The sequence below is a fragment of the Xanthomonas translucens pv. cerealis genome, assembly GCF_006838285.1.
GTDB classification, from domain to species: Bacteria; Pseudomonadota; Gammaproteobacteria; order Xanthomonadales; family Xanthomonadaceae; genus Xanthomonas_A; species Xanthomonas_A cerealis.
Genome location: NZ_CP038228.1, coordinates 2114483 through 2345168, shown reverse-complemented (window position 1 = coordinate 2345168; position 230686 = coordinate 2114483). Strand labels below are relative to the sequence as shown.

The window sequence follows — 230686 nt, the reverse complement described above, 5'->3', positions numbered from 1 at the left end:
GCGCGTTTCGACGACGTGCTGGTGATCGGCGGCAGCCCGGGCGCGATCCGCCTGCCGTGCCGCATCCAGAGCATCCGCCCGCTCGACATCAAGGCGCTGCGTATCTCGGAAAAGGAATTGCGCCAGGCCAAGGTGCAGGAGCGGGCGCAGCGTCAGGCGCCGGCGCAGTAGCGTCGGCGTCAGGCGGGTTGCGGTTGGTGTGGAAGAGGCGGGCGCGCAGCGGCTGCGGTCGCGGCGGGCTTTGCCGATGGGTTCTGTCGCGGCTGAAGCCGCTCCTACACGGAGCTTCGTCTTGCCTGCGCTCAGGACTCCTGCTCGGGTTCCACGTAGCCCTCGGGCTTGGGTGCGCCGCCCTGGAACAGGAATTTCTCCAGTTCTGCCTCGAGGAACGCGCGATGCTTGGGTTCGCGCGGCGATAGCCGGTTCTCGTTGATCAGCATGGTCTGGTGCGCCAGCCACGCCTGCCAGCCGGCCTTGCCGATCTGCGCGAACACGCGCTGGCCGAGTTCGCCGGGATACGGCACGTAGTCGAGGCCTTCGGTGTCGCGTTGTTGGTACTGGCAGAAGACGGTGCGGGACATGGCGGTTCCTGGTGGCGCGGTGGGCGACGATCAGAGGCCGTCGAGCAGTTTGCGGATCGGGGCGGGCAGGCCGAGTGCGGACAGGTCGGCACGCGCCACCCAGCGCAGGTCGTCATTGTCGCGTACCGCGTCACGCAGGGCGACCTTGCGCAGGCGCAGCGGCTGCAGGTGCAGGCGATAGTGGCTGAAGGTATGCACGATCGGCGGCATCGGCTCGGCCGCGTCGAAGTCGCGGCCGCGTGTCTGGCGTTCGAACCAGGCGCGCAATTCGCTCTCGCTCTCGGCCTGCGGCAGCGTCCACAGCGAGGCCCAGATGCCGCTCGGCGGGCGCCGTTGCAGCAGCAGCTCGCCGGCGGCGTTCTCCAGCAGCAGCGCCAATGCTTCGCGTTCGGGCAGGGTCTTGCCCGGTTTCGGGGTGGGCAATGCTTCGACCAGGCCGTCGCGGCGCGCTACGCAGTCGTGCTGCAGCGGGCACAGCACGCAGGCCGGGTTGGCGCGGGTGCACAGGGTGGCGCCGAAATCCATCTGCGCCTGGGTGTAGTCGGCCATGCGCCCGTCGGCGACCGCGGCCACGTGCGCTTCGGCGATCGCCCACAGCGGCTTCTCCACTGCTGGCAGGCCGGGATAGCCGGCGATGCCGTGGTAGCGGGTCAGCACGCGCTTGACGTTGCCGTCCAGGATTGGGAAGCGGTCGTTCCAGGCCTGGCTGAGGATCGCGCCGGCAGTGCTGCGGCCGATCCCGGGCAGCGCGTGCAGCGCATCGATATCGCGCGGCAGCTCGCCGCCGTGCAGCTCCACGCAGCGCTTGGCCGCGGCATGCAGATTGCGCGCGCGGGCGTAGTAGCCCAGCCCAGCCCATTGCGCCATCACCGCGTCGGTGTCGGCCGCGGCCAGGTCGTGCAAGGTCGGAAAGTGCTGCAGGAAGCGCAGGAAGTACGGGATCACCACCGACACCTGGGTCTGCTGCAGCATGATTTCCGACAGCCACACGCGATACGGGCTGCGCGGATGCTGCCAGGGCAGGTCGTGGCGGCCGTGGCGGTCGAACCAGGCGAGCAGGCGGGGGGCGAAGGTGTCTGGGAGCTGGCGCATGCTGGCATCGAGTCGTTCCTTCTCCCATCGGGAGAAGGTGCCCCGAAGGGGCGGATGAGGGTACGGAGCGAAGCTCCGTGTAGTTGGGGTCGGCGGGACGCTTTCGCGCCGTACCCTCACCCCAACCCCTCTCCCGATGGGAGAGGGGCTCAAGGTCAGGCGCCCAGCGCTTCCGGCAGCAAGGCGTCGACGAAGGCTTCGGCGTCGAACACGCGCAGGTCTTCCGGGCGCTCGCCGATGCCGGCGTAGCGGATCGGGATGCCGAACTCGCGCGCCAGCGCGAACACCACGCCGCCCTTGGCGGTGCCGTCGAGCTTGGTCACCACCAGCCCGGTAACGCCGACCGCGGCGTGGAATTGGCGCAGCTGCGATAGCGCGTTCTGGCCGGTGGTGCCGTCGATGACCATCAGCACTTCGTGCGGCGCGGCCGGGTCGAGCTTGCCGAGCACGCGGCGGATCTTGCCCAGCTCGTTCATCAGCCCGGTCTGGGTGTGCAGGCGCCCGGCGGTGTCGGCGATCAGCACCTCGGTGCCGCGCGCCTTGCCGGCCTGCAGCGCGTCGAATGCGACCGAGGCGGCGTCGGCGTTCTGGCCCTGCGCGATCACGGTCACGCCATTGCGATCGCCCCAGGCCTGCAGCTGCGCCACCGCGGCGGCGCGGAAGGTGTCGCCGGCGGCCAGCATCAGGCTGTGGCCGTCGTCCTTGAAACGCTTGGCCAGCTTGCCGATGGTGGTGGTCTTGCCGACGCCGTTGACGCCGACGGTGAGCACCACGAACGGCTTGGCATTGCGGTCGATCTGCAGCGGTTTGGCGACCGGCTGCAGGATCGCGATCAGGTCGGCACGCAGCGCGCGCAGCAGCGCCTGCGCGTCGACGAATTCGCGCGCCTTCATGCGCTTGCGCAGGTTTTCGATCAGCGCGGTGGTGGCCGGCACGCCGACGTCGGCGGTGATCAGCGCGGTCTCGATCTCGTCGAGCAGGTCGTCGTCGAGCTTGGGGTTGCGCGCGAACAGGCCGCCGAAGCTGCGCGCGATGGTGCTGTTGCGCAGGCGTTCGCGCCAGCCGGACTTGCCGGCGGTGGCGGCGGGCGGCGCGTCGGCGCGCACGTCGAACGCGGCGGCGAATGCCGCGGCCGGATCGGGAAGCGGCGCCGCCGCAGCCGGGGTCGCCGCGGGCGCCGGCACGTGCACCTCGGGCGGCGGCGTGGGCGCCTGTGGCGGGAGCGCGACGTGGCCGGGCGCGGGGATGGGATCGGGCGCGACCGTGGGCGCCTCGCGCAGGGCGACGGGCGCGGCTACCTCCGGCGGCGGCGATGTCGGCGCGGCTTCGGCCGCGGGCGCAGCAGGTAAGGCCGGCGTTGGTGCCGGCGTGGCGGCTTCGCCGGCCGGCTTGGGGAAGGCGGCGGCCAGTTCCTCGATGCTGTAGCGCTGGGTGCCGCGGCTATCGCCAGCGTGGTCCTGGGGCTTGTTGCGGCGGAATAGGCTGACCATGGATAACGCGTGTACCGGAAACGGAGAATGCTACCACTTGCGCCTGTTAGGTCTGGGTGGGGGGCGGGACTCTGGACCCGGGACCCGGGACTCGAAGAACGTGAGTCGGTAACGCTTCTTTCAGTTCGCGGCGCTGCGCTTTCGAGTCCCGGGTCCAGAGTCCCGGCCCCCTCAAAGCTTCCCCTTCATCGACCGATAATCCCGCGGGGTCATGCCGACGGTGGCCTTGAACTGGCGCGCGAACGCGCTCTGGTCGGCAAAGCCGCAGACCTGGCCGATGCTGGCGATGCTGTCCTCGCCATGCAGCAGGCGCATCGCCGCTTCGATGCGCATCTTGGTCAGTAATTGCTGCGGGGTCAGCTGGAACACGCGGCGGAAATGCCGTTCCAGCTGCGCCACCGACAGTTCCGCCAGGTCGGCCAGGGTCTGCACGCGCAGGTTGTCGCCGTAGTGGTTCTGCATGTGCTCCATCGCGCGGCTGATGCGTTCGTAGGCCGAATGGCGGCTGTCCGGCTGGCCCAGGTCGCGCGAGATGCCGACCACGCCGATCACTTCGTTGTGCTCGCACAGCGGGCGCTTGAAGGTCAGGCACCAGCCCGGGGTGCGGTTCGGGAACAGGTGCACTTCCAACTGGTTCTCGATCATCTCGCCGCACAGCACGCGCCGGTCCTGCATCACGTAGCTGCCGCCCAGCGGCAGCGGGAACACTTCCAGCGCCGATTTGCCGATCAGGTCGGCACGGTATTTCTTGCCCAGACGCCGCACCAGGGTCAGGTTGACGTGGGTGTAGCGGCCGTCGCGGTCCTTGACGAAGAACACCACGTCCGGCAGCGCGTCGAACAGCGTCTGCATTTCCAGCGCGGAAATCAAAGTATCCATCTGCACTCACCGGGCGGTAGTAGGCTGCGGCGGCAGGCAAGCCGCGGCAAGCCTCCCCCTGTTTGTCGATCCTAGCCTAAGTCGGGCCTTCCGGGACGCTGGGGTTGTGCGAACTTCCGCATTTATGACACGCAAACGCTGCTAGCCGCCAGTGGCCCGGAATGTGAGCATGGATCTATGCATACACTCGATGTGATCGACTCGCATACCGGCGGCGAACCGACCCGTGTCGTCGTCGCCGGCTTTCCCGACCTGGGCACCGGCCCGCTGCCGCAGCGGCGCGATCTGTTCCGCGATCGCTTCGATCGCTGGCGCAGCGCCATCGCCTGCGAGCCGCGCGGCTCGGACACCATGGTCGGCGCGCTGCTGTTGCCGCCGATCGCGGCCGATGCCTGCGCCGCGGTGATCTTCTTCAACAACGTCGGCTATCTGGGCATGTGCGGCCACGGCACCATCGGCCTGGTGCGCACGCTGGCCGAGCTGGGCCGGCTGGCGCCGGGCACGCACCGCATCGAGACCCCGGTGGGGACGGTCGGGGTGAAGTTGCACGACGACGGCCGGGTCTCGGTGGACAACGTGGAAAGCTACCGCCACGCCGCCAGCATTGAGGTGCAGGTGCCGGGCTACGGCCGCGTGCGTGGCGACGTGGCCTGGGGCGGCAACTGGTTCTTCATCACCGAGCAGACGCCGTGCGCGCTGGAGCTGCGCAACCAGCGCGCGCTGACCGCGTACACCGAAGCGCTGCGGCTGGCGCTGGAAGCGGCCGGCATCCGCGGCGCCGACGATGGCGAGATCGACCATATCGAGATCAACGGCCCGGCGCCTGGCGCCGGCGCCGATGCGCGCAACTTCGTGCTGTGCCCGGGCCTGGCCTACGACCGCTCGCCGTGCGGCACCGGCACCAGCGCCAAGCTGGCGTGCCTGGCCGCCGACGGCAAGCTGGCGCCCGGCCAGGTGTGGCGCCAGGAGGGCATCCTCGGCAGCCTGTTCGAAGGCAGCTACGTGGCTGGCAGCCGCGGCGTGCTGCCGCGGATCACCGGGCAGGCGCATCTCACCGCGCGCGCGCAGTTGCTGATCGATGCGCAGGATCCGTTCGCCTGGGGCATCGGCGCCGGATGAGCGGCTTCGACCTGATCGTCGTCGGCGCCGGCATCGTCGGCGCGGCCTGCGCCGATGCGGCCGCGGCGGCCGGGTTGCGGGTGGCGATCGTCGAGTCGGGCACGATTGGCGGCGGTTCCACCGCTGCGGCGATGGGCCATCTGGTGGCGATGGACGAGGATCCTGCGGAATTGGCGCTGTCGGCGTATTCGCTGCGCCTGTGGGAAGAATTCGCGCACTTGCCGGCGGCCGAATTCAGCCGCTGCGGCACGCTGTGGGTGGCGCGGCAGGCAAGCGAGCTGGAGGCGATCCCGGCCAAGATCCAACGCCTGGCTGCGGCCGGCGTGCACGCCGAGGCGATCGATGCCGAGGCGTTGTACCGGCTGGAGCCGGCGCTGGTGCCGGGGCTGGCCGGCGGCATGCGCGTGGCCGCCGAAGCGGTGGTGTATCCGCCGCGGATGGCGCGACATCTGGTCGAGCGGGCGCTCGCCGCCGGTGCGCAGCTGTATGCCGGGTGCCGCGCGCTGGCGCTGGCCGGCGGCGGCGTGCTGCTGGACGACGGCAGCCGGCTGAGCGGGCCGGTGCTGGTCGCCACCGGCTGCGCGTTGACGGAGTTGCTGCCGGAATTGCCGATGCGTGCGCGCAAGGGGCAACTGGTCATCACCGACCGCTATCCCGGCTTCGTCGGCCACCAATTGCTGGAGCTTGGCTATGCCGACAGCGCGCATGGCAGCGACGGCAGCAGCGTGGCGTTCAACGTGCAGCCGCGGCCGACCGGGCAGATCCTGATCGGCTCCTCGCGCGAATTCGATGCCAGCGATCGCAGCGTGTCGATGCCGATGCTGCAACGCATGCTCGAGCGCGCGTTCGCGTTCCTGCCGGCGTTGCGCCAGCTGCAGGCGATCCGGGTCTGGACCGGGCTGCGTCCGGCCACGCCCGATGGCCGTCCCTACCTGGGCGCGGTGCCGGAGCGCGATGGCGTTTGGGTCGCGGCCGGCCACGAAGGCTTGGGCGTGACCACCGCGCTGGGCAGCGCGCGCTTGCTGCTGGATCTGCTGCTGCAGCGCACCCCTGCGCTGGATCCGGCGCCGTTCGCGCCCATGCGGGCGCTGTCGTGAGCGCGCCGATGCTGCGCCTGCAGGTCAATGGGCAGACTGTCGAGGTGCTGGACGGCAGCAGCGTGGCCGCGGCCGTGGCGCAGGTGGCGGCGCATTTCCGCCGTTCGCGCAGCGGCCAGCCGCGCGCGCCGCTGTGCGGCATGGGCGTGTGCAGCGAATGCCGGGTGCGCATCGACGGCGTCGGTCAGTGGCGCGCCTGCATCACCCCGGTGCGCGCCGGCATGCAGGTGTGGACCGATGCCTGAGCCGCGCGCGCTGCACTACGACGTGATCGTGGCCGGTGCCGGTCCGGCCGGACTGGCGGCGGCGCTTGCCGCGGCTGGGCATGGCCGGCGCGTGGCCCTGGTCGATCTGCAGGCGCGCGCCGGCGGCCAGATCTGGCGTCACGATGTGGCCCATGCGCCGCCGAAGCTGGCCGCGCGCGTGCTGGCGCAGCTGGCGGCGAGCAAGATCGAATTTCTGGCGCAGACCCAGTTGTTGATGGCGCAGGACCGACAACTGCTGGCCGATGGCCCGCAGGGCACGCGCTGGATCGGTTACGACGCACTGGTGCTGGCCACCGGCGCGCGCGAATTGCTGCTGCCGTTCCCCGGCTGGACCCTGCCCGGCGTCACCGGCGCCGGCGGCGCGCAGGCGCTGGCCAAGCAGGGCTGGCCGTTGGCCGGCAAGCGCGTACTGGTGGCCGGCAGCGGCCCGCTGCTGCTGGCCAGCGCGGCGACGCTGCGGCGCCACGGCGCGCAGGTGCTGGGCATCGTCGAACAGGCCTCGCTGCGCAATCTGGCCGGCTTCGCCGCGCAACTGCCGTGGCGCTGGCCGGACAAGGCGCTGCAGGCGCTGAGCCTGCGCGCGCAGTTGGCCGGCGTCGCCTATTACAGCGGCAGCGTGGTGCTGTCGGCGCATGGCGACGGCCAGCTGCAATCGGTGCAGATCGACGGCCCGCGCGGCCGCCGCAGCATCGACTGCGAGCAGCTGGCGGTCGGCTACGGACTGGTGCCGAACGTGGAGCTGGCGCAACTGCTCGGCTGCCGGCTGGGGCGCAGCGGCGCGCATCCGTGCGTGGCGGTGGACGCGCAGTTGCATACCAGCGTCGCAGGCGTGTACGCCGCCGGCGAGGCGCTGGGCATCGGCGGGCGCGATTGCGCGCGCGTCGAAGGCGCCATCGCCGGACACCTGGCCGCCGGGCAGGGCGCCGCGGCGCAGGCATTGCAGCCGCAGCGGCGGCGCGCACGCGCGTTCGCGGCGTTGCTGCAGCGGCAGTTCGCGCTGGACCCGCGCATCCACGCGCTGGCCGCACCGGACACGCTGGTGTGCCGCTGCGAAGACGTGCCGCTGTCGGCCTTGCACGGTCATGCCGACCTGCGCGACGCCAAGCTGGTCTCGCGCTGCGGCATGGGCGCCTGCCAGGGCCGCATCTGCGGCAGTGCGCTGACCGAGCTGGGGCTGGCGCCCCGCCACGACGATTTTTCCGACGACGGCCGCCGGCCGCCGCTGTTCCCGGTGCGCCTGGACGCGCTCGCCCGATCGCTTCCCGATCCCCTGCTTCCCGAACCTCCACTCACAACCCTCGACAAGGTGTAATCCCATGAGCAAGGCTTCTTTTTGGTACGGCGTGCTGCCGGCCATCACCACTCCGTTCAATGCCGACGGCAGCATCGACCACGCGTTCCTGGCCAAGCATGCGCAGGTCATGGTCGACGCCGGCTGCACCGCGATCGTGCCGCTGGGCTCGCTCGGCGAGGCCGCCACGCTCAGCTTCGACGACAAGGTCGCGATCCTGAAGACCCTGGTGCAGGCGCTGGGCGGCCGCATCCCGGTGGTGCCGGGCATCGCCGCGCTGTCCACCGACGAGGCCGTGCGCCTGGCGCAGGCGGCCAAGCAGGTCGGCTGCGGCGGCATCATGGTGCTGCCGCCGTACGTGTACTCCACCGACTGGCGCGAGATGGGCGCGCATGCGCGTGCGGTGATCGCCGCCACCGACCTGCCGGTGATCCTGTACAACAACCCGGTCGCTTACAAGACCGATTTCAGCCCGGCGCAGATCGCCGAGCTGGCCGCCGAATTCCCGAACCTGCAAGCGGTCAAGGAATCCTCCGGCGACGTGCGCCGCTTCGCCGCGCTGGGCGAACTGCTCAACGACCGCCTGGTGCTGCTGGTGGGCATGGACGATGCGATCGTCGAAGGCATCAGCATGGGCGCCCAGGGCTGGATCGCCGGCCTGGTCAATGCGTATCCGAAGGAGTCGGTGAAGCTGTTCGAGCTGGCCCGCGACGGCGGCTACCCGGCGGCCAAGGCGCTGTACGACTGGTTCCTGCCGCTGCTGCGCCTGGACACCGTGCCCAAGTTCGTGCAGCTGATCAAGCTGGTGCAGGAGAAGGTCGGCCTGGGCAGCGAGCGCGTGCGCGCACCGCGCCTGGTCGTCGACGGCGCCGAGCGCGAAGCGGCGCTGAAGGTGATCGACCACGCCATCGCCACCCACCCCGGACTCTGAGATGAGCATGCAGCCGCTGTTGCTTGCCGGCCGTTGGCAGCCGTCGCTGGAAGCGCGTGGCAGCTTCCGTGCCGAGGACCCGCGCGACGGGAATGCGTTCGGACCGGAATTCCCGGTCAGCGGCGCCGCCGACCTGGAAGCGGCGCTGAGCGCGTCGGTGCTGGTCGCCGACGCGCTGGCCGCGGCCCCGCCCGAGCGCATCGCCGGGTTCCTCGATGCCTACGCCGCGGCGATCGATGCCGACGTGGAGCAGTTGGTCGCACTGGCGCATGCCGAGACCGGCTTGCCGGTCGAACCGCGCTTGGCCAAGGTGGAGTTGCCGCGCGCAAGCGGCCAGCTGCGCCAGGCCGCGCAGGCGGTGCGCAGCCATAGCTGGACGCAGCCGGTGATCGATACCGCGGCCGGCCTGCGCGCGCAGCTGGGGCCGTTGCACAAGCCGGTGCTGGTGTTCGGCCCGAACAATTTCCCGTTCGCGTTCAACGCGGTGGCCGGCAGCGATTTCGCCTCGGCCATCGCCGCGCGCAATCCGGTCATCGCCAAGGCGCATCCGTCGCATCCGGCCACCAGCCAACGCCTGGCGCAACTCGCGCATCAGGCGCTGCTGGACAACGGCCTGCCGGCCGCGGCGGTGCAGTTGCTGTACCACTTCGACAACACGCTGGGCCTGGAACTGGCCGGCGATCCGCGGCTGGGCGCGATCGGCTTCACCGGCAGCCGTGCCGGCGGACTGGCGCTGAAGGCCGCGGCCGACCGTGCCGGGGTGCCGGCCTACGTCGAGTTGTCCAGCGTCAATCCGGTGTTCCTGCTGCCGGGCGCGCTTGCCGAGCGCGGCGCGGCGCTGGCGCAGGAATTCTTCGCCTCGTGCACGATGGGCAGCGGCCAGTTCTGCACCAATCCCGGCATCGTGGTGGTACCCGAGGGCGAGGCCGGCGATGCGTTCGTCGCCGCGGCCAGTGCGCACTTCACCGCGGCCGCGCCGAGCCTGCTGTTCTCGCGTGGCGTGCTCGAGCACCTGCAGCGCGGCGTGCTCACGTTGCGCAATGCCGGCGCCAGTGTGCTGGCCGGCGGCGAAGCCGCGCCAGCGCCGGGCTACCGGCATGCGCCGACTCTGCTGGCGGTGTCGGCGCAGGCCTTCCTGCAACAGCCCGAGGCGTTGCAGACCGAGGCGTTCGGCCCGGTCAGCCTGGTGGTGCGCGTTGCCGGTCTGGCGCAGATGACCGCGTTGGCGCACAGCCTGGAGGGCAACCTCACCGGCACCGTGTACCGCGCCGCCGACGGCAGCGACGATGTGCTGTTCGCCGAGCTGGCCGCCGCGTTGCGGCCGCGGGTCGGACGCCTGATCTGCAACAAGATGCCGACCGGCGTGGCGGTCAGCGCGGCGATGAACCACGGCGGGCCTTACCCGAGCACCGGCCATCCGGGTTTCACTGCGGTCGGCATGCCGGCCGCGATCCGCCGTTTCGCCGCGTTGCACAGCTATGACGGGCTGCCCGATGCGCTGCTGCCGGAACTGCTGCGCGACCGCAATCCCGGCGGCGTGCAACGGCTGATCGACGGCCAGTGGAGCGTCGCCGACGTGGAGCGCGCGGCATGAGCGCGGCGGCGCAGATCGGCGGGCTGAGCCTGGCCATGGCGCATGCGCAGCTGGCGCCGTGGCCGACGCCGGCGCCGCCGATCCAGCCGCAGGAATACCAGCAGCGGCTGACACGGGCACGCGCGTTGCTGCGCGCGCAGGGCGCCGATGCGCTGCTGATCGGCGCCGGCGCCTCGCTGCGCTATTTCACAGGCGTGGCGTGGGGCGCCAGCGAGCGCCTGGTGGCGATGCTGCTGACCGCCGAAGGCGATCCGCTGCTGATCTGCCCGGCGTTCGAGGAAGGCTCGCTGGACGCGGTGCTGCGCATCCCGGTGCGCAAGCGGCTGTGGGAAGAACACGAGGACCCGCACGGGCTGGTCGCCGAGGCGCTGAGCGAACTCGGCGCGCAGGCGCTGGCGCTGGATCCGGGCATCGCCTTCGCCGTGCACAGCGGGCTCAGCGCGGTGCTGGACCGGGTCGCGATCCGCGACGCGACGCCGATCGTCGATGGCTGCCGCATGCGCAAGTCGGCGGCGGAACTGGCGTTGATGCAGCAGGCCTGCGACATGACCCTGCAGGTGCAGCGGCTGGCCGCCGGCCTGATTCACGACGGCATCACCACTGCCGAACTGGTGCGCTTCATCGACCAGGCGCATCGCGCGCTCGGCGCCGACAACGGCTCCACCTTCTGCATTGTGCAGTTCGGCCATGCCACCGCGTATCCGCACGGCATTCCCGGCGTGCAGGCGTTGCGTGCAGGCGAACTGGTGCTGATCGATACCGGCTGTACCGTGCACGGTTACCACTCCGACATCACCCGCACCTACATCTTCGGCGAGCCGAGCGAAAAGCAGCGGCGCATCTGGCAGCTGGAGCACGACGCGCAGGCGGCCGCGTTCGCCGCGGTGCGGCCAGGCGTGAGTTGCGCGGCGGTGGACCAGGCGGCGCGCGAGGTGCTGCAGGCGGCGGGCCTGGGACCGGACTATCGCCTGCCGGGATTGCCGCACCGCACGGGCCATGGCTGCGGCATGAGCATCCACGAGGCGCCGTATCTGGTACGTGGCAATGCGCTGGCGCTGGCGCCAGGCATGTGCTGCAGCAACGAACCGATGATCGTGGTGCCTGGCGAGTTCGGCGTGCGCCTGGAAGACCATTTCTACGTCACCGAACACGGCGCGCAGTGGTTCACGCCGCCGTCGCCGGCGATCGACCGGCCGTTCGCCTGATGCAGGCGGCGGCCGCTGGCGCGGCGCCGCCGCAGAGGTTCCATTCGCTTACCGGAGTCCGTCGATGAGATTCGCCCGCCTGTTCGTCGCCTGCGCGCTGGCCGCGGCATTGCTGGCCGCCTGCCAGCCGGCCACGCCGCCCACGGCCGCGGCCGCGGTCGCGGTCGCGGCCGCCACGCCGGCGCGCACTCCCGGCCAGGCCTTCGCCGCCTTGCTGGACGCGCAGTGGCAGTACCAGCTCGAACACCATCCGGAGTTCGCCAGCATCATCGGCGACACGCGCTACAACGATCGTTGGAGCGATTATTCGCCGGCGGCGTTGCAGGCCGAGCGGCAGGCCACCGCGGATTTCCTGAAGCGTTTCGAGGCGATCGACGGCAAGGCGCTGTCGGCGCAGGACCAGCTGAGCCTGCAGATGATGCTGCGCCAGTTGCGCGATCGGCTGGAAGCGATCGCGCTGAGGAACGACGAGATGCCGCTGGAGCCGGTCGGCGGCATCCAGCTGACGTTGCCGGGCTACGCGCAGGCGTTCCCGTTCGCCAGCGTGAAGGACTACGAGGACTACATCAAGCGTTTGCAGACGATCCCGGTTTTGCTCGACCAGGTCGTGGCGCTGTCGCGCGCCGGCGCCAAGGATGGGCTGGTGCAGCCGAAATACCTGCTCGAGCGGGTCCCGGCGCAGGTGCGCGAAATCGCCGCGCCGGCCGGCGCCGACAGCCCGTTCGCGTTGCCGCTGAAGAGCTTCCCCGACGCGGTGCCGGTGGCCGAGCGCACGCGCCTACGCGATGCCATGCTCGCGGCGATCGACCAGCAGGTGCGTCCGGCCTACGCCAAGCTGGCCGATTTCGTCGCCGACGAATACGCGCCGCAAGGCCGCGCGCAGGAAGGGCTGTGGTCGCTGCCCGATGGCGAGCGCCGTTACCGCTACGCGATCCATACCCAGACCACCACCGACAAATCGCCCGAGCAGATCCACCAGATCGGCCTGGCCGAAGTGGCGCGCATCGAGGGCGAGATGCGCGCCATCGCCAAGCAGCTCGGCTATGCCGACCTGGCCTCGCTGCGCAAGGCGGTGGCGCACGACCGCAAGTTCTTCGCCAGTTCGCGCGAGCAGATCCTGCAGCGCTACCGCGACGACATCGCGCAGATGCAGCCGCAGCTGCCCAAGCTGTTCGGCAAGCTGCCGAAGACGCCGCTGCAAGTGCGCGCGATGGCCGAGTTCCGCAGCACCGCGCCGGGCGCCGAGTATTGGCAGAGCGACGCGCAAGGCAGCAAGCCGGCGCTGGTGATGGTCAACACCAGCGACTACGCGCAGCGCACCCTGGTCAACATCGAGGCCACCGCCTACCACGAGGGCGTGCCCGGCCATCACCTGCAGATCTCGCTGGCGCAGCGCCTGCCGTTGCCGCCGTTCCGGCAGCAGTCCAGCTACAACGCCTACGTCGAAGGCTGGGCGCTGTATGCCGAACGCCTGGGCAAGGACGTGGGTTTCTATAAAGACCCTTACAGCGACTACGGCCGCCTGGCCGGCGAACTGCTGCGCGCCAACCGCCTGGTGCTTGACACCGGCGTGCACTACAAGCGCTGGACCCGGCAGCAGATGATCGCGTTCTTCCACGCGCATCCGTCCGACGACGAACCCAGCATCCAGTCCGAGACCGACCGCTACATCGTGTGGCCGGGCCAGGCGCTGGGCTACAAGCTCGGCGAGCTCGACATCCTGGCGCTGCGCGAGAAAGCCAAGCGCGAACTCGGCGCGCGCTTCGACATCCGCGCCTTCCACGACCAGATCCTCGGCGGCGGCGCGATGCCGCTGGACCTGCTCGACGCACGCATCGACGCCTGGATCGCGCAGGCCAAGGCCGGCGCATCCGCCACTCCGGAGAAACTGCAATGAGCCCGAATTCCCGACTCCGTACGCCACTGCTGCTGGCCATGCTGTGCGCGCTGGCAGGGCAGGGCGTGGCCACTGCCGCCGAGCCCGCGCGACCGGCGGCCGCAGCGGCGAGCAGCGACGCTAGCGCACGCTTCAAGGCGCTGTACCTGCGCGAGTGGAAATGGCGCCAGCAGCAGTCCGCCGGCGCCGACGACGAAGACAGTCAGGGCCTGGCCGCCGACCATTTGCCGAAGCTGGATCCGGCCACGCAGGAGCAGCGCACCGCTTACTGGCAGCAGGTGCTGCGCGAGCTGGATGCGATCGACCCAGCGCAGCTGTCGGCGCAGGACCAGGTGAACTACCAGGTCTACCGGCAGCAGTTGCAGGTGCTGCTAGACCAGCAGCACTTCCGTGCCTGGGAGATGCCGTTCAACAGCGACAGCGCGTTCTGGAGCGACCTGGGCTTCACCGCGCGCAGCACCCTGCACAGCCGTGAGGACTATCAGCGCTACCTCGGCCAGCTGGCCGACATCCCGCGCTATTTCGACGAGCAGATCGCCAACATGCGCGCCGGCCTGGCGCGCGGTTTCGCGCAACCGAAGGTCACCCTCGACGGCCGCACCGAGTCGATCGCCGAAGTGGCGCAGGCGCAGGGCGAGCACAACCTGTTCTACGCCCCCTTCAAGCAGATGCCGGCGACGATTCCCGCCGCGGTGCAGGCGCAACTGCGTGCGCAGGCGCAAGCGGCCATCGCCAAACAGGTAGCGCCCGCCTACGCCAAGCTGCTGCGCTTCATGCGCGAGGAATACCTGCCGAAGACGCGTCCGGCGCTGGCCATCGAGTCGGTACCCGACGGCGCCGCCTACTACCGTGCGCAGATCCGCGAATACACCACGCTGGACATGACCCCGGAGCAGATCCACGAGGTCGGCCTGAAGGAAGTGGCGCGCCTGCGCAAGGAGATGGACCAGACCATCGCCGACAGCGGCTTCAAGACGCCGGCCGGGCAGCAGACCTTCCCCGCGTTCCTGCATTACCTGCGCACCGATCCCCGGTTCTACGCCAAGACCCCGGAGGAACTGCTGAAGGACGCGGCCTGGATCGCCAAGCGGGTGGATGCCAAGGTCGGCGACTACATCGGCCGCCTGCCGCGGCGCCGCTTCGCGATCGAACCGGTGCCGGCGGAACTGGCGCCGTTCTACACCGGCGGCCGCGGCGGCCCCGGCATCTACCTGGTCAACACCTACGACCTGCCGTCGCGCCCGCTGTACAACCTGACCGCGCTGACCCTGCACGAGTCCTCGCCCGGCCATGCGCTGCAGATGCCGCTGGCGGCCGAGCAGGACAACCTGCCGGACTTCCGCCGCTACACCTTCATCTCCGCCTACGGCGAAGGCTGGGCGGTGTATTCGGAGTACCTGGGGCAGGAGATGGGTCTGTACGACACGCCGTACGACCGCTTCGGCTACCTGACCTACCAGATGTGGCGCGCTTGCCGGCTGGTGATCGACACCGGCATCCACCATTACGGCTGGAGCCGCGAGCAGGCGCAGGCCTACCTGCGCGACAACACCGCGCTGAGCCAGCACGAGGTGACTACCGAGGTGGACCGCTACATCGCATGGCCGGGGCAGGCGCTGTCGTATTACCTGGGCGAACTGAAGATCATCGCGTTGCGACGCAAGGCCGAGGCCGCGCTGGGCGAGAAATTCGACATCCGCGCTTTCCACGACGCGATCCTGGAAACCGGCTCGGTGCCGCTGCCGGTGCTGGAGCAGCGCATCGATCGTTTCATTGCAGAGGGCGGGAAGTCGCCTTGGGCGCAGGAGGCTTCAAAGTAGTAGGAATGCTGGCCCCTCTCCCCCTGGGAGAGGGGTTGGGGTGAGGGTACGGGGCGAAGCCTCGCAGGGTCGAAACGACACGAGGCTGTGCCCGTACCCTCATCCGCACCTTCGGGGCATCTTCTCCCGAGGGGAGAAGGGGACAACTGCAGTAGTCAGGAACCGGTTACAACCTTTCCAGCGGGGGGCACCATGACCACACAAGGCAAGTTCCACAAGCGTCTGAGCCTGACCGACCTGACCTTCATCGGGCTCGGTTCGATCTTCGGCTCCGGTTGGCTGTTCTCGGCCAGCCATGTGTCGGCCATCGCCGGCCCGGCCGGTATCGTGTCGTGGATCGCCGGCGGGGTGGCGGTGCTGCTGCTGGGCCTGGTGTATTGCGAATTGGGCGCGGCGCTGCCGCGTGCCGGCGGGGTGGTGCGCTACCCGGAGTATTCGCACGGCCCGCTGCTCGGCTGGCTGATGGGTTTCATCACCCTGATCGCGTTCTCCAGCCTGATCGCGATCGAGGTCGAGGCGGCGCGGCAGTACGCCGCGGCCTGGTTTCCGTCGTTGAACCAGGCCGGCAGCACCCATCCCAGCGTGGCCGGCTGGCTGCTGCAGCTGGCGCTGCTGGTGGTGTTCTTCCTGCTCAACTACTTCAGCGTCAAGACCTTCGCCACCGCCAACAACATCGTGAGCGTGTTCAAGTTCCTGGTGCCGCTGTTGGTGATCGTGCTGCTGATGGCCCACTTCAATCCGCAGAACCTGCATGTGCAGGGCTTCGCCCCGTCGGGCGCGGCCGGCGTGGAGGCGGCGATCTCGGCTGGCGGCATCATCTTCGCCTATCTGGGGCTGACCCCGATCGTGTCGGTGGCCAGCGAGGTGCGCGATCCGCAGCGCAACATCCCGATCGCGCTGATCCTGTCGGTGGCGCTGTCCACGGTCATCTACGTGCTGCTGCAGCTGGCGTTCCTGGGCGGCGTGCCGGCCGCGTACCTGAGCCAGGGCTGGGGCGGCATCGACAAGGCGTTCGCGCTGCCGTACCACGACATCGCGTTGGCGCTGGGCATGGGCTGGCTGGCGGCGCTGGTGATCTGCGATGCGATGATCTCGCCCAGCGGCACCGGCAATATCTACATGAATGCCACGCCGCGCGTGGTCTACGGCTGGGCGCGCAGCGGCGGTTTCCTGTCGGCGCTGACCCGGGTCGATGCCAAGTCCGGCATTCCGCGTCCGGCGCTGTGGCTGAGCCTGGCGCTGTCGGTGTTCTGGACCCTGCCGTTCCCGTCGTGGGACACGCTGATCCAGGTGGTGTCGGCGGCGCTGGTACTGAGCTATGCAGTGGCGCCGGTGACCGTGGCGGCGTTGCGCCGCAGCGCGCCGCAGCTGCCGCGGCCGTTCCTGCTGCGCAGTTTTGCCGTGCTCGGGCCGCTGTCGTTCATTGTCGCCGCGCTGATCGTGTACTGGTCCACCTGGAGCACGCTGTCGTGGCTGCTCGGCCTGCAGGTGGCGATGTTCGCGCTATACGTGCTGTACAAGCTGCCGAGCGCGGCCGGGCGCGCACAGCTGTGGCGGCAGGTGCGCGGCGCGCTGTGGCTGATCGGGTTCTTCGTGCTGGTGCTGCTGGTGTCCTACCTGGGCAGCTTCGGCGGCACCGGCCAGATCGCGCATCCCTGGGACACGCTGAGCGTGGCGGTGATCGCGTTCGGCTGCTACCACTGGGGCGCAAGCACCGGCCTGCGCAGCGACCAGCTGGCGCTGGAAGAGGACGATGGGGAATAGGCTGTGCTCGTTTCTGTGGGCTTTAGCCGCTACAGAACTTGCTGAAACATTCTGTCGCGGCTGATGGCCCGAGGCCACGTAGAGCCGCTGCTACAGAAGTGCAGGAAATTCAGGGGAAGTGGAAACGCAATGAACAGACTCCTTGCATCGCTCGTGCTGGCCGCGGCGTCCTTCGCCGTCCACGCCCAGGCCGCGCCGAGCGTTGTCGACTACCAGCGCTCGCTCGGTCTGCGCGAGGCGTGGATGACGCTGACCGAGAACGTCGCCTGGCCGGCGCAATGGCGCGACGACGGCACGTTCTATTACCGCAAGACGGTGCCCGGCGGCTTCGCCTTCGTGCGCGAGGAGCTGGCCGGCCAGCGCAAGCAGCCGGCGTTCGATGCGCTGCGGTTGGCGCGCGGGCTGAGCGCCGCGGCCGGGACCGCGTATCCGGCGCTGCGCCTGCCGTTCGAGCGCTTCAGCTATGTGGCCGATGCCGGCCGCGACAACGCCGCGATCGCGTTCCAGATCGACGACGCGCCGTGGCGCTGCACGTTGACCGACTACGTGTGCGCGCGCGCGGACAGCGGCTCGCAGCCGCGGCCGCGCGGCTTCGGCGTGGTCCGCGATCCGGCGGTCGCCGCCGACAACACGCCGCGGCGCTCGCCCGACGGACGCTGGGACGCGTTCGCCGACGGCCACGATATCGTGCTGCGCAGCGTCGCCGACGGCCATGTGCTGCGCCTGAGCGCCGACGGCCGCGCCGACGACTTCTACGATACGGAAACGCTGGCCTGGTCGCCGGATGCGCAGCGGCTGGCGGTGTACAAGGTGCGTCCGGGGTTCGCGCGGCGGGTGACGCGGGTGGAGGCGGCGCCGCCCGGCGGCGGCCAGCCGCGCCTGCGCACCCAGCTGTATCCCAAGCCCGGCGATGCGGTGGATATCGAACGGCCGGTGCTGTTCGACCTCGCCGGTCTGTCCGCCAACGCCGGCGCGCGGCGTATCGCCATCGACGACGCGCTGTTCGCCAATCCGTACCAGCTGTCGCCGATCCAGTGGCGCACGGACAGCCGCAGCTTCGTGTTCGACTACGTGCAGCGCGGTTTCCAGCGCATGCGCGCGATCGCGGTGGACGCGGCCAGCGGCCGCGCGCACGTGGCGGTGGGCGAGGACGCCAGGACCTTAGTCTATGCCGATCGCAGCTACCGCCACGACGTAGACGGACTCGGCAAGGAAATCCTGTGGATCTCCGAGCGCGACGGCTGGCGCCATCTCTATCTGTTCGATGGCGAAACCGGCAAGGTCAAGGCGCAGGTCACCAAGGGCGAATGGATCGTGCGCGACGTGCTGCGCGTGGACGACGCGCAGCGCCGCATCTGGTTCTCCGCCAGCGGCATGGATGCGGGCGAGGACCCGTACGACCGGCAGCTGTTCGCGGTGGACTTCGACGGCGGCCACCTGACCCGGCTGACCACCGCCGATGCCGACCACGACGTGGCCATCGCCGACGACGGCCGCCACTACGTGGACACCTATTCGCGCCCGGACCTGCCGCCGCTGATGGAGCTGCATGAAATCGACGGCACCCTGCTGCAGGTGGTGGAGCGCGGCGACATCGGCAAGCTGCAGGCCGCCGGCTGGCGCGCGCCGCAAACCTTCGTGGCCAAGGGCCGCGACGGCCGCACCGACATCTGGGGCATGGTGGTGCGCCCGCGCGACTACGACCCGCACAAGACATACCCGGTGATCGAAAACATCTATGCCGGCCCGCACGACAGCTTCGTGCCCAAGACCTTCTGGCCGTTCGGCTACCACTCCGGCGGCGACAAGCAGATCGGCATGCAGGCGCAGGCCGACCTGGGCTTCATCGTGGTGATGATCGACGGCATGGGCACCGCCAACCGCTCCAAGGCGTTCCACGATGTGGCCTGGAAGAACCTCGGCGATTCCGGGTTCCCGGACCGCATCGCCTGGCACAAGGCGCTGGCCGCGCAGGACCCGTCCTACGACATCTCCCGCGTCGGCATCTACGGCGCCTCGGCCGGTGGGCAGAGCACGCTGGGCGCGCTGGAACGGCATCCGGATTTCTACAAGGTGGGCGTGGCGTTCGCCGGTTGCTACGACAACCGCATGGACAAGATCAGCTGGAACGAGCAGTGGTTGGGCTGGCCGGTGGACGCCAGCTACGCCGCCGCCTCCGGCGTGGACAACGCGGCCAGGCTGCGCGGCGAGCTGCTGCTGATCGTCGGCGAGCAGGACAGCAACGTCGATCCTGCCTCGACCGCGCAGGTGGTGGATGCGCTGATCAAGGCCGGCAAGGATTTCGACCTGCTGAATGTGCCCGGCGGCGAGCACTCGGTAGGCCGCTCTACCGGCCCGATCGGCTACGTGCAGCGGCGCCAGTACGACTTCTTCGTGCGCCATCTGCTGGGCGCGCCGACGCCGCGCTGGAATGCGACCAATTGAGGAGGGTGGGATGCGTCGATTCTTGAGTCGGGACCGGGGACCAGGGACCCGAAACGGCAGCAGCAACAGCTGCAGCCGGTGGCGCCGGAACAACGCACTCCTGGCTTTTCCGGTCCCCGGTCCCGCCCCCACAGCCACCCGATCCTTGCCGCACTCCTGCTGCTCGCCCCCACGCTAGCCATCGCGGAAGAAATCCCTCGCTACGTCAGCCGCGACGGCCACCACGCGCTGTGCGTCGACGGCATGCCGTACAGCGTTCGGCGCGCCAGGCTGGGGCGAGGCGCCGGCGATCCTGCCCGGCACCGCGCAGTACGACGGCCGCGCGCTGGTGCTGGAACTGCAGCCGAACGTGTTCCTGGTCACGGGATTCAATTCCCGCGTTGAATTTGCGCGCGACCGTGCCGATATCGAGTACGGGCAACTGCTGCGCGTGGAGCAGGGCCGCTACGTCGATGGCCAGTGGCAGTTCGTGCGCCTGTTGAACGGCGACGAGACCGACTACGGGCTCAACTTCCGGCGCCGCGATCGCTACGTGCTGCGGGTGACCGTGGGAACCTATTGACCTTGCGGCCGCGCTGCGGCCGCCCAACGAGCAAACGCGCATGAGTTCCATCGCTTCGGTGCCCTCGATTGCCCTGTCCGGCATGCGTGCCGCCGCGTCCGGGCTGCAAGCGCGCGCGAACAATATCGCCAACGCCGCCACCGAGGGCTTCCAGCGCCAGGTGACGGCCAACCAGGAAACCGCTGGTGGCGGCGTGGTCGCCCAGGTGACGGCGGCGGGCGGCGAGGGTAGCGACCTGGTCGACGACATGGTCGGCGGGCTGTCGGCACGCAACGATTTCCAGGCCAACGCGCGGGTGCTGCGCGCGGCCGACGACACTGTCGGCAGCCTGCTCGACGTCCTGGCCTGAGGCCACGCCGCTCTCCTTCTCCCTGCGGGAGAAGGTGCCCCGCAGGGGCGGATGAGGGTAGTTGCGCAGCCTCGCGCACCTGCTGCTGTGCCCCTCCGAGCGCACGCACGAGCCCGGTGCAGCTCCTGCGCCCCACCCAAGGCTATGCAATTTTCCGCACCGATCCTCGACACAGCACACAAGACGTGACCGCCCCCTGCGGCGCACGATGATGCGCTATTGCTCATCGGGGGGACGGTACATGGATCGCAGAGATTTCCTGCGTCAGGGCTTGGCGGTCGGCGCAGTGGCCGGTGTCGAAGCCCTGGCCGGCGGCATCGCCGCGCCCGCCAACGCCGCGCCGGCCACGTCGCCAGCGCCGGCGGCACCACGCCTGCAGCCGCTGGCCGCCGATGCGCTCGCCGGCCACACCCTGCAATGCCGCTTCACCCAGGCCGGCGCGCAGTGGCAGGTGTACGAAGACCTGCGCCGCGCCGACGGCGACCTGACCCTGCTCGGCCCCGGCGGCGCGCTGGTGCTGGGCAAGCGCACCGAAGCGGTCTACGCCAGCGCGCAGGCGCCGTACTTCGGCATGCAGCTGGCCGAGGTGGCGCTGGCAGAGGCCGACCTGCTCGCCGACCGCTTGCTGCGCGACGGCGACCCGCGCGCCGACGAAGTGCGCGACGCGGCGCCGCCGCCGGCCTCGCAACTGGATCCCAAGGACTACGACGGGCGCCTGCCGTGGACCACCTTCGTCGGCACCCGCGAATGCGCCGACACCATGCCGGTGTACCCGGACGGTCGCACCCGCTGCTATCGCGCGCTGCACGCCTTTCCCGAGCTGGGCAAGGCCGAGCTCGTCGCCCGCCGCCACGAAGGCCTGCTCGGCGGCTGGATGCCGGCGGTGCGCAAGGTGGTGCCGGCCGGCGAGGGCCGCTACTACGACGTGCTGCTGTTCGCCGACGTGCTCGCCAGCGATCGCTTCATCGTGCAGACCTGGCACCGCAGCGCGCTGGTCGAGCACGGCCAGGTGACCAAGGTGGTGTACGGCTACAGCTATCCCGACTATCCGCCGCGGCGCGGCCCGCGCAGCGCCGAGGACTTCTACCGCGGCCTGCTCGCCTTCGCCGGCTACTGGCAGGGCCTGCTCGCCGACACCGTGCAGGCGCAGCTGCCCGACGCCAGCTGGAGCGACATGGCGCGCTTCGCCTTCGCCCGCGAGCTGGTGGTGCGTCCCGGCGGCACCTATCCGAAATACGGCGCGGTCGATCGCGACTACTACGGCAACGAATACGACGGCTTCCAGGACACCTTCACCAGTTCGCTGTACGCCAACCTGGAGTGGGGCCGCTTCGCCCAGGCTGCGGCGGTGTTGGATGGCTACTTCAGCGATTTCGTGCAGGACGACGGCATGGTCAACATGCGCGGCGCGGAGACCGGACAGTTCGGCCTGACCCTGTCGCTGCTGGCGCGCTACCTACGCTACACCGGCGATGCGGTGCTGCTGCGCAAGCACCGCGGCAAGATCGAAGCGACGGTGCAGATCCTGCTGGAGTTGCACGACGCCAGCCTGCAGCTGCCGGCCAAGGCGCCCGGGCATGGCCTGATCCACGGTTGGAACGAATCCGACGCCTGCCTGTTCCCGGATCCGATGCTGTGGTGGAAGCCGTATTACGCCAACAGCGCGCTGGCCATCCGCGGCTGGCAGGACATTGCCGCGGTGTGGACCACGATCGCCGGGCCGGGCGCGCAAGCCGCCGCGGCGCAGTGGCGGCGGCGCGCGCAGCAACTGACTGCGCAACTGCACAAGACCTTGCGCAGCAATATCCGCCGCGACCTCACGCCGGCCTACATCGGCCCGCTACCGGGCGTGAAGCTGACCTTCCGCCAGTCATTGCAGCAGGAGAGGCCCAGCGAGCAGGGCTGGCCGCACCGCGCCTACGCCGAACTGCTGCAGGCCGACGTGCTGCCCGACGATCTTTCGCACCTGGTCATCGACTGCGTGCGCGGCCACGGCGGCACCAGCCTGGGCGTGGTCGGCAACATCGCCCCGCCCACCCCGGAAGGGCGCGACCTGCTCGGTTTCATTTCCTACGGCTATGCGCAGCAGCTGCTGCGCCTGGACCGGATCGAGGAATACCTGCTGTTCCTGTACGCGCACCGCTACCACGTGCACACGCGCGGCAGCTGGACCGCGGGCGAGGTCAGCGGCATCACCGGCGGCATGCCGCTGTTCTGCATCCCGGCGCAGATGACCATCCCGCTGCTGTTGCGCTGGATGCTGGTGTTCGAGGACAGCGCCGGCGAAGCGCTGTTCCTGGCGCGTGCGCTGCCGCGCGAGTGGCTGGGCAGCGGCGAGCCGATCGCGATCGCCGCCGCGCCGACCCGCTGGGGCGCGGTATCGCTGCGCCTGCGCGGCGATCCGGCCAGCAAGCGCATCGACGGCACGCTGACCCTGCCTGCGCAGGCGCCGGCGCGAACCTGGCTGACCCTGCGCGTGCCAGCCGGCACGCAGCTGCGCGAGGTGCTGATCGACGGCCACGCGGTGGCCTTGTCCGGGCCGCGCAAGGAACGCGTGCAGGTGCCCGCCGGCGCGGTGCGGCAGATGACGATTTCGGCCGTCTACGGCTGAGTGGCGAAAAAGTCGGAACTGTCCCGTCGGGTATCGCGAAGTGCGAGATTCCGCACGTTTAAGCGGTAAATAAGACAAGACGAAGACGTTACGATACGCGCACATTGTGTCGGTGCAATGAAGTCTCGGGGGGAGATTTCTGCACGATGCAGCGCCGCACGCAGCGGCGCCGGCGGCGGCTTCCCCTGCCACCACGCCCTGCGCGCGACACCCTGTTCCGTCTCGCCACCGATCGCTGGCGATGGGGACGGCGGCCCGGGGAAGGGCGGCCGGCCCTGCCGACCGCCATGCATCGCCGCCCAGGAGAATCCGATGACGTCTTTGTCCGAACGCGCTGCGCTTCTGTTTCCGTCTGCATGGCGCCGCGCGCAGCGGCCTGGTCCGCTGGAAGCGGCGATCTGCACCGCACTGACGCTGGCCGCGACCGCACCGGCCGCGCTGGCGCAGGACGCCAGTGCCGACAACGCCGCCGCCACCACGCTGGAAAAGGTCACCGTGACCGGCAGCCATCTCCGCCGCGTCGATGCGGAGACCGCCAGCCCGGTGATCACCATCGACCGGCAACGGATCCAGGACAGCGGCCAGGACACGCTCGGCCAGCTGCTGCAGCAACTGCCGGCGATGGCCGGCAACATGCCCAACATCTCGCTCAATTCCGGCTTCAGCCACGGCCGCGCGCTGGTCTCGCTGCGCAATCTCGGCGCCGAGCGCACCCTGGTGCTGGTCAACGGCCACCGCATGGCCGGCCCGGCCAGCAGCGTCTCCGCCGCGCCCGGCGTGGACATCAACGCGATCCCGGCGGCGATGGTGGAGCGGATCGAGGTGCTGACCGACGGCGCGTCCTCGGTGTACGGCTCCGATGCCATCGCCGGCGTGGTCAACATCATCCTCAAGGACAAGTACAACGGCGCCGCCGCGACCGTCGACTACGGCCAGAGCACGCACGGCGACGGCAACCGCCGTTCGGTGGGTGTGGAGTGGGGCAAGACCTGGGAGCGCGGCGGGCTGATCCTGGGCCTGAGCCGCAGCTCGATGAACGCGCTGTACGACGATGACCGCAGCTATTCCAAGACCGCGCTGGACTATCTCGACGGCCAGGTGGTGCAACGTCGCGGCACCGACACCCGTGCCTTCCTCAACGATGGCCGCGTGTTGACCCCGGACAGCGGCCTGGCGCCAGGCGCGGTCGATGCCGGCGATTTCCGCACCTACAACGCGGCCACCGACGGCTATGACGGCTATTTCGGCCAATACCTGATCACCCCGGTGCAGCGCAGCAACTTCTCCGCCCACGCCAGCTTCGACTTCACCCCGAACGTGCAGGGTTACCTGGACATGTTCTGGACCCGCAGCGAGACCACCTCGCAGCTGACCGCCTACGGCATGGAGCTGCCCAACGTTGCGCAGAACTACTACAACCCGTTCGGCAGCCAGCTGTCGCGTTACCTGCTGCGTTCGGTGGCGGCCAACACCCGCGTCTACACCTCGACCATGTACCAGACCAACATCGTGGCCGGGCTGCGCGGCAAGTTCGCCGACAGCAGCTGGCAATGGGACGCGGCGGCCGGCTATGCGCGTTACAAGGACACGCTGGTGCGCAACGGCTTTTCGATCGGCTCGGCGCTGAACAACGCGGTCGGCGCCTCGTTCCTGGACAGCGACGGCGTGGTCAAGTGCGGCACGCCAGGCAACGCGATCGCCGGCTGTACCCCGATCAACGTGTTCAATCCCGACGATCCGGCGACCATCGCCGGGATCAAGGCCACCCAGAGCGCGGTCGACCTGATCGACCAGAGCACGATGAAGTTCGCCGAGGCCAGCGTCAACGGCGACCTGTTCGCGATGCCGGCGGGGATGGTGCAGGCCGCGTTCGGGCTGTCGTTCCGCAAGAACGGGTTCGCGCAGGGCACCAGCAACCCGGTCGCCGCCGCCGATGCCGAAGGCAACTGCGACTACAACGACGGCTGCATCATGAACCAGGGCCACGAGGAGACGATCAAGGAAGCCTACGCCGAAATGCTGATTCCGCTACTCAAGGACGTGCCCGGCGCGCAGGCGCTGAACCTCAACCTGGGCACGCGCTATTCCAGGTACGACTACTGGGGCAACACCACCAACAGCAAGGTCGCGCTGGAATGGCGCCCGATCGACAACCTGCTGATCCGCGCCACCGGCTCGCAGGTGTTCCGCGCGCCGGCGCTGGGCGACCTGTACGGCTCGCCGTACAACACGGTGGTCGATGCCAGCGGCAACTACACCGACCCGTGCAAGGGCTACACCGGCGGCGGCAACGCCGCGGCCTGCGCCAACGTGCCGACCAACGGCAGCTTCGTCAACACCTCCTCGTTCAACGTGCTGACCACCGGCTCGGCCAATGCCGGCTTCGCGATCAAGCCCGAGCAGGGCCGGTCCTACAACGTCGGCGCGGTCTACGATCCGGGCTGGGCGGACGGCTTGTCCCTGAACCTGGACAGCTGGCGGGTCACGCTCGACGACATGATCAACAACTCCGGCCTGGACCAGGTGCTGCAGAACTGCTACGACGGCCAGAGCGCGTACTGTCCGTTGATCCAGCGCAACGCCAGCGGGCAACTGGTCAGCGTGACCGTGCCGTTCGCGATCAACAGCGGCAAGGTCGATATCCGCGGCGACGACATCGGCATCAAGTACGCGTTGCGCGACACCGCCTGGGGCAGCTTCCAGACCGGCGTGGATGCCACGTTCCTGTCCAGCTACAGGTTCAGCGGCGACGGCCACAACTACGTCGGCGAGATGTCCAGCTACGGCAACATGCCGCGCTGGCGCGCCAGCTTCAATCTGGACTGGGACAACGGGCCGTGGCACGCCAGCTGGAACACGCGCCTGCTCGGCCCGACCACGGTCGGCAGCGCCTACGAGGACTTTTGCGGGAACACCGCCGCCGACGGCAGCTGCGTCTACTTCAAGGTCGGTACGGTCACCTACCACGATGTCTCGCTGAGCCGGAAATTCGAAAGCTTGCACACCACGCTGTCGGCCGGCGCCAACAACGTCGGCAACCGCAAGCCGCCGCAGTACTACAGCTATGCGAGCGCGGCCAATACCGACGCGTTCACCTACGACACGCTGGGACGCTACTTCTGGGCCAGGCTCAGGACCGAATTTTGAGGTTGCCGGCAGGCAGCGTGGCCGCGGCATGGCGGCGGCCGCGCGCCGCCGCCGCGTTGTTCGCGGTGGTGCTGGGCGCGGCGTGCGCTGCGGTGGCGGCCAGCGCCGTCGCCTCTGCCGATGGCGAAGCCTTGCAGGCCAGCAACGCCGCGCTCGGCTATCCGCATTTCAAGGGCACGCCGACACCGATTCCGGACAGCGGCGTGGCCTTCGCGCCGGGCGGGCATCTGCAGCGGGTGTTCGCCGCCGATCTGGCGGCCGGCGCCGGCACCGCGCCGGGCAAGGATTTCTGGATCGACCGCATGCTCGCGCGCAGCGGCACCGGCGGCGGCTTCGACGACGACAACAACTGGCTGTTCAGCCGCGGCCGCGCTGCGTACATGTACACCCACCAGCCGCAACAGCCCGGCTTCGTCGGCGATGTCGCCTATGCGCACAAGACCGGCCACGATGCGCTGTTCCGGTTGCAGGCGGAGATCGACGGCAAGCCGTTGCACCTTGTCGAGGACAGCGCGCAGCGGCGGCAGACGCCGAGCTACTTCATCAGCGTCTACACCGATGCCGGCACCGGCGTGCGGCTGCGCCTGGTCAAGTTCATCAGCGAGCAGAACGTGGCCGTGTCCGAGGCCACGCTGTCCAGCAGCGACGGCGTGGCGCGTACGCTGACTCTGCGCGCGATCTCGCCGATGGCCACGCATGCCGACGGCGCCGAACTCACCGGTGCGTTTGCCACCCACAATGCGATCACCACGGTCTTCCCGCGCCTGTCCGGCGACGGCTTTGCGGTCGATGGCGGTTCCATCGCGCGCTGCGTGGCAGTGCCGGCGCGCGGCGAGGCGGCCACGCTGAAGGTACAGCTCGGGCTGGTCACCCGCGAGCTGCCAGAATCGCTGCAGGAGTACCGGCACATCGCCGCGCAGTCGCCGCAGCAGGCCTACCGCGAGCACGTCGTCGCCTACAACCGCTGGTGGGCCGACAACCTGCCGTACCTGGACACGCCCGAGGACAACATCGACAAGACGTTGTTCTACCGCTGGTGGCTGCTGCGCTTCAATTTCCTCGACGCCGCGGTGCCCGGCAACGACTACCAGTTCCCGGTGGCGATCGAAGGCGTGCTCGGCTACGACAACGCGATCGTGCTGACCACCGGCATGTTCATCGACGACCTCAAGTACCTGCGCGATCCCAGCTACGCCTACGGCTCGTGGCTGGGTGCCGGCGAGACCGCCGGCGGCGGCAAGTACGTGGACAATCCCGGCGCGCCGGAGAACTGGTCCAATTCCTACGCCCAATACCTCAGCGCCGCTGCCTGGCGCGCCTACCAGCTGCACGGCGGACCGCCGGCGGTGGCGGCGCAGCTGGCGCGCTACGCCAGCGCCGATGTGGATGCGTTGCTGCGCGCCTACGACCGCAACGGCAACGGCCTGATCGAATACGACTGGGCGGCGATGACCGGCAACGACGCCGATGCGGTGTCCTTCGACTGGGCCAAACAGCACGGCCAGATCCGCATGGACCGCAGCGAGAGCGCCTATGTCTACGCCAACGCGCTGGCCGCGGCGCAGGCCGCGCAGCTCGCCGGCGATGCGGCCACTGCGCTGCGCATGCAGGCGCTGGCGGCGAAGATCCGCCGCGCCGTACTCGCCGTGCTGTGGCAGGACCACAGCGCGAGCGCCGACGGCATGGGCCTGCACGGCGACCTGCTCAAGCAGCGCCAGGCCGATGGCGCGCGGCTGCCGGTGGACTGGAAGGAGACCAACAACTACTACCCGTTCAGCGTCGGCCTGATGCCCAGGCAGGGCGATGCCGACTACGACCCGAAATACGTGCGCGCACTGCGCCTGTTCGCCGACGCGCGGCAGTACCCGATCTTCCCGTTCTATACCGCCAACCAGGCCGACCGGCAGGCGCGCGGCGGCGGCAGCAACAACTTCTCGGTAATCAACTCCACCGTCGCCTTCCGCCTGCTCGGCAGCGCGCTGCGCGACTATCCCAGTGCGTACCTGGACGCGGGCAGCTACCGCAAGCTGCTGTACTGGAACGCCTGGGCGCACTACATCGATGGCGACAATCGCTACCCGGACCAGAACGAGTTCTGGGCGCAGGGCAGTGCCGCCGACGGCGGCAGCATCGGCTACCGCTCGTGGATCCACCACACCCAACTCGGTGCGACCAACTTCACCGTGATCGAGGACGCGATGGGCCTGCGTCCGCGCAGCGATGCCAGGATCGAGCTGTCTCCGATCGATATCGGCTGGGATCACTTCGCCGTCGACGCAATACGCTATCGCGACCGCGACCTTGCCATCGTCTGGGACCGCGACGGTCGCCACTACCGCGGCGCGGTGCCCAAGGGTTATTCGCTGTATCTGGACGGGACGCTGGCGTTCACCGTCGATCGCCTGGCGCATGTGCTCTACGACCCGGCCAGCGGTCGCGTGCAGGCGCTGCCGGATGCGGTCAATGCGGATGCCGCGCGGCTGCGTGTGGTCGGTTCGAAGGCCATCGCCCTGCAGACGCCGGCGCAGGTGCGTTTCGCTGCCGATGCGCGCATCACCGCCATGCTGGCCGACGCCGGCGTGGACACCACGCTGCCGGCAACCGCGCGCAACCTCGCGCAAGGCGCGACGGTGAGCGCCAGCGATGCCGCCGACGGTTTCCCTGCCACCGCGGCGGTGGACGGCAGCACCGCCAACGAGCCGTTCTGGGGTACGGCCGGGTCGCCGTCGCGCAGCGACTGGATCGAACTCGACCTGGGCCGGCCACAGACGCTGGACGACGTGCGCCTGTACTTCTACCGCAGTTCCTCGCCGCCCGGCGAACAGCACGGTTTTCCTTCCGGCACCCGCGCCGGCTACGCGCCGCCGTGGCTGTACGTGCTGCAGTATTTCGACGGCGCCGCCTGGAAGACCGTGCCCGGCCAGGTGCGCGATGCGCCGATCGCGCAGGGCAATCGCAACCGTGTGCGTTTCCCGGCGTTGCGCGTGCAACGGCTGCGCGTGCTGGTGACGCATGCCGGCGCGCTGCGCACCGGGATCAAGGAAATCCAGGCCTATGCCAGCGGCGCACGGGTGCCGGCGGCGAAGCCCAATCAGGCGCCGCAGGTCGAGGCATGGCAGCAGGATGGCGTCGGCGGCGGCGCACTGCGTGTCGTTGGCCGCGTCGGCGACGACGCGCTGCCGAACGGCAGCTTGGCGCTGCAGTGGCGCGTGCTGCAGGCGCCGCCGGGCGGCGCGGCGATCTTCGAGGAACCGCAGGCGGCCAGCAGCAGCGTGCGCTTCACCGCGCCCGGTGCCTACACGCTGCGCTTGCAGGCCGACGATGGCGCGTTGCAAGGCCATGCCGACGTGGCCGTGATCGCCGCGCCGATGCCGGTGGGGCAGGGCCTGGAAGTGCAGGGCGACGCCGAGGCCAGCGCGCAGGTCACCGCCGGCCATCACCGGCTGCAGGCGCTCAACGACGGGCTGCTGCCGACGCCTGGCCAGGTGCCGGCTGCGGACCGGCGCTGGGGCAGCTGGGGCCGCGCGCAACCGGCCTCGGTCTGGGTGCAGTACCAATGGCGGCAAGCGCAGCGCCTGAATGGTGCCGCGCTGTATTTCTGGGACGACCAGCCCGATGGCGGCGTTGCGCCGCCGCGTGCGTGGAAGCTGCAATACCGCGACGGCGAGCAGTGGCGCGATATCGCGGTACGCGGCGGCTATCCGCTCGCCGCGCGCGGCGAAGCGAGTCGCGTGGCGTTCGCGCCGGTGAGCACCAGCGCATTGCGTGTGGTGCTGGATACCGCGGTGCAGGGCAACGGCCATGCCGCGGTCGGCATCGACGAATGGCAGGTGTTCGCCGAGCGCGCCGACACGACCGAGCCGATCGACGTGCGGGTGGCGCCGGGCGAGACGCCGGCCTTACCGCAGCGCATCGCCGGTTATTTCGCCGACGGCAGCTGGGCGTGGCTGGGCGTGCGCTGGCCGCAACTGGATGCCTCCGCGCTGGCCAGCGAAGGCCGCGTACAGGTGCAGGGCCTGGCCGATGGTGGCGTGCCGGTCAGCGCCAGCATCTGGGTGCGCGCCACCGCGCCGGGCCAGATCAACACGGTGCAGGCGCCACCGCCGCTGCACGTGCGCGCCGGGCAGGTGCCGGTACTGCCGGCATTCGTTAGCGTGCAGTACAACGACGGCTCGCGCGAACGCGTGCCGGTGCAGTGGCCGCCGTTGGCGCCGGCCGCGTATGCGGTGCCTGGCACGTCCAGCCTCGTCGGCAGCGTGCAGGGGCGCGGCGGCAGCGGACAGTTGCCGGTGCGGCTGCAGATCGTGGTCGATGCGGCGGTGGCGCCATGAGCTTGCGCCGTGTCATGCAACCTGCCGCGCGCGTCGGCGCCGGCCTGCTGTTGGCGCTCGCCCTTGCCGCAGCGCACGCTGGGCCGCTGCTTGTGCGCAGCGTGCACAGCGCCGGCAATCCGATCCTGGCCGACGGCCGCGACTATTCCGCCGATCCGGCGCCGCTGGTCGCCGACGGCAAGCTATACATCATCGCCGGCCGCGACGAAGCGCCGCCCGACCTCAACGACTTCGTGATCCAGCGCTGGCAACTGCTGGTGACCGACGATGTCGGCAGCGGCACCTGGACCCACTATCCGTCGCTGCTGCGTCCGGAACAGGTCTTCGCCTGGGCCGCCGCGGGCCGCGCCTATGCCGCGCAGATCGTGCAGGGGCCTGATCGCCGCTATTACCTGTATGCGCCGGTGGAGGAAAAGCACTCGTCCAACGCCGATCCGTTCGCGATCGGCGTGGCGGTCGCCGACAGCCCGCTGGGGCCGTGGCGCGATGCGCATCCGCAAGGGCCGATCCTGTCGCAGTCGCTACCGGTCAGGAACACCATCCAGAACATCGACCCGACCGTGCTGGTCGACGACGACGGCCGCGTGTATCTGTACTGGGGCACCTTCGCCAAGCTGTTCGGCATCGAACTGCAACGCGACATGGTCACGCCCAAGGGCGCGGCGGTGGCGGTGACCACGCTGGACGGCTATTTCGAAGCGCCATGGCTGTTCAAGCGCAACGGCACCTACTACATGGCCTATGCCGGCAACCGTGCCGGGCCGGATTCCGACTGCACGCCGACGCTGTACCACGCCTGCATCGCCTACGGCACTGCGCCGTCACCGCTGGGGCCGTGGACCTACCGCGGGGTGATCCTGCCGCCGGTGTCCTCCACCACCTCGCATCCGGGCATCGTGCAGTTCAAGGGCCAGTGGTATCTGGTCTACCACACCGCCGATGCCAAGGGCGGCGGCCATTTCCGCCGCAGCGTGGCGATCGACCGGATGGACTGGGACGAGACGCAGCAGCCGGCGCGGATCCGTCCGGTGCATGCCACCCGTGCGCCGCAGCCGCCGGTGCCGCTGCAGCGCAACGTCGCCCGCTACGCCCATGCCAGCGCCTCCAACGGCCCGGACATCCCGCATCAATACTGGATCGCCGCGCTCAACGACGGCGTGGTCAAGCGCAATCCGCTGCCGCCACAGATGTGGGGCAGTTGGACCGCGCACAATCCGCCGCAGCAGTGGATCCAGTACAGCTGGGCGCAGCCGGTGACGCTGCAGCGCAGCCGCATCGTGTTCTGGGCCGACCATCCGCCCGGCGCGAACCAAGGCGTGGCGCCGCCGGCGCGCTGGCATCTGCAATACCGCAAGGACGGGCAGTGGCTGCCGCTGGCGGAGGCGACGCGCGGCGCGGTTGCCGGCCGCGTGCAGACGTTGCGTTTCGCGCCGGTGACCACGCGCTGTGTGCGCGCGGTGTTCGATGCCTCCGGCGGCGACAGTGGCTATGCCGCGCTGGCGGTGCAGGAATGGGAACTGTGGGCCACGCGCGCGCAGCGCCTGGTTCAGGCCGGTGCTGCGGATGCGCAGCGCTGCGACACACGGTGATGCATCAGGTGGCTGACTTATGAAAACGGATCGGAACCGGCTGCGCCTCGCGGCGCTGGGCGCAGTGTTGCTCGTCGCGGCGGCGCTGGCGCCATGCGCGCTGGCCGCGCCGAGCGCGGACGACTACCAGCGTGCGCAGGCGCTGAGCCGGCGCTACGAGGCGCTGGTCGATCGCCAGCCGTCGCAGCCGCTGTGGCTGGATGCCGGGCATTTTCTTTACCGGCGCAGGCTGGCACGCGCCGGCGCCGCGCCGGCGATCGAGTACCGGCGGGTGACGGTGGACGGCGGCCGCAACGAGCCTGCCTTCGACCACGCGCGGCTGGCGGCGGCGATGTCCGCGGCCAGCGGCAAGCCGGTTGATGCGAGCACATTGCAACTGCACGCAGTGGAGCTGGATGCGCACCAGCTCGCCTTCGAGCGCGCTGGGGTGCGCTGGCAGTGCGCGCTGCCGAAGTACAGTTGCACGCGCACCGAGATGGGCGCGTTGCCGCCCGATTCCTACGACCTGAGCATTCCGCTGAAGCAGGGCCAGGCGTATGCGCAGGCGTCGCCGGACGGCAAGTGGCGCGCCTGGATCGAGGCCGGCAACGTGGTGGTCGCGCCGGTCGCCGGTGGTGCGCCGGTCGCGCTCAGTCGCGACGGTAGCGCCGCCGCGTACTACGCGGTGGACAGTTTCGCCTGGTCGCCGGACTCGACCCGGTTGGTCGCCTACCGGGTCACGCCGGCGCCGCTGCGCACGGTGCACTACATCGAGTCGGCGCCGCCGGACCAACTGCAGCCCAAGCTGCACCAGCAGATCTATGCCAAGCCCGGCGATCCGCTGCCCATGCTGCAGCCGGTGCTGTTCGACCTGGCCTCGCGGCAGGCGCAGGCGGTGCCGACGGCGCTGTTCCCGAATGCGTTCGCGCTGGGTTGGCCGCAGTGGCGCCGTGACGGCAGCGGCTTCACATTCGAATACAACGAGCGCGGCCACCAGCGCTACCGGGTCATCGAAGCGGACGGGCGCAGCGCGCAGGCACGCACCCTGATCGAGGAAACCTCGCCGACCTTCATCGAATATTCCGATCTCAGCGGCAACCACGAGGACGGCGGCAAACGCTATCGCCACGATTTCGCCGATGGCGCGCGCACCCTGTGGGCGTCCGAACGCGACGGCTGGGAGCAGCTATACCTGTACGACACGCGCCGCGGCGATGCCCCGCGCCAGGTCACGCGTGGCGAGTGGGTAGTGCGTAAGGTCGAGCGCGTCGACGAGGCCGCGCAGCAGATCTACTTCACCGCCTCTGGCATGAACCCGGGCGAAGATCCCTACTACCGTCACGCCTATCGCATCGGCGTGGACGGCCGCGGGCTGACCGCGCTGACTCCGGCGCAGGCCGACCACGAGGTGGTGCTGTCGCCCGATGGACGCTGGCTGCTCGATTTGTATTCGCGGGTGGATCTTGGACCGGTGCTGGAACTGCGCCGCAGCGACGACGGCGCGCTGGTGCAGCAAGTCGAGCGCACCGACCTGAGCCGCTTGCGCGCCGCCGGCTGGGTGCCGCCGCTGCCGTTTCATGCGCCGGGCCGCGACGGCAAGACCGAGATATGGGGCGTGATCCATCGTCCGCAGGCACAGGTGGACGGGCAGCGCTACCGCGTGGTCGAAAACATCTACGCCGGGCCGCACGGCTCGTTCGTGCCCAAGACCTTCAGTGCGCGCGTGCCGGCGCTGACCGCGCTCGGCTTCGCCGTGGCGCAGATCGACGGCATGGGCACCAACAACCGCTCGCGCGCGTTCCACGACGTGGCCTGGCGCAATCTCAAGGACGCCGGTTTCCCCGATCGCATCGCCTGGCACCGCGCCGTGGCGGCGCAGTATCCGTGGTATGCGATCGAGCAGGGCGTGGGCATCTACGGTACCTCCGCCGGCGGCCAGAGCGCGCTTGGCGCGTTGCTGTTCCATCCCGAGTTCTACATCGCTGCGGTGGCCAATTCCGGCTGCCACGACAACCGCATGGACAAGATCTGGTGGAACGAGCAATGGATGGGCTGGCCGGTTGGGCCGTGGTATTCGGCCTCGTCCAATGTCGACAACGCCTGGCGCCTGCAAGGGCATCTGCTGCTGGTGACCGGTGACATGGACCACAACGTCGATCCGGCCAGCACCTTCCAGGTCGCCGATCGGCTGATCAAGGCCGGCAAGGATTTCGATCTGCTGGTGGTGCCGGGCGGCGACCATGACGCCGGCGGCGACTACGGCCAGCGCCGGCTGGCGGACTTCTTCGTGCGTTGGCTGCAGCAGGCGCCGACGCCGGACTGGAATGGCGCGCCCTCCACGCTGCACGCCGGGACATGAGTGGCGCTGCCGCGCCGCAAGCACATCAAGAAACACCTCAAGAAACATCGCATTGCGCTACCGAGTGCACATTCAAAACGGATGCGGTGATCGACGCTGAAATGGCTGGCGCGTAGGGCCTTGCATCCCCGGGGTGGGCGCATTTTCGAACACGACGCTGTCGCGCTCCGGCGCATGCGGGAACGGCAGCGTATCGCGTTGTTGCGCTCGTCGCTGCGATGAGCCAGGAAAGTGTGCGGGGCTGCGCCTTGCGGCGGATGGCAATGGTGTCCGCTGTCCATGCCGGATGTTCCTTCGTGTCGATGATTCAGGAGAGTTCCAATGAGCAAGGCGGTCTTTCGCAAGCCCTGTGTTGGGCGCCGCAGCATGAGCCGGTCGCTGTTGTTCAGCGCGATCGTGGCGGCCACGATCGCCGTTCCCGCTGTGCATGCGCAGGAGTCCAGCGGTGGGGTGTATGGTGCGGTCGACATGCAAGGCCGAATCGCCGCTGCGCAGGTCGTGATCCGCAACCTCGATACCAACGCCACGCAGATCCGCAAGCCCGATGCGTCCGTCAAATACTCGATCGCCGGACTGAGCCCAGGCAAGTACGAGATCGTCCTGCGCTGCGGCGAGCAGCGGCTGGCGAGCACGCAGGCGATCGTGCGCCCGGGCAGTTACACCGCGGTGGCGCCACTGGCCGACCGGCGGGCCGCCGCCACCAAGCTGGGCGAGGTCAGGGTCAGCGCCGCCGGCATCAACAATGCCGCCGACAACACCGCGCCGATCGACGTCAGCACGCCGCAGCTGGCGCGGCAGTAGTCCCAGGAGCTGTTGCGCAAGACCGGTGTGGATACCAGCGGCAACAACGGCAGCGGCGGGCCGTACAGCAACCTGCTCACCGCGCTCCCGCAGCAATTCATGTCGCAGGTCGCCTCGCAACCCTCGGGCGGATCCGGGTACGCGTCCTTCGGTGGCGGTTCCGGCACCGAGACGCGCTACTACGTCAATGAGTTCGACACGACCTTCGATTACAGCGGCGCCGGCGCCAACATGGTGCCGGGCGAGCTGATCGGCTATGCGGCGGTCATCGCCAACGGCGCTTCGGCCAAGTACTCCAACGCGATGGGAGGCTCGGTTTCGGCGGCGACGAAATCCGGCGACAACACCTGGCGTGCCGGGTTCTCCTCCTACATCGTCCCGCCTTACTCCAGGCTGCTCAGGCGCCACACCGAAGACGATGCGCTGATCGACAACGACGGCAACAGGACATGGTTCCTGGAAGGAGGGATCGCCAGCAACGGGCAGCAGGACACGGCGTTCAACACTACGTTGTGGATTTCCGGCCCATTGCTGAAGGACCGCTTGTTCGTCAATCTGGCATATCAGGATACCCAGCCGGCGTCGCGCAGCAATTACCTGTACGGCAGCACGCTCGGCTATGCCGCCCAGTTCATGCACAACTACCACAACCCCGCGGCGACGCTGACCTGGAACGTCACCGAAAATCAGACCCTGGACGTGGTGGCGGCAAACAACAACACCAAGGACCACACCACGATCTGGAAATTGAACGAGCAGGGAGATGCGCAGTCTTCGAGGCAGTATTTCCGCAACGTGCTGTTCAAAATGAACGAAGATTTCTATGTCGGACGCTACCGTTGGCGCATGAACGACAGCATGGACCTGTCGGTGATGGGCGGCTATTTCACCCATTCCGAGCAGAACCTGTTCAACGGTTTCGAAATATTCTCGGCGCGAATCACCCGCGACTCCGGCGGCCAGAACGTCTATAACGTTGTTTCCGACGGTTCGCCCGACAGCGAAATCCCCTTCGACTACTCCAAGCGCGGGTTTCGCACGGACTGGGTCTGGCAACCGGGCAGCCACAAGATCGGCTCGGGTGCCGAGCGCTACGCGTTCTTCGAGAACAACCAGTCCGCTTATGGAGAGAGCGGCCACTACACCTGCTTCGACTATGCGCTGGGATCGCCGAGCAAGGACGACGCCAGCGGCATCGCCATTCCCGCCAATACGCCGTACATGCGTTCCTTCGTGTCCTACTACGGCGGGCCGCTGACCCAGGTCAACCGCGGCGCCTACCTGGAGGATTACTGGCAAGCGCTGCAAAACCTGGTCGTTTACGCGGGCGTGCGCCCCGACAACAACCAGTCCATGTTGGGCAGCGGTCTGAGGGCGCTGAACTTCTGGACCACGTCCCCACGCTTCGGGCTGTCGTGGGATGTCAAGGGCGACAGTTCGATGAAGGCCGGTTTCACCTATGGCCTTTACAGCATGGCGGTACCTGGGGTGATCCTGGCCAATGCCCTCAACGATTCCACCCAGCAGTACCAGTACTACACCTACGATGGCATCAACGCCGACGGCACGCTGATCGCTCCGCAGCAGTTCGGCAGTTATGCCGTCACCAGCACGGTTTCCGACCCGCGCGTGGTGTCTTCGCGCAATATCAGGACGTCGCAGCAGGAGAATCTGGCGCTGTATTTCCAGGACAACGGATTGGTCCCGAACTGGTCGGAAACGCTCGAGCTGAACTATGCGAACGTGAAACGGGCGATTTCGGCCTGGCGCGACCTGAACACTCCCGGCTACAGCAGCGCCGCCTACCGCTATCTGCAGTCGTTGGGCTACGAGGATCCGTACATCGGCAACATCGTGCTGGTCAATCCGGGCAGGGACATCGTGCTGAGCAACGACTTCGATCACGACGGCAGCCTGGAGACCGTTGTGGTCCCCGCCAGCGCGGCAGGCCTGCCCAAGCCCAAGCGCAAGGCCTATACCCTCAGCGTCGAGATGGTCCACCCGGAGACGCCCGACCAACCCGTGTTCCTGCAGGCCAGCTACACCTGAAAACACGTATGGGGCAACTACGAGGGCTATTACGCCGAAGGCGATCCGGCCAGCAATCTGCTGGGGTCGCAGGTGTTCCAGTACGCTGCCCTGACCCAGGGCGCGACGGGCAACCTGCCGCAGGATATCCGCCATGCGTTCCTGCTCAACAGCTCGCATACGTTCGGCAGCAGCGGATTCAGTGCCGGGCTGGGGCTGAACTGGCAGAGCGGCGCGAATACATCCTGCTACTCGCAGTATCCGCTGTCGAGCGATGCCGCCAGGACCGCCGGCGAGCATGCCTATTACTGCGCAGGCGTCGCGGTGAGCCGCGGCAGCCTGGGACGCCTGCCGAGCTGGTGGCTGCTCAATATGAACACCGCCTGGGAGCACAGCTGGGGATCGAACCGTCTGCGTTTGGAGTTCAACATGGGCAATGTCCTGAACAAAAACACTCTGGTGTTCGTGAGCCCCTATTACGGTTATTACAACGGATCGGCCCTGGTCAAGGAGAGCCGATACGGCGGACAGGCATCTCTGGCTCCGCGTTCGGCGTCGTTCGCCATCCGCTACAACTGGAACTGATCGTGTGTTCGACCGCAATCGCGGCGATCGTCAGCCTGCGGACAGCCGTTGCGGCCGGCACCGGCACGGCCGAATGCATTCGCTGAGGCTGGTGCACGCGCGTGCATGAGGTTGCAGCGAGGTGTGCCGGTTCCTGCAGTCCGTTGCGACATATGACAAATTTCCACATCAAAGGCGAGGTTTTTCCACAAGACGCTGCACCTGCGGACGTGAAACCCTGCGATGGCGATGTGCGCCAGCGCACAACGCATTTTGCGCCGTGCGGGGATGCACGGCCTCCATCGATCGATACCGGTTCTGGTTGCGTCGGGCAGCGAGGACGCGGCGTCGTGCGGCCTGGATTTTGCGTGCAGGCCGATTAACCGAGAGAACGCCCATGCATCACGTCCGCTTGCCTTCCATCCATGCAGCTTCGGTTTGCCGCGATCGCTGCGGACAAGGACGCAGCCTGCTATGCGTTGCGATCGCCATGGCCCTGCTCGCGGCGTTGCCGGCGGCGGCGCAGCAGACCGTCGTGGTGCGCGACAAGACCGCCGCCGCGGCCGATGGCAGCGACAGCGCCGCCGACGCCAAGACCCTGGACAGCGTGGTCGTCACCGGCTCGCGCATCCGCCGCAACGATGCGCTGGACGGCCCCACGCCGCTGACCGTGATCGGCGCTGAACAGATCCGTGCGGCCGGCTATACCGAGATCGCCGATGTGGTCAATCAGCTGCCGAGCCTGGCGCTGACCCAGACCAGCCAGACCAGCAACCTGGCCGGCAATCCCGGCATCAACGCGCTGGACCTGCGCGGCATGGGGACTCAGCGCACCCTGGTACTGGTCGACGGCCGCCGCCAGGTGCCGGCGATTCCGGGCACCTCGGCGGTGGACGTGAGCAATATTCCTTCCAGCCTGGTCGAACGCGTGGAAGTCATCACCGGCGGCGCTTCCGCGCTGTACGGCGCCGATGCGGTCACCGGTGTGGCCAACTTCATCCTGAAGAAGGATTTCCAGGGCCTGGATGCCAGCGCCCGCTACGGTATCTCCAGTCGCGGCGACATGCGCAGCCGCAGCGTCGATGCGTTGTTCGGGCGCAACTTCGCCGACAACCGCGGCAACGTCACCGCGTACGGTTTCTACGAGCGCGAGCCCGATTCGGTGTCCGGCCAGGACCGTCCGTGGACCGCCATGGGCTACCCGATGTACACGCGCAACAACCGCAACCAGCGCTACTGGATCTCCGACAACAACCGCAACATCAACAACGCCGAGGACGCGCAGCTGATCCTCGGCGGCCGCCACTACGCGATGACCGGCGACGGCCAGCTGCGCGCGCCGGTGCTCGGCCCGGGCGGCTACGTCAACAGCGTGCCGCTGAGCCTGGCCGATCCGTCCACCGCGCTGGGCAGCCTGCTCACCGACGGCGGCGAGTACGGCGGCCGCTACGACTCGTGGTACCTGGCAGTGCCGTCGGATCGTTTCGCCAGCCGCGCCACGCTCAATTTCGACTTCAGCGACAGCCTGCGCTTCTTCGCCAACGTCGGCTATTCGCGTACCACCTCGCAATCGGCGTGGCGCGCGCTGAGCGCGTTCGGCAGCGAGGCGGTGCCGGCCGACAGCCCGTTCATCACCGACGCGATGCGCGCGGCCAACGGCGGCACGATCACCGACGGGGTCTACTTCGCGCGGCACTTCGACGACGAACTGGGGCAGAGCGGCAGCCAGTACCGGCGCCAGCTGCTGCAGGGTGTGGTCGGCCTGGAGGGCGACTTCAGCCTGGGCGGGCGCGCCTGGAACTACAGCGCGTACTACTCCTACGGCCGAACCGAGCAGCGCAACCGCGACATCGATACGGTGGCCTATACGCGCTACCACCTGGCGGTGGATTCCACCGCCGCTGCCGACGGCAGCGCGATCTGCCGCAGCACGCTCACCGATCCGGGCAACGGCTGCGTGCCGTTGAATCCGTTCAAGCGCCTGACCGCGCAGGAGATCGGCTACCTGCGCTACACCTCGGACTGGGCCACCACCACCATGACCCAGCAGGTGCTGTCGGCCTATGCCTCTGGCGGCATATTCGACCTGCCCGGCGGCGAGGCGCAGATCGCGTTCGGCGGCGAGTACCGCAAGGAGCGCAACGACATCGGCGCGATCGCCCAGTACGATCCGGCCAATCCGGCCTACGACGCCAGCCTGGGCACCACCCAGCTGCCGCTGGTCGGCCAGTACGACGTCAAGGAACTCTACAGCGAACTGCACCTGCCGCTGCTGGCCGACAAGCTGTTCGCGCAGCGCCTGGGCGTGGACGCGGCGCTGCGCGTGTCCGACTACAACACCGCCGGCCGCACCGTCACCAACAAGTTCGGCATCGACTGGGCGCCGATCCAGGACATCACCCTGCGCGGCACCTACGGCAAGGCGGTGCGTGCGCCCAACATCGGCGAGCTGTACACCGCCAGCAGCATCGGCGGCATGTGGATTACCGATCCGTGCAACAGCTACAACCAGCGCTACCGCACCGACCGCAGCCAGTACACCGCGGCCAACTGCGCGCAGCTCAATCCGTCCGACAAGAGCACCTACTGGCTGTACCGCGACATCATCACCAAGGGCAACCTGGAACTGGCCAACGAAACCGCCAAGACCCGCACCGTCGGCATCGTGCTGCGCCCGCGTTTCCTGCAGGATTTCTCGCTGTCGGTGGACTACTACAACATCGACCTGCGCGGCGCGATCGATTCGTTCCCGGCGCAGACCATCGTCAACAAGTGCGTGGACGCGTCGACCCTGGACAACCCGTTCTGCTCCTTCGTCAGCCGCGATGCCGACGGCAACCTGCTCAACGCGGTCACCCAGAAGCTCAACCTGTCGCGCTACCTGACCCGCGGCGTCGACTTCTTCGCGCAGTACCGCTACGACCTGGCAGAGCGCTGGGACCAGAATGCCGGCGCGCTGTCGTTCGACCTGAACTACACCCACCTGATCCGCCAGGACTACACGCTGGATCCGGACCAGCCGGAAGAAGTCACCCGCTTCGCCGGCGTGTTCGGCTCGCCTTCATGGAAGGGCGTGCTGCGCACCACCTGGTCCAACGCGCACGCCGGCGCGACCTGGTCGCTGCGGCACTTCTCCAAGATGCGCAACAGCACCGAGATCAGCGACACCGACTACCAGAAGGTGTGGGCCGGCAACGTGTTCTACAGCGACGTGTCCGGCTACTACCGGCTCAAGTCGGGGCTGGAAGTGTTCGGCGGGGTCAGCAACCTGTTCGACCGCGCGCCGCCGCGGGTGCCGGGCGCGGAGGCGGGCGGTGCCAATTTCGAGCTGGGTTACCACGCAGGCGTGTACGACGTGATCGGGCGCATGTACTACGGCGGGATCCGCCTGGCGTTGTGAGGGCAGGCAGGCGCCGCGCCGGTGAGCGCAGCAGCGCTGCGCTGCCGAGGCGGTTGTGGCGAACGCACTTGCAGTCGCGGCACGCGATGGGCTGCGGATAGGCGTGCATCGAGCGATGTCCGCGCGGCACCCAGGTGATCGCTTGCCTGCGTGATGTAAATTGCGCTCCTGCCGTGATCGGCGCTGCATTTCCTGTCTTTGTAGCGAATCAAGTTGTAGTTCTGCGAGCGCATGCAGTGCGCCGACTTTCGCGCGCCCCTAGCATCTTCCAGGTCGGTCAGGCGCGCGAGCGGGTAACCAAGGGAATTGAGTCGTTGGGGGTGCGCAAAAGCGTTCGATTGGTTTTCCTTGCCTCTACCGCGCGCTAGCGCGGTGCGACGCGGAGGATTTTCCGAACATTGCTGTGCGCTGTGTTCATGCGCGGGGATGGACGTCCCTGCCAGCGTGACGTTGCCGCTGGTCCGACCGATGTGTGCCCGACGCCGTGAGCGCCGCGGTCGACCCGACACTGTCGCGTTGCGATGCGCCACGCAGCGTTGGCATGGTTTCTTGGCACAACGCTTGCGTCGTTTCGATCAGGTACGCGCGCGATAGCGCTCAAAGCTGCCATTGCATGCTTTGATGCTCACCACTTGCAATTCCTTAGGAGAGAGCATGAAACGTTCCCTGTCGTCATTGTTACGCATAGTCGCGTGCCTTTGCATGTCGGCTGGTTTGGCCCTGGCGCCGCACATCGCGCATGCGGCAGCCGTCTGCAGCGCTGGCCAATGGGTCGCCAATCCCAATGACACCGACATGCCGGCAGTGCGCTACGAAACCACGCACTTTGCGTTCCGCTGGGAAGATGCAGAACAGGTTCCCCGCGCCGATCTGGAAGCGGCAGGCAAGGAACTGGAATTGATCTGGAACACCTATATCAACCGCATCCGTTTTCCAGAACCCTATTGCGCTTCGGCGACGAAGTACAAGGTCAGCATCTATTTGAAGTCCGACTTTGGCATGCATGGCGGGGTCACCGACAGTGGCGGAATGGGCATGTGGGTTTCGATCTCCCTGTTGCAGGATCACTGGGATATGGCGCATGAACTTACCCATGCGCTGCAAGGCGCCAGCGGTGGTTTGACCGAGTCGGAGTACACCGGCTGGATCTGGGAATCGCATGCCAACTGGATGGCGCACCAGATCGATGAGTACCACAACACCGAGGTTCACTGCTCGACGACGCTTGTGAACTATCCGCATCTCTACCTGGGCTCGACCCGGGACCGCTACTGCAACTGGCAATTCATGGAGTATCTCAAGGACCGTTTCGGCTATTCCATCATCAACGACATGTGGGCCAAGGCGCCCAAGTCCGGCGATCCCGGCCTGGCCGATGCGGATCCGTTCTCGGTCATCCGCGACAACATGGGCTGGACCCAGTCGCAGCTCAACGACGTGTTTGGCGACTGGGCGATGCATAACGTGAACTGGGATTACACCGATCCCGATGGTCGCGATCATGGCGTGTTGATGCGCGAACAATACGGCAGTAACGATGCGTTCGATCCAGAAAACACCGCGGATTGGAATAACCGTGATCTCGCCTTGCGCCTGACCCAGCTCGACCAGGTGCCGGGCCAGGAGCGCCGCTACCGCGTGCCGTTCGATTGGGCGCCGCAGCGTTGGGGCTACAACCTGGTACGGTTGATTCCCGCTGCCGGCGCCGCCGCGATCGGCGTCAAGTTCGCAGGCGATGTGCAGACGCAGTCCGCGGTGAACGTATTGCCGGGCTTGGACAACGATCCCAGTGCCATCGCCTTGCCCGATTCGGACTGGCGCTGGGGCGTGGTTGCGATCGATGCGGCGGGCAAGGCGCGTTACAGCCCTTTGCAGCGCGGCGCCAGCGCTTCGCTGCAGTTCGATCTGAAGCGTGGCGATACCGGGCTCTATCTGGTGGTGATGGGCACACCGAGCAAAATGCACAAGATCAAGTGGGACCAGTCTTATTACTCGATCTATCGCTACCCGTGGAGCGTCACGCTCGACAATGCCTATCCATCCGGCCGCCAGCCGAATGCGCCGACGCCGACGGCGCTCGGCACCCGCCACGCCAACGGTGGCGGCTGGGTCGCGCGCAATGCCTATGTCGCGCCCACCGCCTACGTCGGCCCGGACGCGCGCGTGCTTGGTGGGCAGGTGCTGGGCAATGCCCGGATCCAGGACCATGCCACGATCATGGGCGGCACCGTCCAGGACAACGTCGTGGTCGGTGGCTTGAGCGTAGTGCACGATGGAGCGACGATTCGGGACAGCGCCCAGGTGCATACGGTGTTCATGGGGCCGGGCGCGTTCGAAGCATTCACGCTGTCCGGTAATGCCCAGTTGCGCGGCGATGCAGAGGAACGCGGGGCGTCGCCAAGCAAGGGCGTGTTCTACGGCTACGTGGATCCTGGGTTGATCCTGGACCCGGAATACGGTGCGGATCTGACCGGCGCAGTGCCTGAAGTCACCGCAACGCCGCGCTCGCAGTAATCCTGCGGGTCGCGCCATGCGGCGGCGTGCCCGTGCGGGTCCGCCGCCGTTGTCTGTTCGGCGGTGCGTGATGCCCCTCGCCACGCCGAAACGATCATGAGTGTTGCGCAGCATGTCGCTGCCGCGCGCGCGGCAGCAAAGCACCGCGTCCACGCGCGGTTTGTGCGTAATTCGGCATCCGTTCTTCTGTCTGTGCACAAGACGGCAGGGTGACGCCCGCGGGATGATGACCAATGGCCTGCGCACCTTCGCTGCGCAGGTTTGGCACGGCTACCAATCATGCCGACTGCGTGGTCGGCCTCGGGCCAGTGGCCGTATTTTCACAGATCGTCCAACCAGGAGCAGCAGATGCCGATATCCATATTGGTTTTCCCCGGGCTGGGCGCATCACGTCGCGGTGATCTACGATGAAATCCATGCATGACCCCTCCACCGATCCGCTGCCGCACGCCGATGCCTGTACACACGCGCTGGATCCATCGCGGCGGCGCTTCCTGCAGTGGAGCGCGCTGGCGGTGGCCGCGGGGCTGCTGCGCTTCCCGCTGGATGCCGCCGCGTCGAGCGCCGGCGCGGTGCAGGCGCTGCCGCTCAAGCAGGTCACGCTGAAGCCGTCGCTGTTTCTGGATTCGCTGCAGACCAACCGCCGCTACCTGCTGGAATTGGAACCGGACCGCCTGTTGCACAACTTCCTGCACTACGCCGGCCTGCCGCCCAAGGGCGAGGTCTACGGCGGCTGGGAAGGGGACACCATCGCCGGGCACACGCTCGGCCACTATCTCAGCGCGCTGGCCAAGATGCATGCGCAGACCCGCGATGCGGCGCTGCGCCAGCGCATCGACTACATCGTGGCCGAACTGGCGCGCGCGCAGGCCAAGGACGCGGACGGCTACGTCGGCGGACTCACCCGCAAGAACGACAAGGGCGCCATCGACAACGGCAAGGTGGTGTTCGAGGAAGTGCGCCGCGGCATCATCAAGGGCAGCAAGTTCAACCTCAACGGCAGCTGGTCGCCGCTGTACACGGTGCACAAGCTGTTCGCCGGCCTGCTCGATGCGCACGCACTGGCCGGCAACGCGCAGGCGCTGCAGGTGCTGGTGCCGCTGGCCGGCTATCTGGGCGGGGTGTTCGACGCGCTCGACCACGTGCAGATGCAGACCTTGCTGGACACCGAGTTCGGCGGCCTCAACGAGTCCTACATCGAACTGGGCGCGCGTACCGGCGATCCGCGCTGGATCGCGCTGGGCAAGCGCCTGCGCCACGAGAAGGTGATCGATCCGGCCGCTGCCGGTCGCGACGAACTGGCGCATATCCACGCCAATACCCAGGTGCCCAAGTTCATCGGCGAGGCGCGCCAGTTCGAGGTCGCCGGCGATGCCGACGCCGCGGCGGCGGCGCGTTTCTTCTGGGAGACGGTGACCGGCCACTACAGCTACGCGATCGGCGGCAATGCCGACCGCGAGTATTTCCAGGAACCGGACAGCATCGCCGCGTTCCTGACCGAGCAGACCTGCGAGCACTGCAACAGCTACAACATGCTCAAGCTGACCCGACACCTGTACCAGTGGACGCCGCAGGCGCGCTATTTCGACTACTACGAGCGCACCCTGCACAACCATACGATGGCCGCGCAGCATCCGGCCACCGGCATGTTCACCTACATGACGCCGATGATCAGCGGCGGCGAGCGCGGCTTCTCCGACAAGTTCGATTCGTTCTGGTGCTGCGTCGGCAGCGGCATGGAGGCGCATGCGCAGTTCGGCGACTCGATCTATTGGCAGGACGCGGCGTCGCTCTACGTCAACCTGTACATCCCCTCGACCCTGGACTGGCCCGAGCGCGACCTGGCGCTGGAGCTGGACAGCGGCGTGCCGGACAACGGCAAGGTGCGGCTGCAACTGCGTCGCGCCGGCGCCCGCACGCCGCGGCGCCTGCTGCTGCGGCTGCCGGCCTGGTGCCAGGGCGGCTACACGCTGCGCGTCAACGGCAAGGCCCAGCGCGGCACGGCCGCCGACGGCTACCTGGCGCTGGAGCGGCAGTGGCGCAGCGGCGATGTGATCGAACTGGACTTGGCGATGCCGCTGCGCCTGGAGCATGCCGCCGGCGATGCCGACACGGTGGTGGTGATGCGCGGCCCGCTGGCGCTGGCCGCCGATCTTGGCCCGGTCGCCGATCCCTATGACGCGCCGGACCCGGCGCTGGTGGCCGCGGCCGATCCATTGGCAGGGTTCGCCGAATTGCCGCAGCCCGGGCATTTCCTGGCCGCCGCCACGCAGCCGCCGGGGCTGACCTTCGTGCCGTTCTACGCGCAATACGAGCGCCGCAGCGCGCTGTACTTCAAGCGCCTGGCGCCGGCGCAGTGGGCGCAGGAAGCGGCGCGGCGCGCGCGCCAGCAAGCCGAGCGCGCGGCGCTGCAGGCCACCGCGGTGGACATGATCCAGTTCGGCGACGAGGCTTCCGAGCAGGCGCACACGCTGCGCAGCGACACCTCCTTCGGCGGCGCCTACCGCCGCCAGCAGTGTCGCGACGTGCGCGGCAAGGGCTTCGTCGAATTCCAGATGCGCGGCAGCGCGCAGCCGCTGGCGCTGCGCCTGCGCTTCTGGGGCAGCGACAAGGGCCGCTTCAACATCCTGATCGACGGCAAGCTGGCGGTGGAGGTGCAGGTGGACCGCAGCCAGGTCATCGACTTCGTCGATCGCGACTACGCCTTGCCGCCGGCGCTGACCCGCGCTGCGCAGCTGACCTTCCGCATCGAGCCGCAGCACGGCGATACCGCCGGGCCGCTGTTCGGCGGCTGGTTGATCCCGGCCGAGAGCGCATGACCGCTGCCGCCGCGCGCGGCCTGTCCAGCCGCCGCGCCAACCAGTGGATTGCGTACGCGGCGCGGCTTGGCGATGGAGCGCAGCCATTGCCGTGGTTCGACAGACGTTGTGCCGAGTTGCACGCAGCATCACGCCGGCATGCACCGGCTCCCTGACTGAACCGAAAGCAACGGGTATGCATGCCGGTCGGCCGCCCGATCGCGCCGCCGCGCCACGACCATGCGTTATTCCGCATGCAGAACCGCTAATTGCGACAAGACGCCGGTCGCAGTTACAGGCACATTGTGATTGCATCGTTAAAACGTGATGACCTTTGGTTTTCCGGCGCAGCGGCCGGTGCGCGGGACAGGATCCGCCACCGCCCTTGGCCACTCACCGCAGGACCCGCGATGTACGCACGGGCAGCGTGTGAAGGATCGCAGGCATCCCGGTCGTTGTGTCCGGCCTTGCCAGAGCCGCGGCGCAGGAGGCGTATCACCGGCGTCGCTGTTGCAGCGTCGTCCTCATCGCAGTTTCGACCGCTGGCGCGAGCCGGCGCGGATTTGTTCGGCCCATCGTTTTCGCTTATGCCACGTGTCGCCATCGCTCAGGAGATCTCCATGCCGTTCCAGCACGCACCCCATCCTTCCCATCGCCCGCAGCCGCTGGCGCTGGCCGTGGTCGCCGCATTGTCGCTGGGCGCCGCATGCCCGGCGCTGGCGCAGGAGGCGAGTGCGGACGACGGCAAGACCCAGACCCTGGACAGCGTAGTGGTCACCGGCTCGCGCCTGCGCCGGGTCGACACCGAGACCGCCAACCCGGTGGTGACGATCAACCGCGCGCAGATCGAGGCGACCGGCAAGGCCACGCTCGGCGACCTGGTGCAGGAACTGCCGGCGATCGCCGGCAATGCGACCAACCCCAACACCAACAACGGCGGCGGCACCGGCGCCTCGACCATCTCGCTGCGCGGCCTGGGCGACAAGCGCACGCTGATCCTGGTCAACGGCACGCGCCTGGCCAGCAACGACGTCAACGCGATCCCGGCGACGATGATCGAGCGGGTGGAAGTGCTCAGCGACGGCGCCTCGGCGGTGTACGGCTCGGACGCGATCGGCGGCGTGGTCAACTTCATCCTGCGCAAGGGCTTGGACGGCATCGAGGTCAGCACCGACTTCGGCACCAGCTCGCGCAGCGACGGCAACCGCCGCAGCTTCTCGCTGACCGCCGGCAAGACCGGCGAGCGCGGCAGCATCGTCGCCGGCCTGTCCTACCACGACATCGATCCGGTCTCGGCCGGCGCGCGCAGCTATTCGAAGGATGCGCTGTCGCTGATCGACGGGGTGCCGGTGAAGCAGGGCTCCTCGGCCACGCCGACCGGCAGCGTCAGCTTCGACGAAGGTTCCGACCGGTCCAGGGCGCTGGCGGCGAGCAACGGCTGCGCGCGGGTCACCTTCAACGGCGGCAGCGGCAGCCCGACCAATGCCAGCCAGTACCATTGCTACGACGCCGCCAGCGATTCCTACAACTACCAGCCGTACAACCTGCTGCAGACGCCGCAGGAACGCACCAATGCCTTCGTGATCGGCAGCTTCCGCTTCAACGATCACCTGGAAGGCTACGTCAACACCTACTTCAGCAAGACCACCTCGTCCTCGATCATCGCGCCGATCCCGGTCTTCGCCAACGGCGACAATTTCCTGGTTTCCGCCGGCAGCTACTACAATCCGTTCGGGGCCAACTTCGGCACCGACCGCAGCGCCGATACTTCGTACAACAGCTTCAACAGCCGCGCCACGGTGCTGGGCAACCGCCGCTACGAATACGACACCTACAATTTCCAGATCAATCCCGGCCTGCGCGGCAGCTTCGGCGACAGCTCCTGGCAATGGGATGCCAGCGTCAACTACGGCAAGGTCAAGCAGAAGTCGGTCAACCACGGTTTCCTCGACTACGCCGGGTTCAACGCCGCGGTAGGGCCGTCGTTCCTGGACAGCGACGGCACGGTCAAGTGCGGCAGCGCCGGTGCGGCGATCGCCGGCTGCACCCCGATCGACGTGTTCAACCTCAACAGCGAGAGCAACAAGGCAGCGCTGGAAGCGCTGGTGGTCAACCCGATCGTGACCAGCGTCTACAGGGTCAAGCAGTTCGAGGCCAACGCCAACGGCAACCTGTTCGACCTGCCGGCCGGCACGGTGAGCCTGGCCGCGGGCGTGTCCTACCGCAAGGAAAGCACTTCCACCGCCGCCGACCCGCTGTGGACCGGCGACGAGAACGGCATGTGCGGGGTGATCGAATTCTGCGCCACCGTGCTCGGCGGCAGCTTCAGCGTCAAGGAAGCCTATGCCGAGGCGCTGTTCCCGCTGCTGGCCGACCTGCCGCTGGTGCATTCGCTGAACCTGACCGTCGGCAGCCGCTTCTCCGACTACGACAGCGTCGGCAGCAAGACCAACAGCAAGGTCTCGCTGGAGTACCGTCCGATCCAGAACCTGTTACTGCGCGGCACCGTGTCGCAGGTGTTCCGCGCGCCGAACATCAACGAACTGTATTCCGGCGTGGTCGGCGACTCGGCCACGGTCAAGGATCCGTGCAACGGCTATACCGGCGGCCATGCTGCGGCCTGCGCCAACGTACCCACCGACGGCAGCTACCAGCAGGCCGACAACCAGATCGGCGCCAAAGCGTCCGGCGCAGTGGTGGCCGGCTACCAGCTCAAGCCGGAGACCGGCAAGTCCTACGATTTCGGCGTGGTCTACGATCCGGGCTGGCTGGACGGCCTGTCGATGAGCGCGGACCTGTGGAAGATCAACCTGCAGGACACCATCACCCAGGTCTCGGCGCAGACCGTGCTCAACCAGTGCTATCCCAACGCGTCCAGCGCCTACTGCGCGCTGATCCACCGCAACGACAACGGCACCATCAATTACATCGCCGAGCCCACCGTGAACCTAGGCAAGCTGTGGGCCAGCGGCACCGACTTCAGCCTCAACTACCGCCTGCCGGACACCGCGTGGGGCAGCTTCAACGCCAGCCTCAACGGCACTTACGTGATCCGCTACGACATCAATCCGGACACCACCGACGCCAGCACCGTCACCATCCACAATGCCGGCAAGTACACCCAGGCCTACGGCAACTTCCCGCGCTGGCGCGGGCTCGGCGCGCTGAGCTGGAACCTGGGCGACTGGAGCGCGTCGTGGCGCATCCGCTACATCGGCAGCACCGAGATCGGTAGCGAAGATACGCGGCAGAGCCTGTCGGCCGATTCCGGCCTGCCAGGCACGGTGCGCGGCATCGGTTCCTATGTCTATCACAACGTGCAGGTCGGCTATAACCTCACGCCCTGGCACACCCGCCTCGAGCTGGGTGTGGACAACCTGGCCGACAAGCAGCCGCCGCTGTACTACGCCAACAACGTCACCAACGCCAACACCGACGTGGCCACCTACGATCTGCTCGGCCGCTACTACTGGGCGCGGGCGACGGTGAAGTTCTAAGCCCGCGTTCGGCCAGTCCGAAACGTGACATTGCCGATGCCGATGCCATTCCCGGTCGGCATCTGCTCAGGCGCGGCTTGACGTAGTGGTGCGCGATACTGGCGGCAACCGTGTACGCGCCGCCGCCGTGCTGCGCCTGCTTACTCCAGCAACGTCAGCAGGTCCCGATGCAGGTCGCGTGGAATCCGAACGCCCTCGCGTAGGCTACGCGCGCGCGCCTGATAGCGGCGTTGCGAGGGCAGCCGCGCACCGGTGTCCTGGTAGGCGGCGAAGAACGCCTCGGCGCGTGCCATGTGCGCGGCCCACTCCGCGCCCAGGAACCGCACCGGGTCCAAGGCCAGGATCAATTCGCCGTGGTAGGGGGAGGCGCCGGCGCCGGCATCGTGCGCCAGCGATTCTGCGCTGGTGAGGTCGCCGATCAGCGGCCCGGCGATCAGTTCGATCATGGCGGACAGCGCCGACCCCTTGTGTCCGCCGAAGGTCAGCATCGCACCACCGCCGCCGGCGACCACGTTCGGATCGGTGGTCGGCCTGCCGCTGGCGTCCACGCCCCAGCCTTCGGGAATCGGCAGACCGGCGCGGCGGTGCAATTCGATCTCGCCGCGCGCCACCGCGCTGGTGGCGAAATCGAACACGAATGGAAGCGCATCCACACGCGGCCAGCCGAACGCGAGCGGGTTGGTTCCCAGCAAGGGCGTGTGGCCGCCGGCCGGCGTGACCCAGGCATGGCTGGGATTGCAGATCAGCGCGACCAGCCCGGCCTCGGTGATGCGTTCGATTTCCGGCCATAGCGCGGAGAAATGCACGCAATGGTTGATCGCCAGCGCCGCTAGCCCATTGCCGCGCGCCTTTTCGATCAGCGACGGCAGGCCGCGCTCGAATGCCAGCAGCGAAAAGCCGCCGCATGCGTCGACGCGGACGATCCCGGGTGCCTGATCGTGCACGATCGGTTCGGCATCGCCCACCACCTTGCCGTTGCGCAGCGTCGCCACGCATCCCAGGGTCCGGTACAGCCCATGCGATGCGCAGCCGTCGCGTTCGCCTGCGACGATCGTGGTGGTGAGGGTTCGCACATGCGCCGGGCCGAAGCCGGCATGGCGCAGGATGCGTTCGACCAACGCGGTGGCTTGGTCCAGGGACAGGGCGACGGGATCGCTGGCGTTCATCGAAAAAGGCACGGACGGGAGTGACCTGGATTCTCGCCCGCGCCGCGCTGTGTGAACACCCTCGGGCTGCCAAAAACGCTATGGGGTTCTTCAGGGCTGACGATGCAGGGTCGAGCCAATAAACAAAGCCGGCAGGATGCCGGCTTCGTTCTTCCACATGCTTGGCCCGTGCAGCAGGCTTACGCCGACAACTCCAGCAGCAGCTTGTTGAGCCGACGCACATACGCCGCCGGGTCCTTCAGGCTGTCGCCGGCGGCCAGTGCGGCCTGGTCGAACAGCACCCGGGCCAGGTCGCCGAAGCGCTCGCCGTCGGCTTCCGCGTCCAGTTTCTCGATCAGCGGGTGCGCCGGGTTGAACTCGAACACCGGCTTGCTCTCCGGCAGCTTCTGTCCGCTGGCTTCCAGGATCTGCCGCATCTGCAGGCCCAGGTCGCCCTGGCCGATGGCCAGGATCGCCGGCGAATCGGTCAGGCGGTGCGACACGCGCACTTCCGACACGTCCTCGCCCAGCGCCTGCTGGATGCGCTCGACCAGGCCCTGCTTGGCCTTGGCCGCTGCTTCCATGGCCTGCTTTTCTTCGTCGCTGTCGAGCTTGCCCAGGTCCAGGTCGCCGCGCGCCACGTCGACGAAGGACTTGCCGTCGAACTCGGTGAGGTAGCTCATCAGCCACTCGTCGATGCGGTCGGTGAGCAGCAGCACTTCGATGCCCTTCTTGCGGAACACTTCCAGGTGCGGGCTGTCCTTGATCTGCGCGTAGCTTTCGCCGCTCAGGTAGTACAGCTTGTCCTGGCCGTCCTTCATCCGCGCCACGTAGTCGGCCAGCGCCACGCTGTGCTCGGCGTCGCCGCTATGGGTGGAGGCGAAGCGCAGCAGGCCGGCGATCTTCTCGCGGTTGGCGAAGTCCTCGGCCGGGCCTTCCTTCAGTACCTGGCCGAAATGCTTCCACACGCTCTTGTAGCGTTCGGGTTCGTCCTTGGCCAGCTTCTCCAGCATGTCCAGCGCACGCTTGGTCAGCGCCGACTTCATCGAGTCGATCACCGGGCCGGACTGCAGGATTTCGCGCGACACGTTCAGCGGCAGGTCGCTGGAATCGACGATGCCCTTGATGAAGCGCAGGTACAGCGGCAGGAACTGTTCGGCCTGGTCCATGATGAAGACGCGCTGCACGTATAGCTTGAGCCCACGCGAGGCGTCGCGCTGGTACAGGTCGAACGGCGCGCGTCCCGGCACGTACAGCAGCGAGGTGTAGTCGAGCTTGCCCTCGACCTTGTTGTGGCTCCACGCCAGCGGGTTCTCGTGGTCGTGCGCGATGTGCTTGTACAGCTCCTGGTATTCCTCGTCCTTGATCTCGGTGCGCGGCCGCGTCCACAGCGCGCTGGCGCGGTTGACGGTCTCCCACTCCGGGGTTTCCGGCTTGTCCTTGTCCTCGCCGTGGTGTTCCTTCGGCAGTTCGATCGGCAGCGCGATGTGGTCGGAATACTTGCGCACGATGCCGCGCAGCTTCCAGCCGTCGGCGAAGCCGTCCTCGCCTTCCTTCAGCTGCAGCACGATGCGGGTGCCGCGCTCGGGCTTGTCGATGGTGGCGACCTCGAACTCGCCTTCGCCGCGCGAGGACCAGTGCACGCCCTCGCTGGCCGGCAGCCCGGCGCGGCGGCTGTACACGTCGACCTGGTCGGCGACGATGAAGGCGCTGTAGAAGCCCACGCCGAACTGGCCGATCAGGTGCGAATCCTTCTTCTGGTCGCCGGACAGGTGCTTGAGGAAATCGGAGGTGCCGGACTTGGCGATGGTGCCCAGGTGCGAGACGATCTCCTCGCGGCTCATGCCGATGCCGTTGTCGTCGATGGTGACGGTGCCGGCGTCCTTGTCGAAGCCGATGCGGATGCGCAGCTGCGCATCGCCGTCCAGCAGTTCGGGCTTGACCAGCGCCTCGAAGCGCAGCTTGTCGGCCGCGTCGGAGGCATTGGAGATCAGCTCGCGCAGGAAGATCTCCTTGTTGGAATACAGCGAGTGGATCATCAGCTGCAACAGCTGCTTGACCTCGGTCTGAAAGCCCAGGGTTTCTTTTTGGGTTTCCACGCTCATCGGTGCTTGCTCCAGGGGGGGATGGCTGGCCGCGCGGAGGAGGGCGCGACTCTGCCTGCGGACATGGTGGCGGGCAGGCCCGGCTTCAAGCGCGGGCGGCGCAAGCGGTGGCCGCAGCGCTGGTCTATCATCCGGTCCCCCGTTCCGTGCCGCCGCCGTCGATGCCGATCCCGCGCCCGTTTCCTGCCGATCCCTTGCCGTGGCGCCGCCGCCGATGAGCCGCGCCGGCGAAGGTCAGGTACGCATCATTGGCGGCCGCTGGCGCAATACGCGGCTGCCGGTGCCGGACCAGCCGGGCCTGCGCCCGACCTCGGACCGGGTCCGCGAGACCCTGTTCAACTGGCTGCTGCCGGCGCTGCCCGGCGCGCGCGTGCTGGACCTGTTCGCCGGCAGCGGCGCGCTCGGCCTGGAGGCGGTGTCGCGCGGCGCGGCCTCGGCCTGTCTGGTCGAGCGCGACCCGGTGCTGGCCGCCGGCCTGCGCGCCAGTGTCGCCAGGCTGCAGGCGCAGGCGCAGATACAGGTGGTGCAGGACGACGCGCTGCGCTGGCTGCAGGCGCCGGGGACCGACGCCCCGGCCGACATCGCCTTCGTCGACCCGCCGTTCGCCGATGGGCTGTGGGACGCGGTGCTGCAACGGCTGCCGGCGCGGCTGGCGGCCGACGCCTGGCTGTACCTGGAGTCGCCGGCAGGGCGGGCGCCGGCGCTGCCGGCGCCGTGGGCGCTGTACCGCGAGGGCGGCAGCCGCGAGGTCCGCGCTGCCCTGTATCGGTGCACCGCTGCTACACTTCCCGGCGACCTTCACGCGGTATCCAACGCATGACCGTGGCCCACAGCCGCATCGCCGTCTACCCAGGGACCTTCGATCCGATCACCAACGGTCACATCGACCTGGTCAACCGGGCCGCGCCGCTGTTCGAGCGGGTCGTGGTGGGCGTGGCGCAGAGTCCGTCCAAGGGGCCGACGCTGCCGCTGCAATTGCGCGTGGACCTGGCCCGCGAGGCGTTGGCCGGGCATCGCAACGTGGAGGTGATCGGCTTCGACACGCTGCTGGCGCATTTCGTGCGTTCGGTCGGCGGCGGGGTGCTGCTGCGCGGCCTGCGTGCGGTATCGGATTTCGAATACGAGTTCCAGATGGCGAGCATGAACCGGCATCTGATCCCGGAGGTGGAGACGCTGTTCCTCACCCCGGCCGAGCAACACAGTTTCATTTCGTCGTCGCTGGTACGCGAGATCGCGCGGCTGGGCGGGGACGTGTCCGGCTTCGTGCCGCCGTCGGTGATGCAGGCGCTGGTCCAGGCCCGCCAGGCCGCGGCGCAGCGCTGAGCCGTCCGCCATTCACAAGACAACAAGGGAGCCATCCATGAAGAACACCTTACGCGTGCTGCTGATCGCATCGCTGGCAATGGGCTTCACCGCCTGCAAGAAGGAAGAGGCCGCCGCGCCCGCCGCCGACGCGCAGACGGCGCTGGTTGCGCCGTCCAAGGACGACGACGCCGGCTGGAAGAAGTACCTGCAGGAAGTGGCGTTGCAGAACATGGGCAACATCACCAACAGCCCGTTCCTGTATTACCTGCCGCCGGAGTCGGATGCGGATTTCCAGGCCAAATACGATCGCCAGGTCGAAAGCGCCACCACCGCCATCGGCCGCGGCATCCAGCCGGGCAATATGCTGGCGTTCGGCTCCTCGGCCTCGGCCAAGATGGCCGACCTGATCGCCGCCGCCTTCGCCAAGGTCGAGCCGAACACGATGAAGGGCGTGCGCGTGGTCTACATCGGCAGCGCCGCCGACAGCGCACGCGTGCAGTCGGTGATCCAGCCGACTGGCGCCGAGTACATCTTCGTCGAAGCGAAGTGAGGCATCGCCGGCGCGCCTGCCCGGGCGCGCCGGCCACGCTGCCTGCCAGGCGTTCGGCGCGGCGAAGCGGAGATGCGTGGCGGCCATCTGCGGCCGCCACCGATGCGCTGACGCAAGGTCAGTCGCGTGTGGAATCGGCGAATGCCTGGCGAGACCAATCCAGCTATTTTCGAAGCTGCGGCTTTTAGCTGCCGCGGCGCATGCGCGCGCAGCCTCCGCCATGCCAGGCGACGCTGCGTTGCGCTTGCGCGTCGCGCCTTCGCAAGGGCGCGCTGCCCGATCCGGTAAGATGCCCCGGTTAGCGCCGAATCCAGTGAAATGTCCCTCAAGATCAACGAGCTGTGCGTCAACTGCGACGTCTGCGAGCCGGCCTGCCCGAACCAGGCCATCGCGATGGGCGAGACGATCTATGTGATCGACCCGGCCCGCTGTACCGAATGCGTCGGCCATTTCGACGAGCCGCAATGCGTGGTGGTGTGCCCGGTCGAATGCATCGACCCGGATCCGGCGATCCCGGAGAGCCACGACCAGTTGCTGGCCAAGCTGCTGCAGCTGCAGCGCGATCATCCCGAGTTGTACCCACAGGAGCCCCCCGCAGCATGAGAACCCTCGTCCGCTGTGTTCTGCTGCTCGCGCTGGTCCTGACGCCGTCGGCGTGGGCCGAGGCGCCGGTGGTTACCGCTGCCGCGCATCCGCCCGGCGCGGCCGTCGCCAGCGGCCACCGCCTGGCCACCGATGCCGGCCTGCAGATCCTGCGCGAGGGCGGCAATGCGTTCGATGCGGCGGTGGCGGTGTCCTCGACGCTGGCGGTGGTCGAGCCGATCAGTTCCGGCCTGGGCGGCGGCGGCTTCTTCCTGCTGCACGACGCCAGGACCGGCAAGGACGTGATGCTGGACGCGCGCGAAGTCGCGCCGGAATCGGCGACCGCCGACAAGTTCCTGGATGCCAAGGGCGCGCTGGACCGCGACCGATCGGTCAACGGCCCGTGGTCGGCCGGCATTCCCGGCCTGCCGGCGGCGCTGGTGGAGCTGGCCACCAAGCACGGCAAGCTGCCGCTGCAGCAGTCGCTGGCGCCGGCGATCCGCATCGCCCGCGACGGCTTCCCGGTGTACCGGCGCATGGCCCAGGGCTATCAGTCGCGGCGCGAGGTGATGGAGCGCTATCCCGGCACCCGCGAGGTGTATCTGCGCAACGGCAAGCCGATCGCCGAAGGCGACCTGTTCAAGCAGCCGGAACTGGCCAATACCTTGCAGTTGCTGGGCGCCAAGGGCTTCGACGGCTTCTACCGCGGCGCCACCGCCAAGAAGCTGCTGGCCGGGGTCAAGCAGGCCGGCGGCCACTGGACCGTCGAGGAACTGGCCGGCTACACGGTCAAGCAGCGCACGCCGATCCAGTTCGACTACAAGGGCTGGACCATCACCACCGCGCCGCCGCCGTCCTCCGGCGGTATCGCCCTGGCCAGCATGCTGCAGATCGTGGAAGGCTACGACCTGAAGGCGATGGACCCGGTGCACCGCACCCACCTGGTGGTCGAGGCGATGCGCCGCGCCTACCGCGACCGCACCTTCTTCCTGGGCGATCCGGATTTCACCGCGGTGCCGCAGCGCGTGCTGCTGAGCAAGGACTACGCGGTGGGCCTGCGTTCGACCATCAACCCGCAAAAGGCCACGCCCAGCGACCTGCTGTCGGGCCAGCCGACCCCGCTGGAAGACGACGAGACCACGCATTTCTCGATCATCGACGGCGAGGGCAACCGCGTCGGCGCGACCCAGACCGTGAACCTGCTGTTCGGCTCCGGGCTGATTCCCAAGGGCACCGGCGTGCTGCTCAACGACGAGATGGACGACTTCGCGCTCAAGCCCGGCACGCCCAACGTGTTCGGGGTGATGGGTTATGCCGCCAACGCGCCCAAGCCGGGCAAGCGCCCGCTCAGCTCGATGACGCCGACCTTCATGGAGAACGCCGACAAGACGATCGTGCTCGGCACCCCGGGCGGCAGCCGCATCATCACCATGGTCCTGCTCGGCATCCTCGGCTACGACGACGGCCTCGACGCGCAGCAGGTCGCCGCGCTGCCGCGCTACCACCACCAGTGGCTGCCGGATGTGATCGAGGCCGAAACCGGCACCTTCGACGCGTCCACCGTACAGGGCCTGCAGGCGATGGGCCACGCGCTCAAGCTGCCCGGCGACAGTGCCGAGCGCGGGCGCGGTTCCAGCCACGTGTGGGGCAACCTGCAGACCGTGGAGTGGGACAAGCGCAACAACGTGCTCAGCGGCGGCAGCGATCCGCGCAACGAGGTCGGCAAGGCCGAGGTGCAACTGGCGGCGCCGCTGCGGTAAGTCGCGGCGGTGCTGTCCCCACTCCCGAGTCCCGAAAAAAATGAAACTCTGGTCCATCCAAGGCAATTCCCAGAAACTCGACGGCGGCGCGATGTTCGGCAACGCGCCCAAGGCGATGTGGCAGCAGTGGGCCGCGCCCGACGACGGCAACCGCATCGCGCTGGCCTGCCGCGCGCTGCTGGCGCGCCCGCTGGCCGGCAAGACGGTGCTGTTCGAGACCGGCGTCGGCGCGTTCTTCGCGCCGGCGCTGCGCGAGCGCTACGGGATCCAGGAGGAGCGCCACGTGCTGCTGGATTCGTTGCGCGAGGCCGGTGTCGCGCATCCCGATATCGACGTGGTGGTGCTGAGCCATCTTCACTTCGACCATGCCGGCGGGCTGCTGGCGCCGTGGCGCGAGGGCGCAGCGCCGGAACTGCTGTTCCCGAACGCGCGCTTCCTGGTCGGCGCGGCGCATTGGCAGCGCGCACTGCAGCCGCATCCGCGCGACCGCGCCAGTTTTATTCCCGAATTGCCCGGCCTGCTCGAGGCCAGCGGCCGCCTGGAGCTGGTCGACGGCGACTATTCGCGCACGCTGGGCGAGGCGGTGCGTTTCCGTTTCAGCGACGGGCATACCCCGGGGCTGATGCTGGCCGAAATCGTCGGCGCGCAGCAGGCCGATGGCCAGGCGCATGGCGGTGTCGCGTTCTGCGCCGATCTGATCCCGGGGCGCTCCTGGGTGCATGTGCCGATCACCATGGGCTACGACCGCAACGCCGAACTGCTGATCGACGAGAAGCGCGCGTTCCTGGAAGACGCGCTGGCGCGCAACGTGCACCTGTTCTTTACCCACGATCCGGACTGCGCGCTGGCGCAACTGGCGCGCGATGGCAAGGGCCGGTTCGTCACCACGCACGCGCTGCCGGCACTGCAGGCGCGCGTGCTGGCCGCCGGCATCCCGGCTGGCGGCTGAAAGACCTTGGCGCGGCGCTTGCAGCCGTCATCGCGGCCAGCCAGTATCGGCGGATGAACCTGCCTGTCGCCTTGCGTTGCCTGCTTTTCGCCTGCCTGCTCGTCGCTGGTTGCGCCTCGCGTTCGGAGGATGCCGCCATCTCGCCGATCCGGCTCAACCAGGTCGGCTACCTGCCGGCCGCCAGCAAGCTCGCGGTGGTGCCCGATGGCCATGGCGACGCATTCGCGGTCGAACGTGCCGATTCCGGCGAGGTGGTGCTGCGCGGTACGCTCGGGCCGGCGGCGACATGGGCGCCGGCGCAGCAGACGGTGCGCATCGCCGACTTCTCCGCGTTGCGCGCGGCGGGCCGCTACCGCCTGCGGGTGGATGGCCTGCCGCCGTCGGACAGCTTCGCCATCACCGCCGATGCCTACGATGGGGTGACGCGCGCGGCACTGAAGGCCTACTACTTCAACCGCGCCAGCACCGCGCTGACCGGCGAGTACGCCGGCCGCCACGCGCGCGCCGAAGGGCATCCGGATACGCATGTCCTGGTCCATGCGTCGGCGGCCTCGCCCGGGCGCCCGGCCGGCACCGCGATCTCCGCGCCAAAGGGCTGGTACGACGCCGGCGACTACAACAAGTATGTGGTCAATTCCGGCATCACCGTCTACACGCTGCTGGCTGCCTACGAGCAGTTTCCGGCTTACTTCGCCGCGCAAAAGGAAGGCATCCCTGACAGCGGCGGCGGCGTGCCGGACATCCTGCGCGAGGTCGACTGGAACCTGCAGTGGCTGCTGGCGATGCAGGATCCAGGCGACGGCGGCGTGTACCACAAGCTGACCAACCTGGACTTCGGCGGCATGCAGATGCCCGACCAGGCGCGCGTACCGCGCTACGTGGTGCAGAAGAGCACCGCGGCCACGCTCGACTTCGCCGCGGTGATGGCCCAGGCCAGCCGCATCTACGCGCCGTTCGACGACCGCTTTGGCGGCGGCGTGTCCCAGCGCATGCTGCAGGCGTCGCGCCGCGCCTGGGCCTGGGCGCAGGCGCATCCGGATGCGGTCTACCGGCAGCCGGCGGACGTGCACACCGGCGGCTATGCCGACGACAAGCGCGACGACGAGTTCGCCTGGGCGGCGACCGAGCTGTACCTGGCCACCGGCGAGGATTCCTTCTACGACGCGGCGATGGCGCGCAATGTGCCTGCGAGCGTGCCGAGCTGGGGCTCGGTGGGCGGGCTGGCGTGGATGTCGCTGGCGCAGCACCGCGCGCGGCTGACCGCGCATGCCGACCAGGCGCGCATCGTCCACGAGATCGACGGCGTGGCGGCGCAGTTGCTGCGCGCCTGGCAGGATTCGGCGTGGAAGCTGGCGATGACCCCGGGCGACTTCCACTGGGGCAGCAACGGCAACGCGCTGAACCAGGCGATGCTGCTGTTGCAGGCGTATCAGCTGGAGCACAAGCCGCAGTATCTGCAGGCCGCGCAGTCGCAGCTGGACTACGTGCTCGGACGCAATCCGCTGGGCATGTCGTTCGTGACCGGCATCGGCGCACGCTCGCCGCTGCACATCCACCATCGTATCTCCATCGCCGATGGCGTCGCCCTGCCGGTGCCGGGCCTGCTGGTCGGCGGTCCGCAGCCGGGCCAGCAGGATGCCAAGGTGTGCAAGCACGCCTACGCCTCGTCGCTGCCGGCGCTGTCCTACCTGGACCAGGAGTGCAGCTACGCCAGCAACGAAGTGGCGATCAACTGGAACGCGCCGCTGGTGTACGTGAGCGCGGCGCTGCAGAACCTGCAGCGCTGAGGTCGCGCCGAGCTGCGGCTCAGGCGACCCGCGTACCGAAGATGCGGTCGCCGGCGTCGCCGAGGCCGGGCAGGATGTAGCCCTTGTCGTTGAGGTGGTCGTCGATCGCGGCGGTATAGACCTCCACGTCCGGATGCGCCGCTTGCAGCGCCTGCAGTCCTTCCGGCGCGGCGACCAGGAAGATGGCCTTGATCCGCCGCGCGCCGGCGCGCTTGAGCATGTCCACGGTGGCGATCAGGGTGCCGCCGGTGGCCAGCATCGGGTCCAGGATCAACGCGTCGCGTTCTTCCAGGCGGCCGGTGAGGCGCTCGAAGTACGGCACCGGCTGCAAGGTCTCCTCGTCGCGCTGCAGGCCGACCACGCTGACCCGCGCCGTCGGAATCAGTGCCAGCACGCCGGGCAGCATGCCCAGCCCCGCGCGCAAGATCGGCACCAGGGTGATCTTGGCCCCGGCGATGCGTTGTACCTGGGTGACGCCGGCCCAGCCCTCCATGGTGTGCGTTTCCGTCTCCAGGTCGGCGGTGGCCTCGTAGCCGAGCAGGGTGCCCAGTTCGGTGACCAGTTCGCGGAAGCCCTTGGTGCTCAGCGCGGCGTCGCGCAGCAGGCCGATCTTGTGCTGCACCAGCGGATGGCGGACTTCGACGATCTTCATGGGCGCACTCGCACGGGGATGCGCACAGTGTGCCGCAGCCGCCGCGAGCGCCGCCAGTTGCGTGCAGCGGCGAGTGCCGGCCACCGGCGCCAGCCGGAGGCGCGAAATCCGGCCGGCAGCGCTGCTGGTTCGCCGCGTCGATAGCGGGGTAGGGGCGGCACTCGAAATGCGTGCCGATCGCCGCCACCAGGTGCCTGCCCGCCGATCACCACGCCATGCGGTAGAGCAGGAACGCGGCCAGTGCCAGCAGCGCCCAGCACGCCAGGCCCAGGACCATCAGCGCATCGTCGCTGGCGACCAGGCTGCCGCTGGCGTTGCGATAGAGCAACGGTTGGCCGTGGTGGCGCTTGCCGGGCCGGCGCAGCGGCCGGTCGCGCCGGGCTTCGGCGCGAATCCAGCCCAGCGGCAGTACCGGTAGCAGCATGCGGCCGCTCCAGTAGCCGAACAGCTGCAGGACCAGTTCGAACAGCGGCCGGGCGATCGCCACGGCCAGGTCCTGCAGCATGCGCCGGCCGGCCTCAGGCGGCGGCGGCCTGCGCCAGGCGCGGACCCTCGCGCAGCGCGCGGCCGATCAGCCCGACCAGCAGGTCCAGCTCATCGCCGTCCATCGCGAAATGCGGGGTGAAGCGCAGCGAGTTCTCGCCGCCGTGGATCACGTTGACCCCGTGCTGGCGCAGCCATTCCTCGGTGGAGCCGGCGCCGTAGCACTTGAACTGCGGGGCCAGCGCGCAGGAGAACAGCAGGCCGGTGCCCTGCACCTGGGTGATCAGCCCGCCGAGCTCGCTCTTGAGCTTCTCCAGTTTCTGCACCGCCTCGGCGCCGCGCGCGCGGATGTTGGCGCGTACCTGTGGGGTCAGCTGCGCCAGCGTGGCGCTGGCCACGTCCAGTGCGCGCGGGTTGCTGGTCATGGTGTTGCCGTAGGTGCCCTTGCGGTACAGCTGCGCGGCATGCTCGGTCACCGCCAGCACCGACAGCGGATACTGCGCGGCGTTGAGCGCCTTGGAATAGGTTTCCATGTCCGGCGCCTCGAGCTGCTCGAAGCCGGGGTAGTCCACCACCGACAGCACACCGTGCGCGCGCAGCCCGGCCTGGATCGAATCGACCAGCAGCAGGCTGCCGTGGGCGCGGGTCAGCTCGCGCGCGGCGGCATAGAACGCCGGCGGCAGCGCGCGGCCCGGGTCGCCTTCGCCCATTACCGGCTCCAGGAACACCGCCTCGACGAAGCAGCCGTGCTGCTCGGCGTCGGCGAAGGCGCGGCGCAGGGCGTCCACGTCGTAGGGCGCGATCGCGATCACCGAATCCTCGCCGCGATAGCTGGCCAGGTGCTGCAGGTAGGCCTTGCGACTGGAATCGGAATACAGACCGGGGCGGTCGGTGCGGCCGTGGAAACTGCCCTTGACCACGAGGCGCTTGATTCTGGCGCCGGCATGACGCGCGCCCGGATCGGTCTGCAGCTTGGCGTTGATGTCGGCGATGCGCGCGGCCAGGCCGACCGCCTCGGAACCGGAGTTGAGGCACATGAACTTGCTGTACGGACAGCCGCCGCGGCTTTGGCCGATCTCGGCGCGCAGCGCGCGCTCGAAGCGCAACTGCGCCAGGCTCGGGGTCATCACGTTGGCCATCGCCTGCGGCCGCGCCATCGCTTCCAGCACCGCGTCCGGGGTGTGGCCGAAGCCGAGCATGCCGTAGCCGCCAGCGTCGTACAGTACCGCGCCCTTCAGTGTGATCACCCATGGCCCGCGTGCGGTCAGCGCCACGTACGGGGTTACCGCGTCGTCGGCGTAGAAGTTGACGAAGCCGGCCTGCAGGGTGCGGATCTGCTCGATTTCGTCCAGTTCGAGCAGCTCGGCGAACTCCGTGGCCAGGCGCGCATGGTCCGCCGCGGCGGCGTCGATCGCGGCGCCCAGCTGCGGGTGCGAGGCGGCCAGACGGCCGATGCTGGCATCGTCCAGGCCGGCGGTCAGGCGTTCGCCGGCATGGGCGCGCAGCGGGGCGAGGGAGCCGAGTACGGACATGCGGGATCTCCTTGAGGCGGGTCGTTCATCGACAGGCTTTCTATTATCAGGACCGGATCGTCGGTTGGCAGAGTTGATTTGTGCAGGAAATCGGATAATTTCGTCGATTCGACGAAATCCGGCCGTGCATGAAGATCACCCCCTCCGACGAACGCCTGCTCTCGCTGCTGCGCGAGGATGCGCGCGCTTCCACCGCGCAGATCGCGCGCAAGCTCGGCCTGTCGCGCACCACCGTGCAGAGCCGGATCGAGCGGCTGGAGCGCGAGGGCGTGATCTGCGGCTATACGGTGCGCACCCGCGACGACTTCGAGCACGGCCACATCCGCGCGCACATCCTGATCACCGTGCTGCCGAAGAAGATGACCTCGGTGGTCAAGGCGCTGCGCGAGATCGACGAGGTCCGCGTGCTGCATTCGGTCAGCGGCTCCTACGACCTGATCGCGCTGGGCGTGGTGCCGGGCGTCAACGACATGGACGTGCTGACCGACCGTATCGGCGCGGTCGATGGGGTGGAGCGGACGACGTCGTCGATCATTCTTTCGACCAAGTTCGAGCGGTGAAAAGCTGGGAATCGGGAATGGGGAGTAGGGAATCGCAAAAGCGAAAGCGGATGGCTGCAGGGGGCAGGATGCCGCTGTTGCGATTCTCCATTCCCGATTCCCCATTCCCGGCCAGCTACAATGACCGGCCACCCGTACTGTGATGCGCCGGCCTTGAAGAAGTCCGATTTCCGCTACGAGCTGCCCGAGGAGCTGATCGCGCAGGCGCCGCTGGCCGAACGTTCCGCCAGCCGCCTGCTGCTGGTGCCGCCCGCGCCAGCCCCGTTCGCCGATCGTCATGTGCGCGATCTGCCCGGCCTGCTGCAGCCGGGCGATCTGCTGGTGTTCAACGATACCCGGGTGATCCCGGCGCGGCTGTTCGGGCACAAGCGCAGTGGCGGGCGCGTGGAGATCCTGATCGAGCGCCTGCTCGGCGGCCAGCGCGCGCGCGCGCAGCTGGGCGTGAGCAAGTCGCCCAAGGCCGGGGCGCGCATCGCCCTGGATACCGGTGGCGAGGCCGAGGTGCTGGGCCGCGACGGCGAATTCTACGTGCTGCAATTCCACGTACCCGACACCCTGGAGGCGTGGCTGCAGCAGGCCGGGCGCCTGCCGTTGCCGCCTTATATCCGCCGCGAGCCCGGGCTGGACGACCGCGAGCGCTACCAGACCGTGTTCGCGCGCCAGGCCGGTGCGGTGGCGGCGCCGACCGCCGGGCTGCACTTCGATGCGCCGTTGCTGGAGGCGCTGCAGGCGCGCGGGGTCGGCGTCGGCCACGTCACCCTGCACGTGGGTGCCGGCACCTTCCAGCCGGTGAGGGTGGAGGCGCTCGCGCAGCACGTGATGCACCGCGAATGGCTCAACGTCGGCGCCAGCCTGGTCGAGCAGGTGCGGCGCACGCGCGCCGCCGGCGGCCGCGTGATCGCGGTCGGGACCACGGTGGTGCGCGCGCTGGAAAGCGCCTCCAAGGATGGCGAGCTGCATCCGTTCGCCGGCGAGACGCAGATCTTCATCCTGCCCGGCTACCGCATCCGCAGCGTCGATGCGATGGTCACCAACTTCCACCTGCCGGAGAGCACGCTGCTGATGATGGTGTCGGCCTTCGCCGGCCGCGAGCGCATCTTCGACGCGTATCGGCATGCGATCGAACAGCGCTACCGCTTCTTCAGCTACGGCGATGCGATGTTGCTGTGGGGCGGGGAATCGGGAATGGGGAATGGGGAATCGTAAAAAGCACAAGTCATTGCTGCCTCCGTTGCCGTTGTCACTCCCGATTCCCGATTCTCCATTCCCGGCCTCTCCATGTCCCGATTGCAGTTCCAGCTAGACACCACCGACGGCGCCGCGCGCCGCGGGCGCCTGACCTTCCCGCGCGGCACGGTGGAAACCCCGGCGTTCATGCCGGTCGGCACTTACGGTTCGGTCAAGGGCGTGCTGCCCGAGCAGATCAAGGCGCTGGGCGCGCAGATCATCCTCGGCAATACCTTCCACCTGTACCTGCGGCCGGGCCTGGACGTGATCGGCGACCACGGCGGGCTGCACGGCTTCGCGTGCTGGGACGGGCCGATCCTGACCGATTCGGGCGGTTTCCAGGTGTTCTCGCTCGCGCACCGGCGCAAGATCAGCGAACAGGGGGTGACCTTCGCCTCGCCGACCGACGGCGCCAAGGTGTTCCTGGGTCCGGAGGAGAGCATGCGGATCCAGAAGGTGCTCGACGCGGACATCGTGATGATCTTCGATGAGTGCACCCCGTACCCGGCCACCGAGGATGTCGCGCGCCGCTCGATGGAGCTGAGCCTGCGCTGGGCGCAGCGCTCGCGCGATGCGCACGACGGCCTGGACAACGATGCGGCGCTGTTCGGCATCGTCCAGGGCGGGGTGCATGCCGATCTGCGCACGCGCTCGATCGAGGGCCTGCAGGCGATCGGCTTCGACGGCTACGCGATCGGCGGGCTGGCGGTGGGCGAGCCGGAGCACGAGCGCAACGCGATGCTCGAACACCTGCATCCGCGGCTGCCGGCCGAGCGCCCGCGCTACCTGATGGGTGTCGGGCGGCCGGAGGACCTGGTCGAGGGCGTGGCCCGCGGCGTGGACATGTTCGATTGTGTGATGCCGACCCGCAACGCGCGCAACGGCCACTATTTCACTGCGTTCGGCACCGTGCGCATCCGCAACGCCCGCTACGAGCGCGACCTGGCGCCGATCGAGCCGGGCTGCGGCTGCCACGCCTGCAGCGGCGGCTATACCCGCTCTTACCTGCGCCATCTGGACCGTTGCAACGAGATGCTGGCGCCGATGCTGGGCACCCTGCACAACCTCTGGTACTACCAGAAGCTGATGGCCGACATGCGCGCGGCGATCGCCACGGGAACCTTTGCCCAGTTCCGGCGGTCCTTCTATGCGGCGCGCGGGGCGGAAGCGGCACCGCTACCCTCGGAGCAGTGACAAAGCCCCTCTCCCGCCGGGAGAGGGGTTGGGGTGAGGGTACGGGCGCAGCCTCGCGGGCATCGAAAGCACACGAGGCTGCGCGCGTACCCTCATCTGCCGCTGCGCGGCACCTTCCCCCGAGAAGGGGGCCATGGTCCCGAGGGGAGAAGGGAGGGCGCGACGGTCGTTCCGGGGGCAAGGGGAGATCGTGGCATAATCGGCGGCTGCTTGCCGCCTCCGGCGACAAATCAGCAGTGCGTGCCTTCACCGGCAACGTGCTGCCCAAACCATAGGACACACCGATGAACCCGCTCGATTTCCTGATTCCCGTGGCCCAGGCGCAGACCGCCGGCGCCGCTCCTGCTGCCGGTGGCGGCATGCAGATGTTCCTGCTGCCGATCATCCTGATCGCGGTGATGTACTTCGTGATGATCCGCCCGCAGATGAAACGGCAGAAGGAACACAAGTCGATGCTGGACAAGCTCGGTCGCGGCGACGAGGTCATCACCTCCGGCGGCGTGGCCGGCGTGGTTACCGACATCGGCGACAACTTCATCACCGTGGAAATCGCCGACAACGTGCGCATCCGCGTGCAGAAGGCCGCCATCGGCAACGTGCTGCCCAAGGGCACGCTGAAGTCCGCCTGATCCATTTCTCTTACTGCTAGGCGCGGCGCCGGCGTGGCGTTGCGCGGGGTGCTGCAATGCTTGAGTTTCCGCGCTGGAAGTATTTCCTCATCCTGATCGTGCTGGCGTTCAGTGCGTTGTACGCGCTGCCCAACGTCTACCAGAAGGACCCTTCGGTACAGATCACTGCCAGCCGCGGCGGCCAGCTCGACGAGGCCCTGCGCGAGCGGGTCAGCGCCGAGCTGAAGGCGGCCGGGATCACCCCCAAGTCGGTGGCCAAGGAGGGCGATAGCCTGATGGTGCGCCTGCCGAGCCTGCAGGCGCAGACCCGTGCCAACGACATCCTGCGCCAGCAGGTGGGCGAGAACTACACGGTGGCGCTGAACCTGGCCTCGACCGTGCCGCAGTGGCTGTCGGCGATCGGCGGCAAGCCGATGGTGCTGGGCCTGGACCTGGTCGGCGGCGTGCACTTCGCGCTGCAGGTGGACCAGAAGGCGGCGCTGGACAAGCGTCTGGATGCCTTCGCCGAGGACATCCGCACCACCCTGCGCGACAACCGCATTGCCTACCGTTCGGTCGAGCGCCGTGCCGACAACAGCATCCAGGTCGGCCTGGGCGAGGGCACCGATGCAGACGCCGCGCGCACCGCGCTGGCCAAGGCGCAGCCGACGCTGAGCTACGCTGTGTCCGGGCAGACCATCGCCGTCAGCGTGCCCGACGCCGAACTCAAGCAGATCGCCGCCGGCGCGATCGAACAAAACCTGACCACGCTGCGCAACCGCGTCAACCAGTTGGGCGTGGCCGAGCCGATCATCCAGCGCCAGGGCGAGGACCGCATCGTGGTCGAACTGCCCGGCGTGCAGGACACTGCCGAGGCCAAGCGCATGATCGGCGCCACCGCCACGCTGGAGTTCCGCGGCGTGGTCGAAGGCAATGCCGAGGACGCGGTACGCACTGGCAACATCCCGCCGGAGGCCAAGGTGTTCCGCCTGCGCGACAGCGGCGCCCCGGTGCTGCTGAACAAGCGCGTGCTGGTGTCCGGCGACCAGATGGTCGGCGCGGTGGTCAGCAACGACCAGAACGGGCTGCCGGCGGTGTCGGTGACTCTCAACAACGTCGCCGGCCAGCGCATGTTCGACTACACCAGCGCCAACACCGGCAAGCTGATGTCGGTGGTGTACATCGAGCGCATCCCGACCGTGAGCATGGTCGACGGCAAGGAAGTGCGCAGCGTGCGGGTCAAGGAAGAAGCGCTGGCGCCGACCCGCATCGCTGGCGTGTTCGGCAAGAATTTCCAGACCACCGGCCTGGAGAAGGTCGAGGCCGAGAATCTGGCCAAGCTGCTGCGCGCCGGTTCGCTGGCTGCGCCGATGGATTTCGTCGAGGAATACGTGATCGGCCCGAGCCTGGGCGCGGAGAACGTCGAGCGCGGCGTTACTGCGGTGGTTTATGCGTTCCTGTTCACCCTGGTGTTCTTCGGCGTGTACTACCGCATGTTCGGCGCGATCACCTCGGTGGCACTGCTGATGAACCTGCTGATCGTGGTCTCGGTGATGTCGCTGTTCGGCGCCACCATGACCTTGCCCGGCTTCGCCGGCCTGGCCTTGTCGGTCGGCCTGTCGGTGGACGCCAACGTGCTGATCAACGAGCGTATCCGCGAGGAGCTGCGGCTGGGCGTACCGCCGAAATCGGCGATCGCCGCCGGCTACGAGAAGGCGGGCGGCACCATCCTCGATGCCAACCTCACCGGCCTGATCGTCGGCGTGGCCCTGTACGCGTTCGGGACCGGGCCGCTGAAGGGCTTCGCGCTGACCATGATCATCGGCATCTTCGCCTCGATGTTCACCGCGATCACCGTGTCGCGCGCGCTGGCCACGCTGATCTACAGCCGCCGCAAGAAGCTCAAGTCCGTCGCCATCTGATGCGAGTGCCTCGCAATATCCCGTACACATGCGAGTCCCTCGCCAAAGCCCGCACATCCCTGTGCGGGGTTTAAAAAATTGAAGAGCACGTCTCCATGAAAATTTTCCCGCTCCATCTGATCCCGAACGACACCAAGATCGACTTCATGCGCTGGCGGCGTCCGACCCTGGTGCTGATGCTGGTACTGGCGGTGGCCTCGCTCGGGGTGATCTTCGGCAAGGGCTTCAACTACGCGCTGGAGTTCACCGGCGGTGCGCTGGTGCAGACCAGCTTCCAGAAGCCGGTGGACATCGACCACGTGCGCGAGCAGCTGGCCACGGCAGGCTTCGAGAACGCGCAGGTGCAGAACGTCGGCAGCGGCAACGAGATCGTGATCCGCCTGCAGCCGCAGGGCGAGCACAACAACGAAGACCTGACCAGCAACCTCGCCGAGCAGGTGCGCAAGGCGGTGACCACGGCGGAAAATCCGGCGACGGTGAAGCCGGGCGAATTCGTCGGCCCGCAGGTCGGCAAGGACCTGGCGCTGAACGGCGTGTACGCGACGCTGTTCATGCTGGTCGGCTTCCTGATCTACATCGCGTTCCGCTTCGAGTGGAAGTTCGCGGTGGTGGCCAGCCTGACCGCGCTGTTCGACCTGCTGGTGACGGTGGCCTACATCTCGCTCACTGGCCGCGAATTCGACCTGACCGTGCTGGCCGGCATGCTGTCGGTGATGGGCTTTGCGATCAACGACATCATCGTGGTGTTCGACCGCGTGCGCGAGAACTTCCGCAGCCTGCGCGTGGAGCCGGTGGAAGTGCTGAACCGCTCGATCAACCAGACCCTGTCGCGCACCGTGATCACCGCGGTGATGTTCTTCCTGTCGGCCCTGGCGCTGTACCTGTACGGCGGCACCTCGATGGAAGGCCTGGCCCTGACTCACATGATCGGCGCGGTCATCGTGGTGGTGTCCTCGGTGATCGTGGCAGTGCCGCTGCTGTCGATCGGCCCGTTCCAGGTGACCAAGCAGGACCTGCTGCCGAAGACCAAGGATGTGGAGGCGTTGGCGCGGAGGCCCTGAGGGGGCCGGGACTCGGGACTCGGAGGAGCCGGGACCGGGGACCCGGAAGAGCGGGTTTCTGCTGCTGCAAGATTCCTGGCAACAAAAAGCCGCGCATCTGCGCGGCTTTTTGTTTGACGAAGGGGCTGTAATGATCGGGGAGGGCGTCACAATCGTCCTCGGCACCCCGGCTTTTGCTTTTCCGGGTCCCCGGTCCCGAGTCCCGCCTCCTCAATCAAAACTTCGCGTCGAACTCCGCCGCATACCCGGTATTGACGATCAGCTTCTGCAGCACTTCGCTGACCTTGATGTTGCCGGCCACGATCTGGAATTGCGGAGTGCCGCGGTCGTCGATGCGGCCCGGGGTGGCGCCCTTGAAGTCGGTGATGCGGCCGCCGGCCTCGCGCACCAGCAGCACGCCGGCGGCGATGTCCCAGGCCTTCACCCCGGCCTCGAAGTAGGCGTCGGTACGGCCGCAGGCCACGTAGGCCAGGTCCAGCGCGGCCGAGCCGGTGCGGCGGATGTCCTCGGCCTGCACCATGAGTGCGTCCACGCACTTGAGCTGGGCGCTGGTGCGCTTGCGCTCGCGCGGGGCGAAGCCGGTGTTGACCATCGCCCCGTTCAGGTCCTTGCGCTCGCTGACGCGGATGCGGCGGTCGTTGAGCACCGCGCCGTTGCCGCGGCTGGCGGTGAACAGCTCGTTGCGCAGCGGATCGAAGATCACCGCGTCGATCGGCTCGCCGTTCTCGACCAGCGCGATCGACACGCAGTAGTGCGGGAAGCCGCGCAGGTAGTTGCTGGTGCCGTCGAGCGGGTCGATCACCCACATGTAGCGGCCGCCGCCCTGCACGCCGCCTTCTTCGCCCATCACCCCGTAATCGGGATAGGCGCGGCGCAGTTCCTTGACGATCACCTTCTCCGCGTCGGCATCGACTTCGCTGGCGTAGTCCATGCGGTCCTTCTGCACCACGTTCAGCGCTTCCAGCCGATTGATATGGCGCAGCAGCACATTGCCGGCGAGTCGGGCGGCCTTGACCATGACGGTGACGGCGGGTTTTTGCATGGCAACGGCTCCCGAGAGGGCGGAGAAGGATTTGGCGGAGGAAAAGAACAGTCCGGCGCGAAGGCCGGCCGCGCAGTTTACCATCTACGCCCCGTTCGCTCCGCATCTTCTTGCCATGACCGCTTCTGCCCGCATCCGCTTCGTTCTGGTCGGTACCCAGCATCCTGGCAACATCGGCGCGGCGGCGCGGGCGATGAAGACCATGGGCCAGACGCGGCTGGTGCTGGTGGCGCCGGAGCGCGCGCTCGACGAGGACGGCTATCGGCGCTCGGCCGGCGCCGAGGACGTGCTGCAGCAGGCACCGGTGCTGGCCAGCCTCGCCGAGGCGGTCGCCGACTGCCAGCTGGTGCTCGGCTGCACCGCGCGCAGCCGGCGCGTGTCACTGGAAGAACTGCTGCCGGCCGACGGTGCGCAGCGGCTGGTGAGCGCCGCCGCCGAGCAGGCCGAGGTGGCGCTGGTGTTCGGGCGTGAGCGCACCGGCCTGACCAACGAGGAACTGCAGCTGTGCCACGCGGCGGTGCACATTCCTTCCGATCCCGCATTCAGTTCGCTCAACCTGGCCGCGGCGGTACAGGTGCTGGCCTATGAGCTGCGCCTGGCGCACTTGCGCGGCGAGGGCGCAGCGGCGGTGGCGCCGGAACCCGGCTTCCGCGAGGCCGCGGCCAGTCATGCTCAGCTGGAAGGGCTGTTCGGGCAATTGGGCGACACCCTGGACGACATCGACTTCCACAAGGGCCGCGCGCCGGATTCGGCGATGCGCAAGCTGCGCCGGCTGTTCCTGCGCAACGCGCTGAGCGAGCAGGAAGTGCGGCTGTTGCGCGGGATCCTGTCCGATGCGCAGCGCATGGCGCGGCTGGCGGGACAGGCGCGTAGTTAGTTTCGGGACCCGGGACTCGGCGAAGCAGGAGCCCTAGTCTTTGGCGGCTGGTCGCTTGCTGTGGTGCACGGTATGTTCGCTTCCTTGCCGTGCCATGGACCCCCGAGTCCCGAGTCCCGAGTCCCGGCTTCAACAACTGTCGCCGGCTGACGCTTTCGGCTAGGCTTATGGACTCTACATGGGGAATGTGGTTTGCAAAGTTCGCGTTGGCGTGTCGTCATGGTGTGGCTGGCGCTGGCGATCTGCTGGCCTGCGATCGTGCACGCGCGCCCGTCGGTGCTGGTGCTGGGCCGCATCAGCGACAATCCCAAGGCCCACTACGAGCAATTGAAACCATTGCTGGACTACGTGGTGCCGCGCATGCGCGATGTCGGCATCACCTCCGGGCAGATCCTGATGGCGCGCGACAGCCAGCAGATGAGCAGCTACCTGCGCCGCGGCCGGGTCGACTGGGTCACCGAAACCGCGGCCACCGCGATGGCGCTGCAACAGCGCGGCGGGGTGCGACCGTTGCTGCTGACCGAGCGTGGCGGGGTGCGCGAGTACCGCACCGTGTTCTTCGTGCGCCGCGACGGTCCGCTGCACACCCTGCGCGACCTGCAGGGACGGACCCTGGCGCTGCATAGCACCTTGTCCACCAGCGCCTACCTGGTGCCGATGATGACCCTGTTCGAACACGACCTGCGCCCGGAGATCCTGCTCTCGCCGAAGGACCAGGCCTCGGCGAACACGGTCGGCTACGTGTTCGCGCGCTCCGAACTCAATATCGCCTCTTACGTGCACAAGCACCTGGTGGACGCCGGCGCGCTGAGCAACCTGGACTGGGACGACGACCACCGTGTGCCGCCCGCGTTGCGCCGCGATTTTAGGGTGATCTACCGTACCGAGCCGTTCCCGCGTGCGCTGGAGATGGTCCGCGGCGACCTGGCCTCGCCGGTGCAGGCGCGTCTGCGCGAGGTGTTGCTGCAAGCCGCCGACGATCCGCAGGGCAGCGCCGCGCTGCACAAGTTCTTCGGCACCTCCGGCTTCTACCCGGTCGATGGGGCTTCGCAGAAGCGGCTGGACCAGCTGCGTGCCGGCGTTGCGCAGGTCAAGCTGGAAGTGGAATGAAGAGGCTGCGTTTCGGATTGCAGGCCAGGTTCCTGCTGGCGATGGGCGTGGCCGCGTTGCTGATCATGGCGATCCTGGCGTTGATGTTGGAGCGGCAGGCGGCGATGCAGAACGAGGTGCGCACGCTCAGCGGCAACGTGATCCATGGCCTGTTCGACCGCAGCATGCGCACCCGCGGCGAAACCCTGGCACGGCAGCTGTCCGATTCGCTGGCCAATCCCGTGTACTACTCCGACCTGGACGCGATCGGCACCCAGGTGCGCGCGGCGCTGGGTTACGTGGCGGTAGCCTACGTGCTGGTGTACGACGCCGACGGGCGCCTGATCCACGACGGCAGCGACGATCTGCCCGGCTACGGCCAGCGCATGCGCGGCCCGATGGCCGATGCGGCGATCAAGGCCAATGGCCTGCTGGCGCAGGAGTCTGACGATATCCTGGACGTGTCGATGCCGATCATGATCGGCGACCAGCGCGTGGGCGGGGTGCGCGTGGGTATGTCCTGGACGCGGGCGCTGGTCTACGAGCGCAAGGCCGGCGAGAGCCTGGACGAACGTCTGGGCGCGTTGGGCAAGCGCCACCTGGGCTGGCTATTGCTGCTGCTGGCGGCGCTGGGTCTGACCGCGGTGATGGTGGCGATCTACGTGCAGCGCACGCTGGTGGCGCCGGTGCGCTGGCTGGCCGCGGCCGCGCGCCAGATCGAGGCCGGCGACTACGTGGTGGAGCGCCGTGACAGCGGCCGCCACGACGAGGTCAGCGAACTGCTGCGCGCATTCGTGCGCATGAGCGAGGCGATCGCGCGCCACGACCGCGACGTGCGCCACATGGCCTACACCGATGCCTTGACCGGGCTGACCAACCGGCTCGCGTTCCGCGAGGCGCTGGACCACCGCATGCTGTCCGCGCGCGCCTCGCACCGGCGCCTGGCGCTGCTGTTCGCCGACATCGACGACTTCAAGCGGATCAACGACACCCTCGGCCACGAGGCCGGCGATGAGGCGCTGCTGCAGTTCGCGCGGCGTATCCAGCTGGCGGTGGAACAGTTGGGCGGGCACGACGCGCTGCTGGCTCGCTTCGGCGGCGACGAATTCGTGATCCTGGTCGAGGACGAGCATGCGGTGCAAGCCGCCACCGGCCTGGCCGAGCGTCTGGTGCAGGAACTGCGTGAGCCGCTGCGGATCCAGGACCGTGAAGTGTTCATGGGTACCTCGATCGGCATCACCGTCTACCCCGGCGATGCCGAGGACGCTTCGGCGCTGTTGAAGAACGGCGACATCGCGATGTACCAGGCCAAGCTGGCCGGCAAGAACTGTCACCGTTTCTACAGCCGCGCGATGGACTACGCGGTGGAACGGCGCTTGCACATGGAGCACGAGTTGCGCGGCGCCTGGGACCGCGACGAACTGAAGCTGGTGTACCAGCCGATCTTCCGCACCGTGGACCGGCGCATGGTCGGTGTGGAGGTGCTGCTGCGCTGGCAGCACCCGGCGCTGGGCACGATCTCGCCGACGGTGTTCATCGACGTGGCCGAGCAGAGCGGGCTGATCGAGAGTATCGGCTCCAAGGTGCTGCGTGCGGCCTGCCTGGAGGCCACGCACTGGCAGCGCTTCGACGGCAGCGGCGACCTGTTCGTGTCGGTCAACGTGTCGCCGCGGCAACTGCGCAGCGGCGACCTGCCGGAAATCGTCGCCGACTGCCTGCGCGAATCCGGCCTGCCTGCGGCGCAGCTGCACCTGGAATTGACCGAGACCGCGGTGATCGGCGACGAGCTACAGGCTGCGAGCATGCTGGCGCGGCTGCACCGCACCGGGGTCAAGGTGTGGCTGGACGATTTCGGCACCGGCTTCTCCGGCCTGAGCCACCTGCGCCAGGTGCCGGTGGACGGGGTCAAGATCGACAAGAGCTTCGTCGCCGACCTGCAGCGCGACCCCGACGACCTGGCCCTGACCACCGCAATCATCGCCATGGCGCATTCGCTGGGCATCACCGTGGTCGCCGAGGGCATCGAGCAGGAAGTGCAGTTCGAACTGCTGCGCGAGCGCGGCTGCGAACTCGGGCAGGGTTTCTGGCTCAGCCACCCGCTCAGCGCCGCCGAATTCCGTAAGCTGCTGGCCAGCGAGGGCATGCCGCGCGGTCAAGCCTAGTTCCGGTTCGGAACCGGGGCTCGGGACCGGGGACCCGGAAGAGCTGGGTTCCCAGTGCTGCAAGATCCCGAATGAAAAATGGCCGCGCAGATCGCGGCCTTTTTATTCGGTGAAGGCCAGGGGAATGGGGTGTCGCCATCGTTCCCGGCGTTCCGGCTTTCGCTGTTCCGGGTCCCCGGTCCCGAGTCCCGGCAAAACCTACAGCGCCCGCTTCCCCGTATCGCCAGCAATCTCGCGCACCAGCTTCGGCACCAGATACCCGGACAGCCGCGCGGCCAGGGCCTGGTGCAGCGCGCGCGCGGTCGCGTCGTCCACTTCGAAATGGGCCACGCCTTCGACCCGATCCAACTGGTGCAGGTAGTACGGCAGCACGCCGGCGGCGAAGCTGCGCTCGCTCAGCGCGGCCAGCGCGGCGACGCTGTCGTTGACCCCGCGCAGCAGCACCGCCTGATTCAGCAGTTGTGCGCCGCTGCCACGCAGCTGCGCCAGCGCGGTGTCCACGCTGGCGTCGAATTCGTTGGCGTGGTTGGCGTGGATCACGAACGCCACTGGCCACGGCAGCGCGCGCAGCCAGGCCAGCAGCGGCGCATCGACGCGCTCGGGCAGTACCACCGGCAGGCGGCTGTGGATGCGCAGGCGCTTGATCTGCGGAATGGCCGCCAGCGCCTCGGTCAGCTCCACCAGCTTTGACGTGGCCAGCGACAGCGGGTCGCCGCCGGACAGGATCACCTCGTCGATGTCCGGATCGGCGGCGATCGCCGCCACCGTCTCGCGCCAGCCGTCGCGCGCGGCGGTTTCCTCGGCATACGGGAAGTGGCGGCGGAAGCAGTAGCGGCAGTGCACCGCGCAGCTGCCGGTGGCGACCAGCAGCGCGCGGCCGCGGTATTTCTGGATCACCCCGTCGGCCTTCTTGGCCGCCGCGTCGCCCACCGCGTCCAGCGCGAAGCCCGGCACCCGGCGCAGTTCGGCCTCGATCGGCAGCACCTGGCGCAGCAGCGGATCGTGCGCGTCGCCATGGCGCATGCGCGCGACGAAGCCGCGCGGCACGCGCAGCGCGAACTGCGTCGCAGCCTGTTCGGAGACGCCGAGCGCCTGGGGGTCCAGCCCCAGCAGCGCCAGCAATTCGCGCGGGTCGCGCACGGCATCGCGCCACAGCTGCTGCCAGCGGGGCGCAGTCAGGACGGCGGGGGACGGGGACGGCTGCATCGGGCGGTGGGCTGCGGTTATCATATGCGGTCATAAAACGAGTGCCCGCCGGTGCGGCGGGGCTTTCCATTCTATCCGGCCGGCCGCCGAACGCGGCGGGTTTGCCTTACCCGAGGAGTTTCAGATGGCCAGCTACGGCATGAACGACGTCAAGAACGGGATGAAGATCCTGGTCAACAGCGAGCCCGCGATCATCACCGATACCGAATACGTCAAGCCGGGCAAGGGCCAGGCCTTCACCCGCATCAAGTACCGCTTCATCAAGTCCGGGCGCGTGGTCGAACTGACCATGAAGGCGACCGACAGCCTGGAAGCGGCCGACGTGGTCGATACCAACATGCAGTACCTGTACACCGACGGCGAGTACTGGCACTTCATGCAGCAGGAAACCTTCGAGCAGGTGCAGGCCGACAAGACCGGCGTCGGCGACGCCGCCAAGTGGATCAAGGGCGAGGAGGATTGCGTGGTGACGCTGTGGAACGGCACCCCGATCCAGGTCACCCCGCCGAACTTCGTCGAACTGAAGATCGTCGAGACCGACCCCGGCGTGCGCGGCGATACCTCCGGCGGCGGCGGCAAGCCGGCCACGCTGGAAACCGGCGCGGTGGTGCGGGTGCCGCTGTTCGTCGGCCAGGACGAAATCATCAAGGTCGATACCCGCTCGGGCGAGTACTTCTCGCGCGTCAAGTAAGCCCACGGCCGGCGCGGCCGGGCGGCACCTGGCCGCCCGCCGGCCGCCGGCAGCGGCTGCGCTGGACGGCAGCAGGTCGCATGGGTTCGCCGCGTGCGGCCGCCACGCCGATGCAATGCCGAATCGCCGTGCGGCGATCGCGGCCGATCCGTTTCCAGGAATTCCCGCGACCATGAGCCACGCCGCCAGCGCCGATGCCAAGTACCCGCACGACCGGGTCGTGTTCTTCAGCGATGCGGTGTTCGCCATCGCCATTACCTTGCTGGCGGTGGAGATCAAGGTACCCGGGCATGCGCAAGTCGAGGCCGGCGGCGGCATCCTGGCCGCGCTGTGGCACATGCTGCCGCTGTTCATCGGCTTCGCGGTCAGCTTCCTGGTCACCGCGCTGTTCTGGAAGTCGCATCTGCAGCTGTGCCGGCACATCCGCCAGTTTGACGACCGGCTGATCTGGCTCAACGTGCTGCAGTTGCTGCTGATCGGGCTGCTGCCGTTCTCCACCGCCTTGTATTCTGACTATTTCGGCAGCAACCAGGCGTTCGCGGTGTATTGCGCGCATCTGGCCACGATCGGTGCGGCCGCCTACCTGATGCATGTCTACGCGGTGCGCAAGGAAGGGTTGGTACAGCGGCTGGGCGCGCTGCAGGCGCAGGCGATGACGCTGCGCGTGGCGGTCGCGCCGGTGGTGTTCGCGTTGTGCATTCCGCTAGCGATGGTCGCGCCGCTGCTCGGGCGGCTGGGCTTCGTGGCGGTGTTCGTGCTGCAGTGGGGGGTAATGCGCGTGTATCAGCGGCGCATCGACCAGGCTCAGGCGGCAACCTGATCTCTCCTTTTCCAGAGCGCTTGCGATGACCTCCAATCCCGAATCCTGCGACCTGCTGATCGAAGCCGGCTACGTGGTCCCGATCGAGCCGCATACGGTGGTGCTGGAAGACCACGCGGTGGCGGTGCGCGGCAGCGAGATCGTCGCGCTGCTGCCGACCGCGCAGGCACGCGCGCGCTTCGCCGCCGCGCGCACCGTGTCGCGCCCGGACGCGGCGCTGTTGCCGGGCCTGGTCAACGCGCATACCCACAACCCGATGACGCTGCTGCGCGGCATCGCCGACGACCTGCCGCTGATGGTGTGGCTGCAGCAGCACATCTGGCCGGTGGAGACCGCGGTGATCGGCCCGGAGTTCGTCGCCGATGGCACCGCGCTGGCGATCGCCGAGATGCTGCGCGGCGGAACCACCTGCGCCAACGAGAACTACTTCTTCTCCGACGTGCAGGCCGCGGTGTACAAGCAGCACGGTTTCCGCGCGCGAGTGGGCACGGTGATCATCGATTTCCCGACCGCCTGGGCCAAGACCTCCGACGAATACTTCGAACGCGCCTGCGAGGTGCACGACCAGTGGCGCGACGATCCGCTGATCGGCATCGCCTTCGCCCCGCACGCGCCGTACACGGTCAACGACGCCAACTTCGAGCGGGTGCGGATGTTGTCCGACCAGCTCGACGTGCCGGTGCACCTGCACACCCACGAGACCGCGCAGGAAATCGCCGACTCGCTCAAGCAGTACGGCCAGCGCCCGCTGGCGCGGCTGGACCGGCTGGGCCTGGTCAACGACCGCCTGATCGCGGTGCACATGACCCAGCTCACCGACGCGGAGATCCACCTGTGCGCCGAGCGCGGGGTCAGCGTGGTGCATTGCCCCGAGTCCAACCTCAAGCTCGCCTCCGGCTTCTGCCCGGCCTGCGCGCTGCAGCGTGCGGGCGTGAACCTGGCGATCGGCACCGACGGCTGCGCCAGCAACAACGACCTGGACATGTTCAGCGAGAACCGCACCGCGGCGATCCTGGCCAAGGCGGTGGCCAACGACGCCACCGCGCTGGATGCGGCGACCACGCTGCGCGCGGCCACGCTGGGCGGCGCGCGCGCGCTGGGCTTCGGCGAGAAGATCGGTTCGATCGAGGTCGGCAAGCAGGCGGACCTGATCTGCGTGGACCTGTCGGCGCTGGAGACCCAGCCGCTGCACAATGTGCTGTCGCAGCTGGTCTACGCAGCCGGCCGGCAGCAGGTCAGCGACGTGTGGATCGCCGGCCAGCGCAAGCTCGAGCAGCGCGTGCTGGTGGACATGGACACCGACGCGCTGGTCGCCAACGCGCGGCAATGGCGCGAACGCATCCGCAGCGTGCACGCCTGATCCGTTCTACTGCCGTGCCGCGCTGCGCGCGCGGCCCAACCGAGATGCCGCCATGACCGCTTCCGCTTCCACTCCCTCCGCCAACTTCGATCAGGCCGAACTGGACAAGTTCGGCGCCCTGGCCACCCGTTGGTGGGACGCCGACGGCCCGCAGAAACCGCTGCACGCGCTGAACCCGGTGCGCCTGCGCTACGTCGCCCAGCGGCTGCCGCTGCGCGGCGCCAGCGTGCTCGACGTGGGCTGCGGCGGCGGCCTGCTCAGCGAGGCGCTGGCCAAGGAGGGCGCGCAGGTCACCGCGATCGACTTGGCCCCTGAACTGGTCAAGGTGGCGCGGCTGCACCAGCTCGAGTCCGGGGTCGAGGTCGATTACCGCGTGCAGTCGGTCGAGGACCTGGCCGCCGAGCGCCCGGGCAGCTTCGATGCGATCACCTGCATGGAAATGCTCGAGCACGTGCCCGATCCGGCGGCGATCGTGCGCGCTTGCGCGACCCTGCTCAAGCCCGGCGGCCAGCTGTTCCTGTCCACGCTCAACCGCACCCCGGCCGCGTTCGCGCTGGCCATCGTCGGCGCCGAGTACGTGGCGCGGCTGCTGCCCGCCGGTACCCACCGCTACCAGGATTTCATCAAGCCGGCCGAGCTGGCGGCGTGGCTGCGCCAGGCCGAGCTACAGCTGCACGACGTCAGCGGCATGCTTTACGAACCGTGGCGCAACCGCGCGCGGCTGTCCACGCGCACCGAGGTGAATTACCTGGCGTGTGCGCTGAAGCCGGGAATCGGGAATGGGGAGTAGGGAATCGGCACAGCCGCCGCGCGACGGATTCCCGCGCGCGGTGCTGTTCGACCTGGATGGCACGCTGCTGGACAGCGCGCCTGACCTGCTGGCCGCGGCCAATGCGCTGCTGGCGGAACGCGGGCGTGCCGCGCTGACCCTGGAGCAACTGCGCCCGGTGGTGTCCAAGGGCTCGCGGGCGATGCTGGGCGTCGCCTTTCCCGAGCTGCCGGCCGCGGAGCGCGATGCGCTGATTGCCGATTTCCTGCGCCAGTACGAAACCCTGATCGGCCGGCATTCGCAGCTGTTCGACGGCATCGCGGCGTTGCTGCAGCGGCTGGAGGACGCCGGCTGCGTGTGGGGCATCGTCACCAATAAGCCCGAATCCCTGGCGCGGCTGATCCTGCCGCAGCTGGGCTGGGAACGGCGCTGCGCGGTACTGATCGGCGGCGACACCCTGGCCGAGCGCAAGCCGCACCCGCTGCCGCTGCAGATCGCCGCACAGCGCATCGAGGTGCCACCGGCGCAGGTCGTCTACGTCGGCGACGACGAACGCGACATCCTCGCCGCGCGCGCCGCCGGCATGGTCTCGGTTGCGGTGCTGTGGGGCTACCGCCTGGACGGCGAGGATCCGCTGACCTGGCGCGCCGATGCGCTGGTCGCCGCGCCGGCTGACTTGCTCGATGCGCGCGCCTGGCCCGGCGCGCCGCAGCTTCCCTGACCTTCCAGACGTTCCGATCGCATGAGCAGCACCTCCGCCCTGGATGCCTTCCTCGACAAATGGCGCAGCCGCTGGCCGGAATGGACGGTGGCCGAGACCTTCGTGCCGGCGCCACAGCGCACGCGCGCTGTGGCCTGGTTCGCGCTGCTGCAGGAATTCGACGACATCCTCAACATCGCCGGCGATCCGCTGCCGGCCGACGCCAAGCTGGCGTGGTGGGGCGAGGAATTGCGCAGCTGGGCCGGGCAGCGCTCGCGGCATCCGCTGGGGCGGGTGCTGGAGCCGATCGCCGCGCCATGGGCGGCGCTGGCCGAGGCCTTGCCGGGGCTGCTCGCCTCGCGTGCGGCCGCGGCCGATCCGGCGCATGCCTACGCGCGCCTGGAGGCGTTCGCGCTGGCCGCGGCGCAGGCCGAATGCGCGGTGTTCGAGGGCCAGCGCGACGCGGCGGCGGCGCTGGCCACGCAGGTGCTGGCGCAGCGCCTGGCCGACGCCGGTATCGCCGCGGTGCCGCTGTCGCTGCGCGGCGGCGGCGACGCGGCGCAGGCACAGCGGCGCTGGGCGCAGGCTTTGCTGCAGCGCTGGCCGCGGCGTGTGCACGGGCCGCGGCCGCGGCGCATCGTGGCGGCGCTGGCGCGTGCGCGGATCGCGCAGCAGGCCCGCGCTGCGCGCAAGCCGCCGAGCCAGATGGCCACGCTGTGGCGCGCCTGGTGGGCCGGCCTGGGCTGAGCGCTGGCCTGGCCGCGCATGCGGCGTGCGGCAAGCCGTCGCCGTTCGCGGCCCGAACCGCATCCGCGCTGGCGGCACCGATGCCGCCGCAGCGCCCGCCCGACGCCAGCGCTGCGCATGGACGCGTGCGATCAGATCGGCGAATCGGCCAGCACGCTGCTGTAGGTGACGAATGCAGCGCTGCAGTCCAGCGGCTTGCCGGTTCCGGGCTGGCCCTGCAATTGCACGTCGTACTGGGTGGAAGGGGCCAGCAGGTTGGCGAAACTGACCGGTCCGCCGGTGAAGCGGAAGTGCGTGGCCGCCGGATTGGCGTTCGGCCCGCCATTGTGCGGCGCGGCGAAGGAAATGGCGCCGCCCTCGAGCACAACGTTGTCCAGTGCGAGCGTGATCGGATAGGACAGCTTCGCGTCGCGGTAACCGTAGAAACTCAACTGGCCTGCGCCGAAGTCGCGTGAACCCAGCGAATGCATGTTGCGCAGCGTAATGTTGTCGAAACGCGGGTACGCGCTGCCGAGATCGGCATTGGCCGGCTTGCTGTAGAACGCGTCGAACACCAGCGGGCGCGCCACGTTGCGCATGCAGATGTTCTCGAAGGTGATATCGGAGACCTGACCGCCACGGGTGCGGTCGGACTTGATGCGCAGGCCGTTGTTGGCGGCGGGGTCCTTGATCGCGTCGTTGCTGTTGAAGCCGTCGATGCTCAGGTTCTGCACCAGCACGCGGCGTATGCTCGTATCGGTTTCGCTGCCGAACGACATCCCATGGCCGTAGTAGAACTGGTTGTTGACGAAGGCCATGTCGGCGGACGGATTGCTGGATTTGGCGCTCGCGTGCGCCTTGATGGCCACGTCGTCGTCGCCGGTGCTGATGTAGGAATACGCCAGCAGCACGTTCCTGGACTGGCCGGGGTCGAAACCGTCGGTGTTCTTGGCCGTTTCCGGGGTGAAGCAGGTGGCGGGCGTGCGCTGGTCCGGCGTGCTGCCGGCCGGGCAAGCGTAGCCTGGCCGGGTGTAGACCAGGCTCGGGCTGAGGATCTTGATGCGCCAGGCGGTCATGCCGCTGACGTTGTCGGTGACCACATGGAAATTGGGCGAATTCTCCAGGGTCAGCGCATACAGGGTGAAATCCTTGCTGTTGTCGATCTGCAGCAGGCGCGGCGCGTGCTGCACCAGCCCCTGGCTCACGTTCTGGTAGGCCACGTCCCACCAGCTGCGCTTGCCGGCGTTGGGGCCTGCGGTCAGCACGCTGCCGCCGCGTCCGTCGATCTTGCCGTCGCCGACCACGCCGCTGTTGCTGATCGCGTTGCCGTAGATCAGCGGCTTGCAGGATTTGCCCTTGTCGGTGTTGGCGATGCCGCAGGTGCCCAGGCCGTTATCGTAGTCGCGCGGATTGCGCGAGCCGAACAAGGTGACGCCCTGGTCGATCCACAGCGTCACGCCGCTCTTGAGGGTCAGCGGACCGCTGAGGAAGCCGGATTCGCCATGGGCGCCGGTCACCAGCTGCACCGCGCTGCCGGCAGGGCAGTCGCTGATTGCATCCTGGATGCGCAGCGTGTCCGGCGCCGAGTAGGCCGGGTCGGCATCGACGCCGTCGAGCGAGCCGCCGATCGGTTGCAGCGTCGCTGCCAGTGTCATGCACACGTTCTGCGGCAGCGTTGGCTGATCGATTGTGCCCCATCCGGTACTGACGTTGGGTGTCTGGTCGCGCTGGGCGAGAGGCGGGTGCACGGCTGCGTTGGCATGCAGCGAGGCGATCGCCAGCAGCGGCAGGGCGAGGTTGAGACGGGACATCGCGCTTGCAGTGGTCATGAGGTGGGGTCTTCGGGTTTGACGAGGGGAGGGGAATGGAGACGCTGGATGACGGCCCCGGCAGCCGCGCGAACGACGGCGCGGCCGGGGCGGCGCGATTCAGTCGGCGCTGCCGGGGCCGGTATTGGCATATTCGTAGAAGCGGTTGCTGGCGTACATGCAACCGGCGCTGCAGTAAGGGCGCTTGGCGGTGGACATGCTCCATGGCGCTTGCTTGCGGATGTGCGCGCCAAGGATCGAATTGCGTATGGTCACCTGGCCATTGGGCGATATACCTTTCACATAATGTGCGAGGTCGGGGACGCTCTGGTCCCAGGCGCGGCCCAGATAGACTGCGTTGTCGGCGATATCGCCGATCACGTCGAACACGCTGTCGATGACGAGAAAGCCATTGGCGCTGCCGGGTAGGGTGCTGGGTGCGAAGAGATAGCGGCCAAAATCGCCGCCCGTGCGCCTGGCGTCGTAGCGAATGATGCTGTGGGAAAACACCGCGATGCCCGGGCCGAAGATGAAGTCGTCGTCGCCCTGTAACAGGCAATTCTTGAAGTACGCACGGATCAGCGACGCGGGGTTGCTGGCGCCGATCAGCAAGGTGTCCTGGTTGCCCAGTAAGGCCACGTCTTCGAAGACCGTCTTGTCGCCGCGCACGTTGATGGCGACCGCCGCCTGGTTGGTGCCGGCATAGGTACCCTCCACATAGCTGTTGGCGACGGTCAGGTTTCGTGCCTGGAACGCGTCTGCGTTGACCGTGACCGTGGCGCTGCCGGAGGTGCCGATCACCGCCGCATTGGCGTTGCTGGCGCAGGGCTGGCTGGGCGTGCCGACCGGCTTTGGCGTCGGATTGGCGTTGTCGAAGCTGATCAGCGTCTCGCTGCGGGTTTCGCCGAGGCCGAACAGGGTGATCGGCGGCGCGGCCGAGGGCACGCAGACCGGTTCGTTGTAGGTTCCCGGCGCGAGGCTGATGTAGCGGCGCATCTTGCCGCCATCGGCGACGGCCTTGTCCACTGCGGCCTGGATGCTCCTGAACGCTGCGGAGCCATCGCTGGCGACGCGATAGTCGGCGCTCAGCAGCGCAACGCCGGCGCTCGGATCCCAGTTGTCGGTGACCAGCGCACCGTTCATGCCGGCCTTGGCCAGGTAGGTGGAGACGGTCTGCAGGCGGGCATCGCTCGCGCTCAATTGCGGCCGGTCGGCGGACCCGGTACCGGCCTGTGCGTGAGGGCTGAAGACGCTGCAGATGGCCAGTAGCGCGGAAGCGTGCAACGAAGCGGGAAAATGCATGGAGGTTGCTCTTGTTCGAAGCAGGATGGCGGCGGGCATCGCTCGTTGGGCGCTGGTCTGTGCGTTGCCGCTGTGGATCGCCGGAAGTGGATGCATCTGCAAGTTCGCGCAGGGCGACGCGAGTTCGCTCGCTGCCGCGGTTTCATTTTTTGTAATGGGCCTTGTATTTGCAGGGTGTTTGCCGCGAAGTTATAGCGGGTGCAGATGACGTCATCTGGCGTTTTTCGCGGGGAAAATGTTTTTTTCCGTGTTTTGAAGAGCGCCCGCGCTATTGCCTGTGCGCGCAATCGCGTTTTCCATGTGCGGCATTCCCTTATGCGCACCGCAGTGGGCACCGCCAGCACGGCTGGCTGACCATGGCGCTGCGGCGCTGCTGATCCCGGTTGCGACAGGGCGTTGGCGGATGCAGCCTGTCGCGGCTGAAGCCGCTCCTGCAAGGCGCACGGGGACGTGCCTTGTGCACTGTAGGAGCGGCTTCAGCCGCGACGGGTGCTACGTGGAAGGCCCGTCGCGACTGAAGTCGCTCCCACAAAAAGCACAGACCGTTACTTGCTGCGTTCCAGCACCAGCAGCGGATCGATGCGTACGTCGAACCAATTCATTCCCCAATGCAGATGCGGCCCGGTGGCGCGGCCGGTGGCGCCGACCGCGCCGAGCACCTGGCCCTGGGCGATGCGGTCGCCGACCTTCACGTCGATCCGCGACAGGTGCAGGAAGTTGGAGCTGACCCCGTAGCCGTGGTCGAGCAGCACGGTGCCGCCGGTCAGATACAGGTCCGGCGCGGCGAAGGTGACCACGCCGGCCGCCGGCGCCTTGACCGGGGTTCCGGTGGGCACGGCGATGTCCATGCCGGAATGGCCGGCGCCGGCTTGCCCGTTGTACACGCGGGCATTGCCGAAGCGGCCGCTGATGCGGCCCTGCACCGGCCAGATGAAGGGTGCGGCGAAGTTGGTGCGGTCGTCGTCGCGGTCGCGTGCGGCGGTGACCTGCGCCTGTTCGTGCTTGATCCGCTCGGCGATCGCCGGCGGCGGGTTGACCGTCTTCGGCGGCACGCCGTTGACGCGTTCGAGCGGCCAGTCGCGCGGGGTCACCGCGATGTCGATGCGCTCGCTGCCGCCGTCGGCGCGCTGTACCAGGATCTGCAGTGGGCCGCGTTCGTCGCGGCCGATGCCGAACACCACGCTGCCGTAACCGCTGACCCGCAGCGTGCGCCCTGCGTATTGCACGCGGCTGCCGGGCGCCACCTTGCCGATCACCAGCGCGCCCTGCGAGGCGGTGGCGGGGAACACGCTGCGCGGGTCGGCGCTGGCGGCGGAGCCGGTCTGCGCCTGCAGCGACGGCATCGCCAGCGCCGACACCAGCAGGCCCAGCGCCAGCGCGATGCCCGGCACACGTGCGGCGTGCCGCATCAGCGGTCGAACGCCAGGCGCTGCCCGTTCGGGCTGCCGACCAAGCGGGTGCCGTCCCAGGCCAGTGCGCCGTTGACCCAGGTCGCGGCGATCTTGGAGCGGAACGTGCGGCCTTCGAACGGCGACCAGCCGCACTTGGACAGGATATCCTCGCGGCGCACGGTGAAGGCGGTGTCGTCGATCAGCACCAGGTCCGCATGGTAACCCTCGCGCAGGAAGCCGCGCTGCTGCACGTCGAACAGCAGCGCCGGCGCATGCGCGAACTTGTGCACCACCTGGGCCACGCTGAGCCGGCCTTCGTGCACCAGCTCCAGCGCCGCGACCAGCGCGTACTGCACCAGCGGCAGGCCCGACGGCGCCTGCGCATACGGCTTGCTCTTCTCTTCCCAGGTATGCGGCGCGTGGTCGGTGGCCAGCACGTCGATCACGTCCTCGGCCAGCGCGCGGATCAGCGCCTCGCGGTCGCTGGCGTCCTTGATCGCCGGGTTGCATTTGATCAGGTTGCCCAGCGCCGCGTAGTCGGCGCGGTCGAAGCGCAGGAAATGGATGCAGGTCTCGGCGGTGATGCGCTTGCCCTGGATCGGGCCGGGCGCGAACAGCGCCAGTTCGTCGGCGGTGGAGATGTGCAGCACGTGCAGGCGGGTGCCGTGCTTCTTCGCCAGCGATACCGCCAGCTGCGAGGATTTCAGGCAGGCTTCGCGCGAGCGGATGTCCGGATGCATCTGCGGGGTCAGCGCCTCGCCGTATTTTTCCTTGAACGCGGCCAGGGTCGCGTCGATGGTCGGGGTGTCTTCGCAATGGGTGATGATCGGGGTCGGCGCGTCGCGGAAGATGGCATCCAGCGTCTGCGGGTTGTCCACCAGCATGTTGCCGGTGGAGGCGCCCATGAACACCTTGATCCCGGGGGCGGTCTTCGGGTCCAGGGTCTGGATCGCGGCCAGGTTGTCGTTGCTGGCGCCCATGTAGAACCCGTAGTTGCCCCAGGCGCGGCCGCTGGCGGCGTCGTACTTGGCCTGCAGCGCGGTCGCGTCCAGGGTCGGCGGGTTGGTGTTGGGCATGTCCATGAAGCTGGTCAAGCCGCCGGCCACCGCGGCCGCCGACTCGCTGGCGATGTCGCCCTTGTGGGTCAGGCCGGGTTCGCGGAAGTGCACCTGGTCGTCGATCATGCCGGGCAGCAGCCAGCGCCCGGCGGCATCGACCACCGTCTCGCCGTCGCGGGCGGACAGCTGCGGGGCGATCGCGGCGATGCGGCCGTCGGCGATGCGCAGGTCGCCCTGGGTTTCGTGGCCTTCGTTGACCAGGCGGGCGTTGACGATGAGGGTGGAGGAGGGCATTCAGTGTTTTCCTGGGCAGCGGCAGGCCGGCGGCGCCGCGGGATCGGGCACCGGGTCGAACCCGCCGGGATGGAAGGGATGGCAGCGGCCGACGCGGCGGGCGGCCATCCAGCCCCCGCGCAGCGCGCCGTAGCGGGCGATGGCGGTGACCGCGTAGGCCGAGCAACTGGGCACGAAACGGCAGCGCTGTCCCAGCAGGGGGCTGATGAAGCGCTGGTACAGGTGCAGCAAGGCAATGAGAGCACGGGCGATCACCCGGCCATGATATGCCACTTGCGCAACGGGCCGCCGTTCACCGGCCTGCCGTTCATTAGCGTGTAGACGGCGTGGTTGCCGCTGGGGGTAGGGTAGGCTATAAAGGCCCGCTTTCCCGGGCCCCGGGGAAACCAAGGAAGAGCGATTCGTGGCTGCTAAAAAACCTGCAAAGAAGGCCGTCAAGGCCTCCAAGAAGCCCGTCCAGCCCGTTGCCAAGAAAGCGACGGCCTCCACTGCTGCCAAGCCGCTGAAGAAACCGGTGGCGAAGCCGGCGGCCAAGCCGGCGCCGGCGAAGAAGGCGCCCGCCAAGGCCGTGGCGAAGAAGCCGGTGGCCAAGCCGGTCGCTGCGCCCGCCAAGAAAGCCGCGGCCAAGCCGGCCGCCAAGTCAGCGGCCGCCGCCAAATCCAGCGCCTCGCCGGCCGCCAAGCCGGCCAAGCCCGTGGGCAAGCCGGCCGCGCCCGTCGCAAAGCCAAAGCAGGCTACCGCCCCGGTCGCCCCGGCGGTTGCCACATCCGTACCGAAGCCGGCTACCAAGCCGGCGCCGGCCAAGTCTGTCCCGGCCAAGGCCGCCACGCCCGCCGCTGCACCGGTTTCCAAGCCGGTCGCCGCCAAGCCCGCCGCGCCTTCGGCCCCGTCACATAAGAATCCCGTGTCCGTTTCGAAATCCTCCGCGAAAACCCCCACCAAATCCGAATCCACCCCCAAGCCGCCGGTCGCCAAACCCACCGGCAAGGTCGCCGTCGCGGTGACCGCCAAGTCGAATACCCCGGCCAAGCCGGCCAAGTTCAAGGTGGTCGAGTACAAGACCGACGAGGCCACCGGCCGTCCGATCCTGCCCAAGGGCTACAAGCCGGCGTCAGACGAGGAGTACATGAGCACGCTGCAGCAGGAGTATTTCCGCCAGCGCCTGCTCAACTGGCGCGCCGATCTGGTCGAGGAGTCCAAGCAGACCATCGAGAACCTGCGCGACGAAGTCCGCGACATCGGCGACGAAGCCGAGCGCGCCACCCGCGAGACCGAGAACTCGCTGGAACTGCGCACCCGCGACCGCTACCGCAAGCTGATCGGCAAGATCGACAGCACGCTCAAGCGCCTGGATGCCGGCGACTACGGCTATTGCGTCGATACCGGCGAAGAGATCGGCCTGGAGCGCCTAGAGGCGCGTCTGACCGCCGAGCGCACCATCGATGCGCAAGAGCGCTGGGAACACCTGCAGAAGCAGCAGGGCGACTGATTCGCCAACCCCCGCGTCTGCGTTCGCCCAAGGCCCCGCTCGCGCGGGGCCTTGCGTTTTCTGGCCGGTCGTGTCGATCCGGCCTGCCTGCCGCCAAGCATGCGATCCGCTGCCGCAGCGATGGGCGGGAGGCGAGCGACGCTGGCGCCTGCGCCACGCGCGGTCGCTGCGCCTGCTGCGTCCGCGATGGCGCGCGTGTCGGCCCGGCGACGCTGCCGATCGCGTGTCGGCGGCCCCGCCCCGCGGGGACGACGGCGACATTCAGCGGACGCCTTTGACCAGGTCGCTTTTCGCGTCCTTGCGCAGCTGCAGGCCGGGCGGGCGGAAGCTGTTCAGGCCCGCCTTGCTGGCGGCGATGTTCAGTCCGACGATTGAGACGGCGTGCGTGTTTCGACGCCGCAGCGCAAGGAAATCGCCGTCGCTGCAGCGCAGGCGGACGTGCGCAAGCGGCTCGGCGAGTCTTGCACGCAAATGCGCTGGACCTGCCTGCGGCGAGGCAGGCGCAAGCCGAAAAGGGCGAGCTTGCGCGGTCACGCATTTGCCGCGCACGTCGGACCGTGGCTGGGTTTAAACGTGCCTGTCATGCCGTCGCCGCAGACTGCGCGCGTGGCGGACGGCCACGCTGCTCTCGCCTGCCGATGCGCGTCAATCGCTTTTCCTGCCAGCCGCAGTGCGTGGCTGTCGTGGTCGTGCACGCTTCCGCAACGTGCTGGCTCCATGCTGCCGGCGGCGAGGGCGATACGCAAGCCATGCCGCTCCGGTCGCCGCAGCGGCAGCGCTGTCCGCGGCAGGCTGCGGATGTGGGCGCATGATGAGCCCTGCGCCGCTGTCCGCCGCGACGCCGCCGCCACGCGCACGCACATCCCGCGTCTGGCGCCACGCGCGCTGGCCGCTGCTGCTCTTGCTGGTGCTGCTGGCCGTGCTGGCGCTGGGGCCACGGGTCAGCCCGGCGCTGCCGCAGATCGCGTTGCCGGCGGTGCCGCAGGATCCGCTTGCGCTGCAGGCCTGGCTGGACGCGCGCGAACGGGCCACTGCTGGCCTGCGTGCGGACAATCAGGCGCGCATCGTCTGGGCCGATCCGGCGCATCCGGGACAGCGCGACTGCGCCATGGTCTATCTGCACGGCTTCACCGCCAGCCAGGGCGAGGGCGCGCCGACCCATCGGCGCCTGGCGAGCAGCTTCGGCTGCAATCTGTATCTGCCGCGGCTGCCTGGGCACGGACTGGTCGCCGCCGACGCCTTGCGCGGCATCGATGCGCCGCGTCTGCTCGGCGGCGCCGCCGAGGCATTGGCGGTGGCGCGGGTGCTGGGCCGGCGGGTGGTGGTGATCGGCAATTCGATGGGCGGCGCGCTGGCGCTGCAGACCGTGGCCGCGCACCCGCAACAGGTGCAGGCCCTGGTGCTGTGGTCGCCGCTGGTGCGCGAGCACGGCGAGCAGCTGCAGCCGATGCTGTGGCCGTGGGGTGCGCAGCTGCTGCTGTGGTCGCGCAACGGCGGCGATCCGGTCATGCGCTACCCGGTCGATAGTGGCTACTGGGCCGACGCCACCCATGTCGACGGCTACCGCGCGCTGGCCGCGCTGACCCGCGGCGGCATGCTGCCGGCGACCTATGCGCGGGTCCACGTGCCGGTGTTCCTCGGCTACTATTATCGCGACGCGCAGCATCAGGACGCGACCGTGTCGGTGGCGGCGATGCAGGCGATGTTCGCGCAACTGGGTACACCGCCGGCGCTGCGCCAGGCGGTGGATTTCGCCGATGCCGGCAACCATGTGCTGGCGTCGCCGATCCGCTCCAGGGCGGTGCCGGCGGTGTTCGCGGCGACCTGCCGGTTCCTGGCCGGCAAGGGCCGGCTGACCCAGCCGGCCAGCCGGCCCGATTGCGCAGCGGCGTGGGACGCCGACGCGCGCGAGGACGCCGCCACGCGCTGAGCGGCGCCGTCAGCGCGCTGTCACTCCAGTTCGCGCAGGTCCAGCTTGCGCAGCTTCGGCGCTTTCCAGGCGGTGGTCGCGACCACGCCCAGGGTCACGCCGCCGCCGATCACTACGGCCGGTACCAGGCCGACCAGCCGCGCCATCACCCCGTCGTAGAACGCGCCCAGCTCGTTCGACGAGCCGATGAAGATGCCGCTGATCGAGGATACGCGGCCGCGTATCGCATCCGGCGTGGCCAACTGCAAGATGGTCGAACGCACGATCACCGATACCCCGTCGCACATGCCGTAGACCAGCAGGATCGCCGCCGACAGCCAGAAATGCCGCGACAGGCCGAAGGCGATGGTGCACAGGCCGAAGCCAGTCACCGCCAGCAGCAGGATACGGCCGGCATTGCCCTGCAGCGGCCGCCGCGCCAGCCACAGCCCGACCAGCACCGAACCCAGCGCCGGCGCGCCGCGCAGGATGCCCAGGCCTTCTGGGCCGCCATGCAGGATGTCGTGGATGAAGGCCGGCAGCATCGACACCGCACCGCCGAGCAGCACCGAGAACATGTCCAGTGCCATCGCCCCGAGCATGATCTGGTTGGACAGCACGAACTGCGCGCCTTCGGCGATGCTGCGCAGGATCGGCGCACGCGCGCCGTCGTTGACTGGCTCGTTCACGCGCAGCAGCACCAGCGCCAGCATCGCCGCGCAGGCCACCGCCATCGCCACGCCGTAGGACAGGCCTTTGCCGCCCCAGCCGACCAGCACCCCGCCCAGCGCCGGCCCGATCACCATGCCGGTCTGGAACAGCACGCTGCCGATGCCGGCGCCGCGGGCATACGCCTCGCGCGGCAGCACGCGCGCGAACAGCGCGTTGTACACCGGGATCAGGAACGCCCGCGCCGCGCCGGTCAGCGCGATCGCCGCGTAGATCGGCCACACGCCATGCACCGGTAGCCAGCCGTGGGTGAGCGCGGTCAGCACCGTCGCCGTGGAGATCACGCCCAGGCTGGCGAGCATGCCCAGCCGGCGCCGCGGCAGCTGATCGACCAGGTAGCCAGCGAACGGCGCGATGCAGAAGAACGGCAGGATCTCGGCCAGCCCGATCAAGCCCAGCGAGAACGGATCGCGGGTGATCTCGTAGATGTGCCAGCCGACCGTGACCGCGACGATCTGGTAGGACAGCATCGTGCAGATGCGGTAGGCCAGCACCAGCGCGAAGCCGGGATGCGCCAGCAGCGTGCGCAGGCTCTGTGCGGGCGAGGGCAGCGGGGTGCTCATGCCTGCGCGCGCGCGCTGTCCTGGATGAAGCCCAGGATTGCGGCCAGGCCGTTGCTGCGGGTCGGCGACAGGTGCTTGCCCAGGCCGATCGCGGCGACGAAGTCCGGTGCGGTGGCCAGGATCTGCGCGGCGCTGCGCCCGGAGTAAACCCGCAGCGCCAGGTAGATCAGCCCGGAGACGATCGTCGAATCGCTGATCGCATGGAACACCAACCGCTGCGCATCGCCCGCGGCCACGATCCATACCATCGACTGGCAACCGTGCAGGCGGTGCTGTTCGGTCTTCCACTCCTCAGGGAACGCCGGCAGCTTGCGGCCCAGATCGATCAGGTACTGGTAACGCTCGGACCAATCGCCGAAGAAGCCGAATTCCTCGGCGATGGCGGCCTGGGCATCGGCGGGCGTGGGTTCCAGCGGGAAATCGGTATCGGTCATCGCAAATCCAGGATCAATCAGTGAAGCCCCTCTCCCCCCGGGAGAGGGGTTGGGGTGAGGGTACGTGCGCAGCCTTTCGGAAAATCGATGGCAGTTGCTTCGCCTGCAGACGTATTCGGCGCTGCCGTACCCTCATCCGCCCCTGCGGGGCACCTTCTCCCGAAAAGGGGGCCATGGTCCCGAGGGGAGAAGGAAAGGCTCAGCTGCGCTTCCAGCGTACGCCTTGCGCGGTGTCTTCCAGCACCACGCCTTCGGCGGCCAACTGCTGGCGGATCGCGTCGGCGCGGGCGAAGTCGCGCTGCTGCTTGGCGGCGCTGCGTTCGTCGATCAGCGCCTGGATGCGCGCGTCGTCGCCGTCGCCAACGCCGCGGTTGAACCAGGCTTCGGGCGTCTGCTGCAGCAGGCCCAGCGCCAGGCCGGCGCCGAGCAGGTCGGACTTGGCCTGCTGCAATTGCGCTTGCAGCTGTGCGTCGCGCGCTGCGTCGAGGCCGCCGGCCGGCGCGAGTAGCTGCCGCGCCACCGTCGCGATCCGTGCCACTTCGGCCAGCGCTTGCGGGGTGTTGAGGTCGTCTTCCAGCGCGGCCTCGATCGCCTGCGGAATCGAGGCGCTGGCTTGGATCGCGTCCAGCGCGCGCAACGTGCCGTACAGCCGGTCCAGGGTGTTCTTGCACTGCTCGATCAGCGCCTCGGACCAATCCAGTGGTTGCCGGTAGTGCGCGCTCAACAACGCATAGCGCAGTGCTTCCGGCGGATGCCGGGCGATCAGGTCGTGCACGGTCTCGATGTTGCCCAGCGACTTGCTCATCTTGGCGCCGCTGAAGTTGAGCATGCCGTTGTGCAACCAGAACCGGGCGAAGGTGGCGCCGCCGTGGGCGCACTCGCTCTGCGCGATCTCGTTCTCGTGATGCGGGAACTGCAGGTCCACGCCGCCGGCATGGATGTCGATGGTCGGCCCCAGGTGCGCGGCGGCCATCGCCGAGCATTCGATGTGCCAGCCGGGGCGTCCGCGGCCCCAAGGCGAATCCCAGCCCGGCAGGTGGTCGCTGGACGGCTTCCACAGTACGAAGTCGCCGGGGTCGCGCTTGTACGGCGCCACCTCGACGCGGGCGCCGGCCAGCATCTCCTCCGGATCGCGCCGCGACAGCTTGCCGTAACCGGCGAAGCTGGCCACCGCGAACAGCACGTGGCCTTCGGCGGCATAGGCGTGGCCGCTGCCTATCAGCCGCTCGATCATCGCCACGATCTGCGGGATATGCGCGGTGGCCTCCGGTTCCAGGTCCGGCGGGGTCACGCCCAACGCGGCCATGTCCTGCCGGTAGATGGCGGCGAAGCGGTCGGTGATGGTGGCGATCGGCACGCCCTGCGCCTGCGCGGCGGCGTTGATCTTGTCGTCCACGTCGGTGATGTTGCGCGCGTAGCGCAGCGCGCCGTAGCGGCGCCGCAGCAGTGCGGCCAGCACGTCGAACACCACCGGGCCGCGCGCGTTGCCGATGTGCGCGTAGTTGTAGACGGTGGGGCCGCATACGTACAGGGTGGGACCGGCGATCGGATCGAGCGGTTCGAAGGCGTCGACGCGGCGGGTCAGGTTGTTGTGCAGGCGCAGGCTCATCGGCATCGGGCGTGGGGAAGCCTTGCGATTCTACCGGCAGCGGCCCGGAGCGTCTCATGCGTAACCGGGCAGGCCGGGAGTGTGGCGCCGCAAGCCCCCCGGTGCAGGTCGCTGCGGCGTGGGCTTGCGTTCAGCCCGACGCAAGCTGCGATGCCTACACTGATTGGCCTGTCCTTCGAAGCTCGGTGCCGATGCGTCCGAACCTGTTGTTGCCGCTGGTCGGCCTGTTCGCATGCGTCGCCGTGCCGGCCTGGGCGCAGGACAACGAGGCGCGCAACCGCGTGGCGGTGATCGAGAACGTCAGGCTCGACTACGCGCAGGTATTGAACGTGGAGCCGGTGTACCAGACCCTGCGCGCCACCCGCACCGAACAACAATGCGACCCGGTGCAGACCCCGGCGCCATCGCCCGTCCCGGCGCAGCCGGAAGACGACAGCCGCTTGAACCGGTTGATGGATTCGGTGAAGGACATCTTCAGCCGCCGCCACGATGCGCCGGCACCGGTGGCCGTTGCGCCAGCGCCGTCGAGCGGACGCAATTGCCGCACCGTCGAGGTCGGTCGCGAGTTCCGGCGTCCGATCGCCTACGACGTGGACTACGTCTACAAGGGCACCAAGTACCGCTCGCGGCTGCCGGAGGACCCGGGCAACCGATTGCGCATCCGCGTGTCGGTGGCGCCGTACGTGCCCGACGCGGTCCTGGTGCCGCCGCGCTGAGCGTGCGCGCTTGCGCCTGCGTCGTGCGCGTGCGAGGATGCGCGCCGATGAAAGCGAACCTTCCTCAGCACGATCTCAGCGCCTCGGGCATGACATCGCGCGCGCGCCGACCGGAATCCCACATCCTGGCTGGGTAACCGGAGCGCTGTGCCGTTCGTTCTGAAAACCCAGCCCTAGGCTGGGTTTTTTCGTTTTCATCCTGCGGAAAGGTTTCACCCGTAAAGAACTACCGAGCAACTCCTGCGCGTCCCGCGCACGCCACCGTCGCGGTGGCCCCACGCAGCAAAGGATGGACCGATGTCTCTGAAGCACTTCTTGAACACCCAGGACTGGAGCCGGGCCGAACTGGATGCGCTGTTGACCCAGGCGGCGCTGTTCAAGCGCAACAAACTGGGCAGCGAGCTGAAGGGCAAGTCGATCGCGCTGGTGTTCTTCAACCCGTCGATGCGCACCCGTACCAGCTTCGAGCTGGGCGCGTTCCAGCTGGGCGGGCATGCGGTGGTGCTGCAGCCGGGCAAGGACGCCTGGCCGATCGAGTTCGACCTGGGTACGGTGATGGACGGCGACACCGAGGAGCACATCGCCGAGGTGGCGCGGGTGCTCGGCCGCTACGTCGATCTGATCGGGGTGCGCGCGTTCCCGAAGTTTGTGGACTGGTCCAAGGACCGCGAAGACCTGGTGCTGAAGAGCTTCGCCAGGTACTCGCCGGTGCCGGTGATCAACATGGAGACCATTACCCACCCTTGCCAGGAGCTGGCGCACGCGCTGGCGCTGCAGGAGCATTTCGGCAGCCAGGACCTGCGCGGCAAGAAGTACGTGCTGACCTGGACCTACCATCCCAAGCCGCTGAACACCGCGGTGGCCAATTCGGCGCTGACCATCGCCACCCGCTTGGGCATGGACGTGACCCTGCTGTGCCCGACCCCGGATTATGTGCTGGACCAACGCTACATGGACTGGGCCGCGCAGAACGTGGCCGAGAGCGGCGGCTCGCTGCAGGTCAGCCACGACATCGACAGCGCCTATGCCGGTGCCGACGTGGTGTATGCCAAGAGCTGGGGCGCGCTGCCGTTCTTCGGCAACTGGGGCCCGGAGACGCCGATCCGCGACCAGTACCGGCACTTCATCGTCGACGAGCGCAAGATGGCGCTGACCAACAACGGCGTGTTCTCGCACTGCCTGCCGCTGCGCCGTAACGTCAAGGCTACCGACGCGGTGATGGATTCGCCCAACTGCATCGCCATCGACGAGGCCGAGAACCGGCTGCACGTGCAGAAGGCGGTGATGGCGGCGTTGGTCGGCCAGCGCCGGGACCAGGGACCGGGGACCGGGGACCGGTAGACAGCAGATTTTTCCGCCTTTCCTTCAACAACCGATATTCCTCACAGGAGTTCTTTCATGTCTCAATCCGACGCTTCCGCCGGTCCCCGGTCCCCGGTCACCGGTCCCGGCAGCAAGGACATCGTCCTGGCCTTCTCCGGCGGCCTGGACACCAGCTTCTGCATTCCCTATCTGCAGGCCAAGGGCTACGCCGTGCACACGGTGTTCGCCGATACCGGCGGGGTGGACGACGAGGAGCGCGATTTCATCGAGAAGCGCGCCGCCGAGCTGGGCGCGGCCAGCCACGTCACCGTCGATGGCGGCCCGGCGATCTGGAGCGGTTTCGTCAAGCCGTTCGTGTGGGCCGGCGAGGGCTACCAGGGCCAGTATCCGTTGCTGGTGTCCGACCGCTACCTGATCGTCGATGCCGCGCTCAAGCGCGCCGACGCGCTGGGCACCCGGGTCATCGCGCACGGCTGCACCGGCATGGGCAACGACCAGGTGCGCTTCGACCTGGCGGTGAAGGCGCTGGGCGATTACGAGATCGTCGCCCCGATCCGCGAGATCCAGAAGGAGCACACCCAGACCCGCGCCTACGAGCAGAAGTATCTGGAAGAACGCGGCTTCGGCGTGCGTGCCAAGCAGAAGGCCTACACGATCAACGAGAACCTGCTCGGCGTGACCATGTCCGGCGGCGAGATCGATCGCTGGGAAGCGCCGGGCGAGGGCACCCGCGGCTGGTGCGCGCCGCGCAGCGCGTGGCCGATCGAGCCGCTGACGGTGACCCTGAAGTTCGAGCACGGCGAAGCGGTGGCTGTGGACGGCAAGCCGCTGGAAGGCGCCAAGCTGCTGGCTAAGCTCAACAAGCTGTTCGCCCCGTACGGCGTGGGCCGCGGCATGTACACCGGCGACACCGTGATCGGGCTGAAGGGCCGCATCGTGTTCGAGGCACCGGGCCTGATCGCGCTGCTGGCCGCGCACCGCGCGCTGGAAGACGCGGTGCTGACCAAGCAGCAGAACCGCTTCAAGCCGGAGGTGGCGCGCAAGTGGGTGGAGCTGGTCTACGAAGGCTTCTACCACGATCCGTTGAAGACCGACCTGGAGGCGTTCCTGGATTCCTCGCAGGCCAAGGTCAACGGCGAAGTGACGCTGGAAACCCGCGGCGGCCGCGTCGATGCGGTGGCGGTGAAGTCGCCGCACCTGCTCAACGCCAAGGGCGCGACCTACGCGCAGTCGGCGGACTGGGGCGTGGCCGAGGCGGAAGGCTTCATCAAGCTGTTCGGGATGAGCTCCACGCTGTACGCCCAGGTCAATCGCTGAGGATAAAGCCCCTCTCCCCCCGGGAGAGCGGTTGGGGGTGAGGGTACGGGCGCAGCATCGCAACGTTTCGACCTGCGAGCTTCCCCGCACCTTCCCCGCTCATGCGAGATTCGATTCACCAGGCGTCGCCCGTACCCTCATCCGCCCCTTCGGGGCACCTTCTCCCGAAGGGAGAAGAAACTCTGCACCTCTGCCAGGCCGTTGCCGCAACCGACATGACCGATCTGCTCGAACCCACCCTCGCGCATCTGCACCAGCTGGTGTCCTTCGATACCCGCAATCCGCCGCGTGCGATCGGCACCGGCGGCATCTTCGATTACCTGCGTGCCCAGTTGCCCGGGTTCCAGGTCGAGGTGATCGACCACGGCGCCGGCGCGGTCAGCCTGTACGCGGTGCGCGGCACGCCCCAGTACCTGTTCAACGTGCACCTGGACACGGTGCCGGATTCGCCGCACTGGAGCGCCGACCCGCATGTCATGCGCCGCACCGAGGAACGGGTGATCGGCCTGGGCGTGTGCGACATCAAGGGCGCGGCCGCGGCGCTGCTGGCGGCGGCCAATGCCGGCGACGGCGACGCCGCGTTCCTGTTCTCCAGCGACGAGGAAGCCAACGATCCGCGCTGCATCGCCGCGTTCCTGCAACGCCGTATTCCCTACGAGGCGGTGTTGGTGGCCGAGCCGACGATGAGCGAGGCGGTGCTGGCGCATCGCGGCATCAGTTCGGTGCTGATGCGCTTCGCCGGCCGCGCCGGGCATGCGTCGGGCAAGCAGGATCCCTCGGCCAGCGCGCTGCACCAGGCGCTGCGCTGGGGCGGCAAGGCCCTGGACCATGTCGAGTCGTTGGCGCATGCGCGCTTCGGCGGCCTGACCGGGCTGCGCTTCAACATCGGCCGGGTCGAGGGCGGGATCAAGGCCAACATGATCGCGCCGGCCGCGGAGCTGCGGTTCGGCTTCCGTCCACTGCCGTCGATGGACGTGGACGCGCTGCTGGCGAGCTTCGCCGGCTTCGCCGATCCGGCCGCGGCGCACTTCGAGGAGACCTTCCGCGGGCCGAGCCTGCCTTCCGGCGACATCGCGCATGCCGAGGACAAGCGCCTGGCCGCGCGCGACGTCGCCGATGCGCTGCACCTGCCGATCGGCAATGCGGTGGACTTCTGGACCGAGGCCTCGCTGTTCTCGGCCGGCGGCTACACCGCGCTGGTGTACGGCCCGGGCGACATCGCCCAGGCGCACACCGCCGACGAGTTCGTGACGCTGCAGCAGTTGCAGCGCTATGCGAGCTCGGTGGACCGCATCATCAACGGCGTGCGCTGAGCACGCGCCGCCGGGGCTACGGCCCTTCCATCCCGGATCACGGAACCGCCATCACCGCCATGCACGCCAACAAGCAAACCCGCCAGACCATCGTCCGCCTGCTCTCGAGCATGGCCAGCGCCAAGGAGATCAGCCAGTATCTCAAGCGCTTTTCGCAGCTGGACGCCAAGCGCTTCGCCGTGGTCAAGGTCGGCGGCGCGGTGCTGCGCGACGACCTGGAGGCGCTGACCTCCTCGCTGTCGTTCCTGCAGGAAGTCGGCTTGACCCCGATCGTGCTGCACGGCGCCGGCCCGCAGCTGGACGCGGAGCTGTCCGCCGCCGGCATCGAGAAGCAGACCGTCAACGGCCTGCGGGTGACCTCGCCGGAAGCGCTGGCGATCGTGCGCAAGGTGTTCCAGTCCTCCAACCTCAAGCTGGTGGAAGCGCTGCAGCAGAACGGCGCGCGCGCCACCTCGATCACCGGCGGCGTGTTCGAGGCGCAGTATCTGGACCGCGACACCTACGGCCTGGTCGGCGAGGTCAAGGCGGTGAACCTGGCGCCGATCGAGGCCAGCCTGCAGGCCGGCTCGATCCCGGTGATCACCAGCCTGGGCGAAACCCCGAGCGGGCAGATCCTCAACATCAACGCCGATTTCGCCGCCAACGAACTGGTGCAGGAACTGCAGCCGTACAAGATCATCTTCCTCACCGGCACCGGCGGGCTGCTCGACGCGGACGGCAAGGTGATCGATTCGATCAACTTGTCCACCGAATACGCGCACCTGATGCAGCAACCGTGGATCAACGGCGGCATGCGGGTCAAGATCGAGCAGATCAAGGATCTGCTGGACCGCCTGCCGCTGGAATCGTCAGTGTCGATCACGCGCCCGGCCGATCTGGCCAAGGAACTGTTCACCCACAAGGGCTCGGGCACGCTGGTGCGGCGCGGCGAGAAGGTGCTGCGCGCCACGGCGTGGCGCGAGCTGGACACGCAGCGGCTGAAGTCGCTGATCCAATCCAGCTTCGGCCGCACCCTGGTGCCGGAGTATTTCGACAAGACCCGGCTGCTGCGCGCCTACGTCAGCGAAAACTACCGCGCCGCGGTGATCCTGACCCACGAGGACGGCTACACCTACCTGGACAAGTTCGCGGTGCTCGACGACGCGCAGGGCGAAGGCCTGGGCCGCGCGGTGTGGAACGTGATGCGCGAGGAGACCCCGCAGCTGTTCTGGCGCTCGCGCCACAACAACCAGGTCAACATCTTCTACTACGCCGAATCCGACGGCTGCTTCAAGCAGGAGAAGTGGAAGGTGTTCTGGTACGGGCTGGAGAACTTCGAGCAGATCCAGCACTGCGTGGCGCATTGCGCCACGCGCACGCCGACCTTGCTGGGCTGAGCGCGATGCGTCTGGACCTGTTGCCTGCGCTGTGGCGCGACGTGCCGACCCTGCAGGGCCGGCACGCCTCGCTGGAGCCGTTGCGGCATGCGCATGCCGAGGCCTTGCGCGCGGCGCTGCACGGCAGCGGCCTGGAGCGGCTGTGGTACACCAGCGTGCCGGCCGCGGATCAGGTCGATGGCTACGTGGCTGCGGCGCTGGACGCGCAGGCGCAGGGCCGGGTGCTGCCGTTCGTGGTGCGCGACGCGGCCGGCGCGGTCGTCGGCAGCACCCGCTGCTACGGCCTGGACGCCGAGGTGCCGACGCTGCTGATCGGCTACACCTGGTATGCGCCGCGCGTGCAGCGCAGCGGGGTCAATACCGAAGTCAAGCGCATGCTGCTGCAGTACGCGTTCGAAACCTTGCGCTGCATCAGCGTCGGCTTCGAAACCAGCTGGTTCAACCACGCCTCGCGCGCCGCCATCGCCCGCCTCGGCGCCAAGCAGGACGGCGTGCTGCGCAACCACAAACGCCACGCCGACGGCACCCCGCGCGACACCGTGGTGTTCTCCATCATCGATACGGAATGGGCCGGGGTGAAACGCCACTTGCAGTTCCGCCTGGACTCGCATACATGACTTCGAACACCTACAGCGTCGGTATCGTCGGCGCGCGCGGCCATACCGGCGCCGAACTGATCAAGCTGGTCGCCGCGCATCCGCGGCTGCAGCTGGCCTTCGTGTCCTCGCGCGAGCTGGCCGGCCAGCGCGTGGCCGAGCACAGCGCAGATTACCGCGGCGAATTGCGCTACGAAAATCTGGACGCCGATGCGGTCGCGGCCAAGCGTGCCGATGCGGTGGTGCTGGCGCTGCCCAACGGCAAGGCCGCGCCCTACGTGGCGTCGCTGGAGGCGGCGGCTGCCGAGACCATCGTCGTCGATCTGTCGGCCGATTACCGCTTCGATCCCAGTTGGTACTACGGCCTGCCTGAACTGACCCGCCGCCGCTACGCCGGGCAGAAGCGGATCAGCAATCCCGGTTGCTACGCCACCGCGATGCAGCTGGCGATCGCACCGCTGCTCGACCAACTGGCAGGGCCGCCGCAGTGCTTCGGCGTGTCCGGCTATTCCGGCGCCGGCACCACGCCGTCGGACAAGAACAACCCCGAGCTGCTGCGCGACAACCTGATGCCGTATGCGCTGACCGACCACATGCACGAGCGCGAAGTGTCCGCGCAACTGGGCGTGCCGGTGGAGTTCATGCCGCACGTGGCTTCGCACTTCCGCGGCATCAGCATGACCGTGAACCTATGGCTGCAACAACCGCTGACGCTGGACGCGATCCAGCGCCGCTACCGCGAGCGCTACGCCGGCGAGCCGCTGATCGAGGTGCTTGACGCCGCGCCGTGGGTCAGCCGCATCGCCGGCAAGCATGGCGTGCAGATCGGCGGCTTCACCCTGGCGCCGGGCAACAAGCGCCTGGTGGTCGTGGCGACCCTGGACAACCTGCTCAAGGGTGCGGCGACGCAGGCGATGCAGAATCTGAATCTGGCGCTGGGCTTGGACGAGCTGAGCGCGATCCCGCTGTGATGATCGGGACCGGTCCCCGGTCCCCAAAGGACCCCGCATGACCAATCTCCTCTGGCAAAAACCCGGCGTCGCCGTCGATGCCAAGATCCAGGCGTTCCTGGCCGGCGACGACGTGATCCTGGACCGCGAATTCTTCCTGCACGACATCGCCGCCAGCGGCGCGCATGCCGAAGGCCTGCAGCGCATCGGCATCCTCTCGGCCGACGAACTGGCCGGGCTGCAGCGCGAGCTGGCGATCCTGGCCGAGGATTTCCGCAGCGGCGCATTCGTGCTCGACGCGCGCTTCGAGGACGGCCACTCGGCGATCGAGGCGCGCCTGACCGAGCGCCTGGGCGACGCTGGCCGCAAGATCCATACCGGGCGCAGCCGCAACGACCAGATCCTGGTCGCCACCCGCCTGTGGCTGAAGGAACGGCTGGCGCAACTGGCGCAGCTGAGCCGCGAGATCGCCAAGGTCGCGCTGGACCGCGCGCAGGCCGAGCAGGCGCTGCCGCTGCCGGGCTACACCCATATCCAGCGTGCCGTAGTGTCTTCGGCCGGGATGTGGTGGGCCGGCTGGGCCGAGGCCTTCATCGACGATGCGCTCCGCGCCCACGACACACTGCGCCTGATCGACGCCAATCCGCTCGGCACCGCCGCCGGCTACGGCGTCAACCTCAAGCTCGACCGCGAGCACACCACCGCCGCGCTCGGCTTCGCGCGCATGCAGGTCTCACCGATCTACGCGCAGCTGTCGCGCGGCAAGTTCGAGATGGCCGCGCTGGAAGCGCTGGGCAGCGCCACCTTGGACCTGCGCCGGCTGGCCTGGGACCTGTCGCTGTTCACCAGCGGCGAGTTCGGCTTCGTCGCCTTGCCGGCGCAGTACACCACCGGCAGTTCGATCATGCCCAACAAGCGCAACCCGGACGTGATCGAACTGATGCGCGCCACCCACGCCAGCGTGGCCGCGGCGCGCACCGAGATCGAGCAGCTGCTGTCGCTGCCGTCCGGCTACCATCGCGACCTGCAGAGCAGCAAGGGCGCGATCTTCCACGGCTTCGGCCGCGGCCTGGCCGCGCTGGAACTGCTGCCGGCGCTGCTGGCCAACCTGGAGTGGCGCGAGGACAGGCTGCGTGCGGCGATCGACTCGGGCATGTACGCCACCGATGTGGCGGTCGAGGCGGCGCTGGCCGGCGTGCCGTTCCGCGAGGCCTACCAGGCCGCCGCCGCGTCGGCGGACAGCGCAGGGCAGGGGCGCACGCCGGAAGGCAGTCTGGCTGCGCGGGTCTCGCCCGGCGCCGCCGCCGATCTGCGTCTGGCGCAATTGCAATCGCGCTGGGACGCGCTGGCCGGCTGAGGCCGGCGCGGCGCAGGCCGTACGCTGCCACACTGGGTTACGGGTTGCCTTTTCACCGCAAGGAGAATGCATGAACCGATCGTCCGCTTTGCCGCAGCTGGCCAAGCGCCATGGCTGGGCCGTGCTGGCGGCATCGCTGCTGGCGCTGTCCCTGCCGGCGCATGCGGCAGCGGCAGCCGGTGACGCGCTGAAAGTCGCGGTATACCGGGGCAAGGCCGGTTGCCGCGGTTGTTCGGAAATGGTGGTGAAAGCGTTGCAGGGAAGCGGCCTGAAGCTCGAACTCGCCTATGTCGGCGAGCGCGAGCCGCTGAAGGTGAACGCCCGCACGCTGAGCGGATTCGACCTGTACATCCAGCCCGGCGGCGGGCAGGACATCGCTGCCGCCTATGCCGCCATCGGCGACGATGGTGCCGACGCGATCGGCGCGTTCGTGCGTAGCGGCAAAGGCTTCCTCGGCTTGTGCATGGGCGCGTATCTGGCCGACCGCGACTGGATCGGCCTGGTGGACGTGGCGCTGCAATCGGAGGTCGCGCGCCCAGGCTCGGGCATCGACGACGAAGGCGACCATACGATCGAGGTGCGCTGGGACGGGACATTGCAACGCTTCTACTATCAGGACGGTCCGTATTTCACCGGCAAGGCCGCGTCGGGCTACGCACCGATCGCCCACTACCGCAACGGCGACGTGGCCATGGCCCGCTACGGCTATGGCGCCGGCACGGTGGTGCTGACCGGTCCCCATCCCGAAGCCGACGCCAGCTGGATGGACGAGGATGGCGGCGACGCTGCGGCGCAGGACAAAATGCGGCGCCTGCTGCGCTACTTCGCGGCAACGCGCGCCGCTGTAGCGCGCTAGTGTGCGGATCGGACGGCGGCAGGCGATGCCGGAATGGCGGGCCGCCGCGCTGGCCGTGTGCTGACATGATCGATCAAGGAGCAACAGGATGACGATGTACCTGGTGATGGCGATGCGCAAGCCGGACGTTCCGCCGTCGGTGGTCCAGCCGCACCGCGATTTTCTCGCCGCATTGCGCGCGCGCGGGCTGCTGGAACTGGCCGGCGGTTTCGGCGACGGCAGCGGCGGCGCCTACCTGCTGAAGAACGTCGCCAGCCTGGAACAGGCGCAGGCGATCGTCGCCGAGGATCCGCTGGCGATCGAGGGCGCATCTGAACTGAGCGTGCATGCATGGAACGCGCAATGAGCCGGGCGTGGCCGCGATGCGCGTGGTGACCGCTGCCGCTTCGGCGTTCGTCGAGCAGGCGCTGCCGCCATGGCGGCGCGCGGTGCTCAAGGTCGGCAGCAGTCTGCTCGCCGCCGATGGCGGTGGCGGGCTGTCGCCGCGCTACGCGCTGGGGCTGGCGCAGTTCGTCTCGGCCAACCTGGCGGCCGGGCGCGAACTGGTGATCGTGTCCTCCGGCGCGGTCGCCGCCGGCCGCGCGATCCTGCCGCGGGCCGCCGAGGCCGGCGCGGCGATCGCCGCGCGGCAGGCGTTGGCCGCGCTCGGCCAGGCGCAGCTGATCGCACTGTGGCAACGCTTCTTCGAGCGCCCGGTGGCGCAGGTGCTGCTGACCCACGACGACCTGCGCAACCGCCGCCGCTACCTCAACGCGCGTGCCACCCTGGGCGAACTGTTGCGGTTGGGTGCGCTGCCGGTGGTCAACGAGAACGACACCGTGTCGGTGGACGAACTCAAGCTCGGCGACAACGATAATCTCGCCGCGATCGTCGCCGCGCTGGTCGATGCCGACGCCTTGTTCATCGCCACCGACATCGACGGCCTGTATACCGCCGATCCGCGCAGCGACCCGCGCGCGCAGCCGCTGGACGACGTCCCCGAGCTGACCGCAGCGGTGCTGGCGATGGCCGGCGGCAGCGGCAGCAGCGTCGGCACCGGCGGCATGCGTACCAAGCTGGAGGCCGCGGCCAAGGCCGGCGCCGCCGGCATCGAAACCTACCTGTTCAACGGCCGCAGCGCCGAGGTGGTGCGCGGCCTGGCCCAGGACCGCCTGCGCGGCACCCGTATCCATCCGGCGCGCACCCGCCTCGCCGCGCGCAAGTACTGGCTGCGCCAGGTGCCGGTGGAACCTGGCGCGATCCTGGTCGATGCCGGCGCCGCCGCCGCGCTGGCCGACAAGGGCGCCTCGCTGCTGCCCGGCGGCGTGGTCGGTGCCGAAGGCGACTTCCGCCGCGGCGACATGGTCGAAGTGCGCCTGCGCGACGCCGCGGGCGATCGCTGCCTGGCGCGCGGCGTCAGCCAGTACTCGGCCGCCGACGTGCGCCGCATCGCCCGCCGCCACTCGCGCGACATCGAAGCGATCCTGGGGTATAGCTATGGGGAGAATGTGATTCACCGCGACGATCTGGTGGTGGTGCAGGAGCCGGGACCGGGGACCGGGGACCGGGGACCCTGAACAGGCGCATAGCGGCGCCGAGACCCCATCACACGGCATATCCTTCAGGATCACGAAACGCCGTCCAGCGGGCTTTTCTACGCTGACACGGCACCCCCTGCCGCATGCGGCTTTTCCGGGTCCCCGGTCCCGGGTCCCGACCAACACTGGAACCATCAATGAGCACGATCCGAACCCAGGCCCTGCAATGCCGCGATGCCGCGCAGGCGCTGGCGCAATTGTCTTCCGCGGCCAAGCAGGCCTTGCTGGAGGCGATGGCGGCGGCGCTGGAGGCGGATGCGGAAGCGATCCTCGCCGCCAATGCGCGCGACCTTGAAGCGGCGCGGGCCAGGAATGTCGGCAACGCCATGCTCGACCGGCTGGCGCTGGACGGCGAGCGCCTGGCCGGCGTCGCCGCGGCGTTGCGCGAGGTCGCGGCGCTGCCCGATCCGGTCGGCCAGGTCACCCGCGACGACGTGCGCCCGAACGGCATCCGCGTGCAGAAGGTGCGGGTGCCGCTGGGCGTGATCGCGATGATCTACGAGGCGCGGCCGAACGTCACCGCCGATGCCGCGGCGCTGTGCATCAAGGCCGGCAACGGGGTGATCCTGCGCGGCGGCTCCGAAGCGATTCATTCCAACACTGCCATCGCCACCGCGTTGCGGCGCGCGTTGCGCGAGGCCGGGATTGGCGAGGACGCCTTGACCCTGGTCGAAGACCTGCGCCGCGAGACCATGCTGGAACTGCTGCAGCTCAACGACATCGTCGACCTGGCGATCCCGCGCGGCGGCGAGGGCCTGATCCGCTTCGTCGCCGAACACGCGCGGGTGCCGGTGATCAAGCACTACAAGGGCGTATGCCACCTGTTCGTGGACGCCTCGGCGGACCTGGCGCTGGCGGTGAAGCTGCTGGTGGACGGCAAGACCACGCGCCCGGCCGCGTGCAACGCGCTGGAGACGCTGCTGGTGCACGCCGATATCGCCGCGCGCTTCCTGCCGCTGGCGGCGCAGGCGCTGCAGCAGCGCGGTGTGGCCCTGCGCGGCGACGACGCCAGCCGCAAGCTGCTGCCGGACATCGACGCGGCCAGCGATGCCGATTACGCGGCCGAATACCTCGACCTGATCCTGGCGATCCGGGTGGTGCCGGACCTGGACGCGGCGATCGCGCACATCCGCCATTACGGCTCGGACCACACCGAAGTCATCGCCACTGCCGATGCGGCCAACGCCGAGGCATTCGTGCAGGCCATGCGTGCGGCGGTGGTGATGGTCAACGCCTCCTCGCGCTTCTCCGACGGCGGCGAACTCGGCCTGGGCGCGGAGATCGGCATCTCCACCACGCGCCTGCACGCCTACGGCCCGATGGGCCTGGAAGCGCTGACCGTGGAGCGCTTCGTGGTGCGCGGCGAGGGGCAGGTGCGGCATTGACGCATCCGTTGCAGACGGGGAATGCGCGTTGTTGTAGGAGCAACGGCGGCGACGAGCGAAGTGGTGAAGTGCCCGAACGGGCATGCAGTCGGGACTGAAGTCCCTCCCGCAAAAGACCTCGTGGCGCGATTACGCTGCGCAAGCCCTTGTGGGAGCGACTTCAGTCGCGACGAGCGCAGTGGCGTGCCTTCCGGCTTCGGAAGTTGTCGCGGCTGAAGCTCCCTACACGTTTCACAACACACGCAATCGTCTGCTCTGCGCCAACTCCACTGCGCGCCGTTGCCGCCGCTCAGCGTCCCATTGCCGCCCGCTTGCTCGTCACCGTTGTCACCGCCGCGCTGGCCGCTGCCGCCCAGGCGCAGACCGCGCCGATGACCCCCGACATCACCGGCAAGGCCTTCGTCGCGCCGACCGCGGCCAACGACTACGTCAAGCGCGAGGTGATGATCCCGATGCGCGACGGGGTCAAGCTGCACACGGTGATCGTGCTGCCCAAGGGCGCGCAGCATGCGCCGATGCTGCTGACGCGCGCGCCCTACGACGCCAGCGGCCGCGCCAGCCGGCTGGCTTCGCCGCATATGCGCGACCTGTTGCCGCAGGGCGACGAGGTATTCGTCGACGGCGGCTACATCCGCGTGTTCCAGGACATCCGCGGCAAGTACGGTTCGCAGGGCGACTACGTGATGACCTGGCCGCTGCGCGGGTCGCTCAACGGCAGCAAGGTCGACCACGCCACCGACGCCTGGGACACCATCGACTGGCTGGTCAAGAACGTGCACGAGTCCAATGGCAAGGTCGGCATGCTCGGCTCCTCCTACGAAGGCTTCACCGTGGTCATGGTGCTGACCGACCCGCACCCTGCGCTAAAGGTGGCCGCGCCGTAAAGCCCGATGATCGACGGCTGGATGGGCGACGACTGGCTCAACGACGGCGCCTTCCGCCAGGTCAGCTTCGACTACTTCACCAGCCAGCTGAGCAAGCGCGGCAAGGGCAGCGGCATCCCGCGCCACGGCCACGACGACTACAGCAATTTCCTGCGCGCCGGTTCGGCCGGCGACTACGCCAAGGCCGCCGGCCTGGAGCAGCTGCCGTGGTGGCACAAGCTCACCGAGCACCCGGCCTACGACGCGTTCTGGCAGGGCCAGGCGCTGGACAAGGTGATGGCGCGCACGCCGCTGAAGGTGCCGATGATGTGGTTGCAGGGCCTGTGGGACCAGGAGGACATGTGGGGCCCGATCCACAGCTACCAGGCGATGGCGCCGCGCGACACCGGCAACGACAGAAACTATCTGGTGATGGGGCCGTGGCGGCACAGCCAGGTCAACTACGACGGCTCGGCGCTGGGCGCGCTGAAGTTCGACGGCGACACCGCGCTGCAGTTCCGCCGCGACGTGCTCAAGCCGTTCTTCGACCAGTACCTGGTCGATGGCGCGGCCAAGGCCGACACGCCGCCGGTGTTCATCTACAACACCGGCGAGAACCACTTGGATCGCCTGCAGGCCTGGCCGCGCAGCTGCGCGCAGGGCTGCGCGGCGCGCAGCAAGCCGCTGTACCTGGGCGCCGGCGGCACGCTGTCGTTCGACGCGCCGACGGCCGGGCAGGGCGACTACGAGGAATACGCGTCCGACCCGGCCAAGCCGGTGCCGTTCGCGCCGCGCCCGGTCACGTTCGGCGACCGCGACATGTGGACCACCTGGCTGGTGCACGACCAGCGGTTCGTCGATGGCCGCCCGGACATGCTGAGCTTCGTCAGCGCACCGCTGGATGCGCCGCTGCGCATCGCCGGCGTGCCCGAGGTACACCTGCGGGCTTCCACCAGCGGTAGCGACAGCGACTGGGTGGTGAAACTGATCGACGTGTATCCGGACGAAATGGCCTCCGATCCGAAACTGGGCGGCTACGAACTGGCGGTATCGTTGGCGATCTTCCGCGGTCGCTACCGCGAGAGCTTCGAAACGCCCAAGCCGATCGCGCCGAACCAGCCGCTGGCGTACAGCTTCGGCCTGCCCACCGCCAACCACACCTTCCAGTGCGGCCACCGGGTGATGGTGCAGGCCCACTCCAGCCTGTTTCCGCTGTACGACCGCAACCCGCACACCTACGTGCCCAACATCTACTTCGCCAAGCCGGGCGACTACCAGCAGGCCACGCAGCGCATCTGGCACACGCCGCAGCAGGCGAGCTACATCGGTCTGCCGTTGCGCTGAGCGGGCGGGCGCCAGGCGCACGGCCGTCGATGGCGGCGCCGGCGCGGCAGTCTGGCGGCCGCACTGCACGCGGCCGCCAGACCGGCGTGGCGGCGGCCGCTCGCTTGGCCGGCATGCCGTGGCACACCGCGCAGGGTCACCGGTGGCGAACCGCCGGTGACCGTCGCAGCGCGCTCGCTGCCGTCTCGGGCAGGGCTACACTGGCGGTATCGGCGCTGCGTTCGGTGCCGGAGGCGCCTGCGATGCCTGCGATGCCTGCGATGCCGGCGGTGGCGGCAACGGCACATGCAGATCCTGATACGGAATGCGCTCATCCAAGGGCGGCTCGCCATAGCCGAGTTTGCGCACCACGCTCGGAACCGATTCGAACATCGCGTTCATGCCATCGACGATGACTGTGCCGAGTCGGTGCAGGAAATTACGCTGCTGGCCGAGCTTCTCGTGTAACTCTTCTGGGCTGATCGTGCGTTCTCCGGCATCCATCTGTTGGCTGGCACGCATGAGAATGGCCTGCGCGACACGTGCGTGCTTGGTATCGTGGGAATCGAAGACCTTGGGGATGTTGACGCGGCTGCTCAGCGCAAGCGCGTTGAGCGCGATTGCCTCGATCGGATTGAAGACGGTGCTGCGGAAGATGCGCAAGACCCGTTCCGACAGCAGGCCGGTCGCCTTGTCGCTGGCGATCAACGGGATCAGGCCGACCATCGCGGCCACGCCCATGGATTTCACCGCAGTGCTTTCGCCTGGCCCGATCTCAAGCGCATGCTTGGTCATCTGCTCGACCGTTTGCCGCGCCGAGGCTGCGTCGGCAGGCGCCGCGAGCACGCCCGCTCTCATGCTCTGGAACAGGCCCGCGCGCATGTTTTCCTCGTTTTCCTTCACTTCGGGCGGAATCCCCGAGGCTGCGCCGAAGATGGCCGCTTCGGTCGTCAGCACGTTGGCGGCAAGGTCCGCCGGCCGTGACTTGAAGCCGGCGTATTGCAACAGGTTGTTGGGAAAGGAAAGTACCGAGGAAATCGCGCCGGCCGTGGTGGCCTTGCGCAGCAAAGCGCTCAGCGGTTCCCTCTCGCCTTTCATGCGCTGCATGATGGACAGCACGCACATCGTGTCCAATGTCTCGATCAGCATGGGCGGTACCGAATCGATGCCTGCCAATTGCAGCGCATGCTTGCTCGGCGAATAGTGCGCTCCGAAGAAGGTGTCCTTCAGTGCCTGCGCCGCTTTCAATTCCCAAAGCGAGCCGAGTCCGCTGCTCGCGGCAAGGCTGCCCAACAGGCCGATTGGAATCGTCTCTTTCTTGGTGGCGGCGTGCAGCAGCGACTGCGCGCCCAGGCGCACCAGCAGATCGCGGTCGCAGCGGACGCGTTGCTTGACGTTCATCTCCAGAAATTCGTCGTTGCAGCGGATGGTGGGGGCATGCAAGGCCAGGAACTGTGCTGCAGTCAAATCTTGGCCGTGGCGGTGGATCTTTGCATTTTCCCCAAATGCGCTTGCGCCTTTTTCGATGGCTTTTTGCAACACGGCAATATGAATGTCGCCCTTGACATCATCGTAAACGCGCGCGCCCGAAGGATCTGAAGCGGAAAGCAGATTCGCTTGCTCGACCATGAAGGCTTTTTTGAATGCTTCAAGCGCTTCCTCAAGTTCAGGGTGAGCGCATATTTCCAATTTCGTGGGGGCATCGGGATTGCTTGCGATCCGCGCTTGCAGCGGCTCGTTGGCTTGCGCGAACGACAGCAATGCATGGATGACCGGATCGTCGGAAACCAGACTTCGATTCTCCAAACGCACCGCGCCGGCATGCAAGGTTTTGCCCGCAACCGCATCAGCGGATACTGACTGCAGCGATTGCTGTGCTTCGGCCGGGGCGGCGCTGCCGCTGGCCGTATTCGCCGAGGTCATGGCGTTCGCTGCTTGCTGGCCCTGCAAGTCGCGACGCGGCGGCCTGCCTAGCGCTGCGACGTGCACGTCATTACCGACGTTGCCCTGTTCCGGGTCGTGCTGCGATGCGTTTACGTCGATGGGCGCATTCTGCGCCTGTATGATCAGCGGAGTGGTGTGTGATGAGGTTATCGATGGAGATGCATGCATGATTTTTTAGTATCCATAGAAAGTATTTGAAGCGTCTGGATAAACGCGACGCGCAGCTTAGTAGTCAGCCTGGAACGCAATGGCGCGATTCCGAAGCGGTGCTGCCCTATGCGAATTCGGCGCCGGATTTGTCTGCGAAGCGAACCGGCGCGTGCAATGGCCCAATGGAGCCATTCACGTTGATGATCGGCGCGCAGCGTCGCGCGTTCCTCGCCGATCGCGCATGCGCGCGGTCGGTTGCATCGCCGCGCGTCGGTTCGCGCGTTCTGCCGGCACATCGGGTCGTTGCCGCAAACGGCATGCTCGCGCGGCCGCAGCCTGCCGCAGCGCGCTGACCAAGGAGGTGCGTGCGGCGCGCGGCGCGTGCGACTGCGCTGCCGCTGGCGGCCGGCCGGTTCTTTGCGGCGGCGTTGCCGTGCCGCGGTGTGCGGACACAAAAAAACCCGGAAAACTGAGGTTTTCCAGGCTTCTTGTGACCTTGAAACTGGTCGGGGAGACAGGATTCGAACCTGCGACCTCTACGTCCCGAACGTAGCGCTCTACCAGACTGAGCTACACCCCGAAGGAGCCGCACATGATACGGGGCTCGCCCGCATTCGGCAAGATCCTTTGCGAAAAAATTTCAGTCCTTGGCCTCGAGGGCGGCGCCCTCGCGGGCCTCGAACCACATGCCGTTGAGGATGGCGGCGGTGGAGGCCAGGCCGACACCGAGAATCCAGGCGAAATACCACATGCTGCGATCTCCTAAATGGATGGGGTGGGCGCGTCAGTACGCGTTGGGGTTGTCGTCCAGCGATTCGGCGCTGACCTTGCCCTTCAGCACCCGGTACACCCAGGTGGTGTAGCCAATGATGATCGGCAGGAACAGCGTGGTGGCCAGCAGCATGATCCACAGGGTCAGGCGGCTGCTTGAGGCGTCCCACACGGTCAGGCTGGAGCCGGGCTGGCTGGAGGAGGGCAGCAGGAACGGGAAGATCGCAAAGCCGACGGTGAGGATGATGCCGGCGATGGCCGTGCCCGAGGCGAGAAAGGCCAGCCCGCCGCGCCGCTTGTGCAGCAGCAGCGCGCTGAGCAGCAGGCCGAGCAGGCCGGCCATCGGCGCCAGCGCGGTCAGCGGCATCGCCTGGTAGTTGCGCATCCAGCCGCCGACCTCGCCGAGCACCGCGGTCTTCAGCAGCGGGTTGGTGGCGCCGTCGGTGACCACCGGCGAGGTCACCACGTAGCCGGGCAGGCCCAGCACCACCCACACGCCGCCGACGGCGAACAGCGCACAGGCCACCAGTGCCGCCACGCTGCCGTAGCGGGCCGCGCGCTCGGCCACCGGGCCGTCGGTCTTCAGTGCCAGCATCGCCGCGCCGTGCGCCACCAGCATGCTCACGCTGAGCAGGCCGGCGAGCAGCGCGAACGGCATCAGCAGGCCGAAGAAGCTGCCGGTGTAGAACACCCGCAGCGTGTCGTCGAAGTGGAATGGCACGCCCAGCAGCACGTTGCCCACCGCCACGCCCATGATCAGCGCCGGAATGAAGCCGCCGATGAACAGCGCCCAGTCCCAGCCGTTGCGCCAGCGCTGGCTGGGCAGCTTGCCGCGGAACTTGAAGCCGACCGGGCGCAGGATCAGCGCGAACAGGATCACGAACATGGCCAGGTAGAAGCCGGAGAAGCTGACCGCGTACAGCGGCGGCCAGGCGGCGAAGATCGCGCCGCCGCCGAGCACCAGCCAGACCTGGTTGCCTTCCCAGACCGGGCCGATGGTGTTCACCACCAGCCGGCGTTCGGCGTCGTTTTTGGCCACGAACGGCAGCAGCGCGCCGACGCCCAGGTCGAAACCGTCCATCACCGCGAAACCGATCAGCAGGATGCCGAGCAGCAACCACCAGATCAGGCGCAGCGTGGTGTAGTCCAATGCAATGAAGTCCATCGTCATTCTCCTGCCGGGATCAGCGTTGACCGGCGGCCGCGGTGGCGGCAATAGGCGCGGCGGGGCGCGGGGTCGGCTGCAGCAGCGCGGGCAGATGGTCCGGGCCCTTGCCGATCGCCTTGAGCATCAATTTGATCTCGATGACCAGCAGCACGGTGTAGATCGCCACGAAGCCGGCCAGGGTGATCACGATCTCGTGCAGGGCCAGGCCGGAGGCGGCGTAGAACGTGGGTAGCACGCCTTCCACCGCCCACGGCTGGCGGCCGTACTCGGCGACGAACCAGCCGCATTCGATCGCGATCCACGGCGCCGGCAGGGACCACAGCGCCAGCGTCAGGAACCAGCGCTTATCCTCGAAGGTGTGCTTGCACGAGAACCACATCGCGGCGATGAAGAAGGCGATCAGGTAGAAGCCCAGGCCGGCCATGACCCGGAACGTCCAGAACAGCGGCAGCACGCGTGGCACGGTGTCCAGCGCGGCCTTGGAGATTTCTTCCGGGGTGGCGTTGAGGATGTCGTCGCGGTAGCGCTTGAGCAGCAGGCCGTGGCCCAGGTCCTGCCAGTGGCGGTCGAACACCTCGCGCGCCTGCACGTCGTTGCGGTCGGCCTTGAGCCGCTCCAGCGCGCCGTAGGCGATCTGCCCGCCGCGGATGCGGTGCTCGGCACGGCCGACCAGTTCCAGAATGCCGGGAATCGGCGTGTCCAGCGAGCGCGTGGCGACCAGCCCCATCAGGTACGGCACCTTGATGGCGTAGTCGTTCTTGCCGGTGGCCTGGTTGGGAATGCCGAAGGCGGTGAAGTCGGCCGGGGCCTGCTCGGTCTCCCACATCGCCTCGATCGCGGCCAGCTTCATCTTCTGGTGTTCGTTGGCGGCATACCCGCTCTCGTCGCCGAGCACCACCACCGACAGCGAGGACGCCAGGCCGAACGCGGCGGCCACCGCGAACGAGCGCCGGGCGATGTCGCGGTGCGTGCCGCGCAGCAGGAACAGCGCGCTGATCGACATCACGAACACCGCGCCGGTCACGTAGCCGGCGCTGACCGTGTGCACGAACTTGGCCTGCGCCACCGGGTTGAACACCACCGCCATGAAATCGACCACTTCCATGCGCATCGTGTCCGGGTTGAACACCGCGCCGGTCGGATTCTGCATCCAGCCGTTGGCGATCAGGATCCACACCGCCGACAGGTTGGTGCCCAGCGCCATCAGCCAGGTCACCATCAAGTGCTTGACCGGCGACAGCTTGTTCCAGCCGAAGAAGAACAGGCCGATGAAGGTGGCTTCCAGGAAGAACGCCATCAATCCCTCGATCGCCAGCGGCGCGCCGAAGATGTCGCCGACGTAATGGCTGTAGTACGACCAGTTCATGCCGAACTGGAATTCCATGACGATGCCGGTGGCCACGCCCATCGCGAAGTTGATGCCGAACAGCACGCCCCAGAACAGCGTCATGCGCCGCCAGACTTCCTTGCGGGTCATGACGAACACGCTCTCCATGATCGCGATCATGAACGACAGGCCGAGGGTGAGCGGCACGAACAGGAAGTGGTACATCGCGGTCATGGCGAATTGCAGCCGCGACAACTCGACGACAGTTGTGTCGATCATGGCTGCGCTACCTCGTGGAAAATATGCATCTGGGTGGCCGGGTGGCGGTAGGTTGACGCCGATGTTCCGCTTCCGCCGCGCGCGCGGCCTTGATCCAGATCAATGCGGGTTCCGGCTGCGACCGGCACCGTGACGGCACGCGGCGGTCCCGGCCGGGATGCCGACTTACAATGGTGGCCCGTTTGCCGCGCCGAGCCCGTTTTGATCGATCCTGCCGAGTCGTCCGCCGTAGCGCCTGCCGAGTCGCCGCACCTGCGGCAGCAACGCGTGCGCTGGCTGGCGTCGCTGGCGGCGGCGGTGCGCGGGCGGCAACGGCTGGCCGCGGCCGCGATCAGCCTGTCCGGGGCGCTGCTGATCGTGCAGGCCGGCGCCATCGGCTGGTTGCTGCAGGCCTTGCTGGTGGAGCGTCGCGCGTTGCCGCAGGCGCTGCCCGCTTTTGCGGCGCTGGCGCTGGTGCTGGCTGTGCGCGCGCTGCTCGGCGCCTGCGCGCAGCGTGCCGCCGGCGACGTCGCCGATGCGGCGAAGTGCGAACTGCGCCGGCGTGTGTACCGGCGCCTGCTGCAGCGCGGCCCGCTGTGGCTGCGCGGCCAGCGCAACGGCGAACTGGGCGAACTGCTGCTGGCCCACGGCGACGCGCTGGACGGCTACTACGCTGGCTACCAGCCGGCGCGGCTGGAAGTGAGCGTGGTGCCGCTGCTGATCCTGCTCGCGGTCGGCTGGAGCGATTGGGTGGTGGGCCTGCTGCTGCTGTTCACTGCGCCACTGGTGCCAATCTTCATGATGCTGGTGGGGTGGGGCGCCGAAGCCGCAGGGCGCCGCCAGCTGCGTGAGCTGGCGCGCATGGGCGGGCATTTCGCCGACCGGCTCAAGGGCCTGGGCCTGCTGCGCCTGTATGGCCGCGGCGAGGACGAACTGCGCGGCATCGCCGCCGCCGCCGAAGGCGTGCGCGAACGCACCTTGAAGGTGCTGCGCATCGCCTTCCTGTCCTCGACCGTGCTCGAGTTCTTCGCCTCGGTCAGCGTGGCGATGGTGGCGATGTACCTGGGCCTGAGCTACCTGGGCATGATTTCGCTGCACGCGGCGGTGCCGACCCTGGGCGTGGGCGTGTTCTGCCTGCTGCTGGCGCCGGAGTTCTACGCGCCGCTGCGGCGCCTGGCGGCGCATTACCACGACCGCGCCAACGCGCTGGCGGCAGCGGCCGAGGTGGAGCGCCTGCTCGGCGAGTTGCCGGATGCGGCGGCATCGCTGGCGCCGTCCGTGCCGTCGCCTGCAACGCCTGTGGTGCCTGCAACGCTGGCAGTGCCTGAAACGCCGTCAGTCCCTGCAGTGTCCATGGCGCTGGCGACGCCGACAGCGCTGGTACAGCCGCTGCTGCACGCAGAGAGGCTGACGCTGCGCCCGCAAGGCGCGCGCTGCGACGCGCTACAGGAGCTGTCCTTCAGCCTGCAGCCCGGCCAGCGCCTGGCCCTGGTCGGACCCAGCGGCAGCGGCAAGAGCACCCTGCTCGAAGCACTGGCCGGCTGGCTGCCGCCGCGTGCCGGCAGCCTGCACCTGCGGCCCGGACTGCGCGTCGGCTACGCCGGGCAGCGCCCGTATCTGTTCCACGGCAGCATCGCCGACAACCTGCGCCTGGCCGCGCCGCAGGCCAGCCCCGCGCAGCTGCACGCCGCGGCCGACGCGGCGCAGGTCATGCGCTTCGCCGCGCGCTTGCCGCGGGGCCTGGAGACCGTGATCGGCGAACGCGGCTTCGGCCTGTCCGGCGGCGAAGCGCGGCGCATCGGCCTGGCACGGCTGCTGCTGCGCGATCCGCAGCTGTTGCTGCTCGACGAACCCACCGCCTTCCTCGATCCGGACACCGAAGCCGAACTGCTGCGCACCCTGGCCGCCTTCAGCCACGGCCGCAGCGTGATCGTCGCCACCCATAGCGAGGCCGCGATGCACTGGGCCGACAGCGTGCTGCGGCTGCCGGCGCGCGTGGCGATGGACGACGCGACCGGAGCCGCATCATGAGCCGGCCGGTGCGCGACGACCTGCGCCGCGTGTTCGGCCGCCACCTCGGCCGCCTGCTGCTGACCGCGCTGCTGCTGTTGTGCACGATGCTGGCCGGGGTCGGCCTGCTCGGCCTGTCCGGCGGCTTCCTGGCCGCCGCGGCGCTGGCCGGCGTGGCCGGAATGGGCAGCGGCTTCAACTTCTTCTCGCCCTCGGCCGGCATTCGCGCGCTGACTTTCGCCCGCATCGCCTCGCGCTACGGCGAAAAGCTGGTCGGCCACGACGCCACCTTGCGCATCGCCCGCGACCTGCGCGTGTGGTTTTTCCGCCGCGCGCTGCCGCTGGCGCCGGCCAGGCTCGGCGCCAGTCGCACTGGCGAACTGCTGGCGCGCTTGATGTCCGACATCGGCGAGGTCGATGGCCTGGTGGTGCGCGCATTGGCGCCGCTGGCGGCGCTGTTGGGCGTCGGCGTGGCCGGCGTGGCCGCGGCGGCGGCGATCTACTGGCCGGCGGCACTGCTGCTGGCGGTGCTGGCGTTGGCGATCGGTGCCGGCGTGCCGTGGGTGGTCGCGCGCGGCGGCCGTGTGCGCGAGCAGCACCGCGCGCAGCAGCGCGAAACCTTGCGCACGCTGGCCTACGAAGGCCTGGAAGGCGCCGCCGACCTGGCCGCGCTGGACGCGCAGGCCGCCTGGATCGCGCGCGTGGACGCCAGCGCGCACGCCCTGCGCGCGCAGGACCGGCAGCAGCGGCAACGCCTGATCGGCGGCAATGCGATGCACGCGCTGTGCGCCGCGCTGGGCTTGCTGGCGATGCTGTGGCTGGCGCTGGGCGCGGCGCGTGCCGAGCTGATCGGTGCCGAACTGGCGGCCGGGCTGCTGTTCCTCACCGTGGCCCTGCTCGAGGTCTGGGCCGGTGCCGGTCTGGCCTGGCAGGCGTTGCAATCCGGGCGCGTCGCCGCGCAGCGGCTGCAGGCCATCGCCGGCCAGGCCGCGCCGGTGGCCGACAGCGCACAGCCGCAGTCGCTGCCCGCGGCCGGCGACGTGCAGTTCGATGCTGTGGTCTTCGCCTGGCCCGGCGAGACCCGGCACGTGCTCGACGGCATCGACCTGCGTATCGCCCCGGGCGAGCGCGTGGCCATCTGCGGCGACAGCGGCAGCGGCAAGACCACGTTGTCGGCGCTGCTGCTGCGGCTGTGGGATCCGCAGCAGGGCAGCGTGCGTTATGCCGGCGTGGACCTGCGCGAGCTGGCCCAGGCGCAATGGCACCAGCGCATCGCCTGGTTGCCGCAGGGCGCGCCGGTGTTCGCCGGCAGCGTGCGCGACAACCTGCGCCTGGGCGCGATCGATGCCGACGATGCCAGCTTGCAGCGCGCGCTCGCCGACGTGCGCCTGGACGCGTGGCTGCAAGAAGTCGGTGGCCTGGACGCCTGGCTGGGCGAAAACGGCGCGACCATGTCCGCCGGCCAGGCGCGGCGCCTGGCCCTGGCCCGCGCGCTGCTGCGCAACGCACCGCTGCTGGTGCTGGACGAGCCCACCGAAGGCCTGGACGTGGACACCGCGCAGGCCTTGCTGCGCGACCTGACCCAGGCGCTGGGCCAGCGCAGCCTGCTGCTGATCAGCCACGACGCGCTGCCCGACGGCGTGGTGCACACACGCTATCGCATGCAGCAGGGGCGGCTGCACGCCGAGTCCTAGCATCGCGGGTACTGCCGGCGATGATCGGAGCGGCGCATGGGCTGAAGGTGGATGCAGTCGGGATTGACGTCACTCCCACAAGATGCCTTGCGCCTCCGCGTCGCCGGAAATCCTAGTGGGAGCGACTTCAGTGGCGACGAGCGGAGCGTGCAATCATCCGCCTGCCATTGCGGACGTGGCACAAACCCGTTTGCTACAACCCATCCAAAAATCCCTGCACCGCTGGCCCGAAACGCGCGAAATCGACCAGGAACGCATCGTGTCCCTGCGGCGAGTCCAGGCCCAGGAACTGCGCCTGCGCGCCGCCGGCGCGCAGGCCGTCGGCGATCTGCTGTTGCTGCTGCACCGGGAACAGGATGTCGGTGTTGGCGCCGATCGCCAGCGCACGCTCGATACGGATCGTCGCCAGCCCGGCGAACACGTCGCCATCGGCGTATTCGGCCAGGTCGAACCAGTCCATCGATCGGCTCAGGTACAGATAGCAGTTCGGATCGAAGCGGCGCACGAAGCGCCGCGCATGGCCTTCCAGATAGCTCTCGACCTGGAATTCCAGGCCGAATGGATCCTCGTCGGCCTGCTCCGAATCCAGCCGCACGCGGCCGAAGCGGCCATCCCATTCCAGCGCCGAACGGTAGGTGATGACGCCGAGCTTGCGTGCCATGCGCATGCCCGACTCCGGGTAGGTGGCCTCGTCGTAGTCGCCGCCGTTCCAGTTCGGATCCAGGCGGATCGCCTCGCGCTGCAGCGAGCGGATCGCGATCGAAAACGGCAACGCCTGCGCGCTGCCGGAGATATTGATATGGCTGCACGCCAGCCCTGGATACCGGCGCAGCAGCGCCAGCGCGGTCATGCCGCCCATCGAGTTGCCGATCACGCAGGCCAGCCGCTCGATGCCCAGCGCGCGCACCACGTGCGCGGCGGCGTCGGCGATATCTTCGATCGACAGTTCCGGGAAGCGCAGGCGATACGGCTGCGCGTCGTCCGGATGCGGCGAGGCCGGGCCGGTCGAGCCCTTGCAACTGCCCAGCGAATTCACGCAGATCACGAACCAGCGCTGCGTGTCGATCGGCTTTCCGGCGCCGAGCATCGCTTCCCACCAACCGGGGCTGGGATCGTCGGCATGCGCGGCGGCGTGCGCGTCCGGCGACAGGCCGGTGACGATCAGGAGCGCATTGCTGCGGTCTGTCGCCAGGGTGCCCCAGGTTTCGTAGGCGACGCGCGCATCGCGCAGCTGACCGCCGCGCTTCATCGGGAACGGCGAGGGCAGGGCGAGGAAGCGGCTGCCGGGAGGGATGAATTCGGTCATGCGCCGATTCTAGCCGTGCGGCGGCGGACGCGGCGTGCGTGTGGCGTCACGTGCGCCTTTGCAGGAGCGGCTTCGGCCGCGACATCGGCGTTGGCAACATGTCGGCTGCGGAGAATGCCTGTCGCGGCTGAAGCCGCTCCTACAGGGAAGCCGAGCTATGGCTTGCCGATCACCAACTCCACTGGCGTCGCCGCCGGCAGCGTCACTGTCACCGGTGCCGATTCCAGGTCGCCCTCCTGGCGCATCGCGTTGCCGCTGTTCGAGAGCCGCGCCAGCACCTGCACTTGCTTGAGCTGCGACAGCGTCTGCGTCGGCATCGGGCTGTCGCTGTCGCTCAGGGTCACGCGCAGCGGCAGCGATTGCAGTGTGTGCTTCTGCACCGCGACCGGCATCGGCGGACCGCCGGGCACGCGCGCGATCACGAACACGCTGGCGTCGCCGCGCAGGCGCCCCCGTGCGGCGAAGTCCGGGTCCAGCGACACTGCGACGGTCAGCGTGCCGGCGGCGGCGGATGCAGGCGCTGCTGCGGCATTCGACGCTGCGGTCGCGCTTGCCGGTGCCGGTGCCGGTGCCGGTGCCGCGACGCCTGGCGCAGCCGCCGGCAGTGCTGGCAATCCTGCATCGGCGCGCGCCGCGTCGATCTGCGGGCGCAGCGCGGCGGCAGTGGCGGCATCCACGCGCGGCAGCAGCGCTTCCCAGGTCGCCGCGGCTTCGGCGTGCTGGCCGCGCTGGCGCTGCGCGATGCCCAGGAACCAGGCGGCGCGCTCGTTGTTCGGTTCGACCTGCAAGGCGTGCCGCAGCCAGGCGATGCCCTGTGCGTCGAACTGCCGTTGCGGCGCCGCCAACGCGCGCGCTTCGGCCGCCTGCACCAGCCATTGCGCTTCGTCCGGCGCCAGCTGCACGGCGCGGGCGAATGCGGCGGCGGCCTCGTTGGGGCGGCCCAGTGACATCTGCGAGCGCGCCAGCAGCGCCCAGCCTTCGGCGCGGTTGGGATCCTTGGCCAGCGCCGCCTGCAGTTGCGCCACGCCGTCTTCGAGATTGCGTGGCGCTTCGCGGTTCTGCGCCTGCAGCGCACGCGGCGTGCCGACCAGCGCGTACAGCGCGGCGGCGGCCACGCCCAGCGCCAACACCGCGACGCCGAGCAGCGCCATGTCGCCGCGACCGCGGTCGCGCCGTAACGGCCACAGCACCGCGCCGAACACGAGCGCCGCCAGCACTGCCGCGGCGGCATGCATGCCCCAGCTCAGCATCGGCTCACCATTCCTGTTCCTCCTGCGCCGGCGGCGCCGCGCCGTCCAGCGCGCGGCGTCGCACCACCCAGACCACCAGCAGCGCACCGGCGCCGAGCAGCAGCAACGGCCCGAACCACAGCAACCAGGTGCGCGCTTCCAACTGCGGCCGGTACAGCACGAACTCGCCGTAGCGATCGACCAGGAAGCGCTTGATCTCCGCGTCCGAACGTCCCTGCTGCATCAGTTGCAGCACTTCGCGGCGCAGGTCCAGCGCGATCTGCGCATGCGAGTCGGCCAGCGACTGGTTCTGGCACTGCACGCAGCGCAGTTCGGCGGTCAGCGCATGGAAGCGCGCTTCCTCGGCCGCCGAGCGGTACGCCAGCGGGGTCGGGTCGGCCACCGGCTGCGCGCCGGCGTGCCCGGCGCACGCCAGCAGCACCAGCAGCAGCGTGAGCCAACGGCGTGTCACGGCGTGGCCCGGCCCTGCCTGGCGGTCGGCGCATCGCGTTCGGCCTGCAGCAGCGCCGGCAGCAGTTCGTCCTGCACGATCCGGTCGGTCAGCGCGCCGGAATGCTTCCAGCGCACCACGCCGCGCGCATCGACCAGGAAGGTCTCCGGCGCCGCGGCCACGCCCCAGTCGATCGCGGTGCGCCCGTCCGGATCGAACAGCACCACGAAGAACGGATTGCCCAACTGCTCCAGCCAGTGCAATGCATCCTGCCGGGTGTCCTTCCAGTCGTAGCCGATCACCCGCACGCGCTTGGTCAGCGCGAAGCGGGTCAGCACCGGGTGTTCCTCGCGGCAGGTTTCGCACCAGCTGCCCCACACGTTGAGCACGTACGGCGCGCCGCGCAGCTCGGAGCTGCGCACCCGGATCGACGCATCGTGCAGCACCGGCAGGTCGAACGCCGGCGCCGGCTTGCCGATCAGCGCCGACGGCAGCGCATCGCGATCGGCCACGCCGGAACGTTGCACCGCATAGAACATCAGCGCCAGCAGGCCGAGGAAGAACAGGGCACCGAGCACGATGGCGGGCAGCGGCAGGCGACGTGGAGCAGGAGCGGACATCAGGATTTCTCCAGGGAACGACGGAAGCGCCGGTCGCCGGCGGTGACGAAGCCGCCCAGCGCCATCAGCACCGCGCCGAGCCAGATCCAGCGAACAAACGGTTTGACATGCAGGCGCATCGCCCAGGCGTTGCCGCCCAGCGGTTCGCCCAGGGCGATATAGACGTCGCCGAACAGGCCGGGATGGATGCCGGCCTCGCTCAGGCTCTGCCCGCCGCTGGCATAGACGCGCTTTTCCGGATGCAGCAGCGCCAGCGGGCGGTCGTCGTGCAGCACCTGCACGTGCGCGCGTTCGGACAGGTAGTTGGGGCCGCGGATCTGCTCCAGGCTCTGGAACGCGAAGCGGTAGCGGCCCATCTGCAGGCTCTGCCCCGGCGCCAGCGCCACTTCGCGTTGCTGGTCCAGCGCTTCCACCAGCAGCGCACCGGTCAGGAACACGGCGATGCCGGTATGCGCCAGGGTCATGCCCAGCATCTCGGCGGTGAAGCGGCTGCCCTTGAGCTGGAAGCGGCTCCACACGAAGCGCGCGGTGCCGAGCAGCACCCAGGCCGCGCCGGCCACACCGGCGGCGGTCTTCCATGGGCCCTGCGGCGCCAGGAAGAAACCGAGCACGCCGGCCAGCAGCGCCAGCCCGGCCCACGGCGCCAGCAGCGCCAGCGGCCGCGACGGCTGTTCGCGCTGCCATCGGGTCAGCGGCCCGAACGGCAGCAGCGCCACCAGCGGCGCCATGAGCACCACGAACAAGGTGCCGAAGTAGGGCGGGCCGACCGACAGCTTGCCCAGCCCGAGCGCGTCGGCCAGCAGCGGATACAGCGTGCCCAGCAGCACCATCGCGCAGGCGCAGGTCAGCAGCAGGTTGTTGGCCAGCAGCAGGGTTTCGCGCGAGGACGCGGCGAAGCGCTGGCGTTCGTCGCCGGCGCTGGCGCCGACGCGGCCGCCGCGCAGCGCATACAGCAGCAGCGCGCCGCCGCAGACCAGGCTCAGGAACACCAGGATGAACAGGCCGCGGCCGGGATCGGCGGCGAAGGAATGCACGCTGGTCAACACGCCCGAGCGCACCAGGAAGGTGCCCAGCAGCGACAGCGAGAACGCGGCGATCGCCAGCAGCAGCGTCCATGCGGTGAAGCTGCCGCGCTTCTCGGTCACCGCCTGCGAATGCAGCAGCGCCGTGCCGGCCAGCCACGGCATGAAGCTGGCGTTCTCCACCGGGTCCCAGAACCACCAGCCGCCCCATCCCAGCTCGTAGTACGCCCACCAGCTGCCGAGCGCGATGCCGATGGTCAGAAAGCCCCAGGCCACGTTGGTCCACGGCCGCGTCCAGCGCAGCCAGCGCGCATCGACATGGCCGTCGAGCAGCGCGGCGATCGCGAATGCGAACGGCACCGCGAAGCCGACGTAGCCGGCGTACAGCAGCGGCGGATGGATCACCAGCCCCGGATCCTGCAGCAGCGGATTGAGATCGCGGCCTTCCAGCGGCGCCGGCAGCAGCCGCGCGAACGGGTTGGAGGTGAACAGCAGGAACGCCAGGAAGCCCAGGCTGACCAGCGCCAGCGTGCCGATCACCCGCGCCACCACCGGCGCCGGCAGGCTGCGCGAGCACAGCGCCACCGCACCGGTCCACAGCGCCAGGATCAGCGTCCACAGCAGCAGCGAGCCTTCGTGCGCGCCCCACACCGCCGAATAGCGGTAGATCAGCGGCAGCAGCGAATTGGAATTCTCGGCCACGTAGGCCACCGAGAAATCCTGCACCAGGAACGCGTGGGTCAGCACCGCGAAGGCGCCGGCGACCAGCGCCAGCTGCGCGAACGCGGCCGGCCGCGCCACCGCCATCCAGCGCGCGTCGCCGCGCTGCGCACCGGCCAGCGGCAGCGCCGCCTGCAGCAGCGCGGCGAGCAGGGCCAGGATGAGCAGGATTTGGCCGAGTTCAGGGAGCATGGGGGGGGCGGGACCGGGGACCGGGGACCGGGGACCGGCAAAGCGCAGCAGCGCATGCCGGCGTGCGGCAGCGGCTTTTCCGGGTCCCCGGTCCCCGGTCCCCGGTCCCGACGAACATCAAGGCGCCACCGCCACAGCATGCTTCCGATGCGCACTGCCCATCTTGTCTTCCAGTTCCTTGGGCATGTAGGTCTCGTCGTGCTTGGCCAGCACGTCCTCGGCCACGAACACGCCGTCGCGCATGCGCCCGGTGGCCACCACCGCCTGGCCTTCGCGGAACAGGTCGGGCAGGATCCGGTCGTAGCTGACGGTCAGCTGCGCGTCGCCGTCGGTGACCCGGAACCGCGCCAGCAGCGAACCGGGCGCGCGCTGGAACGAGCCTTTCTCGACCATGCCGCCGAGGCGGAAGCGCGCGTGCTCGCCGGGCTGGCCGGCCAGCACTTCGGCCGGGGTGTACAGATAGGCGGTATTGCGCTGCAGGGCCATCGCCACCAGCGTGGTGGTCAGGCCTGCGGCCAACACCAGCACCATCAACAGCAGCAGGCGGCGCTTGCGCTGCGGGGTCATCGGCGCAGGTCCAGCGTGGACGGATCGGGTTTGGGCTGCTGCTTGCGCTGTGCGCGCAGCTTCGCCGCACGCAGGGCGCTGCGCAGTTGCAGCCGCGCCAGCACGAAGTCGGCCAGCAGTACGCCGGCGAACACCGCATAGGCGCCGATCACGTAGGGCAGGTAATTCATCCGCGCGCCTTCGCCAGTTTCGCCGCCCAGTCCTTGCCGGCCTCGCGGCGCAGGTTGTCGGCGCGCGCGCGCGCCAGCAGCGAGCCGGCGAACCAGAACTTGGTCGCCGCCACCATCAGCCACAGCGGTGGCAGCATGCTCGGGTCCATGCTCGACTGGCCGAACAGGCGGATGCTCTGGCCCTGGTGCAGCGAGTTCCACCACACCACCGAATAGCGGATCACCGGCAGCAGCACCACGCCGACGATGGCCAGCAGACCTGCGGCGCGCGCGGCGTTGCGGCGGTCCTCGATCGCCAGGTACAGGCCCATCACCCCGATGTACAGGAACAGCAGAATCAGTTCGGTGGTCAGACGCGGGTCCCAGTCCCACCAGGCGCCCCACATCGGCTTGCCCCAGATGCTGCCGGTCAGCAGGGTGATCACGGTGAAGGCGGCGCCGATCGGCGCGCAGGCCATCGCCAGCACCTCGCACAGCTTGATCCGCCATACCTGCGCGATCGCCGCGTACAGCGCCATCAGCCCGAACACGAACAGGCTCATCCAGGCGCTGGGCACGTGGATGTAGAGGATGCGGAAGGCGTCGCTCTGCAGGCGGTCGGCCGGCACCACGAACAGCGCCTGCCAGATCCCCAGCCCGCCCAGCAGCAACGCGGCCAGGTAGCACCATGGCGTCCAGCGCGCGGCGAAGCGATCGAAGGCAGGGGGCGAGCCGAGTTGGTGGAACCAGCGGACGACGGAGGACATGCGATCGATTCTAGCGGGCGGAGGGCTTGCTACGGTGCGGCGACGGCGCTTCAGCATATAGACCAGATAGTACGGCGCGCGCCGCGCGGACGCGGCGCCGGCACGCTCAGCTCAACGAGATGCGGATCGCCGCGGCCGCCGCCAGCGGCGCCAGCACCAGGCCCAGCACCAGTCCTGCCGCCAGCAGCAGCAGGCCGCCGCCGGGGTCCAGGCCCTGCGCCGCGGCCGCCACGCTGCCGGCACCGAACACCAGCACCGGCACGTACAGCGGCAGCGCCAGCAGCGCGACCAGGATCCCGGCGCGCTTCATGCTCACCGTCAGCGCCGCCACCACCGCACCGATCAGGCTCAGCAGCGGCGTGCCCAGCGCCAACGATGCCAGCAGCACCGGCATGCGGTCATGCGGCAGGTGCAGCAATTCGCCCAGCAGCGGGGTCGCCACGATCAGCGGCAGCGCGGTGGTCAGCCAGTGCAGCAGCACCCGCACCAGCACCAGCCAGGCCAGCGGCACCGGCGCCAGCAGCCACTGTTCCAGCGAGCCGTCCTCGGCGTCGCCGCGGAACAGGCTGTCCAGCGCCAGCAGTCCGGCCAGCAGCGCCGCCAGCCACAGCGCGGCGCCGGCGACCTCGCCGAGCAGGCGCGGCTGGTTGCCTAGCGCCAGTGCGAACAGGGCCACGATCAGCAGCGCGAACAGCGCCGGCTGCAGCGCGTCGCCGCGGCGCCGCCACAACAGGCGCAGGTCGCGCAGCAGCAGCGCGCGGGTGGCCTGCCACAACGAGGGAACCGGCGTGGCCAGGCTCATGCGGCTACCCCGCTCAGGCTCAGCATGCGCGTGCGCACCGGCGGCGCGGCATAGGCGCCATGGGTGGTGACCAGCGCCGCGCCGCCGCTGCGCAGGTGCGCGGCGATCATCCGGTTGACCAGGGTGATGCCGTCCAGGTCGAGGTTGGCGTAGGGCTCGTCGAGCAGCCACAACGGTGCCGGCGACAGCCACACCCGGGCCAGCGCCAGGCGCTTCTTCTGCCCGGCCGACAGCTGCCGCACCAGGGTGTCCTCGTAGCCGGCCAGGCCGACAATGGCCAGCGCGCTGCCCGGCATCTGCTTGGCGCGGCGGCCCTGCAGACCGCACAGGTAGTGCAGGTTCTCCAGGGTGCTCAGGTCCGCCTTCAGCGCGCTCAGGTGGCCCAGGTAGGCCATGTAGCGCGCACGGTCGCCGCGTCGCACCGGGCAGCCATCGATCTCGATGCGTCCGGCCTCGGCGCGCAGCAGCCCCACCAGCACCCGCAGCAGGGTGGTCTTGCCGGCGCCGTTGTCGCCCTGCACCAGCAGTGCCTCGCCCGCATCCAGATGGAAGTCCAGCGGGCCGAACACGGCGGCGTCGTCGCGGGCGAAGGTGAGCCCATGCGCGGCCAGCAGCGGCGGCGGGGAATGCAGCGGATCGGTCATCGGCGGAGGGCCGCGCCGGGACGGACGCAGCGGCAGGCGGTGGGTGCGGGAAGGCGCGCATTGTATCGGCATGCGACCGCCCGGCGCAGGCGCTGCCGCGGCGACTGCGGCGTCGGCACAGTGGGACCATGTGAAGAACGCTGTTTTGCGAGGCGGCGATGCATTGCCGGCAAGCGGCTTTGCGTACACTCGACGCTTTCCCGTTCACATAGCCGACGCATGCATCCGCAGACCAAGCTGCCCAAGGTGGGCACCACCATCTTTACCGTGATGTCGCAACTGGCCGCCGAGCATGGCGCGGTCAACCTTGGCCAGGGCTTTCCCGACTTCGCCGCGCCGGCGCGGCTGATCGACACGCTCGCCCAGGCGATGCGCGACGGCCATAACCAGTATCCGCCCATGACCGGGGTGCCGGTGCTGCGCCAGGCGATCGCCGGCAAGGCGCTGCGCTGCTACGGCGCGCAGGTCGATCCCGATACCGAAGTCACCGTGACCAGCGGCGCCACCGAGGCGCTGTTCAACGCCATCCATGCGGTGGTGCGGCCGGGCGAGGAAGTGATCGTGCTGGATCCGGCCTACGACAGCTATGAACCGGCGATCGACCTGGCCGGCGCGCGCGCGGTGCACGTGCCGCTGGACCCGCAGACCTTCGCGGTGGATTGGGAGCGGGTACGCGCGGCGATCACCCCGCGCACGCGGCTGCTGATCCTTAACAGCCCGCACAACCCGTCCGGCGCGATGCTCGGCGCCGACGACCTGCGGGCGGTCGCCGACCTGCTGCGCGGCAGCGACATCTTGCTGATCTCCGACGAGGTCTACGAGCACATCGTGTTCGACGGCCGCCGCCACGAATCGGTGCTGCGCTGGCCAGAACTGCGCGAACGTGCGTTTGTGATTTCCAGCTTCGGCAAGACCTACCACTGCACCGGCTGGAAGATCGGCTACGCGATCGCACCGCCGGCGCTCAGCGCCGAATTCCGCAAGGTCCACCAGTACAACACCTTCACCAGCTTCGGCCCGGCCCAGTACGCCTTCGCCGCGATGATCCGCGACGCGCCCGAACACGACGAACAGCTCGGCGCGTTCTACCAGGCCAAGCGCGACCGCTTCCGCGAACAGCTGCTGACCACCCGGCTGATGCCATTGCCGGTGCCAGGCGGCTATTTCCAGTTGGTGGACTACTCGGCGGTCAGCGACCTGCCCGACACCGAATTCGTGAAGTGGCTGACCATCGAAAAGGGCGTGGCCGCGATCCCGCTGTCGCCGTTCTACCAGACCCCGCCACCCGGCCAGCGCCTGGCCCGGCTGTGCTTCGCCAAGAACGAAGCGACGCTGGATGCGGCGATCGAGCGATTGGTGCGGCTCTGATGAGCCGCGGGGACCGGGGACCCGGGAGAGCAAGCTGGTCGCTCTTGATTTTCCGGGTCCCCGGTCCCCGGTCCCGCTTCTTCAACCTCCGGACACCATCCATGCACCCCATCGATCTGCGCATCTCCCTGATCCAAGGCGACACCCGCTGGCACGATCCGGCCGGCAATCGCGCGCACTACGCCGAACTGCTGGCGCCGCTGGCCGGGGCCACCGATCTGGTGATCCTGCCGGAGACCTTCACCAGCGGCTTTTCCAATGACGCGCTGGATCAGGCCGAGGACATGGACGGGCCGACCGTGGCCTGGATCCGCGAACAGGCGGCGCGGCTGGGCGCGGCGGTGACCGGCAGCGTGCAGTTGCGCGTGCCCGGGGACGATGGCGCGGCCAAGGTCTTCAACCGCCTGCTATGGGCCACGCCCGACGGCGCACTGCAGCACTACGACAAGCGTCACTTGTTCCGCTACGCCAACGAACACCAGCGCTATGCCGCCGGGCGCGAGCGGCTGTGCGTGGACTGGAAGGGCTGGCGGATCAATCCGCAGGTCTGCTACGACCTGCGTTTCCCAGTGTTTTGCCGCAACCGCTACGATGTCGAGCGCCCCGGCCAGCTCGACTTCGATCTGCAGATCTTCGTCGCCAACTGGCCGTCGCCGCGCGCCTACCCATGGCGCACCCTGCTGCGCGCGCGCGCGATCGAAAACCTGTGCTTCGTGGCCGCGGTCAACCGGGTGGGCGAGGACGGCAACGGCCTGCACTATGCCGGCGACAGCGCGGTGATCGATTTCCTAGGCCAGCCGCAGCTGGAGATCCGCGAGCGCGAACAGGTAGCCACCACCACGATCTCGGCGGCGGCGCTGGCCGCGCACCGCGCGCGCTTCCCGGCGATGCTCGACGCCGACGCCTTCACCCTCGGGGCGTCCAACGCAGATCGCTGAACGGCGCCATGCCGTGCCGCGATCGCTGACGCAGTCTTGCATGGCGCGCTGCTAGGCTCGGCGCGTTTTCCTTCCACGGAGCGTCGCCATGTACAACAAACTGTTGACCACCGCCGCGCTGCTCGCCGGCATCGCCTTCATGCCGCAGGCGCATGCCGCCGGCAACATCGATTGCCAGCTGCGCTTCAACCTCTCGGGCTGGTCGGTGTTCTACAAGACCGCCAGCGGCACCGGCACCATCACCTGCGACAACGGCTCCACGATCCCGGTCAAGATCAGCGCCAAGGGCGGCGGCCTGAGCGTGGGCAAGTCGAAGATCGTCGACGGCCGCGGCCGGTTCACCGGCGCCTACACCCTCAACGACCTGTTCGGCACCTACGTGACCGCCGAAGCGCATGCCGGCGCGGCCAAGTCATCCGACGCGCAGGTCATGACCAAGGGCGATATCTCGCTGGCCCTGGCCGGCACCGGAAAGGGCTGGGACCTGGGCGTGGCGGTCGGCGGTTTCACCATCGAGCGGCGCTGAGCCGCGCGGCGCCGTCTGCGATCGCAGCGGCGCCAGCGCGCTGCGGCTTCCCGAAAGAGGCCGCAGCGCCGGCAGCTCGGCTTACTGCTGCGCGAACACCCAGGCCAGTTGGCCGCGCACCGGTTCCTTGGCGGCCAGGGCCTGCGTGTACAGCGTGCGCGCGGCCCAGCAGGCGTCGGCGTCGCTGGCCTGCGCCATCTGCGGTAGCACCTTCACCAAACGCTGCTGCTGATCGGCGGGCAGCGCGTTGATCAGGCTGGTCATCGCTGCCTGCACATCGGCCGGGGCCACGGTCTGCGGCGGGGTGTTGCTCAATTGCGCATCGGTCGCCTTGAGCGAAATCTCGAACCACTGGTCGATCTGCGCCGGCTGCAGTGTTTCCAGCCCCTGAAGCATCGCCGCGCTCATCGCCTGCGCATCGTTCGGATTGCCGCCGCGGGCCAGCAGCGCGCACTTGGGTACGTCCACTTTTTCGCTGACTGCGGCAAGGATCTCCAGCCGCTGTTCCAGCGTGGCATGATCCAGCCGGGTGATGCCCTTCTGCGCCAACTCGAAGCCGGCGCGCTGCGCCTGCGCCTTGTCGCCCTGCTTGAGCAGCGCGACATAGCGTGGGTCGTTGACCAGCTTGCGCAGCATGCGGTCGAACGGCTCGTGCAGCGGCGAGCTCTTGGGGTAGGGGTTCTGCGCGGCGGCGACTTCTTCCTGCACTTTCTTGCACGCGCCCAGGCTCAGTACGCCAGCGATCAACAGCGGCAGCAGTATCTTCCGTGACATGAAATCTCCCGATCGGTAGAGGCGCCGCCGCGGAAATGGGCAGCGCAGCAGGCCCAGGATATCGGCTTCGGCGCCTTTGCGCCTCGGCAGTGCGGTCATGCGCGGAGGCTGCAGCGGACCTTCGCGTCATGCGCGTCATGCGCGTCATGTCCGGCCTGCGGGGTGGGCCTGGCGAAATCCTGCAACGCCCGCTGCACCAGCTCGATAGAAAAGGGCGCCGCATGTACGGCGCCCTTCGTCTGTTCGAGCCTGGCCAGCGCTGCGCGCGGGCCGCGTGGGCTCAGCCGCCGCCGCGCGGGCCGCGGTTGCCACCGCCGCCGGGGCGACCGCCACCACCCGGACGCCCGCCGCCGGGGCGGTTGCCGCCCGGACGACCACCGGGGCCACCGGAACCGCCCGGGCCGCGCTTCTGCCCGTCGGCACGCGGGCCGGCCGGCCGCGCCGAGCGCGGCGCGGCGCCGTACGGGCTGAAACCGGGGTTGGCATGGTCGGACGGGAAGCTGGGCGCATTGCCCGGATGCCCGTACGGGTGCGCCTTGCGCTGGCCTTGTCCCTGACCCTGGCCACCACCGCGGCCTTGGCCTGCACCCTCGCCGGCACTGGCGGGGCGCGGCTTGCCGTAGGGACGGCCCTGGCCTTGTCCCTGACTCGGGCCACGGGCGGCGGCGGGACCGGCATTGCGGTGGCCGGTCGGGCCGGTGCTGACGCCGTCGGGCACGTACCAGGTGCGGAACGCGGCGGGATTGCCGTCCGGCAGCGGCTTGGGGCCCTTCGGGCTGCGCTGCTTGAACGGCTTCTGCGCCTGCTGGGCGGCCATCTCGCCGCTGACGGTCAGCCCGCCGTGCGGCTTCTTGCCGCCGCGGCCGCGGCCGCGGTCCTCGCGGAAGTTGTCGAAGCGGCGCAGCTCGCGGCCTTCGTCGGCGACGTTGTGGCCGTTGACGTAGGCGTTGCCGCCGCGACCGACCTGCACGGTGGCCTTGGCCGCCTTGCGCTGGCCGATCACCGGCTGCAGGGTCAGCGCCGACGGCGTGCCTTCTTCCAGCTTCAGTTCGGCGCGCAGCGCCTCGACCTTGTCCTGCGCCAGTTCCAGCGACTGCCCGCGCAGCAGTTCGCGCGGCAGGCCGACCTTACCGTAGCGGGTGCGCTTGAGGCGGCTGACCTGGCAGCCCTGCGATTCCCATAGGCGGCGCACTTCGCGGTTGCGGCCTTCCTTGACCACCACGCGGAACCAGTCGTGCGAGTCGGTGCCGCCGATGCGTTCGATCTCGTCGAACTTGGCGCCGCCGTCTTCCAGCAGTACCCCGCGCGAGAGGCGCTCGACCATGCTGTCGGGCACCTTGTCCTCGCCTTCCGGGGCGCGCACGCGCACCACGTACTCGCGTTCGATCTCGTAGGACGGATGCATCATCGCGTTGGCCATCTCGCCATCGGTGGTCAGCAGCAGCAGGCCGGTGGTGTTGATGTCCAGGCGGCCGATCGCGATCCAGCGCGCGCCCTTCAGTGCCGGCAGCGCTTCGAAGATGGTCGGGCGGCCTTCCGGGTCTTCGCGCGTGGTCACTTCGCCTTCGGGCTTGTTGTAGATCAGCACGCGCGCCGGCTCGGTCAACGCGCTGGCGACGAAGCTGCGGCCGTCCAGCTCGATCCGGTCGCCGCTCTTGACCGACATGCCGGTCTGCGCGACTTCGCCGTTGACCTTGACCAGGCCGTCGGCGATGCGCTGCTCCAGCGCGCGGCGCGACCCCAGCCCGGCCTGGGCCAGGACCTTGTGCAGGCGTTCTTCCAGTTTCGGCTGCTCGCCTGCGGCATCGCGCTTGAGCGAGAGCTTGTTCAACGACAGCTTGCGGGAGGTGTCACTCATTTACTTGGCTCCGGCCGGCGCGGGGTGCGTCGACCTGTGGTTCGGAATCGGCATCGTCAACAGCCACGGTCGTCGTCGCGACGGCGTTGTCTTCGGCTTCGTTCGCATCCGCCGCGCGCTCTCCCGGCGCGGCTTCGGGTTCGCCCGTCGGGGCGGTGTCGGGAGCCGATGCATCGGCTGTGGGGGCGTCTGCATCGGTGTCGCTATCGCTAGGTGCGGCGGCCGTGGCGTCCGCAGCGTGGGCAGCGGCTGCGCTGTCGCCGTCGGCCTGCACTGCGTCCGCATCGGATGCAGTCTCCAGATCGGATGTGGCGTCGTTGTCGTCGCGCGCCTCGGCTGCGTCAGCATCCGCTGCCGACTTGGCCGCGCCGGCGTCGGCATCGGCCGCGCCGGCCTGGGCCATGTCGCCGACCGGCAGGGTGGCGCGGTCCAGCTGCAGCTGCGGTTCCAGTTCGCCGATGTCCTTCAGTTCCGACAACGGCGGCAGTTCGTCCAGGCGTTTGAGTCCGAAATAATCCAGGAAGCCCTTGGTGGTGCCGAACAGCGCCGGCTTGCCGGGCACGTCGCGGTGGCCGACCACGCGGATCCACTCGCGCTCTTCCAGCGCCTGGATGATGTTGCTGCTGACCGCCACGCCGCGCACCTGCTCGATCTCGCCGCGGGTGATCGGCTGGCGGTAGGCGATCAGCGCCAGGGTCTCCAGCGTGGCGCGGGTGTAGCGGGTCTTGCGCTCGGTCCACAGCCGCGCCACCCACGGGTGCACCTCGCTGTTGACCTGGTAGCGGAAGCCGGAGGCCACTTCCACCAGTTCCACGCCGCGCCCGGCGCAGGCCTCGCGCAATTGCTCCAGCGCCCGCTCGATGCTGCCCGGCGGCGCCGGCTCGTCCTCGGGGAACAGGCCGTGCAGCTGCGCCAGCGGCAGCGGTTGGTTGGCGGCGAGCAGGGCGGCCTCGACGATGCGGTTGATCAGCGCTTGATCCATGCGGAAGAGGGTCTTCGAAAACTCAGGTAGGGTCGTTGGCGGCGTCGGTATCGTCGAACTCGCTGTTGAACTGCAGCGGTTCGTTGGTGTTGCCCAGCGCCAGCGACTTGACGTAGATCGGCGCCAGCGGCAGCCGTTCGCCATCGCGAACGGCCTGTTCCATCGGCTCCTGGACGATGTCCAGCAGCTGTTCCTTGGCCAGTTCCAGCAAGGCCAGGAAGGTGACCAGCACGCCCAGCTTGCCTTCCTCGGCGCTGAACAGCGATTCGAACCGGTAGAACCGGCCGTCGTCCAGCCGGCTCAGCACATCGCCCATCCGCTGCCGTACGCTCAGCGCTTCGCGCTTGATCGCGTGGCCGCTGAACAGTTCGGCACGCTTGAGCACGTCGTACAGCGCCAGCAGCATCTCCTTCAGCTCCACCGGCGGCGGCAGCTTCACCGCGGCGCGGTCCGGTACATGCGCCTGCACCGGCGTGGTGTCGCGGTCCTGCCGCGGCAGCGCGTCGATGTCCTCTGCGGCCTGTTTGAAGCGTTCGTACTCCTGCAAGCGGCGGACCAGCTCGGCGCGCGGATCGGCTTCCTCGCCTTCCTGCGCCGGCGGCCGCGGCAGCAACATCCGCGACTTGATCTCGGCCAGGATCGCGGCCATCACCAGGTATTCGGCGGCCAGCTCGAAGCGCAGCTCCTGCATCACGTTGATGTAGTCCACGTACTGCCGGGTGATCTCGGCGACGGGGATGTCCAGGATATCCAGGTTCTGCCGGCGGATCAGGTACAGCAGCAGGTCGAGCGGGCCTTCGAACGCATCCAGGATCACTTCCAGCGCGTCCGGCGGGATGTACAGGTCCTGCGGGATCTGCAGGACCGGCTGCCCATGCACCACCGCCAGCGGCATTTCCTGCTGCTGTGGCGCGGTCGGCTGGATTGGCGGGTTCGCGTCGAGCGCGAGTTCGGAGGTCATCAGTTGGAGATCAGGGACATCAGGTGTTGCGGTAGCGAAGGGCCGGGCAAGGGAGATCCGGCGCGGCGCCTTGCCTGCAGGACTACGGTTGCATGTCGCGTCATCCCCGCAACGCGAGTCACACACACTTCAACGGGACACAAGGCGTACGCCGCACGAGTCGCGGCGACGGAACAGCTTGAGGAGGACGTCTGCGCGGGCGGTGTCGGGCAGCGAATCGGTCGTCGGAAGGGGCTGGGGGAGCCAATCACCGACGGGCCGCTGCATCCGGCCGCGTGCAATGAAACCAAGGGTAATGCGCCGGGCGGGTCGGTGTCCAGCGCCGTGGCGCTAGAATTGTGCGGGGTTCATCTGCGAAACGAAGGGCGGTGGTGGTATGTGGTACGTGATCGAGGGATACGACGGCGCCGATGCGCTGTCGCGGCGGGCGGCGGCGCGGCCGGCGCACCTGGCCCGGCTGGAGGCATTGCAGCAGGCCGGACGCCTGCTGCTGGCCGGTCCGTGTCCGGCGATCGACGCCGAGGACCCGGGTCCGGCCGGCTACAGCGGTAGCCTGGTGGTGGCGGCATTCGACTCGCTGGCGCAGGCCCGGGCCTGGGCCGAGGCCGATCCTTACGTGGCTGCGGGCGTGTACGTGCGGGTCGAGGTGCGTCCGTTCCGGAAAACCTTGCCGTGAGCGGGCCTGCCATGAGCGAGACGGCCGTGGGCCGGCTCGAGCGCATCCGCGCCGCGTTGCAGGCCGCGTTCGCGCCGCAGGCGCTGGAGGTCGAGGACGACAGCCACCGCCATGCCGGCCATGCCGGCGCGCGCGACGGGCGCGGCCATTTCAATGTGCGCATCGTCAGCACCGCCTTCGCCGGCATGGCGCCGCTGGCCCGGCACCGCGCGGTCTATGCCGCGCTCGGGGAGATGATGCAGACCGACATCCACGCGCTGTCGATCCGCGCCGAGGTGCCGCGCGAAGTTGCCTGATGCGTCGCGCAGGCCGCGCGTGGCCGATCGCCCGGGGTGCTGGGCGAATGCCGCAACGACCAGAAAGCGCAATCCACAGCGTCATTATGCTGCGACGCGTCATGATTCCGGCGATTTCGCGATGGATCAAGTAATTGAATTGAAAAGTTTTTATTGAAAAAATAACAAAACACTTCTGACTCGTCCTGAAAACGATTACAGTCCGCGCCAGTTTCTCAATGTCTCGGCCGCGGAGGGCGGCACGATGGCCAAGAGCGCGATCACCATCAAAGATGTCGCACGCGAGGCCCGGGTATCCGTGGCCACGGTGTCGCGTGCGCTAAACGGGCACGAGAACGTCGCCGGGCCGGTGCGCAAGCTGGTGCTGGAAGTGGCCGAGCGCCTGCGCTACAGCCCGCATGCGGCTGCACGCAGCCTCAGCAGCCGCCGCACCCAGACCATGGGCGTGGTGCTGCCGGACCTGTACGGCGAGTTCTTCTCCGAACTGATCCGCGGCATCGATGGTGCCGCGCGCGCGCGCCGCCAGCACCTGCTGGTGTCCAGCTACCACGGCGATCCGGAAGAGCAGGGCCGCGCGCTGCGCGCGATGCGCGGGCGCGTGGACGGCCTGCTGGTGCTGTCGCCGTACGCCGAACGCCCCGGCTTCCTCACCGACAACCTGCCGCAGGCGCTGCCGACCGTGTTGATCAACACCCATCTGCCCGGCGCCGAGTATCCGGTGCTGAGCATCGACGACCATGCCGGCGCGGTGGCGATGACCGAGCACCTGCTGGCGATGGGGCACCGCCGCATCGCCTTCGTCGGCGGTCCGGAACTGAACTTCGATGCGCGCGAACGTCTGCGCGGGTTCCGAGACGCGATCGCCGCGCATCCGGGCCAGGCGCAGGGCCAGGAATTTCCCGGCCAGTTCGACGAAGCCTCCGGCCATCGCGCGGGGCAGGCGCTGTTGCAGGCCGGCACGCTGCCCGACGCGGTGTTCGCCGCCAACGACATGACCGCGCTCGGCTGCCTGTATGCCTTCGCCCAGGCCGGCGTGCGCGTGCCCCACGATGTGGCCCTGGCCGGTTTCGACGACATTCCGCTGGCGCGCTTCGTTCACCCCTCTCTCACCACCATGCGGGTCAGCATCGCCGGGCTTGGCGAGCAGGCGATGCGACGCCTGCTGCAGTTGGTCGACCACCCCGGCGCCGCCGACATGCAGCGCCAGACCCTGGTTCCGGAACTGGTCGTGCGCGATTCCAGCATGGCCCGTTCGTAGCGGCGCCGATGTCGGCGTCGCATTTGTCTTGTTGCACTTTGTCCGTATTCCAGCACCACTCAGCACCCATAACGAGCAATGCCATTCCTGGAGGGAAGCACCACATGAAGCACCCCCGACGTTCCGCGCGGCCCGCACCCAAGCTGTTGAGTTGCGCTCTGGCCAGTTGTCTGCTGCTTGGCGCCGCACCGGCGCTCGCGCAGAGTACCGGCGCCACCATCCGTGGCCAGGTCATGGTCGATTCCGCCCCGGCCGCCGCGGCGCAGGTCACCGCCACCAACCTGGCCACCGGCCTGAGCCGCAGCGTGCAGGCCAATAACGGGGTGTACGCCGTTGGCGGCTTGCCGCCGGGTTCCTATCGTATCGACGTCGCCGCCAATGGCCAGACCACCTCGCAGAACGTCACCGTGCAGGTCGGCCAGGTGGCGACGCTGAACCTGGGAGTGGGCGGCGAGGCGGCCACCGCGACCGCCGGCGACGCCACCACGCTCGGTGCGGTCAACGTCACCGCGCCGGCACTGGTGGAAACCCGTACCTCGGAGAATGCCAGCTATATCTCCAACAAGCTGATCGAGTCGCTACCGCGCGCGACCCGAAACTTCCTGGAACTGGCCGATACTGTGCCGGGCGTACAGTTCAGCCGCGACGGCCAGGGCAACACGACGATGCGCTCCGGCGCCACCTCCGCCAATGGCACCAACGTCTTTATCGACGGAGTCAGCCAGAAGAACTACGTGCTGACCGGCGGCGTCAGCGGCCAGGACTCCAGCCGCGGCAACCCGTTCCCGCAGTCGGCGATCGGCGAGTACAAGGTCATCACCTCCAATTACAAGGCCGAGTTCGACCAGCTCAGCAGCGCCGCGGTGGTCGCGGCCACGCGCTCGGGCGGCAACGCCTTCGAGGGCAGCTTCTTCTGGGACTACACCAACGACAAGTGGCGCAAGCCCAGCCCGCTGGAAGAACGCGATGGCAAGCGCGACGAGTTCAAGGAAGAGCAGTACGGCGCCACCTTCAGCGGCCCGATCCTCAAGGACGTGGCGCACTTCTTCGTTGCCTACGAGGCCAAGGAATACGTGACCCCGGGCGTGGTCCAGGCCGGTTCGATCTATCGCGACCGTGTCGAGGAACTGCCGGCCAACCTGCAGTCGCAGATCGGCACCTATCCGCAGCCCTTCAAGGAAGACCTCTACTTCGGCAAGCTCGACTGGACCATCGGCGAGAACCACTACTTCGAGCTCAGCGGCAAGTACCGCAAGGAAACCTCGATCGACGGCATCGACGGTACCAACGCTGCGTCGTATGCGACCGATACCTACCAGGAAGACAAGCGCGCAGATCTGCGCTACCAGTTCACCTACGGTCGCATCATCAACGATGCGCACGTGACCTATGAGAATTCCTTCGTCAATCCGCAGGCGGTCAACGGCGGACTCGGCTACAACCTGATGTACTATCCGGCCGACGGCAATCCGGACACCATCCTCAGCGTCGGCGCCGGCTCCAACTACCAGCGCAAGGGCCAGAAGGGCGTGGGCCTGCAGGACGACCTGACCATCCAGGACCTGCAGTGGCACGGCACGCATACGCTGAAGATGGGCGTGAAGTACAAGGACGTGGAACTCAACACGCTGCAGCAGATCCCGTACAACCCGCAGTTCTACTACAACATCCTGACCAGCACCGAGGTTCCCTACCAGGTGCAGTTCGGAGATGCGGTCGCTGGCACCAGCGGCGGCAACGCCGTCTCCAAGAACAAGCAGTACGGCATCTATCTGCAGGACGATTGGGAGGTCGACCAACACCTGACCCTGAATCTGGGCGTGCGCTGGGACTACGAGAAGACCCCGTCGTTCCTGAACTTCCAGACCCCGGGCGACGTCAGCTCGGCGCTGTTGAACTGGAGCAACCTGGACAACGCCGACTACAACATCCGCGATTACATCAGCACCGGCAACAACCGCAAGGCTTTCAAGGATGCCTGGCAGCCGCGGCTGGGCTTTTCCTACGATCTGGCGGGCGACCAGCGCCACGTGATCTTCGGCGGCGCCGGCCGTGCCTACGACCGCAACATCTTCGACTACCTGTCGCTGGAGCAGCTCAACGGCAGCTTCCGTTCCTACACCTACTACTTCCAGTCGGCAGCCAATCCATGCCGCGGCCAGCCATGCCTGGGCTGGGATCCGGCGTACCTGGATCCGGCCGCGTTGCAGGCACTGGTGGCCGGCGGCGGCGCCGGTAGCGGCCGTGAGATCTACCTGATCGACAACGACATCAAGACCCCGTACTCGGACCAGTTCAGCCTGGGCATGCGCAATGCGCTGGACCTGTGGGGCAATCAGTGGAACACCGAGGTGACGCTGTCGCACATCGCCAGCCATGACGGTTTCGCGTTCATGCTCGGCAACCGCCGCGCCGACGGTTCGTTCTTCGCCCCCGGCACCCTCTATGGCGCGCCGTTCGGCGAAGGCCCGGACGGCTTCGGCAGCGTGCTGCTCGGCACCAATGCGCTGGAGACGCGCAACGATTCCCTCGGGCTGAAGATCGACAAGCCGTACACCGCCAAATCCGGCTGGGGCGTGACCGTGGCCTACACCTTCAGCAATGCCAAGGAGAACCGCAAGTTCGGCGAGCACTATTCGCTCGACTACCCGAGCATCGGCGGCTACGGCTGGCACCAGGCCGCCGGCGTGCCCAAGCATCGGCTGGTCGCCACTGCGATCTACGATCTGCCGTGGGACATCACCCTGTCCGGCAAGCTGACCCTGTCCACGCCCACGCCGTTTTACGGCACCAACTGCCTGGCCGGCAACGACCAGTGCACCATCATCGAGTTCACCCCGGACCGAAGCATCGGCTACAAGGACCTGAGCCTGACCTTGAACAAGCAGTGGGATACCGGCAGCAACGTCAAGTTCAACGTCCGTGCCGATGTGCTCAATGTGTTCAACTGGACCAACTACAACTCCTACGGCGCCAATACCGGGACCGCCGCCGATCCGGACACCGCGTATGGCACCACCGATTACCAGATCTATGGTCAGATGCGCACGTTCCGGCTGTCGTTCGGCTTGAATTGGTAAGCAATGCCATCAAAACCGCCCCGGAAGATTCCGGGGCGGTCGCAGCAGGTCCCGGAATGGGATAGTTTCAATCGTGCATGTAAGCGATTTCACAGGGGTGTCGAAAGCATGAATCCGGGCAGCGTCGCACGCTCACCATTGGTCCTGCTGCTGGCGGCAGCAACGCTGCTGGCATCCTGCGAGAAAACCGAGGAGCCCTCCGTTGCGGACAAGAAGTCGGTAAAAGTGATCCTGATCGAAGCGGAACTCCCCCCCAAGTTGGTCAAGCCCGAATTGCCGCCGCTGTTCGACGACATCGAACGGCGCACCTTCCAGTTCTTCTGGGACACCACCAACGAGCAGAACGGCATGGCGGTGGACCGCTACCCGTCGCGCCCGTTCGCCAGCATCGCCTCGGTCGGTTTCGCGCTCACCGTCTATCCGATCGGTTACGAGAACGGCTGGATCAGCCGCGAGCAGGCGGTGCAGCGCACTCTGACCACGCTGCGTTTCCTGCGCAACGTGCCGGTTGGCCCGCAGCGCACCGGCCGCGCCGGCTACAAGGGCTTTTACTACCACTTTCTGGATATGCAGAAAGGCCTGCGCTACGACCAGTGGGTGGAACTGTCGAGCGTGGACACCGCGCTGCTGATGATGGGCGTGCTGTTCGCGCAGTCCTACTACGATGGCGACAGCGCCGACGAAAAGGAGATCCGCCAGATCGCCGACACGCTGTATCGGCGCGTGGACTGGAAGTGGATGCAGCAGCGCACGTCGCTGATCACGATGGGCTGGTACCCCGAGCGCGGCTTCATCCAGCACGACTGGATGGGCTACAACGAAGGCATGATGGTCTACCTGCTGGCGCTGGGTTCGCCGACCCATCCGGTGGCACCGGATGCGTGGCTGGAGTGGACGCGCACCTACAACAAGGACTGGGGCGTGTACTACGGCCAGGAATACCTGGCGTTCGGGCCGTTGTTCGCGCACCAGTACAACCACGTCTGGATCGACTTCCGCGATATCCAGGACCAATATATGCGCGAACACGGCATCGACTACTTCCTCAACAGCCGCCGCGCCACGCTCGCGCAGCGCGAGTACGCCATCGACAACCCGATGAAGTGGAAGGAGTACGGCGAGAACGTGTGGGGCCTGACCGCCAGCGACGGCCCGCAGAACACCACCCAGGACTACCGCGGCGAACCACGCCAGTTCTTCCACTACCGCACCCGCGGCGCCGGCTTGTTCGAGGCTTTCGACGACGGCACCATCGCGCCGACCGCAGTGGTGTCCTCGATCGTATTCGCGCCGGAGGTGGTGATCCCGGCGACCCAGGAGATGCACAAGCGCTTCGGCGACTACATCTATTCCAGCTATGGTTTCCTGGATTCGTTCAATCCCAGCTTCAACTACGATATCCCGCTCAGGACCGGGCGCATGCTGCCCAACCGCGGCTGGGTCGCAGGCGACTACATCGGCATCGACCAGGGCGCGATCGTCACCATGATCGCCAATTACCGCAACGAGTTCGTGTGGAACGTGATGAAGAAGAACAAGTACCTGCGTACCGGCCTGGAGCGCGCCGGCTTCAGCGGCGGCTGGCTGACCCCTGAGGGCGAGACCCAGCCGGTGCCGAAGAAGGACGAGCAGGCCGCTACGGCCCGGGCGCTGGGCATCGCCGAGTCGCGTGCCGCCTCCGCCGAGGCGCAGCCCAATCCCCCGCAGCGCCAACCGCAGAATCCGCAATGAGCGCATTGCCGACGATGCGCCGCTGGGCGACGCTGGGCGTGCTGGTGCTGGCCGTGTGCGGTTGCGCGCGCGCGCCGCAGGGCGAGGTGGTGCGGTTCTGGGCGATGGGCCGTGAGGCCGAGGTGGTGGCCGAGCTGATCCCGGAGTTCGAGAAGGAGCATCCAGGCATCCACGTGGATATCCAGAACATCCCGTGGACCGCCGCGCACGAAAAGCTGCTGACTGCGTTCGCCGCCGACGGGCTGCCGGACGTGTGCCAGCTCGGCAACACCTGGATTCCCGAGTTCGCCGCGCTGGACACGCTGCAGCCGCTGCAGCCCTACGTGGATACATCCAAAGTGATCGATCCGAAGGACTACTTCGCCGGCATCTGGGACACCAGCGTCATCGACGGCCAGCTGTACGGGGTGCCGTGGTACGTGGACACGCGCCTGCTGTTCTACCGCAAGGACATGCTCAGGGACGCCGGCGTGGAAAAACTGCCGCAGACCTGGGCCGAGTGGGAACAGGCCATGGCCGCAGTGAAGCGGCACGTGGGGCCCAAGCGCTATGCGATCCTGATGCCGATCAACGAATTCGAGCAGCAGCTGTCGCTGGGCCTGCAGCTGAATGATCCGCTGCTGCGCGACCACAACAACTACGGCAACTTCCGCAGTCCCGGTTTCCGCAAGGCGCTGGGCTTCTACGCCAACATGTTCGAGCAGGGCTGGGCGCCGAAAATGTCCGAAACCCAGATCTCCAACGTCTGGGATGAGTTCTTCAACGGCTTCTACGCGTTCTACATCTCCGGGCCGTGGAATATCCGCGAGTTCCGCAAGCTGGAGCCGGCGGCGCTGAAAGGGCAGTGGGGCACGATGCCGTTGCCGGGTCCGGACGGCCCGGGTGCCGGCATCGCCGGCGGCACCAGCCTGGTGATCTTCCGCAAGTCGCAGCAGAAGGACGCGGCGTGGAAGCTGATCGAGTTCCTGTCGCGGCCGCAGACCCAGGCGCGTTTCCATGCGCTGATCGGCGACATGCCGCCGCGGCGCAGCACCTGGGAGTACCCGTCGCTGGCCAATGATCCGCTGGCGCACGCGTTCCGCGACCAGTTGGAGCGGGTCAAGCCGGCGCCGAAGGTGCTGGAATGGGAGCGCATCGTGCAGGAAATGCGGCTGGTCACCGAGCGCGTGGTGCGTGGCGGCGAAAGCCAGGAGAAGGCCGTGCAGGACCTGGACAAGCGCGTGGACGAAATCCTGGAGAAGCGGCGCTGGATCTACCAGCAGCAGCATCCGCAGGCAGCGGCGGCGCCGGCGGCGGGAGCGGCGCCATGAAGCGCGGTTCCCTCGTCGGCTGGCTGTTCGCCGGGCCGGCGCTGATCGTGATCGGCGTGTTCTTCGGCCTGCCGGTGCTGTCGGCGCTGGCGCTGAGCGTCACCGACTTCGACCTGTACGCGCTGGCCGACAGCAACCACCTGCGCTTCGTCGGTTTCGGCAACTACATCGCGCTGCTGCAGACGCAGATGTTCTGGAAGTCGCTGTGGAACACCACCTACTTCGTCATCGTCGGCGTGCCGCTGTCGATCGGCGCCTCCCTGGGCGCGGCGCTGCTGCTCAATGCGCCGGTGGCGCGGTTCAAGCCGCTGTTCCGCACCGCGTTGTTCGCGCCGGTGGTGACCACGCTGGTGGCGGTGGCGGTGATCTGGCGCTATCTGTTCCACACCAGCTACGGCCTGGTCAACTACGGCCTGAGTCACCTGGGCATCGGCCCGATCGACTGGCTCGGCGACCCGCACTGGGCGATGCCGACGATCATGCTGTTCGCGGTGTGGAAGAACTTCGGCTACAACATGGTGATCTTCCTGGCCGGCCTGCAGGGCATCCCGCAGGACCTGTACGAGGCCGCGCGCATCGACGGCGCGTCGAAGTGGCGGCAGTTCCTGCACATCACCCTGCCGATGCTGGGGCCGGTGCTGCTGGTGGTCGGGGTGATCACCGTGTCCGGCTATTTCCAGCTGTTCGCCGAACCCTACGTGATGACCCGCGGCGACCCGCTGCAAAGCACGGTCAGCGTGCTGTACTTCATGTTCGAGGAAGGCTTCAAGTGGTGGAACCTCGGCCGCGCGTCGGCAGTGGCGTTCCTGCTGTTCCTGATCATCCTGGGAGTGACCTCCGTGATGCTGCGCTTCGGCCGCAAGAAGGACCTGGTATGAGCCGCGAAATCGGCGCCTCGCGCTGGAACACGCTGTTGGTCAACGGCGGGCTGTTGCTGCTGGCGCTGGTCAGCCTGGCGCCGCTGCTGTGGATGCTGTCGGTGTCGTTCATGCCGGCCGGGCAGGCGAGCCGGTTCCCGCCACCGATGCTGCCGACCGGCCCGACCCTGGCCAACTACGGCGAGCTGTTCTCGCGGACCGGCATGGCGCGCAACTTCGCCAACAGCCTGCTGGTGTCGTGCGCCATCACCTGCGGCTCGCTGTTGATCAACACCATGGCCGGCTATGCGTTTGCCAAGCTGCGCTTCGCCGGCAAGGAGCGGATCTTCCAAGTCCTGCTGGCGGCGCTGGTGATCCCGGCGCAGGTGGCGATGCTGCCGCTGTTCCTGCTGATGAAGCAGCTGCACCTGGTCAACAACTTCGGCGGGGTGGTGGTGCCGGCGCTGGCGACGGTGTTCGGCATCTTCCTGGTGCGGCAGTACGCGCGCTCGATCCCGGACGAACTGCTGGAGGCGGCGCGCATCGACGGTGCTGGCGAGCTGCGCATCTTCTTCCAGATCGTGCTGCCGATGCTCAAACCGGTGCTGGTGACGCTGACCATCTTCACCTTCATGGCCGCGTGGAACGACTTCATGTGGCCGCTGATCGTGCTGACCGATCAGGAGCACTACACCTTGCCGGTGGCGCTGGCGGCGCTGTCGCGCGAGCACATCATGGACGTGGAAATGATGATGGCCGGTGCTGTGGTGACGGTGATCCCGGTGCTGGCGCTGTTCCTGGCGCTGCAGCGCTACTACATCCAGGGATTGCTGCTGGGTAGCGTGAAGGGGTGAGGGAGTGCGCTTGCGAGCCACTCGCTCGCGCGTTCCCGAACGCCCGGCCATGGATGGCCGGGCCGGCGTATCCGGAGCCGGTATGCTGCCCCATGGACGGCATGGGGAATGTGCGGGTGTGGGAGTGCGCTTGCGTGGCTCGGCGCTGAACTGCCGGCCATGCTGAGGATGTAGCTGTAGGAGGGGCTTCAGCCCCGACGCCTTACCGGTAACGCGTCGGGGCTGAAGCCCCTCCTACAAAAAAGCCAACGACACAACGGGGACGAGGTTCATGACGGGAGCGGCGATGATGAGACGGTGGGCGATGGCCATCCTGGGCCTGGCGGCGGCACAGGCCTTCGCCGCGGCGCCGACCGCGCCGGTACCGCTGGACGGCTTCAATAATCTCGACAACTGGCAGATCGTGGTCTCCAATCAGGTCATCGCCTCGACCCGGCTGGTGCAGGCGGCCAGCGGTGGCCGCGCCAAGGCGATCTGCCTGGACTACGACTTCAACGGCGTCTCCGGCTATGCCGGGATCCGCCGCGCGATCCCGATCGAGTATCCGGACAACTACCAGCTCGCATTCCAGCTGCGCGGCGATTCGCCGAGCAACGACCTGCAGTTCAAGCTGGTCGACGCCAGCGGCGACAACGTGTGGTGGGTCAACCGGCCGCGCTACGACTTCCCCAAGCAGTGGAGCACGGTCAGCTTCAAGAAGCGGCAGATCGACAAGGCCTGGGGGCCGAGTCCGGACAAGGAACTCAAGCGCAGCGCGCAGGTCGAGTTCACCCTTTACAACCAGGTCGGCGGCAAGGGCACGGTGTGCTTCGACCAGCTGACCCTGACCCCGCTGCCGCCGCAGGACACCTCGCCGCTGACAGTGAAGGTCAGCGCCGACACCGCGCCGGCGCTGGAGCAGCGCATCGCCGACGGCAAAGCCGATACGGTGTGGTACAGCGGCAACGCCAAGACCCAGACGATCATGCTGGACCTGGGCAAGGTGCGCGAATTCGGCGGCGCCAAAGTGCAATGGGCGCCGGGCGTGTACGCCTCGCGCTACAGGGTCCAGGGCTCGGCCGACGGCCGCAGCTGGCGCGAGCTGCGCAACGTCAGCGCCGGCAACGGCGGCACAGACTGGTTGCCGATGCCCGAAACCGAGGCGCGCTACGTGCGCATCGACCTGGAGGACGGCCCCAGCTTCCGCTACGGCATCGCCGACATCGCGCTGCAGCCGCTGGCCTTCGCCGCGACTCCGAACGATTTCGTCAAGTCGGTGGCGGCCGATTCCACCCGCGGCTGGTTCCCGCGCGGCTTCAGTGGCGAACAGCCGTACTGGACCATCGTCGGCCTGGACGGCGGCCGTGAGCAGGGCCTGGTCGGCGAGGACGGCGCGATCGAAGTGGGCAAGGGCGGCTTCAGCATCGAGCCGTTCCTGCTGCTGGACGGCAAGCGCCTGAGCTGGGCCGACGTGAAGAGCGCGCAGAGCCTGCAGGACGACTACCTGCCGATCCCCAGCGTGGACTGGCGCCACGACAACGCCGGCCTGCGCATCACCGCCTTCGTCCAGGGCACGCCGGAGCAGGCGCAGCTGGTGGCGCGCTACCGGCTCAGCAACCCGAGCAAGAAGCCGCACGACTACACCCTGGCGCTGGCGGTGCGGCCGTTCCAGGTGAACCCGCCCAGCCAGTTCCTCAATACCGTCGGCGGGGTCAGTCCGATCCGTTCGCTGGCGTTCGACGGCGCCCAGGTGCAGGTTAACGGCAAGCCGCGCGTGTTCGCGGTGCAGAAACCCGACGCGGCCTATGCCACCGCGTTCGACGCCGGCATCGACATCGAACGCCTGGCCGCCGACACTGCCGCGCTGCCGCAGCAGGCGCAGGACGCCGACGGCCTGGCCTCGGGCGCGCTGCTGTACCGCGGGCGCCTGGCCCCAGGCGAAGTGCGCGACGTGGCCTTGCTGATCCCGCAGACCGGTGCGCAGACGCTGCCATCCGGGTTCGACGCGGCGCGTGCGCAACAGCAGGTGGCCGAGCAGTGGCGCGAGAAGCTGGACCGGGTGCAGCTCAACGTCCCCGCCGAGGGCAAGCCGCTGGCCGACACCTTGCGCACCGCGCTGGCGCACATGCTGATCTCGCGGATCGGGCCGCGCCTGCAGCCGGGTACGCGTTCGTATTCGCGCAGCTGGATCCGCGACGGCGCGATGATTTCCGAAGGCCTGCTGCGCCTGGGCCGCGCCGACGTGGCGCGCGAATATCTGGACTGGTACGCGCCGTACCAGTTCGCCAACGGCATGGTGCCGTGCTGCGTGGACGACCGCGGCAGCGACCCGGTGCCGGAGAACGACAGCCATGGCGAGCTGATCTTCGGCGTCGCCGACTACTACCGATACAGCGGCGACCGCGCGTTCCTGGAAAAGATGTGGCCGTACGTGCTGGCCGCGTACGAGTACATGGACCAACTGCGACTCAGCGAGCGGACCGAGGAGAACCGGGCGCGCAATCCGGCCTTCTACGGGATGATGCCGGTGTCGATCAGTCACGAAGGCTATTCGGCCAAGCCGATGCATTCGTACTGGGACAATTTCTGGGCGCTGCGCGGCTACAAGGACGCGGTGGAGATCGCCGCCGAGCTTGGCCGGATCGACGATATGGTGCGCTTCTCCGCCGCGCGCGACGAATTCCGCCAGGACCTGTACGCCTCGCTGGACAGCTCCGCGCAGCAGCACCACATCGATTTCCTGCCGGGTTCGGCCGAGCTGGGCGATTTCGATCCCACCTCCACGACCATCGCGCTGGCGCCGGGCGGGGAGCAGGGACGGCTGCCGCCGCAACTGCTCAACGACACCTTCGAGCGCTATTGGGGCGAGTTCGCCAGCCGCCGCGACGGCACGCGCGAGTGGAAGGACTACACCCCGTACGAGTGGCGCAATGTCGCCGCGTTCGTGCGCCTGGGCTGGCGTGCGCGCGCCTGGGACGCGACCCAGTTCTTCTTCAAGGACCGTGCGCCGCAGCCGTGGAACCAGTGGGCCGAAGTGGTCTCGCGCACGCCGCGCAAGCCGTTCTTCCTCGGCGACCTGCCGCATGCCTGGGTGGCCTCGGACTTCGTCCGCTCGGTGCTGGACATGTTCGCCTACGCCCGCGACATCGACGACAGCCTGGTGCTGGCGGCCGGCGTGCCGGTGGCATGGTTCGACGGCAAGGGCATCGCGATCCAGGATCTGCGCACCCCGCAGGGCGAGTTGAGTTACCAGCTGCGCCGGCAGAAGAATCGCCTGACCCTGGGCATCAGCGGTGGCCTGCGCGTGCCCAGCGGTGGCCTGGTGCTGCCGTGGCCGTATCCGGGCGAACCCGGGCGCACTCAGATCAACAGCGAGCCGGCGCAGTGGGAACATGGCGAACTGCGGATCCGTTCGTTGCCGGCGGATGTGCAGATTGAGGTGCGGTGAAGCCGGGACGTCGGGACTCGGGACTCGGTAGAGCCGGGACCGGGGACAGGGGACTCGGAACAGCAAACGCGACAGCAACAGCCAAACAAAAAGCGCCGGCATGCCGGCGCTTTTTGTTTGCTTTTGATTTTCCGGGTCCCCTGTCCCTGGTCCCCGGTCCCGACTTTACCGAGTCTCGCGCACAATTGCCGCCGCCTTCGCCGCGCTTTCCCGCACCTTGTCCCACGCGCCGTTGGCCAGCCAGTCCTTCGGTACCATCCACGAGCCGCCGATGCAGACCACGTTCGGTTGCGCCAGGTACTCGGCGGCGGTGCTTTCGCCGATGCCGCCGGTGGGGCACAGCTTCAGGTCCGCCAATGGACCGGCCAAGCCCTTGAGCATCGCCAGGCCGCCGACCGCGGTGGCCGGGAACAGCTTGCACACGCGGAAGCCGCGCGCCATCAGCGCCAGCAGTTCGGTCGGGGTGGCCGCACCCGGTACCACCGGCAGCGGCGCCCGCACCAGCGCCTCGGCCAGCGCCGGCGGCGTACCCGGGGTCACGATGAAATCGGCGCCGGCGTCGATCGCCTGCTGCAGCTGGGTTTCGGTGAGCACCGTGCCGGCACCGATCTTGATGTGCGGCAGCTCGCGCTTGAGCATCGCCAGCGCGTCCATTGCCACTGGCGTGCGCAGGGTCAGTTCGATCGCGGGCAGGCCGCCTTCGAGCAGCGCGGCGGAGACGCGGCGCGCCTCGTCCAGGCTGTGCACGGTCACCACCGGCAGGATGCCGGCGGCGCGCAGGAGCTGTTCGGCGGTGTTCTGGTATTCGGCAATCGTCATGGCAATCTCGTGTTCGCGATGATGGTCAGGAGTGTGGCGGCCGCAGGCGGCCACCGTGGGGGCAGCACGGCGCGCGCGGCGCCGCTTCGGGTTGCAGGGTTAGGCGTCCTTCGACTCGTGCGGTGCCGCGGCCGCCTCGGCGTTGCGGCCCAGGTCGTACTCGGCGTCGTAGTCCCAGACGTCGCCATCGGCCGCGGGCGGGCCGCAGGAGATCGACATCGCGCCCTGGTCGGCGGGGCCGACCACGCGGCGGTTGAGCGCGAACAGGTTGCGGCCGATGTCGTGCGCGGCCGGCGCGGTGTTCGGCGCCAGCGCACGCGTCGCCCATTCGGCGGCATCCACCAGCACTTCCAGGGTGCCGGCCTCGCCGTCCAGGCGCACGATGTCGCCTTCGCGCACGCGCGCGATCGGGCCGCCGCGGGCCGCTTCCGGGGTCATGTGGATCGCCGCCGGGAACTTGCCCGAGGCGCCGGACAGGCGCCCGTCGGTGACCAGCGCCACGCGCCGGCCCTGGTTCTGCAGCAGGCCCAGCAGCGGCGCCAGCGAATGCAGTTCCGGCATGCCGTTGGCGCGCGGGCCCTGGTAGCGCAGCACCACCACGAAATCATGCGGCAGTACGCCGGCGGCGTGCAGCTTGTTCAAGGCCTGCGGCGCGTCGATGACCACCGCCGGCGCCTCGATGGTGCGGAATTCCGGCTTCACCGCCGACAGCTTGATCAGCGAACGGCCGAGATTGCCGCGCAGCAGGCGCAGCCCGCCCTGCGCTTCGAACGGGTTGGAGGCCGGGCGTACCACGGCTTCGTCGGCGCTCTTGGCCGGGCTCGGCACGTAGGCCAGCGCGCCGTTCTGCACACACGCCTCGTCGCCGTAGGCGCGCATGCCGCCGGGCACGATGGTCGCCAGGTCGTCGTGCATCAGCCCCGCGTCCATCAGCTCGCGGAACACGAACCCCACCCCGCCGGCCGCGGCGAAGTGGTTCACGTCGGCCTCGCCATTGGGATACACGCGGGTCAGCAGCGGTACGATCTGCGACAGTTCGTCCAGGTCGTCCCAGGTCAGCACGATGCCGGCTGCGCGCGCCACCGCCAGCCAGTGGATGGTGTGGTTGGTGGAGCCGCCGGTGGACATCAGCGCGACCGCGGCGTTGACGATCGCGCGTTCGTCGATCAGCCGGCCGAGCGGGCGGAAATCGCTGCCCAGCGCGGTGATGCGCAGCGCGCGTTCGGTGGCCTGCTGGGTCAGCGCATCGCGCAGCGGCGTACCCGGATTGACGAACGAGGCGCCGGGCAACTGCACGCCCATCGCCTCCAGCAACACCTGGTTGGAATTGGCGGTGCCGTAGAAGGTGCAGGTGCCTGGCGCATGGTAGGACGCCGATTCGGCGGCCAGCAGTTCCTCGCGGGTGGCCTGGCCGGCGGCATAGCGCTCGCGCACCTCGGCCTTCTGCTTGTTGGGGATGCCCGGGGTCATCGGCCCGGCCGGCACGAACACCGCCGGCAGGTGGCCGAACGCCAGCGCGCCGATCAGCAGGCCGGGCACGATCTTGTCGCACACGCCCAGGTAGATGGTGGTGTCGAACATGTCGTGGCTGAGGCCGATCGCGGTGGCCTGGGCGATCACGTCGCGCGAGAACAGCGACAGCTCCATGCCCGGGCGGCCCTGGGTCACGCCGTCGCACATCGCCGGCACGCCGCCGGCGACCTGCGCGGTGGCGCCGAGCGCGCGCGCGGTGCTGCGGATGATCTCGGGGTAGTGCTCGAACGGCTGGTGCGCCGACAGCATGTCGTTGTAGGCGGTGACGATGCCCAGATTCGGGGTGATCCCGCCTTCCAGCCGGCTCTTGTCGGTCGGGCCGCAGGCGGCGAAGCCGTGCGCCAGGTTGCCGCAACTCAGGCGGCTGCGGAACGGGCCGTCGCGCAACGCGGCGTCGATGCCGGCCAGATAGGCACGCCGCGACGGCGCACTGCGCGCGCGGATGCGTTCGGTGATCGCGTGGATTTTAGGGTGCAGGGTCATTGGCAGAAGTGGCTATGAAGTGTGGGGTGTAGTCGGGACTGGGGACTGGGGACTGGGGACTGGGGAAAGCGGGAATGCGCAGCGCTGGGCTGTTCCGGGTTCCGGGTCCCGGGTCCCGAGTCCCGGCCTCACTCGCACCAGTGCACGCGCAAGCGCGCACCGGGCGTGTCGAAGGCGACGCGGATCGGGAATTCGTGCGGATCGTTGCCGGACAGCGTGCGTTCGAGCACCTCAAGTTTCTGCTTGCCGCGCAGCAGCAGCATGCGCTGGCCGATCGGCGCCAGGCCGACCGGTGTCAGGGTGATGCGAAGCGGCCAGGTGTTGGCGCCGGGGCAGCCGGTGGCATCGAGCGCGGCGTAGGGCAGCGGATTGGCCAGCGCCTTGTTCAGGTCGGTGGCGCCGGGGAACAGCGACGCGGTGTGGCCGTCGCCGCCCATGCCCAGCACCGCCATGCATGCGGCCGGCGCGTGTTGCGCGTGCAGGTTGGCGGCGTGCACGCAATCCTGCAGCGGCTGGCCGACCCGCACCAGCGGTTCGAAACGCGCGCCTTCGGCACGCTCCAGGAAGCTCTGCCGGACCAGGTAGGCGTTGCTGTCGCTGTCCTGCGGCGACAGCCAGCGCTCGTCGACCAGGCCCACTTCCAGTTTGGTCCAGTCCAGCGGCAGCTCGGCCAGCGCCTGGTACACCGGCGCCGGGGTGGTGCCGCCGGACAGCAGCAGGCGCGCGCCGCCGCGCTGGTCTATGTCAGCGCGCAGCGCGTCGCCGATCTCGGCCGCCGCCGCGTCGATCCATTCGTCGGGATCGTGGTAACGGATCAGGGTGATGCGATCGGACAACGTGGGGCTCATGCAACGACTCCTGGGGATTCGCGTTCGGCATCGACTGCGTAGGCGGCGGCGCCGAGCAGACCGGCACGGGGGTGGGTCACCGCCAGCGACGGCACCCGCGCCATGATCGACGAAAAGCGGCCTTTATGCTCGAAGCGCTGGCGGAAGCCGGAGTGCTGCAATGCGTCCAGCATCTTCGGCACCAGCCCGCCGGTCAGGAACACGCCGTCCCAGGCGCCGTGCATCAGCACCAGGTCGCCGGCGATGGCACCGAACACCGCGCAGAACACGTCGATGGTGCGCATCGCGCGGTAGTCGCCCTGCGCCGCGCGCGCGGTGATGTCCGCTGGCTGCAGAGGGCCGGGGTTGTCGCCGGCGATCTCGCTCAGTGCGCGATGGATGTTGACCAGGCCTGGACCGCAGATCAGGCGTTCGTTGGACACGCGCCCGAACTGCTGCGACAGCAGCTCGAGAATGCGGATTTCCTCCGGCGTGCCCGGCGGGAAGCTGACGTGGCCGCCCTCGGTCTCCAGCGGATAGCAGCGGCCGCCGCGGATCAGCAGGCCGCCCACGCCCAGGCCGGTGCCAGGGCCGATCACCGCATAGTTGCGTGGCTGCGCGATCGGTGCCGGCTGCCACGCTGCGCCGCCTACCTGGACCACGTCCTGCGGCTGCAGCAGGCTGATCGCCATCGCCTGCGCGGCGAAGTCGTTGATCAAGTGCAGTGCGTCGAAGCCGAGCATGGCGCGAGTGCGCGAACGCGAAATCACCCAAGGATGGTTGGTGATACGCGCCTCGTCGCCATCCACCCGCCCGGCCACGGCGAACACGCCGCTGCGTGCGTCCACCCCGGTCTGTTGCAGGTAGTGGCGCGCCGCGTCGCCCAGCGACGGGAACTCCACCACCGCATAGGTCTGGGTGCTGTCGTCGAGCAACGGTGTGGACGCGTCGAGATCGGCGAGCGCGAAGCGTGCGTTGGTGCCGCCGATGTCGGCGACCAGCACCGGCCGCAGTGGCGCGCTCATGGCGCGTCCCGCTGCACGGCGCTGGCGTCGTCGGCGCAGACATAGCGCTCGGCTTCCTGCGGTCCCCAACTGCCGGCCGGGTAGGGCAGCAGCGGCAGTTGCGCCTGCGCCCATGCGTCGCTGACGCTGTCGATCCAGGCCCAGGCCGCGCGTACTTCGTCGTCGCGCACGAACAGCGCATGGTTGCCGTTGAGCGCGTCGAGCATCAACCGCTCGTAGGCGATGCGGCGATGCAGGCCGGTCGGCATCGACAGTTCCAGTTCCAGCGGCTGCAGTTCCAGCGCGCCCCATTCCGGGCCGGCCAGGCTGCTCATCAGGCCCAGTTCGATGTTCTCTTGCGGTTGCAACTGGAAGGTCAGCCGGTTCGGCGCCACGTGCTGCGCGTCGGGGCGCTCGAACAGCCAGTGGGTGACCGGTTTGAGCGTGACCACGATGCGCGTTGTGCGCTCGGCCAGGCGCTTGCCGGTGCACAGCCGGAACGGCACGCCGGCCCAGCGCCAGTTGTCGATGTGGGCGGTGACGCCGACGAAGGTCTCCACGTCGCTGCCCTCCGGCGGCTGATAGGCCTGCGCCTGCTGGCCGTTGATGGTGCCGGCGGTGTAGCGCCCGCGCACGCTGTCGCGCGCGGCATGCGCGGCCTGCAGCGGGCGCAGCGCGCGCAGCACCTTGACCTTCTCGTCGCGGATGCGGTCCGCTTCCAACGAGGCCGGCGGCTCCATCGCCACCAGGCACAGCAGCTGCAGGATGTGGCTCTGGACCATGTCGCGCAGCGCGCCGGAACGCGCGTAGTAGGCATCGCGGCCGTCCACGCCCTCGCTCTCGGCGACCAGGATCTCCACCGATTCGATGTAGTTGCGGTTCCACACCGCTTCCAGCAGGGTGTTGCCGAAACGCAGCGCGATCAGGTTCTGCACCGCCGCCTTGCCGAGGTAGTGGTCCAGGCGGAACACGCGGTCCTCGTCGATCAGCGCGCCGATCGCCTGCAGGATCTCGCGCGCGCTGGCCGAGTCGTGGCCGATCGGCTTCTCCAGCATCAGCCGGTTCGGCGCGGCCAGCGCGCCGCCCAGCGCCAGGCCCTGGCAGGTGCTGATGTACAGCCCCGGCGGGATCGCCAGGTAGCTGACGCACTTGCGCGAGGCCAGCTCGCGCACCGCGTCGGCCACCGACTCGGCGTTACGCAGGTCCACCGAGCGGTAGTCGGTGCGATCCAGCAGCGACTGGATCACCGCCGCGCTGACCTGCGGCACCGCCGCCTGCAGCCGCGGCTTGAGGATCTCGTGGAACTTGGCAGTGTCGTGCGGCGATAGCGCCAGCGCGCGGATGCGGAAGTCGTCCGGCAGGAAGCCGTCGTCCAGCATGCGCAGCAGCGACGGGAACAGGTAGCGCTGGGCCAGGTCGCCGGTAGCGCCAAACAGCAGGAAGGTATCGTGCATCGACCGGTTTTCGGTTTCGGGTGACATTTCGTCGATCACCTGGGGGCTAGTAGTGATGTGGCGTTGGTAAGCAAGCGGCGGAAGCGGCCTGTATCCGTCCTGTAGCTCGCGCGGGGGCATAGCGATGACGACCGCTAAGCGGGAGCGCACGATCCGGGAGATGAATACGACGGCCAGACCTCCCAGCATACCTGTCTAATGCCGCAAGCATCAGATCCGGCGCTCGGCGCACGCCCGGACGGCGGCGGCTGGCGGTTCGCATCGCGGGCCCTCCCAGGCGTCGATGTCGCCCCGTGAAAACGGTTACATGGCAGAATACCGCATTGCGCTCTCGTTGTTGCCTGTGCCGCTGGCACGATGCGAACCGCATGCGTATGCACTGCCTTCGGGAGGGACCGGCGGCAGCCCGTTCCTCCTGCCGGAAACCGGATACCGCACCATGGCGAACGTACAACTGGACAACATCCGCAAGGTCTACGACAACGGCCAGGTCGCCGTGCACGGGGCCAGCTTCGAAGTGGCCGACGGCGAACTGATGGTGCTGGTCGGGCCCTCGGGCTGCGGCAAATCCACCCTGCTGCGGATGATCGCGGGGCTGGAAGAGATCAGCGGCGGTGAGCTGCGCATCGGCGAGCGCTTGGTCAACGACGTGGCGCCGAAGGACCGCGACATCGCGATGGTGTTCCAGAGCTACGCGCTGTATCCGCACATGACCGTGGCCGAGAACCTGGCGTTCGGGCTGAAGCTGCGCGGCGAGAGCAAGGAGGTCATCGCGCGCCGCGTCGCCGCTGCCGCCGAGACCCTGGGCCTGACCCCGATGTTGGACAAGCTGCCGCGGGCGATGTCCGGCGGCCAGCGCCAGCGCGTGGCGCTGGGCCGTGCGCTGGTGCGCGAGCCGGCGGTGTTCCTGCTGGATGAGCCGCTGTCGAACCTGGATGCCAAGCTGCGCCATTCGGTGCGCACCGAGATCGCGCAGCTGCATCGCAAGCTCGGCACCACGATGATCTACGTGACCCACGATCAGGTCGAGGCGATGACCCTGGGCCAGCGCATCGTGGTGCTCAAGGACGGGCTGATCCAGCAGATCGATACGCCGATGGCGCTGTATGGCCGCCCGGCCAACCTGTTCGTGGCCGGCTTCCTCGGCAGCCCGGCGATGAACGTGCTGCAGGGCCAGTTGGTCGAGGACGACGGCCTGCAGCTGCAGCTGGCCGACGGCGGCCGCGTGCCGTTGCACGGCGCCCAGGTCGCGCCGCAATGGCTGCGCCGGCCGATCGCGATCGGCGTGCGCCCCGAGCACCTGCAGCCCAGCGCGGACGGGCAGGGCGTGTTCGAGGCCACGATCGAGGTGATCGAGCCGGTCGGCAACGAGATCTTCGTCAATCTCAGCTACGGCAGCCAGCCGCTGGTGATGCGGGTGGCGCCGCGCACGCTGCCCGGCCTGGGCGAGCGCCTGCGCGTTGCGGTGCGCGGCGAGGCGCTGCATTTCTTCGATGCGGAGAGCGGAGAGCGTCTGGAGGCGCGGGACTCGGGACTCGGGACCCGGGACTCGGAGCCGCAATAAGCCAAGGCGGGCGCCGCGGGCAGCTGAGTTCAGCGCGCGAGGCCGTCGCGCAGCGGCTGCCAATGCGCAGGATGCGTGCCGATGGACAAGCCGGTCGGCGGCACTTCTTCCAGCGGCAGCACCGCCAGCGCCAACGCGCCGGCGACGCTGACCACGCTGCCCAGCGGCTGTCCGTCGCGCAACACCTGCGCGCCGACCTCGGCCACGCCGTCCACCTCCAGCAATTGCAGGGCGCGCTTGGCCTTGCCCAGGAAATGGGTGCGGGCGACGATCTCCTGGCCCGGATAGCAGCCCTTCTTCACGCTGAACGCGTGCAGCCGGTCCAGCGCCAGTTGCTGCGGGGTCCATTGCTCGCGCTGGCTGGGATCGAGCCGGGCCAGGCCCAGGCGCAGGTCGGCCTGGCGCCAGGCGGCGACGAAAGCCGGGTCGGTCGGATCCTGCGTGGCCTGCTCAGCCGGCACCAGCAACAGCGTGCGCGGCAGGCCGTCGCCGCCCATGTCCAGTTCGATCGCGGCGTCGCCACGTTGCGCCAGCGCCGCGCCCTGCGCCTGCGCGGGCGCAGCCAGGCACGCGTAGGCATGCAGGTCGCCGTGCGCGGCGATACGCAGCTTGCGCCGGAACACGAAGCGGTTCAGCGCGATTGTCAACTCCGCGGCACCGCCGTCCGGCAGCAGCACCAGCAAGGCGTCGTCGGCGCGGCGCAGCAGTGCGAACAGCGCGATCACCCGGCCCTTGGCGCTCAGCCAGGCGTTCCATTGCCAGTGGCCGTTGCGCAGCGCCTGTATATCGTTGGCGAACTGCGCCTGGGCGAAAGCCACTGCATCCGTGCCGCTCAACGCCACGTATTGCAGGTCTGGAAGCGCGGAAAAACCGGCGGAAGTGAGATTCAGGTTGTCAGGCACGAGGGGGAGGACTAAAATTACACTGTTGTGAGACCCGCATGATAAGCCAAGCAACCCCCACACCCGAGCCCGAGCCCGAAACGCAGCGACCCGCCGAGGAGAACACTCCGCAAGCGACGCCTGCGCCGCGGGAAATCGGCGGTCGCGGCGGCCTCGAGCCAACGCGCTACGGCGACTGGGAAAAAAACGGACGCTGCATCGATTTTTGAGCAGCTTTGAGCCAACGCGGCCTTAAGCACGCCGCCCAGCCGAGACAACGAGCCCAGCGAATGGCTACGCGCGAACGTCCCCTGTCCCCCCACCTGCAGGTCTATCGCTGGCAGATCCAGATGGTCACCTCGATCCTGCATCGAGCCACTGGCATCATCCTGTCGGTCGGTGCCTTGATCCTTGCGGCCGCGCTGTTGGTGCTGATGCTCGGCCCGGCGTCCTGGAACTGCTTCCGCGGCATGGCCGGCGCCTGGTACGGCCAGCTGTTCCTGTTCGCCTGGAGCTGGGCCTTCGCCTACCACCTGTGCAACGGCCTGCGCCACATCGTGCAGGACTTCGGCCACGGCTTCAGCATCCCCGCCTTCGTGCGCAACAGCTGGCTGTCGGTGATCGGCAGCCTGGTGATCGTCGCGCTGATCTGGGCCTACGTGCTGACCGGAGCCGGCGCATGAGCCGCTATCGCACCCCGTTGAAGAACGTGCGCGGCCTGGGCGCGGCCAAGTCCGGCACCGAGCACTTCGTGCTGCAGCGGCTCACCGCCACCGCGCTGGTCGGCCTGAGCCTGTGGTTCCTGGTGTTCGTGCTGAGTCTGCTCGGCGCCGACTACGTAACCGCCACCGCGGCGGTGGCCAAGCCGTGGAACGCGGTGCTGCTGGTCGGCTTCCTGATCGCGATGTTCTGGCATGCGCAGATCGGCCTGCAGGTGATCCTCGAAGACTATGTGCACAACTCGCTGCTGGCCCTGGCGCTGCAGACCACGGTGAAGTTCGTCGCCGTGCTCGGTGCGCTCGTCGGTGTATTCGCGGTCGCCCGCATCGCGCTGGGCAGCGCCTGATCGGCGCCTGGAACAGGAATTCAAATTAGATGTCCGCTTACAAGATCACCGAACACAAGTACGACATGGTCGTGGTCGGCGCCGGCGGCGCCGGCCTGCGCGCCACCTTCGGCCTGGCCGCCAAGGGCCTGCAGACGGTCTGCCTGACCAAGGTCTTCCCGACCCGTTCGCACACCGTGGCCGCGCAGGGCGGCATCTCCGCCGCGCTCGGCAACATGGGCGAGGACGACTGGCGCTACCACTTCTACGACACCATCAAGGGCTCGGACTGGCTGGGCGACCAGGACGCGATCGAGTACATGTGCCGCGAGGCGATTCCGGCGATCATCGAGCTGGAGCATTACGGCGTGCCGTTCTCGCGCACCGAGGACGGCAAGATCTACCAGCGTCCGTTCGGCGGCATGACCACCAAGTACGGCGAAGGCCCGTCCGCGCAGCGCACCTGCGCCGCCGCCGACCGTACCGGCCACGCCATGCTGCACACGCTGTACCAGCAGTCGCTGGCGCACGATGCGCGCTTCATGATCGAGTACTTCGCGCTCGATCTGATCTTCGACGAAGAAGGCGTGTGTCGCGGCGTGCTCGCGCTGGACATGGCCGAGGGCTCGCTGCACCTGTTCCGCGCCCACGGCGTGGTGCTGGCCACCGGCGGCTACGGCCGCGCCTACTTCAGCGCCACCTCCGCGCATACCTGCACTGGCGACGGCGGCGGCCTGGTGATGCGCGCCGGCCTGCCGATGCAGGACATGGAGTTCGTGCAGTTCCATCCCACCGGCATCTACGGCGCCGGCTGCCTGATCACCGAGGGCGTGCGCGGCGAAGGCGGCATCCTGCGCAACAGCAACGGCGAACGCTTCATGGAGCGCTACGCGCCGCACTACAAGGATCTGGCCTCGCGCGACGTGGTGTCGCGCTCGATGACCATCGAGATTCGCGAAGGCCGCGGCGTCGGCGAGCACAAGGACCACATCCTGCTCGACCTGACCCACCTCGGCCCGGAAGTGATCAACGAGAAGCTGCCCGGCATCGCCGAGAGCGCGCACATCTTCGCCGGCGTCGATGTGGCCAAGCAGCCGATCCCGGTGCTCCCGACCGTTCACTACAACATGGGCGGCATCCCCACCAACTACCACGGCGAAGTGGTGCGCAAGGACGGCGACAACCCAGATGCGGTGGTGCCCGGCCTGTACGCGATCGGCGAAGCGGCCTGCGTGTCGGTGCACGGCGCCAACCGCCTGGGTTCCAACTCGCTGCTGGATCTGGTGGTGTTCGGCCGCGCGGTGGCGATCCGTTGCGCCGAGACGATCAAGACCGGCGCGCCGCACAAGACCCTGCCCGGCGATGCCTGCGACAAGGCGCTGGGCCTGCTCGACAAGTTGCGCAATTCCAACGGCGGCACCCCGACCTCGGTGATCCGCGACAAGATGCAGCGCACCATGCAGTCCGATGCGGCGGTATTCCGCACCAGCAAGACGCTGCAGGAAGGCGTGGACAAGATGGCCGAGATCTACGCCACCTTCGAGGACGTGAAGGTCTCCGACCGCTCGCTGGTGTGGAATTCGGACCTGATCGAGACCTACGAGCTGAACAACCTGCTGCTCAACGCGGTGGCGACGATCAACTCGGCCGAGCAACGCAAGGAAAGCCGCGGTGCGCATGCGCACGAGGATTTCCCGGACCGCGACGACGTCAACTGGCAGAAGCACACCCTGGTGACCGTCGACGCCAAGGGCCAGTGCAGCTTCGACTACCGCCCGGTGCACATGTACACGCTCAGCAAGGATGTTGACGTGGTGCCGCCGAAACCGCGCGTGTACTGACCAAAGCCGGGAAACGGGAATTGGGAATGGGGAATCGAGAACAGCGTTAGCGCTCTTCGCCCCAGCTTCCCATTCCCCATTCCCCAATCCCCATTCCCGGATTTTAAAGCCATGGCAGAGTTCACCCTCCCCAAGAATTCCAAGATCGGCAAGGGCAAGCACTTTGCCGCCACCGGCGCGAAGAATGCACGCACCTTCAAGGTCTACCGGTGGAATCCGGACGACGACAGCAATCCACGCACCGACACCTACGAGGTGGATCTGGACGCCTGCGGCCCGATGGTCCTGGACGCGCTGATCAAGATCAAGAACGAGATCGATCCGACCCTGACCTTCCGCCGTTCCTGCCGCGAAGGCATCTGCGGTTCGTGCGCGATGAACATCGACGGCACCAACACGCTGGCCTGCACCAAGGCGATCGCCGACTGCGGCAAGGCCGAAGTGCCGATCTATCCGCTGCCGCACATGGACGTGATCAAGGATCTGGTGCCGGACCTGACCCACTTCTACGCGCAGTACGCATCGATCAAGCCGTGGATCCGCACCCAGACCCCGCCGCCGCCGGACCGCGAGCGGCTGCAGTCGCCGGAAGACCGCAAGAAGCTCGACGGTCTGTACGAGTGCATCCTGTGCGCGTGCTGCTCGACCAGCTGCCCGAGCTACTGGTGGAACGGCGAGCGCTACCTGGGCCCGGCGATCCTGTTGCAGGCCTACCGCTGGATCATCGACTCGCGCGACGAGGACACCGGTGCGCGCCTGGACGACCTGGAAGACCCGTTCAAGTTGTACCGCTGCCACACCATCATGAACTGCGCGCGGACCTGCCCGAAGGGTCTGAACCCTGCGCTGGCGATCGCCGAGATCAAGAAGCTGATGATGGCGCGCCGCGCCTGATCGGCTAGCGTTGCAACCACGGACGGCAGGCCCGTTCGACTGCGCGGCACCGGCTCTCGGGTTCGGTGCCGCGCGTGTTTTCGACGGTCGCCGACCCAGGCGTCCGTCCACCAAGACTTGGGGTGCGATGCGATGGACGAAGCCACCGAACTGAAAAAGCTGCGCTGGCGCTGCCGGCGCGGCATGCGTGAGCTGGATCAGCTGTTCGGGCGCTACCTGGACCGGCGCTGGGCGCAGGCCTCCGAGGCCGAGCGCGGAGTTTTCCTATACCTGCTCGAATGCGAGGACGATAAGTTGTGGCGCTGGTTCATGGGCTACGAGGCTTGTCCCGATGCACGCGCCGCCGATCTCATCGCCACCATCCGCGCCATGCCGGCTTGAGTGGCGTCCCTCGCGGTGGTTGCTGGCGGCGCTGGCGTTGCTGAGCGTGCTGGCGCCGCTGTCGATCCTGGGTTCGGACATGCCGCGCGCCTGCGCCTGGCCGGCGGCGGCGCTGGCCGCGCTGTACGCGGCGTGGCTGCTGTGGCGTGAGGCGCGGCGGGCGCCGCGTGCACTGCTGCTCCCGGCGCAGGGCAGCGTGGCGGCAAGCGTCGATGGCCAGCCGGTCGCGGCGCTGCAGGTGGACTGGCGTGGGCCGCTGGCGTTCGTACGCTGGCGCGATGCGGATGGCCGGGTGTGGCGCCTGGCCTGGTGGCCGGACACGCTGTCGCCGCGGGCACGACGTGAACTGCGTCTGGCCGCTCAGGCCCGTGCCGCTTCGTCTGCGCCGCCGCAGATGGCACCATAGCGCTCCCTGGATGGTGGCTGCGCATGTTCAAACCCTTACCCGTGGCCATCGGCCTGCGCTACCTGCGCGCCAAGCGCCGCAACAACTTCATCTCCTTCATCTCGATGGCCTCGATCCTCGGCATCGCCCTGGGCGTGACCGTGCTGATCACCACGCTGGCGGTGATGAGCGGCTTCCAGAAGGAGATCCGCGACCGCCTGCTGCAGATGGCGGCCCATGCCACGGTCAGCGCGCAGGGCGCGCCGATGGAGAACTGGCAGCACGCGGTTGACGTGGCGACCCGCGATCCGCGCGTGGCCGGCGCTGCGCCGTATGTCGAGGAAGAGGCGCTGCTCACCGGGCAGCGCAACCAGCCGGCGATCGTGCGCGGCATCCTGCCCCGCGAGGAGGCCAAGGTTTCGGTGCTGGCGCAAAAGATGAAGCAGGGCTCGATCGACAGCCTCACCCCCGGCTCCTACAACATCCTGCTCGGCCAGGAACTGGCGCTGTGGCTGGGCGTGGGCGTCGGCGACAAGGTGGTGGTGATGCTCGGCGAACCGCAGGCCAGCCCGATTGGCATGGTGCCGCGCTACAAGCGCTTCACCGTCAGCGGCATCTTCGAGGCCGGCTACAACGAGATCGACCGCGGCCTGGCGGTGACCAGCATGGCGGACATGCAGCGCGTGCTGCGCATCGGCGACGGCGTCACCGGCGTGCGCCTGAAGCTGCACAACATGGACCTGGCCTGGGACGTGGCGCGCGACCTGGCGCTGAACCTGCACGGCCCGTACATGGTCAGCGACTGGACCCGTGAGAACGCCAACCTGTACCAGTCGCTGAAGATGGAAAAAACGGTGATGGGCATCCTGCTGTCGTTGATCATCGCGATGGGCGCGTTCAACCTGGTGTCCTCGCAGGTGATGCTGGTCACCGACAAGCAGGCCGACATCGCCATCCTGCGCACGCTGGGGCTGAGTCCGGGCGGGGTGATGCAGGTGTTCATGGTGCAGGGCACGCTGATCGGCGTGTTCGGCACCATCGCTGGGGTGGTCGGCGGCATCCTGCTGACCTTGAACCTGGAGCGGATCCTGGCCGGCATCGAGGCCGTATTCAACATCAAGCTGCTGCCGGAAGACGTGTACTACATCACCGGCCTGCCCACCGACATGCAGCCGCACGACGTGGTGGTGATCACCCTCGTCGCGCTGCTGATGAGCTTCCTGGCCACGCTGTATCCGGCCTGGCGCGCCGCGCGCACGCAACCGGCGGAGGCGCTGCGTTATGAATGACGGCCGCGGATCGGGAATCGGGAATCGGGAATCGGCAGTGCACAAGCCACAACATTCAGACGCGGCGATCCGCGCCGAGGGCCTGGGCAAGACCTATGCCGAGGGCAAGATGCGCACGCCGGTGTTCGACGGGCTGGACCTGGCCGTGGCGCCGGGCGAGACCGTGGCCATCGTCGGCGCGTCCGGCGCCGGCAAGAGCACGCTGCTGCACCTGCTCGGCGGCCTCGACGTGCCCACCGCCGGCGAGGTGTACGTGGCTGGGCAGCGCATGTCGGCGCTGTCGGACGCGGCGCGCGGGCAGCTGCGTAACCGCGCGCTGGGCTTCGTCTACCAGTTCCATCATCTGCTGCCGGAATTCACCGCGCTGGAGAACGTGATGATGCCGGTGCTGCTCGGCGGCGCCGCGGTCAAGGACGCCGAGGCGCGCGCGCGCGCCCTGCTGGAATCGGTGGGCCTGGGCCATCGCCTTGAGCACAAGCCAGGCGAACTCTCCGGCGGCGAGCGCCAGCGTGCGGCGGTGGCGCGCGCGCTGGTCAACCGTCCGGCCTGCGTGCTCGGCGACGAGCCGACCGGCAACCTCGACGACAAGACCGCAGCCAACGTGTTCGCGTTGATGCTCGATCTCAACCGCGCGCACGGCACCAGCCTGGCCCTGGTCACCCACGACCGCAGCCTGGCGCGCAAGCTCGACCGCGTGCTGGAACTGCACCAGGGCAAGCTGCGCGAACTGGCGCCTGCCGACGTGTAGCGGCGCGCATGCCTATGGCCGCGGCCTGTCGGCCGTGACGAATGCAGTCCGGAACCATGGCGGTTTCGGCAATCGGTCGCGGCTGAAGCCGCTCCTACAGTGCACCCGGCGAGTCGGCTGCCTGTTTCCTATAGGAGCGGCTTCAGCCGCGACGAACGAGGCCATCCGGCGATCCGGCTTCGGAAACAGTCGGGACTGAGGTCCCTCCCACAGTGCACCCAGCCGGCTGGCCGCAAGCCATTGTGGGAGCGACTTCAGTCGCGACGCGCGGAGCCGTCCAGTTGCCGGGCCTCAGAAGCGATCGCGACAGATGGGCCAGCAAAAGGCCGGGGGATCGCAGCGGCTTGGCCAATCGGATGAAAAAAACCGCTCGAACGCCTGCCTAGTCGACGATCCTGCACCGACCATCTCCCCGCGGCGGCAGCTCACCCACCGAGGCGACGCCCCTCAGGGAATCACCCGCTGCGCGCGCAGCCTGGCGAACAGTTCCAGGAACGAGGCGCGGCTGTCGTAGTAACCGAGAAAGCCCAGATCGCGGCTTTTGGTCATGTCGTTGACGCATTCGATCTCGCGGCCGAGGTCGGCGTCGGTGTGCCACCACGACGCAAGCTGGTTCACGTCCGCCTGCACCAGCCCATGGCGTTCGGCGATCTCGCGCCACAGGGCCGGTGCGGTGTCATGCAGACGCGGCTGCAGCGGCATCGGCGCATCCGGATAAGGAGCGGCTTCCAGGCCGAAGAATGCAGCGATCTCGCCCCACATCCAGCGCCAGCGGAACACGTCGCCGTTGACCGTGTTGAACGCCTGGTCGCGCGCGGCCGGGCTGGTCGCGGCCCAGGCCAGCTGGCGGCCGAGCAGGCCGGCGTCGGTGAGGTCGGTGAGGCTGTCCCACTGCGCGCGCGAGCCGGGGAAGACGAACGGTTGCCCGCTGTGCTTGCACAGCGTCGCGTACACCGCCAGGGTCACGCCCATGTTCATCGCATTGCTGCCGTTGGCCTGGCCGATCATGGTGTGCGAGCGGTGCACGCTCCAGCCGAAGCCATGGCGGGCGGCGGCATCGAACAGTAGGTCTTCCAGCGTGTAGTAGAAATTCTCGCCTGGCTGGCGCGGCTCGCTCTCGCGGAACGGCGTCTCTGCTCTGCCGCTACCGTAGTGCTCGAACGAACCCAGGTAGTGCTTGGTGCCGGTGACCAGCGCCATGTGCTGCAGCGCTGTGCTGTCCAGGCCTTCGCACAGGTGGCGCAGCATCGCGCTGTTGGCGGCGACGTTTTCCTTTTCGGTGTCGCGCCGCGTCCAGGTGCAGAAGAACACATGGGTGATCGGCAGTCCGCGCAGCGCGGCTGCGGTGGCGTCGCGGTCGAGCAGATCGGCCGCGATCGGAATCACGCCTTCCTGCGGGATCGGGCGCCGTGCCAGGCCATAGACGGTCCATCCTTCGGCAACGAGAACGTTCGCCAAGTTGTAGCCGGAGATGCCGGTGACCCCGACCACCAGTGCGGTGCCCTTGCGCATGCGTGGATTCCTTCGACGTAAACCGAACACGCTAGCCGCAGGCCGATGAATGTATGGCGAAAAGCGGCCATGCGCCGCGCGCGGCGCGTCGGCGTGCGTCTCCAGGCGAATTCCTACACCGCTTGCAGGGCTTGGCCGATGGCGGATATCACCGCGGCGGGCGAGGCTATCGACCTGCCTCGTCGCGGTTGTCGCCGCCTGTCGCGATCGCCGCTGTTACCTCTGCACCCTGTTCACGCCAAGGAGCGGCGATCGCATGCAGCTGTATCCTGAATCTGCGCCTGGTTTGGGGTTTGCCGCACCAGGACGTATGCGTGCCGAGGCGATCGCCCCGTTCGGCATCGCCGTCGCCGCCGCGCTCGCCGCGGGCGTACTGGCGGCACTGTGGCTGCCGCGGCTGGCGCCGTGGCCGCTGTCGTTGCTGCTGTTGCTCGGCGGCAGCGCGGTGTGGATCGGCATGCCGCGCTTGCGCTGGCTGGGCGCTCTCGCGGTGGGCTTTGCTTGGCTGGGGCTGATCGCCGGCATGGTCCTGGCGCGGCAATTGCCCGCCGACTGGGAAAAGCGCGTGGCGACGCTACACGGGCAGGTGCTGGAACTGCCGCAGTCCGAGGCGCGGCGCACGCGTTTCATGTTCCGGGTGGACACCGACGCCACGCAGCCGGCGCCATTGCGCGGGCGCCTGCTGCAACTGGCCTGGTACGACGATTTCGGCGCGCACGCGCCTGGTCCGCGCACGGCATTGCACGCCGGCGCGCGCTGGCGCCTGAGCGTGCGCCTGCGCGCGCCGCGCGGGCTCAGCAATCCGGGCGGCTTCGACGCCGAAGCCTATGCGCTGGCGCAACGGATCAGCGCCAGCGGCTACGTGACCGCGGCGCACGAAGCCGCCGAACTGGCGCCTGGGCAGGGCATCGATGCCTGGCGCGAGGGGCTGTCGGCGCGGATTGCGGCCGCGGTGCCAAGCGCGTCGGCGCGTTACGTGCAGGCGCTGGCGCTCGGCGACACGCGCACGCTGGACGATCGCGACTGGCGCATCCTGCGCGCCGCCGGCCTGACCCATCTGATCGCCATTTCCGGCTTCCATGTCGGCCTGGTCGCCGGTGCGTTCGCACTGCTCGCCGGCGGTCTGTGGCGGCTGTGGCCGCGGCTGGGGCGCTATTGGCCGCGCCATCAGGCCGCCGCGTTGCTGGCGGTGCTCGGCGCCGGCGGCTACACCCTGCTGTCGGGCATGGCGCTGCCCACCGTGCGGACCGCACTGATGATCGCGGTCGTCGTGGTCGCGCGGCTGTGGCGGCGCCCGGTGCGGGTGGTCGATGCGCTGGCGCTGGCCGCGATCGTCATGCTGGCCTTAAACCCGCTGGCGGTGCTGTCCGCCGGCTTCTGGCTGAGCTTCCTCGGCGTGGCCTGGCTGGCCTGGTGCATGCCGGCGGCCGGCAGCGGCTGGCGCGGCAAGCTGCGCGAGTTCCTGTCGGCGCAGGGCGTGGCCACGCTGGGCTTGTTGCCGCTGAGCACGATGCTGTTCGGCCAGGCATCGGCCGTCGGTCCGCTCGCCAACCTGCTGGCGATTCCGTGGTGGAGCCTGGTGGTAGTGCCGCTGGCGCTGCTCGGCACCGCGCTGGAGGCGCTGCATGCCGGCGCCGGCGTTTGGGCATGGCGTGCGGCGGCGGCGTGCTTCGACCTGACTTGGCCGCTGTTCGCCGCGCTCGGCGAAAGCCGTTTCGCGCTGTGGTGGCTGCCGGAAGCACGCGACTGGGCGTTGCCGCTGGCGCTGCTGGGCGCGTTCTGGCTGCTGCTGCCGCGCGCGGTGCCGGGCAAGCCGCTGGCGGCGCTGCTGTGGCTGCCGCTGTTCTGGCCGCCGCTGGAGCGGCCGGCCGCGGGCGAGGTGGAACTGGTGATGATCGATGTCGGCCAGGGATTGTCGGTGCTGGTGCTCACCGCGCAGCACCAGTTGCTGTACGACGCCGGCCCGGCGATCAAGGACGGCTATGACGCCGGCGAGCGCGCGGTGGTGCCGGCGCTGCACGCGCTCGGCGTGTCGCGGCTGGACCGCACCGTGATCAGCCACGGCGACAACGACCATGCCGGCGGGTTCGAGGCGGTGCGCGCGGCGCTCCCGGTCGGCCTGGCCGAGGCGCCGGCCGGCGCGCCGGTGCGGGTGGACCGGCCGTGCCTGGCCGGCACCGCCTGGGAATGGGATGGAGTGCGTTTTCGCTTCCTGCATCCGGCGCCAGGCTTTCCCTATCTCGACAACGAGTCGAGCTGCGTGCTGCGGGTGGAAAGCGCGCATGGCGCGATGCTGCTCACCGGCGACATCGGCGAGGTGGTCGAGAGCCGCCTGCTGCGCCAGGCGCCGCAGGACCTGCGCGCCGAGGTGGTGCTGGCGCCGCATCACGGCAGCGCGCATTCCTCGCAGGCGGCCTTCGTCGCCGCCACCGGCGCGCGCCTGGTGCTGATCTCGGCGGGCGAGGGCAACCGCTTCGGCCATCCGCGGCCGGCGGTGGTGGCCCGCTGGCAGGCGTCCGGCGCCGAGGTCGCGACCACGCCGCAGGCCGGCGCGCTGCGCGTGTGGCTGGGACGCGCCGGCCTGCAACTGCGCGAACGGCGGCCGTGGCGGGCGCGGCTGTGGGATGCCGCGGAGCGGGCACGGGCGGCTGCTATCCTATCGGCCGGTGAACGAACGGCAGAACGTGCCGGAGGGTTGCGACGTGTGGGAACTGGTCAAGGCCGGTGGCTGGCCGATGGTGCCGTTGCTGCTGTTGGGCGTGGTCGCGCTGGCGATCGTGCTGGAGCGGTTCTGGAGCCTGCGCCGTAGCGAAGTGCTGCCGCCGGGGCTGGGCCAGGAAGTGCGCAACTGGGCCACCCGCGGCAAGCTCGACCCCACCCACATCGAGTCGCTGCGACGCAATTCGGCGCTGGGCGAGCTGCTCGCCGCCGGCCTGGACGTGCGCAACCGGCCGCGCGCGATCGTCCGCGAACGCATCGAGGACACCGGCCGCCACGTCGTGCATCGCATGGAGCGGTTCCTGAACGCGTTGGGCACGGTGGCCTCGGCCGGGCCGCTGCTTGGCCTGCTCGGCACCGTGGTCGGCATGATCCAGATGTTCCTGGGCATCCTCGACCATGGCGTCGGCGACGTGAACCAGCTCGCTGGCGGCATCGGCAAGGCCCTGGTGTGCACCGCCACCGGCATGATCATCGCGGTGCCGGCACTGGTCTTCCATCGCTATTTCAAGGGCCGCATCGCCGGCTACATCATCGAGATGGAGCGCGAAGCCACCGCCTTGAGCGATGTCCTCGACGGCCATGGCCGCGACGGCGCGCCGACCCCGGCCGCGGCACGCCCGGCTTCGCGCAGCGGTGCCGCTGCGCAGGCCAAGGGCTGACCGGTGCGGATCCGCGACGACCGCATCCAGGACGAGCCGCAGATCGACCTGGTGCCCCTGATCGACGTCATTCTTGTCCTGATCATCTTCTTCGTAGTGACCACCACCTTCGACGCCCGTTCCACGTTGCAGCTGCAGCTCCCCAACGCCAGCGACCAACACAATCCGGCGCCGCCGCGCGCACTGAGCGTGCTGGTCAACGCTGACGGGCATTACTTCGTCAACGACCAGGAAGTGCTGCGCACCGACGTGGCGTCGGTCAAGCGCAGCATCGTCCAGGTCGCCGGCGACGACCGCACGCAGCCGGTGCTGCTGCGTGCCGATGCGCGCACTCCCTACCAGGCCGTGGTCACCGCGCAGGACGCGCTGGGCCAGCTCGGCTTCCGCCGCATCGCCATCGCCACCGCGCCGGAAGTCAAGCGGTGAGTGCGACGTCGGCACCGGTCTGGCCGATCTACCGTCGGCTGCTCGGCTATACCCACGCCTATTGGGCGATGCTGACGGCGGCGGTGGTGGCAATGGTGATCGAGGCCACCGCCGGCTATTTCTTCACCCGGCTGATGGATCCGCTGGTCAACCGCGGCTTCGTCAACCCCGAGGCGCGCATGGCGGTACTGCTGCCGCTGGCGATCCTGGGCCTGTTCCTGATGCGCAGCGTCGCCACCTTCGTCGGCGACTACTGCATGGCCCGCACCGGGCGCAGCGTGGTGCGCGACCTGCGCGAGCAGGTGCTGGCCAAGTACCTGCACCTGCCGTCCTCGCACTTCGACGTGGAGGCCACGCCGGTGATGGTCAGCCGCCTGAACTTCGATACCGAACAGGTCACCCAGGCCGCCTCCGATGCATTGAAGACGCTGGTGGCCGATACCCTGACCATCATCGGCATGCTGATCGTGATGCTGCAGATGAGCGTCAAGGTGACCTTGGCGCTGCTGGTGGTGGCGCCGCTCATTGGGGTCATCGTGTCCTATGTCGGCAAGCGCTACCGCAAGATCAGCCGCGGCATCCAGGACGGCATGGGCTCGATGGCGCAGCGTGCCGAGCAGTCGCTGGGGGCGCAGCAGGAAGTGAAGGTGCACGGCACCCAGACGCTGGAAATCAGCTATTACGCGGCGCTGGCCAACCGCATGCTGGGCCTGAACATGAAGGTCGAGACCACCCGCGCGCTGGCCTCGAGCATGGTCCAGTTCCTGGCCGCGGTGGCGCTGGCGGCGATCGTCTGGGTCGCCACCCGCGAGGCGCTGGCCGGGCGCCTCAACGCCGGCCAGTTCATGGCGCTGATGACCTCGATGATGGCGATCATCCCGTCGCTGCGCCGGCTGACCAGCGTGCAGACCTCGATCTCGCGCGGCGTGGCCGCGGCCGAGCGGCTGTTCTCGATCCTGGACACGCCGGAAGAACGCGACAGCGGCAGCGTGTCGGTGCAGCGCGTGCGCGGCGAACTGGCGTTCGATCAGGTGATGCTGCGCTACCACCAGGACGGCGGCCTGGCCCTGGACGACATCAGCTTCACGGCCAAGCCGGGCACGGTCACCGCCATCGTCGGTCGTTCCGGCAGCGGCAAGACCAGCCTGGTGCGGCTGGTGCCGCGCTTCTACGAACCCAGCGGCGGCAGCATCACGCTGGACGGGGTGCCGCTGCACGACTACCGCCTGCACGACCTGCGCCGGCAGATCGCATTGGTCGGGCAGCGGGTGATGCTGTTCGACGACACCATCGCCGCCAACATCGCCTACGGCACGCGGGCCAGCGACGCGCAGATCCGCGCCGCGGCCGAGGCGGCCAATGCCTGGGAATTCATCGAACGGTTGCCGCTGCAGCTGCGCACCCAGGTCGGCGAGAACGGTGCGCTGTTGTCCGGCGGCCAGCGCCAGCGCCTGGCGATCGCCCGCGCGATCCTGCGCGACGCGCCGATCCTGATCCTCGACGAAGCCACCGCCGCGCTGGACAACGAATCCGAGCGCCTGGTGCAGGACGCGCTGCACCGGCTGATGCCGGAGCGCACCACGCTGGTCATCGCGCACCGCCTGTCCACCATCGAACATGCCGACCAGGTGCTGGTGATGGATCACGGCCGCATCGTCGAGCGCGGCACCCATCACGCGCTGCTCGCCCAGGGCGGCCTGTATGCCCACCTGCACAGCATGCAGTTCCGCGAAAGGCAGCCCTGATGAGCGGTCGCGGGCCACACACGCCTGGCTTCTGGTATGGCCAGGGCACGCCGCCGCTGTACGCGCAGCTGCTGACCCCGCTGTACGCGGCGGCCATTGGCCTGCGCCGTGCGCTGTACCGGCGCGGCTGGCGCAAGCGCCACAGCATCGCGGTGCCGGTGGTGGTGGTCGGTAACCTTACCGCCGGCGGCACCGGCAAGACTCCGCTGACCATCGCCCTGGTGCGCAAGCTGCAGGACGCCGGCTGGAAACCGGGCGTGGCCACCCGCGGCTATGGCCGCAGTCAGGACCAGGTCGCGCGCTGGATCGAGCCTGGCACCACGCCCGAACTCGGTGGCGACGAGCCGGTGCTGATCGCACACAAGACCGGCGTGCCGGTGCGGGTGGACCGCGACCGCGTCGCCGCCGCACGCGCGCTGCTGCAGGCCGGCTGCGACATCGTGGTCTGCGACGACGGCCTGCAGCACTATCGGCTGCAGCGCGACATCGAGATCGAAGTGGTCGACGCCCATCGCCGCTACGGCAATGGCCGCCTGCTGCCGGCCGGGCCGCTGCGCGAGCCGGTGGCGCGCGGCCGCGAATGCGATTTCCGGGTCATCAACCTTGGCCAGGCCAGCGATGTCGGCGAAGTTCAGGCCGGTTTCGGCGAGTGGGCGATGCGCCTGCGCATCGACAGCGCGCAACCGCTGCAGGGCGGCCGCGCGCGCGCCCTGCGCGGCTTCGCCGGGCAGCGCGTGCATGCCGTCGCCGGCATCGCCCATCCGCAGCGCTTCTTCGACATGCTGCGCGCGCACGGCATCGGCGTGGTGCCGCACGCGTTTCCCGACCATCACCGCTACCGCGCCGCCGACCTGTCGTTCGGCAGCGAACTGCCGGTGCTGATGACCGAGAAGGACGCGGTCAAGTGTGCGTCGCTGGTCAACGACTGGTGCTTCAGCGTGCCGCTGCTGGCCGAGTTGCCGGCAGCGTTCTGGATCGGCCTGCTCGACCGACTGGACAAGCTGCGCGGGCGCAGCGGCGACGCCATCGAATAGCGGTTCGCAAACAGCGCATCCGTGACCTTTGCAGGCACGTACCACGGCAGGCCAATCATTTAGGAGCAACTGTCTTCAGTCGCGACGAGCGCAGTGGTGAATGTTCCGAACCTGCATGTAGTCGGGACTGAAGTCCCTCCCACAAGAGGCCTCGCCGCTTCGCGGCGCCGGTGGAATCCTTGTGGGAGCGACTTCAGTCGCGACGAATGCAGCGGCGGGCCTTCCGACTTCGGAAGTTGTCGCGGCTGAAACCACTCTTACAGCGCACCAGTAGGCTATCCGCAGGCCGTGTAGGACTTCAGTCGCGACAGGTTTTACCGGTAACGCCCGTCGCGACGGAAGTCGCTCCCACACGGTCCCGCGCTGGCTGCGGTGCCGGGTCGAAATGGCGTAGACCGGCCACGGGAAGGCGTTGTGCGCGTTTGTGCTGCCATCGCGGACCAGCCGTCGCCGACGCTGCAGACGCGTTCGCCCAAGCAGAGCAAGGGCAGAGCGCGATCGGTAGGGTCTATAGAATGGCAGCAATGGCGAGCGCCACGCGCTCGGCGGCGGCTGGCGTGCCTGGCTGCAGCGAACCGGCTGCCGCCGCCGAGCCTTCGAAGACGCGTTGCCCCCATCGACCACGGAGAAGACCATCCATGTTTGGATCCCACGCATTCCAGCATTCAGCCGCCGCCGCCGCCGCCGCCGCCGGCGCACGCCGCGCATGAGCGCCATGCACGCGCCGCCGCCGCCGTTCGTGGTCGCCATTCCGGCGCGCTACGCCGCTTCGCGCCTGCCCGGCAAGCCGCTGCGCCTGCTCGGCGGCGAACCGCTGGTACGGCATGTGGCGCGCCGTGCGCTCGGCGCCGGTGCGCAGCAGGTGTGGGTGGCCGCGGACGATCCGCGCATCGCCGCGGCGGTGGCCGATCTGGAAGGCGTGCACGTGGTGCTGACCTCGGCGGCGCACGTCTCCGGCACCGATCGCCTGGCCGAATGCGCCGACCTCGCCGGCTGGGACGACGCCACCCTGGTGGTCAACCTGCAGGGCGACGAACCGTTCGCGCCGGCCGCCGGCATCGTCGTGGTGGCGCAGGCGCTGGCCGCCAGCGGCGCGGAGATGGCGACGCTGGGCACGCCGGTGGAATCGGCCGAGAGCCTGTTCGATCCGAACGTGGTCAAGCTGGTGCGCAACGCACAGGGCGATGCGCTGTATTTCAGCCGCGCGCCGATCCCCTGGCACCGCGACGCGTTCGCCGCCTCGCGCGCACGGCTGCCGCCAGGCCCGTGGCTGCGCCATATCGGCATCTACGCCTACCGCGCCGGGTTCTTGCGCCGTTTCGCGGCGATGCCGCCGGGCGGCCTGGAACAGCTGGAGGCGCTGGAGCAGCTGCGGGTGCTGGAAGCCGGCTTCCGCATCGCGGTGGCGCTGTCGCCTGAGCCGTTCCCGCCCGGGGTGGACACGCCCGAGGACCTGGCCCGCGCCGAGGCGCACCTGCAGGCCCTGGCATGAAGCTGCTGCTGGTGTGCCTGGGCAACATCTGCCGCTCGCCCATGGCGGAGGGCGCGCTGCGCCATCACCTGCAGCGCTCGCCGCTGGCCGGCCGGGTGCAGGTGGATTCGGCCGGGACCGGCGACTGGCACAGCGGCGAGGCGCCGGACCGGCGCGCCATCGCCTGCGCCCGCGGCCATGGCGTGGACATCGCCGGGCTGCGCGCGCGCCAGCTGCAGGCCGCCGACTTCGCCGACTTCGACTGGATCCTGTGCGCCGACGCCAGCAACCTGCGCAATGTGCGCCAGCGCGCCCCGGCCGCCGCGCTGCAACGGGTGGCGCTGTGGCTGCCGTGGGCGGGCCTGGACGGGCGCCGCGAGATCCCCGATCCGTACACCGGCGGCAGCGATCACTTCGAGGACGTCTGGCGCCTTGTAGACGATGCCGCCGCCGGTAGCGTGGCGCGCCTGTCCGCCGACGGCGGCTCCGGCATAATCGGCCGATGAACGCGATCGCCGCCCTGGAACTGCCGCAGCCTGGCATCTGGCTCAACGCCGCGCCGACCACGTTGCGCGAGCAGCAGGGGCGCGCGCTGGTGCTGGCCTTCGTCAACGCCGCCTCGGTATGGTGCGCGCAGCGTCTGGGCGAACTGGCGCAGTGGCAGGCGCGCAATCCGGGGCGTTTGCAGCTGATCGTGGTGCAGGTGCCGCGTTTCGACAGCGAGCGCGAACCGCAGCGCGCGCTGAAACTGCTGCGCAGCCAGGGCGTATCGGCACCGATCCTGCTCGACGCCGACTGGGCCGCCTGGCAGCGTTTCGCCGTGCAGGCGTGGCCGACCCTGGTGCTACTCGATGCCGGCGGTTACGAGCGCGAGCGCCTGGTCGGGATCGGCGGCGCGGATCTGGAAAAGGCGCTCAACGCGCTGTGCGCCGGGCAATCGCTGCCGCTGGACGAGGAACTGCGCGATGCGCGCGAAACCCAGCCCGAGCCGCGCCTGCCGCTGCGCTTCCCGGTCGGCCTGGCGCTCGCCGACGATCGCCTGTACATCGCCGACAGCGGCCACCACCGCATTCTCGAATGCACCACCGGCGGCCGCGTGCTGCGCCAGTTCGGGCTGGGCACCGCCGATTTCATCGACGGCGGCATCGGCGAAGCGGCGTTCCACCGTCCGCGCGGGCTGGCGCTGGAGCGCGGTGTGCTGTATGTCGCCGACACCGGCAACCACGCGCTGCGCCGGATCAACCTGCTCAGCGGCCACGTCGATACCCTGTGCGGCAACGGCCGCGTCGGTGAACCGGTCGAAGGCCCGGTGCAGCACCCGCAGCAGGCGCCGCTGAACCACCCGCAGGACCTGGTGGTGGCCGACAACCAGGTGCACATCGCGATGGCCGGCGACAACCGCATCTGGAGTTACGAGCTCGGCAACCGCAGCCTGCGCTGGCGCGCCGGCGCAGGCGCGCTGGAACTGCGCGACGGCAGCGGCCACCTGGCCGCGTTCGCGCAGCCGTGCAGCCTGGCCGCGGTGCAACAGGTGCTGTACGTGTGCGACGCGCTGGGGTCGGCGGTGCGTGCGCTGCAATTGCGCGGCGACCTGGTGCAGACCCTGCTCGGTGGGCATGGGCCGTGGGACTTCGGCAACGAAGACGGCCCGCGCAGCCGCGCGCGGCTGCAGTTTCCGCAGGCGATCGCGCTAAGCCCGGATGCGCCGCTGCTGTGGATCGCCGACAGCGGCAACGGCAGCCTGCGCAGCCTGCGCCTGGGCGGCGGCGAACTGTCGACCACGCCCTTGCCGCGGCGCCTGCATGGCCCGGCCGGGCTGGCGGTGAGCGCCGGCACGGTGTGGATCGCCGAGGCCGATGCCCACGCGGTGTTGCGCTACGACATCGCCAGCGGCGAACTGAGCGACGTGCCGATCAGCGAATGACCGCATCCGCACTGCCCCCGTTCGACGGCAAGGCCTTCGCCGCCAACCTCAGCACCGCGCCCGGCGTGTACCGCATGTACGCGGCCGACGACACCTTGCTCTACGTCGGCAAGGCCGGCGCGCTGCGCAAGCGCGTGTCCAGCTATTTCAGCGCCTCGCCGAAGAACGCGCGGACCATGGCGATGCTGGCCCAGGTCGCACGCATGGACGTCACCGTGACCCGCAGCGAAGGCGAGGCGCTGCTGCTGGAAAACCAGCTGATCAAGTCGCTGGCGCCGCGCTACAACGTGTCGCTGCGCGACGACAAGAGCTATCCCTACGTGCTGCTGACCCGCGAGGAGTGGCCGCGGATCGCGCTGCACCGCGGCCCGCGCGCGGTGCTCGGGCGCTACTTCGGCCCGTATCCCGGCGTCACTGCCGTGCGCGAGACGCTGAACCTGATGCACAAGCTGTTCAAGCTGCGCAGCTGCGAGGACAGCGTGTTCCGCAACCGCTCGCGGCCGTGCCTGCAGTACCAGATCGGCCGCTGCAGCGCGCCGTGCGTGGCGTTGGTGGCGGCCGACGACTACGCCGAATCGGTGCGCCGCGCGACGATGTTCCTGGACGGGCGCAGCGACCAGCTCGGCGAGGAACTGGTGCAGGCGATGCAGGCCGCCAGCGAACAGCTTGAGTTCGAACGCGCTGCGCGCCTGCGCGACCTGCTCGGCTCGCTGCGCAGCATGCAGAGCCGGCAATACGTGGACGGCCGCGCCGCCGACCTGGACGTGCTCGCCTGCGCGATGCAGGGCGCCAACGCCTGCGTGCTGCTGCTGGCGTTCCGCGACGGCCGCAATCTCGGCACCCGCGCGTTCTTCCCCAAGACCAACGGCGAGGACAGCGCCGCCGAAGTGCTCGGCGCGTTCGTGTCGCAGTACTACGCCGAACAGCCGCCGCCGCGCGAGGTGCTGCTGGACCGTGAGATCCCCGACGCCGAGCTGATCGAAGCGGCGCTGGGTTCGGCCGCCGAGCGCAAGGTGCAATTGCGCTGGAACGTGCGCGGCGAGCGCGCCGGCTACCTGGAGCTGGCCAGCCGCAACGCGCAGGCCACGCTGGCCACCGAACTCACCAGCCGCAACGCGCAGCACGCGCGCAGCGAGGCCTTGCGCGAGATGCTGGGGCTGGCCGAGCCGGTCCGGCGCGCGGAGTGCTTCGACATCAGCCACACCATGGGCGAGGCCACCGTGGCCTCGTGCGTGGTGTTCGACGCCAGCGGCCCGGTGCGCAGCCAGTACCGGCGCTACAACATCAGCGGCATCGAGCCGGGCGACGACTACGCGGCGATGCGCCAGGCGATCGAACGCCGTTTCCGCCGCGCCGCGGAGGGCGACAAGGCCGACGTGGTGCTGCCCGACGTGTTGCTGATCGACGGCGGCGCCGGCCAGCTGGCGCAGGCCAACGCCGCGCTCGCCGACCTGGGCGTGGACGGCATCCTGGTGATCGGCGTGGCCAAGGGCGCCGAACGCCGCGCCGGCCACGAGACCCTGGTGATGCCGGACGGGCGCGAACTGCGCCCCGGCGCGGCCTCGCCGGCGCTGCAGTTCATTCAGCAGGTACGTGACGAGGCGCACCGTTTCGCGATCACCGGCCACCGCGGGCGGCGCCAGAAAGCGCGCATGACCAGCAAGCTGGAAGACATCGCCGGCATCGGTCCGCGCCGCCGCGCCAGCCTGTTGAAGCATTTCGGCGGGCTGGCCGGGCTCAAGGCCGCCGGCGAAGCGGAGATCGCGCGCGTGGAAGGCATCAACGACGCACTCGCCGCGCGAATCTACGCTAACCTGCACGGACTGCCGGTGCCCGATCCGGCAGGCGAGTAGAGCAGTGCAATGAAGTTGACCATCCCCACCTGGCTGACGCTGCTGCGCATCGTGATGATTCCGGTGTTGGTGCTGGTGTTCTACCTCCCGTACAAGTGGACGAATTTCGCCTCGGCGACGATCTTCGGCCTGGCCGCGTTCACCGACTGGCTTGACGGCTGGGTGGCGCGGCGCTACCACCAATATTCGGCGTTCGGCGCGTTCCTGGACCCGGTGGCCGACAAGCTGATGGTCGCGGTGGCGCTGTTCCTGATCGTGCAGGGCCACCCGACGCCGTGGATGGCGTTCTGGGCGGCGGTGATCGTCGGCCGCGAGATCGCGGTGTCGGCGCTGCGCGAGTGGATGGCCGAGATCGGCCAGCGCGCCAAGGTGCGGGTGGCGATGATCGGCAAGGTCAAGACCACCGCACAGATGGTCGCGCTGCTGTGCCTGCTGTACTCGGTGATGCCCGACGGTTCGCCGCCGGAGAGCGTGTGGATGGGCCTGTTCATCTTCCACATCGGCGACTGGACGCTGGCGATCGCCTCGATCCTGACCCTGCTGTCCGGCATCCAGTACCTGCATGCGGCCTGGCCGAGCCTGCGCGCCGACGAGCGCGCCGCGGTGGCGGACAAGAATGCGAAGAAAATCGAAGGCAATGGTTGACAGCCTGCCGGTTCCCGGTAGAATTCGCGGCCTCAAGCGGGAATAGCTCAGTTGGTAGAGCGCAACCTTGCCAAGGTTGAGGTCGCGAGTTCGAGTCTCGTTTCCCGCTCCATATTTTGATCTACAGACTTCCACTTGCGTTTGTGATTCGTTGAAAACAGGAGCTTCGGCTCCTTTTTTCATTCCAGCAAACGCCACGGACATCTACCGAAAGCCAGCGTTTTTGAGGCCCAGATTGAGGCCAAAGAAGATGGACGGTGCCGGTTCCCGATCGTTGCTGGGGTTAGGTCAGGATGACCAGCAGCATCGAGCCATAAGTAGTGGCTAACAAAACCATGGAAGCCGCCGTACACAGATGACGCAGTAGGAACATGCGGATGACCGGATTGGTGGCTATAGGGAATGTCACCATCACGCACCGCCAGGGCATCCCGCTGATCTTCTGCGTCACCGGGGCCAATCACTTTCTTTAGCGCATCCGCTGCACAGATGCGTAGACGTGTCGTTAAACAGCTTGCACAACTCTTAATACTTTCATTTTTGCGGCCCGGCATCGCGTTCTTCCGGCAAAAATGCTGGCGCCTGCATGCGCGATCAGGCAAAGTCCGGGTGTTCGTCGCGCGGCCCGTGGTCGCTCGCATTTCGCAGCGAGGGGCGCGCTGCCTGCCTGTTGCGGCGATCGACGCGGCTGCAAGTCAGTGAAGCGAGAGTTATGGAGATTGGCGAGCGGCGCCGTATTGGCTAAGTTCGCGATGGAGAACGGATCAGGAGAGATGCGTGCACGCCGAAATGATATCCAGTGGAGTTGCCGCGCTACGTCTGAACCAGGATCGGCGCCTGATCCGGGTTACCACAGCGCTGGATCCTGACACCTTCATCGTCAAATGCTTCGAAGGCACGGAAACGGTATCGGCGCCCTATGCGTTCGCCGTCGACCTGCTGTCCGCGCAGCGGCGCCTGGAATTGAAGCAACTGGTCGGCCAGCCGATCCAGCTCAGCCTGGGCGACGAGTTCGACGACCGTGTCGTGCACGGTTACGTCAAGGAGTTCGCGCTGATCGGCGCCGAAAGCGAATTGGCCGCGTATCGCGCCGAGGTCGCCCCGTGGTTCGCGTTTTTGCAGTACACCAGCAATTGCCGCATCTTCCAGGATCTGAGCGTGCTGGAGATCGTCGAGCAGGTGTTCGGCGAATACCCCCAACTGGCCGATTACAAGTACGAGTTGAATGCCGGCAACTTCCCCAAGCTGCCGTACTGCGTGCAGTACAACGAATCGGATTTCACCTTCGTCTCGCGCCTGCTGGAGGACGCCGGCATCTACTACACGTTCGTGCACGCCGAGGGCGCGCACACGATGGTGCTGGCCGACGATTCCACCGCCTCCACGGCACTGGGCGAGCCGGCGCCTGTGGCGTTCGTGTCCGACCAGGGCGTGCTGCGGACGCCCGGCTTGCACAGTTGGTCGGCGCGGCGCCGGGTCGGCCCCACCGCGCATGCGGTGAGTAGCTTCGATTTCAAGCAGCCGCGTACTGCGCTGTCGGCCAGCACGGCGCGGTCGATCCCGGTCGGCGCGCTCCCCGAACTGGAGCGCTACCACTACGACGGCGCGGCGCGTTTCGCCGACAGCCGCGTCGGCGAGGCATTGGCGGCGATCCGTAGCGAGGAAGCGGCGTGGCCCACCAAATTGTTCGAAGGCGCCGGCAACAGTACCGAGCTGCAGGCCGGGGGGTGTTTCACCCTTGAACGGCATCCGGATTTCATCGGCCGCAGCGAGGACGACCGACAGTTCTTCGTCGTGCAGCTGCATCGCGAAGGCCGCAACAACTTCTCCAGCGACTACAGCCAGGCCGAAGCGCCGACCTATCGTTGCAGCGCCACCGCGCTGCGGCGCAAGATCCCGTACCGGCCGCTGCGCGACACGCCGCAGCAGCGCATGCCCGGCCCGCAGACCGCCACCGTGGTCGGGCCGCCGGGCGAGGAGTTGTACGCCGACCGCTACGGGCGAGTGAAGGTGCAGTTCCACTGGGACCGCAAGGGCCAGTTTCGCGAGAACAGCTCGTGCTGGATCCGTAGCGCCAGTCCGTGGGCCGGCGCCGATATGGGCGGCGTGTCGCCGCCGCGTGTGGGCCAGGAGGTGGTGGTGGATTTCCTCGATGGCGATCCGGACCGGCCGATCATCACCGGCCGCGTGTTCAACGAAGACAACATGCCGCCGTTCGGCATGGAGGTCAGCGGCCTGAAGTCCAAGACGGTCAAAGGCGGCGGCTACAACGAAATGACCATGCACGACACCGCCGGCGGCGAGCTGTTGAACATGCGCGCGCAGCGCGACATGGTCACCACCGTGCTCAACGACCAGAACGCGACGGTGAAGAACAACAAGAGCACCAGCGTGGCGGTCGACCACCGCATGGACGTGGGGTCCAACCAGAGCATCAGCGTCGGCGCCAACCGCGGCATCACCGTGACCGGCAACGACACGCTGGGCGTCACCGGCACGCGCAGCACCAGCGTCACCGGCGCGGTCACCGAAACCTACCAGGCCGGCGAGACCAAGACCATCGCCGCGGCCGGCTACACTGAGACCATCACCGGCAATTTCGTCACCACCCTGACCGGCAACTACACCAGCCAGCGCACCGGCGCGTGGAAGGAGACCGTCACCCAGACCTCGCTGCGCCAGGTGATCGGCAAGGTCACCGAGCAGCTGAGCGCCGGGCGCGAGGTCAGCATCACCGGCCTGGACAAACGCAGTGTGCAGGGCGCAGTGGAGGACACCAACGTCGGCGCGCGCACGGTCAGCGTCCAAGGCGACATGGAGCAGGGCATCACCGGCACCCACACGTTGATGGCCAACGGCAACATGACCCTGGCCTCGGGCAGCAACCTCACCGCGACGGTGGGCGGCGCGGCGATCGAGATCCTCGGCGAGAAGATCACCATTTCCGCCGGCGGTTCGGTGATCGTCATCGACGGCTCCGGGGTGTCGGTCAACGGCTCGGAAATCAAGCTGAACTGCTGAAGCCTGGGAGGGCACCCGAAGCGTGAGCAAGAATCCGGTCGAACGACGTATCGAGCTGCTTGGCGATGCGTGGATGCAGGCCAGCGAGGACCCGGCGCTGCGCCTGTTGGTGTGGCGTGTGCCGGCCAACGCCGCGCGCCTGCTGGCCGCCTTCTTCGAGGCGCAGAAACATCCCGGCGACTGGAACGCGCCGGATTACTTCCTGCGCCTGGATACGCCGTTCGACACCGGCTTCGGCTACAGCCGCGCGCTGAAGCAGGCGCTGCACGCCAGCTACCTCGGCAGCCAGAGCGCGCTGCGCGAGCAGGGCGTGGAACTGGGCTGGCCTGGCCCGGGACCCTCGCACCCGGACAGCGCGCTGGGCGTGGCTGAGGTTCTGGATTCCTTCGCCGCCTACCACCAGGTGCATCTGCGCTATCTGGCGGTGGTGCTGGAACCGGAGCGGACCACCTCCGCCGATGCATTCGCGCGCTGGATGGACGCGGCGCTGGCGGCGCCGCCGTCGCCAGCGCTCCGCCTGGTGCTGGTGGACACCCACGAGGATCCGCGCTGGCAGCCGCTGCTGGAGCGGCACGCGGCGATCGCGCGGCGCATCGAGCCGCCGCTGGACATGTTCGACATCGCGCGCGAAACCGCGGCGCAGTCGGGCGGCGCGGGGCCTGCGGTGGCCTACCGGCAGATGCTCAGCGACCTGATGACGGTGCTCGCGCGCGGCAGCGCGACGCAGCTGGCGCAGCGTGTCGAGCGGCCATTGGCGCTGGCCCAGCGGCACGGTTGGCCCGACCAGCAGGTGGTGCTGAACATGATGCTGGCCGGCGGCTGGCTGAAGGAAAAGCAGTATCCGCAGGCCATCGCCAGCTATCGGCAGGCGCGCGAGTGCGGCCTGCAGGCCCTGGCCGTGCAGCACCCTGCCGCGCGCGACCTGGTGATGCAGAGCTGGTACGGCGAGGCCGGCACCTGGTTCGTCGCCGGCCAGCCCGGCCGTGCCGCCGAAACCTACGTCGCCGCGGCCAAGGCCGCCGCCGAGATCCCCAACCCGATGTTCGTGATCGAAGGCTATCGCATGGCCGCGTTCTGCCTGGCCCAGGACGGTCAACGCGAGGCCGCGCGCGCGCATGGGTTGGAGGCGATCCGTGCGGCCAAGCCGTTGCCGCCCGCGGACCGCCGCACCACCACCTTGCCGCAAACGCTGCAGGATCTGCTGCTGCTACAGGACAGGCCGCGCGCGCAGAAGCTTGAGCAGTGCGCCGCGTCGTATCTACAAGCGGTGGCCGCGCTGCACGCGCAGGCCGAGGCGCAGGCCGCGCAGCTCGGGCCGCGCCCGGACAGCGCGCAACTGGATCGCATCGAGGCCGCGCTGCATGCCGGTTTCGAACAGGTTTTCCATCGCGTCGCGCAGGAGCGCGAACGCCTGATCCAGGGCGGCGACGCGTTCTTCCGCAAGGTGGTGGCGGTGGGGCGCGACTTCCTGCATCCGACCTGGAACGGGCTGCCGGACATCCGCCATCCGCTGGACAACGAGATCCCCGCCTGGACCGAGCCGCCGGCGACGCAGCCGTTGCCCGATCCGTCCGCCCTGACCGGTTCCGCCGCCGCGTGCGACGCGCAGGCGCCGGGGCGTTCCGGACTGACCGAGGCCACCGCATGAGCGCGCGCAAACTGGCCGTGCTGGCTGTGTTCGCGGTGATCGGCATGGTCGCGGCGGCGTGGCTGGGCGTGGAGCATCGCGACGATGTGCGCGCGTTCCTGCGCGCGCTGGCCCGTGCACTGTAGCGACGAAGGAGCGTAGCGATGAGCACCGCCGCCAAGCATTTCGACCCGCAGCTGGGCATCGACATCCACATGTATCAGCTGCCGCCGTTTCCGCTGCCCACGCCGCATATCGGCATCGTGCTGGACCCGTTCGACTACCTACCGTTCCTCGGCGCCACGGTCACCGTCAACGGGGTCAAACGCGCCACCGCCGGCACCGGCGGGCTGGACATCCATATTCCGCTGGGCGCGTGGGCGCCGCAGCTGAGCCTGCCGATGGGGCCGCAGTACGACGGCGAAGAGATCTTCATGGGCAGCAAGACGGTGTCGGCCGACGGCGACCCGTTCTCGCGGCTGGCGGTACCGGTGCTGGACTGCAACCTGGCCGGGCTGATCCCGCCGTTCCGGATCAAGAAACTGAAGAAGCCGCTGCGTTCGCTGTGGCTGCCGACCGGCATCAATGTGGCCATCCCGAGCAACGTGCAAGTCGGCGGGCCACTGACCGTGTCGTGGATGACGCTGGGGTTGCATGCCGGCTTCGCCGCGCTGGGCGCGCTGCGCCGCTCCACGCTGGGCGTGCGGGCGGCGAAGGCGTTCAAGGGCCTGCGGCAGCATGTGTTCAAGCACATGGATTCGGGCTTCCTCAAGTGCAAGGTGCTGCGCGCCGAGCCGGTGGACATCCGCGACGGCAGCGTGTCGGTGCAACACGAGGACTTCGCGATCCCCGGGCGGCTGCCGCTGGCCTGGTCGCGCGGCTACGGCTCGGCGCGCGGCGAGGAGGCCGGCGCCTGCGGCCACGGCTGGCAGACGCCGGCCGACATCCGCCTGGAGATCGACGCCGACGGCGTGGTGCTGTTCCATGACGGCCACAGCGTGGCCGTGTTCCCGCAGCTGCCGGACGCCGACGGCGTCCCGGTCGTCGAGTTCGTCGACGGCGCGCGGCTGCTGCGCGAAGGCACCGACCTGCTGGTGCGGACCAAGTCCGACCTGCGCTACCGCTTCGCCTATGCGCCGGCGGCCGGCGTTGGCGTGCTGCCGCGCGCGCAAACCTTGCCGATCGCGCAGGTCGAGGACGCCTGCGGCAACCATTGGCGCTTCGAGCGCGGCGACGGCCACCTGGTGCGCATCGTCGAACGCGGCGTGGGCGGGCTGCAGGGCCGCTTCATCGAGGTGCAGTCGCGGCACGGCCGCATCGACCGCCTGCAACTGCACGATCCGGCCACCGGCCTGACCCATCCGCTGGTGGCCTATCGCTATGTGGAAGGCGACCTGGTCGCCGCCGAGGACGCGCTGGGCGTGCCGCGCACGTTCGCGTACCGCCAGCACCGCATGGTCCGGCATACCGATCGCATCGGCCTGTCGTTCCACTACGCCTACGACGCGCAGTGGCGGGTGGTGCACGCCTGGGGCGACGGCGGCCTGTACGACTACCGTTTCGCCTACGACGCCCTGCTGCGCGAGACCCAGGTGACCGACTCGCTGGGCCACGTGTCGCTGGTGAAGTTCGACGAGCACCGCCTGCCGCTGTGCGAGATCGATGCGTTGGACGGGGTCACCGTGTTCGAGTACGACGCGGTTGGCCGCACCGTGGCGGTCACCGACGCCGAGGGCCTGCGCACCGCGTTCGGCTACGACGCGCGCGGCAACCTGTTGCGCCTGCGCCGCGCCGACGGCAGCACGCTGCACCAGGTCTACGACGAGGACGACCGGCTGCTGTCGGTCACCGACCCGGGCGGCCACGCCTGGCACCAGGTGCACGACGCGCGCGGGCTGCTGCAGTCGCAGACCGATCCGCTGGGCGCCACCACGCACTATGACTACGACGCGCAGGGGCTGCTGGTGGCGCAGCGCAACCCGCGCGGCGCGCAGACCGAGCTGGGCTACGACCGCTACGGCCTGCTGGCGTCGTTGCGCGACGCGCTGGGCCACGAGAGCCGCTACGCGCACGACGCGCTGGGGCGGCTGCACCGGCAGGTCGATCCGTTGGGCCAGGCCACGCACTACGACTACGACGCCAAGGGCCGGCTGCTGCGCGTGCGCTCGGCCGACGGCGGGCAGGTGCAGTGCGATTACGACGCCGAGGACCAGCTGGTGCGCTACGTGGACGAAGCCGGGGCGCAGACCCGGCTGCACTACGTAGGCATCGGCCAGATCGGCAAGCGCGTGCAGCCGGACGGGCACACGGTGGAATACCGCTACGACAGCGAAGAACAGCTGGTGGCGGTGATCAACCAGCGCGGCGAGGCGTACCGGCTGCGCCGCGACCCGCTGGGCCGCATCGTCGAGGAAACCGACTACTGGGGCCAGTCGCGGCACTACCAGTACGACGCCTGCGGGCGGCTGACCGCGACGATCGACCCGCTGGGCCAGCGCATCGGCTTCGCCACCGACGCGCTCGGGCGCATCGTCAAGAAGACCTTGCCGGACATACGCACGCCGGGCCAGCAGGTGCAGGAGCAGTTCGCCTACGACGCGCGCGGGCAGCTGGTGGAACTGCGCAACCGGCATCGCACCGCCACGCGCAGGTTCGACGCGCTGGGGCAGGTGCTGGAAGAAGTGCAGGACGGGTTCCGCGTCGGCTACGGCTACGACGCCGTGGGCAACCGCGTGCTGCGCGAGACCTCGGCGGGCAACCGGATCGCGTTCGGCTACGACCTGCGCGACCAGGTGGTCGAGGTGGCGATCAACGACGACGCGCCGATCGCCATCGAGCGCGACGCGCTGGGCCGCGCCACGCGCGAGCAGCTCAGCGCGCAGGTGCAGCGCCAGTTCCAGTACGACGGGCGCAGCCTACTGACCGCGCAGTCGGTCCTCAAAGACGCCGTGCCGCTGTTCGAAACCACGTACGACTACGACCGCGCCGGCAACCTGACCCACCGCCGCGACAGCGCGCAGGGCGTGGACGAATACCGCTACGACGTGCTGGGCCGGCTGCTGCAGCACACCGACCCGAAGGGCCGCATCGAGCGCTTCTTCAACGACCCGGCCGGCGACCGCCTGGCCACGCGCGTGCAGCAAGTGCAGCTGCGCAAGGTGGCCGGCGGCGACGACGACCAGCAGGTGCAGTGGACCCGTGAGGGCAGCTACGCCGGCGTGCACTACGTGTTCGACCGTGCCGGCGACCTGATCCGCAAGGGCAGCCCCAACGGCCCGGAACCGGACGACCTGGACCTGCTCTGGGACGCCAACCACCGCCTGGCCGAAAGCCGCAAGGCGGGCCAAACCACCCACTACGGCTACGACCCGCTGGGCCGGCGCGTGTTCAAGCGCAACCCGACCCACACCACCTGGTTCTACTGGGACGGCGACGCGCTGCTGGGCGAAGTGAAGCAGGCCCACGACGAACCGGACGCGGCGCCGGTGTGGATGGGCAATGTCGCGAACCTGATCGAGGCCAAGCGCCGTAAGGAGAAGCTCGCGAAGCTGCACGATCGCACGCGGGAATACGTGTATTACCCGGGCAGTTTTGTGCCGCTGGCGTTGATCGAGAAGGAACTCAAGCCGGCGGGGGCAGAGCTGGCGGATACGGAAAATCAAGTGAACAAAATGATAAAGAATGAGGCAGTCAAACCGGGGGAAAATTCGCTCATGCCTGCCGCGCCGGCAAAAGCGCTAGGCGTACTCGGTGGCACCGCATTACTGCGGGGCTCCGTACTATCAAACTTGAAGGCCAATGATAGCAAATCGCATGAGCCTGAATCAGGCGGCTTGGGCTGGCTCGGCGAAGTGGAATTAATAAAAAGTGAATCGTCGGTAACAGTATTTTCTTTATCAAGTCAGGAAAAAGAACTTGGGGATACGGCTACTCGACCACATCCCGCGGAATTAATATCGGGGATGGGGTCGCAAAATGAAACTAGAGAAATAGCCGCTCCCAGCAAAAAATATAGTTTGCCCGACGCCCACCCCTTTGCGGAGCGTTCATTGCCGGCCTTGCCAAAAGAATTGCGTCCAATTGTATATCACTATCACGTAGACCCAAACGGATGTCCTGCGCGGCTGTCTGCGGCCTCCGGGGACTTGGTTTGGTCGGTGGTATATAACGCTTGGGGAGAGGTGAGTGAATATTTGATATCCATTGCTGAAAATTGCCTGCGGTTTCAGGGGCAGTACTATGATTTTGAAACAGGGTTGCACTATAATCGATATCGATATTACGAAAGCGCTGCGGGCCAATACGTGTCCCGCGATCCAGTCGGGCTAGTTGGAGGTATGAACTGTCATTCGTACGTGCAAAATCCGTTTGCATGGATTGACCCGCTCGGGTTATGGGGCGAGCCAATGAACGGCGCGTCCGCGACAGTAACCGTTGGCGATATTTCACGGCGTGCTAGCAGTAGTAGCGCTGGGCATGCGGAGATAAATGCATTAAACTGGTTCTTGGATGAGGGAGGTGGTTTTGACGGTAAAAAGGTGGTAATCAGTGACGTGGTGGGTCACTTCAAAAGCGGCGAGCTACCCGTCGGAGTTTGTACGGGATGCCGAACTAACATATTCGACCTGTTGCAGCAAGGCAATGCTTCTAGCGTGGTAATTCCAAAGACTGTTGGAAATAGATTCGTTGGAAATATCGAGATTAATTCTTCTGATTTTGCTCGAGTTGGCCGTGAGATCAGAGGTGTTTATGATGGTGCGGGGACTAATAAGCAGAAGTCCGACAAAGCATGGAAAGTTCTGGAGGGTGTGCAGTGCAGAAAATAAAGAACCCAAAATTCTCGGTTCTTTCTTATGATTGGAGAAGTCCTAAGATGCGGGTTTCAGCAGAGCCTTCCCTATACCTTGACTTGGAGCGCTCCGAACTCGAATTGGATCAGAATCCGCTCGGTGACAGAATTCTTTGCCCTGTATCCGATTTAAAGTTTAACGCTAATTTCAGTGGTCTAGAGTTTTCTTCTTTTTGGAAGGGTGAGTCTGAGCAGTTTGACGTAAAAAGCTCATACCTCATAGATAAAGTGATCTATAGTGTAATCAATGAGCTTCTAACGATGCCCAGAGTGGCGAGGGTCGATTTTGGTGATATCTTTGAGTTCTCTTTTGGGAAAGGAAAATTTGTTTCGCTTAATATGATGCGATTATCAAAAGATGGGGTTGTTGAAAAGTCTGTAAGAATCGTAGAGAAGGAAGGTAGCGTATTCATGGTTATCCCAAGCCCTTGGAAACGGCTGGAGCTAAAGAAAATCACTGTCGCCGCAGATCGAATCAATCTAATCTCAGTTGATGATGGTGCATTTGAATATGATCTTTTCTTGCCTGAATGGATTTTTCGCTTTTTGCCGAGAGTTTTTTCATTTATTCCGGGTGCGGTGGATTCTGAAGGGCGCATATTTGGAAATTTAGAATGATTGAACAATCCAACACGCTCGCGCTGCGACGTTGTTGAGTTTTTCAAGAGCCGGGTAATGAGTCGTCTTCCGAGCATGCGCAATCGTCGTCCCGCCGCGTTCTGCCTGGCCCAGGACGGTCAACGCGAGGCCGCGCGCGCGCATGGGTTGGAGGCGATCCGTGCGGCCAAGCCGTTGCCGCCCGCGGACCGCCGCACCACCACCTTGCCGCAAACGCTGCAGGATCTGCTGCTGCTACAGGACAGGCCGCGCGCGCAGAAGCTTGAGCAGTGCGCCGCGTCGTATCTACAAGCGGTGGCCGCGCTGCACGCGCAGGCCGAGGCGCAGGCCGCGCAGCTCGGGCCGCGCCCGGACAGCGCGCAACTGGATCGCATCGAGGCCGCGCTGCATGCCGGTTTCGAACAGGCCTTCCATCGCGTCGCGCAGGAGCGCGAACGCCTGATCCAGGGCGGCGACGCGTTCTTCCGCAAGGTGGTGGCGGTGGGGCGCGACTTCCTGCATCCGACCTGGAACGGGCTGCCGGACATCCGCCATCCGCTGGACAACGAGATCCCCGCCTGGACCGAGCCGCCGGCGACGCAGCCGTTGCCCGATCCGTCCGCCCTGACCGGTTCCGCCGCCGCGTGCGACGCGCAGGCGCCGGGGCGTTCCGGACTGACCGAGGCCACCGCATGAGCGCGCGCAAACTGGCCGTGCTGGCTGTGTTCGCGGTGATCGGCATGGTCGCGGCGGCGTGGCTGGGCGTGGAGCATCGCGACGATGTGCGCGCGTTCCTGCGCGCGCTGGCCCGTGCACTGTAGCGACGAAGGAGCGTAGCGATGAGCACCGCCGCCAAGCATTTCGACCCGCAGCTGGGCATCGACATCCACATGTATCAGCTGCCGCCGTTTCCGCTGCCCACGCCGCATATCGGCATCGTGCTGGACCCGTTCGACTACCTACCGTTCCTCGGCGCCACGGTCACCGTCAACGGGGTCAAACGCGCCACCGCCGGCACCGGCGGGCTGGACATCCATATTCCGCTGGGCGCGTGGGCGCCGCAGCTGAGCCTGCCGATGGGGCCGCAGTACGACGGCGAAGAGATCTTCATGGGCAGCAAGACGGTGTCGGCCGACGGCGACCCGTTCTCGCGGCTGGCGGTACCGGTGCTGGACTGCAACCTGGCCGGGCTGATCCCGCCGTTCCGGATCAAGAAACTGAAGAAGCCGCTGCGTTCGCTGTGGCTGCCGACCGGCATCAATGTGGCCATCCCGAGCAACGTGCAAGTCGGCGGGCCACTGACCGTGTCGTGGATGACGCTGGGGTTGCATGCCGGCTTCGCCGCGCTGGGCGCGCTGCGCCGCTCCACGCTGGGCGTGCGGGCGGCGAAGGCGTTCAAGGGCCTGCGGCAGCATGTGTTCAAGCACATGGATTCGGGCTTCCTCAAGTGCAAGGTGCTGCGCGCCGAGCCGGTGGACATCCGCGACGGCAGCGTGTCGGTGCAGCACGAGGACTTCGCGATCCCCGGGCGGCTGCCGCTGGCCTGGTCGCGCGGCTACGGCTCGGCGCGCGGCGAGGAGGCCGGCGCCTGCGGCCACGGCTGGCAGACGCCGGCCGACATCCGCCTGGAGATCGACGCCGACGGCGTGGTGCTGTTCCACGACGGCCACAGCGTGGCCGTGTTCCCGCAGCTGCCGGACGCCGACGGCGTCCCGGTCGTCGAGTTCGTCGACGGCGCGCGGCTGCTGCGCGAGGGCACCGACCTGCTGGTGCGGACCAAGTCCGACCTGCGCTACCGCTTCGCCTATGCGCCGGCGGCCGGTGTCGGCGTGCTGCCGCGCGCGCAAACCTTGCCGATCGCGCAGGTCGAGGACGCCTGCGGCAACCATTGGCGCTTCGAGCGCGGCGACGGCCACCTGGTGCGCATCGTCGAACGGGGCGTGGACGGCTTGCAGGGCCGCTTCATCGAGGTGCAGTCGCGGCACGGCCGCATCGACCGCCTGCAACTGCACGATCCGGCCACCGGCCTGACCCATCCGCTGGTGGCCTATCGCTATGTGGAAGGCGACCTGGTCGCCGCCGAGGACGCGCTGGGGGTGCCGCGCACGTTCGCGTACCGCCAGCACCGCATGGTCCGGCATACCGATCGCATCGGCCTGTCGTTCCACTACGCCTACGACGCGCAGTGGCGGGTGGTGCACGCCTGGGGCGACGGCGGCCTGTACGACTACCGTTTCGCCTACGACGCCCTGCTGCGCGAGACCCAGGTGACCGACTCGCTGGGCCACGTGTCGCTGGTGAAGTTCGACGAGCACCGCCTGCCGCTGTGCGAGATCGATGCGTTGGACGGGGTCACCGTGTTCGAGTACGACGCGGTTGGCCGCACCGTGGCGGTCACCGACGCCGAGGGCCTGCGCACCGCGTTCGGCTACGACGCGCGCGGCAACCTGTTGCGCCTGCGCCGCGCCGACGGCAGCACGCTGCACCAGGTCTACGACGAGGACGACCGGCTGCTGTCGGTCACCGACCCGGGCGGCCACGCCTGGCACCAGGTGCACGACGCGCGCGGGCTGCTGCAGTCGCAGACCGATCCGCTGGGCGCCACCACGCACTATGACTACGACGCGCAGGGGCTGCTGGTGGCGCAGCGCAACCCGCGCGGCGCGCAGACCGAGCTGGGCTACGACCGCTACGGCCTGCTGGCGTCGTTGCGCGACGCGCTGGGCCACGAGAGCCGCTACGCGCACGACGCGCTGGGGCGGCTGCACCGGCAGGTCGATCCGTTGGGCCAGGCCACGCACTACGACTACGACGCCAAGGGCCGGCTGCTGCGCGTGCGCTCGGCCGACGGCGGGCAGGTGCAGTGCGATTACGACGCCGAGGACCAGCTGGTGCGCTACGTGGACGAAGCCGGGGCGCAGACCCGGCTGCACTACGTAGGCATCGGCCAGATCGGCAAGCGCGTGCAGCCGGACGGGCACACGGTGGAATACCGCTACGACAGCGAAGAACAGCTGGTGGCGGTGATCAACCAGCGCGGCGAGGCGTACCGGCTGCGCCGCGACCCGCTGGGCCGCATCGTCGAGGAAACCGACTACTGGGGCCAGTCGCGGCACTACCAGTACGACGCCTGCGGGCGGCTGACCGCGACGATCGACCCGCTGGGCCAGCGCATCGGCTTCGCCACCGACGCGCTCGGGCGCATCGTCAAGAAGACCTTGCCGGACATACGCACGCCGGGCCAGCAGGTGCAGGAGCAGTTCGCCTACGACGCGCGCGGGCAGCTGGTGGAACTGCGCAACCGGCATCGCACCGCCACGCGCAGGTTCGACGCGCTGGGGCAGGTGCTGGAAGAAGTGCAGGACGGGTTCCGCGTCGGCTACGGCTACGACGCCGTGGGCAACCGCGTGCTGCGCGAGACCTCGGCGGGCAACCGGATCGCGTTCGGCTACGACCTGCGCGACCAGGTGGTCGAGGTGGCGATCAACGACGACGCGCCGATCGCCATCGAGCGCGACGCGCTGGGCCGCGCCACGCGCGAGCAGCTCAGCGCGCAGGTGCAGCGCCAGTTCCAGTACGACGGGCGCAGCCTACTGACCGCGCAGTCGGTCCTCAAAGACGCCGTGCCGCTGTTCGAAACCACGTACGACTACGACCGCGCCGGCAACCTGACCCACCGCCGCGACAGCGCGCAGGGCGTGGACGAATACCGCTACGACGTGCTGGGCCGGCTGCTGCAGCACACCGATCCCAAAGGCAGGATCGAACGCTTCTTCAACGACCCGGCCGGCGACCGCCTGGCCACGCGCGTGCAGCAGGTGCAGCTGCGCAAGGTGGCCGGCGGCGACGACGACCAACAGGTGCAGTGGACCCGGGAAGGCAGCTACGACGGCGTGCACTACGTGTTCGACCGCGCCGGCGACCTGATCCGCAAGGGTAGCCCGACCGGCCCGGAACCGGACGACCTGGAACTGATCTGGGACGCCAACCACCGCCTGGCCGAAAGCCGCAAGGCGGGCCAAACCACCCACTACGGCTACGACCCGCTGGGCCGGCGCGTGTTCAAGCGCAACCCCACCCACACCACATGGTTCTACTGGGACGGCGGCGCGCTGCTGGGCGAAGTGAAGCAGGCCCACGATGAGCCGGACGCAGCGCCGGTGTGGGTGGACAACGTCGCCAACCTGATCGAGGCCAAACGCCGTAAGGAGAAACTTGCCAGGCTGCACGAGCGCACGCGCGAGTACGTTTATTATCCCGACACCTTCATGCCGCTGGCTTTGATCGAGAAGGAACTGGGCGCGGCGCTGCGTGAGTCCCCGCAGCCCGCGACAACTTCGATCTCGCAGATATTGCGATCCGATGCGGCGCCTGTGGCTAAGCATGCGTTGACGGACAGTCGCGGCTCGGACTCCACCCAGCCTCCAAAGCCATCCGCGCCAGCAGATATGTCCCCGCCGCAGCGAATGCCATCCGCACCGCTGGGCGTGCTGGCGTCGTCCGCAACCAAACTGACATCGGCCGACGGCGCTGCAAAGCCTGCGACGATGGTGGCGGCGCCGACAGCCATCAAGTCCGGCAAGCCGCCTGGAGGTGGTGGGCTGGGCACGCTGGGCGGAGACCTGGCGCTGGGGCAGGGTGCGGGAATTAAAGCACCTGTGATTTTGGGAACATCGGCCGAGCCAGCGACTAGCTTTACACAATCTGATGCATTGGCAGACGAAGAAAAGTCGAACGTAATTGCATTGGGCATGCGGCTGAATGGCGAGCAATCCAGTTCAGGCAAAACGCTGAAGGCAGGTGGTCTTGGCGTAGTCGGCAACACGCCGATGGTGGGTAGTGCTGCTGCTGGCGAGTCCGTCATAGTGAGCAAAGCAAGAGAAGCCGAGCAATTTGTCCTCTCCGATTCAGTTGAGAGCGCGATTTGGCGGTCTGTGAGCTATCACTATCACTCCGATCCAAATGGCTGCCCCAATCAGTTGACGACTGCATCCGGGCAGTTGGTGTGGTCGGCGATCTATATGGCTTGGGGAACACTTGCCGAGCTGTATGTATCAGAAGTCGAAAGTCCTTTGCGGTTTCAGGGGCAATACTTTGACGAAGAAACTGGACTGCATTACAACACCTTTCGGTATTACGATCCGGATATTGGTCGATTCATTAATCAAGATCCGATTGGGCTTGAGGGCGGAACGAACCTTTATCAATATGCGCCAAACCCGATTTCTTGGATTGATCCTTGGGGCTTGACTTGTGCTGCAACTAATCTTCCTCGATTGCGGGGGAAAAGAGTTTCTCAAATTGAGAAAATTTTGCAAAAATTTGGTTTTACTAGAGTAAATCCAAACAATAACTCAAATAGAACTTGGCGTCATTCTGATGGATCTGAAGTGAGAGTGCATCAACACGGAAATAAAGATCCATCCGGATATAAATCTGGAAATAATGCACACGTTCACAAACAAAACGCGTCGAAACAACAGCTAAATGATCGAGGGAAGGTTCGCCCAGTAGGTGATGAAACCCATATTGGTATAAAAAACCCTTCGGATTTGCCCGCGGTAAGAGGTCGGCCACATGGAGATGGATCATAAATGAGCTATGAGTATTTAATTCGCTGCCAATATAATGATGTAGAATCATTGTTTAAATCAATAGGTGACGCAGCATCAGAGAATCGTGATGTTGAAAAGAAATTGGTTGATGGAAAAATGTTCCTGAAGGATAGGTCGCTGCCAAGCACATGGAGCTACGATGTGTCAATAAAAAAAGGCAGCGATGGCGTTCGGGTTGTTCTTGTTGGCTGGAGTTTTAATTTGTACGATATTTTCAAAAGAGCAGTGCAAGGCTTTGATATCGAGGTGCTCGATGAGGATACGGAGGAATATATATCTATAAAAGATTTATTTAGAATAAAAAAAGGTCCTGATTAGCCCCGACTCTCAGCCATGAAAATTGCTCGCTGCACGTAAAACCGGCTCTGGGCATGGTGTGGATTGCATCATGGCCGTGGCAAGTCGTGGCAGCATCTCGCGCAAGCGGAATCGACGATTAAAACGATAGGCCGCTTCTCCCAGGTAACGCCTTGCGTATTTGCCTTGCGCGATGGCGTGATACACGCCACTGATGGCGCGTTTGAGATTGCCCAGCACCACGTTGAGCCAACGTGCACCGGCCGTTTCGGTCGCGGCACGACCACCGCCAGTGTCCAGCGTGGTGTGCGCGTGGCCGGCGTCTTCTAGCCGGCGCAAGCAGGCCAGCCCATAGGTGTAGACCTCGCATTCGGGCGCCAAGCGACGGGCAATCCAGTCCTGCAGCGAGGTGTTATCGAAGCTGCGCACCGGCTCGATCACCACAAAGCGCGGCGCGGTGAAGGTGGCATCGGTCTGCACCGCAATCAGGAGCGCTTGTTTGTTCTCTGATCCGCGTCCGGCCTTGCCACCGTTACGCTCGCCGCCGAGATAGGCATCGTCGATCTGCACGAAACCCGCCAGTTTCCGCATGGATTCGCGCTCGGCCATAACCTGCATGATCTTGTGTTTCATCCGCCAGGCCGTCTTGTAGTTGACGCCCAGATGCCGCATCAACTCCAGCGCGGCCATGTTGGTTTTGGTCGAGGTCAGCAGGTGCAACGCCAGCATCCAGGTGCGCAGCGGCAGTTTGGTACCTTCGAACATCGTGCCAGCGATCAGGCTGGTCTGATGCCGGCACGCGCTGCATTGGTAGTAGATCGCAGCACCCCGCTTGAAACGCGACCGCGCCCGTCCAGCACAGGATGGGCAGCGAAATCCCTGCGGCCAGCGCCACTTGTAGAGCGCGCGATAGCACTTGGCCTGGGTGCCGTAGGACGCGAAGAACTCAGACATCGACAATCCAGCTTGGAACTGCACGGCATTGATGCTCATCAGGCCACCTCGTTGGCTTCAGGTGACAGCAGCATCCACCCAGCGCGGCGCAGATCCTGCGACAGGCAGCTGAAGGTCAGGGCTAATCAGGTTAATAGATGACCTGAGTGGCAGGATTTATCTGTGCAGTCTTTAAAATTACGCAACGCAGCGTCTTGGTGCAGCACGAGGACTTCGCGATCCCCGGGCGGCTGCCGCTGGCCTGGTCGCGCGGCTACGGTTCCGGGCGCGGCGAGGAGGCCGGCGCCTGCGGCCACGGCTGGCAGACGCCGGCCGACATCCGCCTGGAGATCGACGCCGACGGCGTGGTGCTGTTCCACGACGGCCACAGCGTGGCCGTGTTCCCGCAGCTGCCGGACGCCGACGGCGTCCCGGTCGTCGAGTTCGTCGACGGCGCGCGGCTGCTGCGCGAAGGCACCGACCTGCTGGTGCGGACCAAGTCCGACCTGCGCTACCGCTTCGCCTATGCGCCGGCGGCCGGTGTCGGCGTGCTGCCGCGCGCGCAAACCTTGCCGATCGCGCAGGTCGAGGACGCCTGCGGCAACCATTGGCGCTTCGAGCGCGGCGACGGCCACCTGGTGCGCATCGTCGAACGGGGCGTGGACGGCCTGCAGGGCCGCTTCATCGAGGTGCAGTCGCGGCACGGCCGCATTGACCGCCTGCAACTGCACGATCCGGCCACCGGCCTGACCCATCCGCTGGTGACCTATCGCTATGTGGAAGGCGACCTGGTCGCCGCCGAGGACGCGCTGGGCGTGCCGCGCACGTTCGCGTACCGCCAGCACCGCATGGTCCGGCATACCGACCGCGTGGGCCTGTCGTTCCACTACGCCTACGACGCGCAGTGGCGGGTGGTGCACGCCTGGGGCGACGGCGGCCTGTACGACTACCGTTTCGCCTACGACGCCCTGCTGCGCGAGACCCAGGTGACCGACTCGCTCGGCCACGTATCGCTGGTCAAGTTCGACGAGCACCGCCTGCCGCTGTGCGAGATCGATGCGTTGGACGGGGTCACCGTGTTCGAATACGACGAGGTCGGCCGCACCGTGGCGGTCACCGACGCCGAGGGCCTGCGCACCGAGTTCGACTACGACGCGCGCGGCAACCTGCTGCGCCTGCGCCGCGCCGACGGCAGCACGCTGCGCCAGGTCTACGACGAGGACGACCGGCTGCTGTCGGTCGCCGACCCGGGCGGCCATGCCTGGCGCCAGGCGCACGATGCGCGCGGCCTGCTGCAGTCGCAGACCGACCCGCTGGGCGCCACCACGCACTACGCCTACGACGCGCAGGGGCTGCTGGTGGCGCAGCGCAACCCGCGCGGCGCGCAGACCGAGCTGGGCTACGACCGCTACGGCCTGCTGGCCTGGCTGCGCGACGCGCTGGGCCATGAGAGCCGCTACGAGCATGACGCGCTCGGGCGGCTGCACAAGCAGGTCGATCCGCTGGGCCAGGCCACGCACTACGACTACGACGCCAAGGGCCGGCTGCTGCGCGTGCGCTCGGCCGACGGCGGGCAGGTGCAGTGCGCGTACGACGCCGAGGACCAGCTGGTGCGCTACGTGGACGAAGCCGGCGCGCAGACGCGGCTGCACTACGTGGGCATCGGCCAGATCGGCAAGCGCGTGCAGCCGGACGGGCACACGGTGGAATACAGCTACGACAGCGAAGAGCAGCTGGTCGCGGTGATCAACCAGCGCGGCGAGGAGTACCGGCTGCGCCGCGATCCGCTGGGCCGCATCGTCGAGGAAACCGACTACTGGGGCCAGTCGCGGCACTACCAGTACGACGCATCCGGCCGCCTGACCGCGACGATCGACCCGCTGGGCCAGCGCATCGCCTTCGCCACCGACCCGCTCGGGCGCATCGTCAGGAAGACCTTGCCGGACGTGCGCGCGCCGGGGCAGCAGGCGCAGGAGCAGTTCGCCTACGACGCGCGCGGGCAGCTGGTGGAGCTGCGCAACCGGCATCGCACCGCCACGCGCAGGTTCGACGCGCTGGGGCAGTTGCTGGAAGAAGTGCAGGACGGCTTCCGCGTCGGCTACGGCTACGACGCCGTGGGCAACCGCGTGCTGCGCGAGACCTCGGCCGGCAACCGGATCGCGTTCGGCTACGACCTGCGCGACCAAGTGGTGGAGGTGGCGATCAACGACGATGCGCCCATCGTCATCGAGCGCGACGCGCTGGGCCGCACCACCCGCGAACAGCTCAGCGCGCAGGTGCAGCGCCAGTTCCAGTACGACGGACGCAGCCTGCTGACCGCGCAGACCGTGTTGCGCGATGCCGCCCCACTGTTCGAGACCACCTACGACTACGACCGCGCCGGCAACCTGACCCACCGCCGCGACAGCGCGCAGGGCGTGGACGAATACCGCTACGACGTCCTCGGCCGGCTGCTGCAGCACACCGATCCCAAAGGCAGGATCGAGCGCTTCTTCAACGACCCGGCCGGCGACCGGCTGGCCACGCGCGTGCAGCAGGTGCAACTGCGCAAGGTGGCCGGCGGCGACGACGACCAACAGGTGCAGTGGACCCGCGAGGGCAGCTACGCCGGCGTGCACTACGTGTTCGACCGCGCCGGCGACTTGATCCGCAAGGGCAGCCCGGCCGGCCCGGAACCGGACGACCTGGAACTGCTCTGGGACGCCAACCATCGCCTGGCCGAAAGCCGCAAAGCAGGCCAAACCACCCACTACGGCTACGACCCGCTGGGCCGGCGCGTGTTCAAGCGCAACCCGACCCATACCACGTGGTTCTACTGGGACGGCGACGCGCTGCTGGGCGAGGTCAAACAGGGCCACGACGAACCGGATGCGGCGCCGGTGTGGGTGGGGAATGTGGCCAACCTGATCGAGGTACGCAAGCGCCAGGACAAGCTCAAGCGCCTACATGAGCGCACGCGGGAGTACGTGTACTACCCAGGCAGCTTCGTGCCGCTGGCGTTGATCGAGAAGGAGCAGGGTGTGGTGCTGCAGGTGCCGAGCGCAGCGACGTGGAGCCCATCGCCGCAATGACGAGGAATCGCTTGCGATGCGCCGCGTCAGTGGGCCGGGCAGGCCGGATCTTTGTCGGTGAGCGCTGCGCAGATATTTTTGCGACACTCCAGGCCGGCCATCGTGTTGGCGCCGGGACATTGACGCAGTTGGCTTTGCACGTTGGAGCTGGTCGACGCCGAGCGCGTGCCGATCGCGTCGAATGCCGCGTCGGTCTCGGTCGTGTTCTTGCTGTCATCGGCCTGGATCTTCGCGATCAGCGAATCAATCGAGTCTTGTTTTGCCGTCGGCTTTTCGTCGCGCTTGATGATGCCCATCAGTGTGGCCAGCAGGTCGCTGCTGTCGTCCTGTACGTGCTTGCCGTTGGCCGGTGCAGCGTGTGGCTTGCGCTGCGAGGCGGCCGCAGCCGGCTTGGCCGGCACAGTCGCGGCGCTGGCGGTGCTGGCGGATGAGGTGCTGGGCAAGCCGTCGACGGCGCGGGTTGGATCGCTGGCGGCGTTGTCGTCTACGATCATTGCGCCGCCCGGCGCCGGTGTTGTGGCAGCGGTGCCGGCGGCCGTTGCGGGATTGGCCGCAGGGACGCCGTCGGTCGCCGGCACGGTGGTGTACGCGTCGAACTCGGCGTCGGCCTCGGCACGTCCGGCATTCCAGCGCAGCGCCGTGAAGGCTGCGCCCAGCAGCGCGACTCCGAGGACGGCGATCAGCACCAAGCGGGTGGGGTGGGTCCGCGGCGCCTTGGCACGGACGCTGGACGGCGCGCTGCTTGCGCGCCCTTCCATATCGGCCAAAATGCGCCCGGAGCCGGGTGGCTGCGTCTGTCCCTGGCCCGAAAGAAGACTCGGGCGATGTAATCCGCCATTATTCAAGTGCAATCCAGCCCTTGTTCGGCGAGCGCCGGGGATTCGTCTATCTTTATTCTAGTGCTTGGCGCCGGCCCGTCAACCGCTCAGGAATCAGCAGCATAATCAGGGGAATGTAGTGGCAGTCGTCGTTGCGGGCGTGGTGATCTTCCTGCTGGTGGTGTCTATCGCCTGCTGGTTGCTGTTGTTTCCGGAGGCGCTGGAGCGGGTGCAGGCCTGGTTAGGCGAGCGCCTGCGCGGCCTTCGGCAAGGCGCCGGGCGGGTCGGCCAGCGCGTGGGCCGCAGCGCTGGCGGAGTCGGCGAAGGGGTGCGCGGCGGGATCGGCGGGGTGACGGATTTCTTTCGGCGTCATCGCTGGGTCATCCTGTGCGCGACGCTGCTCTTGCTGGTGCCGCCGAGCCTGATCCTGCTGGTCCGGCAGAACGTGGCGCTGGAGGATTTCCGTGCCGAGGACATGAATGAATCCAGCAGCATGGTGGCGCAGCTGCTGCGCGGCGAACGCTTGGTGCCGCCGCCGGCCCCGCCGCCGGAGGTATTCACCACCGAGGAGATCCGCCGCACCCGCCCGGAGATCGTCACCGCGGACCGGCGCTGGGAAAGCATTGACGCCGATCTGCAACAGCGCGTGCTCGCGATCTACGAGGTCATGCGTCGCCAGTACGGTTACGAAATGGTGCTGGTGGAGGGCTATCGCAGCCCGGAGCGCCAGGCCGAGTTGATGGGCGGCGGCCGCGCCACCCGCGCCAGCGCTTGGCAGAGCTGCCACCAGTACGGCCTGGCGGTGGACAGCGCGCCGCTGCGCGACGGCAAGCTGCAGTGGGACATGGGCGATCCGTGGACCAGACGCGCCTACTTCCTCTACGGCGAGCTGGCGCAGCAGGCCGGGCTGGAGTGGGGCGGCAGCTGGCGCAGCATCAAGGACTACGTGCATGTGGAGAAGCTCGAGCCCTGCCGCAGCGCCCGCGTCGCCAAGCGTGCCGAATTGGTCCAAGGGTGAGCCGGGGCTGAACTCCTGCTATCTTCTCCTCCGTGGCGGCGATCGCGCCCCACGGGGGCGAATGGCGGCGACGGACCGGCCCCGGCGCAACGACCATGGAGGCAATACTGATGTCACGACCTTTTATTCTTGTGGGCGATCAGCTCGATCATGGCGGCAGCGTGGTCACAGGTTCGGCCGAAACCGATGTGGACGGCAAGCCGGTCGCGCGTATCGGCGACAAAGTGGTATGCAGGGTGCACGGTCAGACCGAGATCGCCAGCGGGGACGCCACGGTGATGATCGACGGCAAGCCGGTGGCCCGGCATGGGGACAAGGCCGCCTGTGGAGGTACACTGATCTCCTCTCAGGGAACGACTGGCATCGGATGACGATGCAAGGTAATTCGGCTCCCGTCGATGCCTAATTTACTCATGGAGCGAGGATGTTAATGTCCGGAATTCTTCGGAACGTGTTGTCGGCTACCGCGTTGTTCGGTGTGGCCTGGGGCGGTTCGATCTTCTATTGGCGCAGCAGCGGCACCGCGCCCAACGGCATGGAGATGCTGACGTATCTGGGCATCCTGCCCGCTGGCCTGCTGGGCGGCAGCTGGCTGCTGCGCGATTTGGGGCGGCGCGCCCTTGCGCGCGCCGCAGACGCCGCCGACAGCGCTGCGGCCAAGGCCACCGAACGTAACGATTCCAAGGCGGCCGCGGCGAGTTCATCTTCGGCGCCGGAGGCGCTGGCGCCGACCGCCGGCGCCGCGCCGGCATTGCTTGCCGGTGCGCTGAACCTGGCCTTGGGCCAGCAACCGCAAGCCATCCTCGCGCTGCGCGGCAATCTGCCGCGGCCTGGGCTGCACAAGCAGTTCCGCGACCATGACGGGCTGCCGGTCTTCGTGGTGCAGGTGCCGGAACTGGATGTGACCGCTGCGGCCGAGGCGATGCTCGCCTCGGCCGCAGCGGTCGCCGACGCCAACGAGCCCCCGTCGGAGCATCACAAGCGTGCCATCGCCCTGCTCGAACCGGTCGCCGAGGCGCTGTTGCTGGAGGCTGCGCAGGCGCTGCCGCCGCTGTCCGAGGTCCAGGACCGCGTGGTGGCCGGGCTGCGTCACCGGGTCGAGGCGCAGGTGCAGAACGTGCTGCGCATCGAGCTGTGGTTGCCCGCGGACTGGCCCGCTTCGCTGCACAAGGCAGTGGGCGACTGGGTGCTGGCGTCCGCCAGCGAACATGGCCTGGATCCGCGCCGTTTCGGCGTGGAGGTGATCCCGATGGCGGGTGCCGACGATGCATGGTCGCGGCTGCAACACCTGGCGCGCGGCGCGCAGTCGCCTGTGGATGGCTGGCAGCTGGTCATGGCCTGCCATTCGGCGATCGACCAGACACAGGTCGAGCACATGCTCGAAAGCGGGCGGCTGATGACGCGCCGTTCGCCTGACGGACGCGTACCTGGGGAGGGCGCCAGCGGGGTCTTGCTGGCCAGCGGACCGGGCGCTTCCGGCGACGTGGTGCTGCATCCGCTGCAGCGCGCCCGGCTGCCGCTGGACGGCAGCGCCAAGGCCAGTGCGCGGCTGAGCGGCGAACTGGCGGCGCAGACCCTGCAGCGCGCCGCGCTCGCGCACACCCACGTGGACCTGGTGCTCAGCGACGCCGACCACCGCGCCGCCCTGGCGGCCGAGGTCGCCGCCGCTGCCGCGCTGGCCTGTCCCGATCTGGATACTGCGGTGCAGTGCCTGCCGCTGGCCACCGCCACCGGCGATCTGGCCGCGGTGCAACCGCTGGCGATGCTCGCGCTTGCCCATGCCCATGTCGCCGCCGAGCAACATGCGGCACTGATGCTGAGTGTGGATCAGGCAGGTCTGCGTATCGCTACACTCGTCAGTCCCCGTGTTTCCCCCCAGCCAGATACCGACGTCGGCGCCGTGCCGGCGTCCGCCGCCTAACCGGAACAGCGCCCGATGTTTAGCAATCTCAGGTATTACCTTCGCGATTACCGCCTCTGGATGGTTCTCGGCTTGCTCGCCGCCGCCGCAGTCGCCTACTTCGGCGCCGAGGGCTTGCGCGAAATCGGCCTGTGGGCGGCGGCGGTGCTGGCGGTCTGTCTGACGATATGGCTGCTGGTGTGGATCGTGCGCCGGATCATCGCGCGCCGCGCTGCGCGCAGCCTGGATGCGATGGTGCAAGGCGAAGCCGATCGCGCGGTCGCCGCCGCGCAGCCGGCCAACCGCGCCGACACCGAAGCGTTGCGCTCGCGGATGTTAGAGGCGGTCAAGGCGATCAAGTCCTCGCGCCTGGGCGTGCTCAAGGGCAAGGCGGCGCTGTACGAACTGCCGTGGTACGTGATCATTGGCAATCCTGCGGCTGGCAAGAGCACCGCGATCCTCAATTCCGGGTTGCAGTTCCCGTTCGAGGACAATCGTGGCAACGTGATCCAGGGCATCGGCGGCACGCGCAATTGCGATTGGTACTTCACCACGACCGGTATCGTGCTCGATACCGCCGGCCGGTATTCGGTCAGTGTCGAAGACCGCCTGGAATGGCTCACCTTTCTCGCGCTGCTGAAAAAGCACCGGCCGCGCGCGCCGATCAACGGCATCATCATCGCCGCCAGCATCGCCGAACTGTCCGGTAGCAAGCCCGAGTTCGCGATCGAGCTGGCCAAGAACCTGCGCCAGCGCGTGCAGGAAATCACCGAGCGCCTGGAAGTGTTCGCGCCGGTATACGTGGTGTTCACCAAGGCCGACCTGATCGCCGGCTTCTCCGAGTTCTTCCACAATCTGGATCCGTCCGAGCGCGAGAACGTGTGGGGTGCGACCCTGCCCTACGATCCGACCGCCAATACCGATGCGCTGGCCGCGTTCGACACCCATTTCGACGAACTGGCCGAAGGCCTCAAGGAAATGAGCCTGGCGCACATGGCGATGCAGCGTGGGCGTCAGGTGTCGCCCGGCCTGCTGACACTGCCGCTGGAGTTCGTCGGCATCAAGCCGGCGCTGCGCACCTTCATCGCCACGCTGTTCGAAGAAAACCCCTATCAGTTCAAGCCGGTGTTCCGCGGTTTCTACTTCAGCAGCGCGTTGCAGGAAGGCCATTCCGTGCACCACGCCTCCGAGCGCGTGAGCCGTCAGTTCGCGTTGCAGACGCGTGCGCAGCCCGGCGAAGCGGTGCCGTCGGGACAGACCGCTTACTTCCTGAAAGACCTGTTCCGCAAGGTCATCTTCGCCGACAAACAGCTCGTCCGGCAGTACTCCAGCCCGCACCAGAACCGCCTGCGCTACGGTGTCTTCCTCGGTGGCGTCGCCGTGCTGGCGTTGGCGCTGGGTCTGTGGACCTGGTCGTACACCACCAACGTGCAACTGGTGAACAACGCCACCAAGGATCTGGATCAGGCCGTGCGCGTGCAGGCCAACCGGGTCGACTTGCAATCGCGCATCGACGCGCTGCTGCTGTTGCAGGATCGGCTCGAGCAGCTGGACCGCTACAAGCAAAAGGGCGGCATCACCTCCGGGCTGGGCCTGTACCAGGGCGGCAACATCCGCAAGAAGCTGCTGGCCGAGTACTACAACGGCATGCGCCAGGTGATGCTTGAGCCGACCACCGCCAATCTGGAGTCGTTCCTGGGGCAAGTGGTCAGCGAGCGCGATAGGCTCGGCAAGTCGGCCGGCCCGCAGCAGGCCGCGCAGCAAGGCAGCGTGCTGTATCAGGACGCGTCGCCGACCGATACCAACGACGCCTACAACGCGCTGAAGACCTACCTGATGCTGGGCAACCGCAAGCACGTGGAGAGCGCGCACCTGACGCAGCAGCTGACCCTGTTCTGGCGCGGCTGGCTGGACGCCAATCGCGGCCAGATGACCCGCGAGGAGATGACCCGCGCGGCCGAGAAGCTGATGACGTTCTACGTCGCCCAGGCCGAAGATGCGCAGTGGCCGCAGGTGCAGACCAAGGTCACCCTGGTCAACGACAGCCGCGAGGCGCTGACCCGGGTGATGAAGGGCCAGCCGGCGATGCAACGCGTGTTTGCGCAGATCAAGGCGCGCGCGGCGGCGCGCTTCCCCACGGTGACGGTCAACGCGCTGATCGGCGAGGAAGCCAACAGCGGCGCGATCACCGGCAGCTATGCCATTTCCGGCGCGTTCTCGCGCGAGGCGTGGGAAGAATACGTCAAGGACGCGATCAAGGAAGCGGCCAACACGCAGCTCAGCACCACCGACTGGGTCCTGGACACGAGCGAGCAGAGCGACCTGTCGCTGGCTGGCAGCCCGGAGCACGTCGCGCGCGAACTGGTGACGGCGTACAAGCAGGAATACGCGCAGGAATGGCGCAAGTTCATTCAGGGTGTCAGCGTGGCGCCTTTCCAGGGCTTCGACCAGGCGCTGTCGCGGATGAATCGCATCGGCGATCCGGCCAACTCGCCGTTGCGCAAGCTGCTGGAGAAGATCAACGAGCAGACCATTTGGGACAACCCGATGGCCGACGCCTTATCGAAGAAGGCGTCCGGCGGGGCCGTCGCCTGGTTCCAGCGGGTAATCCTGCGCCGCGATCCGGCCGACGCCGGCAAGGCTGAGCAGCAGCCGGTCGGCCCGATCGGCAAGACCTTCGAGGGCCTGGCGCGGCTGATGACCAAGCGCAAGGACGAGCCGGCGGTCATCGATGCCTACTTCGACAAGTTGGCCAAGTTGCGCACGCGCATGAACGCGATCAAGAACCAGGGCCAGATCGGCGTCGGCGCGCGCAAGCTGATGCAGGACACCTTCAGCAACGAAGGCTCCGAACTCAGCGCCGCGCTGACCCTGGTGGACGAGCAGATGCTGACCGGGCTGGACGAAACCCAGCGCGACGCGATGCGTCCGCTGTTGCTGCGTCCGTTGACCCAGACCTTCGCCGCGCTGGTGCCGCCGACCGAGGGCGAGATCAACCGGGTGTGGGCGGCGCAGGTCTACGAACCGTTCCGTAACGGCATCGGCCAGCGCTATCCGTTCAACCTCAACACGGACGTGGATGCCGCCCCCGGCGACGTGGCTGCGATCTTCGGCGCCAGCGGCGCGATCGCCGCGTTCAACAAGGACGCGCTCGGCACCTTGGTGATCCAGCGCGGCAACCTGCTCGAATCGCGGCGTTGGGCGGGCATCGGCATCACCTTGTCCAGCGAACTGGTGGCCAACTACGGCAACTGGGTCAGCGGCCAGTCCGGCGCGGTGGCCAAGGACGTCAGCATCTTCGAGCTCCTGCCGACGCCGGCGGTGGGCGCGATCGAATACACCATCGACATCGATGGCCAGACGCTGCGCTACCGCAACACCCCGCCGCAGTGGATGACCATGCAGTGGCCGAACGCCGGTGCGGTGCCCGGTGCCAAGATCACCGCGGTCACCAGCGACGGGCGCAGCGTCGAAATGTTCAATGCGCCTGGCAAGAATGGCCTCAAGCGCTTGCTCACGGCAGCCGCTAAGGAATCCTTGGACGATGTCACCCGTCGTTTCACCTGGAGCGACCAGGGCGTGTCCATCAGCGTGCAGTTGCGCATCGTGCAGAACGCTGACACCGCGGCCGGCGGCGGCGGCGACTGGCAGCGTGGCTTGCAGCTTCCGGCGACGGTGGCCGGTAGCCCGACAACCGTAGGTGCCGATGCGCCACGCGGTCCGGTTCCGGCGGGTGCACCCGCACAAGAAGGTGGCCAATGAGTCGCGAAGTCAGTGTAGGCGTCTCCTACTTCGGCAAGGTACCTTCCCGCGGCGATTTCGTGCGCGCGGCCGACAACCATCAACTGCTCGGCTGGCTCGACCGCTGGGCGGGCCTGAGCGTGGATCTGCTGAGCCAGAACCCGGACTGGAAGCGGCTCTACGACGAAGCGCCCGACATCCACTACGCGTTCCTGGGCTCGCGCAGCAAGATGGTGCTGTGCGGGCATTTCCAGCCCAGTCGCGATGCGTCGCAGCGCCGCTTCCCGTTGCTGTCGGCGGTCCGTCTGGAGGCCAGCGAGCCGCTGTCGTTCATCGCCCGCAGTCCGCTGGCGATGTCCAAGGTCTGGTCCGGGCTGTCGCGGATGGCCAAGCAGGCGGTGGTCGCGGACGACGCCGGCCCGGCGCTCACCGCGCTCGCCGACACCCGCTACACGCTGAGCACCGACGCGTCGGCGTACAACGCCACCTTCAACGACTTCCTCGATATCCAGACGGTCGGCTCGATCGAGGCTTTGCTGCGCGCGGCCGGCCATCCCGACGTGTCGTTGAAGAAATTGCTGCCGGCACTGGGCCTGCTGCTGCAGCCGATCCTCGCCGGCGGCAACGTGTCGGTGGACAAGGCGCTGGAGCTTCCGCTGGTGCAGGACGCGTTGTACCGGCCGCTGTTGGCCGCGTTCTGGCTGGACATCGTCGCCTGCTTCATTGCGCGCGGCGATTTCGAACTGGCGGTGCTGATTCGCAACGATGCCGCACCGCGCATGCTGATCGGCTTCAACGGTGCCGACCACCAGGCGCTGCGCGCAGCGCTGGACCCACGCGAGGCCGGCGATTTCCTGATCCGCGTGCAGGACGCCGATTGGGTCGAGGACTACCTGCACAGCGATTACAACCTCAACAAGCTAGCCAGCTACCTGGATCGGGACGACCTGGCATTGAAGACGGCCCGCAAGTTGTTCGGCGAGAATTTCCTGGGGACATGAACATGCGACACCTGAGTGCCAAAACCCTCGCCCTGAGTGGCCTGATAACCGCGTTCGCCGCCTCCGCCCAGGTCGCCGCGCCTGCCGCCACGCCTGCCACGGGCAGTGTCGGCGAACGCCCGGTGATCGTGGAGGGCGTGGTGCCGGATCAGGCCACCAAGGCCCGCATCCTGAAGAACCTGCAGGACACCTACGGCACTGCCCGCATCGTCGATCGAGTGCAGGTCGAGTCGATTCCCTCGCCGCCGAACTGGGGCGAGTACGTCGCCAAGATGGTGTCACCAGGACTCAAGCGCGTGTCTGCCGGCAAGCTCGAGGTCAACGGCCAGGCGGTGCGGATCAGCGGGCAGGTGGTCAACGAAGCGCAGCGGCAACAGGTCGCCAGCGACCTGAGCCTGGCCAGCAACACTTCCTACACGGTGACCAACAGCCTCAAGCTCGGCGGCTCGGAACAGGGCGTGCTGGACCAGACGCTGGGCAACCGCATCATCGAGTTCCAGAGCGGCAGCGCGCGGCTGACGCCGCTGGGCATGCGCATCCTCGACGAGATGGTGGAAAAGATGTCGCAGATGAACGACGCGCGCTTCCTGATCATCGGCCACACCGACAATGTCGGCCAACGCGAGAGCAACCTCGCGCTGAGCCAGGCGCGCGCGCAGGCAGTGAAGGACTACATGGTGCAGAAGGGCATCGACGGTGCGCGCATGAACGTGCAGGGCAAGGGTCCCGACCAACCGGTGGCCGATAACGCCAGCCCGGACGGGCGTGCGCGCAACCGGCGTATCCAGTTCAAGATCCAGTAGGCGCCTGTGCGGCCGTCCCCCGCGACGCGCGGGGACGGGGCGGGTTCGTAACCTACTGCTCCAGGTTCTGGTTGACGTCCAGCATCTCTTCCATCTGGTTGAGGACGCTGTCGTCTTTGATCACCCGCTTCAACCACACGTGCAGCGGCATCTCGCCCCAGCGCGCGGCTTTTTCGGCCAGGTAGGCGACGGGGCTGTGCGGTTCGGTACGCCGGAAGAATTCGGCGACCTGACGCAGTTGCGCCAACGCCTCCTTGCGGGTGGTCGGTGCGCCGCCCTGCCCGCGTGGCGCCGAGGGCGCCGGCGGCGCCGACGGCGCGTCCTTGTTCGCGGCCGGGCCGAACCCGATGCCCGGCATGTCGTGCTGGCCGGCATCGGCCTCGCCATCCAGCAGCAGCCCGGCATCGCGGGCGAACCGCGCCACGGTGCGCTGCAGGTGTTCCACCTGTTCGCGCACCGCGCTGAAGCTGGGTCCGTCGATGCCTAGGCGATCGTCCACCGCCGCCTGCAGCGACTGCAACGCTTCGGCGCAATTGAGTAGCGCATCGACCAACTGCCGGTAGAAATCGTGAGGCGTATCGCGCCGTGCGGCCTCGAGCAGGTCCAGGCTGGGCTGGCCTTCGTCGTCGCCGGATCCGGCATTGGCGCTGCGGGTATGCGCGGCCTCGAAATCGTTGAGACCGAAACGGCCCTGCGGTCCCGAGGCGATCGGCACCGCGCGCAACCAATGCAGCGAATTGGTCAGCAGCCAGCTCAGGTTGCCGATGCGCTCTTCGTGGTCGCCGTCGACGACCAGCGGGTGCACCTCGTCCCAGTACCGGTCGCATAGCCCGGCGATCAGCCGGTAACCCAGCGCCAGCCCGGCGAAGCCGTCGATCTGGGTGGTCGCCTCGGTCATCCAGCCGGCCAGGCGTAGGTCCTTGGTACGCGTCTGCAGCAGATCGCCGCACTGGCGGGCGACGCTGGACCAGTCCGCATACTTGATATCGGTCTGCCACTCGCCCTGGTCCAGGGTCGGATCGTCCGAGCGCCTGGCTTCCTGGATGCGATCGAACTCGATGGAGAAAGACAGGTCTTCGCCGGCCGGCTGGTGGTCGGAAATCGGCGCCAGCAGGGCATCCAGATCCAGCATGGCAGTTCTCGTCGGTAAGGGGCGTTGGAGATTCTAGCGTGCCTGGAGTGGGGCGGCGGGTCAGATTTTTCTGAAAAACCTGGCGGCGATGGAGCTGTCGCGCTATCTGCGGCGCGCGCTGCGCAGCGGCCCGCCGTCAGTTCCGGCTTGACACATGCGGTTGGCGCCGCTACGTCGTTGTCCCTAGGGGGGCGACTACGAGCCCGCTTGCCGGCGGCGTGGGTGGAAACCCTTGGCCGATATCGCCTTTGCGCGCGGATCGACGCGCCGGTGCCAGCGCTGACCCTGTCATCGAAGATCCCCGGGCCGGCAAGCACGCGTGGACCACGCTGCCATCCTGGTCTATTGTTCGTGGCGTCCGGCGACTTTGCGCTGCCGCATACTTGGGGGAATCCCCACAGCGCGACCCGACGGATGCCATGGGGCGTTTTCGAATTGGAAATGCCGGCAATGCAGACGGCGCAAGCGTGTCATGGAAGCGGACTTCTTCATTTTTCCAAGGAGATTGATCATGCGAACGCGTATTGCCAACCAGTCGTCCGTGGCCTTCGTCGGCGCGTCGTGCGTGGTGCTGCTGCTGTTCGGCGTATTCGCGGCGGTATCGGTACGCAAGCGCGTGCGCGATCGCGTCGACGGCATCCCCATGACGGCGATCCGCGATGGACTGGGCTGGTTTTTGTGGGCTGGGCCGGCACGTCGACCGAGCCGCCAGGATTGCCCGAGCAGCCCTAAACTGAGGGGGCGCTGCAGACGGCGGACCGTCATGCCCGCCGCAGGATTCGTCTGTTAAATTCGCCCTCCAGGGGCAGGAAACGATGTTGCCCGGGGCGGTATGGCCCGGGGACAGAGGTGTTGTGATGGAAGCACTGAATGCGTTGATGTTTCAGGCGGCCTTGCTGTCCGACAGCGGTCGCCTATACCGCTTGCAGCTGCCAGGCGGGGATGTCCAGGTGGTGGAGCGCTGGAGCGGGTCGGAACGCCTGAGCGAGGGGTTCGTGTGGTGGGTGGACGTGCTGAGCACGCAGGCGGGCTTGCCGCTGGAGGCGTGGCTGGGGCGCCGCGCAACGCTGTACACCCGGCTGGCCGATGGCGATGAGAGCCCGCGCACGGGGCTGATCCACGAAGCGTACGAACTGGGCAGCGACGGCGGTCTGGCGCGCTACCGGGTAGGCCTGGTGCCGTGGACGTGGTGGCTGTCGCAGGGCCGGCACAGCCGGGTGTTTCAGGAACGCACGCTGGTGCAGATCGTGGAAGCGGTGTTCGCCGACTACGCGCCGATGGCGAGCTGGCAGTGGAGCGAAGAGGTGAGCGGGTTCCTGGCCCAGGCGCGGCCGCGCAGCGACTGCGTGCAGTACCGCGAGAGCGACCTGGCCTTCGTGCAGCGGCTGCTGGCCGAGGAAGGGCTGGGGTGGCGGCTGCAGGAGGCGGACGCGTCGCCATGCGGGCACCAGCTGGTGGTGTTCGCCGACAGCGCCGCGCAACCGCAGGACCCCAGTTCGGCGCAGGGCGGCGGGCTGCGCTACCACCGCAGCGACGCCACCGAGGCGGCCGACAGCGTGCTGGCGCTCGGCGCCACCCGGCGGCTGGGCAGCGGCCGGCTGACCGTGCTCAGCGAAGACGTCAAGACGCGCCAGGCGCGCAGCGCACAACTGCCGCTGCACGGCGGCGGCGGACAATCGCTGCGCGAGCTGTACGAGCCGGTGGGGATGGACGCCTTCGCCAGCGCGCAGGAAGCGGACCGCTATGCGGAGTTGATGGCGCAAGCACAGGAGGCGCAGTGGTCGCCGTGGCAGGGCCGCAGCACGGTGCGCACGCTGCGCGCCGGCACCTGGTTCACACTGACCCAGGCGCCGCAGCAGGGCCAGGCGCCGCCGGCGCAGCTGTTGCTGACGCGGGTGTGGCATGCGGGCATCAACAACCTGCCGGTGGACGTGCGCGCGGCGGTGCAGGCGCAGTTGGGGGCCGCGCCGGCGTGGCCGGACGCCAGCGCGGTGGCCGCACGCAGCACCTGGGCGCAAGCCGAGGCGGTGGGCTACGGCAACGCCTTCGAGGCGGTGGACCGGCAGCAGCCGTGGCGGCCGGTACTGGCCGACGGCACCGGGGCGCGGCTGAACCCGCGGCCGACCGCGCCGGGCTACCAGAGCGCCATCGTGGTCGGCGCCGATGGCAGCACCGGCGGCAGCCAGGAGGTCTATGCCGACGCGCTGGGCCGGATCCGGGTCAGGTTCCACTTCCAGCACGCCGCGTCGGCCCCGGCCGCGCAGGACAGCACGTGGCTGCGGGTGGCGCAGCGCTACGCCGGCCCGGGCGTGGGCAGCCAGTTCCTGCCGCGCATCGGCCAGGAAGTGCTGGTGGGCTTCCTGGAGGGGGACATCGACCGTCCGGTGGTGCTGGGGGCGCTGTACAACGGCAAGGGCGAAGCCGGCGTTCCCGCCACCCCCGGCGGCACCAGCGCCGAGGCCGACACCCGCCTGTATGCCCAGGCCGGCGACGGCACACCCAGCGCGCAGGGCAACCTGGCCGGCGGCCACGCCCCGGCCTGGCACGGCGCCGGCGGCGGCGCGGACAACCACCGCAACGCTACCGCGCTGTGGGGCGTGCAATCCAAGGAATGGGGCGGCGCTGGCCACAGCCGGCTGGTGTTCGACGACAGCGACCAGCAACTGCGCTTGCAACTTGCGACCACCCAGGCGGCCACGCAGCTGAACCTGGGGCACCTGATCCACCAGGCCGACAACTACCGCGGCAGCTTCCGCGGGGAAGGCTTCGAACTGCGCACCGACGCATGGGGCGCGGTGCGCGCCACCTCGGGGCTATGGCTGAGCAGCTACGGCCGCAGCAGCGGCCCGGCCGGCGAGGCGACCCAGCCCAGCGCATTGCTGAGCCAGTTGCAGACGCTGGGCAAGACCTTCTCGCAGGCGGCCGCCACCCACCAGACGGTGACGCTGGCCGCGCACGAAGGCGTGGGCCAGGCGAACCACTCCAAGCTGATCGCCGATCAGGCGCCGCTGCAGGCGTTGCTGACCAGCGTGAAAACCACGGTGCCGGGCACGGCCTACGCCGACGCCAAGGGCGCGGCGGCCGAGCGCAGCGCCAGCCCGGGCGACGGCCGCGTACCGCACACCGGCGATGCGCTGCTGGGCCTGGCGGCGCCAGCGGGGATCGGCGTGGTGGCCGGCCAGGGCCTGAGCTGGAGCGTGGGCGAGACGCTGACGCTGGCCAGCGGCGGCGGCAGCGAAGCGGCCATCGCCGGCGACGCCCGCCTACACAGCGGCCAGGCGATCGGCGTGCTGGCCGCGGCGGTGGACGGCGGGCAAACGCAAGCCAACAGCCTGAGCCTCGTCAGCGGCGAAGGCGAACTGGACGTGCAGGCGCAGTCGGACGAAGTGCGCGTGCAGTCGAAAGAAGGACTGAAGCTGATCAGCGCCAATGCCGAAGTGGAACTGGCGGCAGGCAAGACCATCCACCTGGCGGTGGCCGGCGGGGCCAGCGTGACCATCGAAGGCGGCAACATCACCTTCGCCTGCCCCGGCACCATCACCGTGCATGCCAGCAAGAAGTCGTTCGTGGGGCCGGTGCAGCAGGCGTATCCGTTGCCCGCGTTCGCAAAGTCGGTCTGCATCCCGTGCCTGTTGCAGGCCATGGGCAAGGGGCAAGCGTTGTCCCCGGTGAATGGGTGATCGGCATGCACCGCGTCTGGATCGATGTCGCCAGCGATGAAACCAAGGCGGCTACGCACGCGCTGCTTGCGGAGGCGTCCGCGTCCGATGTCCGCATCGCCTTGCTGTTGGACCGGGCATTCGTGCCGGCGGACGAGTGGCGCCGATTCGCCGCCAGCACGCCGGGCGTGCCGCTATACGGTGGCAAGTATGCCGGCGATGGCGTGGAGCAGGCATCGCCCTGGCTATGCGCGGTGCCGGAGCAAGGCGCATCGCCAGGGCCGTGGCTGGACGCGCTGTTCCGGCTCTGCGCCGGGCGACCGATGCTGACGCTGCTGCAGACGCGCTTGCCGTTGCAGCCGCTGCGGCTGCATCTCCAGCAGCGGCTGGAAGCGTCCGTGGCCGGCGCGACCTTCGTCGTCCGCTATGCCGACACCCGCTGCCTGCCGCAGTTGTTCGAGGTACTCGACCCGGCGCAGCGCGCAGCGTTCCTGGCGTCCATCGACGGGTGGCGGTACGTGGACCGCGCCGGCGCCTTGCAGTCGCTGCCGAAGCAGAGCGCCGATGCGGTCGCCGCGCTGCCCTTCGTGCTGTCGCCGGATCAACAACAGACCCTGCAGACGGCGGCGCTGCCGGACACCCTGATCGCTTATTTGCGCGAGCGCCAGGACGTGTTCGGCCACCTGTGCGGATCGCCGTCGGCCATCCACCGCTGCGTCCACGCCGTGCTGAGCGGCCTGGCGGAGACGCCGCAGATATCTGCGCACGCATACCGCCAGGTGCTGGCGGCCCTGGAAGCCGAAGGACTGCTCAGCGCTGCCGAGGCGACGCAGGATGCATGACGCGATCGCGCACCGTGGCGTTGTCACTGCCGCAACGCGCGGCTCGGCGCCGATACGCCTGCTTGCCATCTGCGGCCTGATGCTGATGCTGGCAGGATGCGGCGCTGGCAATTCGTCCGCGTCGTCATCGGCGCAGGCCGAAGAAAGCGAGACAGTCGGCCTGAGTCTGTTCGGGCTGAACTATACCGATGTGCCGATCGGCATCTTTTATGTGAACGGTACTTGGGGTGGTGCGGTGACGCCTTATGCGGCTGGGCTGAAGACAGCAGGCAGCATCGGTCTACCAGACAAATGGCATCCAGGCATCAAGGTCAAGGTGCAGTGGCGGGACGATCTTCTTTACGATCAGGACAATGATGCGCTGACGACGGCGGAAGTCGAGGTGCCACGTTACGGCAAAATCTACTCCGGCTACTTGCTGGTAGCGTTCCTGCCAGGCCGCAAGGTCAAGGTCTATGCTTCGGATTACATGCCTGGACACAAGGACGCGCCGGATGGCTTGGAGAATCCTGGCGAATACTGCTTGAAGCAGCCGGGCTGCGATGAGTGGTATGACAGCGGCAAGCCGCCCAGGGAGGGGCACTACTGATGAAGCGAAGCGATGCAACCAAACGTGGAAAAGAGACCGTGATGCCAGCATTGAAACGTGCGTTGTCCATCTGCGGCCTGATGCTGATGCTGGCAGGGTGCGGTGCTGGCAATTCGTCCGCGCCGTCATCGGCACAGGCCGAAGAAAGCGAGACAGTCGGCCTGAGTCTGTTCGGGCTGAACTATACCGATGTGCCAATTGGCATCTTTTATGTCAATGGCGTGTGGGGCGGGAACAGCAATCCTTACGCCGCTGGGTTGAGCACCGCGGGCAGCATCGGCCTGCCCGCCAAGTGGCATCCAGGCATCAAGGTCAAGGTGCAGTGGCGGGACGATCTTCTTTACGATCAGGACAAGGATGCGCTGACGACGGCGGAAGTCGAGGTGCCCCGTTACGGGAAGATCTACTCCGGCTACTTGCTGGTGGCGTTCCTGCCAGGCCGCAAGGTCAAGGTCTATGCGTCTGGTGTCGGACCTGGGCACAAGGACGCGCCGGATGGCTTGGAGAATCCTGGCGAATTCTGTCAAAGGCAGCCGGGTTGCCCGCAGTGGTATCGAAGCGACAAGCCGCCCAGGGAGGGGCACTACTGATGAAGCGAAGCGATGCAATCAAACGTGGAAAAGAGACCGTGATGCCAGCATTGAAACGTGCGTTGTCCATCTGCGGCCTGATGCTGATGCTGGCAGGGTGCGGTGCTGGCAATTCGTCCGCGCCGTCATCGGCACAGGCCGAAGAAAGCGAGACAGTCGGCCTGAGTCTGTTCGGGCTGAACTATACCGATGTGCCGATCGGCATCTTTTATGTGAACGGCACTTGGGGTGGTGCGGTGACGCCTTATGCGGCTGGGCTGAAGACAGCAGGCAGCATCGGTCTACCAGACAAATGGCATCCTGGTATCAAGGTCAAGGTGCAGTGGCGGGACGATCTTCTTTACGATCAGGACAAGGATGCGCTGACGACGGCAGAAGTCGAGGTGCCCCGTTACGGGAAGATCTACTCCGGCTACTTGCTGGTGGCGTTCCTGCCAGGCCGCAAAGTCAAGGTCTATGCGTCGGATTACATGCCTGGACACAAGGACGCGCCGGATGGCTTGGAGAATCCTGGCGAATTCTGTCAAAGGCAGCCGGGTTGCCCGCAGTGGTATCGAAGCGACAAGCCGCCCAGGGAGGGTCACTACTGATGCAAGTTTCCTTCGCTCCACTGTGTCCTGAAAATCCGTTACAGCTCAGTCGCGCGCAACAGGCTGAAATGATGAGCGCGGGGCTGGGCCGTCCTCAGGACAGTTGCTGCATCGACTTGCGCTGGGGGTTCTTCTTCGACGGAACCAACAACAATTTTCAGAGAGACCAGCCGAAGAAGGCGCATAGCAATGTCGCCCGGCTCTACGACATTTTCGAAGCTGACTTTGAAAAGCCAGAATTTGTAGGGCGCTACGCTGCAGGCGTGGGCACCCCATTCAAGGACGAAGTGGGCGATCAGGGATTGGGTATCCAGGAAAAAGCCGGCCTGGCCGCAGGCTGGGGCGGCGAGGCGCGGATCTGCTGGGCGTTGCTCAAGTTTCTCGATAACCTTCATTCGTACTTTGAGAAGATCGATCTCGGCAAGGCGCTAGGCCAAAGCGACCCCGCCACCGTGCGGCGCATGGCCCAGGACATCACGATTCCGTCGATGGAACTGCGCAAGATCGCCGGCGACGAAACCGAGATGCTGCGGCAGATCAGCATGATGGCCTCGATCCAGAGCCTGACCGCCACGGCCTTGAATCCGCCCAACCGCCGCGGCCGCCGCACCGTGCTGGCCGAGCGCCGCGCGCAACTGCGGCAACGTGTACAGAAATGGCAGAGCGCGCAGCCCAAGCCGAAGCTGCGCAGCATCCGTGTCTCGGTGTTCGGCTTCTCGCGCGGCGCGGCCGAGGCCCGGGTGTTCTGCAGCTGGCTCAAGGATGCCTGCGACGGCGGCGGGGGCGAGCTGACGCTGTGCGGCATCCCGGTGCAGCTGGACCTGCTGGGCATCTTCGATACGGTGGCGTCGGTGGGCTTGGCCAACAGCTCGCGCCTGTGGACCGGCCATGGCGGCTACGCAAGCGAGGACGACCTGCAGATCGCCCCTTATGTGCGCCGCTGCGTGCATCTGGTCGCGGCGCACGAGGTGCGCGGCTCGTTCCCGCTGGATGCGGCCGCTGGCGTCAATGGCGAAGAAGTGGTGTACCCCGGCGTGCATTCGGACGTGGGCGGCGGCTACGAGCCTGGCGAACAGGGCAAGGCCTTCATCGGCGACAGCATCGACGATCGCGCCAAGCTCTCGCAGATCGCGCTGTGCCATATGTACCGCGAGGCCATGGCCGCGGGCGTGCCGTTGAATCTTTCGGCATCGCGCTTGTCGAAGGAAACCAAAGCGGCGTTCAAGGTGGACAAGAGCCTGATCGACGCCTTCAACGGTTATGTGGCGGCCACCGGTTCGATCAAGGCGAGCACCACCGTGGCGCTGATGCAGGCGCACTACGCGCTGTATCTGCGCTGGCGGCGCCTGCGCCTGGACGACACGGCGCCGGACGGCATGGCGCAGCAGCCGTTCGTCACGCGCGCGCGGACCTACAAGGCGCAGGACGTCACCGACCTGCTGCAGGCCAACGCGGAACTGCGCCAGGAATGGGCGGCGCTGCAGCAGGACGAGAAGGACGCGGCCTATTCGTCAGAGGCGTCGGTCGCCAACGTGTTGCGAAGCACACTGGCGCCGATCGCCGCGCGCGACGACATCGTCGCGCTGGTGTGGGGCGAAAAGATGAAACAGTGGCGCGAGGTGAAGCCGGCATGGAACGACCTGTCGCCGCTGGACCGGCGCATCGTGCGTTTGCATGACGACTATTCCCACGATTCACGTGCCTGGTTCAAGCCGTTCGGTGCCGCCAGCGAGGAGGCGTGGAAGCGCGAGTATCGCCAGCGGATGAACAGGCTGGAAGCGCAGGACAACGCCTGGCAGCAGTGGAACCGCGAAGCGCAGCCGGTCATCGATGACGCGGTGCGCAAGGCGCAGAAGAATCCGGGCAGCTTCCAGCCAACGCCCGAGGTGCGCCCGATGCCGCCGCTCGTGGCAGGTCAGGATCTGAAGGATCTGAAGGAATGGCGCAGCAACGGTGGCGTCATTCCGACCGAGCGAGATGGCCGCGAGTCGTATGGCATGTTCGGCTTCCTGCGTTGGCGGACCATCTTCGTGCCGGAGAAGTCCGCGCTTCAGCACAGTATCGACGCCGTCGACGAGAAGCTGGAGCAGATCAAGCAGCTGCCAGGCAAGGCGAAGCAGGCCGTGGGCGATGCCGTGGAGTCGGCCGTGGACAGTGCGGTCGAGGCTGGCAAGGATTTCGTTGGCGATCAGGTGAGGAAGTTGATCCCAAGTGGCTTGCCGAGGATGTGAGGGGAAGCGCAGCAACCAGACCCTCAGCGCGCAGGAAGCGGACCGCTCTGCGGAGTTGATGGCGCAAGCGCAAGAGGCGCAGTGGTCGCCGTGGCAGGGCCGCAGCACGGTGCGCACGCTGCGCGCCGGCACCTGGTTCACGCTGACCCAGGCGCCGCAGCAGGGCCAGGCGCCGCCGGCGCAGCTGCTGCTGACGCGGGTGTGGCATGCGGGCATCAACAACCTGCCGGTGGACGTGCGCGCGGCGGTGCAGGCGCAGCTGGGCGCCGCGCCGGCGTGGTCGGACGCCAGCGCGGTGGCCGCACGCAGCACCTGGGCGCAAGCCGAGGCGGTGGGCTACGGCAACGCCTTCGAGGCGGTGGACCGGCAGCAGCCGTGGCGGCCGGTACTGGCCGACGGCACCGGAGCGCGGCTGAACCCGCGGCCGACCGCGCCGGGCTACCAGAGCGCCATCGTGGTCGGCGCCGATGGCAGCACCGGCGGCAGCCAGGAGGTCTATGCCGACGCGCTGGGCCGGATCCGGGTCAGGTTCCACTTCCAGCACGCCGCGTCGGCCCCGGCGGCGCAGGACAGCACGTGGCTGCGGGTGGCGCAGCGCTACGCCGGCCCGGGCGTGGGCAGCCAGTTCCTGCCGCGCATCGGCCAGGAAGTGCTGGTGGGCTTCCTGGAGGGGGACATCGACCGTCCGGTGGTGCTGGGGGCGCTGTACAACGGCAAGGGCGAAGCCGGCGTTCCCGCCACCCCGGCGGCGCCAGCGCCGAGGCCGACACCCGCCTGTATGCCAAGGCCGGCGACGGCCGACCCAGCGCGCAGGGCAACCTGGCCGGCGGCCACGCCCCGGCCTGGCACGGCGCCGGCGGCGGCGCGGACAACCACCGCAACGCCACCGCGCTGTGGGGCGTGCAATCCAAGGAATGGGGCGGCGCTGGCCACAGCCGGCTGGTGTTCGACGACAGCGACCAGCAACTGCGCTTGCAACTTGCGACCACCCAGGCGGCCACGCAGCTGAACCTGGGGCACCTGATCCACCAGGCCGACAACTACCGCGGCAGCTTCCGCGGGGAAGGCTTCGAACTGCGCACCGACGCATGGGGCGCGGTGCGCGCCACCTCGGGGCTATGGCTGAGCAGCTATGCACGCAACAGCGGCCCGGCCGGCGAGGCGACCCAGCCCAGCGCATTGCTGAGCCAGTTGCAGACGCTGGGCAAGACCTTCTCGCAGGCGGCCGCCACCCACCAGACGGTGACGCTGGCCGCGCACGAAGGCGTGGGCCAGGCGAACCACTCCAAGCTGATCGCCGATCAGGCACCGCTGCAGGCGTTGCTGACCAGCGTGAAAACCACGGTGCCGGGCACGGCCTACGCCGACGCCAAGGGCGCGGCGGCCGAGCGCAGCGCCAGCCCGGGCGACGGCCGCGTACCGCACACCGGCGATGCGCTGCTGGGCCTGGCGGCGCCAGCGGGGATCGGCGTGGTGGCCGGCCAGGGCCTGAGCTGGAGCGTGGGCGAGACGCTGACGCTGGCCAGCGGCGGCGGCAGCGAAGCGGCCATCGCCGGCGACGCCCGCCTGCACAGCGGCCAGGCGATCGGCGTGCTGGCCGCGGCGGTGGACGGCGGGCAAACGCAAGCCAACAGCCTGAGCCTCGTCAGCGGCGAAGGCGAACTGGACGTGCAGGCGCAGTCGGACGAAGTGCGCGTGCAATCGAAGGAAGGACTGAAGCTGATCAGCGCCAACGCCGAAGTGGAACTGGCGGCGGGCAAGACCATCCACCTGGCGGTGGCTGGCGGCGCCAGCGTGACCATCGAAGGCGGCAACATCACCGTCGCCTGTCCCGGCACCATCACCGTGCAGGCGAGCAAGAAGTCGTTCGTGGGGCCGGTGCAGCAGGCGTATCCGTTGCCGCAGTTCCCACGCAGCAGTTGCAAGAGCTGCATCCTGGATGCAGCGCGCCAAGGAACCCCGGGAGTGCTGGTGTGATGCGATATTACGCCGTGATCGACAGCGCTCAGCGTCCCCACTTCCATGAACGACTGGATCGCCTGGGCGCGGCCTACCGCTCCCTGTTCGACCAGCAGGCCGAAGAGAGCCTGACCGAGATCGCACCGCTCCTGGTCGCCTGCGACCGAGCCGACCCCACGTCTCGCCTGGCGCTGGAACTCGAACGGCTGGGCGCGGCAAAGCCCGCGGTCAGCTACATCGGCAGTGCACTGCCGATGCAAGACCTCGCCTGCCACTTCCGCGCCTTCCATCTGGTCAAGGTGCCGGAACAGGGCGAGCGCGACATGCTGCTGCGCTGGTACGACACGCGCATTCTTCCAGTCTGGCTGCAACTGCTCACCGCCGAACAAAAAGCCGTATTCACCGCTGGCATTGAAGAATGGCATTATTTCGATCGGTTCGGCGACTTGCAACCGCTACCATTGCCCGGGCCGTTGGCTGCGGGTCTGGCTGCGCTACCGCCATTACGGCTCGATGACGCACAGTACGCCGAGTTCCTAGAAGCCTGCGAGCCCGATGTCGCCATCGCGCAGCTGCGCCGGATCATTCCCGACGAAATGCGACGCGTTGAGCATCGGGTTCTTTATCCGTTTGTGCAGGAGCAGATGGAGCAGGCCCGTGCGCATGGGCTCGGTTCCATCGACGATCATGTGCACTATTTGCTGCTCGCCCTGTACACCAATGGCCACTTCCGCAGCCATCCCTACGTCGCAGAACGTCTGGCTGCACCAGCATCGATGCACGAGCAGGCATTTGCGGCATGGGCAGCCACGGTTCCCGCCGATGTCTGGGAGCTGGGGAGGCCGCTCTGGGAATCCGCGCCGATAGCGCCTTCAAACGACATCGCCGACCATCTTAGGAGCGCACTGTGAAACATACTCGATGGACAGCCTGGGGCATCGCGATTCTGCTCGGGTTGCTGCCATGTCTGGCGGCTTGCGGCCAGGAATCCGTTGGCGTCAACCTCGTGGGCTACAACCACACCGACAAGGACATCGGACACTTTACGGTGGACGGAAGCGAAGGTGGGTTTCTGCAAGCCAATAGAGGCGGGGGGAAGTTCGCGTGCTGCATCGACATCCCCAAGCCCTGGAAGCCGGGCATGACCGTGACGGTCGGCTGGACCGACGACTACGACGAGAACTATCAGGAGCGCCTGGTGCCAGTGCCGCGTTATGACAAATATGGCGACATGGCAGTGCATTTTCTGCGCAACGGCCAGATCAAGGTTTTCGTGACCATGTATGCCCTGTGGCACCCGGACTACCCGCTCAAAGGGAAAGATGCCGAACTGACGCCAGGCGTGCCGCCCAAGGGACCGTTCGACAAATGAAACCGCGACTGAGGCCGCGGATGATGAAGAGCGCGCGCTGCGTCCTGTACGGCTTGCTGCTGATGTGGATCAGCGCCTGCCATGGCGGTAATACCGTGACCACCAACCTGGTGGGTTACAACCATACCGACAAGGACATCGGGCATTTCACCGTGGATGGGAATGAAGGCGGTTTTTTGCAGGCGCATCGGGGTGGGGGGAAATTCGTTTGCTGTATCAGTGTCCCCGATCCATGGAGGCCAGGTTTGAAGGTTACGGTCGGCTGGACCGACGACTACGACGAGAATTACCAGGAACGTGTTGTCGAAATACCCAAGTATGATGCAAATCATACGGGGCAGTTCTCCGTTCACTTCCTACGCAATGGCGAAATCAAGGTATTCGTGCCGTTGGGTGGTCTGGGTGGCCCGGATTATCCATTGAAGGGGCCGGAAGCGGGCCTCTATCCTGGCGAAGATCCTGTCGAGGTCTGGAAGCATGGACGGAAAGGAGATCAGAAATGACGAATTATCCCACTGGTGCCTGCCGATGCCGTCCGATGGTCAGCGGCGACTTATCCCTGCTGAAGCCCAGCGCCGCGCACAGGCGATGGCGTGCTTGCGCGACAAGAGCTCGCAATGCCAGGGTCAGGCGCATATGAGGCCACGGATGATGAAGATCGCGCGCTGCGTCCTGTACGGCCTGCTGCTGATGTGGATCAGCGCCTGCCACGGCGGCAATACCGTGACCACCAACCTGGTGGGCTACAACCACACCGACAAGGACATCGGACACTTTACGGTGGACGGAAGCGAAGGTGGGTTTCTGCATGCCAATAGAGGCGGGGCGGGGTTTGTGTGCTGCATCGACATCCCCAAGCCCTGGAAGCCGGGCATGACCGTGACGGTCGGCTGGACCGACGACTACGACGAGAACTATCAGGAGCGCCGTGTGCCAGTGCCGCGTTACGACAAATATGGCGACATGGCAGTGCATTTTCTGCGCAACGGCCAGATCAAGGTTTTCGTGACCATGTATGCCCTGTGGCACCCGGACTACCCGCTCAAAGGGAAAGATGCCGAACTGACGCCAGGCGTGCCGCCCAAGGGACCGTTCGACAAATGAAACCGCGACTGAGGCCACGGATGATGAAGAGCGCGCGCTGCGTCCTGTACGGCTTGCTGCTGATGTGGATCAGCGCCTGCCATGGCGGCAATACCGTGACCACCAACCTGGTGGGTTACAACCATACCGACAAGGACATCGGGCATTTCACCGTGGATGGGAATGAAGGCGGCTTTTTGCAGGCCCATCGGGGAGGAGGTGGATTTACTTGCTGTATAAGCGTGCCTGCCCCCTGGAGGCCAGGCTTGAAGGTCACGGTCGGCTGGACCGACGACTACGACGAGAATTATCAGGAACGTGTCGTCGAAATACCCAAGTATGATGCAAATCATACGGGGCAGTTCTCCGTTCACTTCCTACGCAATGGCGAAATCAAGGTATTCGTGCCGTTGGGTGGTCTGGGTGGCCCGGATTATCCATTGAAGGGGCCGGAAGCGGGCCTCTATCCTGGCGAAGATCCTGTCGAGGTCTGGAAGCATGGACGGAAAGGAGATCAGAAATGACGAATTATCCCACTGGTGCCTTGCCGATGCCGTCCGATGGTCAGCGTCGACTTATCCCTGCTGAAGCCCAGCGCCGCGCACAGGCGATGGCGTGCTTGCGCGACAAGAACTCGGAATGCCAAGGCCAAGTATATGTTAATCTATTCTTTGATGGAACGGGCAATAACTGGAAGTGGGAAGGTACCTTTGTCGAAGGAAAGAAGCGCAGTACGCAGACGCAACGAAACCGAGATGGGCATAGCAATATCGCTCGGTTATGGGATGCGAGTTTCAATGAGCCGGATGACGGACTATTTTCTGTTTATATGCCAGGGGTAGGCACCCCGTTTCCTGAGGTGGGCGACACCTCCACCGACGGAAGTACGCTGGGAGGTGCTGCTGCTCTCTACGGAGCGCATCGCATCAATTGGGCGATCATCCAGGTCTATAACTCTATAAATCGCTATCTAACTGGCGCCAATCTAATCGAAAACGATGAGGCAAAGCTCATAGTCAGTCAGATGAGCCAAATCTCGCTGGCCGAGGGCTTCAGGCGCCGCACCTACCTCGAAGTCTATGGCCGCAGGCTGGAGCAGCTGGTCAAGACCCATCAGCGTAAAGTCAAGTCGCTCAATATCGCGGTGTTCGGCTTCTCGCGCGGAGCGGCTACCGCACGCGCTTTCGTGCACTGGCTCTACGAAGTCGTCGAACCCTGGGGTAACGGCTGCGGATACAACCTGGCCGGCGTGCCGATGCAGCTGACGTTCCTGGGAATTTTCGATACCGTGGCGTCGGTGGGCATGGCGGCGATGTCGCGCGTCAGCGAGGGCAAGATGGCCTGGGCGCAGGGCGAGATGATGAGCATCCATCCCGAGGTCAAGCAGTGCGTGCACTTCGCCGCGCTGCACGAGCAGCGCATCAATTTTCCGATGGATCTGGCGGCATCCGGCAAGGAAGTGTTGTATCCGGGCATGCATTCTGATGTGGGTGGCGGCTATAGCCCGGGTGGACAGGGCAAGGATTTCGTCGATGGGCAGGCGCTTGGCGCCGCCAAGCTGTCCCAGATTCCGCTGATCGACATGCACCACGAAGCCATCAAGGCCGGCGTGCCGCTGATGACGATGGAGGAAATCCGTCAACGTCCCGCACTTGCCAAATACTTCGGCTGCCATACGCAACTGATCGATGCCTACAACGGTTGGCTGGCCGCACACGGGATAGCGGGCGGAGATCATATGCAGCAGATCAGGCAGCACTGTCGCCAGTATGTGCAGTGGAAAGGCATGCGCCTGTGGGAGGGCCCAGACAGCCTGTTGCAACAGCCGTTTTACTTGCGCGCCGATGCTGAGGACAAGGTGGACTTGGCCAAAGCGCAGCATGCCTTCGGCCAACTGGTCGCCGATATGAGCCGGCAAAACGATGCGGTCGATGGGTATCAACAGGCGTTTGCCGATTACAAGGCAAGAGACCAGGCGTGGCAAACCAGCCGTCAGGGACCGCGCCCGGTGCCTCCAAGGCGCATCGTCTCCGCGGATCTGGCGGACGCCGGCACCAAGGAACTGCTCGATGTCGTGCTGAGCAAGAAGCCCGTTCCACCTGTGGTTGCGAACCTGTTCGACAACTATGTCCACGACTCGCTGGCGGGGTTCTACATCAAGCGGTGGACCGAATTGGATATTCCAGTGGCCGCTACCAATGGCTATCTCCGTTACCGCTCAGTCTTCAAGCTCACCAGCAGTTGGCAGCAGCGCGAATGCGTCGACCCGCTAACCACTCCCATGCCGCCCGCAAACGTTCCCAGTATCGACCAGGCGTTCGGGATGATGGGAAACGCGATGCGGTAGACCGCGTGCCATGGTTGACTGTGCCAGCGGCACAGCCAAGCAATCAGCGCAGGCAACCGCCCGCCCGCCTGCACAGCAGGCAGGCTGCTGGCCGCGGCGGTGGACGGCGGGCAAACGCAAGCCAACAGCCTGAGCCTCGTCAGCGGCGAAGGCGAACTGGACGTGCAGGCGCAGTCGGACGAAGTGCGCGTGCAATCGAAGGAAGGCTTGAAGCTGGTCAGCGCCAACGCCGAAGTGGAACTGGCGGCAGGCAAGACCATCCATCTGGCAGTGGCCGGCGGGGCCAGCGTGACCATCGAAGGCGGCAACATCACCGTCGCCTGCCCCGGCACCATCACCGTGCAGGCCAGCAAGAAGTCGTTCGTGGGGCCGGCCGAAAAGTCCTACAAGCTTCCCGTTCCCGGAGCGACGCCGTACAAGCTGAAATACGTGTTGCGTGACTACACGGGTGAACCGCTCAAGAGCGCCGAGTACGCCATGTATCTGGCTGACGGTTCGGTGGTGACCGGCAAAACGAATGCACAAGGCGAAACCGAACAAGTGATCACGGATGGTCCCGACAGCGTGCATCTGATGGTCTCCGACGAACGTCACGAAGGTTATTACAAGGTGTCCGATGGCAACGCATGAGGCGGCAACGACTCCATTGCCCAGTTCCACGACCGGCAGCAATGCTGACGAAGCGCCAGCGGCAACGGGCGATTTCAGGCTCTGCTACAAGAATGCCGCGGGCTTGCCGGTCCCCTGCGCGAATGTGCGCTACCAAGTGGTGCACGCGACAGGCGACGTAGTGGCCAAAGGCAGCACTGGCCAAGACGGACGCACGCAGCGGATTTCCGTCAAGGCCAAGCAGGCAACGACCACGCCCGGATTCAGTTCGCCGTATCCGTTGTTCACCACGATGCACGACGGCATGGAGCGCTATACGCTGCAGGTATGGAGCCAGCTGGTGTCTGCCTACCTGGAGCCGGAATTGCATCCGGACGTAAAGCTGGCGCCCAGGCTGGTCTTGCCGTCGGTCAGCGTCATCGCCCCGCCGATGCAGACCCAGGACGTGCTGTTGAAGCGCTATCTGCGCGTGCGCTTCCAGTTCAAGCAAGGCAATCAACCGATCGTCGGCGCGCCTTTTGTCGCCTACACCTACGATGCCGCCGGCCGGCAGATCGCCGCCACGGATCTGCAAGGCAAGCCGATCAAGGGCAATACCAATAAGCACGGCGATACCGGCAAGCTCTACACCAACGACACGGCCTGGTTCGTGTTCAACCTGCCTGGCGCGGAGAAAATGGCGTATACCTCCGATGCGTTCGAGCCGCGCGTGATGGGTGCGGACGCGGTGATGTACGAAGTGAATGTCAAAAGCCAGGTGGCGGTGGCTGCGCCAGGGAAGGGCACGGTCGCCAAGGTCTCGGGCAAGGTCAGCGCACCTGCGGTACTCAACGCGCAAGACGAGGAACTGTTGCTGTTGACGCCGGAGGTATGGAAGGAATTCGAGGCGGTCAGCGGTCGTGTCGAAAGCACCTTCGCCGGTGTGCACCACGCGCGTTCCACGCTGGCGCAGGCGTTGCAAGGACGCAGTCCGGAGGCGATCCGGCAGGCCGAGAAAGATCTGAACCTTGCCGAAGACAAGGTCGCGACCATGTTGAACAAGGATTTTGCCAAGAAGGCGGACCTGGTCGAAGTGGTCACCTTCGAAAGCTACGACAAGGGCCGCGATGCGGGCGATGGCAGCGTGCGCGATCGGATGGGATTGCGCAGGCGTTATCTGCCGCGCAAGAAGTACGAGGAGTACAAGAAGCGCCGGATCATGGGCGTGCCGACCCGGCTGGAGATGAGTGTCTCGGTCAAGGCCAAGCATGGCAATGCGACGGCTGAGGTCGTCAAGGCCAAGGGCGAACGTTCCGATCGCAAGGCGTTCGATGCGGCGAAGTTCAAGGAATCGTTGTCCAAGATCACAGCCACGGCCAAGTACAGCGGGAGCGTGCAGACCGATCCATGGGTGTGGGACATGATCGACCTTGGGGGCAACCAGTTCAGCGAGACGGTCAAGAAAAGCGAAAGCTACTCGGTGGATACGGCCGCGCAATGGATGCGTTGCGCGGCCGGCGCGGGGGCCAGTTCGGAGCTGGGATGGGACCCGAACAAGCAAAGCTTCAAGGCGCAGGCCACGGCCAATGCGCAGGCCAAGCTGATCCTGTTCGAGGGCAAATGGGTGCATACGCTGAGCATTCCCAGCACGAAGGGCTGGCAGATGAACTTCGGCGGGATGGATCTGGGGGCGATCCTCTTCCAGCTAGCCTGCGAGCTGTACGGGTTCGTGGGCGCGAAGGCGTCGATTACCGGGGCGGTGGGCGTGTCGTACAGCGGCAACAAGGCGACGGTGCAGCCGCAGGCGCGCGACCGCACCGACAGCCTGGCGTCGAACTTCGACCAGGCGCACGGCTTGCCGCGCGCGGACCTGGGCGATCCGCCCGGCCCCAACGGCGCTGCGTCGCGGCGGGTGGTGCCGGCATCGCTGAACGAGACCGCGCCCAGCGATGTGAACGGCATGAGCGTCAATGCCGAAGCGTTCGCCGGCGTCGAAGGGGGCCTGACGCATGGCGCACGGTGTCCGGTTCGGCCGCATCGGTGTACAGGTCGCTGGTCGGCCGGTTGAGCTGCTGGTAGCGGGCCAGTTGCGAATCAAGGTTCGGCGAGTACCCATTGCACCTTGCGGCCCTCGTGCAACGGAAGCTCGTCGCCCTCGTTGAACTGCGCGGCCGCGTTGAGATCGTCCATGACCAGCCAACGGCCGGCCTGGGATGCGCGTTGACCGCTCATGGCCGATACCTGCCTGCGCTGCGGTTGATCGCTTGCTGCAACGATGGCCGCACGGTCATCGGGCTGCATGAACACATAGCCGGCCTCTTCTTCCGGAATGGTGCCGTCCTCGTAGCGGTCATCGCGCCAGATCAGGCGCCAGACGACATCGATATTCAAGACGTCACCTGATTAGCCCTGACCTTCAGCTGCCTGTCGCAGGATCTGCGCCGCGCTGGGTGGATGCTGCTGTCACCTGAAGCCAACGAGGTGGCCTGATGAGCATCAATGCCGTGCAGTTCCAAGCTGGATTGTCGATGTCTGAGTTCTTCGCGTCCTACGGCACCCAGGCCAAGTGCTATCGCGCGCTCTACAAGTGGCGCTGGCCGCAGGGATTTCGCTGCCCATCCTGTGCTGGACGGGCGCGGTCGCGTTTCAAGCGGGGTGCTGCGATCTACTACCAATGCAGCGCGTGCCGGCATCAGACCAGCCTGATCGCTGGCACGATGTTCGAAGGCACCAAACTGCCGCTGCGCACCTGGATGCTGGCGTTGCACCTGCTGACCTCGACCAACACCAACATGGCCGCGCTGGAGTTGATGCGGCATCTGGGCGTCAACTACAAGACGGCCTGGCGGATGAAACACAAGATCATGCAGGTTATGGCCGAGCGCGAATCCATGCGGAAACTGGCGGGTTTCGTGCAGATCGACGATGCCTATCTCGGCGGCGAGCGTAACGGTGGCAAGGCCGGACGCGGATCAGAGAACAAACAAGCGTTCCTGATTGCGGTGCAGACCGATGCCACCTTCACCGCGCCGCGCTTTGTGGTGATCGAGCCGGTGCGCAGCTTCGATAACACCTCGCTGCAGGACTGGATTGCCCGTCGCTTGGCGCCCGAATGCGAGGTCTACACCGATGGGCTGGCCTGCTTGCGCCGGCTAGAAGACGCCGGCCACGCGCACACCACGCTGGACACTGGCGGTGGTCGTGCCGCGACCGAAACGGCCGGTGCACGTTGGCTCAACGTGGTGCTGGGCAATCTCAAACGCGCCATCAGTGGCGTGTATCACGCCATCGCGCAAGGCAAATACGCAAGGCGTTACCTGGGAGAAGCGGCCTATCGTTTTAATCGTCGATTCCGCTTGCGCGAGATGCTGCCACGACTTGCCACGGCCATGATGCAATCCACACCATGCCCAGAGCCGGTTTTACGTGCAGCGAGCAATTTTCATGGCTGAGAGTCGGGGCTAATCAGGTCCGCCCATGCCTGATACAACTCGAACATACGGTTCCACGCAGTGAACGAAGATTCCTTCTTCAGCTGGTAGAACATCTGACGCCGTTCAAGATCATTGGGCAACATCAGCCCGTCGGGAAAATTACTGCTCACGGCGATACCACCACTTGACGATGCTCCTTGGTCGCTTGCTCGCGCTCGGCAAGGCGGACGGTTGTGACGCTGGTCGGGCCAGGCGTATGGAAGTAACCAATGATGCCATTGACATCCTCCCAACCGGTCGGCTTTATCTCGAAGCGCATGCCACTGACCGGATCGACCCACGCTAAGGGCCTGTTTTCGGAAATCACGCGTTTACCTAAAGCTGTTAGTTGATCTGAAACGGTCTTGTCCAATAGGAAGAATGCCTGGGTCGCACCACCAGGCGGGTATTGCCCCGGAAGCTTTTTACCAGCTTGCTCAGCGACAGTGCCGACTACCGCCTTGGGCCCATTCTCTCCGACCACCTGGCCGGTGACGATAAATCCATTGCGATTGAATTCGTCCAGCACTGCGGTGGACGGACGCCATTCCTGGGCACTCTTCGGCGCTTCGCCGATGCCCCACCAAACCCCTCCTGCTGAAGACTCGCGTATTTTTAGGCCGTGAGTGACGCCCTCTTCACCAAAGGCACGAAAGAAGTATTCGCCATCGTGCAACCTTCGATTGATCATTTTCCCAGAATACGCTTGTAAGGCCTGATGGGAATCACCCTCAGCCCGAGCAGGATCGGCCAAATTCGGATAACCATCTTCGTGCTTGTACAAGTGCTCCCATTCGCTTGAGTCTTTGACGGACGCCGGATTCTGCTTGAACCCGCCCCGGCTAGACCGCACCGGTAGCACGCCATCTTCCACCAGACGCGCTTCGTCGGCGCGGGTGATGACGCGCTCGCCGGTGGCCACCCGGTGCAGCGCCACCCGGCTGGTCGTCTCGCCGCCGCTGCGCACGTAGGCCTGCAGTTCGCGCAGGTTCTGGTCCAGTTCCTTGATCGCCTTGGGGATCATCTGCTCGGCTGTCGTGCGCAAGGTGCCCAGACCGCCGATCAGTTCCTTGATCCGCTGTGTCAACATCCCCGGCATCAGCGCCCCCATCCGTGCATTGGCCTTGCGCAGCACCGAGGCGAGGGTATTGGTGAGCGCGGCGAACCGTTCCAGGATCTGCGCTTGATAGTCGGCAAACTTCAGCCGCAGCAGCCACGCCTCGGCGTTGCGCGTGCCGATGCGGTTGAGGAAGGCGATGATGTCCTTGGCACCTTGCAACAGGTGCGCGGCACGCGCGGCGCCGCGCAGTTCGGCGGCGGCCTTGAACACCTTGCACAGGATGCGGCCCACGCCCTTGATGACGCCACCGATCACCGGCACCAAGGCTAGCACCAGCACCACGAGCAACACCCATTCCCAGACCCGTTCGCGCGCCTCCGGATCGTCGATCAGGCGGATGACCACAGCGATGATGTCGCGCGCCGCGGTGACGTCGCCCACCAGCGGGATCATGCCGATCACCGCATCCACCAGGATCTGCGACAGCGAGGCCTTCTCGTTGAAGGCGCCTTGCACCGTGCCCCAGGTCCAGCTGCCGACATCGGCCGCCATCGCCTGGAACTGGCTCCAACTGAGTCCGCCGGGGGGAGATGCCGCAGGTATAGCCCCCATCACTGCACTCCTTTACCGGAATCGGCGGTGGTGGCGGCCAGATACTTGTCCACCACGCCGTCCAGCCTTGCATCGGCAGGATTGGCCGCGTGATCGGGCGTGGGCGTCATGTCCTTGCGGCCGAACAGGCCCGGCATCGGCGAGAACACCACCTCGGCCGAGCCGCCGGGGACATTCGCCACCTCGGCGCGTCCCTGCGCGTCGAGCGTGCCGTGCCGTTTGCCTCCATCGGCCAGGGTGACCACGTAGTCAGCACCGGCCAGGCCCTGATCGTCGTGGTAGCGATGATCAAGCGACAGCGTTTGCAGGGGAAGGCGTTCTTCCGGCAGCGGCGGGATGGCGACGGTCTTCATCTCCCCACCCAAGAACGGATGCCGACTGGCCTTGACCGTGAACTGCCCCGGGCAGGCGAAGGTGATGTCGCCGCCTTCCAGGGTGATGCGGGTCTGTCCGGCCTGCAGCACGATCTTGTGCTGCGCCAGCACGTCGATGCGGGTGTCGGTGGCGGTGACGGTCAGCGCCTGGTCGGCCAGCAGTTCCAGCGCGCCGGTGTGCGCCTGCAGGCTCACCGGGCCGGCGGCGGCGATCAGTTTGATCGGCCCGCGTTGGGCGAACAGCGCGGTGTGCTGGCCGGACACCGCCGACAGGGTCTGCCCGGCGCTCAGCTGCGCATCCTGCTGCGCGGTCAACTGCAGGGCCTGCCCGGCATAGGCCACCGCGCTGGCCGGGGTGGTCCAGGCGATGTGGTCCGGCGACTCGCCGAGCAGGCGCGCCTCGGCGAATCGTTCCACCGGCGCCTGGCCGTCGCGGCCGCCGTCGGCCGGCTTGGTCGCCGGCTGGCCGCCGACCGCAGCGGTGTACTTGCCCTGCGCCTGCGGGTCGATCGCCTCGCGCAGCCGGGTCACGCTGGGATGGGCGTCCAGGCCGGGCACCTGTTGCTGGGTCAGGGTGTCGTGCAGCGCCTGGGCGGTGCGTTCGGCGCCTTGCAACTGGGCCACCGCCTCGGCCACGTCCAATGCGGTCGAGGCGCCCTGGCCGCGGGCGCTGCTGGACAGCAGCAGGCCTTGCGCGGCATGCACGTTGCCCCAGCCCTGGGAGGCCAGTTCGAAGCCCTGGCCGCGCAGCGCGCCGCGGGCGGTGTCGCTGTGCTGGACCAGGTAGCCCAGTTCCAGCCGGGTGTCGGCCAGCGAGGTGTGCAGGCGCGTGCGCAGCTGGCCGGGGGTGTCGTCCAGCAGCCATTGCTGGGTGCCGCTGCCGTCGTGGGACTGGGTGTGCAGGCCGCTGAGCGTGCCGGGGTGGCTGGCGCTCTCGTCCAGGCCGCCGCCGAAGGGGGGGGCGACCTCGCCGTTGTACAGCTGGCCGGTGATGCGCGGCTGGTCGATGTCCCCGTGCAGGAACTCCACCAGCACTTCGCTGCCGATGCGCGGCAGGAAGTGGCTGCCCCAGTTGGGGCCGGCCACCCACTCGGCCACCGGCACCCAGGTGCCGGCGCGCTGGTCGCCCGGCGCGTGGCCGGGCACGGTGCTGGCGCTGTCGGTCAACCCGCCGGGAGTGGGCTGGTCGCCGCGTTGCCACGGGAACTGGATCCGCACCTGGTGGTCGCGGCTCGGGCTCAGCGCCGCGTCGGCCACGCCGACCACGCGCGCGCTCTGCGGCCCGGGCATGCGCGGGCGGTCCTGCGGCACGTCTTATCAGTGCGCTTTTAGGTGGTTTAGCTTGTCTCGCACGGTTTTGATCTGGGAGGCATCAAGTTTAAAGATGCGCTTATCTAGGATCGACAGATAAGCGTCGGCATTACCGTTATTGACCTCGTCACAGGCTAGTAAATTACTGAATGACGTTTCCGGTGAGTCCGCTGGTTTGCGCACTCCCTTCGCATAGTCATCGGCTTTCGGGGTCGCTTTCATGAGATCGAGGTTCGGATATACGGGATTATCCCACTGGCCTTCGCTGGTGAATTTGCCGCCGCAGAATTCACCAGTCTCCCGCGCGACGATGCAACCGCTATGAGTGTCAACTAGGTTGCAGTACGCGGCTTCTTGCGTGATTGGGCCCTGTGGGGTCTCCAGCTCAGCTGATGCGATCTGGCTGAGGAACACGAATCGATGGTTGGGAGAAAGACGCGGCGACTTCTCGCGTTCAAACGCTCCATCTTGGTCCTCCTGTCCTAGCAAGGTCCTAATGGATTGCCCATCGTGCACGATGGTTACACTCCCAAATCGGCCATCGGCGGTGGGATCCCCGTAGGTCAGCACTACTGGGCTAAGGTCGGGAGACGTGGCTCGGGGGGCGGCTGCAGGCTCCGTGTGCACAGGCGGTGATGCAGCGGTGTGACCATGATTTGGATCGGCTTGTGTCGTTGCACTGCCACCCTCGCAAGCGGACAGTATGAGGAACACAGAAGTCAGTACATATTTCATAGTTTTGCCTTAAGGCTGCTATATCGCGCACTCGCGTCAGTCATTACACGTGAGTTGCCGTAAATATCCAGTATTGAAGATTCGTGACTAGAATGTTGGGTCGCCCAGGTTCCAGGGTCGCGTGACACTGTCGGGTTCCGTGAGAAGAAGGTGTCTAGAGCAGCACCAAAATCGCGCTCCACATATCCAGGTCGATTTACATGGTGATCTAGAACTACTGCTTTACCTAGGTTTGAACGAATGTAGTCGCTGATCTTGTGTGTGGCATATCCAGCGGGAGCAAGTGAATTGGCGGTTCGAAGACGTTTAACAAAGTCCTTGGCCTGCTTTGCCTTGTACTCATCGGTAACAATTGCGTTGGCAATTGTGGCAAGCGGCTTTGAGCTGATTTTTTTCTTGCTCTCAAAAGCGGCCTGGTCAAAGCCTTCTCGTAAGATTTGCTTCAGCTCGCTGCCAGTTTTGCCATCGTAGTAAAGATACTTTTTGCCGCCTTCGTCCTTTACTTCCCAGCCACAATCTGCAAAAAGTGACTGATACAGAGCAGGATGTTCCTGTTGGAATTCGTATACTTGTATGGGTAATTCGCCCGCCCCCTGGGGGTTAACTGTTTTCTGCATTGCG

177 protein-coding genes, 2 tRNA genes and 9 pseudogenes (2 of these 188 cut by a window edge) are annotated in these 230686 nt (G+C 67.8%); 132 read left to right on the top strand and 56 right to left on the bottom strand.

Going from position 1 to position 230686, the window contains the following annotated elements; all coding sequences use genetic code 11:
- Positions 1-171, top strand: the 3' portion of a protein-coding gene (locus E4A48_RS10280; protein ID WP_039009141.1) for a DUF6491 family protein. The gene continues 291 nt to the left of window position 1, outside the view; only the last 171 of its 462 coding nucleotides appear in the window; its start codon lies beyond the left edge, outside the window; the stop codon is at positions 169-171.
- 131 nt (positions 172-302) lie between these two features.
- Here the strand turns inward: E4A48_RS10280 and E4A48_RS10275 are convergent, their stop codons facing one another.
- From E4A48_RS10275 to E4A48_RS10260, 4 genes are all read right to left on the bottom strand, one after another.
- Entirely contained in the window at positions 303-581 is a 279-nt protein-coding gene (locus tag E4A48_RS10275) for an oxidative damage protection protein (RefSeq protein ID WP_142742368.1), read from the bottom strand.
- A 30-nt stretch (positions 582-611) separates the two neighbouring features.
- Complete coding sequence (mutY, locus tag E4A48_RS10270; protein WP_142742367.1) at positions 612-1673, bottom strand: A/G-specific adenine glycosylase; 1062 nt, start codon at positions 1671-1673, stop codon at positions 612-614.
- Positions 1674-1828: 155 nt separating this feature from the next.
- Positions 1829-3163, bottom strand: coding sequence for a signal recognition particle-docking protein FtsY (gene ftsY / locus E4A48_RS10265; RefSeq protein WP_142742366.1), 1335 nt, complete (start codon positions 3161-3163; stop codon positions 1829-1831).
- A gap of 171 nt (positions 3164-3334) precedes the next feature.
- Positions 3335-4042, bottom strand: a complete 708-nt coding sequence (locus tag E4A48_RS10260) for an AraC family transcriptional regulator (protein ID WP_142742365.1) — start codon at positions 4040-4042, stop codon at positions 3335-3337.
- A 177-nt stretch (positions 4043-4219) separates the two neighbouring features.
- On the opposite strand from E4A48_RS10260, the gene E4A48_RS10255 reads away from it, so the two are divergent.
- The 25 genes and pseudogenes from E4A48_RS10255 (at position 4220) to E4A48_RS10135 (ending at position 50000) form a co-directional block, all read left to right on the top strand.
- Positions 4220-5161, top strand: coding sequence for a 4-hydroxyproline epimerase (locus E4A48_RS10255; RefSeq protein ID WP_039006752.1), 942 nt, complete (start codon positions 4220-4222; stop codon positions 5159-5161).
- Positions 5158-6258 (top strand): NAD(P)/FAD-dependent oxidoreductase, encoded by a 1101-nt coding sequence (locus E4A48_RS10250; RefSeq protein WP_058197106.1) that lies wholly within the window; start codon positions 5158-5160, stop codon positions 6256-6258. Before E4A48_RS10255 ends, E4A48_RS10250 begins: the two co-directional genes overlap by 4 nt.
- Positions 6259-6266: 8 nt before the next feature.
- Complete coding sequence (locus E4A48_RS10245) at positions 6267-6503, top strand: (2Fe-2S)-binding protein (protein WP_142743147.1); 237 nt, start codon at positions 6267-6269, stop codon at positions 6501-6503.
- A complete protein-coding gene (locus E4A48_RS10240) occupies positions 6496-7836 on the top strand; it encodes an NAD(P)/FAD-dependent oxidoreductase (protein ID WP_142742364.1) in 1341 nt (446 codons plus the stop codon). Before E4A48_RS10245 ends, E4A48_RS10240 begins: the two co-directional genes overlap by 8 nt.
- Before the next feature lie 4 nt (positions 7837-7840).
- The gene (locus E4A48_RS10235) at positions 7841-8746 is read left to right on the top strand and encodes a dihydrodipicolinate synthase family protein (RefSeq protein ID WP_039006746.1); all 906 of its coding nucleotides are present in this window, start codon (positions 7841-7843) and stop codon (positions 8744-8746) included.
- 1 nt (position 8747) lies between these two features.
- Positions 8748-10340 carry an aldehyde dehydrogenase family protein gene (locus tag E4A48_RS10230; protein ID WP_039006744.1) on the top strand — a complete coding sequence of 531 codons (1593 nt, stop codon included), beginning with the start codon at positions 8748-8750 and terminating at the stop codon, positions 10338-10340.
- A complete protein-coding gene (locus tag E4A48_RS10225) occupies positions 10337-11545 on the top strand; it encodes a M24 family metallopeptidase (RefSeq protein WP_039006742.1) in 1209 nt (402 codons plus the stop codon). The genes E4A48_RS10230 and E4A48_RS10225 overlap by 4 nt, the downstream gene beginning before the upstream one ends.
- A gap of 64 nt (positions 11546-11609) precedes the next feature.
- Positions 11610-13442, top strand: coding sequence for a DUF885 domain-containing protein (locus E4A48_RS10220; RefSeq protein ID WP_185910641.1), 1833 nt, complete (start codon positions 11610-11612; stop codon positions 13440-13442).
- A gap of 38 nt (positions 13443-13480) precedes the next feature.
- On the top strand, positions 13481-15262 hold the full coding sequence (locus tag E4A48_RS10215; RefSeq protein WP_409975480.1) for a DUF885 domain-containing protein: 1782 nt from the start codon (positions 13481-13483) through the stop codon (positions 15260-15262).
- Between the two features lie 192 nt (positions 15263-15454).
- The gene (locus E4A48_RS10210) at positions 15455-17026 is read left to right on the top strand and encodes an APC family permease (RefSeq protein ID WP_142742363.1); all 1572 of its coding nucleotides are present in this window, start codon (positions 15455-15457) and stop codon (positions 17024-17026) included.
- Between the two features lie 129 nt (positions 17027-17155).
- Positions 17156-19471 (top strand): S9 family peptidase, encoded by a 2316-nt coding sequence (locus tag E4A48_RS10205; protein ID WP_142742362.1) that lies wholly within the window; start codon positions 17156-17158, stop codon positions 19469-19471.
- Positions 19472-19679: 208 nt separating this feature from the next.
- Positions 19680-20033 (top strand): annotated as a pseudogene (locus E4A48_RS10200) (DUF5597 domain-containing protein); the annotation flags it as partial.
- A 40-nt stretch (positions 20034-20073) separates the two neighbouring features.
- Positions 20074-20382, top strand: a complete 309-nt coding sequence (locus E4A48_RS10195; RefSeq protein ID WP_142742361.1) for a flagellar basal body protein — start codon at positions 20074-20076, stop codon at positions 20380-20382.
- Positions 20383-20623: 241 nt separating this feature from the next.
- Positions 20624-22993 carry a Tat pathway signal protein gene (locus E4A48_RS10190; RefSeq protein WP_142742360.1) on the top strand — a complete coding sequence of 790 codons (2370 nt, stop codon included), beginning with the start codon at positions 20624-20626 and terminating at the stop codon, positions 22991-22993.
- 312 nt (positions 22994-23305) lie between these two features.
- Positions 23306-26140 carry a TonB-dependent receptor domain-containing protein gene (locus tag E4A48_RS10185; protein WP_142742359.1) on the top strand — a complete coding sequence of 945 codons (2835 nt, stop codon included), beginning with the start codon at positions 23306-23308 and terminating at the stop codon, positions 26138-26140.
- Positions 26137-30471, top strand: a complete 4335-nt coding sequence (locus tag E4A48_RS10180; protein ID WP_142742358.1) for an Ig-like domain-containing protein — start codon at positions 26137-26139, stop codon at positions 30469-30471. The genes E4A48_RS10185 and E4A48_RS10180 overlap by 4 nt, the downstream gene beginning before the upstream one ends.
- Complete coding sequence (locus tag E4A48_RS10175) at positions 30468-32060, top strand: family 43 glycosylhydrolase (protein WP_142742357.1); 1593 nt, start codon at positions 30468-30470, stop codon at positions 32058-32060. Before E4A48_RS10180 ends, E4A48_RS10175 begins: the two co-directional genes overlap by 4 nt.
- A gap of 19 nt (positions 32061-32079) precedes the next feature.
- Positions 32080-34398, top strand: coding sequence for a S9 family peptidase (locus E4A48_RS10170; RefSeq protein ID WP_142742356.1), 2319 nt, complete (start codon positions 32080-32082; stop codon positions 34396-34398).
- A 321-nt stretch (positions 34399-34719) separates the two neighbouring features.
- The gene (locus E4A48_RS10165) at positions 34720-35199 is read left to right on the top strand and encodes a hypothetical protein (protein WP_142742355.1); all 480 of its coding nucleotides are present in this window, start codon (positions 34720-34722) and stop codon (positions 35197-35199) included.
- Between the two features lie 12 nt (positions 35200-35211).
- Positions 35212-37248: a TonB-dependent receptor gene (locus E4A48_RS10160; RefSeq protein WP_142742354.1), complete on the top strand. Its 2037-nt coding sequence runs from the start codon at positions 35212-35214 to the stop codon at positions 37246-37248.
- A gap of 72 nt (positions 37249-37320) precedes the next feature.
- The gene (locus tag E4A48_RS10155; protein WP_039006719.1) at positions 37321-37812 is read left to right on the top strand and encodes a hypothetical protein; all 492 of its coding nucleotides are present in this window, start codon (positions 37321-37323) and stop codon (positions 37810-37812) included.
- A 469-nt stretch (positions 37813-38281) separates the two neighbouring features.
- Entirely contained in the window at positions 38282-41191 is a 2910-nt protein-coding gene (locus E4A48_RS10150; protein ID WP_260608118.1) for a TonB-dependent receptor plug domain-containing protein, read from the top strand.
- Between the two features lie 654 nt (positions 41192-41845).
- The gene (locus E4A48_RS10145; RefSeq protein WP_142742353.1) at positions 41846-43705 is read left to right on the top strand and encodes an Svx/AvrXca family virulence/avirulence protein; all 1860 of its coding nucleotides are present in this window, start codon (positions 41846-41848) and stop codon (positions 43703-43705) included.
- Positions 43706-44112: 407 nt separating this feature from the next.
- Positions 44113-46524: a beta-L-arabinofuranosidase domain-containing protein gene (locus E4A48_RS10140; protein ID WP_409976369.1), complete on the top strand. Its 2412-nt coding sequence runs from the start codon at positions 44113-44115 to the stop codon at positions 46522-46524.
- Between the two features lie 599 nt (positions 46525-47123).
- Positions 47124-50000, top strand: a complete 2877-nt coding sequence (locus E4A48_RS10135) for a TonB-dependent receptor (RefSeq protein ID WP_039006715.1) — start codon at positions 47124-47126, stop codon at positions 49998-50000.
- 140 nt (positions 50001-50140) lie between these two features.
- On the opposite strand, the gene E4A48_RS10130 is transcribed toward E4A48_RS10135, so the two are convergent.
- Together E4A48_RS10130 and htpG are read right to left on the bottom strand one after the other, a co-directional pair.
- A complete protein-coding gene (locus E4A48_RS10130; RefSeq protein WP_058196045.1) occupies positions 50141-51166 on the bottom strand; it encodes an Ldh family oxidoreductase in 1026 nt (341 codons plus the stop codon).
- Between the two features lie 179 nt (positions 51167-51345).
- On the bottom strand, positions 51346-53250 hold the full coding sequence (gene htpG / locus E4A48_RS10125; protein ID WP_039006711.1) for a molecular chaperone HtpG: 1905 nt from the start codon (positions 53248-53250) through the stop codon (positions 51346-51348).
- A gap of 214 nt (positions 53251-53464) precedes the next feature.
- On the opposite strand from htpG, the gene rsmD reads away from it, so the two are divergent.
- The 7 genes from rsmD (at position 53465) to E4A48_RS10090 (ending at position 60183) form a co-directional block, all read left to right on the top strand.
- Positions 53465-54070: a 16S rRNA (guanine(966)-N(2))-methyltransferase RsmD gene (gene rsmD, locus E4A48_RS10120; protein WP_039009131.1), complete on the top strand. Its 606-nt coding sequence runs from the start codon at positions 53465-53467 to the stop codon at positions 54068-54070.
- Positions 54067-54573 (top strand): pantetheine-phosphate adenylyltransferase, encoded by a 507-nt coding sequence (coaD, locus tag E4A48_RS10115; RefSeq protein WP_039006709.1) that lies wholly within the window; start codon positions 54067-54069, stop codon positions 54571-54573. Before rsmD ends, coaD begins: the two co-directional genes overlap by 4 nt.
- Before the next feature lie 37 nt (positions 54574-54610).
- Positions 54611-55105, top strand: coding sequence for a hypothetical protein (locus E4A48_RS10110; RefSeq protein ID WP_039006707.1), 495 nt, complete (start codon positions 54611-54613; stop codon positions 55103-55105).
- A 318-nt stretch (positions 55106-55423) separates the two neighbouring features.
- Positions 55424-55708 (top strand): YfhL family 4Fe-4S dicluster ferredoxin, encoded by a 285-nt coding sequence (locus E4A48_RS10105; RefSeq protein ID WP_003466018.1) that lies wholly within the window; start codon positions 55424-55426, stop codon positions 55706-55708.
- The gene (gene ggt / locus E4A48_RS10100; RefSeq protein ID WP_058196266.1) at positions 55705-57447 is read left to right on the top strand and encodes a gamma-glutamyltransferase; all 1743 of its coding nucleotides are present in this window, start codon (positions 55705-55707) and stop codon (positions 57445-57447) included. Before E4A48_RS10105 ends, ggt begins: the two co-directional genes overlap by 4 nt.
- A gap of 40 nt (positions 57448-57487) precedes the next feature.
- The gene (locus E4A48_RS10095) at positions 57488-58396 is read left to right on the top strand and encodes an MBL fold metallo-hydrolase (RefSeq protein ID WP_039006702.1); all 909 of its coding nucleotides are present in this window, start codon (positions 57488-57490) and stop codon (positions 58394-58396) included.
- A gap of 53 nt (positions 58397-58449) precedes the next feature.
- Positions 58450-60183, top strand: coding sequence for a glycoside hydrolase family 9 protein (locus E4A48_RS10090; protein ID WP_185910745.1), 1734 nt, complete (start codon positions 58450-58452; stop codon positions 60181-60183).
- A 19-nt stretch (positions 60184-60202) separates the two neighbouring features.
- On the opposite strand, the gene upp is transcribed toward E4A48_RS10090, so the two are convergent.
- The 3 genes from upp to E4A48_RS10070 form a co-directional block, all read right to left on the bottom strand.
- The gene (upp, locus tag E4A48_RS10085; protein ID WP_039006700.1) at positions 60203-60835 is read right to left on the bottom strand and encodes a uracil phosphoribosyltransferase; all 633 of its coding nucleotides are present in this window, start codon (positions 60833-60835) and stop codon (positions 60203-60205) included.
- A 205-nt stretch (positions 60836-61040) separates the two neighbouring features.
- Positions 61041-61340, bottom strand: coding sequence for a hypothetical protein (locus tag E4A48_RS10075; RefSeq protein ID WP_142742351.1), 300 nt, complete (start codon positions 61338-61340; stop codon positions 61041-61043).
- Between the two features lie 13 nt (positions 61341-61353).
- Entirely contained in the window at positions 61354-62850 is a 1497-nt protein-coding gene (locus tag E4A48_RS10070; RefSeq protein WP_142742350.1) for an aminotransferase class III-fold pyridoxal phosphate-dependent enzyme, read from the bottom strand.
- A gap of 128 nt (positions 62851-62978) precedes the next feature.
- Here E4A48_RS10070 and E4A48_RS10065 point away from each other — a divergent pair, with 128 nt between their 5' ends.
- The 6 genes from E4A48_RS10065 to secF all read left to right on the top strand — a co-directional run bounded on the left by E4A48_RS10065 (position 62979) and on the right by secF (position 69422).
- Positions 62979-63410 carry an Lrp/AsnC family transcriptional regulator gene (locus E4A48_RS10065; protein WP_039006694.1) on the top strand — a complete coding sequence of 144 codons (432 nt, stop codon included), beginning with the start codon at positions 62979-62981 and terminating at the stop codon, positions 63408-63410.
- Positions 63411-63563: 153 nt separating this feature from the next.
- Positions 63564-64616, top strand: a complete 1053-nt coding sequence (gene queA / locus E4A48_RS10060; RefSeq protein ID WP_039009129.1) for a tRNA preQ1(34) S-adenosylmethionine ribosyltransferase-isomerase QueA — start codon at positions 63564-63566, stop codon at positions 64614-64616.
- 72 nt (positions 64617-64688) lie between these two features.
- The gene (gene tgt, locus E4A48_RS10055; protein ID WP_142742349.1) at positions 64689-65831 is read left to right on the top strand and encodes a tRNA guanosine(34) transglycosylase Tgt; all 1143 of its coding nucleotides are present in this window, start codon (positions 64689-64691) and stop codon (positions 65829-65831) included.
- A 284-nt stretch (positions 65832-66115) separates the two neighbouring features.
- Complete coding sequence (gene yajC / locus E4A48_RS10050; RefSeq protein WP_003475324.1) at positions 66116-66460, top strand: preprotein translocase subunit YajC; 345 nt, start codon at positions 66116-66118, stop codon at positions 66458-66460.
- Positions 66461-66516: 56 nt separating this feature from the next.
- Positions 66517-68361 (top strand): protein translocase subunit SecD, encoded by a 1845-nt coding sequence (gene secD, locus E4A48_RS10045; protein WP_039006688.1) that lies wholly within the window; start codon positions 66517-66519, stop codon positions 68359-68361.
- 95 nt (positions 68362-68456) lie between these two features.
- Positions 68457-69422: a protein translocase subunit SecF gene (secF, locus tag E4A48_RS10040; RefSeq protein WP_039006686.1), complete on the top strand. Its 966-nt coding sequence runs from the start codon at positions 68457-68459 to the stop codon at positions 69420-69422.
- A gap of 214 nt (positions 69423-69636) precedes the next feature.
- On the opposite strand, the gene E4A48_RS10035 is transcribed toward secF, so the two are convergent.
- Entirely contained in the window at positions 69637-70464 is an 828-nt protein-coding gene (locus E4A48_RS10035; protein WP_039006684.1) for an inositol monophosphatase family protein, read from the bottom strand.
- 115 nt (positions 70465-70579) lie between these two features.
- Between E4A48_RS10035 and E4A48_RS10030 the strand changes: the two genes are divergently transcribed.
- From E4A48_RS10030 to E4A48_RS10020, 3 genes are all read left to right on the top strand, one after another.
- Positions 70580-71341, top strand: coding sequence for an RNA methyltransferase (locus tag E4A48_RS10030; RefSeq protein ID WP_039006682.1), 762 nt, complete (start codon positions 70580-70582; stop codon positions 71339-71341).
- A 219-nt stretch (positions 71342-71560) separates the two neighbouring features.
- Positions 71561-72451, top strand: coding sequence for a phosphate/phosphite/phosphonate ABC transporter substrate-binding protein (locus E4A48_RS10025; RefSeq protein ID WP_039006679.1), 891 nt, complete (start codon positions 71561-71563; stop codon positions 72449-72451).
- Entirely contained in the window at positions 72448-74592 is a 2145-nt protein-coding gene (locus tag E4A48_RS10020; protein ID WP_058196262.1) for a putative bifunctional diguanylate cyclase/phosphodiesterase, read from the top strand. The genes E4A48_RS10025 and E4A48_RS10020 overlap by 4 nt, the downstream gene beginning before the upstream one ends.
- 198 nt (positions 74593-74790) lie before the next feature.
- Here E4A48_RS10020 and epmB read toward each other — a convergent pair whose 3' ends face one another.
- A complete protein-coding gene (gene epmB / locus E4A48_RS10015; protein ID WP_039006675.1) occupies positions 74791-75822 on the bottom strand; it encodes an EF-P beta-lysylation protein EpmB in 1032 nt (343 codons plus the stop codon).
- A gap of 100 nt (positions 75823-75922) precedes the next feature.
- On the opposite strand from epmB, the gene efp reads away from it, so the two are divergent.
- From efp to E4A48_RS09985, 6 genes are all read left to right on the top strand, one after another.
- Positions 75923-76489 (top strand): elongation factor P, encoded by a 567-nt coding sequence (gene efp, locus E4A48_RS10010; protein WP_003466096.1) that lies wholly within the window; start codon positions 75923-75925, stop codon positions 76487-76489.
- A 172-nt stretch (positions 76490-76661) separates the two neighbouring features.
- The gene (locus E4A48_RS10005) at positions 76662-77309 is read left to right on the top strand and encodes a TMEM175 family protein (protein ID WP_142742348.1); all 648 of its coding nucleotides are present in this window, start codon (positions 76662-76664) and stop codon (positions 77307-77309) included.
- A gap of 25 nt (positions 77310-77334) precedes the next feature.
- On the top strand, positions 77335-78669 hold the full coding sequence (locus tag E4A48_RS10000) for a TRZ/ATZ family hydrolase (protein WP_039006670.1): 1335 nt from the start codon (positions 77335-77337) through the stop codon (positions 78667-78669).
- 52 nt (positions 78670-78721) lie between these two features.
- A complete protein-coding gene (ubiG, locus tag E4A48_RS09995) occupies positions 78722-79459 on the top strand; it encodes a bifunctional 2-polyprenyl-6-hydroxyphenol methylase/3-demethylubiquinol 3-O-methyltransferase UbiG (protein ID WP_058197134.1) in 738 nt (245 codons plus the stop codon).
- Positions 79449-80159, top strand: a complete 711-nt coding sequence (locus tag E4A48_RS09990) for a phosphoglycolate phosphatase (protein ID WP_039006665.1) — start codon at positions 79449-79451, stop codon at positions 80157-80159. Before ubiG ends, E4A48_RS09990 begins: the two co-directional genes overlap by 11 nt.
- 21 nt (positions 80160-80180) lie before the next feature.
- A complete protein-coding gene (locus E4A48_RS09985) occupies positions 80181-80885 on the top strand; it encodes an isoprenoid biosynthesis enzyme family protein (protein WP_039006663.1) in 705 nt (234 codons plus the stop codon).
- Positions 80886-81016: 131 nt separating this feature from the next.
- Here E4A48_RS09985 and E4A48_RS09980 read toward each other — a convergent pair whose 3' ends face one another.
- The 5 genes from E4A48_RS09980 to yidD all read right to left on the bottom strand — a co-directional run bounded on the left by E4A48_RS09980 (position 81017) and on the right by yidD (position 86990).
- Positions 81017-82693 (bottom strand): glycoside hydrolase family 28 protein, encoded by a 1677-nt coding sequence (locus E4A48_RS09980; RefSeq protein WP_068830054.1) that lies wholly within the window; start codon positions 82691-82693, stop codon positions 81017-81019.
- 99 nt (positions 82694-82792) lie between these two features.
- Positions 82793-83974 (bottom strand): putative acyl-CoA thioester hydrolase, encoded by a 1182-nt coding sequence (locus E4A48_RS09975; RefSeq protein WP_142742347.1) that lies wholly within the window; start codon positions 83972-83974, stop codon positions 82793-82795.
- A 545-nt stretch (positions 83975-84519) separates the two neighbouring features.
- Positions 84520-85383 (bottom strand): M23 family metallopeptidase, encoded by an 864-nt coding sequence (locus tag E4A48_RS09970; protein ID WP_142742346.1) that lies wholly within the window; start codon positions 85381-85383, stop codon positions 84520-84522.
- Positions 85383-86717, bottom strand: coding sequence for a dihydroorotase (locus E4A48_RS09965; protein WP_142742345.1), 1335 nt, complete (start codon positions 86715-86717; stop codon positions 85383-85385). Before E4A48_RS09965 ends, E4A48_RS09970 begins: the two co-directional genes overlap by 1 nt.
- Positions 86718-86990, bottom strand: coding sequence for a membrane protein insertion efficiency factor YidD (gene yidD, locus E4A48_RS09960; protein WP_074375764.1), 273 nt, complete (start codon positions 86988-86990; stop codon positions 86718-86720).
- 130 nt (positions 86991-87120) lie between these two features.
- On the opposite strand from yidD, the gene dksA reads away from it, so the two are divergent.
- Positions 87121-88206, top strand: coding sequence for an RNA polymerase-binding protein DksA (gene dksA / locus E4A48_RS09955; protein ID WP_142742344.1), 1086 nt, complete (start codon positions 87121-87123; stop codon positions 88204-88206).
- Between the two features lie 261 nt (positions 88207-88467).
- Here the strand turns inward: dksA and E4A48_RS21040 are convergent, their stop codons facing one another.
- A complete protein-coding gene (locus E4A48_RS21040) occupies positions 88468-88740 on the bottom strand; it encodes a hypothetical protein (protein WP_230812631.1) in 273 nt (90 codons plus the stop codon).
- A gap of 277 nt (positions 88741-89017) precedes the next feature.
- On the opposite strand from E4A48_RS21040, the gene E4A48_RS09945 reads away from it, so the two are divergent.
- On the top strand, positions 89018-90136 hold the full coding sequence (locus tag E4A48_RS09945; protein WP_052235033.1) for an alpha/beta hydrolase: 1119 nt from the start codon (positions 89018-89020) through the stop codon (positions 90134-90136).
- Positions 90137-90156: 20 nt separating this feature from the next.
- On the opposite strand, the gene E4A48_RS09940 is transcribed toward E4A48_RS09945, so the two are convergent.
- The 3 genes from E4A48_RS09940 to cysS form a co-directional block, all read right to left on the bottom strand.
- On the bottom strand, positions 90157-91407 hold the full coding sequence (locus E4A48_RS09940) for an MFS transporter (RefSeq protein WP_142742343.1): 1251 nt from the start codon (positions 91405-91407) through the stop codon (positions 90157-90159).
- Positions 91404-91841 (bottom strand): SufE family protein, encoded by a 438-nt coding sequence (locus E4A48_RS09935; RefSeq protein WP_039006649.1) that lies wholly within the window; start codon positions 91839-91841, stop codon positions 91404-91406. The genes E4A48_RS09940 and E4A48_RS09935 overlap by 4 nt, the downstream gene beginning before the upstream one ends.
- 199 nt (positions 91842-92040) lie before the next feature.
- On the bottom strand, positions 92041-93450 hold the full coding sequence (gene cysS, locus E4A48_RS09930) for a cysteine--tRNA ligase (RefSeq protein ID WP_058196524.1): 1410 nt from the start codon (positions 93448-93450) through the stop codon (positions 92041-92043).
- 191 nt (positions 93451-93641) lie between these two features.
- Here cysS and E4A48_RS09925 point away from each other — a divergent pair, with 191 nt between their 5' ends.
- The 13 genes and pseudogenes from E4A48_RS09925 to E4A48_RS09865 all read left to right on the top strand — a co-directional run bounded on the left by E4A48_RS09925 (position 93642) and on the right by E4A48_RS09865 (position 108423).
- The gene (locus E4A48_RS09925; protein ID WP_039006645.1) at positions 93642-94166 is read left to right on the top strand and encodes a hypothetical protein; all 525 of its coding nucleotides are present in this window, start codon (positions 93642-93644) and stop codon (positions 94164-94166) included.
- Between the two features lie 297 nt (positions 94167-94463).
- Positions 94464-95507: an N-acetylornithine carbamoyltransferase gene (locus tag E4A48_RS09920; protein WP_039006642.1), complete on the top strand. Its 1044-nt coding sequence runs from the start codon at positions 94464-94466 to the stop codon at positions 95505-95507.
- 57 nt (positions 95508-95564) lie between these two features.
- A complete protein-coding gene (locus tag E4A48_RS09915; RefSeq protein WP_039006640.1) occupies positions 95565-96806 on the top strand; it encodes an argininosuccinate synthase in 1242 nt (413 codons plus the stop codon).
- A gap of 215 nt (positions 96807-97021) precedes the next feature.
- Entirely contained in the window at positions 97022-98119 is a 1098-nt protein-coding gene (locus tag E4A48_RS09910; protein ID WP_058196526.1) for an acetylornithine deacetylase, read from the top strand.
- 59 nt (positions 98120-98178) lie between these two features.
- Complete coding sequence (locus tag E4A48_RS09905) at positions 98179-99495, top strand: acetylglutamate kinase (RefSeq protein ID WP_142742341.1); 1317 nt, start codon at positions 98179-98181, stop codon at positions 99493-99495.
- A 5-nt stretch (positions 99496-99500) separates the two neighbouring features.
- Positions 99501-100112, top strand: a complete 612-nt coding sequence (locus E4A48_RS09900) for a GNAT family N-acetyltransferase (RefSeq protein WP_039009125.1) — start codon at positions 99501-99503, stop codon at positions 100110-100112.
- Positions 100109-101062, top strand: a complete 954-nt coding sequence (argC, locus tag E4A48_RS09895; protein ID WP_039006635.1) for an N-acetyl-gamma-glutamyl-phosphate reductase — start codon at positions 100109-100111, stop codon at positions 101060-101062. Before E4A48_RS09900 ends, argC begins: the two co-directional genes overlap by 4 nt.
- Before the next feature lie 37 nt (positions 101063-101099).
- Positions 101100-102398, top strand: a complete 1299-nt coding sequence (gene argH, locus E4A48_RS09890) for an argininosuccinate lyase (protein ID WP_039006632.1) — start codon at positions 101100-101102, stop codon at positions 102396-102398.
- Between the two features lie 70 nt (positions 102399-102468).
- Complete coding sequence (locus E4A48_RS09885) at positions 102469-103254, top strand: hypothetical protein (protein ID WP_058196528.1); 786 nt, start codon at positions 102469-102471, stop codon at positions 103252-103254.
- 88 nt (positions 103255-103342) lie between these two features.
- Complete coding sequence (locus tag E4A48_RS09880) at positions 103343-103600, top strand: YciI family protein (RefSeq protein ID WP_142742340.1); 258 nt, start codon at positions 103343-103345, stop codon at positions 103598-103600.
- 16 nt (positions 103601-103616) lie between these two features.
- Entirely contained in the window at positions 103617-104810 is a 1194-nt protein-coding gene (gene proB, locus E4A48_RS09875; RefSeq protein WP_039006625.1) for a glutamate 5-kinase, read from the top strand.
- A gap of 158 nt (positions 104811-104968) precedes the next feature.
- A complete protein-coding gene (locus tag E4A48_RS09870) occupies positions 104969-106216 on the top strand; it encodes a glutamate-5-semialdehyde dehydrogenase (RefSeq protein WP_039006623.1) in 1248 nt (415 codons plus the stop codon).
- A 371-nt stretch (positions 106217-106587) separates the two neighbouring features.
- Positions 106588-108423: pseudogene (locus E4A48_RS09865) on the top strand (CocE/NonD family hydrolase).
- Between the two features lie 195 nt (positions 108424-108618).
- Here E4A48_RS09865 and xopB read toward each other — a convergent pair.
- Positions 108619-110514 (bottom strand): XopB/HopD1 family type III secretion system effector, encoded by a 1896-nt coding sequence (gene xopB / locus E4A48_RS09860; protein WP_003474094.1) that lies wholly within the window; start codon positions 110512-110514, stop codon positions 108619-108621.
- A 26-nt stretch (positions 110515-110540) separates the two neighbouring features.
- Between xopB and E4A48_RS09855 the strand changes: the two genes are divergently transcribed.
- Positions 110541-110849, top strand: coding sequence for a hypothetical protein (locus tag E4A48_RS09855; protein ID WP_141696384.1), 309 nt, complete (start codon positions 110541-110543; stop codon positions 110847-110849).
- A 150-nt stretch (positions 110850-110999) separates the two neighbouring features.
- Here the strand turns inward: E4A48_RS09855 and E4A48_RS09850 are convergent.
- The 4 genes from E4A48_RS09850 to E4A48_RS09835 form a co-directional block, all read right to left on the bottom strand.
- Positions 111000-111076: transfer RNA gene (locus E4A48_RS09850), tRNA-Pro, on the bottom strand.
- A 60-nt stretch (positions 111077-111136) separates the two neighbouring features.
- Positions 111137-111247 carry a cytochrome bd-I oxidase subunit CydX gene (cydX, locus tag E4A48_RS09845; RefSeq protein ID WP_003474095.1) on the bottom strand — a complete coding sequence of 37 codons (111 nt, stop codon included), beginning with the start codon at positions 111245-111247 and terminating at the stop codon, positions 111137-111139.
- Positions 111248-111280: 33 nt separating this feature from the next.
- On the bottom strand, positions 111281-112432 hold the full coding sequence (gene cydB, locus E4A48_RS09840; RefSeq protein ID WP_003474096.1) for a cytochrome d ubiquinol oxidase subunit II: 1152 nt from the start codon (positions 112430-112432) through the stop codon (positions 111281-111283).
- A gap of 19 nt (positions 112433-112451) precedes the next feature.
- Positions 112452-114041 carry a cytochrome ubiquinol oxidase subunit I gene (locus E4A48_RS09835; protein WP_058196995.1) on the bottom strand — a complete coding sequence of 530 codons (1590 nt, stop codon included), beginning with the start codon at positions 114039-114041 and terminating at the stop codon, positions 112452-112454.
- Between the two features lie 201 nt (positions 114042-114242).
- On the opposite strand from E4A48_RS09835, the gene cydD reads away from it, so the two are divergent.
- Complete coding sequence (cydD, locus tag E4A48_RS09830; protein ID WP_409976368.1) at positions 114243-116051, top strand: thiol reductant ABC exporter subunit CydD; 1809 nt, start codon at positions 114243-114245, stop codon at positions 116049-116051.
- Positions 116048-117724, top strand: coding sequence for a thiol reductant ABC exporter subunit CydC (gene cydC / locus E4A48_RS09825; protein WP_142742339.1), 1677 nt, complete (start codon positions 116048-116050; stop codon positions 117722-117724). The genes cydD and cydC overlap by 4 nt, the downstream gene beginning before the upstream one ends.
- 193 nt (positions 117725-117917) lie before the next feature.
- Here cydC and metX read toward each other — a convergent pair whose 3' ends face one another.
- From metX to ccmA, 10 genes are all read right to left on the bottom strand, one after another.
- Positions 117918-119030: a homoserine O-acetyltransferase MetX gene (metX, locus tag E4A48_RS09820; protein ID WP_039006617.1), complete on the bottom strand. Its 1113-nt coding sequence runs from the start codon at positions 119028-119030 to the stop codon at positions 117918-117920.
- Between the two features lie 155 nt (positions 119031-119185).
- A complete protein-coding gene (locus E4A48_RS09815; RefSeq protein WP_142742338.1) occupies positions 119186-120280 on the bottom strand; it encodes a c-type cytochrome biogenesis protein CcmI/CycH in 1095 nt (364 codons plus the stop codon).
- 4 nt (positions 120281-120284) lie between these two features.
- The gene (locus E4A48_RS09810; protein ID WP_039006615.1) at positions 120285-120731 is read right to left on the bottom strand and encodes a cytochrome c-type biogenesis protein; all 447 of its coding nucleotides are present in this window, start codon (positions 120729-120731) and stop codon (positions 120285-120287) included.
- On the bottom strand, positions 120728-121330 hold the full coding sequence (locus E4A48_RS09805; RefSeq protein WP_142742337.1) for a DsbE family thiol:disulfide interchange protein: 603 nt from the start codon (positions 121328-121330) through the stop codon (positions 120728-120730). Before E4A48_RS09805 ends, E4A48_RS09810 begins: the two co-directional genes overlap by 4 nt.
- Complete coding sequence (locus tag E4A48_RS09800; protein WP_142742336.1) at positions 121330-123264, bottom strand: heme lyase CcmF/NrfE family subunit; 1935 nt, start codon at positions 123262-123264, stop codon at positions 121330-121332. The genes E4A48_RS09805 and E4A48_RS09800 overlap by 1 nt, the downstream gene beginning before the upstream one ends.
- Before the next feature lie 117 nt (positions 123265-123381).
- On the bottom strand, positions 123382-123831 hold the full coding sequence (ccmE, locus tag E4A48_RS09795) for a cytochrome c maturation protein CcmE (RefSeq protein ID WP_039006612.1): 450 nt from the start codon (positions 123829-123831) through the stop codon (positions 123382-123384).
- A complete protein-coding gene (locus E4A48_RS09790) occupies positions 123828-124001 on the bottom strand; it encodes a heme exporter protein CcmD (RefSeq protein ID WP_039006611.1) in 174 nt (57 codons plus the stop codon). The genes ccmE and E4A48_RS09790 overlap by 4 nt, the downstream gene beginning before the upstream one ends.
- Positions 123998-124747, bottom strand: coding sequence for a heme ABC transporter permease CcmC (gene ccmC, locus E4A48_RS09785; protein WP_039006610.1), 750 nt, complete (start codon positions 124745-124747; stop codon positions 123998-124000). Before ccmC ends, E4A48_RS09790 begins: the two co-directional genes overlap by 4 nt.
- Before the next feature lie 106 nt (positions 124748-124853).
- Positions 124854-125549 carry a heme exporter protein CcmB gene (ccmB, locus tag E4A48_RS09780; RefSeq protein ID WP_039006609.1) on the bottom strand — a complete coding sequence of 232 codons (696 nt, stop codon included), beginning with the start codon at positions 125547-125549 and terminating at the stop codon, positions 124854-124856.
- Entirely contained in the window at positions 125546-126193 is a 648-nt protein-coding gene (gene ccmA, locus E4A48_RS09775) for a heme ABC exporter ATP-binding protein CcmA (protein ID WP_142742335.1), read from the bottom strand. Before ccmA ends, ccmB begins: the two co-directional genes overlap by 4 nt.
- A gap of 219 nt (positions 126194-126412) precedes the next feature.
- Between ccmA and E4A48_RS09770 the strand changes: the two genes are divergently transcribed.
- The 3 genes from E4A48_RS09770 to E4A48_RS09760 all read left to right on the top strand — a co-directional run bounded on the left by E4A48_RS09770 (position 126413) and on the right by E4A48_RS09760 (position 129025).
- Positions 126413-127561: a pyridoxal phosphate-dependent aminotransferase gene (locus tag E4A48_RS09770; RefSeq protein WP_058197008.1), complete on the top strand. Its 1149-nt coding sequence runs from the start codon at positions 126413-126415 to the stop codon at positions 127559-127561.
- Between the two features lie 101 nt (positions 127562-127662).
- Complete coding sequence (locus E4A48_RS09765) at positions 127663-128499, top strand: amidohydrolase (RefSeq protein WP_039006606.1); 837 nt, start codon at positions 127663-127665, stop codon at positions 128497-128499.
- An 88-nt stretch (positions 128500-128587) separates the two neighbouring features.
- Positions 128588-129025, top strand: coding sequence for a hypothetical protein (locus tag E4A48_RS09760; protein ID WP_039006604.1), 438 nt, complete (start codon positions 128588-128590; stop codon positions 129023-129025).
- A gap of 81 nt (positions 129026-129106) precedes the next feature.
- Here E4A48_RS09760 and E4A48_RS09755 read toward each other — a convergent pair whose 3' ends face one another.
- The 4 genes from E4A48_RS09755 to E4A48_RS09740 all read right to left on the bottom strand — a co-directional run bounded on the left by E4A48_RS09755 (position 129107) and on the right by E4A48_RS09740 (position 133600).
- Entirely contained in the window at positions 129107-129799 is a 693-nt protein-coding gene (locus tag E4A48_RS09755; protein WP_039009122.1) for a hypothetical protein, read from the bottom strand.
- Between the two features lie 280 nt (positions 129800-130079).
- Positions 130080-131657: a pseudouridine synthase gene (locus E4A48_RS09750; RefSeq protein ID WP_039006602.1), complete on the bottom strand. Its 1578-nt coding sequence runs from the start codon at positions 131655-131657 to the stop codon at positions 130080-130082.
- Positions 131650-132639, bottom strand: coding sequence for an SMC-Scp complex subunit ScpB (gene scpB / locus E4A48_RS09745; protein ID WP_142742334.1), 990 nt, complete (start codon positions 132637-132639; stop codon positions 131650-131652). Before scpB ends, E4A48_RS09750 begins: the two co-directional genes overlap by 8 nt.
- Before the next feature lie 22 nt (positions 132640-132661).
- The gene (locus tag E4A48_RS09740; RefSeq protein ID WP_039006598.1) at positions 132662-133600 is read right to left on the bottom strand and encodes a segregation and condensation protein A; all 939 of its coding nucleotides are present in this window, start codon (positions 133598-133600) and stop codon (positions 132662-132664) included.
- A 376-nt stretch (positions 133601-133976) separates the two neighbouring features.
- Between E4A48_RS09740 and E4A48_RS09735 the strand changes: the two genes are divergently transcribed.
- From E4A48_RS09735 to E4A48_RS09695, 9 genes are all read left to right on the top strand, one after another.
- Positions 133977-134276, top strand: a complete 300-nt coding sequence (locus tag E4A48_RS09735; RefSeq protein ID WP_039006597.1) for a YciI family protein — start codon at positions 133977-133979, stop codon at positions 134274-134276.
- A gap of 26 nt (positions 134277-134302) precedes the next feature.
- Complete coding sequence (locus E4A48_RS09730; protein ID WP_141696409.1) at positions 134303-134572, top strand: BolA family protein; 270 nt, start codon at positions 134303-134305, stop codon at positions 134570-134572.
- Positions 134573-134816: 244 nt separating this feature from the next.
- Positions 134817-135830: a LacI family DNA-binding transcriptional regulator gene (locus tag E4A48_RS09725; RefSeq protein WP_039006593.1), complete on the top strand. Its 1014-nt coding sequence runs from the start codon at positions 134817-134819 to the stop codon at positions 135828-135830.
- A gap of 104 nt (positions 135831-135934) precedes the next feature.
- Positions 135935-138910 (top strand): TonB-dependent receptor, encoded by a 2976-nt coding sequence (locus E4A48_RS09720; RefSeq protein WP_039006590.1) that lies wholly within the window; start codon positions 135935-135937, stop codon positions 138908-138910.
- A 108-nt stretch (positions 138911-139018) separates the two neighbouring features.
- Positions 139019-140641 (top strand): glucoamylase family protein, encoded by a 1623-nt coding sequence (locus tag E4A48_RS09715; protein ID WP_039006588.1) that lies wholly within the window; start codon positions 139019-139021, stop codon positions 140639-140641.
- The gene (locus tag E4A48_RS09710) at positions 140638-141951 is read left to right on the top strand and encodes a sugar ABC transporter substrate-binding protein (RefSeq protein WP_009593196.1); all 1314 of its coding nucleotides are present in this window, start codon (positions 140638-140640) and stop codon (positions 141949-141951) included. The genes E4A48_RS09715 and E4A48_RS09710 overlap by 4 nt, the downstream gene beginning before the upstream one ends.
- Positions 141948-142829 carry a carbohydrate ABC transporter permease gene (locus tag E4A48_RS09705; RefSeq protein ID WP_142742333.1) on the top strand — a complete coding sequence of 294 codons (882 nt, stop codon included), beginning with the start codon at positions 141948-141950 and terminating at the stop codon, positions 142827-142829. The genes E4A48_RS09710 and E4A48_RS09705 overlap by 4 nt, the downstream gene beginning before the upstream one ends.
- Positions 142826-143662 carry a carbohydrate ABC transporter permease gene (locus tag E4A48_RS09700; protein WP_142742332.1) on the top strand — a complete coding sequence of 279 codons (837 nt, stop codon included), beginning with the start codon at positions 142826-142828 and terminating at the stop codon, positions 143660-143662. Before E4A48_RS09705 ends, E4A48_RS09700 begins: the two co-directional genes overlap by 4 nt.
- Positions 143663-143966: 304 nt before the next feature.
- Positions 143967-147089: a discoidin domain-containing protein gene (locus E4A48_RS09695; protein WP_142743142.1), complete on the top strand. Its 3123-nt coding sequence runs from the start codon at positions 143967-143969 to the stop codon at positions 147087-147089.
- Between the two features lie 165 nt (positions 147090-147254).
- Here E4A48_RS09695 and E4A48_RS09690 read toward each other — a convergent pair whose 3' ends face one another.
- From E4A48_RS09690 to zwf, 5 genes are all read right to left on the bottom strand, one after another.
- Entirely contained in the window at positions 147255-147908 is a 654-nt protein-coding gene (locus tag E4A48_RS09690) for a bifunctional 4-hydroxy-2-oxoglutarate aldolase/2-dehydro-3-deoxy-phosphogluconate aldolase (protein ID WP_142742331.1), read from the bottom strand.
- Positions 147909-148007: 99 nt separating this feature from the next.
- On the bottom strand, positions 148008-149924 hold the full coding sequence (edd, locus tag E4A48_RS09685) for a phosphogluconate dehydratase (protein WP_003471745.1): 1917 nt from the start codon (positions 149922-149924) through the stop codon (positions 148008-148010).
- Between the two features lie 128 nt (positions 149925-150052).
- Positions 150053-150772 carry a 6-phosphogluconolactonase gene (locus E4A48_RS09680; protein WP_142742330.1) on the bottom strand — a complete coding sequence of 240 codons (720 nt, stop codon included), beginning with the start codon at positions 150770-150772 and terminating at the stop codon, positions 150053-150055.
- Entirely contained in the window at positions 150769-151776 is a 1008-nt protein-coding gene (gene glk / locus E4A48_RS09675) for a glucokinase (protein WP_039006574.1), read from the bottom strand. The genes E4A48_RS09680 and glk overlap by 4 nt, the downstream gene beginning before the upstream one ends.
- Positions 151773-153209 carry a glucose-6-phosphate dehydrogenase gene (gene zwf, locus E4A48_RS09670; protein ID WP_039009121.1) on the bottom strand — a complete coding sequence of 479 codons (1437 nt, stop codon included), beginning with the start codon at positions 153207-153209 and terminating at the stop codon, positions 151773-151775. The genes glk and zwf overlap by 4 nt, the downstream gene beginning before the upstream one ends.
- A 439-nt stretch (positions 153210-153648) precedes the next feature.
- Between zwf and E4A48_RS09665 the strand changes: the two genes are divergently transcribed.
- On the top strand, positions 153649-154773 hold the full coding sequence (locus tag E4A48_RS09665) for an ABC transporter ATP-binding protein (RefSeq protein WP_039009119.1): 1125 nt from the start codon (positions 153649-153651) through the stop codon (positions 154771-154773).
- A 29-nt stretch (positions 154774-154802) separates the two neighbouring features.
- Here E4A48_RS09665 and ygfZ read toward each other — a convergent pair whose 3' ends face one another.
- Positions 154803-155675, bottom strand: a complete 873-nt coding sequence (gene ygfZ, locus E4A48_RS09660; protein WP_058196541.1) for a CAF17-like 4Fe-4S cluster assembly/insertion protein YgfZ — start codon at positions 155673-155675, stop codon at positions 154803-154805.
- Positions 155676-155713: 38 nt separating this feature from the next.
- Here ygfZ and E4A48_RS09655 point away from each other — a divergent pair, with 38 nt between their 5' ends.
- From E4A48_RS09655 to lolD, 9 genes are all read left to right on the top strand, one after another.
- A complete protein-coding gene (locus tag E4A48_RS09655; protein WP_003471722.1) occupies positions 155714-155884 on the top strand; it encodes a DUF1674 domain-containing protein in 171 nt (56 codons plus the stop codon).
- Positions 155885-155944: 60 nt separating this feature from the next.
- Positions 155945-156337 (top strand): succinate dehydrogenase, cytochrome b556 subunit, encoded by a 393-nt coding sequence (gene sdhC, locus E4A48_RS09650; RefSeq protein WP_039006572.1) that lies wholly within the window; start codon positions 155945-155947, stop codon positions 156335-156337.
- On the top strand, positions 156334-156720 hold the full coding sequence (gene sdhD / locus E4A48_RS09645) for a succinate dehydrogenase, hydrophobic membrane anchor protein (RefSeq protein ID WP_039006570.1): 387 nt from the start codon (positions 156334-156336) through the stop codon (positions 156718-156720). Before sdhC ends, sdhD begins: the two co-directional genes overlap by 4 nt.
- Before the next feature lie 29 nt (positions 156721-156749).
- A complete protein-coding gene (gene sdhA, locus E4A48_RS09640; protein WP_039006567.1) occupies positions 156750-158540 on the top strand; it encodes a succinate dehydrogenase flavoprotein subunit in 1791 nt (596 codons plus the stop codon).
- A gap of 111 nt (positions 158541-158651) precedes the next feature.
- Positions 158652-159434: a succinate dehydrogenase iron-sulfur subunit gene (locus E4A48_RS09635; RefSeq protein WP_039006564.1), complete on the top strand. Its 783-nt coding sequence runs from the start codon at positions 158652-158654 to the stop codon at positions 159432-159434.
- 132 nt (positions 159435-159566) lie between these two features.
- Entirely contained in the window at positions 159567-159815 is a 249-nt protein-coding gene (locus E4A48_RS09630) for an FAD assembly factor SdhE (RefSeq protein WP_039006563.1), read from the top strand.
- On the top strand, positions 159766-160221 hold the full coding sequence (locus E4A48_RS09625) for a hypothetical protein (RefSeq protein ID WP_039006562.1): 456 nt from the start codon (positions 159766-159768) through the stop codon (positions 160219-160221). Before E4A48_RS09630 ends, E4A48_RS09625 begins: the two co-directional genes overlap by 50 nt.
- 23 nt (positions 160222-160244) lie before the next feature.
- A complete protein-coding gene (locus tag E4A48_RS09620) occupies positions 160245-161489 on the top strand; it encodes a lipoprotein-releasing ABC transporter permease subunit (RefSeq protein WP_039006561.1) in 1245 nt (414 codons plus the stop codon).
- Complete coding sequence (gene lolD / locus E4A48_RS09615; RefSeq protein ID WP_039006560.1) at positions 161482-162237, top strand: lipoprotein-releasing ABC transporter ATP-binding protein LolD; 756 nt, start codon at positions 161482-161484, stop codon at positions 162235-162237. Before E4A48_RS09620 ends, lolD begins: the two co-directional genes overlap by 8 nt.
- A 447-nt stretch (positions 162238-162684) precedes the next feature.
- On the opposite strand, the gene E4A48_RS09610 is transcribed toward lolD, so the two are convergent.
- Positions 162685-163749: an SDR family oxidoreductase gene (locus E4A48_RS09610; protein ID WP_142742329.1), complete on the bottom strand. Its 1065-nt coding sequence runs from the start codon at positions 163747-163749 to the stop codon at positions 162685-162687.
- Positions 163750-164059: 310 nt separating this feature from the next.
- Between E4A48_RS09610 and E4A48_RS09605 the strand changes: the two genes are divergently transcribed.
- The 11 genes from E4A48_RS09605 to E4A48_RS09555 all read left to right on the top strand — a co-directional run bounded on the left by E4A48_RS09605 (position 164060) and on the right by E4A48_RS09555 (position 176339).
- Positions 164060-166558 carry a DNA internalization-related competence protein ComEC/Rec2 gene (locus tag E4A48_RS09605; protein ID WP_039006555.1) on the top strand — a complete coding sequence of 833 codons (2499 nt, stop codon included), beginning with the start codon at positions 164060-164062 and terminating at the stop codon, positions 166556-166558.
- Positions 166452-167129, top strand: coding sequence for a MotA/TolQ/ExbB proton channel family protein (locus tag E4A48_RS09600; RefSeq protein ID WP_039006554.1), 678 nt, complete (start codon positions 166452-166454; stop codon positions 167127-167129). Before E4A48_RS09605 ends, E4A48_RS09600 begins: the two co-directional genes overlap by 107 nt.
- A gap of 3 nt (positions 167130-167132) precedes the next feature.
- Complete coding sequence (locus E4A48_RS09595) at positions 167133-167555, top strand: ExbD/TolR family protein (protein ID WP_039006553.1); 423 nt, start codon at positions 167133-167135, stop codon at positions 167553-167555.
- A complete protein-coding gene (gene msbA, locus E4A48_RS09590) occupies positions 167552-169300 on the top strand; it encodes a lipid A export permease/ATP-binding protein MsbA (protein WP_039006552.1) in 1749 nt (582 codons plus the stop codon). Before E4A48_RS09595 ends, msbA begins: the two co-directional genes overlap by 4 nt.
- Positions 169300-170334, top strand: coding sequence for a tetraacyldisaccharide 4'-kinase (lpxK, locus tag E4A48_RS09585; RefSeq protein ID WP_039006551.1), 1035 nt, complete (start codon positions 169300-169302; stop codon positions 170332-170334). The genes msbA and lpxK overlap by 1 nt, the downstream gene beginning before the upstream one ends.
- A 715-nt stretch (positions 170335-171049) precedes the next feature.
- Positions 171050-171826, top strand: a complete 777-nt coding sequence (gene kdsB, locus E4A48_RS09580) for a 3-deoxy-manno-octulosonate cytidylyltransferase (protein ID WP_039009117.1) — start codon at positions 171050-171052, stop codon at positions 171824-171826.
- Positions 171823-172311: a low molecular weight protein-tyrosine-phosphatase gene (locus tag E4A48_RS09575; RefSeq protein ID WP_039006550.1), complete on the top strand. Its 489-nt coding sequence runs from the start codon at positions 171823-171825 to the stop codon at positions 172309-172311. The genes kdsB and E4A48_RS09575 overlap by 4 nt, the downstream gene beginning before the upstream one ends.
- Positions 172308-173729 (top strand): nhl repeat protein, encoded by a 1422-nt coding sequence (locus E4A48_RS09570; RefSeq protein WP_039006549.1) that lies wholly within the window; start codon positions 172308-172310, stop codon positions 173727-173729. Before E4A48_RS09575 ends, E4A48_RS09570 begins: the two co-directional genes overlap by 4 nt.
- Positions 173726-175582, top strand: coding sequence for an excinuclease ABC subunit UvrC (gene uvrC / locus E4A48_RS09565; RefSeq protein WP_058196910.1), 1857 nt, complete (start codon positions 173726-173728; stop codon positions 175580-175582). Before E4A48_RS09570 ends, uvrC begins: the two co-directional genes overlap by 4 nt.
- 9 nt (positions 175583-175591) lie before the next feature.
- Positions 175592-176227, top strand: a complete 636-nt coding sequence (pgsA, locus tag E4A48_RS09560; protein WP_039006545.1) for a CDP-diacylglycerol--glycerol-3-phosphate 3-phosphatidyltransferase — start codon at positions 175592-175594, stop codon at positions 176225-176227.
- Positions 176228-176263: 36 nt separating this feature from the next.
- Positions 176264-176339 (top strand) — tRNA-Gly (locus tag E4A48_RS09555).
- A 171-nt stretch (positions 176340-176510) separates the two neighbouring features.
- Here the strand turns inward: E4A48_RS09555 and E4A48_RS20555 are convergent.
- Positions 176511-176678: a hypothetical protein gene (locus tag E4A48_RS20555; protein WP_185910744.1), complete on the bottom strand. Its 168-nt coding sequence runs from the start codon at positions 176676-176678 to the stop codon at positions 176511-176513.
- Positions 176679-177004: 326 nt separating this feature from the next.
- Here E4A48_RS20555 and E4A48_RS09545 point away from each other — a divergent pair, with 326 nt between their 5' ends.
- From E4A48_RS09545 to E4A48_RS09515, 9 genes and pseudogenes are all read left to right on the top strand, one after another.
- The gene (locus tag E4A48_RS09545; protein WP_142742327.1) at positions 177005-179248 is read left to right on the top strand and encodes a type VI secretion system Vgr family protein; all 2244 of its coding nucleotides are present in this window, start codon (positions 177005-177007) and stop codon (positions 179246-179248) included.
- A 22-nt stretch (positions 179249-179270) separates the two neighbouring features.
- Positions 179271-180896: a hypothetical protein gene (locus E4A48_RS09540; RefSeq protein ID WP_142742326.1), complete on the top strand. Its 1626-nt coding sequence runs from the start codon at positions 179271-179273 to the stop codon at positions 180894-180896.
- Positions 180893-181021 (top strand): hypothetical protein, encoded by a 129-nt coding sequence (locus tag E4A48_RS21035; protein WP_260608113.1) that lies wholly within the window; start codon positions 180893-180895, stop codon positions 181019-181021. The genes E4A48_RS09540 and E4A48_RS21035 overlap by 4 nt, the downstream gene beginning before the upstream one ends.
- 18 nt (positions 181022-181039) lie before the next feature.
- A complete protein-coding gene (locus tag E4A48_RS09535) occupies positions 181040-185701 on the top strand; it encodes an RHS repeat-associated core domain-containing protein (RefSeq protein ID WP_260608114.1) in 4662 nt (1553 codons plus the stop codon).
- Positions 185689-186342 carry a hypothetical protein gene (locus tag E4A48_RS09530; RefSeq protein ID WP_142742325.1) on the top strand — a complete coding sequence of 218 codons (654 nt, stop codon included), beginning with the start codon at positions 185689-185691 and terminating at the stop codon, positions 186340-186342. The genes E4A48_RS09535 and E4A48_RS09530 overlap by 13 nt, the downstream gene beginning before the upstream one ends.
- Positions 186343-186429: 87 nt before the next feature.
- Positions 186430-187017, top strand: a pseudogene (locus E4A48_RS09525) (hypothetical protein); the annotation flags it as partial.
- Positions 187014-187142: a hypothetical protein gene (locus E4A48_RS21030; RefSeq protein WP_260608113.1), complete on the top strand. Its 129-nt coding sequence runs from the start codon at positions 187014-187016 to the stop codon at positions 187140-187142. The pseudogene E4A48_RS09525 and the gene E4A48_RS21030, both read left to right, overlap by 4 nt.
- A gap of 18 nt (positions 187143-187160) precedes the next feature.
- Positions 187161-191915, top strand: a complete 4755-nt coding sequence (locus E4A48_RS09520; RefSeq protein ID WP_260608112.1) for an RHS repeat-associated core domain-containing protein — start codon at positions 187161-187163, stop codon at positions 191913-191915.
- On the top strand, positions 191916-192254 hold the full coding sequence (locus E4A48_RS09515) for a hypothetical protein (RefSeq protein WP_142742324.1): 339 nt from the start codon (positions 191916-191918) through the stop codon (positions 192252-192254). It abuts the gene before it with no gap.
- A gap of 9 nt (positions 192255-192263) precedes the next feature.
- On the opposite strand, the gene E4A48_RS09510 is transcribed toward E4A48_RS09515, so the two are convergent.
- Complete coding sequence (locus E4A48_RS09510; RefSeq protein WP_142742323.1) at positions 192264-193226, bottom strand: IS1595 family transposase; 963 nt, start codon at positions 193224-193226, stop codon at positions 192264-192266.
- A gap of 143 nt (positions 193227-193369) precedes the next feature.
- On the opposite strand from E4A48_RS09510, the pseudogene E4A48_RS09505 reads away from it, so the two are divergent.
- A pseudogene (locus E4A48_RS09505) lies at positions 193370-196180 on the top strand (DUF6531 domain-containing protein); the annotation flags it as partial.
- Between the two features lie 83 nt (positions 196181-196263).
- Here the strand turns inward: E4A48_RS09505 and E4A48_RS09500 are convergent.
- Positions 196264-196923, bottom strand: a complete 660-nt coding sequence (locus E4A48_RS09500) for a hypothetical protein (RefSeq protein ID WP_237654782.1) — start codon at positions 196921-196923, stop codon at positions 196264-196266.
- 271 nt (positions 196924-197194) lie between these two features.
- On the opposite strand from E4A48_RS09500, the gene E4A48_RS09495 reads away from it, so the two are divergent.
- The 6 genes from E4A48_RS09495 to E4A48_RS09470 all read left to right on the top strand — a co-directional run bounded on the left by E4A48_RS09495 (position 197195) and on the right by E4A48_RS09470 (position 205518).
- Positions 197195-198073: a M15 family metallopeptidase gene (locus E4A48_RS09495; RefSeq protein ID WP_142742322.1), complete on the top strand. Its 879-nt coding sequence runs from the start codon at positions 197195-197197 to the stop codon at positions 198071-198073.
- A gap of 110 nt (positions 198074-198183) precedes the next feature.
- A complete protein-coding gene (locus tag E4A48_RS09490; RefSeq protein ID WP_003471049.1) occupies positions 198184-198444 on the top strand; it encodes a PAAR domain-containing protein in 261 nt (86 codons plus the stop codon).
- 59 nt (positions 198445-198503) lie between these two features.
- Entirely contained in the window at positions 198504-199994 is a 1491-nt protein-coding gene (locus E4A48_RS09485) for a hypothetical protein (protein ID WP_039006535.1), read from the top strand.
- Between the two features lie 60 nt (positions 199995-200054).
- Entirely contained in the window at positions 200055-203735 is a 3681-nt protein-coding gene (gene tssM, locus E4A48_RS09480; RefSeq protein ID WP_260608111.1) for a type VI secretion system membrane subunit TssM, read from the top strand.
- A complete protein-coding gene (gene tagF / locus E4A48_RS09475; protein WP_039006530.1) occupies positions 203732-204715 on the top strand; it encodes a type VI secretion system-associated protein TagF in 984 nt (327 codons plus the stop codon). The genes tssM and tagF overlap by 4 nt, the downstream gene beginning before the upstream one ends.
- Entirely contained in the window at positions 204712-205518 is an 807-nt protein-coding gene (locus tag E4A48_RS09470) for an OmpA family protein (RefSeq protein WP_039006529.1), read from the top strand. Before tagF ends, E4A48_RS09470 begins: the two co-directional genes overlap by 4 nt.
- Positions 205519-205570: 52 nt before the next feature.
- Here the strand turns inward: E4A48_RS09470 and tssA are convergent, their stop codons facing one another.
- Positions 205571-206650 (bottom strand): type VI secretion system protein TssA, encoded by a 1080-nt coding sequence (tssA, locus tag E4A48_RS09465; protein ID WP_142742320.1) that lies wholly within the window; start codon positions 206648-206650, stop codon positions 205571-205573.
- A 511-nt stretch (positions 206651-207161) separates the two neighbouring features.
- Between tssA and E4A48_RS09460 the strand changes: the two genes are divergently transcribed.
- The 16 genes and pseudogenes from E4A48_RS09460 to E4A48_RS09385 all read left to right on the top strand — a co-directional run bounded on the left by E4A48_RS09460 (position 207162) and on the right by E4A48_RS09385 (position 224568).
- Positions 207162-207440 carry a hypothetical protein gene (locus tag E4A48_RS09460; protein WP_185910796.1) on the top strand — a complete coding sequence of 93 codons (279 nt, stop codon included), beginning with the start codon at positions 207162-207164 and terminating at the stop codon, positions 207438-207440.
- 67 nt (positions 207441-207507) lie between these two features.
- A complete protein-coding gene (locus E4A48_RS09455) occupies positions 207508-210330 on the top strand; it encodes a type VI secretion system Vgr family protein (protein WP_142742318.1) in 2823 nt (940 codons plus the stop codon).
- 5 nt (positions 210331-210335) lie between these two features.
- Positions 210336-211151, top strand: coding sequence for a DUF4123 domain-containing protein (locus E4A48_RS09450; protein ID WP_230938715.1), 816 nt, complete (start codon positions 210336-210338; stop codon positions 211149-211151).
- Positions 211144-211740, top strand: coding sequence for a DUF3304 domain-containing protein (locus tag E4A48_RS09445; protein WP_142742317.1), 597 nt, complete (start codon positions 211144-211146; stop codon positions 211738-211740). Before E4A48_RS09450 ends, E4A48_RS09445 begins: the two co-directional genes overlap by 8 nt.
- Positions 211740-212330, top strand: coding sequence for a DUF3304 domain-containing protein (locus tag E4A48_RS09440; RefSeq protein WP_260608110.1), 591 nt, complete (start codon positions 211740-211742; stop codon positions 212328-212330). The genes E4A48_RS09445 and E4A48_RS09440 overlap by 1 nt, the downstream gene beginning before the upstream one ends.
- Entirely contained in the window at positions 212330-212920 is a 591-nt protein-coding gene (locus tag E4A48_RS09435) for a DUF3304 domain-containing protein (protein WP_237655933.1), read from the top strand. Before E4A48_RS09440 ends, E4A48_RS09435 begins: the two co-directional genes overlap by 1 nt.
- Entirely contained in the window at positions 212920-215151 is a 2232-nt protein-coding gene (locus tag E4A48_RS09430) for a T6SS phospholipase effector Tle1-like catalytic domain-containing protein (RefSeq protein WP_142742316.1), read from the top strand. The genes E4A48_RS09435 and E4A48_RS09430 overlap by 1 nt, the downstream gene beginning before the upstream one ends.
- 25 nt (positions 215152-215176) lie before the next feature.
- Positions 215177-217128: pseudogene (locus tag E4A48_RS09425) on the top strand (type VI secretion system Vgr family protein); the annotation flags it as partial.
- Positions 217128-218021 (top strand): DUF4123 domain-containing protein, encoded by an 894-nt coding sequence (locus E4A48_RS09420; RefSeq protein ID WP_108084759.1) that lies wholly within the window; start codon positions 217128-217130, stop codon positions 218019-218021. The pseudogene E4A48_RS09425 and the gene E4A48_RS09420, both read left to right, overlap by 1 nt.
- Positions 218018-218482, top strand: coding sequence for a DUF3304 domain-containing protein (locus tag E4A48_RS09415; protein ID WP_080964797.1), 465 nt, complete (start codon positions 218018-218020; stop codon positions 218480-218482). Before E4A48_RS09420 ends, E4A48_RS09415 begins: the two co-directional genes overlap by 4 nt.
- 23 nt (positions 218483-218505) lie before the next feature.
- Entirely contained in the window at positions 218506-218985 is a 480-nt protein-coding gene (locus tag E4A48_RS09410; protein ID WP_080627704.1) for a DUF3304 domain-containing protein, read from the top strand.
- A 187-nt stretch (positions 218986-219172) separates the two neighbouring features.
- On the top strand, positions 219173-219586 hold the full coding sequence (locus tag E4A48_RS09405) for a DUF3304 domain-containing protein (protein WP_399507521.1): 414 nt from the start codon (positions 219173-219175) through the stop codon (positions 219584-219586).
- A 23-nt stretch (positions 219587-219609) separates the two neighbouring features.
- Positions 219610-220089, top strand: coding sequence for a DUF3304 domain-containing protein (locus E4A48_RS09400; RefSeq protein ID WP_080964856.1), 480 nt, complete (start codon positions 219610-219612; stop codon positions 220087-220089).
- A complete protein-coding gene (locus E4A48_RS09395) occupies positions 220086-221912 on the top strand; it encodes a T6SS phospholipase effector Tle1-like catalytic domain-containing protein (protein ID WP_260608109.1) in 1827 nt (608 codons plus the stop codon). The genes E4A48_RS09400 and E4A48_RS09395 overlap by 4 nt, the downstream gene beginning before the upstream one ends.
- A gap of 81 nt (positions 221913-221993) precedes the next feature.
- Positions 221994-222542, top strand: a pseudogene (locus E4A48_RS09390) (DUF2345 domain-containing protein); the annotation flags it as partial.
- A gap of 160 nt (positions 222543-222702) precedes the next feature.
- The gene (locus E4A48_RS09385; protein WP_230812949.1) at positions 222703-224568 is read left to right on the top strand and encodes a hypothetical protein; all 1866 of its coding nucleotides are present in this window, start codon (positions 222703-222705) and stop codon (positions 224566-224568) included.
- Positions 224569-224594: 26 nt separating this feature from the next.
- On the opposite strand, the pseudogene E4A48_RS09380 reads toward E4A48_RS09385, so the two are convergent.
- Positions 224595-224882 (bottom strand): annotated as a pseudogene (locus E4A48_RS09380) (Imm72 family immunity protein); the annotation flags it as partial.
- Between the two features lie 107 nt (positions 224883-224989).
- Here E4A48_RS09380 and E4A48_RS09375 point away from each other — a divergent pair.
- Positions 224990-225952 carry an IS1595 family transposase gene (locus tag E4A48_RS09375; RefSeq protein ID WP_039006527.1) on the top strand — a complete coding sequence of 321 codons (963 nt, stop codon included), beginning with the start codon at positions 224990-224992 and terminating at the stop codon, positions 225950-225952.
- Between the two features lie 20 nt (positions 225953-225972).
- Here the strand turns inward: E4A48_RS09375 and E4A48_RS09370 are convergent.
- The 5 genes and pseudogenes from E4A48_RS09370 to E4A48_RS09350 all read right to left on the bottom strand — a co-directional run.
- Positions 225973-226104: pseudogene (locus E4A48_RS09370) on the bottom strand (Imm71 family immunity protein); the annotation flags it as partial.
- Positions 226101-227585 carry a hypothetical protein gene (locus E4A48_RS09365; protein WP_142742315.1) on the bottom strand — a complete coding sequence of 495 codons (1485 nt, stop codon included), beginning with the start codon at positions 227583-227585 and terminating at the stop codon, positions 226101-226103. The gene E4A48_RS09365 and the pseudogene E4A48_RS09370, both read right to left, overlap by 4 nt.
- A 59-nt stretch (positions 227586-227644) precedes the next feature.
- A pseudogene (locus E4A48_RS09360) lies at positions 227645-229330 on the bottom strand (DUF2345 domain-containing protein); the annotation flags it as partial.
- A gap of 6 nt (positions 229331-229336) precedes the next feature.
- Positions 229337-229744, bottom strand: a complete 408-nt coding sequence (locus E4A48_RS09355) for a hypothetical protein (protein WP_128809155.1) — start codon at positions 229742-229744, stop codon at positions 229337-229339.
- Positions 229745-230061: 317 nt separating this feature from the next.
- On the bottom strand, positions 230062-230686 hold the final stretch of the coding sequence (locus tag E4A48_RS09350; RefSeq protein ID WP_142742313.1) for a calcium-binding protein. 2417 nt of this gene lie beyond the right edge of the window; only the last 625 of its 3042 coding nucleotides appear in the window; the start codon falls outside the window, past its right edge; the stop codon is at positions 230062-230064.

Coding starts and splice junctions, on each gene's coding strand:
- E4A48_RS09605 (WP_039006555.1), top strand. CDS start 164,060: ATGCGTGCCGAGGCGATCGCCCCGTTCGGCATCGCCGTCGCCGCCGCG.
- E4A48_RS09880 (WP_142742340.1), top strand. CDS start 103,343: ATGACGATGTACCTGGTGATGGCGATGCGCAAGCCGGACGTTCCGCCG.
- epmB (WP_039006675.1), bottom strand. CDS start 75,822: ATGATAACCGCAGCCCACCGCCCGATGCAGCCGTCCCCGTCCCCCGCC.
- E4A48_RS09610 (WP_142742329.1), bottom strand. CDS start 163,749: ATGCGCAAGGGCACCGCACTGGTGGTCGGGGTCACCGGCATCTCCGGC.
- E4A48_RS09445 (WP_142742317.1), top strand. CDS start 211,144: ATGCATGACGCGATCGCGCACCGTGGCGTTGTCACTGCCGCAACGCGC.
- E4A48_RS09920 (WP_039006642.1), top strand. CDS start 94,464: ATGTCTCTGAAGCACTTCTTGAACACCCAGGACTGGAGCCGGGCCGAA.
- E4A48_RS09570 (WP_039006549.1), top strand. CDS start 172,308: ATGAACGCGATCGCCGCCCTGGAACTGCCGCAGCCTGGCATCTGGCTC.
- xopB (WP_003474094.1), bottom strand. CDS start 110,514: ATGCATGCATCTCCATCGATAACCTCATCACACACCACTCCGCTGATC.
- E4A48_RS10220 (WP_185910641.1), top strand. CDS start 11,610: ATGAGATTCGCCCGCCTGTTCGTCGCCTGCGCGCTGGCCGCGGCATTG.
- E4A48_RS09790 (WP_039006611.1), bottom strand. CDS start 124,001: ATGAATTACCTGCCCTACGTGATCGGCGCCTATGCGGTGTTCGCCGGC.
- E4A48_RS09485 (WP_039006535.1), top strand. CDS start 198,504: ATGTCCGGAATTCTTCGGAACGTGTTGTCGGCTACCGCGTTGTTCGGT.
- E4A48_RS09575 (WP_039006550.1), top strand. CDS start 171,823: ATGAAGCTGCTGCTGGTGTGCCTGGGCAACATCTGCCGCTCGCCCATG.
- E4A48_RS10170 (WP_142742356.1), top strand. CDS start 32,080: ATGAAAACGGATCGGAACCGGCTGCGCCTCGCGGCGCTGGGCGCAGTG.
- uvrC (WP_058196910.1), top strand. CDS start 173,726: ATGACCGCATCCGCACTGCCCCCGTTCGACGGCAAGGCCTTCGCCGCC.
- E4A48_RS09620 (WP_039006561.1), top strand. CDS start 160,245: ATGTTCAAACCCTTACCCGTGGCCATCGGCCTGCGCTACCTGCGCGCC.
- E4A48_RS09680 (WP_142742330.1), bottom strand. CDS start 150,772: ATGAGCCCCACGTTGTCCGATCGCATCACCCTGATCCGTTACCACGAT.
- tssA (WP_142742320.1), bottom strand. CDS start 206,650: ATGCTGGATCTGGATGCCCTGCTGGCGCCGATTTCCGACCACCAGCCG.
- E4A48_RS09980 (WP_068830054.1), bottom strand. CDS start 82,693: ATGACCACTGCAAGCGCGATGTCCCGTCTCAACCTCGCCCTGCCGCTG.
- E4A48_RS10255 (WP_039006752.1), top strand. CDS start 4,220: ATGCATACACTCGATGTGATCGACTCGCATACCGGCGGCGAACCGACC.
- E4A48_RS10075 (WP_142742351.1), bottom strand. CDS start 61,340: ATGCTGCAGGACCTGGCCGTGGCGATCGCCCGGCCGCTGTTCGAACTG.
- E4A48_RS10230 (WP_039006744.1), top strand. CDS start 8,748: ATGAGCATGCAGCCGCTGTTGCTTGCCGGCCGTTGGCAGCCGTCGCTG.
- zwf (WP_039009121.1), bottom strand. CDS start 153,209: ATGCACGATACCTTCCTGCTGTTTGGCGCTACCGGCGACCTGGCCCAG.
- E4A48_RS10235 (WP_039006746.1), top strand. CDS start 7,841: ATGAGCAAGGCTTCTTTTTGGTACGGCGTGCTGCCGGCCATCACCACT.
- E4A48_RS10165 (WP_142742355.1), top strand. CDS start 34,720: ATGAGCAAGGCGGTCTTTCGCAAGCCCTGTGTTGGGCGCCGCAGCATG.
- E4A48_RS10070 (WP_142742350.1), bottom strand. CDS start 62,850: ATGTCCGTACTCGGCTCCCTCGCCCCGCTGCGCGCCCATGCCGGCGAA.
- E4A48_RS10240 (WP_142742364.1), top strand. CDS start 6,496: ATGCCTGAGCCGCGCGCGCTGCACTACGACGTGATCGTGGCCGGTGCC.
- E4A48_RS09735 (WP_039006597.1), top strand. CDS start 133,977: ATGTGGTACGTGATCGAGGGATACGACGGCGCCGATGCGCTGTCGCGG.
- E4A48_RS09740 (WP_039006598.1), bottom strand. CDS start 133,600: ATGACCTCCGAACTCGCGCTCGACGCGAACCCGCCAATCCAGCCGACC.
- E4A48_RS09910 (WP_058196526.1), top strand. CDS start 97,022: ATGACCGATCTGCTCGAACCCACCCTCGCGCATCTGCACCAGCTGGTG.
- E4A48_RS09510 (WP_142742323.1), bottom strand. CDS start 193,226: ATGAGCATCAATGCCGTGCAGTTCCAAGCTGGATTGTCGATGTCTGAG.
- E4A48_RS09800 (WP_142742336.1), bottom strand. CDS start 123,264: ATGCTCCCTGAACTCGGCCAAATCCTGCTCATCCTGGCCCTGCTCGCC.
- E4A48_RS09755 (WP_039009122.1), bottom strand. CDS start 129,799: ATGTCACGGAAGATACTGCTGCCGCTGTTGATCGCTGGCGTACTGAGC.
- E4A48_RS10260 (WP_142742365.1), bottom strand. CDS start 4,042: ATGGATACTTTGATTTCCGCGCTGGAAATGCAGACGCTGTTCGACGCG.
- kdsB (WP_039009117.1), top strand. CDS start 171,050: ATGCACGCGCCGCCGCCGCCGTTCGTGGTCGCCATTCCGGCGCGCTAC.
- E4A48_RS09720 (WP_039006590.1), top strand. CDS start 135,935: ATGAAGCACCCCCGACGTTCCGCGCGGCCCGCACCCAAGCTGTTGAGT.
- E4A48_RS10065 (WP_039006694.1), top strand. CDS start 62,979: ATGAAGATCACCCCCTCCGACGAACGCCTGCTCTCGCTGCTGCGCGAG.
- E4A48_RS09655 (WP_003471722.1), top strand. CDS start 155,714: ATGATAAGCCAAGCAACCCCCACACCCGAGCCCGAGCCCGAAACGCAG.
- E4A48_RS09410 (WP_080627704.1), top strand. CDS start 218,506: ATGAAGAGCGCGCGCTGCGTCCTGTACGGCTTGCTGCTGATGTGGATC.
- E4A48_RS10105 (WP_003466018.1), top strand. CDS start 55,424: ATGTCCCTCAAGATCAACGAGCTGTGCGTCAACTGCGACGTCTGCGAG.
- E4A48_RS10225 (WP_039006742.1), top strand. CDS start 10,337: ATGAGCGCGGCGGCGCAGATCGGCGGGCTGAGCCTGGCCATGGCGCAT.
- mutY (WP_142742367.1), bottom strand. CDS start 1,673: ATGCGCCAGCTCCCAGACACCTTCGCCCCCCGCCTGCTCGCCTGGTTC.
- E4A48_RS09400 (WP_080964856.1), top strand. CDS start 219,610: ATGAAGAGCGCGCGCTGCGTCCTGTACGGCTTGCTGCTGATGTGGATC.
- E4A48_RS09885 (WP_058196528.1), top strand. CDS start 102,469: ATGAACCGATCGTCCGCTTTGCCGCAGCTGGCCAAGCGCCATGGCTGG.
- E4A48_RS09665 (WP_039009119.1), top strand. CDS start 153,649: ATGGCGAACGTACAACTGGACAACATCCGCAAGGTCTACGACAACGGC.
- E4A48_RS10135 (WP_039006715.1), top strand. CDS start 47,124: ATGCCGTTCCAGCACGCACCCCATCCTTCCCATCGCCCGCAGCCGCTG.
- E4A48_RS10095 (WP_039006702.1), top strand. CDS start 57,488: ATGAAACTCTGGTCCATCCAAGGCAATTCCCAGAAACTCGACGGCGGC.
- E4A48_RS09905 (WP_142742341.1), top strand. CDS start 98,179: ATGCACGCCAACAAGCAAACCCGCCAGACCATCGTCCGCCTGCTCTCG.
- E4A48_RS09690 (WP_142742331.1), bottom strand. CDS start 147,908: ATGACGATTGCCGAATACCAGAACACCGCCGAACAGCTCCTGCGCGCC.
- E4A48_RS10090 (WP_185910745.1), top strand. CDS start 58,450: ATGAACCTGCCTGTCGCCTTGCGTTGCCTGCTTTTCGCCTGCCTGCTC.
- E4A48_RS09635 (WP_039006564.1), top strand. CDS start 158,652: ATGGCAGAGTTCACCCTCCCCAAGAATTCCAAGATCGGCAAGGGCAAG.
- E4A48_RS09460 (WP_185910796.1), top strand. CDS start 207,162: ATGCGAACGCGTATTGCCAACCAGTCGTCCGTGGCCTTCGTCGGCGCG.
- efp (WP_003466096.1), top strand. CDS start 75,923: ATGGCCAGCTACGGCATGAACGACGTCAAGAACGGGATGAAGATCCTG.
- E4A48_RS09985 (WP_039006663.1), top strand. CDS start 80,181: ATGAGCAGCACCTCCGCCCTGGATGCCTTCCTCGACAAATGGCGCAGC.
- E4A48_RS10020 (WP_058196262.1), top strand. CDS start 72,448: ATGAAGAGGCTGCGTTTCGGATTGCAGGCCAGGTTCCTGCTGGCGATG.
- ggt (WP_058196266.1), top strand. CDS start 55,705: ATGAGAACCCTCGTCCGCTGTGTTCTGCTGCTCGCGCTGGTCCTGACG.
- E4A48_RS10190 (WP_142742360.1), top strand. CDS start 20,624: ATGGATCGCAGAGATTTCCTGCGTCAGGGCTTGGCGGTCGGCGCAGTG.
- tagF (WP_039006530.1), top strand. CDS start 203,732: ATGAGTCGCGAAGTCAGTGTAGGCGTCTCCTACTTCGGCAAGGTACCT.
- ccmB (WP_039006609.1), bottom strand. CDS start 125,549: ATGAGCCTGGCCACGCCGGTTCCCTCGTTGTGGCAGGCCACCCGCGCG.
- E4A48_RS10005 (WP_142742348.1), top strand. CDS start 76,662: ATGAGCCACGCCGCCAGCGCCGATGCCAAGTACCCGCACGACCGGGTC.
- E4A48_RS09520 (WP_260608112.1), top strand. CDS start 187,161: ATGAGCACCGCCGCCAAGCATTTCGACCCGCAGCTGGGCATCGACATC.
- E4A48_RS09440 (WP_260608110.1), top strand. CDS start 211,740: ATGAAGCGAAGCGATGCAACCAAACGTGGAAAAGAGACCGTGATGCCA.
- ftsY (WP_142742366.1), bottom strand. CDS start 3,163: ATGGTCAGCCTATTCCGCCGCAACAAGCCCCAGGACCACGCTGGCGAT.
- sdhA (WP_039006567.1), top strand. CDS start 156,750: ATGTCCGCTTACAAGATCACCGAACACAAGTACGACATGGTCGTGGTC.
- E4A48_RS10025 (WP_039006679.1), top strand. CDS start 71,561: ATGGTGTGGCTGGCGCTGGCGATCTGCTGGCCTGCGATCGTGCACGCG.
- E4A48_RS10175 (WP_142742357.1), top strand. CDS start 30,468: ATGAGCTTGCGCCGTGTCATGCAACCTGCCGCGCGCGTCGGCGCCGGC.
- E4A48_RS09760 (WP_039006604.1), top strand. CDS start 128,588: ATGTACAACAAACTGTTGACCACCGCCGCGCTGCTCGCCGGCATCGCC.
- metX (WP_039006617.1), bottom strand. CDS start 119,030: ATGACCGAATTCATCCCTCCCGGCAGCCGCTTCCTCGCCCTGCCCTCG.
- E4A48_RS09935 (WP_039006649.1), bottom strand. CDS start 91,841: ATGACCGATACCGATTTCCCGCTGGAACCCACGCCCGCCGATGCCCAG.
- E4A48_RS10275 (WP_142742368.1), bottom strand. CDS start 581: ATGTCCCGCACCGTCTTCTGCCAGTACCAACAACGCGACACCGAAGGC.
- ccmC (WP_039006610.1), bottom strand. CDS start 124,747: ATGTCCTCCGTCGTCCGCTGGTTCCACCAACTCGGCTCGCCCCCTGCC.
- E4A48_RS09630 (WP_039006563.1), top strand. CDS start 159,567: ATGGACGAAGCCACCGAACTGAAAAAGCTGCGCTGGCGCTGCCGGCGC.
- lolD (WP_039006560.1), top strand. CDS start 161,482: ATGAATGACGGCCGCGGATCGGGAATCGGGAATCGGGAATCGGCAGTG.
- E4A48_RS10245 (WP_142743147.1), top strand. CDS start 6,267: ATGCTGCGCCTGCAGGTCAATGGGCAGACTGTCGAGGTGCTGGACGGC.
- proB (WP_039006625.1), top strand. CDS start 103,617: ATGCGCGTGGTGACCGCTGCCGCTTCGGCGTTCGTCGAGCAGGCGCTG.
- tssM (WP_260608111.1), top strand. CDS start 200,055: ATGGTTCTCGGCTTGCTCGCCGCCGCCGCAGTCGCCTACTTCGGCGCC.
- E4A48_RS09535 (WP_260608114.1), top strand. CDS start 181,040: ATGAGCACCGCCGCCAAGCATTTCGACCCGCAGCTGGGCATCGACATC.
- E4A48_RS10210 (WP_142742363.1), top strand. CDS start 15,455: ATGACCACACAAGGCAAGTTCCACAAGCGTCTGAGCCTGACCGACCTG.
- E4A48_RS09815 (WP_142742338.1), bottom strand. CDS start 120,280: ATGCTGAGCTGGGGCATGCATGCCGCCGCGGCAGTGCTGGCGGCGCTC.
- upp (WP_039006700.1), bottom strand. CDS start 60,835: ATGAAGATCGTCGAAGTCCGCCATCCGCTGGTGCAGCACAAGATCGGC.
- E4A48_RS09940 (WP_142742343.1), bottom strand. CDS start 91,407: ATGAGCACCCCGCTGCCCTCGCCCGCACAGAGCCTGCGCACGCTGCTG.
- E4A48_RS09420 (WP_108084759.1), top strand. CDS start 217,128: ATGCGATATTACGCCGTGATCGACAGCGCTCAGCGTCCCCACTTCCAT.
- E4A48_RS10110 (WP_039006707.1), top strand. CDS start 54,611: ATGAAGAACACCTTACGCGTGCTGCTGATCGCATCGCTGGCAATGGGC.
- argH (WP_039006632.1), top strand. CDS start 101,100: ATGACCAATCTCCTCTGGCAAAAACCCGGCGTCGCCGTCGATGCCAAG.
- E4A48_RS09765 (WP_039006606.1), top strand. CDS start 127,663: ATGCACCCCATCGATCTGCGCATCTCCCTGATCCAAGGCGACACCCGC.
- E4A48_RS10140 (WP_409976369.1), top strand. CDS start 44,113: ATGAAATCCATGCATGACCCCTCCACCGATCCGCTGCCGCACGCCGAT.
- E4A48_RS09990 (WP_039006665.1), top strand. CDS start 79,449: ATGGGGAGTAGGGAATCGGCACAGCCGCCGCGCGACGGATTCCCGCGC.
- E4A48_RS10215 (WP_409975480.1), top strand. CDS start 13,481: ATGCTGTGCGCGCTGGCAGGGCAGGGCGTGGCCACTGCCGCCGAGCCC.
- E4A48_RS09925 (WP_039006645.1), top strand. CDS start 93,642: ATGCGTCCGAACCTGTTGTTGCCGCTGGTCGGCCTGTTCGCATGCGTC.
- secF (WP_039006686.1), top strand. CDS start 68,457: ATGAAAATTTTCCCGCTCCATCTGATCCCGAACGACACCAAGATCGAC.
- E4A48_RS09725 (WP_039006593.1), top strand. CDS start 134,817: ATGGCCAAGAGCGCGATCACCATCAAAGATGTCGCACGCGAGGCCCGG.
- argC (WP_039006635.1), top strand. CDS start 100,109: ATGACTTCGAACACCTACAGCGTCGGTATCGTCGGCGCGCGCGGCCAT.
- E4A48_RS10130 (WP_058196045.1), bottom strand. CDS start 51,166: ATGAACGCCAGCGATCCCGTCGCCCTGTCCCTGGACCAAGCCACCGCG.
- E4A48_RS09470 (WP_039006529.1), top strand. CDS start 204,712: ATGAACATGCGACACCTGAGTGCCAAAACCCTCGCCCTGAGTGGCCTG.
- E4A48_RS10000 (WP_039006670.1), top strand. CDS start 77,335: ATGACCTCCAATCCCGAATCCTGCGACCTGCTGATCGAAGCCGGCTAC.
- cydX (WP_003474095.1), bottom strand. CDS start 111,247: ATGTGGTATTTCGCCTGGATTCTCGGTGTCGGCCTGGCCTCCACCGCC.
- ccmE (WP_039006612.1), bottom strand. CDS start 123,831: ATGACCCCGCAGCGCAAGCGCCGCCTGCTGCTGTTGATGGTGCTGGTG.
- sdhD (WP_039006570.1), top strand. CDS start 156,334: ATGAGCCGCTATCGCACCCCGTTGAAGAACGTGCGCGGCCTGGGCGCG.
- tgt (WP_142742349.1), top strand. CDS start 64,689: ATGTCCCGATTGCAGTTCCAGCTAGACACCACCGACGGCGCCGCGCGC.
- E4A48_RS09945 (WP_052235033.1), top strand. CDS start 89,018: ATGAGCCCTGCGCCGCTGTCCGCCGCGACGCCGCCGCCACGCGCACGC.
- E4A48_RS09975 (WP_142742347.1), bottom strand. CDS start 83,974: ATGCATTTTCCCGCTTCGTTGCACGCTTCCGCGCTACTGGCCATCTGC.
- E4A48_RS09900 (WP_039009125.1), top strand. CDS start 99,501: ATGCGTCTGGACCTGTTGCCTGCGCTGTGGCGCGACGTGCCGACCCTG.
- E4A48_RS09835 (WP_058196995.1), bottom strand. CDS start 114,041: ATGATCGACACAACTGTCGTCGAGTTGTCGCGGCTGCAATTCGCCATG.
- E4A48_RS09970 (WP_142742346.1), bottom strand. CDS start 85,383: ATGCGGCACGCCGCACGTGTGCCGGGCATCGCGCTGGCGCTGGGCCTG.
- E4A48_RS09395 (WP_260608109.1), top strand. CDS start 220,086: ATGACGAATTATCCCACTGGTGCCTTGCCGATGCCGTCCGATGGTCAG.
- E4A48_RS09700 (WP_142742332.1), top strand. CDS start 142,826: ATGAGCCGCGAAATCGGCGCCTCGCGCTGGAACACGCTGTTGGTCAAC.
- lpxK (WP_039006551.1), top strand. CDS start 169,300: ATGAGCGGTCGCGGGCCACACACGCCTGGCTTCTGGTATGGCCAGGGC.
- glk (WP_039006574.1), bottom strand. CDS start 151,776: ATGAGCGCGCCACTGCGGCCGGTGCTGGTCGCCGACATCGGCGGCACC.
- E4A48_RS09705 (WP_142742333.1), top strand. CDS start 141,948: ATGAAGCGCGGTTCCCTCGTCGGCTGGCTGTTCGCCGGGCCGGCGCTG.
- E4A48_RS10150 (WP_260608118.1), top strand. CDS start 38,282: ATGGCCCTGCTCGCGGCGTTGCCGGCGGCGGCGCAGCAGACCGTCGTG.
- E4A48_RS09435 (WP_237655933.1), top strand. CDS start 212,330: ATGAAGCGAAGCGATGCAATCAAACGTGGAAAAGAGACCGTGATGCCA.
- E4A48_RS09455 (WP_142742318.1), top strand. CDS start 207,508: ATGGAAGCACTGAATGCGTTGATGTTTCAGGCGGCCTTGCTGTCCGAC.
- yajC (WP_003475324.1), top strand. CDS start 66,116: ATGAACCCGCTCGATTTCCTGATTCCCGTGGCCCAGGCGCAGACCGCC.
- E4A48_RS10030 (WP_039006682.1), top strand. CDS start 70,580: ATGACCGCTTCTGCCCGCATCCGCTTCGTTCTGGTCGGTACCCAGCAT.
- E4A48_RS09805 (WP_142742337.1), bottom strand. CDS start 121,330: ATGTCCGCTCCTGCTCCACGTCGCCTGCCGCTGCCCGCCATCGTGCTC.
- sdhC (WP_039006572.1), top strand. CDS start 155,945: ATGGCTACGCGCGAACGTCCCCTGTCCCCCCACCTGCAGGTCTATCGC.
- E4A48_RS09965 (WP_142742345.1), bottom strand. CDS start 86,717: ATGCCCTCCTCCACCCTCATCGTCAACGCCCGCCTGGTCAACGAAGGC.
- E4A48_RS10185 (WP_142742359.1), top strand. CDS start 23,306: ATGACGTCTTTGTCCGAACGCGCTGCGCTTCTGTTTCCGTCTGCATGG.
- E4A48_RS10145 (WP_142742353.1), top strand. CDS start 41,846: ATGAAACGTTCCCTGTCGTCATTGTTACGCATAGTCGCGTGCCTTTGC.
- E4A48_RS09405 (WP_399507521.1), top strand. CDS start 219,173: ATGTGGATCAGCGCCTGCCACGGCGGCAATACCGTGACCACCAACCTG.
- E4A48_RS09365 (WP_142742315.1), bottom strand. CDS start 227,585: ATGGCGGCCGATGTCGGCAGCTGGACCTGGGGCACGGTGCAAGGCGCC.
- E4A48_RS10035 (WP_039006684.1), bottom strand. CDS start 70,464: ATGCAAAAACCCGCCGTCACCGTCATGGTCAAGGCCGCCCGACTCGCC.
- E4A48_RS21035 (WP_260608113.1), top strand. CDS start 180,893: ATGAGCGCGCGCAAACTGGCCGTGCTGGCTGTGTTCGCGGTGATCGGC.
- rsmD (WP_039009131.1), top strand. CDS start 53,465: ATGAGCCGCGCCGGCGAAGGTCAGGTACGCATCATTGGCGGCCGCTGG.
- E4A48_RS10195 (WP_142742361.1), top strand. CDS start 20,074: ATGAGTTCCATCGCTTCGGTGCCCTCGATTGCCCTGTCCGGCATGCGT.
- E4A48_RS09710 (WP_009593196.1), top strand. CDS start 140,638: ATGAGCGCATTGCCGACGATGCGCCGCTGGGCGACGCTGGGCGTGCTG.
- coaD (WP_039006709.1), top strand. CDS start 54,067: ATGACCGTGGCCCACAGCCGCATCGCCGTCTACCCAGGGACCTTCGAT.
- cydB (WP_003474096.1), bottom strand. CDS start 112,432: ATGGACTTCATTGCATTGGACTACACCACGCTGCGCCTGATCTGGTGG.
- E4A48_RS09715 (WP_039006588.1), top strand. CDS start 139,019: ATGAATCCGGGCAGCGTCGCACGCTCACCATTGGTCCTGCTGCTGGCG.
- cysS (WP_058196524.1), bottom strand. CDS start 93,450: ATGAGCCTGCGCCTGCACAACAACCTGACCCGCCGCGTCGACGCCTTC.
- E4A48_RS09490 (WP_003471049.1), top strand. CDS start 198,184: ATGTCACGACCTTTTATTCTTGTGGGCGATCAGCTCGATCATGGCGGC.
- E4A48_RS21030 (WP_260608113.1), top strand. CDS start 187,014: ATGAGCGCGCGCAAACTGGCCGTGCTGGCTGTGTTCGCGGTGATCGGC.
- pgsA (WP_039006545.1), top strand. CDS start 175,592: ATGAAGTTGACCATCCCCACCTGGCTGACGCTGCTGCGCATCGTGATG.
- E4A48_RS09770 (WP_058197008.1), top strand. CDS start 126,413: ATGCATCCGCAGACCAAGCTGCCCAAGGTGGGCACCACCATCTTTACC.
- E4A48_RS09625 (WP_039006562.1), top strand. CDS start 159,766: ATGCACGCGCCGCCGATCTCATCGCCACCATCCGCGCCATGCCGGCTT.
- htpG (WP_039006711.1), bottom strand. CDS start 53,250: ATGAGCGTGGAAACCCAAAAAGAAACCCTGGGCTTTCAGACCGAGGTC.
- E4A48_RS09870 (WP_039006623.1), top strand. CDS start 104,969: ATGAGCACGATCCGAACCCAGGCCCTGCAATGCCGCGATGCCGCGCAG.
- cydC (WP_142742339.1), top strand. CDS start 116,048: ATGAGCCGGCCGGTGCGCGACGACCTGCGCCGCGTGTTCGGCCGCCAC.
- E4A48_RS09375 (WP_039006527.1), top strand. CDS start 224,990: ATGAGCATCAATGCCGTGCAGTTCCAAGCTGGATTGTCGATGTCTGAG.
- E4A48_RS10250 (WP_058197106.1), top strand. CDS start 5,158: ATGAGCGGCTTCGACCTGATCGTCGTCGGCGCCGGCATCGTCGGCGCG.
- ccmA (WP_142742335.1), bottom strand. CDS start 126,193: ATGACCGATCCGCTGCATTCCCCGCCGCCGCTGCTGGCCGCGCATGGG.
- E4A48_RS09750 (WP_039006602.1), bottom strand. CDS start 131,657: ATGAGTGACACCTCCCGCAAGCTGTCGTTGAACAAGCTCTCGCTCAAG.
- E4A48_RS09695 (WP_142743142.1), top strand. CDS start 143,967: ATGGCCATCCTGGGCCTGGCGGCGGCACAGGCCTTCGCCGCGGCGCCG.
- E4A48_RS09450 (WP_230938715.1), top strand. CDS start 210,336: ATGCACCGCGTCTGGATCGATGTCGCCAGCGATGAAACCAAGGCGGCT.
- E4A48_RS09430 (WP_142742316.1), top strand. CDS start 212,920: ATGCAAGTTTCCTTCGCTCCACTGTGTCCTGAAAATCCGTTACAGCTC.
- scpB (WP_142742334.1), bottom strand. CDS start 132,639: ATGGATCAAGCGCTGATCAACCGCATCGTCGAGGCCGCCCTGCTCGCC.
- secD (WP_039006688.1), top strand. CDS start 66,517: ATGCTTGAGTTTCCGCGCTGGAAGTATTTCCTCATCCTGATCGTGCTG.
- E4A48_RS09915 (WP_039006640.1), top strand. CDS start 95,565: ATGTCTCAATCCGACGCTTCCGCCGGTCCCCGGTCCCCGGTCACCGGT.
- ubiG (WP_058197134.1), top strand. CDS start 78,722: ATGACCGCTTCCGCTTCCACTCCCTCCGCCAACTTCGATCAGGCCGAA.
- E4A48_RS10205 (WP_142742362.1), top strand. CDS start 17,156: ATGAACAGACTCCTTGCATCGCTCGTGCTGGCCGCGGCGTCCTTCGCC.
- E4A48_RS09515 (WP_142742324.1), top strand. CDS start 191,916: ATGAGCTATGAGTATTTAATTCGCTGCCAATATAATGATGTAGAATCA.
- edd (WP_003471745.1), bottom strand. CDS start 149,924: ATGACCCTGCACCCTAAAATCCACGCGATCACCGAACGCATCCGCGCG.